The 183,463-nt window shown below is 35.7% G+C and carries 175 protein-coding genes, 2 tRNA genes and 1 other RNA gene (1 of these 178 running past the window's edge); 79 read left to right on the top strand and 99 right to left on the bottom strand.

Features of this window, described 5'->3' with window-relative positions; translation table 11 throughout:
• On the top strand, positions 1-287 hold a 287-nt coding region (locus tag DNG35_RS01420; RefSeq protein WP_146228819.1), incomplete at its 5' end, for a T9SS type B sorting domain-containing protein.
• A gap of 330 nt (positions 288-617) precedes the next feature.
• Here DNG35_RS01420 and DNG35_RS01415 read toward each other — a convergent pair.
• From DNG35_RS01415 to pepE, 11 genes are all read right to left on the bottom strand, one after another.
• Positions 618-1,382 carry a class I SAM-dependent methyltransferase gene (locus DNG35_RS01415; protein WP_111125980.1) on the bottom strand — a complete coding sequence of 255 codons (765 nt, stop codon included), beginning with the start codon at positions 1,380-1,382 and terminating at the stop codon, positions 618-620.
• On the bottom strand, positions 1,382-1,963 hold the full coding sequence (locus tag DNG35_RS01410) for an HNH endonuclease signature motif containing protein (protein ID WP_111125956.1): 582 nt from the start codon (positions 1,961-1,963) through the stop codon (positions 1,382-1,384). Before DNG35_RS01410 ends, DNG35_RS01415 begins: the two co-directional genes overlap by 1 nt.
• The gene (gene map / locus DNG35_RS01405; protein ID WP_111125955.1) at positions 1,947-2,750 is read right to left on the bottom strand and encodes a type I methionyl aminopeptidase; all 804 of its coding nucleotides are present in this window, start codon (positions 2,748-2,750) and stop codon (positions 1,947-1,949) included. The genes DNG35_RS01410 and map overlap by 17 nt, the downstream gene beginning before the upstream one ends.
• Before the next feature lie 3 nt (positions 2,751-2,753).
• Entirely contained in the window at positions 2,754-3,173 is a 420-nt protein-coding gene (locus DNG35_RS01400; protein ID WP_111125954.1) for a BT0820 family HAD-type phosphatase, read from the bottom strand.
• 5 nt (positions 3,174-3,178) lie between these two features.
• Positions 3,179-3,760 (bottom strand): thioredoxin family protein, encoded by a 582-nt coding sequence (locus DNG35_RS01395; RefSeq protein WP_111125953.1) that lies wholly within the window; start codon positions 3,758-3,760, stop codon positions 3,179-3,181.
• Positions 3,757-5,268 (bottom strand): 2,3-bisphosphoglycerate-independent phosphoglycerate mutase, encoded by a 1,512-nt coding sequence (gpmI, locus tag DNG35_RS01390; protein ID WP_111125952.1) that lies wholly within the window; start codon positions 5,266-5,268, stop codon positions 3,757-3,759. Before gpmI ends, DNG35_RS01395 begins: the two co-directional genes overlap by 4 nt.
• Before the next feature lie 75 nt (positions 5,269-5,343).
• Positions 5,344-6,081 carry a M15 family metallopeptidase gene (locus tag DNG35_RS01385; RefSeq protein ID WP_111125951.1) on the bottom strand — a complete coding sequence of 246 codons (738 nt, stop codon included), beginning with the start codon at positions 6,079-6,081 and terminating at the stop codon, positions 5,344-5,346.
• A complete protein-coding gene (locus DNG35_RS01380; RefSeq protein WP_111125950.1) occupies positions 6,074-6,511 on the bottom strand; it encodes a GNAT family N-acetyltransferase in 438 nt (145 codons plus the stop codon). Before DNG35_RS01380 ends, DNG35_RS01385 begins: the two co-directional genes overlap by 8 nt.
• A gap of 6 nt (positions 6,512-6,517) precedes the next feature.
• Positions 6,518-6,799, bottom strand: coding sequence for a GNAT family N-acetyltransferase (locus tag DNG35_RS01375; protein WP_111125949.1), 282 nt, complete (start codon positions 6,797-6,799; stop codon positions 6,518-6,520).
• An 83-nt stretch (positions 6,800-6,882) separates the two neighbouring features.
• Entirely contained in the window at positions 6,883-7,791 is a 909-nt protein-coding gene (locus DNG35_RS01370) for a glutaminase (RefSeq protein WP_111125948.1), read from the bottom strand.
• Complete coding sequence (gene pepE, locus DNG35_RS01365) at positions 7,791-8,495, bottom strand: dipeptidase PepE (protein WP_111125947.1); 705 nt, start codon at positions 8,493-8,495, stop codon at positions 7,791-7,793. Before pepE ends, DNG35_RS01370 begins: the two co-directional genes overlap by 1 nt.
• A gap of 53 nt (positions 8,496-8,548) precedes the next feature.
• On the opposite strand from pepE, the gene DNG35_RS01360 reads away from it, so the two are divergent.
• The 6 genes from DNG35_RS01360 to DNG35_RS01335 all read left to right on the top strand — a co-directional run bounded on the left by DNG35_RS01360 (position 8,549) and on the right by DNG35_RS01335 (position 13,856).
• Positions 8,549-9,319, top strand: a complete 771-nt coding sequence (locus DNG35_RS01360; RefSeq protein ID WP_146228818.1) for a hypothetical protein — start codon at positions 8,549-8,551, stop codon at positions 9,317-9,319.
• A complete protein-coding gene (locus DNG35_RS01355) occupies positions 9,316-10,110 on the top strand; it encodes a hypothetical protein (protein ID WP_111125945.1) in 795 nt (264 codons plus the stop codon). Before DNG35_RS01360 ends, DNG35_RS01355 begins: the two co-directional genes overlap by 4 nt.
• On the top strand, positions 10,103-10,609 hold the full coding sequence (locus DNG35_RS01350; protein WP_111125944.1) for a DUF6702 family protein: 507 nt from the start codon (positions 10,103-10,105) through the stop codon (positions 10,607-10,609). The genes DNG35_RS01355 and DNG35_RS01350 overlap by 8 nt, the downstream gene beginning before the upstream one ends.
• Before the next feature lie 4 nt (positions 10,610-10,613).
• Positions 10,614-12,917 carry a M1 family metallopeptidase gene (locus tag DNG35_RS01345; protein WP_111125943.1) on the top strand — a complete coding sequence of 768 codons (2,304 nt, stop codon included), beginning with the start codon at positions 10,614-10,616 and terminating at the stop codon, positions 12,915-12,917.
• Between the two features lie 87 nt (positions 12,918-13,004).
• Positions 13,005-13,283, top strand: coding sequence for a twin-arginine translocase TatA/TatE family subunit (locus tag DNG35_RS01340; RefSeq protein WP_111125942.1), 279 nt, complete (start codon positions 13,005-13,007; stop codon positions 13,281-13,283).
• Between the two features lie 3 nt (positions 13,284-13,286).
• On the top strand, positions 13,287-13,856 hold the full coding sequence (locus tag DNG35_RS01335) for a phosphatase PAP2 family protein (protein ID WP_111125941.1): 570 nt from the start codon (positions 13,287-13,289) through the stop codon (positions 13,854-13,856).
• 7 nt (positions 13,857-13,863) lie between these two features.
• Here DNG35_RS01335 and DNG35_RS01330 read toward each other — a convergent pair whose 3' ends face one another.
• From DNG35_RS01330 to DNG35_RS01270, 14 genes are all read right to left on the bottom strand, one after another.
• The gene (locus tag DNG35_RS01330; RefSeq protein WP_111125940.1) at positions 13,864-14,703 is read right to left on the bottom strand and encodes a hypothetical protein; all 840 of its coding nucleotides are present in this window, start codon (positions 14,701-14,703) and stop codon (positions 13,864-13,866) included.
• Between the two features lie 73 nt (positions 14,704-14,776).
• A complete protein-coding gene (locus DNG35_RS12255; protein WP_233494430.1) occupies positions 14,777-15,028 on the bottom strand; it encodes a DUF6265 family protein in 252 nt (83 codons plus the stop codon).
• 233 nt (positions 15,029-15,261) lie between these two features.
• Positions 15,262-15,738, bottom strand: coding sequence for a peptide-methionine (R)-S-oxide reductase MsrB (gene msrB / locus DNG35_RS01320; RefSeq protein WP_233494431.1), 477 nt, complete (start codon positions 15,736-15,738; stop codon positions 15,262-15,264).
• Between the two features lie 88 nt (positions 15,739-15,826).
• Positions 15,827-16,468: an O-methyltransferase gene (locus DNG35_RS01315; RefSeq protein ID WP_111125938.1), complete on the bottom strand. Its 642-nt coding sequence runs from the start codon at positions 16,466-16,468 to the stop codon at positions 15,827-15,829.
• Positions 16,465-17,553, bottom strand: a complete 1,089-nt coding sequence (locus DNG35_RS01310; protein WP_111125937.1) for an amidohydrolase family protein — start codon at positions 17,551-17,553, stop codon at positions 16,465-16,467. Before DNG35_RS01310 ends, DNG35_RS01315 begins: the two co-directional genes overlap by 4 nt.
• Positions 17,554-17,634: 81 nt before the next feature.
• Positions 17,635-19,080 (bottom strand): aldehyde dehydrogenase, encoded by a 1,446-nt coding sequence (locus DNG35_RS01305; RefSeq protein ID WP_111125936.1) that lies wholly within the window; start codon positions 19,078-19,080, stop codon positions 17,635-17,637.
• A gap of 6 nt (positions 19,081-19,086) precedes the next feature.
• Positions 19,087-19,503 (bottom strand): RidA family protein, encoded by a 417-nt coding sequence (locus tag DNG35_RS01300; protein ID WP_111125935.1) that lies wholly within the window; start codon positions 19,501-19,503, stop codon positions 19,087-19,089.
• Between the two features lie 67 nt (positions 19,504-19,570).
• The gene (locus tag DNG35_RS01295; RefSeq protein ID WP_111125934.1) at positions 19,571-19,927 is read right to left on the bottom strand and encodes a four helix bundle protein; all 357 of its coding nucleotides are present in this window, start codon (positions 19,925-19,927) and stop codon (positions 19,571-19,573) included.
• A 107-nt stretch (positions 19,928-20,034) separates the two neighbouring features.
• A complete protein-coding gene (locus tag DNG35_RS01290; RefSeq protein WP_111125933.1) occupies positions 20,035-20,796 on the bottom strand; it encodes a 2-keto-4-pentenoate hydratase in 762 nt (253 codons plus the stop codon).
• Between the two features lie 21 nt (positions 20,797-20,817).
• Positions 20,818-22,218 (bottom strand): NAD(P)/FAD-dependent oxidoreductase, encoded by a 1,401-nt coding sequence (locus tag DNG35_RS01285; protein WP_111125932.1) that lies wholly within the window; start codon positions 22,216-22,218, stop codon positions 20,818-20,820.
• The gene (kynU, locus tag DNG35_RS01280) at positions 22,219-23,487 is read right to left on the bottom strand and encodes a kynureninase (RefSeq protein WP_111125931.1); all 1,269 of its coding nucleotides are present in this window, start codon (positions 23,485-23,487) and stop codon (positions 22,219-22,221) included.
• Between the two features lie 155 nt (positions 23,488-23,642).
• The gene (locus DNG35_RS12300) at positions 23,643-23,774 is read right to left on the bottom strand and encodes a hypothetical protein (RefSeq protein ID WP_255419890.1); all 132 of its coding nucleotides are present in this window, start codon (positions 23,772-23,774) and stop codon (positions 23,643-23,645) included.
• Between the two features lie 30 nt (positions 23,775-23,804).
• Entirely contained in the window at positions 23,805-23,960 is a 156-nt protein-coding gene (locus DNG35_RS01275; protein WP_111125930.1) for a lmo0937 family membrane protein, read from the bottom strand.
• Positions 23,961-24,080: 120 nt separating this feature from the next.
• Entirely contained in the window at positions 24,081-24,653 is a 573-nt protein-coding gene (locus DNG35_RS01270; RefSeq protein WP_111125979.1) for an aminodeoxychorismate/anthranilate synthase component II, read from the bottom strand.
• An 89-nt stretch (positions 24,654-24,742) separates the two neighbouring features.
• Between DNG35_RS01270 and DNG35_RS01265 the strand changes: the two genes are divergently transcribed.
• From DNG35_RS01265 to DNG35_RS01240, 6 genes are all read left to right on the top strand, one after another.
• Positions 24,743-25,057: a rhodanese-like domain-containing protein gene (locus DNG35_RS01265; RefSeq protein WP_111125929.1), complete on the top strand. Its 315-nt coding sequence runs from the start codon at positions 24,743-24,745 to the stop codon at positions 25,055-25,057.
• A 1-nt stretch (position 25,058) separates the two neighbouring features.
• Entirely contained in the window at positions 25,059-25,433 is a 375-nt protein-coding gene (locus DNG35_RS01260) for a rhodanese-like domain-containing protein (protein ID WP_233494429.1), read from the top strand.
• Between the two features lie 353 nt (positions 25,434-25,786).
• Positions 25,787-27,217, top strand: a complete 1,431-nt coding sequence (locus DNG35_RS01255; protein WP_111125928.1) for a tyrosine-type recombinase/integrase — start codon at positions 25,787-25,789, stop codon at positions 27,215-27,217.
• 1 nt (position 27,218) lies between these two features.
• On the top strand, positions 27,219-28,364 hold the full coding sequence (locus DNG35_RS01250; protein ID WP_111125927.1) for a hypothetical protein: 1,146 nt from the start codon (positions 27,219-27,221) through the stop codon (positions 28,362-28,364).
• 136 nt (positions 28,365-28,500) lie between these two features.
• Positions 28,501-28,773 carry a helix-turn-helix domain-containing protein gene (locus tag DNG35_RS01245; protein ID WP_111125926.1) on the top strand — a complete coding sequence of 91 codons (273 nt, stop codon included), beginning with the start codon at positions 28,501-28,503 and terminating at the stop codon, positions 28,771-28,773.
• A gap of 11 nt (positions 28,774-28,784) precedes the next feature.
• The gene (locus DNG35_RS01240; RefSeq protein ID WP_146228817.1) at positions 28,785-30,161 is read left to right on the top strand and encodes a hypothetical protein; all 1,377 of its coding nucleotides are present in this window, start codon (positions 28,785-28,787) and stop codon (positions 30,159-30,161) included.
• A 73-nt stretch (positions 30,162-30,234) separates the two neighbouring features.
• Here DNG35_RS01240 and DNG35_RS01235 read toward each other — a convergent pair whose 3' ends face one another.
• The 7 genes from DNG35_RS01235 to DNG35_RS01205 form a co-directional block, all read right to left on the bottom strand.
• Positions 30,235-33,264 carry a type I restriction endonuclease subunit R gene (locus DNG35_RS01235; RefSeq protein WP_111125924.1) on the bottom strand — a complete coding sequence of 1,010 codons (3,030 nt, stop codon included), beginning with the start codon at positions 33,262-33,264 and terminating at the stop codon, positions 30,235-30,237.
• 27 nt (positions 33,265-33,291) lie between these two features.
• Positions 33,292-33,816, bottom strand: coding sequence for a DUF1643 domain-containing protein (locus DNG35_RS01230; protein ID WP_111125923.1), 525 nt, complete (start codon positions 33,814-33,816; stop codon positions 33,292-33,294).
• 24 nt (positions 33,817-33,840) lie between these two features.
• Complete coding sequence (locus DNG35_RS01225; protein WP_146228816.1) at positions 33,841-34,359, bottom strand: hypothetical protein; 519 nt, start codon at positions 34,357-34,359, stop codon at positions 33,841-33,843.
• 17 nt (positions 34,360-34,376) lie between these two features.
• Positions 34,377-35,681: a restriction endonuclease subunit S gene (locus DNG35_RS01220; protein WP_111125921.1), complete on the bottom strand. Its 1,305-nt coding sequence runs from the start codon at positions 35,679-35,681 to the stop codon at positions 34,377-34,379.
• A complete protein-coding gene (locus tag DNG35_RS01215) occupies positions 35,681-36,946 on the bottom strand; it encodes a PD-(D/E)XK nuclease family protein (protein ID WP_111125920.1) in 1,266 nt (421 codons plus the stop codon). Before DNG35_RS01215 ends, DNG35_RS01220 begins: the two co-directional genes overlap by 1 nt.
• Positions 36,946-38,694, bottom strand: coding sequence for a class I SAM-dependent DNA methyltransferase (locus DNG35_RS01210; RefSeq protein ID WP_111125919.1), 1,749 nt, complete (start codon positions 38,692-38,694; stop codon positions 36,946-36,948). Before DNG35_RS01210 ends, DNG35_RS01215 begins: the two co-directional genes overlap by 1 nt.
• Positions 38,695-38,907: 213 nt before the next feature.
• Positions 38,908-39,153, bottom strand: a complete 246-nt coding sequence (locus tag DNG35_RS01205; RefSeq protein ID WP_233494428.1) for a helix-turn-helix domain-containing protein — start codon at positions 39,151-39,153, stop codon at positions 38,908-38,910.
• Between the two features lie 73 nt (positions 39,154-39,226).
• Here DNG35_RS01205 and DNG35_RS01200 point away from each other — a divergent pair, with 73 nt between their 5' ends.
• Positions 39,227-39,781 carry a hypothetical protein gene (locus DNG35_RS01200; protein ID WP_146228815.1) on the top strand — a complete coding sequence of 185 codons (555 nt, stop codon included), beginning with the start codon at positions 39,227-39,229 and terminating at the stop codon, positions 39,779-39,781.
• 106 nt (positions 39,782-39,887) lie between these two features.
• Here the strand turns inward: DNG35_RS01200 and DNG35_RS01195 are convergent, their stop codons facing one another.
• From DNG35_RS01195 to DNG35_RS01185, 3 genes are all read right to left on the bottom strand, one after another.
• Positions 39,888-43,769, bottom strand: coding sequence for an NACHT domain-containing NTPase (locus tag DNG35_RS01195; protein WP_146228814.1), 3,882 nt, complete (start codon positions 43,767-43,769; stop codon positions 39,888-39,890).
• A complete protein-coding gene (locus tag DNG35_RS01190; protein WP_111125915.1) occupies positions 43,759-44,034 on the bottom strand; it encodes a hypothetical protein in 276 nt (91 codons plus the stop codon). The genes DNG35_RS01195 and DNG35_RS01190 overlap by 11 nt, the downstream gene beginning before the upstream one ends.
• Positions 44,035-44,517: 483 nt before the next feature.
• Positions 44,518-44,591: transfer RNA gene (locus DNG35_RS01185), tRNA-Arg, on the bottom strand.
• Positions 44,592-44,706: 115 nt separating this feature from the next.
• Between DNG35_RS01185 and DNG35_RS01180 the strand changes: the two genes are divergently transcribed.
• Positions 44,707-45,219 (top strand): adenine phosphoribosyltransferase, encoded by a 513-nt coding sequence (locus tag DNG35_RS01180; RefSeq protein ID WP_111125977.1) that lies wholly within the window; start codon positions 44,707-44,709, stop codon positions 45,217-45,219.
• On the opposite strand, the gene DNG35_RS01175 is transcribed toward DNG35_RS01180, so the two are convergent.
• Positions 45,216-45,401: an SsrA-binding protein gene (locus DNG35_RS01175; RefSeq protein WP_111125914.1), complete on the bottom strand. Its 186-nt coding sequence runs from the start codon at positions 45,399-45,401 to the stop codon at positions 45,216-45,218. The genes DNG35_RS01180 and DNG35_RS01175 overlap by 4 nt on opposite strands.
• A 112-nt stretch (positions 45,402-45,513) precedes the next feature.
• Here DNG35_RS01175 and DNG35_RS01170 point away from each other — a divergent pair, with 112 nt between their 5' ends.
• The 4 genes from DNG35_RS01170 to DNG35_RS01155 all read left to right on the top strand — a co-directional run bounded on the left by DNG35_RS01170 (position 45,514) and on the right by DNG35_RS01155 (position 51,079).
• On the top strand, positions 45,514-46,464 hold the full coding sequence (locus tag DNG35_RS01170; protein WP_111125913.1) for a calcium/sodium antiporter: 951 nt from the start codon (positions 45,514-45,516) through the stop codon (positions 46,462-46,464).
• A gap of 122 nt (positions 46,465-46,586) precedes the next feature.
• A complete protein-coding gene (locus DNG35_RS01165; RefSeq protein ID WP_111125912.1) occupies positions 46,587-48,770 on the top strand; it encodes a glutamine synthetase III in 2,184 nt (727 codons plus the stop codon).
• 76 nt (positions 48,771-48,846) lie between these two features.
• Entirely contained in the window at positions 48,847-50,028 is a 1,182-nt protein-coding gene (locus tag DNG35_RS01160; RefSeq protein WP_111125911.1) for an AIR synthase related protein, read from the top strand.
• A 25-nt stretch (positions 50,029-50,053) separates the two neighbouring features.
• A complete protein-coding gene (locus DNG35_RS01155; RefSeq protein ID WP_111125910.1) occupies positions 50,054-51,079 on the top strand; it encodes a DUF3078 domain-containing protein in 1,026 nt (341 codons plus the stop codon).
• 28 nt (positions 51,080-51,107) lie between these two features.
• Here DNG35_RS01155 and DNG35_RS01150 read toward each other — a convergent pair whose 3' ends face one another.
• Positions 51,108-52,253 (bottom strand): geranylgeranyl reductase family protein, encoded by a 1,146-nt coding sequence (locus DNG35_RS01150; RefSeq protein ID WP_111125976.1) that lies wholly within the window; start codon positions 52,251-52,253, stop codon positions 51,108-51,110.
• Positions 52,254-52,333: 80 nt separating this feature from the next.
• A complete protein-coding gene (locus DNG35_RS01145) occupies positions 52,334-52,984 on the bottom strand; it encodes an ATP-binding cassette domain-containing protein (protein WP_111125909.1) in 651 nt (216 codons plus the stop codon).
• A 372-nt stretch (positions 52,985-53,356) separates the two neighbouring features.
• Between DNG35_RS01145 and prfA the strand changes: the two genes are divergently transcribed.
• From prfA to DNG35_RS01125, 3 genes are all read left to right on the top strand, one after another.
• Positions 53,357-54,433 (top strand): peptide chain release factor 1, encoded by a 1,077-nt coding sequence (gene prfA, locus DNG35_RS01135; protein WP_111125907.1) that lies wholly within the window; start codon positions 53,357-53,359, stop codon positions 54,431-54,433.
• Between the two features lie 109 nt (positions 54,434-54,542).
• Complete coding sequence (gene pyrF / locus DNG35_RS01130; RefSeq protein WP_111125906.1) at positions 54,543-55,361, top strand: orotidine-5'-phosphate decarboxylase; 819 nt, start codon at positions 54,543-54,545, stop codon at positions 55,359-55,361.
• 1 nt (position 55,362) lies between these two features.
• The gene (locus DNG35_RS01125) at positions 55,363-56,151 is read left to right on the top strand and encodes an ABC transporter substrate-binding protein (protein WP_111125905.1); all 789 of its coding nucleotides are present in this window, start codon (positions 55,363-55,365) and stop codon (positions 56,149-56,151) included.
• On the opposite strand, the gene DNG35_RS01120 is transcribed toward DNG35_RS01125, so the two are convergent.
• The 3 genes from DNG35_RS01120 to DNG35_RS01110 all read right to left on the bottom strand — a co-directional run bounded on the left by DNG35_RS01120 (position 56,148) and on the right by DNG35_RS01110 (position 58,177).
• The gene (locus DNG35_RS01120) at positions 56,148-57,062 is read right to left on the bottom strand and encodes a mechanosensitive ion channel family protein (protein WP_111125904.1); all 915 of its coding nucleotides are present in this window, start codon (positions 57,060-57,062) and stop codon (positions 56,148-56,150) included. The two genes, DNG35_RS01125 and DNG35_RS01120, sit on opposite strands and share 4 nt — an antisense overlap.
• A 4-nt stretch (positions 57,063-57,066) precedes the next feature.
• On the bottom strand, positions 57,067-57,252 hold the full coding sequence (locus DNG35_RS01115) for a Lacal_2735 family protein (protein WP_111125903.1): 186 nt from the start codon (positions 57,250-57,252) through the stop codon (positions 57,067-57,069).
• A 220-nt stretch (positions 57,253-57,472) separates the two neighbouring features.
• Positions 57,473-58,177, bottom strand: a complete 705-nt coding sequence (locus DNG35_RS01110; RefSeq protein WP_111125902.1) for a DUF4197 domain-containing protein — start codon at positions 58,175-58,177, stop codon at positions 57,473-57,475.
• A 265-nt stretch (positions 58,178-58,442) separates the two neighbouring features.
• Between DNG35_RS01110 and DNG35_RS01105 the strand changes: the two genes are divergently transcribed.
• Both DNG35_RS01105 and DNG35_RS01100 read left to right on the top strand, forming a co-directional pair.
• Positions 58,443-61,874 (top strand): methylmalonyl-CoA mutase family protein, encoded by a 3,432-nt coding sequence (locus tag DNG35_RS01105; RefSeq protein ID WP_111125901.1) that lies wholly within the window; start codon positions 58,443-58,445, stop codon positions 61,872-61,874.
• A gap of 20 nt (positions 61,875-61,894) precedes the next feature.
• A complete protein-coding gene (locus DNG35_RS01100) occupies positions 61,895-63,214 on the top strand; it encodes a serine hydrolase (RefSeq protein ID WP_111125900.1) in 1,320 nt (439 codons plus the stop codon).
• Between the two features lie 53 nt (positions 63,215-63,267).
• Here the strand turns inward: DNG35_RS01100 and DNG35_RS01095 are convergent, their stop codons facing one another.
• On the bottom strand, positions 63,268-63,531 hold the full coding sequence (locus DNG35_RS01095; protein ID WP_111125899.1) for a GlsB/YeaQ/YmgE family stress response membrane protein: 264 nt from the start codon (positions 63,529-63,531) through the stop codon (positions 63,268-63,270).
• 102 nt (positions 63,532-63,633) lie between these two features.
• Between DNG35_RS01095 and DNG35_RS01090 the strand changes: the two genes are divergently transcribed.
• Complete coding sequence (locus DNG35_RS01090) at positions 63,634-64,254, top strand: DUF1684 domain-containing protein (protein WP_111125898.1); 621 nt, start codon at positions 63,634-63,636, stop codon at positions 64,252-64,254.
• On the opposite strand, the gene crcB is transcribed toward DNG35_RS01090, so the two are convergent.
• Entirely contained in the window at positions 64,246-64,611 is a 366-nt protein-coding gene (gene crcB, locus DNG35_RS01085; protein ID WP_111125897.1) for a fluoride efflux transporter CrcB, read from the bottom strand. The genes DNG35_RS01090 and crcB overlap by 9 nt on opposite strands.
• 1 nt (position 64,612) lies before the next feature.
• Positions 64,613-65,722, bottom strand: coding sequence for a GyrI-like domain-containing protein (locus DNG35_RS01080; RefSeq protein WP_111125896.1), 1,110 nt, complete (start codon positions 65,720-65,722; stop codon positions 64,613-64,615).
• Between the two features lie 71 nt (positions 65,723-65,793).
• Between DNG35_RS01080 and DNG35_RS01075 the strand changes: the two genes are divergently transcribed.
• The gene (locus DNG35_RS01075) at positions 65,794-67,833 is read left to right on the top strand and encodes a dihydrofolate reductase (protein ID WP_111125895.1); all 2,040 of its coding nucleotides are present in this window, start codon (positions 65,794-65,796) and stop codon (positions 67,831-67,833) included.
• A gap of 72 nt (positions 67,834-67,905) precedes the next feature.
• Here DNG35_RS01075 and DNG35_RS01070 read toward each other — a convergent pair whose 3' ends face one another.
• The 5 genes from DNG35_RS01070 to DNG35_RS01050 form a co-directional block, all read right to left on the bottom strand.
• Positions 67,906-69,300, bottom strand: coding sequence for a DUF5723 family protein (locus DNG35_RS01070; RefSeq protein WP_111125894.1), 1,395 nt, complete (start codon positions 69,298-69,300; stop codon positions 67,906-67,908).
• Positions 69,301-69,381: 81 nt separating this feature from the next.
• Positions 69,382-70,008, bottom strand: a complete 627-nt coding sequence (locus DNG35_RS01065; protein WP_111125893.1) for a response regulator transcription factor — start codon at positions 70,006-70,008, stop codon at positions 69,382-69,384.
• Positions 70,005-71,732 (bottom strand): sensor histidine kinase, encoded by a 1,728-nt coding sequence (locus tag DNG35_RS01060; protein WP_111125892.1) that lies wholly within the window; start codon positions 71,730-71,732, stop codon positions 70,005-70,007. Before DNG35_RS01060 ends, DNG35_RS01065 begins: the two co-directional genes overlap by 4 nt.
• A complete protein-coding gene (locus DNG35_RS01055; protein WP_111125891.1) occupies positions 71,705-72,211 on the bottom strand; it encodes a hypothetical protein in 507 nt (168 codons plus the stop codon). Before DNG35_RS01055 ends, DNG35_RS01060 begins: the two co-directional genes overlap by 28 nt.
• 97 nt (positions 72,212-72,308) lie before the next feature.
• Positions 72,309-73,565, bottom strand: a complete 1,257-nt coding sequence (locus DNG35_RS01050; RefSeq protein ID WP_111125890.1) for an ABC transporter permease — start codon at positions 73,563-73,565, stop codon at positions 72,309-72,311.
• Positions 73,566-73,714: 149 nt separating this feature from the next.
• On the opposite strand from DNG35_RS01050, the gene purH reads away from it, so the two are divergent.
• From purH to rodA, 6 genes are read left to right on the top strand one after another with little or no spacing between them, the layout of a single operon-like run.
• Entirely contained in the window at positions 73,715-75,241 is a 1,527-nt protein-coding gene (gene purH / locus DNG35_RS01045; protein ID WP_111125889.1) for a bifunctional phosphoribosylaminoimidazolecarboxamide formyltransferase/IMP cyclohydrolase, read from the top strand.
• 36 nt (positions 75,242-75,277) lie between these two features.
• Positions 75,278-76,306, top strand: a complete 1,029-nt coding sequence (locus DNG35_RS01040) for a rod shape-determining protein (protein ID WP_111125888.1) — start codon at positions 75,278-75,280, stop codon at positions 76,304-76,306.
• Positions 76,307-76,318: 12 nt separating this feature from the next.
• On the top strand, positions 76,319-77,143 hold the full coding sequence (gene mreC / locus DNG35_RS01035; protein WP_111125887.1) for a rod shape-determining protein MreC: 825 nt from the start codon (positions 76,319-76,321) through the stop codon (positions 77,141-77,143).
• A complete protein-coding gene (locus tag DNG35_RS01030) occupies positions 77,136-77,642 on the top strand; it encodes a rod shape-determining protein MreD (protein WP_111125886.1) in 507 nt (168 codons plus the stop codon). The genes mreC and DNG35_RS01030 overlap by 8 nt, the downstream gene beginning before the upstream one ends.
• Entirely contained in the window at positions 77,639-79,501 is a 1,863-nt protein-coding gene (gene mrdA, locus DNG35_RS01025; protein ID WP_111125885.1) for a penicillin-binding protein 2, read from the top strand. The genes DNG35_RS01030 and mrdA overlap by 4 nt, the downstream gene beginning before the upstream one ends.
• A complete protein-coding gene (rodA, locus tag DNG35_RS01020) occupies positions 79,501-80,748 on the top strand; it encodes a rod shape-determining protein RodA (RefSeq protein ID WP_111125884.1) in 1,248 nt (415 codons plus the stop codon). Before mrdA ends, rodA begins: the two co-directional genes overlap by 1 nt.
• A 10-nt stretch (positions 80,749-80,758) precedes the next feature.
• Here rodA and DNG35_RS01015 read toward each other — a convergent pair whose 3' ends face one another.
• The 8 genes from DNG35_RS01015 to DNG35_RS00980 form a co-directional block, all read right to left on the bottom strand.
• Positions 80,759-82,282, bottom strand: coding sequence for a bifunctional GNAT family N-acetyltransferase/carbon-nitrogen hydrolase family protein (locus DNG35_RS01015; RefSeq protein ID WP_111125883.1), 1,524 nt, complete (start codon positions 82,280-82,282; stop codon positions 80,759-80,761).
• A gap of 97 nt (positions 82,283-82,379) precedes the next feature.
• Positions 82,380-83,363, bottom strand: a complete 984-nt coding sequence (locus tag DNG35_RS01010; protein WP_111125882.1) for a deoxyhypusine synthase family protein — start codon at positions 83,361-83,363, stop codon at positions 82,380-82,382.
• A gap of 165 nt (positions 83,364-83,528) precedes the next feature.
• Positions 83,529-84,410: an agmatinase gene (gene speB, locus DNG35_RS01005; RefSeq protein ID WP_111125881.1), complete on the bottom strand. Its 882-nt coding sequence runs from the start codon at positions 84,408-84,410 to the stop codon at positions 83,529-83,531.
• Between the two features lie 4 nt (positions 84,411-84,414).
• Complete coding sequence (locus DNG35_RS01000) at positions 84,415-85,806, bottom strand: arginine decarboxylase (RefSeq protein ID WP_111125880.1); 1,392 nt, start codon at positions 85,804-85,806, stop codon at positions 84,415-84,417.
• Positions 85,807-85,953: 147 nt separating this feature from the next.
• Positions 85,954-86,760 carry a pseudouridine synthase gene (locus DNG35_RS00995; RefSeq protein WP_111125879.1) on the bottom strand — a complete coding sequence of 269 codons (807 nt, stop codon included), beginning with the start codon at positions 86,758-86,760 and terminating at the stop codon, positions 85,954-85,956.
• Between the two features lie 32 nt (positions 86,761-86,792).
• A complete protein-coding gene (locus DNG35_RS00990) occupies positions 86,793-87,701 on the bottom strand; it encodes a geranylgeranylglycerol-phosphate geranylgeranyltransferase (RefSeq protein WP_111125878.1) in 909 nt (302 codons plus the stop codon).
• A gap of 2 nt (positions 87,702-87,703) precedes the next feature.
• Positions 87,704-88,642 (bottom strand): mevalonate kinase, encoded by a 939-nt coding sequence (locus tag DNG35_RS00985; protein WP_111125877.1) that lies wholly within the window; start codon positions 88,640-88,642, stop codon positions 87,704-87,706.
• A gap of 19 nt (positions 88,643-88,661) precedes the next feature.
• On the bottom strand, positions 88,662-89,747 hold the full coding sequence (locus DNG35_RS00980) for a diphosphomevalonate/mevalonate 3,5-bisphosphate decarboxylase family protein (protein ID WP_111125876.1): 1,086 nt from the start codon (positions 89,745-89,747) through the stop codon (positions 88,662-88,664).
• Between the two features lie 91 nt (positions 89,748-89,838).
• Here DNG35_RS00980 and DNG35_RS00975 point away from each other — a divergent pair, with 91 nt between their 5' ends.
• Together DNG35_RS00975 and DNG35_RS00970 are read left to right on the top strand one after the other, a co-directional pair.
• Positions 89,839-90,312: a TspO/MBR family protein gene (locus DNG35_RS00975; protein ID WP_111125875.1), complete on the top strand. Its 474-nt coding sequence runs from the start codon at positions 89,839-89,841 to the stop codon at positions 90,310-90,312.
• Positions 90,313-90,915 carry an FMN-binding negative transcriptional regulator gene (locus tag DNG35_RS00970; protein ID WP_111125874.1) on the top strand — a complete coding sequence of 201 codons (603 nt, stop codon included), beginning with the start codon at positions 90,313-90,315 and terminating at the stop codon, positions 90,913-90,915.
• Here DNG35_RS00970 and DNG35_RS00965 read toward each other — a convergent pair.
• The 3 genes from DNG35_RS00965 to DNG35_RS00955 form a co-directional block, all read right to left on the bottom strand.
• Positions 90,912-92,132, bottom strand: a complete 1,221-nt coding sequence (locus DNG35_RS00965) for an NAD(P)/FAD-dependent oxidoreductase (RefSeq protein ID WP_111125873.1) — start codon at positions 92,130-92,132, stop codon at positions 90,912-90,914. The two genes, DNG35_RS00970 and DNG35_RS00965, sit on opposite strands and share 4 nt — an antisense overlap.
• A complete protein-coding gene (locus DNG35_RS00960; protein WP_111125872.1) occupies positions 92,122-92,622 on the bottom strand; it encodes a DUF1648 domain-containing protein in 501 nt (166 codons plus the stop codon). The genes DNG35_RS00965 and DNG35_RS00960 overlap by 11 nt, the downstream gene beginning before the upstream one ends.
• Positions 92,623-92,672: 50 nt before the next feature.
• Positions 92,673-92,754 (bottom strand) — tRNA-Leu (locus DNG35_RS00955).
• A gap of 140 nt (positions 92,755-92,894) precedes the next feature.
• Here DNG35_RS00955 and DNG35_RS00950 point away from each other — a divergent pair.
• Positions 92,895-94,292, top strand: a complete 1,398-nt coding sequence (locus tag DNG35_RS00950; protein WP_111125871.1) for a dipeptidase — start codon at positions 92,895-92,897, stop codon at positions 94,290-94,292.
• A 145-nt stretch (positions 94,293-94,437) separates the two neighbouring features.
• On the opposite strand, the gene DNG35_RS00945 is transcribed toward DNG35_RS00950, so the two are convergent.
• Genes DNG35_RS00945 through DNG35_RS00915 form a run of 7 tightly spaced genes read right to left on the bottom strand, consistent with a single transcriptional unit; the run spans position 94,438 to position 99,764 of the window.
• Positions 94,438-95,016, bottom strand: a complete 579-nt coding sequence (locus DNG35_RS00945; protein ID WP_111125870.1) for an alkylphosphonate utilization protein — start codon at positions 95,014-95,016, stop codon at positions 94,438-94,440.
• 23 nt (positions 95,017-95,039) lie between these two features.
• Entirely contained in the window at positions 95,040-96,035 is a 996-nt protein-coding gene (locus tag DNG35_RS00940) for a metal-dependent hydrolase (protein ID WP_111125869.1), read from the bottom strand.
• Positions 96,036-97,805, bottom strand: coding sequence for a DNA mismatch repair protein MutS (locus DNG35_RS00935; RefSeq protein WP_111125868.1), 1,770 nt, complete (start codon positions 97,803-97,805; stop codon positions 96,036-96,038).
• A gap of 18 nt (positions 97,806-97,823) precedes the next feature.
• Complete coding sequence (locus DNG35_RS00930; protein ID WP_111125867.1) at positions 97,824-98,192, bottom strand: MmcQ/YjbR family DNA-binding protein; 369 nt, start codon at positions 98,190-98,192, stop codon at positions 97,824-97,826.
• On the bottom strand, positions 98,189-98,818 hold the full coding sequence (locus tag DNG35_RS00925; RefSeq protein ID WP_111125866.1) for a DUF4230 domain-containing protein: 630 nt from the start codon (positions 98,816-98,818) through the stop codon (positions 98,189-98,191). The genes DNG35_RS00930 and DNG35_RS00925 overlap by 4 nt, the downstream gene beginning before the upstream one ends.
• A gap of 6 nt (positions 98,819-98,824) precedes the next feature.
• Positions 98,825-99,577 carry a cyclase family protein gene (locus tag DNG35_RS00920; RefSeq protein WP_111125865.1) on the bottom strand — a complete coding sequence of 251 codons (753 nt, stop codon included), beginning with the start codon at positions 99,575-99,577 and terminating at the stop codon, positions 98,825-98,827.
• A gap of 1 nt (position 99,578) precedes the next feature.
• On the bottom strand, positions 99,579-99,764 hold the full coding sequence (locus DNG35_RS00915) for a hypothetical protein (RefSeq protein ID WP_111125864.1): 186 nt from the start codon (positions 99,762-99,764) through the stop codon (positions 99,579-99,581).
• 37 nt (positions 99,765-99,801) lie between these two features.
• Between DNG35_RS00915 and DNG35_RS00910 the strand changes: the two genes are divergently transcribed.
• A complete protein-coding gene (locus tag DNG35_RS00910; RefSeq protein ID WP_111125863.1) occupies positions 99,802-100,188 on the top strand; it encodes a nucleoside triphosphate pyrophosphohydrolase family protein in 387 nt (128 codons plus the stop codon).
• A 34-nt stretch (positions 100,189-100,222) separates the two neighbouring features.
• On the opposite strand, the gene DNG35_RS00905 is transcribed toward DNG35_RS00910, so the two are convergent.
• Positions 100,223-101,293 carry a branched-chain amino acid aminotransferase gene (locus tag DNG35_RS00905; protein WP_111125862.1) on the bottom strand — a complete coding sequence of 357 codons (1,071 nt, stop codon included), beginning with the start codon at positions 101,291-101,293 and terminating at the stop codon, positions 100,223-100,225.
• A gap of 96 nt (positions 101,294-101,389) precedes the next feature.
• Here DNG35_RS00905 and DNG35_RS00900 point away from each other — a divergent pair, with 96 nt between their 5' ends.
• From DNG35_RS00900 to DNG35_RS00885, 4 genes are all read left to right on the top strand, one after another.
• Positions 101,390-101,935: a DUF4920 domain-containing protein gene (locus tag DNG35_RS00900; RefSeq protein WP_111125861.1), complete on the top strand. Its 546-nt coding sequence runs from the start codon at positions 101,390-101,392 to the stop codon at positions 101,933-101,935.
• Positions 101,935-102,384: a hypothetical protein gene (locus DNG35_RS00895; protein WP_111125860.1), complete on the top strand. Its 450-nt coding sequence runs from the start codon at positions 101,935-101,937 to the stop codon at positions 102,382-102,384. Before DNG35_RS00900 ends, DNG35_RS00895 begins: the two co-directional genes overlap by 1 nt.
• Positions 102,385-102,388: 4 nt before the next feature.
• Complete coding sequence (gene mnmD, locus DNG35_RS00890; RefSeq protein WP_111125859.1) at positions 102,389-103,063, top strand: tRNA (5-methylaminomethyl-2-thiouridine)(34)-methyltransferase MnmD; 675 nt, start codon at positions 102,389-102,391, stop codon at positions 103,061-103,063.
• A gap of 95 nt (positions 103,064-103,158) precedes the next feature.
• Complete coding sequence (locus tag DNG35_RS00885; protein WP_111125858.1) at positions 103,159-104,064, top strand: TIGR01777 family oxidoreductase; 906 nt, start codon at positions 103,159-103,161, stop codon at positions 104,062-104,064.
• 23 nt (positions 104,065-104,087) lie between these two features.
• On the opposite strand, the gene DNG35_RS00880 is transcribed toward DNG35_RS00885, so the two are convergent.
• Together DNG35_RS00880 and DNG35_RS00875 are read right to left on the bottom strand one after the other, a co-directional pair.
• Positions 104,088-105,626 carry a hypothetical protein gene (locus tag DNG35_RS00880; RefSeq protein ID WP_111125857.1) on the bottom strand — a complete coding sequence of 513 codons (1,539 nt, stop codon included), beginning with the start codon at positions 105,624-105,626 and terminating at the stop codon, positions 104,088-104,090.
• Between the two features lie 5 nt (positions 105,627-105,631).
• Positions 105,632-106,693 carry a glutaminyl-peptide cyclotransferase gene (locus DNG35_RS00875; protein WP_111125975.1) on the bottom strand — a complete coding sequence of 354 codons (1,062 nt, stop codon included), beginning with the start codon at positions 106,691-106,693 and terminating at the stop codon, positions 105,632-105,634.
• An 87-nt stretch (positions 106,694-106,780) separates the two neighbouring features.
• Here DNG35_RS00875 and ffs point away from each other — a divergent pair.
• The 3 genes from ffs to fsa all read left to right on the top strand — a co-directional run bounded on the left by ffs (position 106,781) and on the right by fsa (position 108,440).
• Positions 106,781-106,879, top strand: an RNA gene (ffs, locus tag DNG35_RS00870) — signal recognition particle sRNA small type.
• A gap of 74 nt (positions 106,880-106,953) precedes the next feature.
• A complete protein-coding gene (locus tag DNG35_RS00865) occupies positions 106,954-107,760 on the top strand; it encodes an SDR family oxidoreductase (RefSeq protein ID WP_111125856.1) in 807 nt (268 codons plus the stop codon).
• Positions 107,761-107,780: 20 nt separating this feature from the next.
• Complete coding sequence (gene fsa, locus DNG35_RS00860; RefSeq protein WP_111125855.1) at positions 107,781-108,440, top strand: fructose-6-phosphate aldolase; 660 nt, start codon at positions 107,781-107,783, stop codon at positions 108,438-108,440.
• On the opposite strand, the gene DNG35_RS00855 is transcribed toward fsa, so the two are convergent.
• On the bottom strand, positions 108,441-109,850 hold the full coding sequence (locus DNG35_RS00855; protein ID WP_111125854.1) for a hypothetical protein: 1,410 nt from the start codon (positions 109,848-109,850) through the stop codon (positions 108,441-108,443).
• A gap of 145 nt (positions 109,851-109,995) precedes the next feature.
• On the opposite strand from DNG35_RS00855, the gene DNG35_RS00850 reads away from it, so the two are divergent.
• Together DNG35_RS00850 and DNG35_RS00845 are read left to right on the top strand one after the other, a co-directional pair.
• The gene (locus DNG35_RS00850; protein WP_111125853.1) at positions 109,996-111,621 is read left to right on the top strand and encodes an ABC-F family ATP-binding cassette domain-containing protein; all 1,626 of its coding nucleotides are present in this window, start codon (positions 109,996-109,998) and stop codon (positions 111,619-111,621) included.
• A gap of 85 nt (positions 111,622-111,706) precedes the next feature.
• Entirely contained in the window at positions 111,707-113,029 is a 1,323-nt protein-coding gene (locus DNG35_RS00845) for an MFS transporter (RefSeq protein WP_111125852.1), read from the top strand.
• On the opposite strand, the gene DNG35_RS00840 is transcribed toward DNG35_RS00845, so the two are convergent.
• The gene (locus tag DNG35_RS00840) at positions 113,010-113,237 is read right to left on the bottom strand and encodes a DUF6095 family protein (protein ID WP_111125851.1); all 228 of its coding nucleotides are present in this window, start codon (positions 113,235-113,237) and stop codon (positions 113,010-113,012) included. The two genes, DNG35_RS00845 and DNG35_RS00840, sit on opposite strands and share 20 nt — an antisense overlap.
• Entirely contained in the window at positions 113,230-114,048 is an 819-nt protein-coding gene (gene murQ / locus DNG35_RS00835; protein WP_111125850.1) for an N-acetylmuramic acid 6-phosphate etherase, read from the bottom strand. The genes DNG35_RS00840 and murQ overlap by 8 nt, the downstream gene beginning before the upstream one ends.
• A gap of 192 nt (positions 114,049-114,240) precedes the next feature.
• On the opposite strand from murQ, the gene DNG35_RS00830 reads away from it, so the two are divergent.
• Positions 114,241-114,909, top strand: a complete 669-nt coding sequence (locus DNG35_RS00830) for a peptidoglycan-binding protein LysM (protein ID WP_111125849.1) — start codon at positions 114,241-114,243, stop codon at positions 114,907-114,909.
• Between the two features lies 1 nt (position 114,910).
• Here the strand turns inward: DNG35_RS00830 and DNG35_RS00825 are convergent, their stop codons facing one another.
• From DNG35_RS00825 to dnaA, 4 genes are read right to left on the bottom strand one after another with little or no spacing between them, the layout of a single operon-like run.
• The gene (locus tag DNG35_RS00825) at positions 114,911-115,633 is read right to left on the bottom strand and encodes an SAM-dependent methyltransferase (protein WP_111125848.1); all 723 of its coding nucleotides are present in this window, start codon (positions 115,631-115,633) and stop codon (positions 114,911-114,913) included.
• A gap of 1 nt (position 115,634) precedes the next feature.
• Positions 115,635-116,993 (bottom strand): PQQ-dependent sugar dehydrogenase, encoded by a 1,359-nt coding sequence (locus DNG35_RS00820; RefSeq protein ID WP_111125847.1) that lies wholly within the window; start codon positions 116,991-116,993, stop codon positions 115,635-115,637.
• A gap of 45 nt (positions 116,994-117,038) precedes the next feature.
• Positions 117,039-117,494 carry a low molecular weight protein-tyrosine-phosphatase gene (locus DNG35_RS00815; RefSeq protein ID WP_111125846.1) on the bottom strand — a complete coding sequence of 152 codons (456 nt, stop codon included), beginning with the start codon at positions 117,492-117,494 and terminating at the stop codon, positions 117,039-117,041.
• Positions 117,495-117,497: 3 nt separating this feature from the next.
• Positions 117,498-118,925, bottom strand: a complete 1,428-nt coding sequence (gene dnaA / locus DNG35_RS00810) for a chromosomal replication initiator protein DnaA (RefSeq protein WP_111125845.1) — start codon at positions 118,923-118,925, stop codon at positions 117,498-117,500.
• A 219-nt stretch (positions 118,926-119,144) separates the two neighbouring features.
• On the opposite strand from dnaA, the gene DNG35_RS00805 reads away from it, so the two are divergent.
• On the top strand, positions 119,145-119,540 hold the full coding sequence (locus DNG35_RS00805) for a thioesterase family protein (RefSeq protein WP_111125844.1): 396 nt from the start codon (positions 119,145-119,147) through the stop codon (positions 119,538-119,540).
• Here DNG35_RS00805 and DNG35_RS00800 read toward each other — a convergent pair.
• The 3 genes from DNG35_RS00800 to ribD are packed head-to-tail and all read right to left on the bottom strand — an operon-like array spanning position 119,530 to position 122,060.
• Positions 119,530-120,147: a YigZ family protein gene (locus tag DNG35_RS00800; protein WP_111125843.1), complete on the bottom strand. Its 618-nt coding sequence runs from the start codon at positions 120,145-120,147 to the stop codon at positions 119,530-119,532. The genes DNG35_RS00805 and DNG35_RS00800 overlap by 11 nt on opposite strands.
• Positions 120,144-121,013, bottom strand: coding sequence for an EamA family transporter (locus tag DNG35_RS00795; RefSeq protein WP_111125842.1), 870 nt, complete (start codon positions 121,011-121,013; stop codon positions 120,144-120,146). The genes DNG35_RS00800 and DNG35_RS00795 overlap by 4 nt, the downstream gene beginning before the upstream one ends.
• A 3-nt stretch (positions 121,014-121,016) precedes the next feature.
• Entirely contained in the window at positions 121,017-122,060 is a 1,044-nt protein-coding gene (ribD, locus tag DNG35_RS00790) for a bifunctional diaminohydroxyphosphoribosylaminopyrimidine deaminase/5-amino-6-(5-phosphoribosylamino)uracil reductase RibD (protein WP_111125841.1), read from the bottom strand.
• 244 nt (positions 122,061-122,304) lie between these two features.
• Between ribD and prmC the strand changes: the two genes are divergently transcribed.
• Both prmC and ligA read left to right on the top strand, forming a co-directional pair.
• Positions 122,305-123,153 (top strand): peptide chain release factor N(5)-glutamine methyltransferase, encoded by an 849-nt coding sequence (gene prmC / locus DNG35_RS00785; RefSeq protein ID WP_111125840.1) that lies wholly within the window; start codon positions 122,305-122,307, stop codon positions 123,151-123,153.
• Between the two features lies 1 nt (position 123,154).
• Positions 123,155-125,155, top strand: coding sequence for an NAD-dependent DNA ligase LigA (ligA, locus tag DNG35_RS00780; protein ID WP_111125839.1), 2,001 nt, complete (start codon positions 123,155-123,157; stop codon positions 125,153-125,155).
• 100 nt (positions 125,156-125,255) lie between these two features.
• On the opposite strand, the gene DNG35_RS00775 is transcribed toward ligA, so the two are convergent.
• The 3 genes from DNG35_RS00775 to DNG35_RS00765 form a co-directional block, all read right to left on the bottom strand.
• Positions 125,256-126,998 carry a T9SS type A sorting domain-containing protein gene (locus DNG35_RS00775; protein ID WP_111125838.1) on the bottom strand — a complete coding sequence of 581 codons (1,743 nt, stop codon included), beginning with the start codon at positions 126,996-126,998 and terminating at the stop codon, positions 125,256-125,258.
• 708 nt (positions 126,999-127,706) lie between these two features.
• Positions 127,707-128,615, bottom strand: a complete 909-nt coding sequence (locus tag DNG35_RS00770; RefSeq protein WP_111125837.1) for a bifunctional UDP-sugar hydrolase/5'-nucleotidase — start codon at positions 128,613-128,615, stop codon at positions 127,707-127,709.
• A 4-nt stretch (positions 128,616-128,619) separates the two neighbouring features.
• Positions 128,620-129,381, bottom strand: coding sequence for a 5'-nucleotidase C-terminal domain-containing protein (locus DNG35_RS00765; RefSeq protein ID WP_111125836.1), 762 nt, complete (start codon positions 129,379-129,381; stop codon positions 128,620-128,622).
• Between the two features lie 114 nt (positions 129,382-129,495).
• On the opposite strand from DNG35_RS00765, the gene DNG35_RS00760 reads away from it, so the two are divergent.
• The 16 genes from DNG35_RS00760 to DNG35_RS00685 all read left to right on the top strand — a co-directional run bounded on the left by DNG35_RS00760 (position 129,496) and on the right by DNG35_RS00685 (position 154,323).
• Entirely contained in the window at positions 129,496-131,364 is a 1,869-nt protein-coding gene (locus tag DNG35_RS00760; protein ID WP_111125835.1) for a peptidase M61, read from the top strand.
• A gap of 35 nt (positions 131,365-131,399) precedes the next feature.
• Positions 131,400-131,867, top strand: a complete 468-nt coding sequence (locus DNG35_RS00755) for a hypothetical protein (protein ID WP_146228813.1) — start codon at positions 131,400-131,402, stop codon at positions 131,865-131,867.
• Positions 131,868-131,872: 5 nt separating this feature from the next.
• A complete protein-coding gene (dapA, locus tag DNG35_RS00750; RefSeq protein ID WP_111125833.1) occupies positions 131,873-132,754 on the top strand; it encodes a 4-hydroxy-tetrahydrodipicolinate synthase in 882 nt (293 codons plus the stop codon).
• A 58-nt stretch (positions 132,755-132,812) separates the two neighbouring features.
• The gene (locus DNG35_RS00745) at positions 132,813-133,628 is read left to right on the top strand and encodes an outer membrane protein assembly factor BamD (RefSeq protein WP_111125832.1); all 816 of its coding nucleotides are present in this window, start codon (positions 132,813-132,815) and stop codon (positions 133,626-133,628) included.
• 12 nt (positions 133,629-133,640) lie between these two features.
• Entirely contained in the window at positions 133,641-133,967 is a 327-nt protein-coding gene (locus DNG35_RS00740; RefSeq protein ID WP_111125831.1) for a DNA-directed RNA polymerase subunit omega, read from the top strand.
• A gap of 6 nt (positions 133,968-133,973) precedes the next feature.
• Positions 133,974-135,173, top strand: a complete 1,200-nt coding sequence (gene coaBC / locus DNG35_RS00735) for a bifunctional phosphopantothenoylcysteine decarboxylase/phosphopantothenate--cysteine ligase CoaBC (RefSeq protein ID WP_111125830.1) — start codon at positions 133,974-133,976, stop codon at positions 135,171-135,173.
• Positions 135,170-136,057, top strand: a complete 888-nt coding sequence (locus tag DNG35_RS00730) for a DUF4835 family protein (protein ID WP_111125829.1) — start codon at positions 135,170-135,172, stop codon at positions 136,055-136,057. The genes coaBC and DNG35_RS00730 overlap by 4 nt, the downstream gene beginning before the upstream one ends.
• Before the next feature lie 58 nt (positions 136,058-136,115).
• Positions 136,116-137,771 carry a DNA repair protein RecN gene (gene recN / locus DNG35_RS00725; RefSeq protein ID WP_111125828.1) on the top strand — a complete coding sequence of 552 codons (1,656 nt, stop codon included), beginning with the start codon at positions 136,116-136,118 and terminating at the stop codon, positions 137,769-137,771.
• 47 nt (positions 137,772-137,818) lie between these two features.
• Complete coding sequence (locus tag DNG35_RS00720; RefSeq protein WP_111125827.1) at positions 137,819-138,634, top strand: enoyl-ACP reductase; 816 nt, start codon at positions 137,819-137,821, stop codon at positions 138,632-138,634.
• 148 nt (positions 138,635-138,782) lie between these two features.
• Complete coding sequence (locus tag DNG35_RS00715) at positions 138,783-145,643, top strand: fibronectin type III domain-containing protein (protein WP_111125826.1); 6,861 nt, start codon at positions 138,783-138,785, stop codon at positions 145,641-145,643.
• Between the two features lie 185 nt (positions 145,644-145,828).
• Positions 145,829-149,329, top strand: a complete 3,501-nt coding sequence (locus DNG35_RS00710; protein WP_111125825.1) for a T9SS type A sorting domain-containing protein — start codon at positions 145,829-145,831, stop codon at positions 149,327-149,329.
• Between the two features lie 100 nt (positions 149,330-149,429).
• Positions 149,430-150,437, top strand: coding sequence for a glycosyltransferase family 2 protein (locus tag DNG35_RS00705; RefSeq protein ID WP_111125824.1), 1,008 nt, complete (start codon positions 149,430-149,432; stop codon positions 150,435-150,437).
• The gene (locus DNG35_RS00700) at positions 150,434-151,390 is read left to right on the top strand and encodes a hypothetical protein (protein ID WP_111125823.1); all 957 of its coding nucleotides are present in this window, start codon (positions 150,434-150,436) and stop codon (positions 151,388-151,390) included. The genes DNG35_RS00705 and DNG35_RS00700 overlap by 4 nt, the downstream gene beginning before the upstream one ends.
• A complete protein-coding gene (gene coaE, locus DNG35_RS00695; RefSeq protein ID WP_111125822.1) occupies positions 151,387-151,980 on the top strand; it encodes a dephospho-CoA kinase in 594 nt (197 codons plus the stop codon). Before DNG35_RS00700 ends, coaE begins: the two co-directional genes overlap by 4 nt.
• 59 nt (positions 151,981-152,039) lie before the next feature.
• Positions 152,040-153,602: a sensor histidine kinase KdpD gene (locus DNG35_RS00690; protein WP_111125821.1), complete on the top strand. Its 1,563-nt coding sequence runs from the start codon at positions 152,040-152,042 to the stop codon at positions 153,600-153,602.
• 4 nt (positions 153,603-153,606) lie between these two features.
• Complete coding sequence (locus DNG35_RS00685; protein WP_111125820.1) at positions 153,607-154,323, top strand: response regulator transcription factor; 717 nt, start codon at positions 153,607-153,609, stop codon at positions 154,321-154,323.
• Between the two features lie 55 nt (positions 154,324-154,378).
• Here DNG35_RS00685 and miaA read toward each other — a convergent pair whose 3' ends face one another.
• Genes miaA through DNG35_RS00650 form a run of 7 tightly spaced genes read right to left on the bottom strand, consistent with a single transcriptional unit; the run spans position 154,379 to position 161,299 of the window.
• A complete protein-coding gene (miaA, locus tag DNG35_RS00680; protein WP_111125819.1) occupies positions 154,379-155,287 on the bottom strand; it encodes a tRNA (adenosine(37)-N6)-dimethylallyltransferase MiaA in 909 nt (302 codons plus the stop codon).
• The gene (locus DNG35_RS00675) at positions 155,277-156,107 is read right to left on the bottom strand and encodes an ion transporter (protein WP_111125818.1); all 831 of its coding nucleotides are present in this window, start codon (positions 156,105-156,107) and stop codon (positions 155,277-155,279) included. Before DNG35_RS00675 ends, miaA begins: the two co-directional genes overlap by 11 nt.
• Positions 156,108-156,152: 45 nt before the next feature.
• On the bottom strand, positions 156,153-157,514 hold the full coding sequence (locus DNG35_RS00670) for an exonuclease domain-containing protein (protein WP_111125974.1): 1,362 nt from the start codon (positions 157,512-157,514) through the stop codon (positions 156,153-156,155).
• 4 nt (positions 157,515-157,518) lie between these two features.
• Positions 157,519-158,181 (bottom strand): YggS family pyridoxal phosphate-dependent enzyme, encoded by a 663-nt coding sequence (locus tag DNG35_RS00665; protein ID WP_111125817.1) that lies wholly within the window; start codon positions 158,179-158,181, stop codon positions 157,519-157,521.
• A gap of 6 nt (positions 158,182-158,187) precedes the next feature.
• Entirely contained in the window at positions 158,188-159,423 is a 1,236-nt protein-coding gene (locus tag DNG35_RS00660) for a DUF1015 domain-containing protein (RefSeq protein WP_111125816.1), read from the bottom strand.
• Between the two features lie 12 nt (positions 159,424-159,435).
• Positions 159,436-160,323 (bottom strand): 3-hydroxyacyl-CoA dehydrogenase family protein, encoded by an 888-nt coding sequence (locus DNG35_RS00655; protein ID WP_111125815.1) that lies wholly within the window; start codon positions 160,321-160,323, stop codon positions 159,436-159,438.
• A 10-nt stretch (positions 160,324-160,333) separates the two neighbouring features.
• Positions 160,334-161,299 (bottom strand): Gfo/Idh/MocA family protein, encoded by a 966-nt coding sequence (locus tag DNG35_RS00650; RefSeq protein ID WP_111125814.1) that lies wholly within the window; start codon positions 161,297-161,299, stop codon positions 160,334-160,336.
• Between the two features lie 136 nt (positions 161,300-161,435).
• Here DNG35_RS00650 and DNG35_RS00645 point away from each other — a divergent pair, with 136 nt between their 5' ends.
• Positions 161,436-162,077 (top strand): protein-L-isoaspartate(D-aspartate) O-methyltransferase, encoded by a 642-nt coding sequence (locus tag DNG35_RS00645; RefSeq protein ID WP_111125973.1) that lies wholly within the window; start codon positions 161,436-161,438, stop codon positions 162,075-162,077.
• On the opposite strand, the gene DNG35_RS00640 is transcribed toward DNG35_RS00645, so the two are convergent.
• Both DNG35_RS00640 and smpB read right to left on the bottom strand, forming a co-directional pair.
• Positions 162,074-164,533, bottom strand: a complete 2,460-nt coding sequence (locus DNG35_RS00640) for a DUF5686 and carboxypeptidase regulatory-like domain-containing protein (protein ID WP_369908003.1) — start codon at positions 164,531-164,533, stop codon at positions 162,074-162,076. The two genes, DNG35_RS00645 and DNG35_RS00640, sit on opposite strands and share 4 nt — an antisense overlap.
• A 153-nt stretch (positions 164,534-164,686) precedes the next feature.
• On the bottom strand, positions 164,687-165,145 hold the full coding sequence (gene smpB, locus DNG35_RS00635) for an SsrA-binding protein SmpB (protein ID WP_111125812.1): 459 nt from the start codon (positions 165,143-165,145) through the stop codon (positions 164,687-164,689).
• Between the two features lie 281 nt (positions 165,146-165,426).
• Here smpB and DNG35_RS00630 point away from each other — a divergent pair, with 281 nt between their 5' ends.
• Positions 165,427-165,612 (top strand): CsbD family protein, encoded by a 186-nt coding sequence (locus DNG35_RS00630; protein WP_111125811.1) that lies wholly within the window; start codon positions 165,427-165,429, stop codon positions 165,610-165,612.
• 72 nt (positions 165,613-165,684) lie between these two features.
• Here the strand turns inward: DNG35_RS00630 and DNG35_RS00625 are convergent, their stop codons facing one another.
• The 3 genes from DNG35_RS00625 to DNG35_RS00615 are packed head-to-tail and all read right to left on the bottom strand — an operon-like array spanning position 165,685 to position 168,348.
• Positions 165,685-166,761 carry a peptidylprolyl isomerase gene (locus DNG35_RS00625; RefSeq protein ID WP_111125810.1) on the bottom strand — a complete coding sequence of 359 codons (1,077 nt, stop codon included), beginning with the start codon at positions 166,759-166,761 and terminating at the stop codon, positions 165,685-165,687.
• Positions 166,762-166,766: 5 nt separating this feature from the next.
• A complete protein-coding gene (gene gldI, locus DNG35_RS00620) occupies positions 166,767-167,336 on the bottom strand; it encodes a gliding motility-associated peptidyl-prolyl isomerase GldI (RefSeq protein WP_111125809.1) in 570 nt (189 codons plus the stop codon).
• A complete protein-coding gene (locus DNG35_RS00615; protein ID WP_111125808.1) occupies positions 167,326-168,348 on the bottom strand; it encodes a bifunctional oligoribonuclease/PAP phosphatase NrnA in 1,023 nt (340 codons plus the stop codon). Before DNG35_RS00615 ends, gldI begins: the two co-directional genes overlap by 11 nt.
• Before the next feature lie 450 nt (positions 168,349-168,798).
• Between DNG35_RS00615 and DNG35_RS00610 the strand changes: the two genes are divergently transcribed.
• Positions 168,799-169,218 carry a nucleoside-diphosphate kinase gene (locus DNG35_RS00610; protein WP_111125807.1) on the top strand — a complete coding sequence of 140 codons (420 nt, stop codon included), beginning with the start codon at positions 168,799-168,801 and terminating at the stop codon, positions 169,216-169,218.
• Positions 169,219-169,338: 120 nt separating this feature from the next.
• On the opposite strand, the gene DNG35_RS00605 is transcribed toward DNG35_RS00610, so the two are convergent.
• Positions 169,339-170,016: a YceI family protein gene (locus tag DNG35_RS00605; protein WP_111125806.1), complete on the bottom strand. Its 678-nt coding sequence runs from the start codon at positions 170,014-170,016 to the stop codon at positions 169,339-169,341.
• A 157-nt stretch (positions 170,017-170,173) separates the two neighbouring features.
• Between DNG35_RS00605 and DNG35_RS00600 the strand changes: the two genes are divergently transcribed.
• The 6 genes from DNG35_RS00600 to DNG35_RS00575 all read left to right on the top strand — a co-directional run bounded on the left by DNG35_RS00600 (position 170,174) and on the right by DNG35_RS00575 (position 176,402).
• Positions 170,174-170,737 (top strand): nucleotide exchange factor GrpE, encoded by a 564-nt coding sequence (locus DNG35_RS00600; RefSeq protein ID WP_111125805.1) that lies wholly within the window; start codon positions 170,174-170,176, stop codon positions 170,735-170,737.
• Positions 170,738-170,755: 18 nt separating this feature from the next.
• On the top strand, positions 170,756-171,880 hold the full coding sequence (gene dnaJ / locus DNG35_RS00595; RefSeq protein WP_111125804.1) for a molecular chaperone DnaJ: 1,125 nt from the start codon (positions 170,756-170,758) through the stop codon (positions 171,878-171,880).
• A gap of 168 nt (positions 171,881-172,048) precedes the next feature.
• Positions 172,049-172,966, top strand: coding sequence for an ABC transporter ATP-binding protein (locus DNG35_RS00590; RefSeq protein WP_233494427.1), 918 nt, complete (start codon positions 172,049-172,051; stop codon positions 172,964-172,966).
• Positions 172,956-174,242, top strand: a complete 1,287-nt coding sequence (locus DNG35_RS00585) for an ABC transporter permease (protein ID WP_111125802.1) — start codon at positions 172,956-172,958, stop codon at positions 174,240-174,242. The genes DNG35_RS00590 and DNG35_RS00585 overlap by 11 nt, the downstream gene beginning before the upstream one ends.
• A 94-nt stretch (positions 174,243-174,336) precedes the next feature.
• On the top strand, positions 174,337-175,233 hold the full coding sequence (locus DNG35_RS00580) for a DUF6268 family outer membrane beta-barrel protein (protein ID WP_233494426.1): 897 nt from the start codon (positions 174,337-174,339) through the stop codon (positions 175,231-175,233).
• Positions 175,234-175,235: 2 nt separating this feature from the next.
• Positions 175,236-176,402, top strand: coding sequence for a sigma-54 dependent transcriptional regulator (locus tag DNG35_RS00575; RefSeq protein ID WP_111125800.1), 1,167 nt, complete (start codon positions 175,236-175,238; stop codon positions 176,400-176,402).
• Positions 176,403-176,634: 232 nt separating this feature from the next.
• On the opposite strand, the gene DNG35_RS00570 is transcribed toward DNG35_RS00575, so the two are convergent.
• On the bottom strand, positions 176,635-177,240 hold the full coding sequence (locus tag DNG35_RS00570; RefSeq protein WP_233494425.1) for a hypothetical protein: 606 nt from the start codon (positions 177,238-177,240) through the stop codon (positions 176,635-176,637).
• Positions 177,241-177,293: 53 nt separating this feature from the next.
• Here DNG35_RS00570 and DNG35_RS00565 point away from each other — a divergent pair, with 53 nt between their 5' ends.
• Positions 177,294-178,172 carry a PPK2 family polyphosphate kinase gene (locus tag DNG35_RS00565; RefSeq protein WP_111125799.1) on the top strand — a complete coding sequence of 293 codons (879 nt, stop codon included), beginning with the start codon at positions 177,294-177,296 and terminating at the stop codon, positions 178,170-178,172.
• Between the two features lie 16 nt (positions 178,173-178,188).
• Entirely contained in the window at positions 178,189-179,715 is a 1,527-nt protein-coding gene (locus DNG35_RS00560; RefSeq protein ID WP_111125798.1) for a GH3 auxin-responsive promoter family protein, read from the top strand.
• Here the strand turns inward: DNG35_RS00560 and DNG35_RS00555 are convergent.
• Positions 179,712-180,305 (bottom strand): hypothetical protein, encoded by a 594-nt coding sequence (locus DNG35_RS00555; protein ID WP_111125797.1) that lies wholly within the window; start codon positions 180,303-180,305, stop codon positions 179,712-179,714. The two genes, DNG35_RS00560 and DNG35_RS00555, sit on opposite strands and share 4 nt — an antisense overlap.
• A 125-nt stretch (positions 180,306-180,430) precedes the next feature.
• Between DNG35_RS00555 and DNG35_RS00550 the strand changes: the two genes are divergently transcribed.
• Genes DNG35_RS00550 through DNG35_RS00540 form a run of 3 tightly spaced genes read left to right on the top strand, consistent with a single transcriptional unit; the run spans position 180,431 to position 182,568 of the window.
• A complete protein-coding gene (locus DNG35_RS00550; RefSeq protein WP_111125796.1) occupies positions 180,431-181,777 on the top strand; it encodes an MATE family efflux transporter in 1,347 nt (448 codons plus the stop codon).
• 1 nt (position 181,778) lies between these two features.
• Complete coding sequence (locus tag DNG35_RS00545; RefSeq protein WP_111125795.1) at positions 181,779-182,006, top strand: hypothetical protein; 228 nt, start codon at positions 181,779-181,781, stop codon at positions 182,004-182,006.
• 1 nt (position 182,007) lies between these two features.
• Positions 182,008-182,568: a phosphatase PAP2 family protein gene (locus DNG35_RS00540; RefSeq protein ID WP_111125794.1), complete on the top strand. Its 561-nt coding sequence runs from the start codon at positions 182,008-182,010 to the stop codon at positions 182,566-182,568.
• Between the two features lie 2 nt (positions 182,569-182,570).
• Here DNG35_RS00540 and meaB read toward each other — a convergent pair whose 3' ends face one another.
• On the bottom strand, positions 182,571-183,463 hold the 3' portion of the coding sequence (gene meaB / locus DNG35_RS00535; protein WP_111125793.1) for a methylmalonyl Co-A mutase-associated GTPase MeaB. 193 nt of this gene lie beyond the right edge of the window; 893 of the gene's 1,086 nt are visible here — the last part of the coding sequence; its start codon lies beyond the right edge, outside the window; its stop codon occupies positions 182,571-182,573.

Raw genomic sequence — 183,463 nt, 5'->3', positions numbered from 1 at the left:
TGGACTACCCGGCGTTCTTCACTCCGAACAACGATGGCTACAACGACACCTGGAACATCTACGGACTGGCGGAGAGCAACCCATCGGCCAAGATCTATATCTTCGACAGGTACGGCAAGCTCCTGAAGCAGATCAGCCCTATGGGTGAAGGTTGGGATGGAAGCTACAACGGCACGCAGATGCCAAGTGGCGACTACTGGTTCAAGGTGGAATACCAGGAACTGGATGTAAACACCGGACAATTGGTGAGAAAGGAACTGGTGGACAACATCACCCTGAAGCGATAACGAATAATTTGATAATTTAGATAGACAAAACCCCACTTGAAAGAGTGGGGTTTTTGATTGAATCTTCTTAATAGTTGTATGAAAGCTAAAAGGGTATTAAATTTATAAAAATAATGTTAAGGTTATATGGAACGCCCTTTTTAAATAATCTCTATTCTATTGAAAACTATAAAAATTATATTTTTAATATTACTTGTGTACATACATGTTTTTATAATGATGCAAGGTTATGATGATGTAAAGATAATAGATATTTTTTTGATAGGAACAGGCATAATTCTTCTTTCAGGTTTATTTTTTTATCTAAAAAAAAGATATAAAAAATAATAACTATTTATAACAAACAGGTAAAATCTCGGTAGAATTGATACGATAGCGTTCTATTTCTTCTTGTGAAAGTTGCTCTGAAAGTCTAACTTGTTTGACATCAAAACCAACAGCTTCTAATTTTTTAAAATAATCTAGACCATAAACTCTTACGTGATCATATTGCCCAAAGATTTTAGTGCGCTCTTTTTTATCGGTGATGGAGTTGTCTTCGAAAGTATGTTTTCTGTTGTTATCTTGTGGAACTTGTAAAATAGCATAGCCGCCAGGTTTTAGAATGCGATACAATTCTTGCATGGCTTTATGATCATCTGGTATATGTTCCAACACGTGATTACATAAAATGATATTGTAGGTATTGTCTTCAAAAGGCAAATTGCAAATATCGGCTTTTACATCGGCGAGTGGCGAATTGAGATCGGTAGTGGTATAATCTAAATTTTCCATTTTTTTGAAACGCTCATAAAAGGCTTGTTCGGGCGCAAAATGCAGCATTTTTGCTTTTTCGGTGAAGAAATTGGTTTTTCGTTGCAGGTAAAGCCAAAGCAAACGATGTCGTTCTAACGAAAGTGTAGATGGCGAAAGCACATTTGGGCGTTGTTTTTGGTAACCGTAAGGTAAAAAAGTACGAAAACTCTTTCCATCAATCGGGTCGGTATATTTTTCCCCTTTAAGGACAAACGCAATCATTGGTCTAACCCAATAACTTAAACGAATGAGAATGGGTCTCGGTATTTTATTCAGCGTAAGCTTAAAAAGTTTTTTGATCATACTTTGATGTCTGCCCAATTTTCGCCAGATTTGATACGGTAAAGCTGCATTTCGCTTACTCCAAATTGTTTGGCGAGCACTTTTAAGCGTGTTTTTCTATTGGGGTCTAAAAGTTTCTTTTTAAGAATGGTAGCTTTTCCGTAAGTAAGTTTGCTATAGCAAATTTGTTTTTTCTTACGAAACTTGATTACAGCAGGGTTTTTCGACTGATGTTCATGCCAATCTTCACGATTAACCCAAGCTAGGTTTTCTATGCGATTATCGTCTTTTTCGTGATTTTTATGAATGACAAACAAAGCATCCTCAGGTTTTTCTAGAAAAAGTTCACCCATAATTTTGTGCACATAGCATCTTTTGCGTTTTCCGTCATCTGTTTTACAAGAAAAGGTGCGATACCCATTAAGGTTACTGCCTTTTATGTGTTTTCCTTTTTTATTTCCATCAGGAAATGTCATAATTCTTCCCTTAGTGGAAATGGCGACATAAAAATTTTCTTTCCAATTGCTTTCGCGGAAATATTTCCACTCCTCAACAAGATTGTTGTTGATGTAAAAAGACTTTCTATTTTCTAAACTCATCTTCTTCATTACTTTTTATTCCTAAAGCCTCATAAATATAGTCGAAGGTAGAAAGTAACTCTGGTTTGCCATTTACCAAAGCCACATCGTGTTCAAAATGGGCACTTGGTTTACCGTCTGCGGTAACAATTGTCCAGCCATCGGGCAATTGTTTGATACGTCTTTCTCCAAGATTAATCATCGGTTCTATGGCAACGGTCATTCCTTCGATAAATTTTTTACCACGACCACGCTTTCCGTAATTGGGCATTTCTGGATCTTCGTGCATTTTTTTTCCGATACCGTGACCAACTAATTCTCTAACGACTGTATAACCGTGATCTTCGGCGTGTTTTTGAATTGCAAAACCAACATCACCTACACGATTGTTGGCTTTAAACTCTCTAATGCCAATGTATAAACTCTCTTTAGTGATTTCGAGCAATTTTTTGGTAGCTGGTTCAACTTCGCCCACTTCAAAAGTATAGGCGTGATCACCGTAAAAGCCGTTTTTGATCGCACCACAATCTATCGAAACGATATCACCTTCTTCAAGTGGTTTGTCGGTTGGTAAACCGTGAACTACAGCTTCGTTTACACTCGTTAGCAAGGTTGAAGGACAATCATATAAACCTAAAAAACCTGGAATGGCATCTTGTGCACGGATAAAATCTTCGGCTAGTTTGTCTAAATATTGCGTGGTTACACCTGGTTTTACTTCTTTGGCAAGCATTCCTAAAGTCTTGGAAACTACCAAAGCGCTCTCACGCATCAATGCGATTTCTTCTGTGTTTTTTGAAATAATCATGAATTACTTTTTTAGGAATCCGAACATTCCTTTTTTCTTTTTTGAGGGTTGTAAATGTTCTGGTGTGTTGTTGATGAGCTCTTGGTATATTTCGCCCCAGCCAAGAAAACCACCTACATTTCTATCGTCGATAAAGACATCTGCGTCTATTTTTCGACTGTATTTTGGGTTGAAACTTTCTTCTGGAAAACTATTGTTGATGGCGTAAAATTCAACGCCATGTTTTTTACAGAATTCAACAGCTTCTTCTAGTTCTTTTCCGTAACGATAGGTCCATAAAATAAGGCGGTGTCCTTCTTCATTCAACTTTTTTAGCGTGTCGAAAGCAAACATAATCGGTTCGCCAATTTTAGGATATTTGTTGTGTACGATAGTTCCGTCGAAATCTACTGCAATAAGTAGTGATTTTTGTTGTTTTCCCATAGTTGTTATTCTGCGTAACTGTGTTTGTAATCTTGCTTGGTTACGATTTTTAAAATATCTTTTTCTAAAGTTTCTTGCGGAAATTCTACAAAACGATTTACTTCATTTCCTTCTTTATCATAAAAGATGAGTGTAGGAACATTAAAAACGTTTAATTCTTTTTCGTGATTCGCTTCTGTGGTTTTGTTTTCATTCATCGCATAAACCGTAAGGTTTTCTTTATTGTAACCTACATCATCTAAAATTTTATACAGATGCGGAATTTCTCTTTGACTGTCTGAACACCAAGTTCCCATGAAAACTTTGATATCGTATTTACCAATTTCTTTTTTTATTTCTACTAGTATTTCGGTATCGGGTTGATAGCTCTCGTATGCTTCAGAAAACCAATCGTCAAATTTGGTGTTTCTAAAATCAGCCTCGGTGATTAAGCCTGTATAAGTGCTGTCTTCTACTTTTTTGTTGACCATTTCTGTGTTTTCCGTCATTTTTGGCGGCTGCTCTTTTTTCTTTCCAGCGGAATTTTTACATGCATTGAAAGCTATAAAGCCTAAAATAAAAGCTATAAGGTAAGTAATTCGTTTCATACTAATAAACTATGTTGTGTCATTAATTCGGGTTTATTGATCTGCATCAAATCAAGAATGGTAGGTGCGATATCACCCAAAATTCCTGATTTGACGAGTTTTTTATCTTCGGTTACTAAAATAAAAGGCACCGGAAATGTGGTATGAGCCGTATTTTCTGAACCATCTTCGTTCTTCATTTTTTCACTGTTCCCGTGATCGGCCAAAATAAGAATGTTATAATTTTCTTTTCCTGCGGTGACTATTCGCTCTAAACATTTATCAACGGTTTCGCAAGCAATAATGGCTGCTTCTATGCTTCCTGTATGACCAACCATATCTGGATTGGCGTAATTGATACAGAAGAAATCGGTTTTGTTTTCTTCTATTTTTTCGACCAATTTATCGGTAAGTTCTACAGCGCTCATTTCAGGTTTGAGATCGTAAGTAGCTACTTTTGGCGAAGCGACCAAAATACGTTCTTCTCCTGAAAAAGGTTCTTCGCGACCACCCGAAAAGAAAAACGTCACGTGCGGGTATTTCTCGGTTTCTGCAGCTCTTATTTGCTTTTTGCCCATATAAGATAGCGTTTCGCCTAGTGTTGCTTTGATGTTGCTCTTTTCGTAAATCACATTGATGTTAGCAAAACTATCATCATATTTCGTCATCGTTACAAAATACAACGGCAGTCTTTTAGAATCAAATTCTAAATTGTCTTCCTGCGTAAGCATGTGTGTAAGTTGTCTTCCGCGGTCTGTTCTAAAATTAAAGAAAATCACGACATCGCCTTTCTCAACTTTGTGTGTCACACCATTATTTAATACAGAGATAGGCTCGATAAATTCATCGGAGATATCTTTATCGTAGCTTTTTTGCATTGCTTGTAAAGGATTTTCAGTTTTTTCTCCAATTCCGTTTACTAATAAATCGTAGGCTTTTTTGGTGCGTTCCCAACGTCTGTCACGATCCATGGCGTAATATCTGCCAATAACCGAAGCCAATTTAGCATCTGTTTTAGGCAACTCTTCTATCAAATCTTGTACATGTCCTAGTCCAGATTTTGGGTCGACATCACGACCATCTGTAAAAGCGTGAACATATTTTTTACTGACACCAAACTCTTTAGCAGCGCGAAGTAAACCTTTAAGATGATTGATATGTGAATGAACACCGCCATCACTCACCAAACCTATAAAATGAACCGGTTTGTCATTTTCTTTTGCGTAATTAAAAGCTTGCTGTAAAACTGGTTCTGAAATGAGCGTGTTGTTATCGACTGCCATATTTATTTTAGCCAAATCTTGGTAAACAATCCTTCCGGCACCGAGATTTAAATGACCAACCTCGCTGTTTCCCATTTGCCCGACCGGTAAACCTACATGTTCACCATCGGTTCTCAAAGTTGTATGGGGGTAGTTTTCTATCAAACTATCAAAAAACGGTGTGTTCGCTTGATGTACTGCAGAAACAGTTGGGTCTTGTGTTTGTCCCCAACCGTCTAAAATCACTAAAATTGCTTTTTCACTCATTTATAAACGATTTGTGCAAAAATACAGAAGTCATCACAGTTTTATGGTAAAGTTATGATAAAATTGGTTTTCTGTTTAACTCAGCAAAGCTGGATTGATATCCAAAATATTTTCACGAAAGTAATTGTCTAAAATTTCATCAGACAAATGTGAGTTTCCGAGCAGCCTTTTTTCTGAACGAATAATCGTTTTGAAATCTAACTTTTTATAGGCTTCCAACATGGGTGAACTCACTTCTTTATAGCTAAAATGCCAAGGTTCGTAGAAAAAACCTTTTCGGTTGGGATTATTGGTATAAACCTCATAAAAACCGAAACGCTCTGCATGTTTGTTCATCCAAACTTTGAGGTCACAAAACACTCCATTTTCATTATAGTTTTCTGGGTTTAAAAGAGTTTCAGGTGCTTTTTTATTACCGTCGATAATATCGATATCGGTTCCCCAATGATGACGAGATGTTCCAGGAATGGTCGAATACTCGAGAATTTTTTTGATAGCTTCTGTTGGCGAAAGTCCTTGTTGGGTAAAGCGTTGGTATTTGCCGTTCCAGATTTCAAGTTGTCGCTCGAAACTACGGTAACCCGAAACGATTTGAATATCAATATTTTCTTTAGCAGCTGCTTTTTTCATCGCAGAAAAAGCTTGGTAAACCTCATCTTGAATATGTTGATTGTTGGTCGTGGCTGTAACCGGAGTTTTTCCTGTGAGTTGATCTTGAGTATAAGTTTCTTGCCACAATTTTTTATCTGAAAAAGACAAACTGGCTAGTGCGGAAATAAAACCGATACGTTGTAAAAACTCTTTTCTATTCATAACTTTTGTACATCACAAAATGTTCGCCAATTCCTTCAATCAAAAATCGTTCTCCAATGATTTCAAAACCTAATTTTCTATAAAACGGAACAGCTTTTTCTCTTGCGTTAAACCACATCAAATCATAATGAGGTTTTACAAATTTGTTTTCTACCTGGGTAAGTAGTTTTTTACCAAGTTGTTGTTTTTGGTATTCGGGTAAAACTGCCATTCCGCGTAAGCGAACTTGTTTTTCTTGTGAAAACAAATCATTTTTTTGTTGCATTATTGTAGCAATAGCTACTACTTTTTGGTTTTCTTTTAGGGCAAAATGTTGGGTTGTAGAAAGTTCATCACTTTCCATCATACAAGCTTCGAGTGGTTTGCCTTGGCGCAGAACTTGTTGTCTAACGGGTAAAATTTCTGAAACGCTAACCTCCGAAAATACCATTTTGCTTTAAGCTCTAATGTCTTGATAAGATTCGTTTTCGTCAAACTTTACTTCGGCAAACGGACAAAGTGGATTGATTTTTAGACCTTTTTCTCGGGCATAATTTACCGTGTGTTCTAAAAGCACAGAGGCATAACCTTGACCTTCGTAGGGTTTCTGGGTTTTGGTGTGATCGATCACCAAAACATTTTCTTCTTTTTGATAGGTGAGTTCAGAAACGATTCCCTTTTCGTTTTCCAAAAAAAAGATGCCATTGGTTTGATTTTCTTTATGCTTTATTTTTTCCATCACTTTGTTGCTAATTAGAAAAACTAATTTAGGTTTTATTTGCCAATTTTTTACGACGTTAAGAAGATTTTAAGGCATTAATTTTATAAGAAAATAGACAAACCTGTGAGGTCGGTTAGTTTTTCTAAAGCTTTCATTCCTTTTTCGGAATTTCCTTTTTTATTTAAAATCGGACTCCAAACGGCAACGCTATAAACTGCTGGGTGAACCGCAACAATTCCACCACCAACACCACTTTTTCCGGGTAAACCTACCTTAAAACTAAATTCTCCGGCTTCGTCATAAAAACCGCAAGTTTGCATCAAAGCATTGATTCTTCGTACGTATAATTCGTTTAAAATTTGTTTTCCGTGCACTTTTCCGTCATCAACAAAAATTAAAAAAGCTTTTGAAAGTTGTTCGCAACTCATTTCTATAGCACATTGTCTAAAATAAAAACCGATCACTTCTGTGGGATCATTTTTGATGTTGCCCAAGGATTTCATATAATTAACTAAAGCAACATTTCGATAACCGGTAAGTTTTTCTGACAAGGCTACTTTTTCATGGATGCGGATGTTGTCGTCATTGGTAAGTTGTTTGATGAAATTTAAAAGTTCTTTTTCGGGGTTTTCAAACAACGAAAGTAAAATATCTGCCACCACAATTGCTCCTGCATTGATAAATGGGTTTCTAGGAATACCCTTGTCCTGCTCTAATTGCATCAATGAATTAAACGGGTTTCCTGAAGGCTCGACACCAACACGTTGCCAAATTTCGTCACCATATTTTTCTGCAAGAGCGAGTGTAAAAACCTTAGAAATACTTTGTATGGAAAATTTTTCCAGTGCATCGCCAAAGCTGTAAGTTTTATGATCTAAAGTAGTAAGAGACATTCCGAACTTATCGGGAGAGACTTTGCGAAGTTCCGGAATGTAATCGGCGACTTTTCCTTTGGTCTCAAAACCTTTGAGGTCGGATTGTAGCGTATTTAAAATCTGTTGAAAATCCATTAAGATAATTCGTTAAAAGAATAATTAGGGGCAACTTCAAAAGCAGCTTCGTTGGGTTTAAAAATACGCGCAGCTAGTTTTCCGCCAAGATTCATTTTTTTACCTACAACACGAACCCAGCTTCCTTCGCGTAAACCAACTACAATCGTATCGTTAAGTTTATGAAATTCTTTAATACGTGTTTCGCGCGTTTCACCTTTGTGTGTCGAGTTGGCGTCTGGATCAAGGTAATGGGCATTGATATTGAATGGTAAAACGCCCGTGGTTTGAAAACTTTTGGGCATCACAATTGGCATATCGTTGGTGGTTTGCATCGTTGGTCCGCAAATATTGCTGCCAGCACTTGTGCCTAAATATGGGCTACCACTTTCAATTTTTTGTCGAAGTGTATCCATCAAATGGTGATCGTGCAATTGTTTGACGAGTAAAAAAGTATTTCCGCCGCCGGTAAAAATCGCCTCAGCATTCTTAACCGCTTCTCGGTAGTTGTCACTTTCGTGAATTCCTACTACTTTCTTGTTCAAAAAAGCGAGTCCTTCACGAGCTTTTTGGGTGTATTCGTCGTGTGTGATTCCGCTAGGACGGGCAAACGGGATAAATAAAATTTTATGGATATCTTTAAACAACTCATGAAGTTCGGGTTGTAAATAAGCAAGATAATCACTGCCGTGAATGGTAGAAGTACTGGCAATTATACAATTCATAGTTTGGTTTTTGTAACAATTTTATGGAAAATAAGTATTTAAAAATAAAACATTTGAAAAACTTTACCTTTTTTCTACTTATTTTTTCTGTGCATTCTGTGTTTTCACAACAAGAACAGCGATTTGAAGGAAGAATTTATGCCGACTCGATTAGCGAAATACAAGTAAATATTGTTAATCTCACCAATCATCTCGGAACGACCAATAGTAGAAATGGTGAATTTTCGCTTCCTGCGAAAGCGGGTGATTCCGTTATTTTTTCTTCCGTAAAATATAAAGTTTACAGGCTGAAAATTAACGAAGAACATTTAGAAGAATTCAACACCATCTTTTTGGAAAATGAAGTGACCGAACTTGAAGAAGTATTGATTACTAACTTAGATTTGACAGGTGATTTACTAAATGATGCAAAAAAGATAAAAACCTACAGAGGTTTACAAGCAGAAGATTTGGGTTTGCCAGCCTATGATCCGCCAAAACTTACTCCTGCACAGCGAAGGTATAAATCAGCAACCTCAGATCCGGTTTCTCTTTTGGTGACTGTTCTGTCGGGAAGGATAAAAGATTTGAAAAGACATAAAGCTTATGACGAACTTGAGATGAAAATCAACAAAGCTAGAGATTTGATTCCTGTGGGTTACGAAAGCAAAACTTTAGCCATTGATACGCTTTATGTTGACGATTTTTGGTATTTCTGTGAGCAGCAATCTGGCTTTAATCAAGCGATGAATGAAAAAAATCCGTTAGTAATGATTGAGTTTTTAGAAAGCCAATTAGAATCTTATAAGGTATACAAAGAAGAAGCAATGGATACGAAAGAATGAAACATTTGCTATACATATTATTTTTATTTGTTGTTGCTTTTGGGTTTTCTCAAGAACAGCGATTTGAAGGAAGAATTTATGCCGATTCTATTGGTGAAATACAAGTAAATATTGTGAATCTTACCAATCATCTCGGAACTACCAATAGTAGAAATGGTGAATTTTCGCTTCCAGCAAAAGTAGGCGATTCGGTTATTTTTTCTTCCGTAAAATATAAAGTTTACAGGTTGAGAATTACTGAAGAAAATTTAGAGAAATTCACTACCATCTTTTTGGAAAATGATGTGACAGAACTTGAGGAGGTGAGTATTAGCGACATCGACTTAACCGGTAATCTTAAAACCGATGCAAATAACATCGATACTCATAAAAAACTGACCAATACAGATGTAGGTTTGCCAGCGCCACAGCCTAAACTCACACAAGCCGAAAGAAGACTTCTTACGGCAACAGGAGGAGAACCACAGTTGATGCTTGGTGTTTTACCGACAGGCTTTTCGCTAGGTCGAATGCTTAACCAGCTTTCGGGAAGAACCAATATGCTTAAACGCCAACTCAAGTACGAACGCATAGAGGCGAATATCAAAAAGGCAAGAGAAATCCATGAAGATCGTTATTTTATAGAGATTATTGAAATTCCAGAAGATAAAGTAGACGATTTCTTGTATTATTGTAACACTTTTCAACTTTTCAAGACTTATATAGTCAAAGAAGAAGAGAGCTTAGCGCTTACGCAATTTTACCTCGAAAAAGCAAAAAGCTTTAAAAAAGAATATCAAATAGATGATTAAGAAAGCATTTTTTTTTCTGTTTCTAGCAGTCCATTTTTCGTTTCAAAATGCAGATGTCCACAAATTTTATTTGAGTGTGACCGATGTCAATTATTCAGCAAAAGATCAAGCTTTACAGCTAGTCACTCGCATTTTTGTAGATGACTTTCAGCGATTGCTAAACGAGCGTTACGATAAATCTGTGGTGTTGAGTAGAGAAGTGACCCAAGAAAAAACCGATGCTTATATTGAAGATTATTTCAATAAAAAAATGCTTTTTAAAATCAAAAACCAATCGGTTCAACTTAATTTTATAGGAAAGCGTTACGAAGATGATTTAATAATTTGCTATCTTGAGGCTCCGAAAATATCAGATTTTTCTGAGGTGAAAGTTACCAATGAAATTCTGATGGAATTATTTGAAGACCAAAAAAATATTGTTCATTTTAAGAAAAAAGATCAAGAAAAATCGCTGTTGTTATTGAAAGACAACGAGACACAAACCATAAATTTTAACTAAATCTATGAAATCAACACAGCTAATCACCGCATTTTTGTTTAGTTTTTTCGCTATAAGCGGATTTGCACAAGAAGAACCACAAGAAAAACAAGAAGGTCATATCAACCAAAATAAGTTTAGGCAATTATACCAGGAGTTTTCTACACCCAACCAGTATAGAACGGCTTCTGGAGCTCCAGGTCACGCTTATTACCAAAACGAGGCCGATTATGTGATGAATATTATTTTAGATGATAAAAGCCAAAAGCTTTTTGGGGAAGAAACAATCACCTATATCAACAATTCACCAGACAAGCTCACTTATCTATGGGTACAACTCGATCAAAACGTAAGAGCAAAAGACAGCAAATCACCTTTACGAAATGGTGATGCGATTAGTGCGGTGAGCCAGACAGGAAGTTTTGTAGATAGTTATATGGCAGAACCTTTTGACGGAGGCTTTAATATTGAAAAGGTACTGAAAGACGGTAAACCGATGAAATATACCATCAATCAGACGATGATGCGTATAGATTTAGACGAAGCTTTGAACCCTGGAAAAAAAATTGAATTTTCCATCAAATGGTGGTATAACATCAACGATCATGTGGTCAACAGGGGTCGTTCAGGTTATGAATTTTTTCCTAAAGACGGAAATTACGCCTATGTGATTGCTCAGTTTTTCCCGAGAATGGCGGTTTATAATGATGTAGAAGGTTGGCAAAACTATCAGTTTTGGGGAAGTGGTGAGTTTGCTTTGCCTTTTGGTGATTACGAGGTAAATATTACCGTACCTGCAGACCATTTTTTAGATGCTACTGGGGTTTTACAAAATAGAAAAGACGTTTACACGAAAAAAATGATGGATAGGTACGAACAGGCTAAAAAGTCATTTGACAAACCTGTACTCATCGTTACACAAGAAGAAGCAGAAAAAGCGGAAAAAAGTTCTACGAATAAAACCAAAACCTGGAAGTTTAAGGCAGAAAATGTACGTGATTTCGGATTTACTTCCTCACGAAAATACATCTGCGATATGCAAAATGTAAAAGTAGGTAAAAACGAAGTAATGGCAGTTTCAATCTATTCCAAAGAAGGAAACCCTTTGTGGGAGGAGTATTCTACCAAAGCCGTGGTGCAAACCTTAAAGTCTTATAGTCGAATGACATTTGATTACCCTTACCACAAAGCGATTTCGGTTCACGCCAAAAACCAAGGTATGGAATACCCGATGATTTGCTGGAATTATGGAAGACCTAACGAAGACGGAACTTATTCTGACAGAACAAAATTTGGGATGATCAGCGTGATTATCCATGAGATAGGTCATAACTTTTTCCCGATGATAGTAAATAGTGACGAAAGGCAATGGGGTTGGATGGACGAAGGTATCAACACTTTTGTTCAATATGTTGCAGAGCAAGATTTCGGTGAGAACTTCCCGACAGCTATTGCGCCTTTAGACAAGTATCCTTCTCGTCGTGGTGACCCTGCAAAAATTGTTTCCTATATGAAAGGTAATCAAGATTATATCGCTCCGATTATGAGTAACCCAGAGCAAGTTTACCAATTAGGAAACAATGCTTACGGAAAACCAGCAACGGCACTCAACATCTTGCGAGAAACCATTATGGGAAGAGAGTTGTTTGATCACGCGTTTAGAACATATTCGCAACGCTGGATGTTTAAACACCCAACGCCAGAAGATTTCTTTAGAACGATGGAAGATGCTTCTGCCGTAGATTTAGATTGGTTTTGGAGAGGATGGTTTTACACGACCGATTATGTTGATATTGGCATTAAAAGCGTAAAATCATATTACATTACCGATAAGCCTACCAAAGCTGGTAAAGAAATGCTGAGCAGGTATAACATCACCAATTATGATGAGATAGACGCTTTGTATGTGGTAGAAGAAGGAAGCGAAGAATACGAAGCGAATATGAAAACCAAAAAAATAACCGAATCGGCTCCAAAATTAAAAGCTTATTTAATGGATAACTTTTCGGAAGAAGAGCGAAGAACCCTAAAAGAGCCAAAACATTTTTATGAAATTACCTTCGAAAAACCAGGAGGTTTGGTGATGCCTATTATTTTAGAATATACATATGAAGATGGTACTTCAGAAAGAATCACTTTTCCACCGCAGATATGGAGAAAGAACGATAAAGAGGTTTCGCGAGTCCTTGCTACAGATAAAAAAATTGAGTCAATTACATTAGATCCAGAGCAACAAACAGCCGATATAGATGTGTCTAACAATAATTGGCCACAGCAAGAGACTAAAAGTGAATTTGAAAAGTTTAAAGATCAGCAGAATAAAGACTAATTTGCAAATCAATAATTTTAAGAGAAAGCTGATATTTTTTAAGATATCAGCTTTTTTTATGATAGAAATACAACTTATCTTTGCCCCATGCAACAAGTCATTTTATTTATCGGAACACCAGAGGTTATCTTTATCCTTTTTATTGTGATTATGGTTTTTGGCGCCGATAAAATTCCTGAAATTGCAAAAGGTCTAGCTAAAGGTATTCGAACTGTAAAAGATGCCACTAATGATATCAAAACCGAAATTACCAATAGTGCAGACAAGCACCTTAAAGATATGGGTAAGGAAAATATCAAAGAAGATATCGATAAAGTAAAAGAAGAGATAGAAGAAATTACAGGTTCTGTAAAAAGAAAGTTGTAAGCTATGCTAGAGCAACTGCAAGAATGGGATCGACAACTTTTTCTTTACCTTAACGGATTAGGTGTTGAACGTTTTGACCATTTTTGGATTACTGTTACCCAAGAAGAAACTTGGATTCCGCTTTACTTTGTTTTTATAGGGTTGTTGTTTTTTTCTTATCGAGGAAAAAAGAAGTTTCATGCAGTTTTGGCTTTGTTTGCAACTTTTCTCATCACTTTTGGTATTACACGTCTCATCAAGGCATTTATTGCGAGAGTTCGCCCGAATAATGTAGATGAGTTCAAAGACGTTATTCGTATTTTACAACAACCAGAATACTATAGTTTTGTTTCTGGCCATACTTCTTCTTCGATGGCGGTCACCACCTTTATGGTCTTGCTGTTAAGAAAAAAATACAAATGGGTATATGTTTTTTACCTTTGGCCTTTATTGTTTGCATGCAGCAGAGTGTACGTAGGGGTACATTATCCAGGTGATTTGTTAGGTGGTGCAATTGTTGGGGTTTTAATTGCTATTTTCTGTTACAAACTCTTTAAAAAAATCGCGCGTGAAGATTTACACGAAGTAGTATAGGAGAAATCTAATTGTCTATTAGGATTTCTTTATAAACTATTCTTAACAACATCGGTTCTTCTGTTTCAATTTCGTGCCACTTTGTTTCTATTGTTTTTGGGAGATTATTTTCATTATAAGTGTAAATCCATTTTGTGCCACTACCTCCATTGCTGGTCATATTGTTTTCAGAATAGTTTTTTTCTAGCAATGCTTCCGTACCAAAATAGGGAAGAGGTTCAAATTGAAAAATTTTCCCAATACCAAAATCGGGCTTATGATAGCTATCATACGTATAGTCGGTAATCACTTCTATATACTCGTTTTTACGATTGGGGGCTACCTTTCTTTTATTGGCTATAGAACCGTCATCTGGATATCTTACTTTAGTCTGCATAATATTTTGAGTGTTATCATACATAAAAGTAATCAAGGGTTCTTGCTCTGCAGAAGTAAATGAAGTTAACTTTCCATCTGCATCATATGTATAATTTACCGTATTTATCAAATATTCATTTTTATAGGTTTCCTGTTTGTAAATATGACCTTCCTCATTGTAAAAAATCTTGATTTGGTGATTAAATTGAGGGAAATTATAGTCGATGTATATGATTTTTGAAATTTTACCTTCTACATATTCAAATTCGTAATCAGAACTTCTATCTGTTGTTGGGTCTGTAGTAACTCTTTTGATTAATTGATTATTTTCATTGTAATGATAAACAGCTAATAGGTTATGATTGTAATCGTATATTCTATCGACAAGGTATTTTTTTTGTACTTCTGTGATAGAATTGTTATCATCATTCTGACAACTAAGTATTAAAAATAGGGAGAAGCATACGAAAATTTTTAAAGGATTTTTCATCTTTTGTTGGTTTTATTATAAGATGCATTTTATTGAGAATGGTTGCGTCCTTTTTCTTACTATATAATTTACTTTATTCTCTTCTCTTCATCGGAAAAGAGATGTTTCTCTCTAGACCATTTTTAATACCTAGGATTTCTGCTACCATAGAATCTGTCTTGATTCTTTTATATTGAATTACTTGTGGAAAGTCATGTTTGGGATTCTCAAATTTAACTGATAAATCGGTTATGGTTTTCATGACAAATTTTACCGGTTTCTCGTCGTTTTGATTTTTTACGGTAGGAATATAAAACAATTGATCATCCTCTTGAAGCAGTTTCATGCTTTCGAAAACAATCGTATCATTTCCTTTTAAGGTATAGCTTTTTCCTTATAAATTCATTTAGGTTTAATTTTTTCCACGTTTCGTAAACAAGTCCTGTTTCTGTTTTGTTTTCCCAAGTTCCGAGGAGCCAATGTAAATTTGTTATAGGTTTTCTGATTGTAGATCTACATGATAAAATACAAATAGCCATAAGTATGAAAAATGCTTTTTGTAAGGTCATATAAACAATTTTAGAATACATCAGCCTCAAAATCCAATACGATAGAATTCATACAAAAACGTTTGTATGTTGGTGGAGGGCCATCATCAAAAATATGTCCTAAGTGGGACTCGCATCTCCCACATAACACTTCAGTGCGCTGCATCCCGATAGAATTGTCCTCTTTATATAAAACACTATTAGGCTTTACCGCTTCAAAAAAACTAGGCCAACCGCAACTGCTTATAAATTTCTGGTCAGAACGGAATAGTTTGTTGCCACATACTGCACAAAAGTAAGTTCCTTTGGTTTCGGTATTCCAATATTGACCTGTAAAGGCTCTTTCGGTACCTTTTTCTCTCGCAATGTGGTAAACTTCGGGAGATAATATTTTTTTCCACTCTTTATCACTTACGTTTAATTTGGTCGTGTCAGTTCGAGAATAATAAGGGTTGTCTTGTTGTTCGTTAGAACCTTTTTTTGATTGGCTATTACCACAATTAGTCATAAAAACGAATAAAATAAATGAATATAAAACTTTCATAAAGCGTAATTTACTTTATAAAATATACGAAAATTAGGTGAAATAAGATGTTTTATTTTACTCTAGTTACTGTTAAACCATCTCTTATGGGTAGCAAAACCGTTTCTACTCGCTCGTCTTCATTGATCATTTGGTTGTATTTAATGAGGGTTTGCGTATCGATATCGTCTTTTTTAGGTGTTTCCAAAACTTTACCACTCCATAAAACGTTATCGGTCAAAATAATTCCACCTTGTGTCATTTTAGGTAAAATCATTTGGTAATAGTTGATGTAATTATGCTTGTCAGCATCAATAAATACCAAATCCAATTTTTCATTGAGTGCAGGAATAATCTCTAGCGCATCACCAACGTGTTGTGTGATTTGTTTTCCAAAACCAGATAAATTAAAATATTTTCGTTGGAAATCGTACAACTCTTCGTTGATATCGATGGTATGAATTGTACCATTTTCTGCCAAACCCTCTGCAAGACAAAGTGTAGCGTAACCGGTATAAGTGCCAATTTCCAACACATTTTTGGGCGAAATAATTTTAGAGAGCATACTCAACATCCGACCCTGGAAATGCCCGCTTAGCATACGTGGTTGTAAAATCTTCTGATGCGTTTCTCTGTTGAGTTGCTGCAATAACTCAGGTTCTGCTTGCGAATGCTTTTCTACATAGTCTTCTAGTTCTTCTGGCAGAAAATTCATGAATTTAAAATTTTGTGGACCAATTTTTCTTTACCTGCTTGGTCGTCGCCAAATAACCATTGCAATACGTTGTCTTCCCAAATGGCATCACATTGTTCTTTAGTTAAAATTTCACGCTCTACCGCTAAGTCTAAGATTTTGCCAGGATAAGAAGATTGTGGGGCACTTTCCATTTCGCCAAGTGGATAAGGGTCATCTAGACCAGCAATAATTTGTTTTGGTTTTTGATTTTCTACTAAGAGCTTTAACGAACCAGTGTCGTGAACCAAGGTGTCAAAAAAGATGTTTTTATGACCTACTGATTTTCTCGGGTGTGTTTTTCCTTCAAATAAATCGGGTCTTCCGTCAAAACCTTGTATTCTTCTACCGAGGTTGATTTGCGCCAATTGTCCGCCGTGAGCGAAACAAACTCGCATATTAGGGTATTTATCAGGGTAACCGTTTAAAGTTAAGAAGTGATATGCATCGGCACATTGTGCCAACATCCAGATGAGGTGAAAACGCCAAGCGGTATTTTCTAATTTGATAAATTTTTCGCCGTCATACGGGTGAATTTCTACGGCTAAATTGTACTTGTTTGCCATTTCGAAAATCGGCTCGTTCTCTTCATCAAAAATACAACGCCATGTTCCAACGCTGTCCATATAATGTGTCGGAAGGCAAAGTAGTCGCATTCCTAAAACCTCGACACAACGCTCTATTTCCCAGAGCGCACCACGCACAAAAGCTGGATGCACCACAAATCCGCACGTAAATTTTGAAGGATGATCGTGCTGGATACGCGCATTAAAATCATTTTGAAAACGAAGTGCTTGTTTGAGTTCTTCTACACGCAAACCGTTTCCATAGAGTTGGGAAAGATTAAGAACAACGGCATGATCTATTTTGTAGCGTTCCATCCATTCCAACTTTTCTTTAAGGAAAAAACTGGAATCGGTTACTGGACGTTTCCAATTTTTTTGGAGCATAAATTTGCGTTCGTCATCTACCCAAAAAATCTCTTTGTCTTTCATAAACTTAGGGATTTCCTCTGGGTAAGGCAGTAAATGGGAGTGACCGTTGATTCTTAATTTTCTTTTTTCCATAGTTTAGGGTTTTTAGAAACGTCAGTTCGGGTGATTTCGCTTAAGCGAAATTGTATCGAGAACCAAAATTTTCTTGATATTTTAATCGTATTGAATACAAACGTTTTTAGGTTCAGTAAAAAAGTTGAGGGCGTCAAAACCGCCTTCACGACCAACGCCACTATCTTTCATTCCGCCGAAAGGTGTACGTAAATCTCTGTTGAGCCACGTGTTTACCCAAACAATACCAGCTTCAAGTTCGTTACTTAAACGCATGGTTCGGTTAAGGTCTGAAGTCCAAACCGTTGCCGAAAGACCGTAACGCACATCATTGGCCATTTCTAATGCTTCTTTTTCGGTTTTAAAAGGCATAATGGTTACGACGGGACCAAAAATTTCTTCTTGATTTAAAGCACAGCGATTAGAATTTACTTCAATAACTGTGGGTTCAAGGTAATAGCCGTTTTCAAAACCAGCTACTTTCACTTTGTTACCTCCTGCCAAAATTTTAGCGTTTTGGTTAGGGGCATTTTGTATGTATTCGTAAACTTTGTCGAGGTGTTGTTGCGAAACCAAGGCTCCGAGATTGGTGTTTTCATCGGCTGGATTTCCTACTTTCAGTTTTTTGGTGCGTTCTATAAAATCGGTTTTAAACTTTTCGTAAATACTTTCTTCTACAAAAATCCGACTTCCGCAAAGGCAAATTTGTCCTTGATTGGCAAAAGATGATTTAAGCGTAACAGAAAGCATTTTTTCATAATCACAATCGGCAAAAATGAGGTTAGGGTTTTTCCCGCCCAATTCCAACGACAGTTTTTTAAACATCGGTGCGGCTGTTCTGGCAATATGTTCGCCAGTTTTGGTGCCGCCGGTAAACGAAATGGCTTTGATTTGCGGATGTTCAACAATGGCTTGTCCTGTGGTTTGCCCTAAACCGTGAATAATGTTGAGCACGCCAGCAGGTAAACCTGCTTCGATGCAAATTTTGCTTAACAAATAAGCCGTCATTGGGGTAACTTCGCTTGGCTTGGCAACGACACAGTTTCCTGCAGCAAGAGCAGGAGCAATTTTCCAAGTAAAAAGGTATAATGGTAAATTCCACGGTGAAATACAGCCCACTATGCCAATGGGTTTTCTAAGCGTATAATTGATGCTGTTGGTATGTACCGATTCGTGTGATTTACTGTTGTATTGAGTGATTGCTTTCGCGAAAAATTTGATGTTGCTTATCGCTCTTGGGATGTCCACTTTTTGAGCAAGAGTAATGGGTTTGCCGTTGTCTTGCGATTCTGCTTTTACAAATTCATCAAAATTTTGTTCAATTAACTGAGCAATTTTTATGAGCATTTCACTGCGTTCTTCTATGCTGGTGTTAGACCAAATAGGAAATGCTTTTTTGGCTGCTTTTACAGCTTGTTCTACATCCTTTTGATTACTGTTGGGTATTTTCCCGTAAACTTCACCTTTGGAAGGATTGTAATTGTCAATCCATTGGTTGTCTATCGGGTTTTGCAGTTGGTTATTGATATAATTTTGAATGATTTGCATAAGATTTTATGATTGTTTTTTATAAGCGACCACTTTTATTTCAATCAACAAATGTGGATGAGGCAATTGGTGAACGGCAACGGTTGTTCTTGTTGGTCCTGTTTCGTGATCAAAAAAAGTCCCATAAGTTTCGTTATAACCTTTAAAATCATTCATATTTACCAAAAAAGTAGTGACGTCAACGACATCTTTTAGCGAAGCACCTTCTTCTTGTAAAATGCTATCGATATTGTTTAAAACAGCTGCTGTTTGCTTACGGATATCTAGATTGGTGGTACCAAATTCATCTACTTCTACACCTTCAAAAGTATTGTCACTACGACGCGAACTTGTTCCTGAAACATATATAAAATCGCCTACTCGTTTTACGTGAGGATATTTTCCTCTTGGCGTTGCTTTTCCTTGTATTACTTTTCCTTTCATTATTTATACTTTAGATATGAGAAGTTAGATAATAGACTTGAGATTTTTGATTTTTAGATTTGAGACTTTAAGTTTTAGAAAATTTCTTGATTAACGTATAATTTATTTTTTGAATTTCACTTATTTCTTCTAAAATTGGTTCTACTTGTTCTTTTGAAACTAGGTTAAGCCTATAAGCTAAATGAATTTGAGTACATAACTCATTAGTTGATCCATTTGCGATACTTAAAAAATAATTAAACTCTTTATCAGATTTTCTGCCTGCACCTTCTGAGATATTAGAAGGAATTGAAACAGCACTTCTTTTTACTTGACTTGTTAATCCGTAAGTTTCTTCTTTCGGAAAAATTTCTGTTAAAAGATACACTTTTTCAACCAAATCCATTGCTTTTTGCCAAACCGTAAGCTGTTCATAATTGTGCATTACATTTCATTTTAAACCTTACAACATATATTCTTTTTATCACATCTGATCTCTCACATACTCAAATCTAATATCTATAATCTCAATTCTCCAATCTCAAAACCTCTCTACTGAACCCTAAAACTCACACTTCCCAATTTTTCAATTTTTGTTTCAATAGTCTCATTTTCATTGAGGTAAACTGCGGCTGTCGCAGCACCCGCAAGAATGACCATTCCTTTTTTAATTTCTATTTCGGCTTTAGAAGCCAATCGGCTAAGTTCAACGACAGAAACCAACGGATTGTTTAATATCGCTGCGCTCTTACCATTTGCTTTGAGTTCGTTATTGATATAGAGTTCGATGTCCAAATCTGTAATATCAGCATCCAGATCTTGCCATTCACCAATGACATAACCAGTTGAAGAGCAATTATCGGCAACGACATCCTCTAGAGAAAACTTAAAATTTTCGTATCTCGAATCGATGATTTCTAATGCAGGAGCCATTTTATCGATATATTTATGAATGTCTTTTAAACCAATAGCCTCTGTAATATCTTCGCTTACGCGGAAAGCAATTTCTGGTTCGACTCTTGGGTGAATGTATTTTGAAAGTGGGGTGGTTCCTTTTGCGGCGATTTCCATATCATCTGTGAGAAAACCCCAAATCAAATCGTGAACGCCCATTTGCTCCATTTTGGCACGTGAGGTAAAACCAAGTTTAAAGCCAGTTACTTTTTCACCACGTTTTAGTCGTTTATCTATCGAAAGCCTTTGTATTTCATAAGCATCTTCCAGAGAAACTTCATTATCTGCTGCTAGTTGTTGTGTTGCTTTTGCGTGCTTGGCAGCTTGGTCTAATATTTCTGCAATTTCAAATTTATTCATAATGGTTTATTTGGTTTGGTGCTAGAGGTGGTTTAAAATATCATCTTCTTTGAGCACTTCTTGGGTTTCTTTCTTTACCAAAGCTAATTTTTCTTCTAAAGAAAGCTCCTCATTTATTTTTTTGTTAGTCAGTAAATTTAGAATGGCTTTGTCTTGCGCACGGCCAATTTTCATAGCTTCTGCATACGGTATATCTTCCTGGAAAGTTACCAACCGGTATTTTGAAGCATATTCTTCGGGGTGATTTTGCTCGAAAGCGGTTTCTAGCTTCCTTTTTTCCTGAAAAATGTCTGAAGCCGTGTGCTCTTTCATTTCGTGAAAGTTGTCTATCGCCAAATCGGCAATTGCATCCGTATCTTTTTTGCGAATTTTCTGGTAGGTTTTAAAAACTTTTTCCCAATCGCCTTCGTGTTGGTCTAAAACTTCGTCGAGTACCACGACATCTTCAAAAGAAGCGTTCATCCCTTGTCCGTAAAAAGGAACAATCGCATGTGCCGCATCACCAATCAATAGCGTTTTTCCGAAACTGTTCCACGGCGTACATTTAACCGTACCTAGAAATCCCGTTGGGTTTTCAAAAAAGTCTTGGGTTAAAGTTGGCATATGTTCATAAGCGCTCGGATATACTTTTTTGAAATATTCGGTTACTTTTTCGGGTGTGGTCAGGTTTTTAAAATTGTATTGGCCTTCTTCAAAAGATAAAAATAAAGTTACCGTAAAGCTTCCGTCAAGGTTAGGTAATGCAATGACCATGTTTTCGCCACGAGGCCAAATATGCAAAGCATTTTTGTTAATTCTAAATCCGCCATTTTCTGCTGGAGGAATCGTTAATTCTTTATAACCGTGTTGTAAATATTCTTGTGAGTGGCTGAATAAAAACAAACGGTCTTCTTGCATGCTTTTACGCACGACAGAACCGGCTCCGTCGGCGCCAAAAATAATATCTGCCGAAATGGTTGATACTTCTTTGGTTTGGTAGTTTTTAAATTTCGCAACAGCGTTTTGTAAATCAACATCAATGCAATCTTCGTTGAAACGGATTTCTACATTGGGCATTTTTTCGGCTTCGTCTAAAAGCAATCCGTTGAGGTCACCCCGAGAAATCGAGTTGATATATTCGCTGTCCAATCCGCTATACGGCGAAAGAAACTCTTCTTTTCCAAGGTTGTGAATCATACGACCTTTCATAGGTATGCAAAGGTCTTTGGCTTTGCCTTTTAGTCCGACTAGATTCATCGCTTTGATGCCTCGGTCTGAAAAAGCTAGATTAATGGATCGCCCTGCAGAAATATCGGTTTTTCTTAAATCGGGACGTTTTTCTATGAGTTGTATTTGGTAACCACGCTGTGCCAAACGCAAAGCGAGTAAACTTCCGCAAAGACCAGCACCGATGATTAAAATATTTTCTTTTGTATGACTCATTTATTGAAGTAACTTTTTTAGAATTTGAACGAATTTAAACACGTCTTCAAAACTGTTGTAGAGTGGAGCAGGAGCCACACGAATCACGTTGGGTTCGCGCCAATCGCTAATCACTCCGTTAGCGGTTAAATCATCAAAAAGTTCTTTGGTCGCTCCGTGTAGTTTTATTGAAATCTGACAACCTCTTTCTTCTGGGTTTTCAGGAGTGATTAATTGTATTCTAGAGTCATTTATATCTTTTAAAAGATACTCTAGATAACCCGTCAGTTTTTTGGATTTTGCTATGACATTCTCAAAACCTGCTTCATCATATACATCGAGTGATGCACGAATAGCTGCCATTGATAAAATAGGTGGATTGCTGAGCTGCCAGCCTTCTGCACCTTCGATAGCATCAAACTCGTGGCGCATATTAAAACGTGTCGATTTATTGTGTCCCCACCAACCCGTAAAACGTTTAAGTTCTTTGTTGTTGGCGTGTCGCTCGTGTACAAAACAGCCACCAACACTTCCTGGTCCGCTGTTGAGGTATTTGTAACTACACCAAACGGCAAAATCAGGGCCGTTTTTGTGTAAATTAGGTTGGATATTCCCTGCGCCGTGTGCCAGATCGAAACCTACCATGCAGTTGTATTTGTGACCTAACTCGGTGATTTTTTTGATATCAAAAGATTGCCCCGTGTAATAATTGGTTGTTCCGATAAGCAATAAGGCGACTTGCTCTCCTTGCGATTCCATAATTTCTTCTAAATCTTCAAAACGGCAAAGTTCTTCACCTTCTCGCGGTTTCCACAAAATCAAACCGTCTTTTGGGTCATAATTATGGAACTTTAACTGCGATTCTACGGCATATTTATCGGATGGAAAAGCGTCACTTTCGATAATGATTTTATATTTTCTATCGGTAGGTTGATAAAAACTTACCATCATTAAATGTAGGTTGACGCTTAAGGTGTTCATCATCACTACCTCGCTCGGTTTGGCGCCCACGATTTTTGCCATTTTTTCGGTCAGGAATTCGTGGTAGGGCATCCAAGGATAACGAGCGTCTGTATGACCTTCTACGCCATACTTTTGCCAGTCTTCGAGTTCTATATTAAGGTATTCTCGTGTTTTTTTGGGTTGTAGACCGAGTGAATTTCCGCAAAGATAGATATGTGGATTTCCGTTTTTATCGGTTGGGATTAAAAATTGCTCTCTGAATTTGCCTAACGGATCATTTTGATCTTGTTTTTGGGCAAATTCCAGTGAATTTTCATATGAATTCATAGTGTTGTTTTCTCTAAAAATGGGTGTAGCTACAAATTTATGAATAAATATGAAAGCGAAGAATTTTTTATGGTAGATATTCCGCGAAAGCGTAGGTGATGAGGTATAAAAAAGCCCCCAATTTGGAGGCTTTTTGTCATTTAAATTATTTTAGGTTAATCTACTGCATCTTCAATATCATCTGCAGCGTCTTCTACTGCGTCTTCTACTTTTGTTTCTTCTCTACAGCTTACAAAGCTTGTAGATAAAATTCCCATGGCGAATAGTACTAAAAATATTTTTTTCATAATAAAAAATTTAAATTAAGGTTAGTTGGATTATACTCTTCTTCCTGTTAAAAGTCTGTATACTAATAGTATAACAGCAATCACGATAAGGATGTGAATAATGCTTCCTAAGTCAGGGAAAGCAAAATAGCCAACGAGCCAGCCAATAATAAGTAAAACAATGATTAGCCAAATGATGTCTCTCATAATATTAAGTTTTTCAAGTTAGAACTGTATAAATATAGTTTTAAATAAGTCAACTATTCAAAAAATTAACTATATTTTTTGATAGTTTGTTAAATTAAGTTAGAAAAAATGAAAAAGTAATTAAAACTGGTATAGCCAGTTTTTGATGATTTGTTTTCCGTGCTGGGTGAGGATAGATTCTGGGTGAAACTGTACTCCGTAAATTGGTAATGACTGATGTTGAATGGACATGATTTCTCTATTTTCGTCTACAGAGGTCGTTATAAAACCTTTAGGAAGTTGGTCGATTGTCCAAGAGTGGTATCTGCCGACTTTAAATTCTTTGGGCAATTTTGAAAATAAAATCCCGTGATTTTCTGAAACCTTTATTTGGTGAGCAACTCCGTGATAAACTTTATGAAGGTTTTTGAGCGTTCCGCCAAAAACTTCTGCAATTGCTTGTTGGCCCAAACAAACGCCAAAAATATTCTTAGATAAATAGTAATTTTTGATGATTTCGCATAACATTCCTGCTTCTGAGGGAAGTCCAGGTCCAGGAGAAAGTAAAATTTTATCGTAGTGTGCAATCTCATCTAAGTCAACTTCATCATTTCGTACAATCGTAACTTCCGCGTCAAGCGAATCTAAGTAGTGGTATAAGTTATAGACAAAACTGTCGTAATTGTCGATGATGATGACCGAAGGTTTTTTCAAAACAGCGTATGTTATGGTTTGGGTTTTCGACAAATATATAAATCAGATAAATTAAAAAATAGTTACTTTTGAAATAAAAATTTAAAGAAATGAAAGACTTAACACAAGATCAATGGCAAGAACAGCTAGAAAACGACCAAAACAAAATGATTTTGGACGTGAGAACTCCAGAAGAATGGGAAGAAGGTTATATTCCTGGAGCAACATTGGTTGATATTAGAGAGCCACAACAATTTTTAGATAGAATACAAGCTTTAGAGAAAGATAAAAGCTATTATGTATACTGTAAATCGGGAGGAAGAAGTGCACAGGCGTGTCAAATTATGAGTCAGTTGGGGATTGAAAACACGTATAATTTATTAGGTGGATTTTCTGAGTGGAATGGCGAAACTTCAAACAGTTAAGATGAAAAAGCTATTGATGTTATTACTTGTAGGAATGACTGTTTTGTCTTGTGCAAACGAGACTTCCTATAAAAAAGTGAGTCCGCAAGAGTTTGAAAAAATCATTGCTCAAGAAGAAGTGCAGTTGATTGACGTGCGAACTCCAGAAGAATATAAAGCAGGTTTTATAGAAGGAGCAGAGAATATCAACTTTTATGAAGATTTTAAAAGTAAAATAGAGAAATTAGATAAAAGTAAACCGGTGGCAGTTTATTGCAAGAGTGGAAGAAGAAGTGAGGAAGCTGGTTTTCAAATGATAGGCGAGAGTGGTTTTACAGAAGTTTACGATCTCGATGGCGGTTTTCTCGATTGGGAAGAATACCAAAAAAGTAAATAAGCAAAAAACTCACTGAAAAGTGAGTTTTTTTTAAGTCGGTTTTTTTAACAAGGAAATGAATTTAGTTTAGCAGGATAGGATTTCCTGACAAAACTCCGCTTTGAAAAAACTCCAAATAAAAAAACGCTCAAGCAAGCTTGGCGTTTTTTATTGTTGAACTATTTATTCGTGACCTCGCCAGTGTTCAAATTTTTATATTTCACTGTATCTATATGTTTTTGTTTAAAACTTACTATTTTGAAAATCAGATGTATAAATCTATTTTTCTCTAAATAGCTCTACATTAGTCTAATTTAACCGTTACAAAAATCGTAACAAATTTTATATATTTGTGCCTTTAATGTAAAGGTTTTATGGCAAGTTTTAGGTTTTATTATAGAGGGAAAAAAGAAAAGGGTAAAGTTTCAGTTAGGTTAATACATAACTCTTTAGATTGTACAATTTCTACACCTTACTATACTCTCAAAGAATATTGGATTTATAAAACAACTAAAAATGGTAAATCAACATATAAGCATAAAACTCTTGATGAGCTAAAGGGAGGAGCTCAGCTAAAACAGCATAAAGAGAACTTAATAGGCTTCAGGGAGCGATTAGAGAGACAATTAATTACTGATGTAAATGAAGGTTTGCCTATAACGAATGAGTGGCTTAAATCAGCTGTAAAAAAGCATAGTACAGTGTTAACTTCTCAAGAAGAAATATTTGCTGAACAACAAAAGCTGAATAAAGAGAAAACTAAAAAAGAAGAGATTGAAAAGAAGAATAATCTTTTAAATGCAATTGAGTCTATATTTCTAAAATATAAAACAAATAATAAAGAACTCAAAAAATTTAAGACTACATATAATTGGGTCGTTGAATATCAACTATACAAAAACAATTCATCTCAAAAAGAAACTAAATTTCAAACAAAAAACTTCAATCAAGGCTTTATAGACGACTTTAAAGACTGGGCTGTTAATGAGATGAAGTATAAATTGTCTACAGCTGTAGGTCATTTAAAACGAATTAAAAGAGCAATTAAATACGCTGAGTCTATTGAAGATGAAGGAATCGTTAAGCTTCACAGAACAATAAACGATTTAAACTTTGTGACTACTAAAGAACAAGAACAGCAAGAAGATAAAATTGTAGTTAGATTAACATTTGATGAGTTTGATAAAATTGATGATTTAGATTTTGATGATGATGAGGTTTTGAAAGAAGTTCAAAAATGTATGCTTATAGGTGGGGAGACAGGTTTGAGATTTTCAGACTTTGGAAAACTAAACAATGATAATTTAAAAACAACCCTTGGTGGAGTAGAGTATTGGGAGTTTAAAACCAGTAAAACTAAAAAATGGGTGCAAATAACAAAAACAGAGCGATTAGAATATTTTCTTGATAAGTATGGAGACCCAAAAACTGACTATTCTGATAATGAAGATATTTTATTGAATGAAAAAATGAAAGTCATATGTAAAAAAGCTAAAATTAATGAGTCTATTGAAATGGAGATTAGTAAAATCATAAATGTAAAAGGAAAAGAAACACGTAGGTATGTTAGAGGTTTTTATCCAAAATACAAAGGGATTACAACTAGGACTTTAAGAAGGTCATTTGCGACAAACTACTATGGTCTTATGGACACAGAGCTTATTATGAGGGTTACAGGTCATACAGACGTAAAATCATTAAGGGAGTATATTAATGTTCACGATGATAAAATTGTAGCTATTAGTTATGAAAAAATCAATAAAATCCATAAGGATAGAGCTTTGAAATTAAAAAAAGTAGAATAGAATGTTTAAAGAAAATGTTGCTAAGCTTACTGGCTTAGTCGATAAGTATATAAAAGAGAAAGACTCAGAAACTCTAAAGGTAGTTGAAAAGCAAATAGAGTCTCTTCTTTGTGACTTGATAATAGAAGATGAGAATTTATTTATTCCGATTATTTTGGAAAAACTTTTAAAACCATTAAGAAGTCACGTTTTAGAAATTAACAAAAAATATCTATCAGGTCGTTCAAGATACAAAAATAGAGTTGATGAAAAATCCAGAATAACTAACTCTTTTATGAAGAGTGTTCTAAATGTTTATCAAAGGCAAATGAAAAATTATGATTTTTGTCTTGATTCTAAATATGTTGAGCATAAAAATACTATTATCAAACCTTACCCAGAAAACTTTCCAATAGAGTTTATTTCAGAAGACAGTTTTAAAAATATTCTTAATGCTTTAGCTAAAGCAGAGTTAAAGTATTATAAAGAAAAACTTGAGACTTTGGAAATGGATAAATTTAATGCTAAGATTTTTCTTTCTGTAAATGATATAAAAGATAAAATTCAAGAACTTAATAATGATATTTTTGAGACTGCTCCTAAAGTAAATAAACTAGAAAAAAAGGCTAATCAAGAAGAGGACTATATTGATTCGTGGTTTTTGGAAAATCAAATTCTTATTCATCTTAATACTCATAAAAATGCTTTAGAAGAGCTTCTATCCCAATTGAGAGCATCTTTTTATGTTCTTAAATCACTTGAAGAAAGTGAAAGCATTCCTGTTAATGTTTTTGGTCATAAAGATTATGAGTCTTTTGAGGATTTCTATGAAGAAATGGAGTTTTTTTTAGGAGAGTATGTAACAATGGATGAATTAATCAATGTTTTTATTCTAAACAATAATAAACCTCAAAAGAGAATAAACTTGGTTAATGGTACTTTAAATGATTATGCTTATTTGATGAGAAAATTAAAAAGTCTTTTTGCTATAAAATCTGGTGATTATAGTCAATGGTGGGCGGATAGATTTTTGTTTAATGGTGTTGAGAAAAATAAAAAAGCTATATCAACAATGATGAGTAACGAAGAAAATGACTTAGCAAGGAAGTCATCAAAAAGAACTAAAATCAATCAAATAGTTAAAACAATACAGGGTTTCCATCAATAATCCCTCATTATTTAATCTAAATATCTCTAAACCGCTTTAATTAAGCGGTTTTTTTATTCAATATACTCTTTTGTAATCTATTGCTGTCCCACATAATACTCACTTTCTTGCCAATATTAATTTAAAAAAAATACTAATGGAAAATTTGAATTTAGTTCAGGTGACACCTGAACAGTTAGAGCAATTAATAAATAGGATTGTTAAAGAGCAATTAGAAAAATTAAAAGGGTTGTTTAAGATTAAACAAAGCACAGATTATTTAAGTAGAGAGGATGTAGCAACTCTTCTGAAAATAAATAAATCTACACTCCATAATTGGGTGAAGAAAGGAGATTTAAAATCTTATGGTATAGGTGGTAGAGTCTATTTTAAAAGGGCGGAAATAGAGGAAGCAATGGTTAAACTTTAAAAATTATGATTATGAAAAAAGTTTTGATACCGCAATGCATTTTAGAAGATTTGCAAAAAGAAATTAGAAGCACTAACCTCCAAATAGATGTAGCCGTTTTTTTTGTTAGTTTGTTGATTTCTATACCTGCTGAATACAGAATAGATATTAAAAAAGCGATTGAAGATAATGTTCCTTTAGACTCACAAATACTCAAAAGTTATAGACATAATTATGATGATTATATAGACTTTTTGGTTAATAATAATATAATTGAAAAAGTCCGTAATCACGGAGCAGATATTAATCAATGTTCAGTCTATAAAATAAGTGGTTTGTACTCTATTACAGATTTAGTAGAGTATCAGATAACAGATGTGTGTCTTTCAAAAAAATTTGACCAAAATGGTTTAGATAAGTTTGATTTGAAAAAAATGAGATTAAGTGGGCAGTTAAGACCTCACTTAGTTAAAAATTTTGATGAAGATTTGAAGATTAATTTTGAATCGGCTAATAAATTGATTGAAGAGATGAAATTTGAAAGTGAAAAGCAAATTGCTTACTACAAAATGTGTATGCATCAATTTAATAACCAATCTTGGAAATATTCTATTAAACCTGATACAGATAATAGGTTGCATTCTTCTATAACTAGAGTTCCTAAAGCTCTAAGGGAGTTTATTTTTTATGAAAACAAGCATTTAGTTGCTGTTGATATTAAAACATCTCAACCCTATTTTTTAAGTGTTTTAATAAAAGCTATTTTGAAAAAAGATAAAGAATTGTTGAGAAAAATAGGTGCGACTAAAATATTATCAGATGAAGTTATAGAAGGACTCTTTGACCTAAAATTAGATAGAGATGATTTAATAAATTTTGTAGAATCAGTAATTAATCCTGAAGGGGATTTTTATTTATATCTAGGTGAAATTATTGAGATAAAACAAGATAAAGAGGGAAATTATTTCAGAATACGTTCTGCTTTTTCAAATAAGAAAAAGAGGAAAGGTTTATATAAAGAGCAAACAAAAGAAATTTTTCTTAGTAAACGAGAAGCAATAAAAGATTTAGTTATGGAGTTATTATATGCTAGTCCAAAGTATAATACTAAAGAAGCTTCTCAATTTAGAAAAGCTTTTCCAAGTGTACATAAAATAATTCAGTTTTTACATAGAAAAAATGTTCCATTACATCATCTTTTACAGAACATAGAAGCTATTACCTTATTGGATAAGGTAGCAAAAACAATATCGGAAAAGCACCCATATATGCCGCTATTTAGTGTTCACGATTCTTTGGTGACAACAAGTTCTTTTAGTAGATTATTAAAAAAGGAAATGGAAGAAGAAATTAATAAGATTACAACGCTTAAAGTTAAAACAGAATATGAATATTGGAATAAAAGTTAATACTTTATACCCTAATCTAGCAGGAAATTATATGACCTGCTAATTGCTTAATTCACAGGTTTTAGCAGATTTTTTATTCTCCATTTTGTAAACGGTGATACACTTTTTTAATCATATAATTTTTGACAACCATACCAAAATCTTTATCATCCATCATTTTGGTGAAAATATCTTGATTTTGTTCCATTCTTGAAATGAGAGTATCCATAAAAGCATCTTCAAAGCCAAAGCTGAAATTTTCCATCGAATTGTTTTGAGCTTGTTCAGATAAACGCTCATTAGCAACCAAATCTTCTTCAATCTGGTCTAAGAATAATTTATCTGCATCAGTAAAGTCAGTTCCAAACCTTGAGTTAATAATCTGTACAATTTCAGATAGTTTTTCTTTTTCTTCTTTGCTACTTCTTATTCCTGATTCTCCAATATTAGGTAAAGCGTATTCTCCTTTATTCTCAAGTGCTAGATTCTGTTCGTTTTTTTTCTCTAAGCGATAATATTCTAAACTTACTTCATCACTCAGTTGAAAACGGTCAGTTTGACTTTTCTTTGGTAGTTTTTTTATTAGAAAGCGACCATATATGTAAAATTTCTCCAGCTCAATGTCAGAAAAAGGCATAATTTGAGCTAAAAATGAGTAAGTTCTTATAAAGGTCTGTAATGTATGTTTAAAGTTATCTTGTGTATTTTGAGAGAGACCTATAGCTTTATTAGGTGATGTTTCAGTGCTTTCCTCTGGTAATTTTTTATAACGTTCTACAGCAGGGTCGATAAAAGCATTTAGTTTAGCTTGTTCCCTTACATTAAGTAGCTTTGTGTTTTTAAAGTAAATATTACAAAAATTATCAACTTCGGTTTGCCAAATGATTTGAGCTTTCTCTAACTCATTTTTTAAATCATAAAGATGGTTAGGGTCTGTTGTGGTTTCTACAGTAGTCAATTCATAATAAGGCTGAAAAGCTTCTTTTATGTCTTCTGGGTCATTTGTGAAATCTAATACAAAAGTATCTTCTTTTCCTGTACAAGTTCTATTTAACCTAGAAAGAGTTTGCACACATTTAACTCCAGAAAGTTTTTTGTCAACATACATCGTATGTAGTAATGGTTGGTCAAAACCTGTTTGGTATTTATCAGCTACTATCAATAGTTGATATTCATTTGTACTAAACTTTTTAGGTAACTCTTTATCACTAAAACCGTTCATCTCAGCTTCAGAGACTCCATCAGGATAAGCTTCATAAGCTACTTTTCCAGAAAAGGCTACCAATGCTTTAATGTTTTTATATCCTTTTTCTTTAATATATTTATCAAATTCTAATTTATAACGTACAGCGTGAAGCCTTGAGCCTGTTACCAACATTGCTTTTGCCTTACCACCAATTTTTTTAGAAACTATTTGTCTAAAATGCTCAATGATTACTTCTGTTTTTTGAGCTAAGTTATGAGGGTGTAATGATAAAAATCTTCCAATAGCTCTAGATGCCTGTTTTTTATTAACTTTCGGGTCTTCTTCTATCTTTTTAGATAATTTAAAGAAGGTTTTGTAAGGGGTATAATTTTGTAAAACGTCCAAAATAAAACCTTCCTCTGTCGCCTGTTTCATACTGTAGAGGTGAAAAGGTTTTGGTATTCCATCGATATCAGGAGTACCAAAAACTTCTATGGTTTTAGGTTTTGGAGTTGCTGTAAATGCAAAAAAGCTGAGGTTGTCTTGTTTTCCTCTAGTTTGCATAGATTTTCTAATTTCATCTTCTGCATCTTCATCAAGAGCAGAATCTAACTCTATTTCTTCAGCTTCTTCAAGAGATTGAGCAGATAATACTTCTTTCATTTTTTTTGATGTCTCTCCACCTTGAGATGAGTGAGCTTCATCTATAATAACAGCATATTTTCTGTTGGGAATATCTCCTATTTTATCTAAAACAAAAGGAAATTTTTGCAAGGTTGTAATAATGATATTAGAACCTCCTGTAATTGCATCTGCTAATTGTTGTGAGTTTTTATCTATTTTCTGAACAACTCCTTGCTTATGTTCAAATTGATAGATGGTGTTTTGTAACTGACTGTCTAATATTCTTCTATCTGTAATCACAATCACAGAATCAAAAATGCGTTCATTTTGTTGGTTGTGCAAACTCGATAAGCGATAAGATAACCAAGCAATAGAATTACTTTTTCCAGACCCTGCAGAATGCTGAATTAAATAATTTACCCCAGCTCCTTTTTCCTTTGCATCTTTTGTAAGTTTTCTAACCACATCTAGCTGGTGAAAACGAGGAAATATCATTGTTTCCTTTATCTTTGTTACGCCATTTAACTCATATTCTTGAACTTGAAGGTGTAAAAATTTAGCTATTATATCCATAAAGCTATCTTTTTTCCACACTTTTTTCCAAAGATACTCAGTTCTATAACCATCTTTTTTAGGTGGATTCCCAGCTCCGTTTTCATAACCCAAGTTAAATGGCAAGTAAAAGGTTTTTTTACCTGCTAGTTTTGTGGTCATATAACATTGGTCTGTATCTACAGCGAAATGTACTAAGGTACGTTTCTTAAAAGCAAATATAGGTTCGGTAGGTTCTCGGTCAAAAACATATTGTTTTTTTGCGTTGTTTACATCTTGACCAGAAAACTGATTTTTTAATTCTACGCTAGCAATAGGTAAGCCGTTTAAGCTTAAAACAAGGTCTAGTGAGTTATTGCCCTCTCGCTCATAATAAAGCTGTCTAGTGACACTTAAATGATTTTTCTGATATAAGTCTAAGGCTTCAGGGTTAAGTGAGCTTTCAGGCTTAAAATAAGCCATTTTAAACTTCACACCGTAATCTGTAAAACCATTTCTAAGTACATCTAAAGTTCCTCTTAATTCTAATTCACGTAACAAACGTTGAATAACTTTTTCTTGAACATCATTTTTATGAATATTGGTGATTCTTGCCCATTGTTGAGGTTGAGATAATTCTAAAAAATTGGTCACATAGCTGGGAAATATGCCTAATTTAGAGTCAAAATCTTTAGAATAGCCTTTCACATAACCGCCCTCTTCTAATAAAGAGTTTTCTATTGCTTCTTCAAATGTATATTCTGTATGTATTCCTTTAGCCATAAGGTGTATATTATATTCAAAAAGCTTTTATAAGATTTCTTTTAAATAATAAGCAATATCAAATTTTTTAAAAGTTAATGAGTCTGGTGTTCTTGAAGGATGTCTAGGATGAGTGTCTTTGTATGCTAAATCACCATAATTCATCCAATTATAATCATCATTAAGAACCTTATATATTTCTTCGAGACAATATTTAAAATACTTATGTTCAGTAATGTCACCGCCCCAAGCAGCCCAAACATCTTTATAGCTATTCAGTGTCAGTGCTTCTTTAATGAAATAAATGTTATCACTTATTATTTGTTTTTGTAGACTAGGAATCACATTTACTGCATAACGTCCTCTTTGAGGATATAGATTTAGCATTAACCAACCATCATATCCGTTATTTTTTGAAATATTTCTAACTCTTTTTAAAGTATGGTCTAAATTGTTGGGTTCTGCATAATGTGGGTTAATACCTATGCAGATTAAATTCCTTTTGCCTTGTTTACCTAAAGTATATCTTGCGGTATTGTCTTTGTTGGTCTTGTAAATCCATTCATTACTCATTATTTAGTTGGTTTTTGGTTACTATTACTGAATAAGAAGATTATAATATCTTTCTTTTTGTTTTACAGATGAATTGTGAAAAGGTACTTCAAATATTTCAGTTTTTTTATAAACACCTATTTTTCCGTATCTATTCTTGTTAAAGATAGCATCTTTTGCATATCTTCTAAAAGCTTCTCCTACCTTGCTATGAACTAAGCATAATCTTTTAACACTGCTAACTTCTAGTATGTTTAAAATTCTTTGAATATCGTTTGTATTTACGGAAACATAAGTACTGTCTGTTTGTACATCTCTTCTATTTAAATCGGTTACTCCAATAGTCCAATTAAGATGATTAATAGAATTGCTCCCAAAAACCTTAATATCTCCTTCTAATTTATTTTTTATCGGTTGAGTTATGATACCTGAGCGATATAAAACATTCCAGAACGATAGGTTGTTAGAAAACCAATGAGCATTTCTATTTGAATTCTCAGGTGCATTTAATGCAACAAAAAAGATATCCATTTCAGGATAAATATATTCAGATAAATTTACCACTTGCTCTTATTAATAAATTATACTTTCTCCCTAACATCTACTTTACCAGTTACCACTTCACTGATTAAAGTTGTTTTATACTCCCTTAAAAGTTTAATTTCTTTTTTGTATAATTTCTTTAGATTCCGAATTCTACTCATTTCATAATCTATATAATTTACGATTTTTTTTTGTTCTTCGATAGGTGGTAATGGAATTGAAATTTTCTTTAAATCATCAATTTTGAATCTTAACACTTTTAAACCTTTTGCATATTTTTGTAATACCTTACCAATATTTTTTGAATAATAAAATAGATACTTGTTGAAAATGAACCTGTTATCAGGTTTTAGTAATATTTGTTCTCCACCTATCAATCCTAAATCCTTTCTATTATAATAACAAGAATGACCTAAATCTTCGATAGTCTCTGATGTCGATATAAAGATTGTGTCTCCATAGTTTACAACTTGGTTTTGTTTGTAGTACTCACTATTTACATAATAATTAAATGTATCATTTACTTCATTAACTTTATATGTTTTACCATACTGTAAAGCAACATACTCACCTTCATTAAGTAACTCATCTTTTTTTAATCCAGTATTACCCCTGATAAGTTTGGCAATCCAATCAATTCTATGATTGTCCCAATGTTCAGGAATTTTACCCAACCAATCAATACCAGAATCTTTCATTTTCACAGTAGGGTCTAAACCTTTGGTAACGGCTTGATTAATAACAGCAGTTTTCTCTTCTTCTAAAAGTTGAATAAGTTGCTCTTTTTTAGCAATCAACTTATCTATTAAAGCTGTTTTATGGTCAAGATAGTTGGCTATTTGGGTTTGTTCTTCTGATTTAGGAACAACTAGCTTACTTGCTCTAATAAGTTCTTGGTTTAGAATGTTTGCACCATAAATATTTTTATTTGAATTATGTATTAAAATACTTCCTAATAGATAATAGTAATAGTTAAGATTTATATTTTTATCAGGATATATGGCGAAAATTGCCTCATTTGTGTAAATATTTTTTTTAGCAAAAGCCATTTTTCCTACACTTAATTTAAAGCTATATAATAATGAACCTTTAGGAATAATTTCTTTTCCTTCAACAGCTAGGTCAGTGAGTTTTGTAGATGATTCTGACACATACTTCTCGTTTAAATCTGAAATAGTAATCCAATCATTCGTGCCATTTTCGTAGTATTCATTATTGCTAGTTGACGGTGTAAATCCTGTATTAACACTAAATTGATAACTTAATTTTCTAACTTTCCAGTGTTTAGGAACTTTTCCTATCCACTCTATACCAGAGTCTTTATAGTTAGGGTAGGGTTTCATTAGGCTTTTGATTGGTTGGTGTTTTCTTTGTTTGTAGCACTTATAAATGCTTTTTGAGCTTCTTTTAAATAGAATCTATCAGTTTTAAATATGTGCTTTGATAGTTCCTTACACAAGAACTCATATAAATCAAATTCTTCTTTATCAAACGCTATAGGGAAACTTATAAAATAAATATGTTTATAGTCTTTACCAGCAGTACCTCCTTCTCCTTTTTTAACATCGGTTGTAAATATATTTTCTTGTGACAATAATTCAATTACTTTGTCACCATAAATTGTTTTGCTCGGTTTGTGTAATTCAAAAATCAACTCAAAATTATGATGATATAATATACTTTCCATTCTCACCCAAAATCTAAAACCTTCATCTAGGGTTAAGGGTTCGTTTTGCTCTTCTTCATTATTGATTAACTCTTTGCTTTTATTTGGTGGAGTGTAATAGAAATGTTTGCCGTTAGTCGATTTATATTTTGAGCTTGGTTCAAAATTAAACCTCTTAAAAACTCTAAAAACATCTTCATATATGTTTTTTAATAGTTTTGTCTCAGTTTGTTTAAGCTGTTTAATTTCCTTTTCGTGTTTATGAAATTCTTTAATGGAGTTTAGTAGTTTTTGATTCATAAAGCTATTAATATAAATATTATCAATGTTATTGATGTATTCTTTTAGTAATATAAGGTGTTTTTCATTAGCCTTACTAAAATGTTGATAGAGGTTTAGTTGAACTTGTTCTATAAGATTTTTGTGAGTTATACTTTTGAATTCATTCTTTTTCTGAGCATTAAAATTTGCTAAGACCTCTTTGCTTTTTGATAGCACGAACCCAATTTTGTGGGTTGCTTTAACACTATTCCAATAATCTTCTAAATCATTATAAACCCAACTATCAATTTTATTTTCGATGATAATTGCCCAATCACTCTTTTGTTCTTCTTCAGTAACTGTATCTTCTGTTGGGTCTGAGTCAGTTTTACTTTTAATAACAATATCTATGAAATTGCCTTTATCAGTTCTAAGTTCTCTAAATACTTCATACTCTTCAGTGTAATTGATGTTTTTATCTTCGACTTCTAGCATTTCTAAAAGGCTTTCAATAAAAAGAGTAGAAAGGTTGTGCTCTTCTTCTTTATCAAAGTAAAAAGCAAGTAAATTGCTATTTACATTTTCCCATCTAGGAAAACCAACAATATCAAAATAGCTTTTTTGATAGTTAGATTCATCTGGTAGCACTTGAGCTACTTTTGTTAGCCAGTCTAGATTCATCAGGCAATCACTTCTTTGATTAAACCATCAGTCTCTTGTTCTAAAGCCAATATATCAGCTCTTATTTCTTCTAAAGAGCGTAAAGGTTTGTACTCATAGAAATATTTAGTAAAGTTAATTTCATAACCAGTTTTGGTTTTCTTTTTATCAATCCAAGCATCGGGTACGTGTGGTAAAACTTCACGTTGTATATAAGTTTGGATATCCTCGCTCAGCGGTATATTTTCGGTATCTCGCAAACTAGTATCTGGTTTAGGCTTTCCGCTCTTGTCTTTTACAATTCTTCCATTTTCAATGAGAGGTCTTTCAACTGTTACTTTTGCGTAACCAAAATCTTTGTTGTCAAAAATTTTACAGTATTTACCTTCTTCAAAATTTCCATAGATTTCTGTTATTTTCTCAATATGCTCGTCACTCAATTCATTACGCTTGTCTCCAAGAGACTTGCTCATTTTCTTAAAAAACTCTACAGCGTTTATAAGCTGCACTTTTCCCTTTCTTTGCTTCTCTTTATGGTTGTTTAATAGCCAGATATAGGTGCTAATACCAGTATTATAAAACAGCTGGTTAGGTAATGCAATTACAGCTTCTAAGAGGTCATTTTCTATTACCCATTGTCTTATACTACTTTCGTTCTTTTTAGAGCTTGGTGAACCAGAAAATAGGGGTGAGCCATTAAATACAATAGCGAGTCTAGAGCCACCTTCTTTAGGGTTTTTCATTTTTGAGATAAGGTTCATTAAAAATAAAAAAGAACCATCACTCACAGAAGGAAGACCAGCTCCATACCTTCCTCCATGACCTAGTTCTTCGTGTTCCTCTTTCACCTCTTTTTCTACTTTTTTCCATTTCACACCAAATGGAGGATTGGTAATTAGATAATCAAATTTATGATTGATAAATTGGTCACCTTTTAATTTAATTCCATCTTTTCTCTTTAGGCTATTGCCTTTTGCTATGTTAGAAGGATTTTGTCCTTTTATTAGCATATCAGATTTACAAATAGCATAAGATTCAGGGTTTAGCTCTTGACCAAACACTTCTAGTCTCGCATCAGGATTAAGTTCGTTTAAGTACTCTTCTGCAACAGATAACATCCCTCCTGTACCAGCACAACAATCAAAAATAGTTTTTACAATTCCTTTTTGTGTAAGGATTGCTCTATCATTCATAAAGAGTAAATTTACCATAAGACGAATTACTTCCCTAGGTGTAAAATGCTCTCCTGCGGTTTCGTTAGATATTTCTGCAAACTTTCTAATAAGCTCCTCAAACATATAACCCATTTCCATACTAGATACTTTTTCTGGATGAAGGTCTATTTCTTGAAAGCGTTTAAGAACCATAAACAATAGATTGGAATCTTCAAGCTTTGTAATTTGATTATCAAATTCAAATTGCTCAATAATTTCTCTGGCATCTTCTGAAAAACCATTTATATAGTTACGTAGATTAGAGGCTAAATTATTAGGGTCAGCCACTAGTTTATCAAAATCAAATAAACTTCTATTATGAAATTTATAACCAGCAACCTTATTTAATATAGGGTCAAGGTTTTGAACATTCATAGATTTAACTTGATTATATTTTTTGAGTACTTCTTCTTTATTAGACTCTAAAACACAATCTAATCTTCTTAATACGGTAAAGGGTAAAATTACTTTACCATAATCACTTTGTTTATAATCACCTCTTAGAAGTTCTGCTATCGACCAAATAAAATTAGCAGACTCTTTTACATTTGTCATATATAATTATTATACTTTTTACTAATAAAGCTATAAATATAATAACATTGGTAATATGGCTACAATTAATTATAATTGATAATTATTCAATATATAAATATTCGTGCTATACCCTAATCTAGCAGGAATTTGTTTTACACCTGTAAGGTGTTGGTAAATAGTGTTTAGCAGGTTTTTTACTGTAAATAAATAACTTAAATTTTGAGTGAGATTTTATTCTGGAAATAAATCTTTAAGTAGTGTTTCAGGCTCTATCTCTAAATAGCTACAGATTTTTACTAGGGTGGTAAAAGATATATCTCTATTTCCTTGTTCTATTCTTCCGAAATGGATGCCTGTGTCGTTATAAGCAATTTCCTGAGTGATATTTTTGCTTACCCTAACATTTTTTATTCTGCTGGCTAACAACAGTAAAGTTCTTTTTTTTAACTCTTCATCCATCAGGTGAAAAGTCAACATTTATTCAATCAAACGTTATGACCGATATGTCATTTTGTTTATATTTGGAAACCAAACCCTAATTTTTTTAGATATGAAGAATTTATTACTACTCTATTTCTTTATGACTTTTTCGTTAATAAGTAATGCCCAAAATCTTGAAGTAGATAAAAAAGATGGTTTTAAAACAGTCAAGCTAGGTACAAATATTACAGAGTTTGAATATTTAAAAGAATTGAAAGTTAATAATCCTGATAAAATAATTTGTCTCTGGAGTCCAAAAGAGTCTGATTTACAACATCTATTTAATGAAAAAATAGATGGCTTTCAGTTGTATTTTGATAGAGATAGTAAAAAGCTTGAATCGATAAACGCTGTTATTTTTATAGAAAAGCCGATGAATGATTCTTTTGTGATTAAAAAGTTTTACTCATTAGCAGATAAAATCAAAATTGCTTTGGGTAATCCATCAGAAGTTTTAGATAAGAATATGGGTTTGCTATGGGGAGGAAATGAAGTACTAATAAGTTTAGTTTTAAAACCTCAAGAAACAGAATTTAAAGACGGAAGAGTAACAGGAACATCTACAATAGAATTTGCCATAGCTTCTTTATCAGCAATAAAAAATGATGCTACAAGTGGATTTTAAATCTTGGAAGGTATAGGGACGAAGGTAAACATAGATTTAGTAACTATGTAGATGAATTAAGTTAGAAGTGAAATAGTTGATAGATTATAATTTTTGTGATTTTTTATTATTGAATTTCAAAAACAATTTTTTTAGCTTCATCAAAAGTTAATTTTCTCACTAAAGATTGATAATAAGCATCTTCGGCTGAATCTAAAATGTTGTTTATATAAAAGGTTTTTGTTTTCATTTTTGTATCATTATTCTTACTTATATCAGATTTTAATTTGATTAAGAAATTATAAATTACTTTATAATCAATGGTTGCTAGATGACAGATAATTTTAGTTAAAAACTGTATTGAAGAATTAAAGTCTCTATATTTATCATCATCTTTATAAACTACATTGAATATTTTTTCTAAGTAATCTAGTTCATTAAAGTGCTTATATTGTTGAAAACATAAAATATATGGTGCTTCAAAATCTTTTCTGTATGTATTTTCACTTAAGTTATTCCAATAAAATTCAAGAGCATAATTTTTGTTTGTATAGAATAGAATTTCAAGAGATAGTTTTGCCTTAAAATCTCTAGCTCTATCGCCACGTGATTCTTTTTCAAGATAGGCTATTGCTATTTCTGTAACTTCATTTATTAAATTTCCTATTTTGTATTGACGGAAATATATATCGATAGCTTCCCAACAAATGACGGAATCATTTTGGGTGTAACATCTCTTTAGGAAACTATTATCATAATTAATGGATTTTATATACTTTTCAAGTAACTTGTTAGGATAATAGAAAGAGTCGAGTGTTATTAATAAATCTTCGATGATACTGAAGACTTCAGTTAAATTTTTATCTACGGCATAATTTGAGTGAAGCTTCAAGGATTGATAGTCTAGATTAAGAGATTTAAGATTTTTTATTACTAACTCTTTTAATCGATATTTTGAATCAATATTAGACTCTATGTGTTCAAAAATATTATTATCACTGTGTATTGATATAGCTCCACAGAAACAGAGTGTGCTTTCATAGAAAGATTGAGGAAATTTAACTCCTTCTAGCTTAGTGTCAATTCTATACAATAGGCTAATTATATTTAAATTAGGGTAATATTCGTATTTGTAGCCATCTTCTTTGTTTACCTTTATGACATTTTTGTAGTCATTATTTTCCAATTGATTTATCAAAGAGATACACAATGTATTAATAACATCAATGTGTTCTTTCTTCAAGTTTAATGGTTTATTTCTTTGGCTAAGGTTATTGTTTATTAGTGTTAAATAGTTATAATCTAATTTTAGAAATGATTCTATTTTACTATAAGTAATAGGCTCTTTTGATTCAGCACGTAAAAACGTCAAAATAGTATCAAATACTGTGTTAATCATATTGTGGTATCCACCCTCCCTATACCACTTTTTTTGCATATCAAAAACCTCATCAAAAGATAGTCTATCTTTATTTGATTTAATGTATATGTCTTTTATTTTTTTTAAAAGGAGCTTCAAATCAAATACTAATTCAAAGTTTTGATTTCTTATAATTTTATTTTGCTCTTCTTCAAAATGAAACTCTTCGTAAGCAGGAAGTTTCTTTTCAAATTTTAATCCTGCTTTAATAAATTTATCGTTAAAATACTTTCCTAAGTTATTTTTCTCATCTTCGTCTGTTGTTCTGTAAAATAGATGGTTTCTAAATCTTTCAAAATCTTTTATAGTATTTTCATCATACTGTTCTTTGTTGTAAGAATCAACTATAAAATCAATGCTTGGCTTAGTGCATAAACGTATTAGTAATTGATATGATTTGTTGTTAAATAGTTGTTTAGAAAAAATATATTCAAAGCTACACTCTTCTGAATTAGTAGAATTAATAAATAAATCAAACAATCCCTTTTCTGTATAAAAAAGATTAATACTTAAAAATAAATCTAAGATTTTAGTTAAGTATTCATTACCGTATTTTTTAAAGAAATACTGATGTTTTTTTAAAATATTATTTAGGTGTTTTTTATCATATTTATCAAAAACCTTATCGTATATACCATAATCTGAGTCAATAATGTATCTTAGAAAAGATATAAAGTTTTCTTTATTGTTTGATTTTGCAGTAATCTTTAAAAGTGAATCTGAAAAATCTGCACTTGGACTCAATAGCTCTACTTCTCTTTTGTGACTGTAAAGACAATCTGATTTCCTTAAAATTAAATTTGAGTATTTATCTGGATTTTCAAAATCTGCAACCATCGAAATGAATCTTTTAAATATATCTAAGTTTTTCGACCTGTATAAAAGCCTAAAAGCTGTTTCAAAATATAGCTCATCATTTAAGTGAAGTTTTTGATATTGAACTTTTGTTAAAATACTTTCCTTTATCTGATTATCAGATTTTAAAGATTTAGTTGAGTCTAGATTTCTTTTGCTAAGAATCTTAAGTGTTACATTTTTTAATTTTGATAGCTGTATGCTGTTCAGATTCTTACTAATTAATACATCAAATGCGGAAATAATGGTTCTGAATATTTGTTTGTTGTCCTGTATAATGGACAATAAAAAATCATAATTTGCAAATTCAGATAAATTCTTTAATTTAATATTATTTGTATTATTAATCCAGAAAGTTTTTTCAATACAAATATTTTCAAAATATGATTTAAATATATTGTTTCTTAAAGTTTCATCAATCTTTTCAGCCTCTAATAAAAAAAGAACTTCAAGTTCATTCTTAAGAAGCCAGTTAACTAAAGTCTTTCTTTTGTCTACCTCTAGAATGTTTAGTAATATAGATAATACATTAAGTAAAGAAGGTTTTGTTCTTTCTGTTCCTTCTATTTTGATTAGTTGAACTATTTTTTCAGGATTTAGTTTAGATATGTATTTTGCAGCAAAAAACTCTTGATAATTACGATGTCTAAAAAAGTAATTATTATTTCCAGAGTATTTATCGATAAATGGTAATTCTTGAAATAATTTTTTTTCGTTAGGATTTAAAATTTTAGAGCATTCTTCATCAGAAATAATATTTTTTTGACATAATTCATTGGTAATACAAAGTTTCTCTAGAAAGAGATTTAAGCTAGTTAAATCAATTCCTTTGTTTCTTTTTTTAGTTTTATTTATAAATAGTCTATTTATTTCATCTTTGATAATTAAGTTCCACATCTCCGCAGTAGATTTAGGAAATTGTTTCCTTTCTTTAAAATAGTTAGCAAATAATTTTATATGAAAAGGGTTTTCTATATAATCTCGGTAGATATGTAAATCTTCATATGTTAAATGTATGTCATAGTTGTTTTTTAATATATTATCACTTTGCTTGTAGGTTAAAGTTGAAAGATAGTATACTTTAAATTCATTCAGATTTATTAAATATTTTTCATAAATATTAGTTCTGCAACTAATAATATAATTAATGTCAAGCTCTTTATTCTGAACAATAAAATTTTCAATTTCAGAAACAACATCTTGAATATCTGATACTTCATCTAGACCGTCAAGAATCAAAAATAATTTAGGTAATTTTTTCCAGTTACTGTAGACTATTAAATCATCTAATTTTGTTGTCTGTCTAAAAGATTTTAAATCGATATACAAAGGATATCTATTGTCGATAAATCTTTTTTTCCAAGCAAAATTAAATATACTCTTCAATTCAGTAGTTTTACCAATTCCTGCATTACCTAAAAGAGCTATTTTATTAGTTTTTTTCAGAATATCCTCTATCTTGACTCTGTCTTTCTTGTGAAGGAATCGGTTATCACTCTGATTAGGATGATTTTTATCTTTATATAATCTTTCTTCGTAATGTCCTTCTATTCCTGTGTTTAAACTTTGAAAATCTGTTTTAACTAAATCTTTAAATACAATTTTTTTATTTTTTGATTCTTCTGATGAAGAATTGTTTTGAAGTTCAATAAATGCATTTTTTACCCCTTTAATTATATTGATATTTATCATGATATTAATTCTGGATAATAAATTTTTGTATTTACTTTTCATTCTTAATTTTAATATCTGAATCTTCAACATCTTCAACAATATTTGTACTGTGTGTATTAGAGTAAAAATCAGCTCTTATATTATTCGATTTTTTTATTTTATTAGTAATTCTTTTTTCAAATGTCAAAGTAAGTATTGCTATACATTGAGTGATTAAAATAATTAAAGGCTCATAATTATTTGTGTCTGAAAAATACCATTTAATTGCTAGGAAAAGGACTGTAAGATTTAAAACAACTACTATTACTTTTATAAATGGATTCATATGATGAAAGTTTGATAAGTAAAAATAAGAATTAAAAATTTCTTTATAGAGGATTGAAATAAAGAGTTTTAAACACTATCTTAACTTTAAAAATTTACTTAAAACGACTCATTACGATCTGTGTATGTTTAACCCCCTTTACCTAGAAAAAGAAAATGAAAATAAAATAAAGGGGTGGGGCTGAGCTTTAAACTTCTTTGAACATATTTTTGGAAGTAAACTACTAGGCTGATTAAGTACTAACTGTAACAGCTATTGTTATCTATATATAATTATAAACTTTTAAACCTTTTTTTTTGATAAAAACCTTTTAAAGCTTCTCTCTGTGTGAGTTTTGCTTTTACTTAAAAATGCCTTTTACTTAATTTTGAAACTAGTGAGAAAAATAGAATTATCGTAACAATTTTCGTCACAAAACATAAGAATTAAATATAAACAAAAAAGCAACTAACTGATTTTCAGAAAGTTGCTTAATTTTAAAAGTGACCTCGCCAGGATTCAAACCTGGAACCTTCTGAGCCGTAATCAGATGCGCTATTCAGTTGCGCCACGAGGCCTTTTTGCGGGTGCAAATATATTTCTTTTTTTGTAAACCTGCAAAGTGTTTTGTGGGATTTTCAAATTTTAAAAACTAAACCTTATGTATATCTTCGAAGAATATAAATGGCAGAAATGAATTTAAACGATTTTATTAGGGTGATTCCGGATTTTCCAAAAAAAGGAATTCTGTATAAAGATATTACACCTTTATTGTTAGAAACCAAAGCGGTTGATTATTGTTTGCAAGAATTTATAAATCGACTTGATGGGAAAGAAATAGATAAAGTGGCAGCAATCGAATCGCGTGGTTTTTTCTTTGGGATGTTGTTGGCTAAAGAGTTGAATGCAGGTTTCGTTCCTATTCGGAAAAAAGGAAAACTACCTTACAATACGTTACAGGAATCGTATGAGTTAGAATACAGTACAGATAACCTTGAAATTCATCAAGACGCTATCAACCCAGGCGAAAATGTGTTGCTTCATGATGATGTTTTAGCTACTGGAGGAACCGCAAACGCAGCTTGTAAATTGATTGAACGTTTAGGTGGTGAAATTGTGCAATGCAATTTCTTAATCGAATTAACTTTTTTAGAAGGAAGAAAGAAATTGAATCACCTAGAGGTAGTTAGTCTTATTGGGGATTAATTTTCGGAAACTTCTTGATTTGGATTAATCGCAGCATTTTTTGTTACCCAATATTTCCAGCCAATAATTGCCAGCTGAAATTTAGTTGCTTTTTCTAATGAAAGACCTTTTTTACTATAATTAGGTAGTAATAATTTATTTAGTTTAGAAAGTCCTCTAAAAAATGATGTTTTAAAATTCATTATTTTTCTTTTAAAGATACAAAATACTTGATAATCAAAAATTTGAAATTCGAATTTTTGAATTTACTTTCAAAAGAATAAAACCTTTATCTTCGCCAAAAATAAAACGCATATGCTACCTATATTATATATTGTTATTGGTCTAACATGTCTAGTTGTGGGTGGAGAATTTCTAGTCAGATCTTCTGTTGGGCTTTCCTTTAAACTCAAACTATCAAAAATGGTCATTGGTTTAACGGTGGTTTCTTTTGCGACTTCAATGCCTGAGCTTTTGGTGAGTTTGCAAGCTGCCTTAGATGGGTTTTCAGACATAAGTTTAGGAAATGTGATTGGTTCTAACATCGCTAATATCGCATTGGTTTTAGGGGTTACGGCAATGATCAGCCCAATAATTATCGATAAAGATTTCTATAAATTCAATTGGCCAGTGATGATGTTGTTTTCTTTAGCACTCTATTATATGTTGTGGAACGATGCTAAAATAGATATATTAGAAGGTGTAGTCTTGGCCCTTGCGATTACCCTATATGTGACACTGTTAGTGCTCAGGGCGAAAAGAAATAAAAAAGCAGTTGATGTAGAAGAAGTAGATGATAAACTTAAATCAGTACCTTATTTTAAAATTATCACTTGGCTTCTTATTGGTGGAGCAGGTTTGTATTTTGGTTCAGGTTTTTTGGTAGAAGGGGCTGTAAATTTAGCTAAAAAAGTTGGCGTGAGTGATCGTGTAATTTCGGTAACGATGATTGCTATTGGTACAAGTGTTCCCGAATTAGCAGCGTCGGTAATTGCGGCAATCAAAAAGGAAAAAGCAATTTCACTGGGAAATCTTATTGGGTCAAATATCTTTAATATTGGTTCTGTTTTAGGAATTACGGCTATCATCAAACCTATTCAAATGCAATCGGCAGAAGTTCTTTCCAAAGATATGTGGTGGTTGCTTGGTATTGCTTTTGTGTTATTTCCGTTAGTTTTTATTCCAAAAAAATATGAGATAAGTCGTTACAAGGGTTTTTTACTATTTTTGGGGTATGCGGTCTTTGTTTTGATGGTTTTTATGTAAATAGCCCCTGGAAAAATTATTTTATTTTTAAAAAATATTTAATTTTTAAAAAATTACCCCCTAAAAGTTAGGGGTGTAAATAAAAATAGCATACTTTTGTGCCGTAAATCAATAAAATTTTTATGGCTACTTTAAGATTTCAAGCATTAAAAGAAAGTTCTAACAGGGAACGCATTAGTGTAAACGAGGCTCCACGAAGATCAGAAATTTTTGGAAAAAACGTTTTTAACGAACTCGCGATGCGTCAGTATCTTACTAAAGACTCTTTCAACGGAGTAAAAGACGCGATTGACAAAGGTTTAAAAATAGAGCGAAATTTAGCAGACCACATTTCCACAGGAATGAAAGAATGGGCAATTGCTAAAGGCGCAACACATTACACACACTGGTTTCAGCCACTTACAGGAACAACTGCAGAAAAGCACGATGCCTTTTTCGAAACGGTTGGTGATGGTATGGCGATCGAGAAATTTGGTGGGGGAGCTTTAGTGCAGCAAGAACCAGATGCTTCAAGTTTCCCTAATGGGGGGATTAGAAACACTTTTGAAGCTCGTGGTTATACCGCTTGGGATCCAACGTCTCCAGCTTTTCTTTTAGGAACAACTTTATGTATTCCTACGGTTTTTGTTTCTTATACAGGCGAAGCTTTAGATTATAAAACGCCACTTTTAAGATCGTTACAGGTTTTAGATCAGTCGGCGACAGAAGTAGCAAAATATTTCGATAAAAAAGTAACTAAAACAGTAGCGACTTTAGGTTGGGAGCAAGAATATTTCTTAGTAGATAAATCGCTTGCCAACTCTAGACCAGATATTACTTTAGCAGGGAGAACACTCATTGGTCATTCTCCAGCAAAAGGACAACAATTAGACGATCATTATTTTGGTTCGATCCCGAGAAGAGTACTCGATTTTATGCGTGATCTTGAGAACGAATGCATGTTATTGGGAGTTCCCGTAAAAACACGTCACAATGAAGTTGCTCCCAACCAATTTGAATTGGCTCCAATTTTTGAGGAAGCCAACCTTGCGGTGGATCACAACTTGTTATTGATGGATGTGATGGAAAAAGTAGCAGAACGCCATTATTTTAAAGTTTTATTTCACGAAAAGCCCTTTGCAGGTGTAAACGGAAGTGGAAAACACAACAACTGGTCTTTGAGTACAGATACTGGTGTGAACTTATTGAGTCCAGGTAGTACGCCAATGAAAAACTTACAGTTTTTAACTTTCTTTGTCAACACCATCAAAGCAGTAAACGACAATGAAGAATTAATAAGAGCTTCTATCGCTTCGGCTTCAAACGACCATCGTTTGGGAGCAAATGAAGCACCGCCAGCTATCATTTCGGTGTTTATTGGTTCGCAACTTACCGAAGTTTTAGACGAGTTAGAAAAAGTGACCAATGGCAAACTGTCACCACAAGAGAAAACAGAATTAAAGCTTAATGTGGTAGGTAAGATTCCTGAAATCTTATTAGACAATACTGATAGGAACAGAACTTCACCTTTCGCCTTTACAGGAAATAAATTTGAATTTAGGGCAGTTGGTTCATTAGCAAATTGTGCCAATCCGATGACGGTATTAAACGCTATCGTAGCTAAGCAATTAAATGAGTTCAAAGCAGAAGTAGATGCCTTGATCAAAAAGAAAATGAAAAAAGACGATGCGATTTTTAATGTCTTGAGAGAGTATATAAAAGATTCTAGACGTATTCGTTTTGAGGGCGATGGTTATGGTGAAGCTTGGGAAAAAGAAGCCAAAAAACGTAAGTTGAGTAATAACAAGACCGCTCCAGAAGCTTTAAAAGTAAAAAAAGCGGCCTCTACTATTAAGTTGTACGAAGACTTGGGCATTATGAATAAAGTTGAGGTTTTGGCACGTCACGAAATCGCTGTAGAGGAATATGCGATGCGTATTCAGATAGAAGGTAGGGTTTTAGGTGATATTGCAAGAAACCATGTGATTCCTACGGCTATTAAGTATCAGAACATCTTAATTAAAAACGTAAAAGGTTTAAAAGAGATTTTTGGTGCTGAATTTAAGAAATATGCACAAGAACAGCTTTCGCTCATCGAGCAAATCTCTACACATATCGAAAAAATCAACTCTGGCATTACCGATATGATTGAAGAGCGTAAAAAAGCAAATAAAATTATGGATTCTGAAAAAAGAGCTTTTGCGTATTGCGATAACGTGAAGCCTTATTTTGAAGTAATCAGATATCATTGTGATAAGTTAGAATTATTGGTTGATGACGAAATATGGCCGTTAACCAAGTATCGTGAACTCTTATTCACAAAATAATGTTGACTTAAAAAATCCCATTTTTCGAATGGGATTTTTTTTATTCCTTACTTTTGCAATCAAATCCTTAGACAAGATGAGTAAAGATATTAGTAAAAGATATGCGAAACGTGGAGTTTCTGCTGGGAAGGAAGAAGTGCATAAAGCAATAAAAAATGTAGATAAAGGGCTTTTTCCAAAGGCATTTTGCAAAATTGTTCCCGATTATTTAACCAATGATGATGATTATTGTTTGGTGATGCACGCAGATGGTGCTGGAACAAAATCTTCACTCGCTTATATGTATTGGAAAGAAACGGGCGACACTTCTGTATGGAAAGGAATCGCACAAGATGCACTTATTATGAATATCGACGATTTGATTTGTGTAGGTGTGACCGATCATATTTTACTTTCATCAACTATCGGAAGAAATAAAAATCTCATTACAGGTGAAGTCATTTCAGAAATTATCAATGGTACCGAAGAATTGATTTCAGAACTACGTGATTTTGGGGTGAATATCTATTCTACAGGAGGTGAAACCGCTGATGTTGGCGATTTGGTGAAAACCATTATTGTAGATTCTACCGTAACGGCAAGAATAAAACGTGATCAAGTCATCGATAATGCCCATATCAAACCAGGTGACGTAATTGTTGGTTTGGCTTCTTTTGGTCAAGCGACTTACGAAAAAGAGTACAACGGCGGAATGGGAAGTAACGGTTTGACTTCTGCGCGTCATGATGTTTTTCATAAATACTTAGCCGAAAAATTCCCTGAAAGTTTTGATAGCTCGATTCCTGAAGAACTAGTGTATTCGGGTACAAAAAAACTTACCGATGAAGTTGAAAAAGCTCCACTAGACGCTGGGAAATTAGTGCTTTCGCCAACGCGAACTTATGCACCAATTGTAAAAGAAATTTTAAATCAGTTATCCGTAAAAGATATTCACGGGATGGTGCATTGTAGCGGAGGTGCTCAAACCAAAATCTTGCATTTTATAGAAGATTTGCACATTATTAAAGACGATCTTTTTGAGGTTCCGCCATTGTTTAATCTTATCCAGAAAGAAAGCCAAACCGATTGGAAAGAAATGTACCAGGTTTTTAATATGGGACATCGCTTGGAGGTTTACCTTTCGGAAGAAAATGCTCAAAAGGTGATTGATATTTCAAAATCTTTTAACGTAGACGCCAAAATCGTAGGTAGAGTAGAAGCTTCGGAAAACGGAAAAAAACTTACAATAAAATCTGACAAAGGCAGTTTTGAGTACTAAGTAAAAAATCTAAACTATCTTATTTATGAGGTCAATTTTTGTTGTCATCTTGACCGTTTTTATGGCATTTTCCGCGAAAGCGCAGCAAGAAAGAGACAGTATTGTCGGGTTGAATAGGCTTACGCCCAAAGAACGCATCAGTTTTATCAAACCACCGAAACCTATTACCAAACGTAGAAAATTTATGCCTTTCTTAAGTTTGTGGGAAAAAGTAAATCGTTTTGGTCTTGACATTAGCGAAGTAGCTTTTGTTAACTGGAATGCAGGAGGAAGTAACTCGGTTTCCGGTTTGTTGAATGTCGATGTAAAAAGGATTTATAAGCAGAAAAACTTTCGTTGGAATAACGAGCTTATTTTTCGATACGGAATCAATAAACAGAAAGAGCAAGAACTAAGAAAAACAGACGATCATTTTGAGGTGAATTCTACTTTTGGTTACAGGCAAGACACACTTTCGAATTGGTATACTTCTGCAAAATTCAATTTTATAACGCAAGTTTCAAATGGTTATAACTACCCGAATACCGAAGATGAAATTTCTACGATTATGTCTCCTGCCAATACTTTTTTAGGGGTGGGAACAGAATATAATTTAGATGAAAAAAATCTAAATTTATACATTTCTCCGATGACGGTAAAATCAACCATTGTTTTAGACCAAGAATTGGCAAATGCAGGTGCTTTTGGTGTTACTCCAGCAGTTCTCGACGAAGAAGGAAATGTGGTACAAGAAGGCGAAAACACCTTAACACAACTGGGTTTTTTGTTTACTAACGAATATCAAGCAGAGATCTTCGAAAATATTGGGGTGCAACATCGGTTGAGTTTATATACCGATTACCTCAATAATTTTGGAAATGTAGATGTGAGCTGGGAACTCAATCTTAATTTTCAGGTAAATGATTATGTGTTGGCAAAATTGGGTTCACATCTAAAGTATGATGACGATGTAAAAATACAAGAACCGAACGAAGATGGTGAATTGGTCGATATGGGTTCGCGTATCCAGTGGAAGCAACAATTAGGAATAGGCGTTATAGTCGAACTGTAAGTTTGAAGGTGTGTATAGGAGAGTTCTTTTATATACTTATTCCAATTCTTTTCTTTACTTTTTTCTTAATATCTGCTGGGTATGTCCGATCTCCCATAAAAATGTCTGTCATGTATTCAGCTGCTCTTTGTCCGTATTTTATTAAAAGTAAATTGCGGAGTTGACGTTGACCATAAAATAATTTAGACAACTTGATGCCTATTTCTATTTCTTTAATCAATTTCTTATCTAGTTTTTGGTGATAACTAAAACCAGCCTTTTCAATATTGAGTTTGTTTTCAGCAATTGCATTTGCAGCTAATCTACCGCTATAAATAGCGTTAGAAATTCCTTCTGCAGTAATAGGGTCAGCAAAACCAGCGGCATCTCCCACAAGAAAAACATTTTTTTTGACAAAACCATCTTTCCTCGGACTTATAGGAATTATAAAACCGTGAGCTTCCTCATCCAATACCGTCTGAATTCCTAAAGTTTGTAGATAATCTTGATAATCTTTTTTTAAATTTACTTTTAAATTGTTTTTCATGAAATTCCCTACTCCAACCGATAGGTGATTTCTTTTTGGAAAGCACCAACCATATCCATAGGGTACAACATCTATATCAAACCTTACTTTTTTTGACAATCGTTTAAAGTCTTCTTGAGGAACCTTTATTTCATACTCTAAAGCCGGGCACATCATTCTAGTTTCTTCCCACCCAGCGAGTTTAGCAGTTGGACTTAACGCACCATCTGCAGCGATAATTATTTTTGCCTCAATGGTGCCTTTAGTGGTTTCAATATTTGTAGTTGTATCTTTAAAAATTAAATTCGTGAGTTTTGCTTCTTGTAAAATGGTAATCCCTAGTTTTTCAGCTTCCTTTACCATTAAATGGTCAAAACTATCTCGCATGATCATGCTGATAATCGGGTTTTTACGTTTGGTAACAAAGTCAAGATTTTTCTTTCCAAATATAATCTCAACTTCGTAAAATTTTCTTTCTATAGCAGAACTAACATCAAAGGGCATGTTCTTTAGCCCTCTATAAACAAAACCACCTCCACAAGTTTTATACCTTGGTAGTTTTTCTTTTTCAATGATAATTGTTTTTATATTCTGTTTGGCTAACTCGTAAGCTGCTGCTGCTCCTGCTGGGCCGCTTCCTATTATAGCGACATCGTAGATATTTTCCATAGGCTGGTTTACTGCTGTAAAAATATATAAAAAAATAGATTGCAATAGATTTTGTTTAGAAAATGGTAAAATTCATAAACCTAAGGGGTTAAATAACCATATTCTTCAAGCCCTTTTTTGTCGGAAATAAGAATTGATCTTCTGTTTTTTAGAAGGTATATGTTGTCTGCCAAATCTAAAACATCTTCGTATAAATGGTCGGTTAGCATGATAATTTTATGTTGTTTTTCTTGTTCAATCAATCCTTTGATCTTTTCAATATAAATAGGAGCAATATTAGAAAAAGGCTCATCCAAAAGTGTGATTTTTACCTTAGATTTTAATATCAGATAAATCTCTACAATTCGTTGTTCACCTCCAGATAAATCTTTTGTTTTAGCGTTTTTATGTTTTGATAAAGGTTCAAAATGGTTTGTAAAATTATCCCATTTCACTTCATATAGATTGAAAATCTTGTGTAGTGAAAGATGTTTTGGTAAAAAATGATGTTGAGGTAAATAAGTTACTAAACCTGTTTTATAAAGTTTTTTGATGATAGGCTGATGGTCGATTCTTATGAGTTTGTATTTGGGAGAAATATTTCCGAAGATAATTTGCAATAAACTACTTTTCCCAGAACCATTCCTTCCTAAAATGCCTGTAATTTTGCTGGTTTCGGTTTTTAGATAAACTGCTTGTAGAATAAGTTTTTCACTATACCTCAGTTCGATATTGTCAACTTCTAAAATCATAAAAACTCAAGGATGATTTTATAAATAATGACCGTTGAAACAAATTCAAATAAGAGAATACTAAAAAATAAGTGTCTTTTTGAAAGTCCGCAATTCTGATAAAAAATAAAATAGGTGTTTTTGCTGTCGTAATTTTTCCAATAAATATACAGTGCTAAAAGCATCATTTTAGTTAAAAGAGCTACTTCTAGAAAAACCCCAGAAATACAGAAAAAAATATTGAGTAAACAGCTAAATAGAAAAAACGGAAAATAAAAAATCCAGACAAGTTTTAAACGATTTAGCATACAGCTAATTTACATTTTTAAGTTGAAGTATAATGAAGAAAATCACCAAAAAATAGCTACATTTGCAACCTTACGAAGAAAGAATATGTTAGAAAAATTAAATATTGTTAAGCAACGTTTTGATGAGGTAAACGATCTAATTATCCAACCTGATATTATTTCAGACCAAAAACGTTATGTTGAGCTTACCAAAGAATACAAAGACCTAAAGGCTTTGATGGTTGAGCGTGAGAAATATGTAGAACTTACACAAAATATTGCTGAAGCAGAAGAAATTATAGCCGACGGAAGCGATGCCGAAATGGTAGAAATGGCGAAGATGCAAATGGAAGAAGCTAAATCAGAACTACCTCAATTAGAGGAAAAAATTCGCTTTATGCTAGTGCCAAAAGATCCTGAAGATGCTAAAAATGCGGTAGTGGAAGTTCGTGCCGGAACAGGAGGTGATGAAGCGAGTATTTTTGCAGGAGATATCTATAAAATGCTCACCAAGTATTGTGAAAGCAAAGGTTGGAATGTAAGTACCGTAGATTATAGCGAAGGAACCAACGGTGGTTTTAAAGAAATTCAATTTGAAGTTTCGGGAGAAGATGTTTACGGAACTTTAAAATACGAAGCTGGAGTTCATCGAGTACAACGTGTACCACAAACCGAAACCCAAGGTCGCGTGCATACCAGTGCGGCAACAGTAATGGTGTTTCCGGAAGCAGAAGAGTTTGATATCGAAATCGATCCAAAAGATGTGCGGATTGATTATTTCTGTTCGTCTGGACCTGGAGGACAATCGGTCAACACTACTTATTCTGCGGTAAGACTTACCCACGAACCAACAGGAATTGTTGCACAATGTCAAGATCAAAAGTCGCAGCACAAGAACAAAGAAAAAGCTTTTAAAGTGTTACGCTCTAGATTATACGATTTGGAATTGGCAAAAAAGCAAGCTGAAGATGCAGCTAAAAGAGGTTCGATGGTGACAAGTGGAGATCGTAGTGCCAAAATTAGAACTTATAATTATCCGCAAGGACGAGTGACCGATCATAGAATAAACCTGACACTTTATGATTTACAGAATATTATGAATGGTGACATTCAGAAAATCATAGACGAGTTACAATTGGTTGCCAATACCGAAAAATTAAAAGAATCTTCTGATGCGTTCTAAAAGTGATAGCTCGTCATTCTGAGCTTGGCTCAGAATTCCATTTTTAATATGAGATGCTGAAATACAAGAAGCTTCGAGATAGGATGGCCCAAGTTTTAAATTTTTCTATATGAACATAAAAGACTTATTACAACAAATCCGAAAGAAAAAATCCTTCTTGTGTGTTGGTCTAGATGTCGATTTAGATAAAATACCATCACATTTATTGCAAGAAGAAGACCCGATATTTTCTTTTAACAAAGCGATTATTGACGCGACGCATGAATTTGCTGTAGCCTACAAACCCAATACTGCTTTTTATGAAGCATACGGAATTAAAGGTTGGAAGTCTTTAGAAAAAACCATCACTTATCTCAACCAAAATCACCCAGAAATTTTTACCATTGCCGATGCCAAACGTGGTGATATCGGTAATACAAGTGCGATGTATGCCAAGGCTTTTTTTGAAGATTTAGGTTTCGATTCGGTAACCGTAGCTCCTTATATGGGCAAAGATTCTATCGAGCCATTTTTAAGTTTTAAAGATAAACATACGATTATGTTGGCGTTGACGTCTAACGAAGGTGCTTTCGATTTTCAAACACAAAAAATTGGCGAACAAGAGGTTTATCAAAAAGTATTGGAAACTTCCAAAAAGTGGAAAAATTCTGAAAATCTAATGTATGTGGTTGGCGCCACTAAAGCTGAATATTTTAAAGAAATCAGAAAAATCATTCCCGATAGTTTTCTGCTTGTTCCCGGTGTTGGCGCTCAAGGCGGAAATCTCGCTGATGTTTGTAAATATGGAATGAATAAAAACGTTGGTTTGCTCATCAACTCTTCGAGAGGAATTATCTACGCTTCCGCGGAAGCAAATTTTGCAGAAGTTGCTGCCGAAAAAGCTAAAGAGTTACAACAGCAAATGCAGCAAATTTTAGAAAATCAGTAAAATGATTTTTTACGATCAACTACAACGACCACTTACTTTTGAAAAAGCGCCACAGCGAATTGTTTCTTTGGTGCCAAGCTTGACCGAACTATTAGTAGATTTGGGTTTGGAAGAAAAACTAGTGGGCGTAACGAGATTTTGCGTACATCCAGAAAGCATCAAAAAAGAAAAAACAATTGTTGGCGGAACCAAGCAAATTCGTTTTCACAAGGTAAAAGATTTACAGCCCGATGTAGTGATTTGCAATAAAGAAGAAAATACACCAGAAATGGTACATGAATTAGAAAAATTCACGCAAGTACATGTTTCTGATATCAATACCATTGAGGATTGTTTGGCGCTGATTGATCTCTATGGAAATTTATTTTCTATAGAGGAAAAAGCAAAAAATATTCGGCAGCAACTCAACTCAAAACTTCATGATTTTAAGCGTTTTATAAGTGATAAACGATTTAAAAAAGTGGCTTACTTTATTTGGAAAAATCCTTATATGGTAGCTGCCAATCATACGTTTATCAACCATTTGTTAGCACTTAATCGTTTTGAAAATGTATTTGCTACTCAAGAACGATATCCAGAAGTTGAGCTTGAAGCTATCGCCAAATTAGATTATGTTTTTCTTTCTTCAGAACCCTATCCGTTTTCGGAAAAACACTTTCCGGATTTTGAAAAATACATTTCGAAAAATAAAATCAAAATCGTTGACGGAGAATATTTCAGTTGGTACGGTAGTCGACTTTTAGCAGCTTTCGATTACTTTAAAAAAATCCACGAAAGTGAGATTGACTAATTTTGTTGGTCTTTTTTTGGTGGGTTAAAAAGCCCGGTTTCCCCTTTGTATAGTTTAATTTCCTTGACATCGGCAGGTAAATTGAAGTCGTGTTCTGCTAATACGTTTTTCACTTTTTTGATAACTTCACCACGTAAAACCATAGAAGACCTACGGTAGTCTTTGGTTTCAACCCAGAAAAATACTTTTAGGTTGACGGTACTTGCTGCAAGTTCGTCTTCAACTACAAAATTTTCATGGATTGTGTCTTTGACAATTTCAGGATGGCTTTCTAAAACCGAAGTAATGACATCCTTAGCTTTTTGAATATCGTCTTCATAACCAATACCCACAATAAAATCTACACGGTAATAACCGTCTGCGGTATAATTGGAGACAGGTTTGGTCAAAACATCACTATTTGGGATGTAAATATCTCTTCCATCAGAGGTTTTGATGTGGGTATACCTAAATTTCAGGGCTTTTACTTTTCCGAATATTTCTTCTACTTTTATGGTATCATTGATATGAAAAGGTCGATTGAAGGCAAGGATAATTCCTGCTAAAAAGTTTTTTCCTATATCTTGAAAAGCAAACCCTAGAATTATGGCTGCGCCTCCAGCAGCTGTTAAAACACCAGTGGCAATTTTACTTAACCCAGCTGCTTCTAATGCTAGCATTGCTGCGATAACAATTAAAATAGTTTTTACGGCTTGTGATAAGAAGGAAGCCATTAAAGGGTCTGTCGTCTTTTTTAGAAATTTTTTACGGTAGAAATTGGTAATGATTTGAGCAAATAATACCCCTAAGATGATAATCATTAAACCCAATGCTATTCTGGGTAAAGTGGCTATAATTCGTTCTAAATAGTTAGCAGTGGAATCAATAAATTCATCCACCACATTAGGTTTTTGCTGTAATAATAAAATCATGTGCTTAATGTAAGCTATTCAATTCTAATTTCCTTAATTCAAGCAAAATTTTTCTAGCCTTACGGTTTGTTTTATCGCTTTCTTTTTTATTGAACAAGGCTTGTCGATAAGACTTTTTCATCAAATATTTGTATTTTTCCCTTAGTCTTTCAAGCTTATTTTTCTTCTTAAACCAATCAAACATCTTCATTACCACTTATTTTTCAATAAATATAATTGTCGTTTTTCCTAAAAAATCATAAGCAATCGTTAACAGATTTATAAATTTTAGATATTGGAAATAAAAAAAGCCGCTCGAAAGCGACTTTTTAAAATTTAACCCAAATAAATATGAGACACCCTAAATCTCAAGTGCAAATTTGGGAGATATTTTCTTTTTTGATGTTAACCTAAAGTTAGGTTTCAATTATCTAATCTTGTAGCGCAAAAACCCTGCGTAACAAATCTGAGGTTCTCGCCCCTAAATCGTTTCTGATTTCTTTTTCTTCTTTGGCAATCATTAGGTAAACACCATCTAAAGCCTCGTTGGTGACATAATCTGTAAGGTCTGGGTTAACATTTTGTGTAAACGGGATGCTATTATAACGATTGATAATATTACTCCAAATTTGGTCTGCACCAACTTTTGCAAAAGAATTATTAATGATGGGATGAAATTTATTGTACAAAGCCACATTGGTTTTGTTTTCAAGATAAGAAGTGGCAGCGTTGTCGTTTCCTAATAAAATATTTCTTGCGTCGGCAAAAGTCATTTGTGTAACGGCATCAATAAAAATAGGGGTAGCTTCCTTTACAGCATCTTCCGCGGCTCGGTTTAAAGCTTTGATTCCTTCATCGGCTAGGTTGTCTAAACCAATATCGCGTAAGCCTTTTTCTACTTTTCTGAGTTCTTCGGGTAATAAAATTTTTACCAATGCATTACCGTAAAACCCGTCTTGCATCGCAAGTTTAGAAACTTCTTTATCAATTCCGTTGTTGAGTGCTTGCTTAAGTCCGTTGGCAATATCCTGTTCCGACAAAATTCCTTGTTGGGGTAAATTTTCTGCAATGGTTTGTAATTCTGCGCACGAGTTAAAGGTAAAACAGATTACAAATAGAATGATTATTTTTTTCATGGTCTTTGTTTTTTACAAACATAAACTATCTATTTTAATTGAAAATAAAAAATCCTACCGAAGAACTCGGTAGGATTCAATTAACATAAATTATCAAACTTTAAATTACCCCTTTGTTTGATACTGGTAAAAATAAATAACTTTTTAGGATTGCCATATACCCTAAAAAGGGTATTTTCTAAATTTTAAAACAACAATTAATATTTTAGGCAAATACCCTTGCTTTTTCGTAAATTTACCCTCCAAAAATCATATAAAGATATTCATGAAACAAGTAGAGCCATACCAACCTAAACATAAAGTAAGAATAGTCACAGCTGCTTCTCTTTTCGATGGTCACGATGCTGCAATCAATATTATGCGTAGAATTATTCAGTCTACAGGTGTAGAAGTAATTCACCTCGGTCATGATAGAAGTGTAGAAGAGGTGGTAAATACTGCGATACAAGAAGATGCCAATGCTATTGCGATGACCTCTTACCAAGGAGGACATAATGAGTATTTTAAATACATGTATGATTTGTTGAAGGAAAAAGGAGCCGAACACATCAAAATTTTTGGTGGTGGAGGTGGAGTTATCCTTCCAGAGGAAATAAAAGAGCTGGAAGCTTACGGGATTACTCGTATTTACTCACCAGACGATGGTCGCGAGATGGGTTTACAAGGAATGATTAATGACTTGGTAGAACGATCTGATTTTGCCTTAGGTGATAGTCTAAACGGTGAAGTAAAAGAATTACCCAAGAAAAAAGTAAACGCAATTGCAAGGTTGATTTCTTCGGCAGAAAACTTCCCGGAAGTAGCTCAAGCGTCTTTAGATGAAATTCATGTAAGCAATCAGAATATAAAAACCCCAGTTTTAGGGATTACCGGAACAGGCGGAGCGGGAAAATCTTCATTAGTAGATGAATTGGTAAGACGATTTTTAGTCGATTTTACAGATAAAACCATCGGGATTATTTCGGTAGATCCGTCAAAACGTAAGACAGGGGGAGCTTTGTTGGGTGACAGAATCCGTATGAACGCCATTAATTCACCACGAGTTTATATGCGTTCGTTGGCAACCCGACAATCTAATTTGGCACTTTCTAAACACGTGCAAGAAGCAATTGAAGTATTAAAAGCGGCTAAGTACGATTTGATTATTCTCGAAACTTCAGGAATTGGGCAGAGCGATACCGAGATTCTCGATCATTCTGATGTTTCGTTGTATGTGATGACACCCGAATTTGGTGCGGCAACACAGTTGGAGAAAATCGATATGCTTGATTTTGCCGACATTGTAGCCATCAATAAATTTGACAAACGTGGCGCTTTAGATGCTTTACGTGATGTTAAAAAACAATACCAACGTAACCACCAGTTATGGGACGCTAAAGCGGAAGATTTACCGGTTTACGGAACCATTGCTTCGCAATTCAACGACCCGGGAATGAACAGTCTTTACAAGAAGATTATGGATACTTTATCCGAAAAAACCGAAACCAGTTTAAAAAGTGACTACCATATTTCTGATGAAATGTCAGAAAAAATATTTGTGATTCCGCCATCGAGAGTTCGTTATTTGTCTGAAATTTCAGAAAATAACCGTGCTTACGACAAAAAAGCAGATGAACAAGTAGAAGTAGCTCAAAAACTTTACGGAATTTATAAGACTTTAGAATCGGTTACCAATACCAGTTTGACAATCGATAAAAACGGTATTGACGAAGACCAATTGGAAAAATCCACTTCAAGTGACAACAAAGAACTTATAGGTCTTTTGAAAAAAGAATTTGACCGTGTAAAAATGAAGTTTGACCCGTATAATTGGCAAGAAATTTTAAAGTGGGAAGCAACGGTAAAAAAATACCACGATCCAGTTTATACCTTTAAAGTTCGTGATAAGGAAATAAGTATAAATACACACACAGAATCTTTATCACATCTACAAATTCCAAAAGTGGCGTTGCCAAAATACAAAGCTTGGGGTGATTTGCTCCGATGGATTTTACAAGAAAATGTACCTGGAGAGTTTCCTTACACGGCAGGTTTGTATCCGTTTAAACGTACCGGAGAAGATCCGACACGAATGTTTGCTGGAGAAGGTGGGCCAGAAAGAACCAACCGCAGATTTCATTATGTAAGCCTTGGTTTACCCGCCAAGCGTTTGTCAACTGCTTTCGATTCGGTTACCCTTTACGGAAACGACCCCGATTTACGTCCCGATATTTACGGAAAAATAGGTAATGCGGGTGTTTCGATTTGTTGTCTCGACGATGCCAAAAAATTGTATTCTGGTTTCGATTTAGCACATTCGTTAACTTCGGTAAGTATGACTATAAATGGGCCTGCGCCAATGTTGCTCGGTTTCTTTATGAATGCCGCCATCGATCAAGGTTGTGAGAAATACATCAAAGAAAACGGACTCGAAAAAGAAGTAGAAGAGAAGATAAAGAACATCTACCAAGATAAAGGAGTAGAGCGACCTCAGTACAACGGAGATTTACCTGAAGGAAACAATGGTTTAGGTCTAATGTTGTTAGGAGTTACTGGAGATCAAGTGTTACCAAAAGAGGTTTACGATAAAATAAAATACGAAACTTTAGCAACGGTAAGAGGAACCGTACAAGCCGATATTCTTAAAGAAGATCAAGCCCAGAATACTTGTATTTTCTCTACTGAATTTGCCCTTCGTTTAATGGGGGATGTACAAGAATATTTTATCGAAAAGCAAGTAAGAAACTTCTATTCGGTATCGATTTCGGGTTACCACATTGCCGAAGCCGGCGCAAACCCTATTACCCAATTGGCGTTAACTTTGGCTAATGGTTTCACTTACGTGGAATATTATTTAAGCCGCGGAATGGACATCAATAAGTTTGGTCCGAACTTATCATTCTTCTTCTCGAATGGTATTGATCCCGAATATGCGGTGATTGGTCGTGTGGCAAGAAGAATTTGGTCGAAAGCCTTACGTGATAAGTACGGAGCCAACCCACGAGCGCAAATGTTAAAATACCACATTCAAACTTCGGGACGTTCTTTACACGCTCAGGAAATCGATTTTAATGATATCAGAACTACCTTACAGGCTTTATATGCGATTTATGATAACTGTAACTCACTGCATACCAATGCTTATGATGAGGCGATTACCACGCCAACCGAGGAATCGGTAAGAAGAGCGATGGCGATTCAGTTGATCATCAGCAAAGAATTAGGATTGGCGAAGAACGAAAACCCAATTCAAGGTTCATTTATCATTGAAGAATTAACCGACTTGGTAGAAGAAGCTGTTTTACAGGAGTTTGATAGAATTACCGAGAGAGGTGGAGTTCTTGGTGCAATGGAAACCATGTACCAACGTTCTAAAATACAGGAAGAAAGTCTGTATTACGAAACCCTGAAACACAATGGCGAGTTTCCGATTATCGGGGTGAACACCTTCTTGAGTAGTAAAGGTTCGCCTACGGTAACGCCGGGCGAAGTGATCAGAGCTACGGAAGAAGAGAAAATGGCTCAAATCAAAACTTTGAAAAATTTACATCAAGCATATGCAGATAAAGCTGAAAATGCTTTAGAAAAAGTACAGGATGCAGCTATCCAAAATCAAAATATCTTTGAAGAATTGATGGAAGCAACTAAAGTTTGTTCATTAGGACAAATAACCGAATCGCTCTTTGAAGTTGGTGGTCAGTATAGAAGAAATATGTAATCACTAATTCTAAATTGAATATGAGAAATAACCTTGTTGTCTTGTTTTTCGCCTTTTTTGTTAGTCTATGTTCTATTGGTCAAAATATAGATAAAGCTAAATTAGACAGCTACTTTGAGGTACTCGAAAAAAACAATAAATTTATGGGAAGTGTGGCTATTTCTCATAATGGAAAAATAGTATATAAAAATTTTGTTGGCTTTGCTGATGTCGAAAATAAAATAGCAGCAAACGAAAATTCTAAATATAGAATCGGTTCAATTTCTAAGACTTTTACCGCAGTTTTAGTTTTAAAAGCAATCGAAGAAAATAAAATTCAGCTTAATCAAACTATTGAAAGCTTTTTTCCAACGATTACAAACGCGAATAAAATTACCATTGAACATCTACTGAGACATAGGAGTGGAATTCATAACTTCACAAGCGATGAAGATTATTTAACTTGGAATACAAAACCTAAGTCTAAAGAAGAGATGGTAAAAATTATAACTAATGCTGGAAGTGACTTTGAACCAGATAGCAAAGCAGAATATAGTAATTCAAATTTTGTGTTACTTACCTATTTGTTAGAAGAAATTTATAAACAACCTTACGCTCAGCTTATCACCAATCGTATTACCAGACCAATAAGTCTAAATAATACTTACCTTGGCGGAAAAATTGATGTTGCTAAAAATGAAACTAAATCTTACACCTATTATGGTGATTGGAAAGTAGAGTCTGAAACAGATATCTCCATTCCTTTAGGTGCAGGAGGAATCGTTTCTACACCAAGTGATTTAGTAAAGTTTGGCGATGCACTTTTTAATGAAAAATTGTTGAGTAAAGAAAGTCTTGACAAAATGATGAGTATGAAAGATAATTTTGGATTAGGACTTTTTCATTTTCCTTTTAATGCCAAAATGGCTTATGGCCATAATGGCGGAATCGATGGTTTTTTATCAACTTTGACTCACTTTCCTAATGAAAAAATAACCTATGCCTTGACTTCAAATGGGATAAATTACGATTTTAATAGCATTTCTATTGCTGTTTTAAGTGAAGTTTTTGACGTCGATTATAGTATTCCTACTTTTAAAGAATACGATATACTTCCTGAAGAATTAGACCAGTATCTAGGTCTTTATTCTTCTAAAGAGTTTCCTTTAAAAATAACAATTACCAAAGAGAATAATGTACTATATGCACAAGCTACGGGACAATCATCTTTCCCGCTTGATGCGATAGATAAACACAAATTTTCTTTCGATTTGGCAGGAATTGTTTTAAGCTTTAACCCCGATGAGCATAGTTTGATTTTAGAACAAGGTGGAGGTAAGTATAAGTTTATGAAAGAGTAAATAAAAAATCCCGACCAATTAAGTCGGGCTTTTTTATTTAATTTCAAATGCTTTTAAATTTTTGGAGCAATCAATTTTTTCCAAATAAAAAGTATCAACAATCCACCGAGAATGGCAAAAATCCAATCAGCTGGACTCCAAAAGCTTGTTGTTTCGTCAAGTAATCCAAGCGCTCGACCGATAAATCCTCCGATAAAAGCACCTGCAATTCCGAGTAAAATAGTAACAATCCAACCTCCAGGATCTTTACCTGGCATAATAAGTTTAGCAATGGCTCCAGCAATGAGACCGAAAATAATCCACGAAAGTATTCCCATAATCTTAATTTTTTAAAGTTAGTAGTGGTTAAATTAATCAATTTTATCGAAATTTTAAATTTTTAACTTTTGTATTTTAATTACATTTGACAAAAATTTGTGATGAAAAGAATTTTAGCTTTTGTTTTTTTAGTATTTATAACGATCACGTTACAAGCGCAAAACAAGTCAAAAGACTCGCTCTATCAAGAGACTTTGGCTTTTCAGAAAGAGCAAAATTCCGACTTTAAAGACAAAGAAGAATCTCCGCTCAAAGCGAAGGACTTAAAGACTTTTAAGTCTTTAGACTTTTTTGCTCACAACCCTAGAATGGTGATTACGGCAAGTTTTAAGGAAACACCCGACGCACTACCGTTTTTTATGACTACTTCTACCGAGAGAAAGCCTTTATATCGAAAATATGGTGAGGCCACTTTTGAAATTGATGGAGAAAAATATACAGTTGAAATCTATCAGAACCAACGTTTGAAGTACGATAAAAAATACAAAGATCACTTGTTTTTACCTTTTAATGATCTAACCAACGGCGTAGAAACTTATGGTGGAGGAAGATACCTTGATTTAACCATTCCTAAAGGCAAAACGATTGTATTGAATTTCAATAAAGCTTATAACCCGTATTGTGCTTATAACGAAAAATATTCTTGCCCGATTCCGCCGGAAGCTAATTTTTTAAATTTTGAAATTAAAGCAGGCGTCAAAGCTTTCGATAAATTAAAGTAAAGTTTTGGCAAGCCAAATACCAAGCATCACAGCCAAAATACCTAAGAAAACACTTCCCAGCGTATAACCGAAAAATAAGATATAATTTTCGTTCTTCAGTAGATTAAAGTTTTCGAGTGCAAACGCAGAAAAAGTGGTAAAACCACCACAAAAACCGGTTGCTAAAAACAAGACTAAGTTTTGGTGTTGGGTTTGGTTTTTATAGAAATAAGTAGCAACAAAACCAATAAGTAAACTTCCTAAAACATTGACCAAAAATGTAGAAATAGGGTAGTTGCTCTGGATGAGTTTACCGACTAAAAACCGGCAAGCACTTCCTAAACCGCCACCTAAAAAAACCAAAAGCAAAGCTTTCATATTACATTTGGGTTTCTTCTAATGGACTATTTTCTTGCGCTGAAACAGGATCTTTTGTTGTTGTCGGCTTCTCTTCTAAAATAGGAATATAAATTTCGGTTACCCATGCTGCAGGATTTGGATTGGTTGCAGGATCGGTCACATACACCTCAAAAGGATCGGCACTCATATCTTTCATCAGATTGTTTTGGTTGAGGTATTCTTCTGCGGTTGTCCAAGCTGCCGATAGGTTTTTATAATCACCTTTTAAGGTAGTTTTCAAAACTGGTTGGGCAGGTAAAAATCCACATAAAATATTACTATCTGTTGGTGTGATAATTCTGCTGTTGGTAGGAATTCCTGGAGAAATAATCACACTGTTATTCATCTCGTTTATTTCGTTGTAAACCGTTAGCGGAGCTCCGTTTATCGGAATATTGTTATCAACCATAAAACGATGGATGGTTGGTAAAATTTCTGCCATTTTTTCGCCTAGCATTTTACTGTCACTTCGTGATGAAGTAGAAGAATACAAGTAAAAACCTCCACTGTGTCGAGTAACACCATCAACATTGATGCTAAAAGTTTCCATTTTTTTCAGGATAGACTTTTCGATATTGTCAAGGCCATTTTCTAACATCGGGGCAAATTTTTCTTCCGAAGATTGATCGTCGATCAACATCGCAAGTTTTTCCCAGAAGTTTCGCTTTCCTTCAATTGTCCAAATTACCTTGGTGCTATCATTTTCGGTGGTAAAAACCCAATTCATTTCTTTTTCGGCTTTACCAAAAGTGGTGTCAAAACTATACTTTTGTTTGATACTATTGTTCGGAATCACTTCTGTGGTTTCGTATTTTCCGTCGTTATAGGTGCTGCTCTCCCAACTATAGGTTGCACCTTCGCCGATGGTCTTTTCGCTTAAAGCGAAACTAATATTCTGGTCATTTGCAATTCTCGGGTCCCAATTTTCCCAATTTTTATAATTGTTGACTTCTTCAAAAGCCAAAACGTTAGGTACTGCCATTTTCTTAGATTTTTCGACTCTAAAATCGTTGTCTAATGTGGCAACGTAAATGGCGCCACCAATAATGACAATAAGTAATAAGAAAAATAAGTATTTGAATAATTTCATACCGATATTGTTGCTTTATTAGTGCTAATATAGTTATTTTACAACTTGTTAGTAAACTTAATGTAAAAAATATGAAACTTAAACTAATACCAATTTTATTAGCATCAGTAATTACATTTTCAGCTTGTAATGATGATAAGAAAATAAAAGAAAGTCCAGAAGTTAAAAAGGAAGACACGGCAAAATTTGATTATACGGTAGATCAGTTTGCAGATATAAAAGTGTTGCGTTATCAGATTCCTGGTTGGGAGGACTTGAATTTAAAAGAGCAACAATTGGTCTATTATCTTGTTCAGGCAGGCTTGTCGGGAAGAGATATTATTTGGGATCAAAATTATAAATACAACCTAACCATCAGAAAGGCTTTAGAAAACATATATCGCAACTATGAGGGAGATAAAAATGCAGAAGATTGGAAAGCTTTTGAAGAGTACCTAAAAAGAGTTTGGTTCTCCAACGGTATTCATCACCATTATTCGATGGATAAAATCATGCCAGAGTTCAGTAAGGAATATTTTACCACTTTATTAGAGGAAACCGACACGGCACTAGAAGGAGAAGCTTTAGAAGTAATCTTTAATGATAAAGACGCTAAAAAAGTAAACCTAAATGAAGCTAAAGGTTTGATTAAAGGTTCGGCAACCAATTTTTATGGTGATAATATCACAGCTGCTGAAGTCGATGCTTTTTATGCCAATAAAAAGTCACCAAACCCTAACCGTCCATTATCTTATGGACTCAACTCTAAGTTGGTCAAAGAAAATGGCCAATTGGTAGAAAAAGTATGGAAAAGTGGTGGAATGTACGGAGCAGCTATCGATAAAATTGTGTATTGGTTAGAAAAAGCGGTAACCGTTGCCGAAAACGAACAACAAGGAAAAGCTTTAGAATTACTGATCAAGTATTACAAAACAGGTAACTTACAAGCGTGGGATGACTATAATGTTGCTTGGGTTGCTGCTACCGAAGGCAATATCGATTACATCAACAGTTTTATTGAAGTATATAATGATCCAAAAGGTTATAGAGGATCCTATGAAAACATTGTGCAGATTAAAGATTTTGATATGTCTGAAAAGATGAAAGTTTTAGAAGACAATGTACAATGGTTTGAAGACAATTCACCTATCGATGATGCTCATAAAAAAGATTCGGTAGTTGGTGTTACCTATAAAACGGTAATTGTTGCAGGAGAAGCAGGAGACGCTTCACCAAGTACGCCAATAGGAGTGAACTTACCCAATGCCAACTGGATTAGAAAAGAACACGGAAGTAAATCGGTTTCTTTAGGAAACATCATCAATGCCTACAGCAATGCTGGTGGAAGCGAAAAACTAGACGAATTTGCGTATACCGACGAAGAGAAACAACTTTCTAAAGAATATGGAGAGTTGGCAGACAAATTACACACGGCTTTACACGAGGTAGTTGGTCATGCTTCAGGACAATTAAATCCTGGCGTTGGGGAAACCAAAGAAACCTTAAAAAGTTATGCTTCTACTTTAGAAGAAGGAAGAGCAGATTTGGTTGGGTTATACTATCTAATGGATCCAAAATTACAAGAACTTGGTTTGACCGATAACATCGAAAAATTAGGAAAAGCAGCTTACAACGATTACATCAGAAATGGTTTGATGACGCAATTAACGCGTTTAAAAATAGGAGACGATATCGAAGAAGCGCATATGCGTAATCGCCAATGGGTAAGTGCTTGGGTTTTTGAAAAAGGTAAAGAAGAAAAGGTTATTGAAAAAGTACAAGAAAACGGAAAAACTTATTTCAAGATTAATGATTACAATAAATTGAGAAGCTTATTTGGCGAACTTTTAAAAGAAACCCAACGCATCAAGTCTGAAGGTGATTACCAAGCCGCAAAAGATTTGGTTGAAAATTACGGAGTAAAAGTAGACCAAGAAATTCATAAAGAAGTATTAGAGCGAAGCAAAGATTTTAAATCGGCGCCATATAGTGGTTTTGTAAATCCTGTTTTGGTGGCAGAAACCAATGATGCTAGTGAAATCACTAAAATTACGGTAGAACAACCGAAGTCTTTTGAAGAGCAAATGTTGATGTACAGTGAAGAGTACGGGTTTTTGCCTGAAATGAATTAATAGATTTCTAGCATAGAGCGAAATAAAAAGCAGGAAGAAATTCCTGCTTTTTTATATGAAAATAAGAAATGATTAATCAATTTCACTATTGCTTGTTTCTTGAGTGGTAGAGGTTCTTTTGGATTTCCCGATACCAAACCTGAACCCAAGGTGTACATCTGCTTTTTTGATGGTATCTGAAAAAGCTGCCGAAATCGCAGAAGAAGAACCGACGTAAAAAAATCCACCTAAGCGTAAACCAAAACCTGCATTAAAACTGGAAATGGTAGAAACACTAAGAGGAAGATAAGCTTCAAAAGATTTTCCGGAGTATCTCGGGATTAAGGCATAAGTACTGTAATTAGGGATTACTGTATTTTCACTATTTTTTACCAGACTTTGATTGATTTGTACTGTCCCAAACAAGTTTCCGTAAACTTGATAATCGGCATAAATATTTAAAGAAGTTGGTAGTTTAACCTTGACGGTAGTTTCGGAGTCGGTGGATGTGAAATATGGACTGTCTTCTAAAATAGCGATGACATCTTCTGTGTTCTCTACATCTTCAAACTCAGAAGCATTAAATCGCTCTGTCTCAGGAATAGCTAACGTATAAGTTTCTCTTCTTGCATTTTCGTCTATATTGATACTACCAATGTCTTTTATGGCGAGGCCTAAGTTTAATTTATAAGCATATTTTGAATTTTCATTTTTTATCTGGTAATTAAAACCAATATCGGTTCCTAGACCATCGATACCGTTTCCTAAAAAACTATAATTATAATCTTCAAAACTTTCAGAAAAAATTCCGGCGTAAGCAAAATCTATACTAGCATTACCATTACTAAAATATAACTCATCGTTTTCTCTTTCGATACTTACATTAAGCTCATTTATTCCTCCATTGGCATAAGCTTCAGAGGCTAGTAATTTTAAAGTCAAACCAGCAGAAAGTTTAGAGGTTTCGTTTTCCATGATATTTCTAGCCACAGAAAAATCCAGTGTTTGATAGCCAATCGCCGTAATACGTTGATTTTCGTTGGTCTGTATTTCGGTAATTAAATCTTCTTCGGCTTCGATAATATCAATAAGATTAGGGTCGACATCGGTAAGGGAAACATTGGCATTAAGGGTGTATTTAAAACCAAAACCCCAGTTATTGATTCTTACTCCAATAGAAGGGCCGATTAATTTTAAGTTGATGGTAGAGTTAAACGGGTTATCTCCACTTAATAAATCAGATTCGTATGCTTCAGAAGATTTATCAGTATCTAAAAAATCTAGCATATTGATTTTGTTGTTGGAGGCATTTACACTTAAGTGAAATATACTTACATCTACTTTGTTGGAAAGGTTCACTAACTCTGCAGGATTATTATCTACATTGAGCATGGTAGTTTTGTGGGAAGTATTGATTCCTAAAAAATGTTCTTGCGTAAACCCCAATAACGGAACTAGACACGCGAGTGTGAAAACTAGTTTTTTCATGATAGATAATTTTGGTTGTTAATTATTTTGGTCTAAAATTATAAATAGTGCAGATGGATTGAAATACCCGAAAATGGGTATTTATTTAAAATCATACTTGCTTTCGAGCGCATAACGCAACAATTCACCTTTGCCTTGTAGGTTAAGTTTTTTGATCATGTTTTTGCGGTGGGTTTCTACCGTAGAAACCGAGCAAAACCTGATATCAGCAATCTCGTTGGAAGTTTTTCCTTGACCGATAAGTTTTAAGATTTCGGTTTCACTTTTAGAAAGCACAGCAGTTTGTGTGCGTGAACTTTCTTCTTCCAATTTTGATAAATCGAGGTGATTGTCGAAAAAAGTTTCGCCTTGAGCTACTTTTTCAATGGCATTTTTTACATCAGTCAATGAGGCGTTTTTTAGTAAATATCCCGAAGCTCCAGCAGCAACCATTTGTTGGAGTGCATCGGTTTGGTCGAACATGGTAAACGCAATAACTTTGGTTTGCGGAAACTCTTTTTTGATGATTTTGGTAGCTGCAATACCATCTATTTTCGGCATCCTGATATCGGTTAAAACCATGTTAGGTTGTTTTTTACGGACAATTTCCAACAAATCTTCACCGTTGTTGGCAAAGCCTACAATTTCTATGTTTTCTTCGTACTGAAGTAACAATTGTATGCCGTCTATCAAGGCTTGATGGTCTTCTGCTATGGCTAATCGTATCATGTGGGTATGTTTATAATAATGCTGGTTCCTCTACGAGGATAGCTGTCTATTTCTAAAGTTCCGCCAAGGTGTTCTACACGTTTGTCGATGGTTGACAAACCAATACCGTTTCTTTTTAGGTTTTTATTGGTTGTAAAACCTACACCATTGTCTTCTACAATGATGTTGAGTGAATTCTCGTGGTGCGTTAGTGAAATGTTTATTTCATGGGCTTGTGCATGTTTGATGGCGTTGGCAAGTAACTCTTGTATCATTCTAAACAGTGTGATTTCCAATTGATTTTCGATACGTTCGTCTTGTAAATAATCTTGTACATGAATCTGCAGATCGTTGGTCGAAAAGCTATTGGCTAAATTTTTTACCGCCGGCACCAAGCCTTCTTTTGCCATCACACCAGCGTTTTTTTGGTGCGAGATGGTTCTTACCTTTTCATAAGCATCATCCAACAAAACTTGTGACTTTTCGATATCGGCTTGGTTTTCTTTATCCAGTTTATTTTTGAGGTTATCAGTATGCAGTTTTAAAGCGGCCAAAGTGCTACCTAAATTGTCATGCAGGTTTTCCGCAAGACGTTGACGCTCGTTTTCTTGCTCGGTCACCATCGCATTGATGGTATTTACTTCTTCGTTTTTTAGTTTTCGCTCTAGATTTTGCAAGTTGATTTCTTGTTGTTGTTCTTTGATGATTTGCTTACGCTTTAGGTTTTTATAAAACAGATAGGTGAAAATTGCACCCAAAACGGCGAGGACGATAAAACCAATAATCATGCTTTTTTGAGTAGTTTTTCTACGATCGACTTCTGTTTTTAGAATAAGGTTTTCTTTTTCTTTTTTCTCGGTTTCGTATTTGGTTTGTATTTCTGAGATGGCAATGTTTTGCTCAGTACGGTTAATACTGTCCCGCATTTGGTTGTACAACTCATAATATTTTAAGGCATTATCGACATCACCTAAGTTTTTATAATACGTGCTGTATTTCTGGTAGATAATCTTTTTATACGCCACTTCACGATCATAGTCTTGTATCGTATCTGCAATTTGTATATGTCTCAATGCATTATTATAATCTTTATCTATTTCAAGACTGTTGGCAATGTTAATGTAAGCAGTGACTATTTTCTCATTATCCCGAGGTGTTTTATAATTTTTTAAAGCTTCCTGATAATAATATCTTGCAGAATCCTGCTTTTTAATATAACCTGAATAAATCAAACCTAAATTTGCAGCAAAAGCTCCAACGCTTACGCTATCGTTATTTTTTTCTGCTATTCTTTTTCCTTTTAAGAAATAATTCTTAGATTTTAATTGAGTTTTTCGAGCAAAATAGTAGCTACCAAAAGCATTGTATGCTTTCAGTAATAGTTTTGTGTCACTATTATCTCTGGCATAACGATAAAAATCATTAAGATATGGTAGTGCTTCTTTTCTTAATTTCTTTTCTGCATTTAATATCCAGAATATTTCATAATTACAAACGGCTATATTTTTTTGATCTTTTAATGAATTATATATTTTAATAGCCTTTTCATAGTTAGCTAACGCAATATCATTTTTGTTTAATCCTTTATAGTTTTCGGCTAAAGAAAATAAACTATCAGCCTTTGCTTTTTGATTAATATGATTTAAGTTTTTTTTTTGAAAAAAATAGGTGTATGTATCTAACTCAAGCCCAAAGTTAAAGGCTAAAAGAAATAATACTATAATCTTGTGATAACTCCTCCACATGCTTCTTGGGGTTGAACAGTTTTGATGCCATCTATGGTTTTTTTGTCATCACAAGGATCTTCATACGCGCTTAAACCAAGACTGCTAACTAAAGTTCTTGCTTCATCTACTAAGCTGCTATTGAAATCTTCTGGGTGATCACTTAAGACAATGATTTGTAGTTTATTACGATATAGAGAGGTGATTCCTGTTTCGTGCAACATAAAATCCAATTCTAGAATATGTGTGGTTTCCTCTGGTTTTCTTTCGTTGTGTGTATTGTCAGTAATAACAACATAAACAGTTGTTGCGGTAGGACAAGAAATGTTATATATTGAATAGCACAGGTAATTTGCATTCGAAACGGGAATTTTGATATATGCTCTAGTCTCTTCAAAGATTTCACCTTCGATGTAACTATGTCCCCCTGCTACCATAAAATTATTATTAAAAGCAGGATCGTGACTATTGATTTCTCTGATAGATTGATTGATTCTCATGTTGTAAAGATTTTTGGTTAATTATTTTTAGTTAAAATTAAGCAATAAATCTTAGAATAACATACCCAATAACGGGGATATTGAAAAGAGAAAGAAATTAGTATCCTGTTCTAATCGCTTCTACAGGATCTAGTCGCGAAGCCGATAAGGCAGGGAAGATACCAGAAATCAAACCAATTAATATCGAAACGGAAACCCCGTAAAAAATATTCATAAAAGAGAGTACAAACTCAAAATCGCCTGTAAAATTAGAAAGTACAGCCGCAATCACCCAAACTAAGAAAACACCAATCATTCCACCAACGAGCGCTAGAATAATGGCTTCAAATAAAAACTGAAGTAAGATAAACTTGTTTTTAGCACCCAAAGATTTTTGTATGCCGATAATGTTGGTGCGTTCTTTTACCGATACAAACATAATGTTGGCAATACCAAAACCACCTACCAAAAGTGAAAACCCGCTAATGATAAGTCCCATAAAATTGAGTTGCCCGGTGATGTTGTCTATCAAATCGGTAAAGCCTTTAAGCTGATTGACAAAAAAGTTGTTGATATCGGTCGGTTTCAAGCCACGATATAAGCGTAATTGCTGTTCTAACATAGCGATGTATTCGTCATTATCGACACCACTTGCGGGTTTAATGATAATTTGCGGAAAGGTTTGTCGATTATTGTCCCCATAAATTTGGCGTACCACATTTACAGGTATAAAAACACTCCCGTCTTTGGAAGGACCAAACATATTTTGCCCTTCTTTTTCTAAAACACCAATCACGTTAAAACGCTGTCCGTACAAACGTACTTCTTTGCCCATCGCATTTTGTGGGGTCGTAAAAAGGTTTTCGGCAATTTCATAACCTAGAATAAGCACTTTAGAACCGCTTTTAGCCTCTGACTCATTAAAAAATCGGCCTTCTTCTAATTGCAGTGCTTCAATGTAATAGTATTCACTGCCTATTGCGCCAATACTTACTCCTTCAGCTTGCTTTCCTTCATAGGTTATAGAATTGGCTGGGACATTTAGAGAAAACGTAATGGCTTCGGTATCGGGCATATTTTTTTTCAGGTAAGCATATTCGTCATAACTCACATCGGGAAACTGTTCTAATTTCCATCGTGGGATTTCGGTAGGACCAAACGAGTAACGCATGATGATAATCGTGCTATTATCAAGCGAGCTCAAGCTGCCTTTTACTTCTTTCTCTAAAGAATCTACCGCAGCTAAAACGGCAATAATTGAGAAAATACCAATAGTCACGCCCAATAAAGACAAAAATGTCCTTAATTTGTTGTTTTTAAGAGAGTTGATAGCGAAATTAAAACTTTCTTTAATAACTCTAAGGTAGATTAGCATAGCTTTCTGGCGTGTTTTCTAAAATGATGGTTTAAAGATAGGACGAACATTTAATTTTTTTGTTACAATTTTTAAAAATTTAAAAGCGTTTCCGCTTTAGGTTTTGTGCTTAAAATGTTACTTTCGCAACTTAAATCAGCACCATAAAAATGAATCAGACAAAAACGGCAAAAACAGCCTTAATTTCGGTATTTCACAAAGACGGATTAGAACCTTTGGTAAGAAAATTTGATGAATTGGGAATTACCATTTATTCTACCGGAGGAACAGAAAAATTTATCAAAGACCTAGGAATAAATGTAGTTCCGGTGGAAGACGTGACTTCGTACCCTTCTATTTTGGGAGGTCGTGTAAAAACGCTTCACCCAAAAGTTTTTGGAGGTATTCTCAACCGTCAAGATAACGAAAGCGATGTCCAAGAGATGGAAACTTATGAAATCCCGCAGTTAGACATCGTCATTGTCGATTTATACCCATTTGAAAAAACAGTGGCTTCAGGAGCTAACGAACAAGATATTATAGAAAAAATAGATATCGGAGGTATTTCGCTCATTCGCGCAGCTGCGAAAAATTTTAAAGATGTACTTTGCGTTTCGTCGATGAACGATTACCAAGAAGTGTATGATTTGTTAGACAAAAACAACGGAGCAACAACCCTTGCCGATAGGAAGCGTTTTGCCGCAAAATCATTTAATGTTTCGTCGCATTACGATACGGCTATTTTCAATTATTTTAATCAAGAAGAAGTCGTTTACAAACAAAGCTTTGATCAAGGAAGTGAGTTGCGTTACGGCGAAAACCCGCACCAAAAAGGTTATTTCTATGGTGATTTAGAAGCGATGTTCGATAAATTACACGGTAAAGAATTGTCGTATAACAACTTATTAGACGTTGATGCTGCCGTTAACCTGATGAACGAATTTAAAGGAGAAAATCCCACTTTTGCCATTTTAAAGCACAACAATGCGTGTGGTTTGGCGCAACGCAATACGATTTTAGAAGCCTACAAAGATGCTTTGGCTGGTGATCCGGTTTCTGCTTTTGGCGGAATATTAATTAGTAATACCAAAATAGATTCCGCTACAGCGGAAGAAATACACCAATTGTTTTGCGAAGTGGTGATTGCACCAGCTTATGACGAGGATGCCTTAGAAATTTTAAAAGGAAAGAAAAACAGGATTATCCTCATTCAGAAAGATATCGAGTTACCTGCAACTACCGTTAGAACTTGTTTAAATGGTGTTTTGGTGCAGGACAAAGACTTACAAACCGATAGTCAAGAAAACTTAGACTTGGTGACCAACGAAAAACCAACTACACAAGAAACAGAGGATTTATTATTTGCTTCAAAAATTTGTAAACACACCAAATCGAATACCATTGTTTTAGCAAAAAACAAACAACTTTGTGCCAGCGGAACAGGACAAACCTCACGGGTAGATGCCTTACGACAAGCTATTGAAAAGGCAACTAGTTTCGAGTTCGATTTGAACGGAGCGGTAATGGCAAGTGATGCTTTTTTTCCGTTTCCAGATTGTGTAGAAATTGCCCATAAGGCAGGAATCACGGCAGTTATTCAGCCAGGAGGATCTATAAAAGATAATTTAAGTATAGATTATTGCAATAAAAATGATATTTCTATGGTTATGACAGGTACGAGACATTTTAAACATTAATTTTTATACCTTTACAAATTACCACTAAACACGTATATGGGATTTTTTGATTTTTTAACCGAAGAAATTGCAATAGATTTAGGAACTGCCAATACTTTAATTATTCATAACGACAAGGTTGTTGTTGATAGTCCTTCTATCGTAGCGAGAAATCGTACCACAGGAAAAATAATAGCTGCAGGAAAAGAAGCAGCGATGATGCAAGGTAAAACACACGAAAACATCAAGACAATTCGCCCGTTAAAAGACGGTGTCATTGCAGATTTCGACGCGAGTGAGCAAATGCTTACCATGTTCATCAAAAATATTCCGGCTTTAAAGCGAAAATTATTTACACCCGCATTACGAATGGTAATATGTATTCCTTCAGGAATTACCGAAGTAGAAATGCGTGCGGTAAAAGAAAGTGCCGAACGTGTCAATGGGAAAGAAGTTTACTTGATTCACGAACCTATGGCAGCAGCGATAGGTATTGGGGTTGATATTATGCAGCCCAAAGGAAATATGATTGTGGATATCGGAGGTGGAACCACCGAAATTGCAGTGATTGCTTTGGGTGGAATTGTTTGTGATAAATCGATAAAAGTGGCAGGTGATGTTTTTACCAATGATATCATTTACTACATGCGAACACAACATAACTTATATGTTGGGGAAAGAACCGCAGAGAAAATCAAAATACAAATTGGTGCTGCTACAGAAGATTTAGAAGTCCCACCAGAAGATATGAGTGTTCAAGGACGTGATTTGCTTACTGGTAAACCAAAACAAGTAGAAGTTTCTTATCGAGAAATTGCCAAAGCTTTAGATAAATCTATACTTCGTATCGAAGATGCTGTAATGGAAACTTTATCACAAACCCCACCAGAATTAGCAGCCGATATTTACAACACCGGAGTTTATCTTGCCGGAGGAGGTTCGATGCTTCGTGGCTTAGACAAACGTCTGTCTATCAAAACAGATTTACCGGTTTACATTGCAGAAGATCCGTTAAGAGCCGTGGTAAGAGGAACAGGAATTACCTTGAAAAATATTGCTAAGTTTAAAGGGGTTCTCATTAAATAGTAGAACTGGTTTATGAAACAGATTATCAACTTTTTTATAAAGTATAAAAACACTATACTTTTTTTAAGTCTGTTTCTATTAGCAATCTATTTTACCATACAAAACCATTTTTACCACAAAAGTAGAATCCTAAACTCTACTAATTTCATTACTGGAAAAGTGTATGATTTGCGTAGTAACATCAATGATTATTTTTACCTTAAGTCTCAAAACGAGCGTTTGATCGAAGAGAATAAAAACTTACGCGAAGCTTTACTTATCTTCGATTATAACAAAAAAGACACCATTATTTCAGGAATCGATTTTAAAGCAAAACCTTTTGTGTTTCAAACCGCTAAAGTTATTGCAAATCGGTATGCTAGGTTAGACAATTACATTTTAATCAACAAAGGAAAAAATGATAGTATTCATATTGATAATGGAGTAATTACTAGCAAAGGAATTGTAGGGATTGTCGATCAGGTTTCCGAAAATTATGCTCGAATACAATCTATTTTAAACTCACGATCAGCAATAAATGTAAAATTAAGAAGTTCACATCATTTTGGTACACTTACGTGGAATGGGAAAGATCCAAATATTGTACAAGTGATTGAAATCCCAAAACTAGCTCAGGTAAAAAAAGGAGATACCATTATTACCGAAGGTCGTTCATTAATTTTTCCAGAAGGTTTGCCAGTAGGAGTAGTAGAAGATTTTGCAATTGATGGCGCGAGTAGTTTCTATAAAATAGACGTACGTTTATTTAACGATATGACCAATATTGGCTATTTGTACGTGATAAAGAGTGAAAACCAAGAAGAACTCAAATCTTTAGAATTGGAAGAAAATGAGTAACGATTTTATAAAACATAGTTTACGTTTTATCCTTTTGGTTGCCATACAAGTTTTGGTGCTCAACAATATCAATTTTTCAGGAGATATCAACCCATACTTGTATGTCTTGTTTATTCTCTTGCTACCTTTCGATTTACAGGGAATGCAAGTGATTCTTTACAGTTTTCTTATCGGCATGACCATCGATATTTTTGAAGACACTGGAGGAATAAATGCTGCTGCAAGTGTTTTTATCGCTTATATCAGACCTTTAGTTTTAAAATTTTCATTTGGAGTAAGTTATGAGTTTCAAACGATTAAGTTTTACCAAACCGCAATCTCAAACCGATTGACATATATCCTGATACTCATATTTATACATCACTTTGTATTGTTTAGTTTAGAATATTTTAACTTCACATTTTTTCTCGATATTTTAAAGAAAACTATCTTATCTACTATCTTTACGGTATTTGTAATTTTAATTGTAAATTCTATATTCATCAGTAGAAGAAAATGAGAAAAATCCTTCCTTTAACTATTATTGTACTTACCAGTTTGGTGTTTATAGGAAGACTTTTTTATCTCCAAATTGTAGATACTTCTTATGCGGTTTTGTCGGCCAATAATGCGATTAAAATCGAATACAACTATCCGCAAAGAGGTTATGTGTTCGATAGAAATGGAGAATTATTGGTGGCCAATCAACCATCTTACGATGTGATGGTTATTCCGCGCCAAGTAAAACCTTTTGATACCCTAGAGTTTTCTACCTTACTTAATATTTCTAAGGAATTTTTAATCGAAAGATTAGACAAAGCAAAAGTTTATTCACCCAGATTACCTTCGGTAGTGATCCCACAACTTACCAAAGATGAGTTTGCCTATTTGAAGGAAAAATTGCGAAAATTTGAAGGTTTTTATATTCAGAAAAGATCACTTCGGGAATACCATGTTTCCCATTCTGCCAGTGTATTGGGCTATATTTCTGAAGTAACCGACAGCGAGGTAAAATCGATGAAATATTACAATTCTGGAGATAATATTGGTCGATCGGGTGTCGAAAAACAATACGAAGAAGTTTTACGTGGGATAAAAGGAGTAAAGTACATTCAGAAAGACAATTTTAATAGAGAGATTGGTCCTTATAAAAGCGGAACTTTAGATACCTTGCCCGTTCGAGGAAAAGATATTACGCTCACTTTAGATGCCAGACTACAGGCTTACGCCGAAAAGTTGATGCAGGGCAAACGTGGTGGCATTGTGGCCATCGAACCGCAAACTGGCGAAATTTTAAGTTTGGTAACTGCTCCTTACTATGATCCAGCACTTTTGGTGGGAAGAAAACGTTCTAAAAACTTTACGAGACTTTGGTACGATACCATTAGCAAACCACTATTCAACAGACCTTTACAAGCGATGTATCCGCCTGGTTCCCCTTTTAAGGCATTAACGGGTTTGGTTGCACTAGAAGAAGGCGTAATCAATACGAGCGATAAAGTAGATTGCCATCACGGGTTTTATTATGGTAGAAATGCTCGAATGGGTTGTCATAATCACCCAGCACCTTTATCGATTACACCAGCATTAGCTCATTCGTGTAATGCTTTTTTTGCAAAATCACACATGAAGATTATCAATAAATTCGATACTTCGGTGGAAGGTATGGATGCGTGGAATAAGCATATGAAATCTTTTGGTTTAGGAGATTATTTAGGTAACGACTTACCTGTAGGTCAACCTGGAAGAATACCAGATGGTGACTACTATACCAGAAAGTATAATACCAAGAGGTGGTATTCCACCTATACCTTATCTAGTGGTATTGGTCAAGGAGAAGTATTGACGACTCCTATTCAATTAGCAAATGTTACCGCAGCTATTGCCAATCGAGGTTGGTTTTACACACCTCATATTCTTAAAGAAATTGACGGTAAACCTATTAAAGATAAAGATTTTACAGTAAAAAACATGACCACGGTTAAGCCTGCCAATTTTGAACCTATTATCGAAGGTATGCATGATGTTTATAGGTACGGTACAGCGTATTCTTTAAGGATACCAGACATTGAGATTTGTGGTAAAACAGGAACAGCTGAAAACTTTATTAGACTCAACGGAAAGAAAACGCAATTAACCGACCACTCTATATTTATCGCTTTCGCACCAAAAGATGATCCGAAAATAGCGATAGCGGTTTTTATCGAAAATGGTTATTGGGGTTCTCGTTACGCTGGAAAAATTGCCAGCTTGATGATTGAAAAATATATCAAAGATGAAATTACCAGAACCGACCTCGAAGATTGGATACTTTCACATTCGTTAGAAGATGAATATGCTAAGCCTTACAGTGGCGAACCTTTTAAAATCAATCAATAATGAGGAAATCGAATGCTTTTGATTGGTTAACGATTATTTTGTATTTCATTTTAGTGATTTTTGGCTGGATGAATATCTATTCAGCTTCTTTTTCTGGTGCGGAAACGAGCTATTTCGATATGGATCAACCTTATGGAAAACAAGCGGTCTTTATTGTTTTAAGTGTTGTCTTAATTGTTTTCTTATTGGCATTAGAGTCGAAGTTTTATGAACGTTTTGCCAGTATTATCTATATAGGTTCCTTGTTGTCATTAATTGGACTTTTTGTTTTCGGTAAAACTATTTCGGGAGCAACTTCGTGGTATGCTTTCGGTAGTTTTAGTCTGCAACCTAGTGAGTTCGCAAAAGCTGCCACGGCATTAGCACTTGCTAAATACTTGAGCGATATCCAAACCGATATCAAGACTTTAAAAAATCAATTGGGTTCTTTTCTTATTATCTTTTTACCAGCGATTTTAATTATTCCACAGCCTGACCCTGGAAGTGCGTTGGTTTATTTGGCTTTTTTATTTCCCTTGTACCGGGAAGGTTTATCTGGATTTTATCTCATTATCGGAGCCTCACTTATACTCATTTTTATTCTCACTTTAGTTTTAGGTTCTATTTGGGTAAGTATGATCATTGTTCTGTTGGGAATACTCTTTTATTTTTATAGAAGAAGAAGGGCTTCTATTCCCAAAATAGGAATTTTATTGCTCTTCGGAATTTTATTTTCTTTTTCCGTCAATTATATCTTTAATAATCTTTTTGAACAGCGTCACCGTGATCGCTTTAATATTGTACTTGGTAAGGAAGTAGATGCCAAAGGTATTGGTTACAATACCAATCAAAGTCAAATCGCGATTGGTAGTGGCGGACTAAAAGGAAAAGGTTGGACACAAGGAACACAAACCAAAGGGAATTTTGTACCCGAACAACACACCGATTATATTTTTAGTACCGTTGGTGAAGAGTGGGGCTTTCTCGGGACCAGCTTTTTTATAATCATTTATACCTTGTTACTTATTAGGCTTTTGGTGATGGCAGAAAGGCAGAAATCACAGTTCAATCGGGTGTACGGTTATAGCGTTCTCGGAATACTTTTTATACACTTTGTGGTGAATGTCGGGATGGTTATTGGTCTCATGCCAACCGTTGGAATTCCGTTGCCGTTTTTTAGTTACGGAGGTTCTGGACTTTGGGGTTTTACGATATTGCTCTTTATTTTCGTTAAGTTAGACGGAAACCGAAAGAGCTTACAGTTTTAGAATGATAAGACTACTTCTTTCGATTCAACTCATAAAAATCATGTCTACGATCTTTCAAGTTGTGTACGCTACCAAAAGTATGCAACTCGCGTAACAAGTCGATATCGACATCGGCGACCAAAATCATTTCGGTGTTGGGTGTCGCTTCGGCTTTTACACCGTTAGAAGGGAAGGCAAAATCACAAGGTGTAAACACTGCTGATTGTGCATATTGAATATCCATATTGTGAACTTTCGGCAAGTTACCCACACTTCCAGCAATCGCGACATAACATTCGTTTTCGATAGCTCTAGCTTGCGCACATAATTTTACACGCGAAAATCCGTTTTGGGTATCCGTTAAAAACGGAACAAAAAGAATGTCCATTCCTTCGTCGGAAAGTAGTCTGGAGAGCTCTGGAAATTCTACATCATAACAAATAAGAATACCAATTTTACCACAATCGGTATCAAAAGATTTTAGGGAGTTTCCTTTTTGTAAACCCCAAACACGAGCTTCGTCTGGCGTGACGTGTATTTTCTCAAAGCGCTCGACACTTCCGTCACGTTTGCACAAATAACCTACGTTGTAGAGTTTATCGTTAATCATTTCTGGCATACTTCCCGTAATGATATTGATGTTGTAAGAAACCGAAAGTTCAGCAAACCGTTCTTTTATATTTTCAGTAAAACCAGCGAGTTCCCTAATCGCATCCGACTCACTTAAGTCATTGAATTTTGCCATCAATGGAGCATTGAAGAACTCTGGGAATAAAGCAAAATCGCAACGATAACCCGCAACGGTATCTAAAAAATATTCGGCTTGAGCCATCAAATCATCTAAATCTTTATACGATCGCATTTGCCATTGTATGAGACCTAATCGTACGACATTCTTAGTAGAAGTTGGCGTTTTACTCGGTTTGGTGTAATAAATATTGTCCCATCGTAGTAAAACAGCATGTTCTTTTGAAGCTTTGTCACCTTCAAGATAACCTTTTAAAATCCTAACCGGATGAAAGTCGTTCGACAGTTGAAAATTTAAGACCGGATCTTCAATTTCCTTTCTTTTTACCTTATCCAGATATTGTTTTGGCGTCAACTCTTTGGCGTATTTATGGTAATTGGGAATTCTTCCGCCAAAAACAATTCCTTTAAGATTTAGGCTTTCGCATAATTCTTTTCGGTAGTCGTACAATCTTCTTCCGAGGCGTAAACCACGGTATTCAGGTTTGATAAAAACATCGAGGCCGTACAATAAAGTTCCATCATTAGAATGAATATGAAAAGCCTCATCACCAGCCACATCATCATAGGTATGTTGTGTTTCTAAATCTTTGTTTTTTACAATAATCGATAAGGCACTTCCAGCAATTTCCCCATTGACCAAAATCACTACTTGCCCTTGAGGGAAAATCTTGATAAGTTGTCTAATTTCCTCTTTTTCCCAATGCGAATTAGGTACATCTTTATAGGCAGATTTGGTCGCTGCTTTTAGTGCGTCATAATCTTTAAGAGAAAGTAGACGAAGCTCTATGTTTTCAATTTTATCCATCAAATTTGGAGTTTCAAGTTAAAAGTTAATGGTTAAAAGATCGGATTAATCCATTAACAAATCAACACATTACAAAGATTTCGCTTTAAGCGGATTTTTACATATCGAGAAGATAAGCAAAAATAAGTGGAGCGACAATGGTAGCATCACTTTCGATAATGAACTTAGGCGTGTCGATATCGAGTTTCCCCCAAGTAATTTTTTCGTTAGGAACGGCACCCGAATACGAACCAAAACTGGTGGTTGAATCTGAAATTTGGCAGAAATAACTCCAAAATGGCGTGTCTGTTCTTTCCATATCTTGGTACAACATCGGCACGACACATATTGGGAAATCTCCTGCGATTCCGCCACCAATTTGAAAGAAGCCAATTCCTTCCGATACACTTGGTTGGGTACTTTCTGTATACCAATCGGCCAAAAACGTCATATATTCAATTCCTGATTTCATCGTGCTGGCTTTGAGTTCACCTTTTAACACATAGCTGGCAAAAATATTACCCATCGTACTGTCTTCCCAACCAGGAACAACAATCGGTAAGTTTTTTTCCGCGGCAGCGTACATCCAAGAATCTTTGATATCAATTTCGTAATATTCTTCGAGTACACCACTCAACAACATTTTATACATAAACTCATGCGGGAAATAACGCTCTCCTTTTTCTTCGGCATCTTTCCATATCTTGAAAATATGCTTTTGTAAACGCCTAAAAGCTTCTTCTTCAGGAATACAAGTGTCAGTCACACGATTGAGGCCTTTTTCGAGCAAATCCCATTCTTCTTTTGGGGTAAGGTCCCGGTAATTAGGAATACGCTTGTAATGCGAATGTGCCACCAAATTCATAATATCTTCTTCTAAATTGGCTCCGGTACACGAAATGATATGTACTTTGTCTTGGCGAATCATCTCGGCGAAAATTTTGCCCAATTCTGCGGTACTCATTGCTCCGGCAAGTGAAACCAACATTTTATTGCCTTTGTTAAGTTGGTTTTCGTACTCCTTAGCAGCATCAACCACACTAGCAGCATTAAAATGCAAGTAATATTTTTGAATGAATTGTGAAATGGCTCCTTTACTCATAATATTTTAGTTTAATAATGTTTCGTCACCCTGAACTCGTTTCAGGGTCTCAAAATATGAGATGCTGAATAAAGTTCAGCATGACACTTGAAAATTAATGTTTATCAAGTTGAAAGTTTCAATGTTTCAGGTTTAAAGTTCGATTTCGATTTCAACTTCTCCAATCTATTCATCTTCGTCATCTTCTTCGCTAATGTTCTCATATTTGAACTTATAGCTCAGCATTTTATAATAAAGTTTTGCTGCTAGAAAATCGGATGATTTTTCTTGTGCGTTCGGACAAAGTTCTACGATATCAAAACCGACAACGTTTTTCTTTTTAAAGATTAATTTTAAGAAATCTAAAGTTTCATACCAAAATAAACCTCCTGGTTCGGGAGTTCCCGTTGAAGGCAAAATAGAAGGATCGAAAGCATCTAGATCGATTGTGATAAATACATTGGGTGTCATTTGGCCAAGCGCATCATCCATCCAATCTTCGTATAAATCGTGTGCAAAATAGGTTTGGTTTTCATCCATATATTGCAATTCTTCTTCATCCATCGAACGGATTCCCACTTGAATTAAGTTGGTGGTTTTACTTGCTTCGTGAACGGCACAAGCATGATTGCAAGATGTTCCTTCGTATTCTTTTCTTAAATCCGCATGAGCATCTATTTGTACCACGGTTAAATCTTCAAAACTTTCGTTGAAAGCTCTAATGGTTCCGATAGAAATAGAGTGTTCGCCACCAAAAATAGTGACAAATTTATCTTGCTTGATGTAATTTTTGGTCGTCTTATGTACCGCTTCTACCATTTTTTCTGGTGAAGAATTTTCGGTCACCGGCGGAGCAAGGTAAACCCCTTTTTTATAGACTTCGGTACGGGTTTCGATATCGAAAAGCTCCATATTTTCTGAAGCATCGAGAAAAGCTTGTGGGCCTTTATCGGCACCTTTTTGCCAAGTACTTGTTCCGTCGTAAGGAACAGGAATCAATACTACTTTTGCATCGTCTAAACGGGCATATTTATCTGGAATACCCGCATAATTTTTTTTAGTTGTCATGATGTTAATAACCTAATATTTGTAATAAATCTTCACTTTTTTGTTGTTCGCTAAACAGTTTGGTTGTGATGTTTCCGTTTTTGTCTTTATCGATTAAAATATGTTTAGGTGAGGGAATCAAACAGTGTTGTAAACCGCCAAAACCACCAATGGTTTCTTGGTAAGCTCCTGTATTGAAAAAACCAATATACAGCGGTTTTTCCTTTTTAAAACGCGGTAAATAAATCGCGTTCATGTGTTGCTCACTGTTGTAATAATCGTCGCTATCACAAGTTAATCCGCCAAGGAGCACACGTTCGTAGTCGTCTTCCCAACGGTTAACCGCCAACATGATAAACTTTTTACTGATCGCCCAAGTATCGGGCAAAGTCGTGATAAAAGAAGAATTGATCATATTCCATTTTTCACGATCGTTTTGTTGTTTTTGGTAGAGCACCTCATAAATTGCACCACCGCTTTCACCTACGGTAAAACTGCCAAATTCTGTAAAAATATGCGGAACAGGAACATCGGCTTCTTGACAGGCTTTGTTGATCTGATTGATGATTTCATCGATCATATATTGATAATCGTACTCAAAATGCAATGAGTTTTTGATAGGAAAACCACCACCAATATTTAGGCTATCTAAAGTTGGGCAAATCCGTTTTAAGCGAATATATACTTTGAGACATTTTAAGAGTTCGTTCCAATAATAAGCATTGTCACGAATACCAGTATTGATGAAAAAGTGAAGCATTTTAAGCTCAACTTTATCGTTGTTTTTGATTTGCTCTTCGTAAAACGGAACGATATTTTTATAGCCAATACCTAACCTCGATGTGTAAAACTCAAACTTTGGTTCTTCTTCGGAAGCAATTCTAATCCCTATTTTGATATCTCCTTTTATTTCTTCGCCAAGTAAATCTAACTCTTCATAATTATCGATAATCGGGATACAATTGTTGTGACCGCTATTGATAAGTCTGGCGATATTGGCAATGTATTGTTCGCGTTTAAAGCCGTTACAGATGACAAAAGTATCATCGGTAATTTTACCTTCTTTTTTGAGGCTCTCTACAATATCGATATCAAAAGCAGAAGAGGTTTCGATATGGATATTGTTTTTTAAAGCTTCGTTTAGTACATGTTTAAAATGCGAACTTTTGGTACAATAACAATAATTATAGGTAGCTTTATAATTGTGCTTGTCTATTGCTTTGGTAAACCATTTTTTAGCCCGTTGTATGTTGTCGGAAATCTTTGGTAAATAAGTGAATTTTAATGGGGCTCCATATTCTTTGACCAATTCCATCAAGTCGATTTGATGAAATTGTAAAGTATCGTCTTTTAAAGTAAATTCTTCTTGAGGAAAATAATACGTCTGATCGATGAGATCTAGGTATCTTGTATTCATTTATAATTTTTTAAAAAAGAAAATTAAGAATTTATAAATAAAGTTTTCTTAAATTAAAGTAAAATCTATTTTTCGTGCAAATAGAAATTATTTTTAAATGTAAAACAAGCTACTTTTAGTTAAAATTTTACCGAAAAGATAAATTGATTAAATCATCCCCAAATTAATGATTTCCTGTTTATTAAGGTGTCTGTAATTACCTCTTGGTAAATCTTTTTTAGTTAAACCACCAAAAACAACGCGATCTAGTTTCACTACTTCATATCCTAATTTTTTAAACAAGCGTTGTACCACGTGGGGTTTAGTACTTTTTAACTCAATACCTACTTCTTTTTTGGGTTTGTTTTCTACATAATCTACCGCATCAACAATCACTTTTCCATCTTCTAAAGTTACTCCTTCTTTTATCAATTCTAAATCGGCTTGACTTAAATTTTTGTTGAGTTCTACGTGATAAATTTGGCGGATTAGTTTTTTACTACTTCCCAAGTTTTTTGCCATCGTTCCGTCATTGGTAAAAAGTAAAAGTCCTGTGACGCTGGTATCGAGTTTTCCAATAGGGTTGAGCTTGGATTTTGATGCACCAGCAATCAAATCCATCACGGTTCTGTTGTTTTTTTCTAAACTGCCAGTAACGTAAAAACCTTTGGGTTTGTTAAGCAATACATACTCTTTTTTCTCAGGATTGATTACTCTTCCGTCAAACTTTACTTCGTCCGATAGCTTTACTTTGTAACCCATTTCGGTTACCACTTTTCCGTTTACTTTTACATTTCCCGACTGAATATAAATATCGGCATCGCGTCTGGAGCAAATGCCCGAATTGGCAATGTACTTGTTCAGGCGCATTCCCGCATCAGGATCCTGCACTTGTTTGTCGACTGCAATTTTCTTTGACTGCGAAGGTTTTGATTTTTTATTTGGAGTAGATTTCCTTTTCTCAGGCTTTTTCATTTCTAATTTTTTGCAAAGGTACGATTATAAGATTATAAAAATCTGTTAATTACCATATCTATTTCTATCAGTAAGATACTAAAAACTCCAGCGACAATTATAAATTTCAGGAAATTGTGCATTTTGTTGTACTGAGCCTTGGTTCCAGCTTGCCAAATTAGAATCAGGAAGGTGACCAACAGCACAAAACTGAGCAGAAAATACCAATTCATATAACCGAGGTTAAAATTGTTGGTCATCAGAATAAGTGTGGGAATTGTCGTAAACAAGACTAAAAGTGAAATGATTTTCTTTGTAAATCGAATTCCGTAAACCACAGGAATAGTTTGGTAATTCTGTGCAAAATCCCCTCTAAGGTTTTCTAGGTCTTTTACAATTTCTCGGATCGTTAAAAGTAAAAACAAGTAGGTAGCGTGAATAAAAATCACCAAATCAAAATTATGGTAATAGATAAAAACGGCAAAAAATGGAGTGATCGCCAAAATAGAAGCAGTAATGTTTCCTACGAAAGGCAGTTTTTTGAGTTTGTGTGAATAAAACCACAACCCAAAAATATACAATGAAAAAAAAACTACTGCTCTAAAAGACACATAACTCGCAATAACAATGGTAAGGATGTTGAGAATAAAATAGACAGAAAGCTTTGTTTTTTGACTGATGTAATTATCCAACATGGTTTTCTGTGGCCGGTTGATATAATCTTTTTCGGTGTCGTAAAAACTATTGATGATGTAACCTGCGGCAATGGCGAGTGAGCTCGCTAAAATGATAAGAAATAAATGAAAATTAAGAAGAACTTCTCGAATACTATAATCTTTACCAAGAATAAAAATGGCAGCCAAATATTGGGCGATAACAATCATAAGAATGTTATAACCTCGCACTACAGAAAACAAGCTAAAAAGTTTGTAATGTAGCGGTTTGGGGTTACCAATAGACATATCTAGAAATTATAAACGACTTCTAACGGGTAGTCTTTCAAGATTTTTTTGGCTTTATCGATGTCTTGGGTAAAGCCGAGAATATAACCACCACCACCAGAACCACAAAGTTTAAGATAGTAAGCCCCAGATTCTATTCCTTCTTTCCAGATTTGATGGAATTGTTTCGGAATCATTGGCTTGAAGTTGTGTAAAACCACTTTAGAAAGTTTTTTCATATTTCCGAAAAGTGATTTGGCATCACCTTTTAAGAAATCTTCTACACAAGCATCGGTATGTTTGACGAACTTGTCTTTCAGCATTTTTCGGAAACCTTCTTTCTTCATTTTATCCATAAAAATGTTCACCATCGGAGCGGTTTCTCCAATAATTCCACTATCGATAAGAAAGACGGCTTGTTTCCCTTTTTCGGTTTGGGAAGGAATACCTGTGGTCTCTATATTGTCTTTTGAATTGATTAAAATAGGCAAACTCAAATAACTGTTTAATGGGTCGAGTCCAGATGATTTCCCGTGGAAAAAAGATTCCATTTCACCAAAAATAGCTTTTAGCTTTAGAAGCTTTTCGCGGGTTAAATTCTCTAGAATAGTGATTTTGTTTTTGGCATATTGGTCATATATAGCTGCGACCAAAGCACCGCTGCTTCCCACACCATAACCTTGCGGAATACTACTGTCAAAATACAAACCATTGGCAATATCCTGTCTTAAAGCAGTAATATCAAAAGTGACCATTTCTGGATTTTCGTTCTGAAGCTGCTCTAGGTAACTAACAAAACGCTCAAGGTTTTTGTTCGATTTTTCTTGACTTTCAGTAAAGTTATCAGAACTCTTTAAGGCACCATTGTAAAAGTTGTAAGGTATTGATAAGCCTTTAGAGTCTTTGATAATACCGTATTCTCCAAAGAGTAATATTTTCGAATAAAATAATGGTCCTTTCATTGGCAAATGCTTTAGGCTTTTAATGATTTATTTTTTCATCACCAAAACCTACGTTATCACAAATATACATACCTTTTTCACAATAATCAACTAACTGACTCTTAATGAATTCTAAAATTTTGCTTTTTTCCTTTTCAGGGAACAATACATGCACATTTGCTCCGGCGTCTAAGGTAAAACAAACTTTAGAACCAGTTTCTTTGCGGTATTGCCATATTTTATTGATGATTTTTAAGGTGTTGGGCTTCATTAAAATGTAATACGGATTGCTGGTCATCATCATTGCATGCAGCGTTAAAGCTTCACTTTCCACCAAATTGATGAAGTCATCGAGGTTTCCTTGCTTCAAGATAGAAATCATCTTAGAAATATTGTCTTGGGCTTGCAAAAATCGCTGTTCCGCAAAAGCGTGATGGTGCATCAAATCGTGCCCAACCGAAGAACTTACTTCTTTTTTACCTTTTTCGACAATTAAAATCGTGTCTTGATAATTCTGGAAGTTTTTATGCACTTCGTATGGATATGCTATACCTGTATAATTGTTGCTGTTTTCGATTTTGGGATGTTCGCCCCACACGACCAAATTACCTTTGACACTTCTTGCCGCACTTCCTGAGCCTAAACGTGCCAAGAAAGAGGCTTTTTCATAAAAATGTTCTTGGGAAGTGTTTGGATTGATTTTTTTCTCCATATCCATCAAACAGAGCGAAAGCGCTGCCATTCCACTGGCAGAAGAAGCGATGCCGCTGCTGTGGGGAAAAGTATTTTGGGTATCAATTACAAAATCGTAAGACTTCAAAAATGGAAGGTAAGTTTCGATTCGCTCAAAAAACTTAATGATTTTAGGTTTAAAATCTTCGTTTTCTTTCCCATCAAAAATCACTTTTACAGAGAAACCATCCCGATTTTCTTTCTTTTTGTATGAAAGTTGGGTAATGGTCTTACAGTTTTTAAGTGTAAAACTAATGGAAGTGTTCTTGGGCAGTTGTTCACCATATTTTCCCCAATATTTCACCAAAGCTATGTTACTGGGAGCTTCCCAAGTGTTTTTACCACTTTCTGGAAGTTGATCTATTTCTTTTAAAATAAATTTTTCGAGATTCATCAAAAAAATTTTTGCAAATATAAGTAACCCATAGGCAGGAAATTATGCCAATTCAAAATTAATTTATAAATTAGATTCCCAATCTACAAAAATGGTTATCAACCTAAAATATGTGTTTTTGTCTGTTTTGGTTTGTTTACTAGTGGGTTTTGTCACGGTAATAACCATACAATCTACACTCGAAGTTGGATACAATCTTTTGAGTAGACCAAGTTTTGAACTTTCTGGAAACTTATTTCTCGGCATTTGGTTGGTGATTTTTTCTGTGTTAGGAGTTGCCATTGGCTTGGTTTGTAACCGAGGTTTACATCACGTTTGGGTGAAAACCGCTTTTTATCACTTTGGATTTATTTTATTGCTCAACACTGCTTGGGCGATTACTTTTTTTGGGCTCAACCAGTTATTTTTGAGTTTACTGATTATTTCAGCACTGCTCATTTTGATATTTTTTACCATCAAATGGTTTAAAATTGCTTCCAATTTAGCGACTTATTTGCTTATACCTTACATTGCGTGGGTTGTTTATATGTGGGTGTTGAATTTCGAAATTTGGCGACTCAACTAGATGTATCAGCCTCCTAAATATAAAAAAACCGCTTTCGCAGAAATATTACCCATTATAAAAGCCAATCCTTTTGCGACATTTGTCATACAAGAACCACTTTTGGCGACACACATTCCTGTTTTGGTTGATGAAACTTCAGAGAAACTTCGCTTTTTTGCTCATATAGCCAATCATAATGAAATGTTGCCTTTTTTAAGTGAAAACCAAAAAGCTTTGCTTATTTTTAAGAGTGAAGATGCTTATGTTTCGGGAAGCTGGTACCAGAAAAAAGGAATTAGTACGTGGGACTATGCTGCGGTACATGTTGATGTAAAAATCAAAAAACAAACTTCAACAGAGTTAGCACAATCGCTAAAAAATTTGACAAATCATTTTGAAAAAAACCAAGAAAACCCTGTTTTTTACGAATCGATTTCTGAGAGCGAAATTAATGACAATTTCCCTCACATTACAGGCTTTTGGTTAGAAGCAATAGATATAGAAGCGGTCGCCAAATTACATCAAAAACATTCGAAAGCGGATCAACTTTCGGTTGTACGAGCATTAAAAAAACAAGGGAAATCTGACCTTGCAAAAGCCATCAAAAAAGAAAATAAACTTTAGAAGCGAGAAGCAATTTCTTTGGCGGCGATATAAGCCGTTGTCCACGCGTTTTGAAAGTTGAATCCACCGGTAATTGCATCGATATTGAGCGTTTCTCCAACATAAAATAAATTTTGATGTAATTTACTTTCCATAGTTTTGAAATTGACGGTTTTTAGGTCGATGCCACCAGCGGTAACAAATTCTTCCTTAAAAGTACTCTTGCCTTGTATATGGAAAACATTTCGCGTCAGCTGTCGCTGAATTAGAAGAAGTTCTTTTTTAGAAAGATCAGCCCATTTTTTGGTCAAATCTACGGAAGTACTTTCCATCAGTTTTCGCCATAAACGTTTCGGAATATCAAATAAGTTATTGGTGAGGATTTGCTGTTTTGGATTTTCATTTTTATAATTCATCAACTCCTCCAAAACTTCATCTTCAGATAGATTTGTCCAATTAATTTCAATCCTGAATTGATAGTTTTTAGCTGCCAAAACTTTTGCGCCCCAAGCCGAAAGTCGTAAAATACTTGGGCCACTAAAACCCCAGTGTGTGATGAGCAGCGGGCCATTTTCTTCTAGATCAGTATCCAAAACTTTTACATTTACGTGTGTTGAAATTCCGGCAAGACCTTCGATCAGTTTTTCTTTGGTGTTAAAGGTAAATAAAGAGGGCACAGGCTCAACGATAGGTTGGTTGAGGTTTTCTTGTAGGAAATTCCAAATTTTAGGATTACTACCTGATGCAATCACTAATTGTTGACAACAGAAAAAATTATTTTTTGTTTCTATTTGCCAAGAATTTTGATTTTGAGCAATCTTCTGAACGCTCTCTAAGGTTTTGATCTCGATAGCAAGTTCGCTGCATTTCTCTATAAAACAATCAATAATGGTTTGCGAATCGTCAGTTACAGGAAACATCCTACCGTCTTCTTCGGTTTTGAGTGCAACCCCATTAGTTTCAAACCAACCAATCATATCTCCTGTCATAAACTGATGAAACGGGCCGAGCAATTCTTTTTCGCCACGAGGATAATTTTTGGTAAGTTCGTTAGGGATAAACTCTGCGTGAGTGACATTGCAACGACCGCCGCCAGATATTTTTACTTTTGAAAGCACATCTTTTCCTCTTTCGAGAATCACAACGCTTAAGTTTGGGTACTCTTCTTTTATACGAATTGCCGTAAAAAAACCTGAAGCGCCACCACCAATCACAATCACATTGTATTTATTTTTCATGTTTGGAAGAAGCATTAAAATAATAAATCAAAGGAACGAGTGGTAAAATGATAATGACAGGAATAAACCAACCATTTAATTCGTAGGTTTTGTTCAGCGTACTTTCCACCGAAAGGTAAATAATACCTGCAAAAATAAGAACGCAACAAAGTTTGAGTATCCGCATCATTCTCGTTGCTAACTGGTATTGTCTATAAGCATTAGCTTCAGTGATTTTTACCATATAATTATACATATGCGGAAACTTCTGAAAAATACTGAGAAACAAGTAAAGTACCGTGGCAACAATGGGTAAAGTGATGAGGTATTCTTTACTTCCAAAGGCATCGGCTTTACCAGAACCATTGTAATGTGTAGGAATTTCTTCTGGCAGTATATGATACTTGTAAAACGCCAAAAACCATATCCCAGCAAGCGCTAGAAGACATAAACTTTCAATTATATAATCTGATCTTTTTAGAGGTATTTGAAGTCGAGGTCGGTTTTTCATTAGGGTAAAGGTAATAAAAAAAGCCCTCAAAAATATGAGGGCTTTTATTGTGCGGGTGAAAGGACTCGAACCTTCACACCTTGCGGCACCAGATCCTAAGTCTGGCGTGTCTACCAATTCCACCACACCCGCAATTTAGGACAGCCAAACATTCAAAAATACTGTTTAGCGGATGCAAATATAATTAAAGAAAGCTATTTTATGCTAAACATTTTTTAAAAATTTTAATATATCTGTTCAAGTGAGTATATTCAACCTCTAAAATTACTTTCATGGAAAATATAAAATCTTATATAAGAGACAACAAACAACGTTTTATTGCCGAGCTTATCGAATTGTTAAAAATACCTTCGGTAAGTGCCGATCCAACATATAAAAATGATGTGGTGAGAACTGCTAAAGAGGTGAAAAAAAGCCTTGAAAAAGCAGGCTGCACTAAAGTGGAAATCTGTAAAACACCAGGTTTTCCGGTGGTTTATGGGGAAAGAATTATCGCTGACAGCCTGCCAACCGTTTTGGTGTACGGGCATTACGATGTACAACCCGCAGATCCTTTAGAACTTTGGGATCATCCGCCATATGAACCAAAATTAAAAAGCACTAAAATACATCCAGACGGAGCTATTTTTGCGCGTGGTGCTTGTGATGACAAAGGGCAAATGTTTATGCACGTGAAAGCTTTGGAGTATATGGTAAAAAACAACGAACTGCCGTGTAACATTAAGTTTATGATTGAAGGTGAAGAAGAAGTAGGTAGCGAAAATTTAGGTTGGTTTATCAAAAGAAACAAAGAAAAATTGGCGAATGATGTAATTCTAATTTCCGATACGGGAATGATTGCCAATGATGTGCCTTCTATCACCACGGGTTTGCGTGGTTTGAGTTATGTTGAGGTTGAAGTTACGGGACCAAATCGTGATTTGCATTCAGGTTTATATGGTGGAGCCGTTGCCAACCCTATCAATGTGCTGACAAAAATGATTGCTTCGCTTCATGACGAAAACAACCACATTACCATTCCAGGATTTTATGATCGGGTAGAGGAATTGACTACTGCCGAAAGAGCAAAAATGGCAGAAGCGCCTTTCAATTTAGAAAAATATAAAGAAGCATTAAAAATTAACGATGTTTATGGCGAAAAAGGTTTTACAACCAACGAACGCAACTCCATTAGACCTACATTGGACGTTAACGGAATTTGGGGAGGTTACATTGGTGAAGGTGCCAAAACAGTTATTCCGAGTAAAGCTTTCGCTAAAATTTCGATGCGATTGGTACCTAACCAAGATTGGGAAGAGATCACACAATTGTTTAAAATCCATTTCGAAAGTATTGCTCCCAAAGGCGTTACGGTAAAAGTAAAACCACATCATGGCGGTCAAGGTTATGTTACTCCAATAGATAGTATCGCATACAAAGCAGCGAGTAAGGCTTACGAAACCACTTTTGGAAAAACACCAATTCCTCAGCGAAGTGGTGGAAGTATCCCGATTGTTGCTATGTTTGAAGAAGAATTAAAAAGTAAAACAGTGCTAATGGGCTTTGGTTTAGACAGCGATGCTATTCATTCTCCTAACGAGCATTTTGGCGTTTGGAATTTCCTAAAAGGAATAGAAACCATCCCGTATTTTTATAAGCATTTTACAGAGTTACATGAAGATGGAAAATAGAAAATATCCGCTTTAAGCGAAAAAATATATAGGTGAAAACGTCATTACGAACTAAGTGAAGTAATCAATGTAACTAATTTGTTCCAGGGATTGCTTCGAAATTAAAGTTTCTTGCAATGACGTTTTTTGTATATATCTATAAAGCCTACAATTTCTTTACAAACTTCGTTAAAATCACAATTTGCTGTCCATCGACTTTACCTTCGATGTGTTCTGCATTGTCATGCACCAATGAGATTCTTCTCACGGCTGTACCACGTTTGGCGACCATACTCGAGCCTTTCACAGGTAAATCTTTGATTAGAGTAACCGAATCGCCAGCTTCGAGAACCGCTCCGTTGCTATCTTTATGAATAAGACTTTTGGTATTGTTTTCGCTGGAAAGTGTTTCTTTCGCCCAAGCCAGGGTTTCATCTTCCAGATACATCATTTCTAACAAATCTTGCGGCCAGCCTTCATTTTTTAAGTGGTGCAACATTCTATAAGCAACCACTTTTACAGCTGGGGTTTCGCTCCACATACTGTCATTGAGGCATCGCCAATGATTTGCATCTACTTTTTCGGTATCGTTGAGTTGTTCGTAACAAATTTGACAAACCAAAACAGAATGATCTACAGTTTTTTCTTCTCTTGGCGGAACTTGATAAACTTCTAATTGTTCTTTACTTTGGCATAATTCGCAAGCGTTGTGGGCACGCTGCATCAATTGTTGTTCTAAACTCATAGTGGTGATTTTTTCAAAAATAACTAATTTCCTGCGATGCGTTCTACCAATTCCGAAAGCATGCTTTTTGCTTGTCCTAGATCTCTTTCACGTTCTTTTACAATGAGTCCTTTCGTAGAAAGGATTAATTCAAAACTAAAAGTAAAACGTTTTTCTTTTGGGTCTAATCCGAGTAACCCAAAACGTAAGTCGTTAAAATATAATTTTTCATTTTCTTGGGTTATTGTAAACCAACCTTGTGCAATTTTGATGAGACGCTGCACTTTTTCTTCGTTTTTGAGTTTCCCTAATAATTGGTGCTGCTTGGGATATTTTGTAAAAGAAATAGGTTGTGAATCGAAAAAAGAATAATGCCCGATAAGGTGAGCATCCTTGGTATCGATATTAGCTGTCCATAAAATGGTGTTGAATGGTGAGGGTTTGGTTTCCACGGAAGTATAATCGATATGTTGATTTTCTAGGGCCGAAATAAATTTTTGATAAGAAATTGCTTTTAAAATTAAGCTAACTGCCAGGTAACTCGTGCTTAAAATTATTCCCAACCGATTAACTCTTCTGCGTTTTTCTGAAGTTTTGGGCAATCGCATCGCCAAAATTACACAGATTAAAAAAGGTAAGGTGTATAGCGGGTCGATGACAAAAATGTTTTTATAAGCCAATCGTAAATCCAATGGCCAGAAAAGCTGTGTTCCCCAAGTAGTGTGCGCATCGAGTAGCGGATGGGTAAGAAACCCCCAGAAGAAAAGCCAAGACCAATCTTTAAAATTGGCTCGTTTTTCATATCGGGAAACCAGCCAACCAAAAATAGGAGCGAAGACTACCGAAAAAAATATAGAATGGGTAAAACCGCGATGGATCTCGAGTGCGGAAACGGTATCGGTAAAATAAGAAGCAAAAGTATCGAGGTCGGGAATAGTGCCTGCAATCGCTCCGTAAAGCATGGCTTTATTGCCTACTTTTTTTCCTAAAACGGCTTCGCCTACGGCAGCACCAAGAACAATTTGTGTAAGAGAATCCATCTAATTTACAATTTTCATTTTTTTAAGTAAAAACGAGGCGTTCATATTTTGGCAAATTCCTTTTTTAAATTGGTAGTCGAAAAACAACTCATCGTTAATGATTTGTGCATCAAAATAATAGTTTTTTACTTCCTCATATTGCTGTTCTACTTCACACAAACTCAAATCGTGTGTGGCAATAATACCGGTAGAATTTGAATGGACTAATTTTTCGATAAACTTTTGCGAACCAATCGCTTTGTCTTTGCTGTTGGTACCTTTTAAAATTTCATCGAGAATGATAAAATACTTATCGCTTTTTATTTTGTTGACGATAAACTGTAATCGGCTCAATTCCGCAAAGAAATAAGAGGATTCTTCAGCGAGCGAATCGGATGTTCGCATGCTGGTAATCAGTTTGATGGGTGAATACTCACTCGAGTCAGCACAAACAGGTAAGCCTATATTTGCCATCAGAATATGCAGTGAAACGGTACGTAAAAAGGTGCTTTTCCCAGCCATATTGGCTCCAGTGATGATGAAAAATTGCTCGTCTTTGATTTCAAAATCGTTTTTTACAACTTTTTTAAACAATAACGGATGTGCCAAATTGGTGGCTTTCATTACGCTTTTATCCTTATTGATTTTAGGAAAAGTATAATCAGGATGATTATAGGCAAAATTCCCCAAACTCATATAAGCATCGAAAGTTGCCAAAGTGTCAAACCAGTTTTTTACATGATTTTGATGCGTAGAGATCCAACTTTCGAGCTGGTACGATTGATGTAAATCCCAAAGTAAAAACCCGTTACCGAGCGCTCCAAAAAGTAAATTGTTACGTTGGTCTAAGGCGTCAATTCTTTTAGAGAATTGCTGTAAAATCTGTGAAGAAGAAGAATTTTCGGTAGTTAGATTTCGCTTTAAAGCGGAAAGAAACTTAGCGTTGAAGCTTTCTTTTTCGATGATACCAATAAGTTGATAATACTGCTGAAACGTGTCTTGTGATTTACTTACAAAATGCGACAGTAAATTGATTTTTTTCAGGAAACGCGAAGTGATAAACAATCCTATAAAAAACCAAGCCAATAAATAATGCCAAGTAACAAAATCGAGAAAAAACCCAACAATAATAATGAGTGAAATGCCGGAGAATACTTTAGGTAACCATTTCATCATTTTTGGGACAAATTTCTGATAAGAAACCAACCATTTTGAAATACTATCGGATGAAGTTTCTGCTTTGATAAGTGAAGCGGTAGCAGAAAAAAATTGTCTAGTTTCGAGCTTCGAAGCCAACTCTTTTACCGCCTCTTGCTTTTGCGGAATCTCTTGAATAGTATTAGCTATGAGAAGATGGGCAAGCCTAATTTTTCCGTTGGCAAGCGAAGTTCTGTTGAGGTACTGAAAAAAAGATTTTTTCCCAAAAAGGTCGATATCATTACTAAATTCATGCAAGCTGTCCTGAAATTCGCTGCCATCTGAAAGTTGAGTGAAATTATGATTGAGCACCTCGATTTCGGTTTGGTTGATTTCGATAAGTTGCTCTCGCAGTTGTTTTTGGTAGTGAATGTTGGTGTGTCTTTTCACCAAAAAAATAAACCCGAGAATACCGAGTAAAATAATTCCTACCACAATTTTGGTGTTGGTATAGAAAAAATAAATTCCGATCATTAAAACCAAGAAGAATACCAACCGCAACATGCTCGAAGCAAATAATTGGCTTTTGATTTTCTTTAGTTCTGCTTGAAATTTTTGGATGTTATGTTGATATAACTCGTGAAGGTTTTGCATAAATTTTTAGCGGGATTTTCAAGAAATCAATCTTTTGCGATCCTTTTTAGGAAGTGTATTGACTACCATTTCATAACTGTGGTCAATCAACTCGATGAGTTGTTTTGGGCTGAGCGAAGCGTTTTCAAAATTTACCGTATTCCAATGTACTTTGCTCATGTGGTAACCTGGGAAAATATCATCGGGATATTGCTCCCGTAACTCAACAGCTCTTTCGGGGTCGCATTTTAAATTGACACTTGGGTCGCCAGCTTCCCATTTTTTTAGCGAAGTGAGGGCAAACATTTTTCCGCAAACTTTAAAAACCAAGGTGTCTTCATCAAACGGAAAAGCTTCGCTGGTTTCTTTTTTCTGGAGGCAATATGCTCTTAATTCTTCAATGTTCACGGTTTCTCTGTTTTTTTATTGATTTTCTTCGTTGTACTTTCCGCATCTAGCAATGCCGAATAATCTAATTTCCAATTGATAGTTTCTACTAACTTTTCCATTAATTTAATAGTTTCTAGGGCTTGATGGGAAGCTTCGTCAAACAAACCGCTTTCCGGTACTTTATCGACAATATAAGTTTTGGCTTGTTGGTTGATTTCTGTAAGGTCAGAACTCGTAAACGGGTTTGCCCAGCCTTCTTTTTTGTCGTAATACTTAAAGTCGGTTTCGATAGAAAGCAACTCGGGTTGCGGAAAGTTATCTAAGCGAATGGTCTTTTTATCGTTGTCGGCTTGCATTTTTATTTTGGTAAGGTCAAAACCAACGTGCGCTTTAGCTTCGATAAGTACCAAAGCTTTTTTACTTCCCAAAAAAAGGTTGAGCCATTTGTCTTTGACGTTTTGGTAATGGTAAATTTCCGAGAAATCGCCTTCTACGGTAATAAACTTACAAACTGCTCTAATTTTTTCCATCAATACGACCGATTGTTGCTCGCGATAGGCTTTTCGTTTGTTGCCCGAAAAAGCACCGTACAGAAAAAAAGCGATGATAGCACCAACAGCAAGACCAATAAAAAGTAATTCCATAAACAATTATATTTCTTCTAATTTATACAACACTGGTTTACTTGGTGTCGCATCATTTTCGAAAGCCGCTATTTGTAAATTTAATAAATAAAAACCGTCTGCCACCATATCGGGTACATAAATAAATTCGGTAATTGTGGCGTGATAACGTGTGTTTTCGGGATAATTCCAAAAAGCTTTATGTGCCAATAATTTACCATCGTCTTTTTCTTTATCTACCGAAGGTAAATCAATCAGTAAATGTTCGATGTTTATTTCCCGAAGAAACAGGGCCGTTTCTTCCAATAAATAGGGCCAATTGGTATGACTGTATTGCTGTGTTTTTTTGGCTTCAGAATTAGGTGTAGTTCTGATAACGATAGCTTTTGCTTCACTTTCGTGGATTTTCTCTTGTAGCTGGTTTTTGGTAATCACCCAATCTTCGCCTTGTTTTTCGGGAGTTATGGTAATCACTTCGCAAGCGAAAAAGAAAGTTTTTAAGTTATAGTTGATGCTATGAAAGGCTTCTGAAATATGTCCAACACATTCGGTATGTGTGGTATGTGCGTGCGGGTTGAACTGTATGTTATTAAAATTTACCGAAGCACCTTCGCTCACTTTTCCGATAAAATCACCATCTTTTACAGGTTCGATAATTGGTTGGTCTAAATACCAGGCTGTCGGGTTATTTTTTTCCGCTTTAAGCGAAATAGAAATGTCTAACGGCTCACTGAAATTTACACGATAGCTTTTTCCGCCAATTTGTATTTGTGCTTTCATCTTAATGCAAATAGTTTTTGATGAGAAAAAGGATAGCGATAAACAGTAAAAATCCGCCAAGGACAAATAAACTGCCTTTGTAGTATTTTTTATGGAGTTTTAAATCTTTACGATAACTTACGATAGCCAGCAGTATAAATGTGACAGCAAAAAAAATGGCAAAAATGATTTGACCTTGAGTAAACATAGCTGTAAATTTATGCAAATTTAATTATTAGAATATTATGAAAAAAAGAATAGCGGCAGTTAAAGCATTTCATCAAGCTTTTGGGTTGGGAATAAAAGAGACTCCAACCGCAAATTTGGGTGAAAGTAAAAATTTATTGCGTTTTAATCTGATGAAAGAAGAAAACGAAGAATACCTTGAAGCCGCCAACAATAACGATTTAACCGAAGTTGCCGATGCCTTGGGTGATATGCTCTACATTCTCTGCGGAACCATTATCGAGCATGGAATGCAACACAAAATAGAAGAGGTTTTTGAAGAAATTCAACAAAGTAATATGAGCAAGTTGGGTGAAGATGGGAAACCTATTTACCGCGAAGATGGTAAGGTGCTAAAGGGGCCAAATTATTTTAAACCTGATATTCTCAAAGTATTAGAAAGTTAAAAAAAATCGGTTGAAAACTCAACCGATTTTTTTTTTAATCCTCAAAAGAAAAACGCCAGTTAAATGGGTCTTCACTTCTGTTGTATTGTATATCTTGTAGTGCTTTTTTAAATCTTACGCTGTACGGATTTTCCACTTCCGGTAAATCATAAAGCTTATTGTCATATTCGAACCCGGAGATTTTAGCTATCGTTGCTGCAGTTCCGGTACCAAAGATTTCTTTTAATAATCCGTTTTGATGCGCTTCTACAATTTCGCTTACTTTTATTCTTCTCACTTCTACTTCTACACCTTTGTGTCTAGCAAGATCGATTAAACTCTTACGGGTAATTCCGTCTAAAATTCGATCACTTGTAGGAGCTGTGATCAATTTATCTCCTATTCTAAAGAAAATGTTCATCGTACCCGCTTCTTCCAAATACTCGTGGGTTTTGGCATCTGTCCAGATAATCTGTTGGTAACCTTTTTCACGAGCCAAATTGGTAGGGTAAAACTGAGCTCCGTAGTTTCCTGCTGCTTTTGCAAAACCAACACCGCCATCTGCAGAACGGCTGTATTCTTGCGCAATCAGAACTTTTATAGCTTCAGAATAATAAGCTTTTGCTGGGCAACAAATGATCATAAATCGATAGGCGTTAGAAGGAGCTGCCGAAACCCCATTTTCTATGGCCATGGCAAAAGGTCTAATGTAAAGTGAGTTGCCTTGTCCTTTTTGCACCCATTTGTGGTCTAACTCGAGTAGTTTTTTAAGTCCAGAGAAGAAATATTCTTTTGGAAACTCAGGTATCGCCATACGTTTAGACGATATGTTGATTCGCTTAAAATTATCTTCTGGTCTAAACAACCAAACCTTATCTTGGTCATCTTTAAAGGCTTTCATCCCTTCAAAAACAGCCTGTCCATAATGAAAAACTTTACTAGAAGGCTGCATTTGCATCGGGCCATAAGGCGTAATTTTTGGTGTTTGCCATTGGCCGTCTACATAATCACAAATTAACATATGATCTGTATAATGCTTTCCAAAAACTAAATTATCAAAATCTACTTGGTCTATTCGTGAAGCATTATTTAGAGTAATATCCAACTCTACATCTTGTAAGTTCATGAGCATCTTTGTATTTTATGCAAAAGTATTAAAATAAAGCCATAAGAGAAACGAAAGATTTCTTATTTTTGAAAAAGATTATTAAATGTTAACGAAATGAAAAAATTAATTTTGGTTGCTATCGGAGCAATGATTATCGGTTGTAAGGAAAATAAAGAAAACATCCTTATTACCGAAGAAGAAGTGGTAGAGCTTAAAAAGAGCGAAGAAATAGCAGCTGTGGATATCTCATACGCAAGTTTTGGTGAAAAGATTGATGAAGAGAATGTACTTTCTGCTTTAGAAATGAAAGAAAAGTTTGAAAGCATGCAAGTTGGTGACACCATCGATGTAAAATTTAAGTCGGAAGTAGCAAAAGTTTGCAAGAAAAAAGGTTGTTGGATGTCACTTAAGTTAGACGATTCGTTAACTTCTTTTGTCCGTTTTAAAGACTATGCGTTTTTTGTTCCGCTAAATGCAGAAGAAAGAGCAACGATTGTAGAAGGTAAAGCGTTTGTCACTGAAACTTCTGTTGAAGAATTGCAGCATTACGCAAAAGACGCAGGAAAATCTAAAGAAGAAATTGAGGCTATAACGGAGCCAAAAGTAGAATATGCTTTTCTTGCTACGGGAGTTTTGATGGAAGAGCCTTCTGAAGAATAATGAAAAAATCCTTAGTTACATTTATACTTCTTAGTTTATTGGCTTGTAATCAGTCGGAAAAGAAAGAAGAAAAAGTCGAGAATTCAAACGTAGAAGAAACCCAAAAAGAGGCCTTTCAGATGTATCAAATGTCTGAAATGGCTGCTTTTATGGAAAAAATGTACGCCGATCATAAACGCATGAAGGCAGAGATCATGGCAGGACAAAAGGTAGATAGCCTTAATTTTGATCTTGCCTTACTTTACCATGCCAACATGACCGATAGTTCTGATAACGATGAAGCTTACCAACAAATGGCGCAAGCTTTCGCGAAATACGAAGAACTTATCACACAAGATACCACACCACAAAAAGAAAATTTTAATCAGGCGGTCAACCTTTGTATAGCTTGTCATCAACAGAAATGTACAGGCCCAATTCCGCGAATTAAAAAATTGTTAATCCCGTAATTTTTTGAAACGGATTATCACCAAAACAGCAGACGGTTCAAACACCATTTTTATACCCGAATGGAATGAAAACTACCATTCTAAACACGGAGCCATTCAAGAAGCTATGCACGTGTTTATAAAAATGGGTTTGAACCATTTTCTTTCTCAAAAACAAACCATAAATATTCTTGAAATAGGTTTCGGTACAGGTCTCAATGCCTTCATCACTGCACAAATTGCCTATCAAAATCAAGTAAAAATCAATTATACTGGCGTGGAAGCCTATCCGGTAACTTTAGCTGAAGTGGCAGAATTAGACTACCCTAAGCAATTGGGTTTTGAGACTTATTTTCCTGAGAATTGCTTTCAAAAAATCCACGAAAGTGAATGGGGAAAATTTGTGGAGATCAATCCCTTTTTTCAGCTGAGAAAACAACAACTCAAATTTCAGGAAATCGAAAACAAAAATGAGTTTGACCTCATTTATTTTGATGCTTTTGGGCCAAGAGTTCAACCCGATTTGTGGGGTGTAAAAATTCTTCAAAAAATGTACAATTCGCTAAAGTCGGAAGGGAAATTAGTAACTTATTCTGCTAAAGGTAGTGTGCGTAGAAATATGCAAGAAGTAGGTTTTTCTATCGAGAGATTGACTGGTCCTCCAGGAAAAAGAGAGATGTTGAGAGCTACGAAAAGCTGAAATCTTAATAACTTCATAAATTTCCCCAAATCCTTGTTAAGGAGATATTAATTAATATTTCTAGCCCTTAATTATTTTGTAATTTCAAAATAAAAATGCGTGTTCTAATTACAGGTGCAACTGGGTTAATAGGGAAACGCCTTGTAAAAAATCTTTTAGAAAAAGGGTATGAAGTAAACTACTTAACAACCAAAAAAGAAAAAATAAAACAAGAAAAAAATTATCAAGGTTTTTTATGGAATCCTAAAGATGATGAAATAGATAAATCTTGTTTTCAAGGAGTAGAAAAGATTTTTCACTTGGCTGGAGCTCCTATCAATAAACGGTGGACTACAAAACAAAAGAAAATAATTTACGATAGCCGTATTTCCACTGCAAACCTAATTTTTAGGACACTCAAAGCAAATAACCTTTCTGTAAAACAATATATTTCCGCTAGTGCTATTGGCATTTACCCAAGCGATTTCCAGAAACTTTATGAGGAAAAAGATCATATGGTCGCAGACACTTTTTTAGGTAAAGTGGTCAAAGATTGGGAGAAAAGTGCAGAACAATTTAAAGAGTTGGGTGTTAGTGTTGCCATGGTGAGAACTGGTTTGGTATTGAGTGAAGCTGGTGGCGCGTTGCCGGTAATGATAAAATCGATCAAAAATAGAGTAGGAGTAATGTTTGCCTCTGGAAAACAGTGGCAATCTTGGATTCATATCGATGATCTTGTTGGAATGTATGAGTTTATTGAAAAAAATAATCTTGTTGGAATTTATAATGGCGTAGCAACAAATCCGGTTACGAACAGGCGTTTTGATAATATTCTTCAAAAATTATTAGAAACCAATGTTATTATAGATCGAATCCCAAAATTGTTTTTGCAAATTGGTATGGGCGAAAGTCATATTTTGGTAACCGATAGCCAATTGGTAAGTAATAGAAAAATAAATAATGCTGGGTACCAATTTCAGTTTAACCAGCTTATTCCTGCTTTAAAGGATATTGTTTGTTAGCTCTTCAAGCGGATTTTTTTATACTATTCAAAAACCACACTTTCATATGCGCCAGCATCGGGCTGACTTCCTCTAGTTTCTCCTAAAATATCGTTGATTGTCGTCGTAGCTGGATTTCCTATGCCGTTTGCTGCACTTTCTTCACCAATGATAAATTCGTTATCAAAATGCGCTTTAAAGTTTGGGTCTTCATTGATGATAACATCCTCATAAAGAGAAGTGTCGGAAAAATCGTACTCCGGAATACCTTCGTAATCATCGTTGAAATCGTTAAAGCGAATCAAACAATTTTCAAACTTGAAGTTAAAAGCGGCATTATCATTTTTATTGAAACCCAATTCGATGTTTTCGTTTCCGTAAATAATACAGTTTTGGAAAGTAGCTTCTACTAAATCTTCAAATAAAGGATCTCCGCCTGTTTCAAACTGATTTTCAATTAACACCGCAGGCAACTGTCTGGAGTTCTGGATAAAATAATTGGCAAAGGTACAGTTGTTAAAACGGTACCTTCCTCCAAGGGAAAGGTTGAGGCTAACTTGTCCGCCGCTTCCAATCACCGTATTTTCTGCTTCGACAAAGCTGGTTCGAGCAATCATTCCTGCGTTTAGTGAATTATAGATTTTGCTGTTATCAATCGTTAAAGTTGGGTTGGCTGTACCATCATTAGAATCGATAAGAATCCCCACTTCTGCGTTTTTGATAGTGGCATAACTTATTTTGTTGTTGGTACTTCCTTGCGTAAACCAAAGTGCCAGCCATTGTCCGGGAACATCGCTAAAGCTTGGCTCGAGTCTGTCACCTTCAAAAATCACTTCGTTTTCTAATGCTTCTTGGTCAGTACTTAATTCGCCATTGACTTGTAAACTTCCTTGATTGGCAACAATAAGTCCGCTATTTCTATGAAAATGAATTCTAGCTCCAGGGTCAATTATCAGGGTTTTATTGGGAGGAACCGTAGCAAAATTGTAAATCACATAAGGTTTTTCGTTAGTGAAATGCAATTCGCTATCGTCTAAGAAAAAACCTTCGACGAGTATTTCATTACCTTCTTCATCAAAACCAAAAGAAAGGGTTTCGGTGCTTCCGTCAGGGAATTTTTCTGGGTAAAGAAAAATCGCATCTTGTACCAAAGTTACCAATTCTACTTTTTGCATATTACTTCCGCTATCAAATTCGATAGCATCGGTATATAAAAACTGGGTTTCTGTAGTGGTAAACTCTTGGATATCGGCTGTGGTTTCAATAAAAATGAAAATACTGTCTTTTGCTAAAATATCAATATTTTCGAAAGTTTTTCCGGGTAAACCGTCTACACTTAGCCTATATTTTGAATTTTCGCCTTGAGCTAACTGTATCGTGGGAATGGTAATGTCTTCGTCTGAACGGTTATAAACCATCAAGTTATAGGTGCTCGAACCAATGTTGGTAAAAATGGTATCGAGGTAAACCGTGTCTTTAGAAAACTCGAGATTTCCGCTACTGGCAACAGTCTCAAAATCTTGACGACAAGAGCTCCAAAAGATAATTCCGACAAGGCATAACAAGTAATAAACGTATTTCATAAAGACTATTTTTCTTTAATTTTTATTTCGAATATTTTATCCCAATTTTTTCCCGTTACAAACAATTGGTCTGTTTTTTCGTTATAGGCGATTCCGTTAAGCACGTGTTCGTCTTTGTTTAAAACGCTATTGTTACCCAAATTATTTCTCAAACCACGTAAATCTATAATACCTTCGATAGCTCCAGTTTCTGGATTGATCATCACAATACCATCTTTTTGCCAAGTATTAGCGTAAATTTTACCGTTTACCCATTCGAGTTCATTAAGTTTAGTGACCAAAGCTTTATTGGTTACGGGTTGAATGTAACTAACTTCAGAAAGGTCTTTTGGGTCTAAAAGCCAAATTTTTTCAGTACCATCACTTTTATAAATGTGGGTAGCATTGTGACACAAACCCCAACCTTCTTTACTTTGGTTGTAATCAAAAAGCTGTATTTGCTTGAGATTAGTATTGTAGATAATTCCTTTACCCGAACGCCAAGTGAGTTGGTAGATTTTGTCATTATAAATGGTCAAGCCTTCTCCAAAAAAGCTGTCACTTAAATCTACTTTTTGATAGACTTCGCCTGTTTTTACACTTACTTTTCTTAGGCTCGACTGCCCAAATTGTCCAGTACTTTCATAAAGCGTGTCCTTATGGAATTCCAGGCCTTGTGTAAAAGCTGTGGCGTCGTGTGGATAACTATTGATAATCTCATATTGGTAAACTTTTGGCGATTGGTGATGGTAAACAATCACTTCGTCGGTAACTGTATATTTTTCTCCATCGATATACACTTCTGCTTTCAGCGGATGTTTTCCTAACGGATTATCAAACTCATGTTTTAAGCTATTGTTGTGAGTTACTTTTCCAAGACGATTGTCTTTTAAATAATAAACAATAGAATCAATTTCTATATTTTTTTCGTTTTTCAATTGAATCTGCGCGTTTTCACCCCAATGAATTTTATCATTTTCTGAAGTGATTTCGATACTCAATTGCTCAGAAATATTGGTGTTTTTATTTCCGCAAGCATCCAAAAAAACAATTAAAAGTAAGAAAAAGAGAAGGTTAACAATTTTCATTTGAAGCATTTTTTTTCAAAAAGCTAATTTAATTATTTATTTGAAAAAATGGCTTGTAAAAACAGATAAACCTTGTATATTTGCACTCGGCAAGTCCCACGCAACCAGCTCCTGCTGAATCCTCCAGGGCGGGAACGCAGCAAAGGTAAGCGGTCGTAGCGGTGTGATGTGGGTAGCTTGCCTTTTTTTATGCCTTTTTGTTAGCTCACTTGCCTAAAAAAAATCGATATTTGTTTTATCTTAGAATGAGTTCTTAAATTATGTCACAAAAAGTTGTTTTTATTACTGGAGCTTCCTCTGGAATTGGTAAATCGATTGCCGAATTTTTAGTTCAGAAAAATTATAGAGTTTACGGAACCAGTAGAAACCCTAAGCAAATAGAAGTTAACGGAGTGTATTTTATTGCTTTAGATGTGACACAACCAGAATCGGTAAAAAAAGCTGTGGCAGAATTAATTCAGAAAGAAAACCGTATCGATTACCTTATCAATAACGCAGGAATGGGCATTACCGGTCCGATAGAAGAAACACCACTTTCGGAAATTAAAAGAGTATTCGACACCAATTATTTTGGCGTGATCAACGTGATTAATGAAGTGTTGCCAGTGATGCGAAATCAAAAATCGGGAAGCATTATCAATATTACTTCTATTGCGGGTTATATGGGCTTGCCCTTTCGGGGAATTTATTCGGCCACCAAAGGTGCCTTAGAACTCACCACCGAAGCTTACCGTATGGAAATAAAAGATTTTGGTGTGAAGATGGCAAATATTGCGCCCGGTGATTTTGCGACCAATATCGCTGCAGGAAGGTATCACGCACCCGTTTGTGAAAATTCGCCTTACAAGGCAAAATACCAAACCACTTTAGACCTGATGGACCAACACGTAGATGCAGGAAAAGACCCGATGATTATGGCAGAAAGAGTTTACGAAGTAATGCAAAAGGAAAACCCAAGAATTCATTATAAAGTAGGAGAGTGGTTGCAGAAATTTAGCGTAGCTCTAAAACATGTATTGCCAGATAAAATATATGAAAAAATGCTGATGAAACATTATAAAATATAACTTTGTAAAAAAATATAGTTATGAAATTTTTTATTGATACTGCCAATCTTGACCAAATAAAAGAAGCCCAGGATTTAGGAATTTTAGACGGCGTAACTACCAATCCCTCGTTGATGGCTAAAGAGGGAATTACTGGTGAAGAAAACATCAAAAAACACTACCAAAAGATATGTGAAATAGTAGATGGTGATGTAAGTGCCGAAGTGATTTCTACAACGTATCAGGAAATGATAAAAGAAGGTAAAGCCCTAGCAAAGCTACACGAACAAATTGTGGTGAAAGTTCCGATGATAAAAGATGGCGTAAAAGCGATAAAATATTTTAGTGACAACAGAATAAAAACCAATTGTACACTTGTTTTTTCTGCAGGTCAAGCTTTGTTGGCGGCAAAAGCAGGAGCAACTTATGTTTCGCCTTTTATCGGACGATTAGACGATATTTCTACCGATGGTTTGAGTTTGATACAAGAGATTAGACTCATTTATGATAATTACGGTTTTGCCACGCAAATTTTAGCAGCTTCGGTGCGTCATACGATGCACGTGATCGATTGTGCCAAAATTGGTGCCGATGTGATGACTGGACCATTAAGTTCAATTGAAGGCTTGCTAAAGCACCCGCTTACAGATATCGGGCTAGAAAAGTTTTTGGCAGATTTTAAAAAGGGGAATCAGAAATAGTTAATTATTCAAAAACTCTAAAATATAATTCTCAAAATTAGGGTTAAGAATTGTGGCGTTTCCGCGAATAATTTCTCCGTTTTTGTTAACAAATAAGATTTTGTGGAGGTAATGATGGTAAAGTTTTTTTGAAAAATCGGTTTTGGCAATTTGGTATTCATAGTCTTGATTGTAACCTAAATTTTCTAATGCTTTTTGCCAGGCTTCTTTTTCGCCAATATCTATATTTAAACCTATAAAATCTATTTCAGGATATTTATTTCGTAATTCGTTGATGATGAGATGGGTGTTTTTAAGTTGTTCTTGTTGGTACATCGACCAGAAAAAAACAACCGTAGGCTTATGGAGCTTTTCTTTTATGGTAATGGTTTCTAGTTTGCTATTATACAATGTTTTATCGGAAATATTACTTCCTGATAAAAACAATCGCTGTAAAGCTACCATTTCTTCCAGTGGTACAATAAGATCGTTGGTATAATTAAGTTCCTTGATGGTTTCTAGCGAAGAGTCAAGTTGGCTTTTATTTTCGGAAAATATAATGCCCGAACTCACATACCTTGTAATATAACGGTTTCTGACATCTTCATTTTTGAACAAAGAATCTGCTAATATAATTCTTCCTTTGAGGTTTTCAGCACTATTTAAAGAAACACAATAAGAGGCTTTGTGTTTTTTTAAGCAATTCTCTAAAGATTTATTTTTTATGTAATTATCCATAAAATGCTCATATGTATAATGCATTTCAAGATCTTTATCGTTAAAATCTACTTCCTCACGGTAATCAAAAAAGTTGTCAGGGTATTGAATATTGAATTCATTAAAATAACGATTCATCAAAAAAGAGTACCGCTCTTTAAAATCATAATATTCATAATCGATTGTTTTTTTAGCGGTATTGAAGAATTCTGGTGAAAAATTGTGGGTGGTGTTAAGTTCATTGAGTTGGCTCAATCTTGCACCTCTAATCGAGTCATTAATTTTTGCAAATTCTGATGGACTTAATTTATAGTAAGATAAAATGAGGTCATTGTTTTTTTCGTTCAGTAGATACAACTGCATCAAAAAATTGTTTCTCTCGGCTCCGTCACCAGTAAAAACCAGTGATTCGTCAAACTCAGAAGCATTTACTCTCACCCACAAACTGTCACCTTCTTCTATATAAAACATCTGACTTTCAGGCTCAAGCCGAAATTTATAAAAACCAGGTTCAGCATTTTTAAAGGTGTACGAAAACTCAGAATTATCATTTAGATAGACCGTGTCAATAATTCCGCTTTTGTGGCCTATCGTAATATATTTATGGTTCGTATTAAGAATTTTTCCTGCAAAAAAAGTAACGTCTTCATCGACATCTTTTTTACAAGAAACTAAAATAAAAAGGGAAATAATGAGTAAGTAACACTGCTTCATAAAATCCTACAAAAATTTTTATGAGCCAAATTTAATTATACCAAAGAGAAACAATTGTTAATTACCCGTTAAAACTCATATTTATAGAAGTTTCTTCCAAAATTAATGGTTTAAATATGTACTTTTGCCAAAATTTTGAACAGCTATGTTATCAGTATCAAATTTATCAGTCCAATTCGGGAAAAGAGTTTTGTTTGATGAAGTAAATACAACCTTCACCAAAGGAAATTGCTATGGAATTATTGGAGCCAACGGAGCCGGAAAATCTACTTTTCTAAAAATATTATCTCGAAAACAAGACCCGACTTCAGGTTCTGTAAATCTCGAACCAGGAAAGCGTATGTCGGTTTTAGAGCAAAATCACAATTTGTACGACGAATATCCTGTTTTAGAAACAGTTTTGAGAGGGAACAAACCTTTATTTGAAGTAAAAACGCAAATAGATGCACTCTATGCAGACTATACCGATGAAAATGCTGAAAAAATTGGTGAACTTCAAGTGACTTTCGAAGAAATGGACGGTTGGAATGCTGAATCGAATGCAGCAGCGATGCTTTCTAACCTGGGGATTTCTCCAGATTTGCATTATACGTTAATGAAAGACCTTGACGGAAAACAAAAAGTACGGGTGTTATTGGCACAAGCACTTTTTGGGAATCCTGATGTGCTGATTATGGATGAGCCTACCAACGATTTAGATTACGAGACAATTTCTTGGTTAGAAAACTTTTTGGCCAATTATGATAATACCGTAATTGTAGTTTCGCACGACCGTCACTTTTTGGATGCGGTTTGTACCCATATTTCGGATATCGATTTTGGAAAAATCAATCACTTTAGCGGAAACTATACTTTCTGGTACGAATCTTCGCAATTAGCAGCAAGACAACGGGCACAACAAAACAAAAAAGCCGAAGAAAAGAAGAAAGAATTAGAAGAATTTATCCGTCGTTTTAGTGCTAACGTAGCCAAATCAAAGCAAGCTACTTCACGTAAAAAAATGATCGAAAAACTGAACGTAAGTGAGATTAAACCTTCAAGCAGAAGATATCCGGCGATTATTTTTGAAAGAGAGCGTGAAGCTGGAGATCAGATTCTGAATATCGAGAATTTAGCAGCAAGCTTAGACGGCGAGGTACTTTTCAAAAACATCGATTTAAACCTGAAAAAGGGAGATAAAGTAGTAGTTTTCTCAAGAGATTCGAGAGCTACAACTGCTTTTTACGAAATCATTAATGACAACCAAAAAGCGGATGAAGGAAAATACCAATGGGGAATTACTACTAGCCAGTCGTATTTACCACTAGACAACGCCGAATTTTTTAATAATGATTTGAGTTTGGTAGATTGGTTACGCCAATATGCCAAAACCGAGGAAGAGCGTGAAGAAGTGTACATCAGAGGCTTTTTAGGGAAAATGTTATTTAGTGGCGAGGAAGCTTTAAAAACCTCAAAAGTACTTTCTGGAGGAGAAAAAGTGCGTTGTATGCTCAGTAGAATGATGATGATGAGGGCCAATGTATTGATGCTCGACGAACCAACCAACCACTTAGACTTAGAGTCGATTACAGCTTTCAATAATTCTTTGAAAAACTTTAAAGGAACCGTTTTGTTTACTACCCACGACCACGAGTTCGCACAAACGGTGGCCAATAGAGTAGTAGAGTTAACGCCAAACGGAGTTATTGATAGGTACTTAACTTTTGATGAGTATATGAACGATAAAAAAATAAAAGAACAACGCGAAAAAATGTATCAGGTAACTGCCTAATATTATTTTTAGTTGATATTTTTAAAAACCTTTCTCGTTGTTGAGAAAGGTTTTTTATTTTTATACCGCTAACTAATCCGCAACCATGCAAACATTACCTAAAGGACATAAAAAACTATTACACGCTTGGGCTTTCTACGACTGGGCAAATTCGGTGTATAACCTAGTCATTTCATCGGCGATTTTCCCCATTTTTTATGGAGCGATTACGATAGCAAACGATGAACAGGGTATGGTAGATTTTATGGGCTATTCTTTCAACAACGATAGCTTGATAAGCTATGTGACGGCCTTTGCTTTCCTTACGGTGTCTATTATTAGCCCTGTTTTAAGTGGAATTGCCGATTACTCGGGAAATAAAAAGTTCTTCTTAAAACTGTTTTGTTACCTCGGTTCGCTTTCTTGCATCGGTTTGTTTTGGTTTAACCTCGATTACATTGGGTTGGGCTTATTATGTTATTATTTAGCCCTCATTGGTTTTTGGGGTAGTATCGTTTTTTACAATTCCTATTTGCCAGATATTGCTCACAAAGAGCAACAGGATAAAATTAGTGCCAAAGGTTATTCATTGGGCTATATTGGTAGTGTAATTTTACTTGTTTTATGTTTGGCGATGATTTTAATGCACGAAACCTTTGGTTTTGAAAATGAAGGTTTTCCGACAAGGTTATCTTTTATTCTCACCGGTTTATGGTGGATGGGTTTTGCGCAATACAGTTTTAAGCATTTACCCAAAGGAAATACAGAAAGTAAAAACGTCACTAAAAAAATACTTTTTAACGGTTATCGCGAACTTAAGGCTATTGCCGTAAAAATTGGTCAAAACCTTCCACAAAAGCGTTATTTGTATGCGTTTTTCAGCTACAGTATGGCGGTGCAAACCATTATGCTGATTGCAACCTATTTTGGCATAGAAGAACTCAATTGGGGAGAGCAAGATGCTACTACGGGTTTGATTATTAGTATTCTATTGATACAGTTGGTAGCGGTTTTGGGAGCAACACTCACTTCTAAAGCTTCCGCGAAATGGGGGAATATTCCTGTTCTTGTGGTGCTGAATGTGATTTGGGTAATGATCTGTACTTATGCCTTTTTTATCGAAACGCCATTTCAGTTTTACATTGCCGCCGCTTTTGTAGGTTTGATTATGGGCGGAATACAAACTTTATCACGTTCTACTTATTCAAAACTTATTCCTGAAAATGCAGAAGATACCGCTTCGTACTTTAGCTTTTACGATGTGGCTGAAAAAATTGGAATTGTGATTGGGATGGCAACTTATGGTTTATTAAGCGATATAACCGGAAGTGTACGAAATGCAATTCCTTTTTTTATTGTCTTTTTTATACTTGGAATTTTCTTTTTGTTTAGAGTACCAAAAACAGCGGCTATTTCGAGTCAAAAATAGCTTGGCCAAGCGTTTTGATGCCTTTAAAAATCAAGAACATAGCCAGGAAGAAGCAGACAATTCCCAACACAAGCACAGCAATATACAACGGATGTTCTTGGTTGTTGAAGGCACTGTATAAAATAACAGGGCCAGCAAACACAAACAACAGTGAAAGCGCTAATATTTTTAGGCCTTTAGCCAACACCTCTTTTTTATTATTATTCATTTTCAACTGCTTTTAGGACAGCACGTACGCTACCGTATTTTAATAAATAAGCTTTCGCTGAATCCTCGTCTAACGAAGTCGCTTCCATAATCATTTTGGTTCCTCTTTGTACCAACTTTTCATTGCTCAACTGCATATCGACCATTTTGTTGCCTTTTACACGACCTATCTTAATCATGGCTGAAGTGGTAATCATATTCAAAATAAGTTTTTGCGCGGTTCCGGCTTTCATACGTGACGAACCCGTGACAAACTCAGGGCCAACAACAGCCACCATTGGGAAATCTACCTTTTCCGCCAACGGACTTCCTTCATTACAGGTAATTCCTCCTGTGATGATATTGTTTTGTTGGCAATAATCTATGGCCCCCAAAACATAGGGTGTTGTTCCTGAAGCGGCAATTCCTACCAATACATCTTGTGATGAAATATGATAGCTTTCTAAGTCTTTTTCCGCTTGACGCGGATCATCTTCTGCGTTTTCTACCGCATTCCGAATTGCGAGGTCACCACCGGCAATTAATCCGATTACCAAATCTTTGGAAACACCAAAAGTTGGCGGACATTCGCTGGCGTCGAGAATGCCCAATCTGCCACTTGTTCCGGCCCCTACATAGAAAAGACGTCCACCATTTTTTAGTTTCTCAACTACTTTTTCAATTAGTTTTTCTACCTGTGGGATTACCTTTTGAACCGCGAGAGCCACTTTTTGATCTTCTTGATTGATGTTGGTCAAAATCGTATTGAGCGACATTTTTTCTAAATCGTCATACAAACTCGATTGCTCGGTAGTCTTAATGAAATTAGGCATTCAAATTAATTTTCAACAAATATAAATCTTATTATTGAGCTATTCTCATAAAAGTGTTAATTCGTTGAAAAACAAAAATTTAACATATAATTTGGAGTCAAATTAAAAATAGTCGTATCTTTGCCGAGCAAAAATTTAGAGGCGGTTATTTTTATAAACAACGTATAAAAGTCCTCTTTTAAATATCATAATTTGAAGAAAAAAATAGCAAAAATTTCATTGCTTCCCGCTATAGGAGCAATATTTTTCTTAAGTTTTTCAACCAAAGAAGATACCGCATTTATGGCAGCTACGGTAAATTTACCAGATGCCTACACGGTAAAATTAGAAGATGAAATCATTCATCAGCAAGACGAAGATGTATTTTATCCTGTGCTTAAAAAAGGATATTTAGGTTTTAAAGAAGCCATTGGCTTTAAAGAATCCCGTGGTGATTATGAGGTTATTAATCAGTTTGGGTATTTAGGAAAGTACCAATTTGGCAAAGGCACTTTAGCACTTATCGGAATACACAACACACAAGAGTTTATGAATAATCCAGCTTTACAGGAAGCGGCATTTTATGCTAATGCTTCTCGCAATAAATGGATTTTACGTAAAGATATCGAGCGTTACAGCGGAAAAACCATGGCTGGAGTAAAGATTACCGAATCGGGTATTTTAGCGGCAGCGCATTTGGCTGGGCCAGGAAGCGTAAAAAAATTCTTACGTAGTGGTGGAGCCCAAGGTTTTAGTGATGCTTTTGGTACGAGTATCAAGTATTACTTAAACAAATTCAAAGATTATGATACTTCTTTTGTCAAGCCTAACCGAAAAGCAAAAGCGAAAGTAAAAAAGGGAGCTTTAGGTAAATTTGCCTAAACTATACCTTTTTCTGAAAAATAAAGATAGCCGGTTTTTTATGTAAATCCGGCTTATTTTTTTGCCATTCGGCAATGGTTTTGGTTTTGATAAACTCACTTTCTAAGCTTACATCACAACCAATGCACAATAAGGTCTGCGGATGTAAAACCTGTAAAAATAAATCGAAGAGCTTGTCATTGCGGTAAGGTGTTTCTATAAAAATCTGCACTTGTTCTATTTCGCTCGAAATCCGCTCTAGTTTTTTAATTTGCTGTTTTTTCTCGTGTTTGTCGATAGGTAGGTAACCATTAAAAGCAAAATTCTGTCCGTTTAAACCGCTACTCATCATCGTCAATATAATAGAACTTGGCCCCACTAAAGGCACGACCTGAATATTACTTTGGTGTGCCATGGCGACAACCTCAGCTCCAGGATCTGCAATGCCAGGACAACCTGCTTCACTCAATAAACCAATATTTTCACCAGAGAGACATTTGTTTAAAAAACCAGGAATTTCATTTGCAGAGGTGTGTTTGTTGAGCCAATCAAAACTTAATTCTGATTGTTTTTTGTCGGGCAAAATCTGTTTGATAAACCGACGTGCTGTTTTTTCATTTTCGGCGATAAAATGAGTGAGTTTTGCGGTCACTTCTTTCACGGAAGTCGGTAAGACTTCATAAGCCATATTTTCTCCGAGATAGGTCGGTATTAAAAAGAGTTTTCCTTTTTTGTTTTCGGTCATTTTATTGAACAATCAGTTTGCTGGTATGTTGGTTTTTGTTTTCGGTAGTCGATTTTATAAAATAAATGCCTGTGGGTAAATCTACGGTTATGGTATACTCTTTTGTACGAGGAACAAAATTTCCTAGCAGCTTTCCAGGATACGAATACAGTTTTATTTTCTGAATCGTTTCATTGCTTCTAATATTGATGTTGTTTTTTGTAGGGTTAGGATAAATTTTTACTTCAGAAAGATTAACATTTCCCACCGAAAGATTGTCGTCAACAATTTTATAGACCGTTCCGTTAAGTCCTGCCACATAAAGGTTGGAATTGTGATCGGTACCGAAAGTAGAAAAATTATTCCCGTTAAACGAACCAAAATAAGTAATGTTTCCACTGCTGTCGACGGTTCCGATTTCGTTGCTACAGAAATCAGCAAACAGGTATTTTCCTACAAGATTTGGAAATTCGCTACCACGATAAACATAGCCACCTGTAATTGAGCATTTACTTAAACCGTCATTGTGCGAATATTCCGCAAAAGGAAACTCCATCGAGCTTTGGGAAGCACAATTGTTGGTGTTGAAAGGTGCAGAAGCTTCGTAACAACGCCAGCCGTAATTCACTGCTTCCGCGGAAGTTGATTTGTTGATTTCTTCAAACTCATTTTGCCCAACATCGGCAATCCAAATATCGCCTGTCAACTCGTCAAAAGAGAATTTCCAAGGATTTCTAAGACCATAAGCGTAAATTTCATCCAAAGCGTTGCTATCATTAACAAAAGGATTGGACGCAGGAATATAAGGTGTTCCGGCATCGACATCAAGGCGTAAAAGTTTACCGAGAAGCGTGTTCAGGTTTTGTCCGTTATTATTGGGGTCGCCACCGCTTCCACCATCACCAGAAGCGATATAAAGATAACCATCGTTGCCAAAAGCGATACAACCACCATTGTGATTGGTAAAAGGCTGTGGGATGATGAGCATCACATTTTGTGAAGCGGGTATAGCGGCATTGGGATCTGTAGCGCTAGTTTCGAATTGAGAAATAATGGAATCTCCCGAAGTGTTAGTGTAATAAACATAGAATAATCTATTGTTTTGGTAATTAGGGTGAAAAGCCAAACCTAATAGTCCTTGTTCTCCTCCTGACAAAACTTGTGGTAAGATGTCGAGAAATGGATTGGTGTTTACTGCTCCGTTGCTGTTGAGAATTCTAATAAGTCCTGCTTGTTCTACAATAAAAAGACGATTATCACCAGCGTTTTGGATATCGACAGGATTGGTGAAGCCACTGGCGACTTGCTGAATATTAACATCTTCCTGGGCGATGATGTTGAGGCAAAAAAAATAGATGAGGGGTAATACAAAATATTTCATAGCTATAAGAATAATACCTAACTAAAGTTACTAAAAAACTTTGAATTAACCTATTTCTTTAGCTATCAGCGAAGTGGCTTCGTCTAGCATTTGGTAAACTTTTTCAAAACCATTTTGGCCGCCGTAATACGGATCGGGAACATCTTTGTTTTGATCTGGGTAAGTTTTATTTAAAATCAAGCTAACTTTTTGTCTGTCTGCTTCATTGCGTGCCAATTGAAGGATGTTTTCATAATTGGAATTGTCCATCGCATAGATATAATCGAATTGATCGAAATCTTCGATAGTAAACTGTCGACCTCGTTGTTGGGAAATATCCAAACCGTATTTTTGTGCTACTTCAACCGAACGAACATCCGGCAGGTCGTCTACATGATAATTGGAAGTTCCCGCAGAATCAACCCAAACTTTCTCAGGATTTACCTTTGATGCCAATAAACCTTCTGCTAATGGAGATCGGCAAATATTTCCTAAGCAAACCATTAAAACTTTAGTTCTCATGATTTAGTTGGTGAGTTTTTTGTTTAAATCTTCTACAAACTTTTTAAATTGCTTATCGGTAGATGAGAGGTTGTTTACCGTTTTGCAAGCGTGTAAAACCGTTGCATGATCACGTTTACCGATTTGCGAACCGATACTTGCCAAAGAAGCTTTGGTAAGTTTTTTGGCAAAAAACATGGCCAATTGTCTCGCTTGCACAATATGACGTTTTCTGGTTTTAGACTGTAAGGTTTCAACATCCATCTGGAAATAATCGCTGACTACTTTTTGGATGTAATCGATAGAAATTTCCTTTTTGGTGTTTTTTACATAATTCTCAACAATCTTTTTTGCCAAATCAATGGTAATGTCTTTTTTGTTGAAAGAAGAATGCGCTATCAGCGAAATAATGGCACCTTCCAATTCACGAATGTTGGTTTTGACGTTGTTCGCCAAATATTCAATAATATCTTCAGGCATATCGACACCATCGCGATACAATTTATTTTTGATAATCGAGATACGCGTTTCAAAATCAGGCTGTTGCAATTCTGCTGAAAGTCCCCATTTAAAACGAGAGAGCAAACGCTGCTCGATATCTTGCATATCGACAGGAGCTTTGTCGCTGGTTAAAATTACTTGTTTACCATTTTGGTGCAAGTGATTAAAAATATGGAAGAAAACATCCTGTGTTCCCGCTTTACCTGATAGTAATTGTATATCGTCCACAATCAGTACATCGATAATTTGATAAAAGTGAATAAAATCGTTGCGATTGTTCTTTTTAACCGATTCGATATATTGTTGGGTAAACTTTTCCGCAGAAATATACAAAACCGTCTTTTCAGGAAATTTTTCTTTGACTTCAACGCCAATGGCATGGGCCAAATGTGTTTTACCTAAACCAACACCCCCAAAAATCAATAAAGGATTAAACGAAGTGCCTCCGGGTTTGTTGGAAACCGCAATTCCAGCATTTCTTGCCAAACGGTTAGAGTCACCTTCTAAAAAGTTTTCAAAACTATAATTAGGGTTAAGTTGCGAATCTATTTTTACATTTCTGATGCCAGGAATGATAAACGGATTTTTAAGCTCTGGACTTTTATGTTTTATAGGGGTTTCTACTTCTTGCTCAGAAATATTCCCTCGGTGTGAACTTGGTATTTTTTCGGTGTATGGTTGTTTGCTGGTGGTGCCATTTTCCATTTTAATGATGTACACCAACTTTGCTTTTTCACCGAGTTCTTTGGTAAGCGAAACCTTTAAAAGGTTTACATAATGTTCTTCTAACCATTCGTAAAAAAACTTAGAAGGAACTTGTATGCTCAATGCGTTATCAGTAAGTTTTATGGCTTTGATAGGCTCAAACCATGTTTTGTAGGCTTGTGATGTGACGTTGTCTTGTATAAAAGATAGGCATTTCACCCAAACTGATTCCGCAGTTATAGTCATGTTCTCTTTTCGGTGTTTGATGTTAGTTATTTTCTTAATAAATTGATTAAAACTTCCTTTGAATTGGGTAGGAAATTTATATCATTTTAGAGTGACAAATATGTGAACAAAAAAAGTTATAAAAAAATGAAAAAGGGGTTGAATTTTTATTTTTTTTTTCTCATACTTAAAAACTTTTTAAACTTACAAAAACTAAATTGAAATCCCTTAAAATTTAACATGAAAAACTTTAAAAGCACATTAAAAGTACGATATGCTGAAACCGACCAAATGGGCGTTGTGCATCACGGAAATTATGCACAATATGTAGAATTGGCAAGGTGTGAGTGGTTAGAACAGTTTGGAATATCGTATAAGCACATGGAAGCAAATGGTATCATGCTTCCAGTGTATGAGATGGCTTTTAAGTTTATACAACCTGCATTTTTTGACGATGAAATCAGTATTGTAACCAAGCTCAAAAAAATGCCTACTTTTAAGATAGAATTTGAATACGAAATTGTACGAAAAACAGAACTTTTAGCTGAAGGGAGCACAACGCTTATTTTTGTCAACTCAGAAACGAGAAAGCCCATGCGTTGTCCGGAATTTATTCTAAAGAAAATTAATCCGTAAGTTCTTTGATTTCAACACCGTAAATACCTTCAAAAATTCCGTAAATTCTTTCTGCTTCTTTTTCACGAACTTCGATTTCGCTATTGCAATTCAGAGCTAAATCTTGCTTGACGATATTCAAATCTTGCTCTTTGATAACCCGCATTACTTTGTTCATGTTTTCATATTCAAACGTGAGTAGAAAGTTTCTATTTATGGTTTTGGTGACAATTTTAGAAGCCTCCAACGCCATTTGAGCCGTAGTTTTATAGGCGTTGATTAATCCACTGACGCCAAGTTTGGTGCCGCCAAAATAACGTACTGCAACAACCAAAACATTGGTCACATCAAAGGATTGTAGCTGCCCATAAATTGGCATTCCTGCAGAATTGTTGGGTTCACCATCGTCGTTGGCACGATAATGTTCGTAGCGTTTGCCCAATTGCCAGGCATAACACCAATGCCTCGCTTGGTGATGATTGGTCTTGAGCTCGTCGATATGAGCCTTGATTTGTTCTTCGTTTGTTACTGGAAAAGCATACCCGAAAAACTTACTGCCTTTATCCTTAAAAAGGATCTCTCTACTCGGTTTGGTAATGGTTTTGTAGGTGTCTTTTTCCAAATCTATGCTCTTGTTAGTGCGACTAAAATAATACTAATGACAGCCAACGCAATACCTATCCAGTTTTTTCTGATGACTTTTTCTTTAAAAAAAGCAATTCCCAATAAGGTAGAAAGTATGACAATGGCCACATTATTGATTAAGAAAACCGTGCTGCTGTCTATATTTCCGCGTAAAGCTTGTATAAAGAAATAAACCGAATAATAATTGGGGATCCCCAAGGCAATTCCACCGAGGATTTCTTTATAAGTGAATTTTATTTTTTTGATCAGAAAATGGTATAGACCGAGCAAAACACCAACTGTGGCTGCAAAAACAAAAACAGTCATAGAAAACAAAGCTACTTCATCTGGTGCGACATAATTTTCCTCCAGAAACTTTATTCCTGTTTCTATGATTCCGCTGCCTAAAAAAACCAGGAGAGGAAAAATAAGGATGTTTTTGTCGGGCGCAAACGGACTGCTCTTTTTTACTGAAGCCAGATAAACTGCAATTAAAGCTAAAATAATAGCGAGTATTTTGAGTAAACTAACCGATTCTTGGTAATAGAAAATCACAAAAGTAATAGGGATGACCAAACTCAACTTACTGGCGACAGAAACAGCAGAAAGTCCGTTGATTTTAGTAGTGTGGGCCATCAAGTGGAAAACGGTGATAAATAGAAACCCCAAGATAAATGCACCCCAAAACCAATTGGTGTTCAAAAGGCTAGTGACTTCCAGACTTTTCGAATTTCCTAAATAACCTGCTATAACAGCCGTCAAATAATTGATAACAATGGCATAGCTTACGCGAATATTGAATTTGCCCAGAAGTTTAAATACCACATAAATGAGGCAAGAGGATAATATGCTTAGAACGAGATAGAGCATCAATTACGCACTATTATTTTGGTAAACTTGCAACAAATTATTTTCGATTTTTTCTGTATGTTGAATTGGAAAATCAAAATCTGGAGCTTTGATTCCTGTGACTAGATTTTGATGACCGGTAAAAACGCGCGCTTCGTCCCAAAGCTTGGCATCAATAAAAGATTGAAGCGTTTTGCTGCCGCCTTCTACCAATACCGATTGAATATTTTCTTGGTAGAGTTCTTCTAATACCTGAGGAACGATAGGCTGGGAGAAATCGATTCGCTTATAAATCAAATTGTTTTTGTTTGTTTTACCCTTTTCCGTAAAAACAAATGTGTTGATGGTTTCGTCAAATAAGAAACTCGCTGTAGGAATTTTTAAACCCTTATCAATCACCAAACGGATGGGATGGTTGCCTTTCCATTTCCGCGCATCTAACCTGGGGTTATCTTTGAGGGCTGTAGTGGTGCCTACTAAAATGCTTTGTTCTTCACTTCGCCATTTGTGTACCAATTGCCGAGACAAATCATTAGAAATATTTACGGACTTTCTTTCTGTCTGCTTGGCTGGAGCAATAAAACCATCTTGGGTTTGTGCCCATTTTAGGATAACATAAGGTCTTTTTTTTTGGTGAAAGGTAAAAAAACGTTTGTTGAGTGCTTGACACTCTTTTTCAAGTACACCAACCACGACTTCACAACCCGCTTCTATGAGTTTTTTGATACCTTTACCCGCCACTTTTGTATGCGGATCGATGGTGCCAATCACTACTTTTTTGATGCCTTTTTCTATGATTAAATCGGCACACGGAGGTGTCTTTCCGTAGTGGCTACAAGGCTCTAAAGTCACGTAAATGGTAGATTTAGAAAGTAGGCGATCATCTTCTACATGTTGTATAGCATTTACTTCGGCGTGGGGTTTACCTGCTTGTTGGTGCCAACCTTCACCTATAATTCTATTCTTATAAACCAGTAAACTTCCTACCATTGGATTGGGATAAGTCGTTCCTAAACCATTTTTGGCAAGTTTGATACAGCGATTTATGTATTTTTCGTGTATTTTCACGCCTCAAAAGTACATAAAATTATTTCGTTGAAATAGTTTAAAATATACCTGTTTGATTGGAATTTTGAAAAATGTCAGTTCGAGTGGTTTTCTATAGTAAACTGTATCGAGAACTATTTTTCTAAATTCAAAATTTTATTTCGACCTGTCTACCGATAGGTAGGTACAAATTTATAAGATGCATCATCTTATAAATTCACTCGAATTGACAAATTTTGTTTTACAGGCAGCCTAATTTATACAAATGCAAATCCAACAACTAAAAAAATATTTCTTTGAGGAACTCCAAGCGGTTTTTCCCGAAACCGAAATCAACACGTTTTACCACTGGTTGTTGGAAGATTTTTTGCAGATGAAGCCGGTTGATGCGATTTTAAATAAAACCCAAAGACTTACGGAAGAAGAAGAGAAGCAATTTAAATCTGCTGTTGAACGATTAAAAAAACAAGAGCCTATACAATACATTTTGGGAAAGACCGAGTTTTATGGGTATGAATTTACGGTAAACCCAAGTGTCTTGATTCCTCGGCCAGAAACTGAAGAACTAGTCGATTGGATCATCAAAGATCATCAAGGTGAAAAGCACTTACAAGTTGTCGATTTTTGTACCGGGAGTGCTTGTATTGCAGTGAGTTTGTCTAAAAACTTATGGCAATCCCAAGTTACAGCGGTTGATGTTTCACCGCAAGCACTGGAAGTGGCTCAAGTCAATGCCAAAAACTTAGCTGCGGAAATCAATTTTATCGAAAGTGATGTTTTACAGCTAGATGATTTTCCTAAAAATCAATATGATGTAATCGTTTCCAATCCGCCTTATGTACGGAATTTAGAAAAGGTAGAAATCAAACCAAATGTTCTAAAATATGAGCCTGAAATTGCTTTGTTTGTGGCAGATGAAGATCCGTTGGTTTTTTATCAAAAAATCACCGAAATAGCTAAAACTTCATTGAAAAGTGGCGGAAGTTTGTATTTTGAAATCAACCAATACCTTGCTGAAGAAACCAAAGCGCTAGTAGAGCAAATAGGTTTCACGAAAGTGACCTTAAAAAAAGATATTTTTAATAACTTTAGGATGTTAAAAGCTACCCGATAACATGGAAAACATAGAAAAAGAAATCAATCAATTACGACTGCAATTACACCAACATAACTACAAGTACTACATTCTTGATCAACCCGAAATCTCAGATTATGAGTTTGACATGTTGTTGGAGAAGCTTCAAAAATTAGAAGACCAATACCCAGAGTTTATCGATGAAAACTCGCCAACCAAACGCGTTGGCGGTACGGTCACCAAAAACTTTCCAACGGTTAAGCATCCGCACAGAATGTATTCGTTGTCTAATTCTTACAACCAAGAAGACCTCACCGATTGGGAAAAACGGGTGCATAAAATGGTGGGCGATAACGTAAGCTATACCTGTGAACTTAAATATGACGGGGCTTCCATCAACCTCCTCTACAAAAACGGAAAATTGCACAAGGCGGTTACTCGCGGCGACGGCACGCAAGGTGATGAAGTGACCGAAAATGTAAAAACCATTCCGTCGGTGCCATTGACCTTACAAGGAAACGATTATCCAGACGAATTTGAAATGCGTGGTGAGATCGTGTTACCGTATGAAGCTTTTGCGGAACTAAATGCAGAGCGTATCAATCAAGGCGAAGAGCCCTATGCCAATCCGAGAAATACCGCTTCCGGTAGTTTAAAATTACAGGACAGCAAGGAGGTCGCAAAGCGAAAATTAACCTGTCTTTTTTACGGAATTGTCGCGCGGGAAAGTATAGCTGAAACACATTTTGAGAGTCTAGAAAAATGCAGGAAATGGGGTTTTCATATTCCTAAAGAAGCAACAGTTGCTAAATCTATTGATGAAATCACATCATTTTTAAACTACTGGGATGTTCACCGTCATGACCTGCCTTATGAAACCGATGGCGTAGTGATTAAAGTGAATAGCTTACAACAGCAAGATGAGTTGGGTTTTACCGCCAAAGCGCCACGTTGGGCCATTGCTTATAAATTTAAAACCGAACAAGCCTCGACTATCTTAGAAGATATTACCTATCAAGTAGGAAGAACAGGAGCCATTACGCCAGTCGCCAATTTAAAACCGGTGCAATTGGCAGGCACGACCGTCAAGCGCGCCTCTTTGCATAATGCAGACCAAATCGAAAAACTGGATGTTCGTATTGGTGATACGGTTTTTGTTGAAAAAGGAGGAGAGATCATCCCAAAAATCGTTGCGGTAGATTTTACCAAACGAAACCCGTCCACACCACCAGAAGAGTACATTTCGCATTGTCCAGAATGTGGATTTTTACTGACAAGAGAAGAAGGGGAAGCTTTACATTATTGCCCAAATTATACGGGCTGTCCGCCACAGATTATTGGTAGGATACAACATTTTATTTCGCGTAAAGCGATGGATATAGAAGGTTTGGGGAGCGAAACCGTAGCGCAACTGGTCAAAGCCGATTTGATTAAAGATTTTGCAGATTTGTACTTGTTGAAAAAAGAGCAACTCATTCCGTTGGAGCGAATGGCAGAAAAATCGGCTGAAAATTTGATTACAGGGGTCGAAAAATCAAAGCAAGTCCCTTTTGAGCGGGTTTTATATGCTTTGGGAATTCGCTATGTAGGCGAAACGGTAGCTAGAAAATTGGCCAAGAAAATGAAGTCTATTGACGATTTGATGCAAGCCGATTTTGAAACCTTAAAAAATGTCGATGAGATAGGAGAGAAGATTGCCGAAAGTGTAGTCGAGTATTTTAATAACGATAAAAATAAAATGCTTGTAGAACGTTTGAAAACTTATGGGCTACAATTGTCTCTTGATGAGGAAGAAATAAAAAACCAAACCGATAAATTGACAGGAAACTCGTTTGTGATTTCTGGAGTTTTCGAATCGATCTCGCGTAGCGAACTTAAAAAACTCATTGAAAATAACGGCGGAAAAGTATCGAGTTCACTATCTTCAAAAACCAATTACTTGGTGGCGGGGGAAAATATGGGGCCGAGCAAATTAGCTAAAGCAGAAAAACTGGGAACGAAGATTATTTCTGAAACGGAATTCCTGGCAATGCTTCGTTAGGAAAGACTTTCTTTTAGGTTTAGTACATAATAAAAAAAACGCACTCTAATGAAAAACTTCGAGTGCGTTTTAAAGCAATAGTTATCGGTATAATCGACTTTTATTCTTTTACAATCTTTACGGTATTAGCAACAGACTTGGTTTGCACTTCCATAACATAGACACCAGCAGGTAAAGAATTGAGGTCAATAGAAATCTTACTTTGACCAATGGTTTTTGACATTACTTTTTTACCAAGCAGGGTGTAAAAGTTGACTGCTTCTATGTTTTTTTGATGGTTATCTACAGAAATAACATCTTTTACAGGGTTAGGGTAATAGCTGAAGTTCACTTGGGTGTTATTTACCGTTGAGAGTGACTCCTCTATACTCACATCATCAATGACATTGGTATGACCAAAGTAGTTGATGCCCTCAAATGCGATTTGATAGGTAGCACTAGGATTTGGTAAACTAATTACTTCTTGTGTCCATGTATCTACACTGCTCGTGTAATGCATTAATTCTACCCAAGGATCTGTCGGACTTTCACGGTAATATACCTTGAGTTGATTTTGATCACCCTCCCAATCTTCTTGTCCGTAGAAAAAAGTGAGTTCAGGGTTATTGAGTGTAGTGAGATCCAAGTGTGGACTCACCAATTTTGTAATGGGTGAGTTGGCGTTGTTTTCACTTACAAAATGCATGTTTTGTGTACCGCTATGTGCTGTGGTAATTGCTCCTCCCGATGAACCTTCATGTAACGTCCAGTCGGCCATTCCGTCTTCCTGTATTTGAGACCAACAATTGATGCTGCTACTCGAAGCTTCAAAATCTTCGGTAAACGGAGCTGTAAAAACATCACATAGGGTTGTAAAAGTATACGGACCTGTCCAGATGCTCGTTCCATCGGTAGCGCCACAGTCGGCACGTACATAAAAATCATAGGTGGTTTGACTTGTCAGGCCACTAATCGGAAAAGGATTGGTTACACCTGCATCGGTAGGTGTTCCTGTAGGGGTAAATCCAGTAATTCCAAATTCAATATCCCAAGAATTAGCCGAGCCCACTTCCGTCCAACCAAGTTCGGCAGAATTTGCTTGGATATGGGTTACCGTTAAGTTGGTAGGAGCAAAACAGTTGGTTGCTAACTGTCCGCTTATCGCAAATAGATTAAAAGTATTGACGCCTGTACCGGTATTGGTACGGATAAACTCGACGCTTGCGATGTTTTTTGGTTGGTTTGCAGTCGCGATATCTACTTGTAATCGAAAAAGTTTGGGATTGTTGGTCGGGGTTTCTACTGTATTGTTAGAAAGGTTTCCTCGTCCAAAACCTTGAGCTTCTATGGGTAAACCTGTATTGAACCAATCAGGGATAACCAGGTTTGAAAAGGTTTCGGTTGTGGCATCACTAAAGTGTACCACCACATCGATATTACTAATACCGCTGCCTGAAGTCACCAAAAAGTATAAACTCTCGTAGGGAGCAGGAGAGCTAAGGGTCAAACTTTTGGAATTAGCTGCTCCTGATTGGTCGATACGTAACGAGTTGTTGCCGTCATAAGGTGTAGCTGCAGGTTGCAATTGGTAAGTTAGCCCTGTTACCGTTGTGCTTGTAATGATTCCATTAGCAGGTAAGCCTGTAGTTAAGGGAGTTGACCCTGCGGTGAGTTTCCAATCTTCAGCAATAAGACAGTAGTTCACACCATCGACATCATTGGTAGTTGAACTGCTCATGGTGCCTACTCCGTTGGCGATAACATCGGCATTAAACCCAGTTACGCTTATAGGTCCAGGTGTATTTTGGGCAAAAAGAGAAAGACTAAAAAGATTTAAAAAGAATATGAATGTAATTTTTTTCATGCTTTATGGTTAATTGGTTATCGTAGACCAAGGTATAAAATTTTTTTTTTAAAATGCTTTACTATTTATTAGCAGTAAGAACCAACCCTCTTTTAAATCATGTTGCACGCGCTATCGACACGTTATCAATTATTTAACTCCGTTTTCTGATTTTGCCTCCATAATTTTTCAACAATGATTAGCTCTATGGAGTTATTCTATGTTTGTGAAATGAAGTTTTTTGAGAGTTAACTAAAGCTCAAGATCAAGTAAGGTTTTTCTTTAGCATAAGTAGGGATAAAGCATAGCTAAACCGTTGCTCCTTCGATGCTAAGCCGTAGACCCCTCGTAAACAGGGGCTTTTTACGGGCTAGCATCGAAGCAGTATCGAGCTAGTAGCGGGTTAGCTATAGGTTTGGTAGGGATGAAATAGGCTTTTATCAAGTAGGTGGAAAGTAGGTGGTTAAAGGATGAGGTGTTTTATTATATATATTCGTTTTTTCCATTAATGAAATCCCGAGTTCTCGGAAGAGCCAATCCCGAAGTCTCGGGACTAGAATTATTTTAATTTTCTTGAATTGCTATAAAGCCATTATTTTGCATACGCAAGGGAAACCGTTTCATTGCTCCCTTGCCTCTCATCTTTTCTGCGAATAGCTTTGGCAATTTCTATAGAAATTAAAAGTAGGCTGGTTTAAATGGAAATGCTTATTTCACGAAAGTGACAACTTAAATTCCTAAGCTTGCACTTTTAACCGTTTTGGTGTTTTTGTCTAAATAAAAGTCGATACGCCCTAGGTAGATTCCGGCCCAACCGACTTGATTGACCAAAACATCCTGGTTGATTTTATTTTTGACGACAGTTGGTTCGTCTAAAAATGTGTGGGTATGACCACCAATAATCAAATCGATGTCTTGGGTTTGTTGCGCTAGTTTGAGGTCATCTATCTTATCATGCTCGTACTGGTAACCCAAATGCGAAAGGCAAATTACTAGATCACACTTTTCTTCAGTTTTTAGTTTTTTAACGATATCGGTAGCAATTTCTACGGGATCGAGGTATTGGGTTTCTTTGTACATTTTTTTGTTGACCAAACCTTCTAATTCAATTCCGAGACCAAAAACACCAATTCTAACGTCATCTTTTACAAAAACTTCGTAAGGTTTTATTTGTCCGTCAAGAACGGTATTGCTAAAATCATAGTTGGCGTTCAGCAGTTTAAATTGAGCATTTGGCATTTGTGCCCATAAACCATCGATGCCATTGTCAAAATCGTGATTTCCTATGGTTGCTGCATCATAGCCGAGTTTGCTCATGAGTTTAAACTCTAACTCACCTCCGTAAAAATTGAAATAAGGCGTGCCTTGAAAAATATCACCCGCATCTAGCAGTAAGGTGTTAGGGTTTTCTTTTCTGATTTGTTGAATGAGCGAATAACGTCTTGATACGCCACCTTTATTTGCATTTCTTCCACCATCATTAGGAAAAGGATCGATATGGCTGTGCACATCATTGGTGTGTAAAATAGTAACATGTTTAGTGTTTTCTGTAAAAATAGTGCTGCTAAAAGCATACGAACTCAAACCGACAAAAATGCCTGTTCCGATACTTTTTTGTATAAATTCTTTACGTTTCATAAGCTTATCTCTCTATAAATCGTTGGTCTTTTTCAGGATTGATTTCTGGGTGTTTTTTAAAATAATCGATGAGTAAATTGCGAAGTTTGTAGTCTAAAACCGTTAGTTTTTCAGGTTGCGTTAAAAACAGCATATGGTCGCCGCCGTTTTGTAGGTAATCGCTGGTGGCGATATGGTAAACGCTGTCTTTATCGACAGGTTTCCCGGCAATTGATTGCGCTAAAATTTTAAAATCTTCTGACAGTACAAGCTGCATATTGCTTATAGGGTGTGCTCTTTTGGCTTGGGCTAAGTAGTCGAACATCGCTTGTATTTGTTCCGCTTGAAGTTTAACCACTACAATCTCATTTTCAAAAGGCATAATTTCGTAGGCGGTTTTGGTGGTGATGTCACCAGGGTTGATTTCTGCTCTGATACCACCGTGATTTAAAATAACCGCATCGATGGTATTTCCGGTTCTTTTTTTATATATGGGATTAGCCATTTCGAAAACCGCATCGGCCATCATATTCCCGATGGGCGTGTTGTATTTTCCGTCTTTTTTTGAAAGTAATTTTGGTGTGTAAGAAAGTTTGGTGTTCATTTCCTCTGTAATTCTTTCCCGATAAGGTTGTATAAAGGCTTCGGTTTCTTCGTTTAAAACCAATTTGTTACTGATTTCTATACGCTTACTTTCCTTTTTTATAATTTGTAAAGACTCCTGTGTGGTTGGGTTTTTACAATTCAAGAAAAGCAAGAAGAATAAAAAGAAAGAGAAGTATTTCATTGCTTAAAAATTTAGTTAAAAGTATAAAAAGAAATAAAGAATCGCATTTACTTTCCTTTAAATTATTGTAACATTACCAAAAAATTAGCGTCTCATAATAAACTAAAAATAAGTATGAAAAAGATTATTCTTTCTGCCGTGATGGCAATTACATTGTTGGGGTGTGGCCCAGCGAAGGTGAAAAATGCGACCCAAGATCATATCAGTGCTACTTTAGACTTAGTCAATCTTCAGGATGATAAGGTGAAAGCGGTGGTCAATCCGGGTAAAATTTCTTCCGAAACTATTAATTTTTACATTCCTAAAACCGTCCCCGGAACTTATTCTACCGATAATTACGGACAGTTTATAGAAGGTTTTAAAGCGATAGATTACGATGGTAACGAACTTACTTTTAAAATGATTGATGACAATACGTTTGAGATTTCTAATGCTACCGAGCTGGATTTGGTTGAATATTGGGTGAATGATTCTTATGATATCGCTGGTGAAGAAGGTGTTTTTTCGCCTGCAGGAACTAATATCGAGGCGGGTAAAAACTTTATGTTGAACTTGCACGGCTTTGTGGGTTATTTTGAAGGAATGACCGAACAGCCTTACCAATTGGAAATTACAAGACCAAATACGTTAGTGGCAGGAACTTCTTTAACGGCACATCCAGCTTCTGAACCCGTCGGTAATAACACCAAAGATATTTTTAAAGCCAAAAGGTATTTTGAAATTACCGACAACCCGATTATGTATGCCAAACCTGATGTAGAAAAGTTTGTGCTGGGTAATATGACTGTCGAGTTGCATGTATATTCTCCTAACGGAACATATTCCGCGGCAGCCTTGCGCCCCAATATGGAAAAAATACTAAATGCTCAAAAAGCATTTTTAGGCGATATCGACAACACCAATACCTATGTGATCTTATTGTATTTGGCAGATATGTCAAAAACCGATGCTAAAGGCTTTGGAGCTTTAGAGCACCATACTTCAACGACGGTAGTTTTACCAGAAACCATGCCTTTGGAAGCGCTTAATGAAACCATGAAAGATGTGGTTTCGCACGAATTTTTCCATATCATTACCCCACTAAATGTACATTCAGAAGAGGTGCATTATTTCAATTACAATGACCCAAAAATGTCAAAGCATTTATGGATGTATGAAGGGGTGACCGAATATTTTGCGAATTTATTTCAGGTGAATCAAGGTTTGATTGATAACGAAGCTTTCTACGCTCGTATGGAAGAAAAAATAAGTTCATCTAAATCTTTTGATGATACCATGTCTTTTACGGTGATGAGCGAAAATATTTTGGATGAAAAGTATGAAAAAAGCTACTACAACGTCTATCTAAAAGGAGCTTTAATCGGCATGGCTTTAGATATTCGTTTACGCGAATTAAGCAATGGTGAGATGGGTATTTTAGACTTGATGAAAAAATTAAGTGATAAATACGGAAAAGAAAAACCATTTGAAGATGACCAAATCGTCAATGATATTGTTGCGCTGACCTATCCAGAAATCAGAAGTTTTTTTGATACCCATGTGATAGGAACCACACCCATTCCTTATGATGAGTTTTTTGAAAAAGTAGGCGTAGAAAAGAGCCAAAAAGAAGAAACGACAGATTATTTCTTGCACGGTCAAATGCCATTCATCGATGCCAACCCAGACACCAAAGAAGTATTTATTAGAGAGGGAATTGCACTAAACTCTTTTATGGAAAAAATAGGATTGCAAGGTGGTGATGTGATTCAATCTATCAACGGAACGGAATACAATCTAGATAATATTTTTCTTCTCATTACGAGTTCGCGTAACTGGAAAGAAGGTGATGATATCGAGATCAAGGTGAAAAGAGATGACAAAGAAGTGACCTTAAAGGGTAAAGTAAGTACCCCAACGACAACAGTAACTACCTTAAAAGATAAAGATTTACCAGCAACAGATAAGCGTGTAAAACTAAGGGAAGCTTGGTTAAAGGGTTAAACTGATTTTTTCTGCATCGCATGAAAAAATATGTCTTGAAAAAGAACAGACAAAAGCAGTTTCAGCAGCCGATAAATGCTGTTTCTGAAATCAAGAAAATGGGTGTGATTTACAACGCTCAAGAAACGCAGATTGAAGCTTTAAAAGCCGCTTTACGGAAAAATTTTCCTAACGTAGCGATTTCTGAAATTGCTTTTGTACATAACGAAAAAGGCGAGCGTTTAACACAAGTGTTTTCTAAAAAAAGTTTTTCACTGAGCGGAAAAATCAAAAAAGACAGCTATGCACAATCTTTTTCCAATCAAAATTTTGATGTTCAAATCAATTTCTTTCAAAAAGAAAATCCATTTTTGTTAGCTTTGTCCTCTCTTGCAAAAGGAAATATAAAAATTGGCTTTCCGCTAAGCGAATCCCAACTCAATCACTTGGAGTTCAAAATGGCTCTTGACGAGGAAACCTCTTTTGCTGAAGAAGTAAAAAACTATTTAGAAAAAATAAAATAGACTCTATGAAAAAATTTGTGGGAACTGGAGTTGCTTTGGTAACGCCTTTCACAACCAATAAGCAAGTAGATGTTACTGCTTTAAAAAATATTGTAAAGTATCAAATTGCTAACGGAATTGATTATTTGGTAGTGCTCGGAACCACTGCCGAAAGTGCAACTTTAACTAAGAGTGAAAAAGAATTGGTAAAACAAACAATTGTGGAAGCCAATGCAGGTAAATTGCCTTTGGTGCTTGGTGTTGGAGGAAATAATACCCAAGCAGTAGTCGAGCAATTACAAACTGAAAACTTAGACGGTTTTGATGCAATTTTATCGGTTTCTCCTTATTATAACAAACCTACACAAGAAGGTATTTACCAGCATTTTAAAGCTGTTGCGGAAGCGAGTAAATTACCCATTATCTTGTACAATGTTCCGGGAAGAACCTCTAGCAATATGTTGCCTAAAACCGTAGCAAGATTGGCAAATGATTTCGATAATATTATCGCCATAAAAGAAGCCGCGGGTAACATCGTACAGGCGATGGAAATGATACACCAAACACCAAAAGATTTCTTGGTCATTTCAGGTGACGATATGATTACCTTACCGATGGTGCTTGCGGGTGGAGCAGGTGTGATTTCAGTCATTGCCGAAGGTTTTCCAAAAGCATTTTCAGCTATGGTCAACTTAGGTTTAGAAAGAAAAGTAGAAGAAGCCTACCAAATTCATTATGCGATTGCCCCAGCTATCGATATGATTTTTGAAGAAGGAAACCCTGCGGGTATCAAAGCGGTATTTCAGCATTTAGGTTTAGGCACTAACGAGGTGAGATTACCGTTGGTAAAAGTGAGCAACGATTTAAACCAACGTTTAAAAGAATTTACAGACAATTTTCAATCGTAAAAAAGGTTTTTATAAGTCGTTAAAAAACAGTATTTTTGCAAAATCCTTGAATTAAAAAATGAAAAAAATTTTATATATCCTTTTGGTAACAATTGTTTTTAGTGCGTGTAGCGAATACCAAAAAGCATTAAAAAATGACGATGTCAAAATAAAATATGACTTGGCATCCAAATTGTATGAAGAAGGAATTCAAGAAAATAAGAAGTCTAAATTAAAAAAGGCCATTCAGCTTTACGAGCAGATTTTACCGCAATACCGTGGTAAACCTCAAGGGGAAAAGATCTCGTACGAATATGCGAATGCTTTTTATGAATTAGGTGCTTATTACGATTCGAGTTACCAGTTCGAGCGTTTTTCAAAAGCCTATCCGCAAAGTGAGAAAGCAGAAGAAGCTTTTTTTAAGAGTGCTAAGAGTGATTATCATATTTCGCCAAGATACACCTTGGACCAAACCGAAACGAACAAGGCAATTGGAAAGTTTCAAGAATATATTACGCTTTATCCTGACGGAGAAAATATTGGAGAAGCCAACCAACTTTCGGCAGAATTGAGAGAAAAATTAGAATTGAAGGAATACGAAATCGCTAAACTGTACCATCATAGAGAAGAGTACAAACCAGCAATTGAGGCATTCAATAATTTTATTGAAGCCAATCCGGGGTCTAAATACAGAGAAAAAGCCTATTTTTATAAAATGGAATCGGCTTATTTACTGGCGATCAACAGCTATGCTTATTTGGTGCCAGAGCGTTTAGAAACCGCAAAGGTCTATTACGAAAACTATAAAAAATATTTCCCTTCAGGGGAATTGAATGAAGATGCAAATATCATCATTCAAGATATCAATACAAGATTAGAAAACAATAACAGTTAATACATTTATATGATGGATGTGAAGAACACCAATGCTGAAGTGAGCACCACAACGCTAAACAGAAATCAAATTGAAATGCCAACCGATAACATTTACGAGGCTATTTCTATCATGGCTAAAAGAGCAACGCAAATCAGTACAGAAATCAAAAAAGAATTGATTGAAAAGTTAGATGAGTTTGCTACTTACAACGACAGTTTAGACGAGATTTTTGAAAACAAAGAGCAAATCGAAGTTTCAAAATTTTACGAGCGTTTACCAAAGCCTCATGCGTTTGCCGTAGAAGAGTGGTTGGAAGAAAAAATCTATTACAGAAATACAGACTCAGATAACGAGTAATATCTTATGAGTTTATTATCGGGCAAAAAAGTAGTTTTGGGCATTACAGCAGGTATTGCAGCCTACAAGACTACTTTTTTAGTTCGGTTACTTATCAAAGAAGGGGCAGAAGTAAAAGTGGTGATGAGTCCTAAAGCAAAAGATTTTGTGACGCCACTTTCGCTTGCTACACTTTCTAAAAACGAAGTGCTCACTTCGTTTACCGAAGAAGACAAAACCCTCTGGAACAACCACGTCGATTTGGGTTTATGGGCAGACTTGATGCTTATCGCACCAGCAACAGCCAACACGCTTTCTAAAATGTCCAGCGGGCAAAGCGACAACTTTTTACTAGCCACATATTTATCGGCAAAATGTCCTGTGTATTTTGCTCCCGCGATGGATTTGGATATGTTCAAACATCCGTCGACCAAGACCTCTATCGAGCAGTTGGAAAGTTACGGGAATAAATACATCCCTGTAGAAAAAGGTGAGCTCGCGAGTGGTCTATCGGGCGAAGGCCGAATGGCAGAACCCGAATTCATTATCGATTTTATAAAAAAGGATATCGCAGCTCAACTTCCGTTAAACGGAAAAAAAGTCTTGATTACGGCTGGGCCAACTTACGAAGCGCTCGATCCTGTGCGTTTTATCGGAAACCACTCCAGCGGAAAAATGGGGTACGCTCTGGCGCAAGAAGCAGCCAATTTAGGTGCAGCAGTGATTTTGGTAAGTGGGCCAACATCGTTAAAAATACAACATGATTTGGTCGAAGTGGTTTCGGTAACGAGTGCTCAGGAAATGTACGAGGTTGCCCATAAATATTTCGCAAAAGCAGAAGTTGTTATCGCAGCCGCAGCCGTTGCCGATTACCGACCCAAAAAAGTGAGCGCACAAAAAATCAAAAAAAATGATGCCACACTTTCGTTGGAATTGGAAAAAACAAAAGATATATTGTTATCTTTAGGCGAAAAGAAAACCCATCAGCTTTTGGTTGGCTTTGCATTGGAAACTGAAAATGAAGAAGAAAACGCAAAGAAAAAGCTGGCTAAAAAGAATTTGGATTTTATCGTTTTAAATTCGATGCAGGACAAAGAAGCAGGCTTTCAAAAAGACACCAATAAAGTTAAAATTATCAGTGAAGATGAAATAAAAACTTACGAAGCGAAGTTAAAAGAAGAAGTAGCGATTGATATTTTTAAAGAAATTTTACACCGATTAGCATGAGATATTTTTTATTAGGATTTTTTCTACTGATTTTTCAAATCAATACCGCGCAGGAATTTAATACAACCGTGACTGTTGATGCTGCTCAAACTGGGCAAACACAACTTACTATTTTTAAAACTTTGCAGACCGAAATCCAGGATTTTATGAACAATACTTCTTGGACGAGAATGAAGATTAAACCTGAAGACCGTATCAATTGCAATATGTTTATCACGGTAACCAAGTTCGATTCTAACGACTTTAGCGCAACGATACAAATCCAGTCGACAAGACCTGTTTTCGGGAGTACTTTTTCGACACCTGTTTTTACCTTTAAAGACAACCAGTTCAATTTCCGTTATACGGAATACGAACCTTTGCGCTACAGCAGAAATACGTTTACCTCTGCGTTGATTTCTAATTTGAGTTTTTATGCCTATACCATGTTGGGTTATGACGCCGATACGTTTGAATTAAACGGAGGAGAAGATTACCACCAAGAGGCTAAGCAAATTGTTGATATGACACAACAAAATGCGAGTGGTGGTTGGACCGTTAATGACGGAAACCAGTCGAAATTTCGTCTCAATGCCGATTTGATTTCGAGTAATTTCGGAACTTTTAGAGAAGCCATTTACAATTACCACCGTTTGGGTTTGGATTTGATGCATACCGATGCCGAACAAGCCAAAAAGAATATCGCCAATGTGATTATGATGATCAAGGAAGTGAACACTTCACGTCCTAACAATGCGCCCGTACGCACTTTTTTTGACACCAAGGCGCTGGAAATCGAACAGATCTTTTCTGGAGGTCCCCAAATTTCTATCGTAGAAGTAGTCCAAACACTTAAAACGATGGCTCCTGTTTACAATAAAAACTGGAACAACATAAAATATTGATTTTATATTCGAAAATCATTCGGAAGTCTTGTATCTTTAGCCTTAAAAATTACAGGATTTGCTTACCAGTTTATCGATAAAAAATTACGCACTTATTGAAGATGTCAAACTGCATTTTCAAGAAAACTTTACTATTCTTACCGGAGAAACAGGAGCGGGAAAATCTATTATTCTCGGAGCTTTAGCTTTGCTGAAGGGAAAAAGAGCAGACCTAAGCTCGATGCGTAACGAAGCGAACAAATGTGTGATCGAAGGGGTTTTTAGTATTGGTGCCTATGATTTGCAATCGGTTTTTGAGGAAAACGACCTCGATTACGAAACCGAAACCATTGTACGTCGTGAGATTTTACCTTCAGGGAAGTCACGAGCCTTTATCAACGACTCACCAGTAAATTTACAGCAGCTTTCTACTTTGGGGGATTTATTGGTTGATATTCATAGTCAACATGAGACTTTATTTATTGGTGATACGAGTTACCAAATGGAGGTCGTTGACGCTGTCGCGGATCATCAAGCGCTTTTGATTGATTTCCGTCAAGGATGGAAAGCTTACAAAAAAATCCAACGAAAGCTAGAGGAAGTCAAAGGCCAGCAAGCAGAAGCAGAAAAAAGTTACGATTATAACCTTTTTCTGCTAAATGAAATCAAGAGTTTAAGGCTTACAGAAGATTTTCAGGAAACTTTGGAAGCACAACAACAAGCCTTGAGTAATGTAGAAAGTCTAAAAGCAAACTTAGGCGAATCGATACAGTTATTGCAACAAGAAGAAATAGGTTTGTTGACGCAACTTTCGCAAATCAAAAGGAATTTGAATTCGGTTGCTGGTTTTGGCTACCAATACCAAGAAATCCACCAGCGATTAGCATCGGTTTTGATCGAGCTGCAAGACCTTTCGGCGGAAATAGAAGCGCAAGAGGAAAATATAGAAGACGACCCAGAGAAGTTGGAAGAGGTGAACCAACAACTTAATTTGTTGTATAATCTTTTCCGTAAACATGAGGTACAAAATGTTACAGAGTTGCTAGAAATCCAAAAGGAATTGGAAGCGAAAGTTCGCGTAAAGGAAAATGCTACGGAAGATTTATTGGCTCTCGAAAAAGAGTTGGCTTCCGCGGAAGCAAAACTTCATCAGCAAGCCAAAGAATTGCATGGCAATAGACAGAAAGTATTCTCTGACTTTCAACGAAAATTGGTTGCTATTCTACAGCAGTTAGGAATGCCAGAAACCCAATTTGATTTTAACCTGTCGGCAACTTCAAATTTCAATTCTTTTGGAAAAAGTGAAATCAATTGGTTGTTCTCTGCCAATAAAGGGCATCAGTTAAAAGAAGTAAAAAAAGCAGCATCCGGTGGTGAATTATCGCGTATCACGCTTGCCGTGAAAAGTATTTTGGCGAATTACATCAATTTGCCTACGATTATTTTTGATGAGATCGATAGTGGTGTTTCGGGTGAAATTTCCCAGCAAATGGGTGATATCTTAGAGCAAATGAGTGAAAAAATGCAAGTATTGGCGATTACCCATTCACCACAAATAGCCTCTAAAGGACAACAGCATTACAAGGTCTATAAAGAGGTAGAAGCAGGTAAAACCAATACCAAGATTATAGAACTCTCTACAGAAAATAGAGTAGAAGAGATTGCCGAAATGTTGGGGGGTAAACAAAAAACCAGTTCTGCCGTGGAACATGCGAAAGTATTGCTCGCCAAATAAACGAATATTTATATCTTTACAACTTCAATAATGAAAAAACGAAAATCATGTCATATAACTTATTAAAAGGAAAAAGAGGAATCATTTTCGGAGCATTAGACGAAAATTCTATCGCTTGGAAAACAGCCGAAAAAGTATTTGAGCAAGGGGGTAAATTTGTATTGACCAATGCGCCAATTGCCATGCGAATGGGAAAAATAAAAGAGTTGGCTGAGAAAACGGGTTCAGAAATTATTCCTGCTGATGCAACCAGTGTAGAAGATTTAGAAAACTTGGTCGCTAAAAGTATGGAGATACTGGGCGGAAAATTAGATTTTGTATTGCATTCTATCGGGATGTCGGTGAATGTGAGAAAAGGGAACCATTATACCGATATGAATTATGATTTTACCACCAAAGGTTGGGATGTTTCTGCGGTATCTTTTCATAAAACCATGCAGACACTTTACAAAAAAGATGCGATGAATGAATGGGGAAGTATTGTGGCGTTAACCTATATCGCGGCACAGCGTGTTTTTCCAGATTACAATGATATGGCAGATAACAAAGCTTATTTGGAGTCTATTGCGAGGAGTTTTGGTTATTTCTTTGGAAAAGATAAGAAAGTACGTGTAAATACCATTTCGCAGTCACCAACACCAACCACAGCAGGGCAAGGTGTTAAAGGCTTTGATGCGTTTATCAGTTATGCCGAAAAGATGTCTCCGCTGGGTAATGCCACCGCAGACGAATGTGCAGACTACACCTTAACACTTTTCTCGGATTTAACCAAGAAAGTGACTTTACAGAATTTATTTCACGATGGAGGTTTTTCTAATGTTGGGGTAAGCCAAGAAGTAATGGAAGCTTTTATAGAAAAATAACATAAATTTAACATTCAAACAATTAAAAGCGTCTTTATCGACGCTTTTTGTTTTTAATCGTTTTTACTGTGAATTTGGCGAGTAGTTCATAAAAAAATTATATTTTTATTAGCATTTTATTAAACAAACTAAATTTAAACAATAGAATATGAGAAAAATTACTTTTTTATTAGCTTTTCTAGTCTTATGTTATTGGCAAGGAACAGCGCAAATTTCATCGTATTATACTTTTTCAGAATATAGTGGAACTTATACACCTATCACAGGGGGAACAGTTACTACTACGATTACAGGGAGTAGTGACGATGGTGAAGAATTAAATGTACCCATTGGTTTTACGATAGATTATGCTGGTACGGGCTATTCAACCCTAACAATAGGGGTAAATGGTGCAATTAGCTTTACAGATGATGCTGTTGATTACGATAATAACTTGAGTGCAACAGCTGCAGATCAAATAGATGTTATTGCTCCGCTCTGGGATGATTTATACCATAGAGGTAGTCCTGATAATGCAGAAATTAGGTATGAAACATCAGGTACTTCTCCTAATCAAACTTTTACTATACAATGGACAAATTTATCATGGAGAAATTCTGGAAACAATGTAAGTTTTCAATTAGTTTTGTATGAAGGATCAAATAATATTCAATTTAATTATGGGCCTAATACATCTACCGAATCTAGAACGGCTTCTATAGGGTTTAATAAAGGTAATTCGGGGAGTAATTTTATAAGTGTTACTCCAGGTGCGCCTGGAACAGCAAGTACTACTACTGCAACTAACAATATTTCTTCAAGCAATTACCCTGGAGATGGAACTACTTACTTATTTACATATGCCGCTCCATCTTGTATTACCCCAGTAAACGTTCAGAACACATCAGTTGCTGCAACAACCGCAGATTTTTCTTGGGATGCTGAAACCACAGCTACCGATGGTTATAATTGGGTGGTGATGGCTGATGGTGACGATCCTGCTACAGATACACCTGTAACGGGAGGTTCTACTAACCCGACCACTTATGTTGCTCAGGCAACAGGTTTAACTGCGCAAACTGATTATGATTTTTATGTGCAATCGGATTGTGGTGCAAGTGGGCAAAGTGGATGGTCTTTAAAAGTGGATTTTTCAACACCTTGTGCTACCTATGTGGCTACTTCAAGTGCTCCATTTGTAGAGAATTTTAATACAACTTCCATGCCGGCTTGTTGGTCTCAGACTTCAGATTGGGAGTTTTCAGGTAATATTGGTTGGAATACTACCGGTTGTTCTGCTACACCGTCTGATCATACTGCTGGTGGAGGCGGAAGTTATGCAGCTGTAGATATGACAGATATATCTGCTACAGAAACAATTGCTTTAGAATTACCATTGATCGATGTGAGTGCGCTTACAGCACCAAGATTAAATTTCTATATGTTTATGTGTACCCAAGGATATGCTCCACCGAATGAACTTCACGTGGAGGCATATGACGGCGCCGCTTGGAATCAAGTTGGTGTCGTTGACACAGGAAGCGCTAGTTGGGAAAATTACACATTTATCTTATTGAACCATGTTGTTGGAAACACAGTTCAATTAAGATTTAGAGCACAAGAAGGACCAACAGGAAATACTTTTTATGGTGATATAGCGATTGATGATATAATGGTAGAGGAAGGCCCTAGCTGTTTAAAGCCAACAAATATTGTTAATACCTCAGTTACAGCAAACACAGCAGATTTTACTTGGGATGCTCCTGCAATAGCTCCTACAAGTGGTTACGAATGGTTAGTAATGGCTTCAGGAAGCCCTGCGCCAGATACTTCTACGGCTGTTAGTACTGGTACAGCTGCAACCAATAACACGACTGCAGGTTCCTTAACACAAGTTACAACTTACGATTTCTATGTTCGTTCCGATTGTGGAGGAACTGATCAAAGTGCATGGGAAGGTCCACTATCATTTACTACTGGATGTCCTTCGCAACTTGCTGGTAATTATACTATCGGTGCTACAGGGGATTATACTACTATTACTGCGGCAATTGCAGACTTAAATGCCTGTGGTATTTCAGCAGCAGTAACCTTTGATATAATGACTGGCTCAGGACCCTATAATGAGCAATTAACTTTAAATGAAGTTACAGGAGCTAGTGCAACCAATACAATTACTTTCAATGGTAATGGTGAAACTTTAACCTCAACTACGGATGCATCTAATCGTAGCCTGTTTTTATTAGACGGTGCTGATTACGTTACATTAAATAATATTAATTTCGTAACTCAAGATGTTGATAATAACTTTGTTATTCAGATAACTAATGGAGCAAACTTCAATAGTATTACCAATAATACGATTGATTTAACTTCAGCAATTAATGATACGGGGAGCGATAATGCAGGTATTGTGCTTTCGGGTAGTTTAACAAGTGCTACTTCAGATGGTGATAGTGGAAATGTAACCATAACAGGAAACACTATTATTGGAGGTTATTATGGTATTTCTATTAGTGGTTCTGCAACAGCGAGTTCTATGTCAAATATCATTTCTAATAATGAAATAGGTGATTTTTATACCTATGGAATATATTTGAATGATGTTTCTGGTTCTACCATAGATGAAAATGATATACATCGAGCAAATAGGGCTAATGTAGGCAGTTTTTATGGGCTTTATACTACAGGAAATTGTGAAAATAACCTCGTTAATGCTAACAAAATACATGATGCATTTACAGGAGAACCAACTGCGACAAGTTTAGCATATTGTATCTATAACACTTCAGCCGATGCAACTTTAGGAAATCACAATACAATTACTAATAATATTATCTATAATATTAATGGAGCTAGCGGTACAAATTATGGAATATACAACTCAGGTAGTGATGGTTATTATTATTATCACAATACTATAAATCTTGATGAACAAAGTGCTAGCTCGGGAACGACCTACGGCTTTTACCAGTCAACAACAGCTAGTGATATTGAGTTTAAAAATAATATGATTTCTGTAACTCGAGCAGGATCAGGAACAAAAGCATGTGTACGATTTAACACGACAGGCTCAACTATTATAAGCGATTATAATGTTTTACATATAAATACACCTGGAGCTACCACTAGTGCTATAGGTTATTATGGAACTGCAGCACAGGCTACACTTACAGATTGGCAAACAGCTAGTAGTGGAGATGCTAACTCAGTGGATGTAGATCCTATATTTGCTGCACCAGCTACAGGTCAATTAAATCCTAATAATCCTGCTGTAGATAATATTGGTACACCAATAGCTTCTGTAACCACAGATATTAATGGTAACCCTAGAAGTGCAACAACGCCAGATATAGGAGCATTTGAATTTACTCCAGCTAATTGTGCACAGCCTTCAGGTATTATGGCTAATAATATTACCGGTTCTTCTGCTGATATCACTTGGACGGAAAATAATACACCAGCTGCTACAGAATGGGAAATAGAATATGGCCCAATTGGTTATACGCAAGGTTCAGCAGCTGCAATAGCTACTGTTGCTGATAATGATGGTACTTTGGGTGAACCTTTAACAGGTTTATCCGGTTTAACAGACTATGATGTTTATGTAAGAACTATATGTTCTCCAACTGATTCAAGTGCTTGGACAGGACCATATACATTTACAACGGCTTGTACAGCTATACCAGCTCCATATTCTGAAGATTTTAGCTCAAATACACTACCAACGTGCTGGTCTCAATCTCAAATTACTGGATCTGGTTGGGATTTTGATGGAATATCTTTTAATACTTTAGATTGTGGAACAAGTCCAGTTGATCATACAACAGGTGCAGATAATGATCAATATGCAGCATTAGACTACTCTACACCAATAGATACGGGTGTAATTCTAGAAATGCCAATTATAGATGTAAATACATTAACGGTACCTCAATTAAAATTCTATTTGTTCTACTGTTCACAGACAGCACTTAATGAATTATTTGTCGAGGCATATGACGGTACTAATTGGGTGCAAGTAGGCTTGATAAATACTGGTAATGGTACTGTTTGGGATGAGCATACATTTGATCTAACAACATATGTTGTAGGAAATAACGTGCAAATAAGGTTTAGAGCAGAAAGTGATGGAAACAGTAGTACAACATATTTTGGAGATATGGCTATAGATGATGTTTCTATTATGGAAGCACCAACTTGTATTAATCCATCAAATGTTCAAAATACTGCCGTTACAGATACTACAGCAGATTTTAGTTGGGATACAGAGCCTAACGCTACTGTTGGCTACAATTGGGTGGTAATGGCAGATGGTGATGACCCTACAGTAGATACACCAGTTACAAGTGGTTCAGTTCCTTCAGGAACAACTACAGTTCAAGCAACAGGTTTAATGGCAGAGACTGATTATGATTTTTATGTACAATCAGATTGTGGCGCTACTGATGGATTAAGTATTTGGTCTTTTGTAGTTGATTTTGCTACAATTCCTTCTTGTGTTGCTCCTACAAATTTAGTAGTTGATTTTGTTTCTGATACAACAATTGATTTTAGTTGGGATGCAGAGCCTAATGCTACTTCAGGCTATAATTGGGTGGTAATGGCTGATGGTGATGACCCAACTGTTGATACTCCTATTACTAGTGGTTCAGTTCCTTCAGGAACAACAATGGCACAAGCTACGGGTCTTATGGGACAAACTGACTATGATGTTTATGTTCAAGCAGATTGTGGTGCGATAGATGGTTTAAGTACTTGGCAAGGCCCAGCTAGTTCGACAACACTGTGTGCAGCTTATGTAGTAACTCCAACAACACCGTTTGAAGAAGACTTTGCTGCTTCGTCTACACCTACATGTTGGTCTGAAACAGGAGACACTTCTTGGGAGTACAGTACTTCAACGCCAGCTTATGCGGCTTCAGGTTTAGCTGATCATACCCCAGGAGGAGGAACAGTTTATGCCGTAATGGACGGTAGTGATAATTCTGACGGTGAAACTGGAGTATTGACAACTCAATTGTTAGATATTTCTGCTTTATCATCACCAGCATTAACGTTTAATGTATTTAGTGATAATACAGATGATGCAGCAATTAACATTCTAGATGTAGAATTCTATGATGGTGCCAATTGGAATACAGTTCTGAATCAAACTACACTACTTGGTCCAAACTGGGTTGAATTTAATTTTGATTTAAGCACTTATACTATTACTGGAAATGTGCAAGTTAGATTTACTGTGACAGGTCAAGCAAATGGTGGAAGTACTTTCTATAACGATATTGTAATTGATGATGTGTCTGTGTACGAGTTTTCTTGTGCAGCACCAACTGGTGTTACAGTCTCTAATATTACAACAAATGGAGCGGACTTTAACTGGTCAGCATCGGCAGATGAAACAGGAGGTTATGAGTATGTAGTGATGTTGAGTGGGGATGATCCAAATAGCGATCCTTCTGTAACATCAGGTACTGTTGGAGCTGGGGTGACTACGGTAAGTATTTCTACATTGTCGCCAGGTGTAGCTTATGACTTTTATGTAAGAACAGTTTGTGCTTTAAATGGATCTTGGTCTACAGCGACTGCATTTACGACGGCCTTACCTCCTTGTGCTTTACCAACTAATGTTCAAAATACAGCGGTTACTGTTTCTACAGCAGACTTTTCTTGGACAGCTTCTGCAGACGAAACAAATGGCTACATTTGGTATGTGATGGTAGATGGCGAGAATCCTTTAGTTGATATGCCAGTAGATAATGGAACAGTAGCAACAGGGGTAACCAATGTTCAAGCAACTGGTTTGACGGCATCTACTAATTATGATTTTTACATTCAGACTAATTGTGGCCAATTTAATAGTGTGATGAGTCCTAAGCTTGACTTTATGACGGATAGTTACCCGTGTACAGCACCATCTAGTGTTGCAGCTAACTCAGTTACCGCAACGACAGCTAAGTTCTCTTGGCCAACCAATGGTGTGGAAACAGGCGGTTATACTTGGGTGTTGATGGCTGATGGAGTAGCTCCGGATGTTGCTACGGCTCTATTTACAGGAACGACAGCAACAGGTGTAACTTCTGTGATTATTTCCGGTTTAACTCCGAATACAGCTTATGATTTCTATGTACAAACCAATTGTGCTACAGATGTTAGTCCATGGTCGATGGTTGTTGACATTACTACATTGGCACCACCTTGTGATGCTCCAATTGGTTTGATGACAACTACTGTTACTGATACTACAGCAGACTTTGGTTGGACAGCCTCACCTCATGAGCAAAATGGTTACAATTGGATAGTAATGGCAGATGGTGATGATCCGAACATGGATACTCCAGTATCCTCAGGTGTTACAGCTACAGGTGTGACTACCGCTCAAGCAACGGGCTTAGTAGCTAGCACTAATTATGACTTTTATGTGCAAACTAATTGTGATACTGGAAATATGAGTGATTGGTCTGCGGTATTAGATTTTATGACGGCTATGCCTCCTTGTGATGATCCTACCGCCTTAAATGTAGATACGGCTACAGGAACTTCATTAGCGATTAGCTGGACAGCTTCAACTACAGAAACCGATGGCTATGAATGGATATTGATGGCCGACGGTGATGATCCTGCTACAGATACTCCGGTTGATACTGGTAGTGTAGCCACAGGTACTACAATGGTTACTATTTCAGGTTTAACTAATTTTACTGATTACGACTTCTACTTACAAGCAAATTGTGGTGGTGGAAGTATGAGTAACTGGGTGATGTTGGATGTGTCAACGGTAAGAGCTGATGCAGAAAACTTTAGAGGATTTGAATATTATCCTAACCCTGTTCGATCAGATTTAGTGATGAAAGCTAACCATACCATAAGTCAAATCGTAGTTTACAACTTATTGGGTCAACAAGTCATGAAGACTTCACCAAATAGAATGGAAGCTATATTAGACTTTAGCGCATTACAAGCTGGTGCTTATATGGTACAAGTACAGGTAAATGATGCGGTAAAAACCATCAGAATTATCAAGGAATAATTAGTTATTTTATTTAAACAAAAACCTCGAAGTCTTGCTTCGAGGTTTTTTGTTTAACCGATAAAATTGCCTTTAATCTACAGAAAGTATTGTTTAGTCGTTTATGTGTTAAATGTTTACTGTAAATCATAAATTATTGTAAATTTATTAGTTAAGAACACAAAAACTAATTTAAATCTTAATCAATGAAAAAAATTACTTATTTATTGCTATTTTTAATCTTAATTTCATGGCAAGGAATAGCACAGACAACCCATACCATCAATTGGCAAACGGGTATTTCTAATGCAAATGCGAGTTTAACGATAGATGTTGGAGATACAGTAGAATGGATATTTACAGATGCAGTTCCGCATTCTGTAACTTCAGATGCGGGTAGTACCGAGACATTTGATAGCACAACTTTACCAGCTGGCTCTACTTGGAGTTATACTTTTACAGTTGCTGGTTCTAACCCTTATTTTTGTGCGGTACATCCTTCTATGCAAGGGACAATTACAGTAAACCCTGTATCAGGAGGCTCTACTGTTTTAGATGAAGACTTTGAAGGTGCTGTAGGGGCAAATGGATTGCCGGCAGGATGGACAGAAACGGGATTGTCTACAGATGGAATATGGTCTGTTGGTAATGCTGCTGCTGCCTCTTCAATTTACTTTACCTATCCAGGTCATACTAATTTTGCATATTCTAATGATGATTCTTGTGATTGTGATAAATCTGCAGATCGTTTAATCACGCCTGCTTTGGATTTATCTTCACTTACCGCAGTAGAATTATCTTACGCAGTGCTTTTCTCTGATATAGTGGTTGGTGAAACATTAACCGTTGAAGTGAGTACTGATGGAGGAACTACTTGGACTGTTGAGCAAAGCATTAGTGTTCAAGCTGGCTGGAGAGATAATCAAACATTAGACTTGTCAGCTTACGCAGGTCAATCTAATGTGATGATATCATTTTTATTTAATGATGCTACTAATTGGGCTTATGGTGTTGGTATTGATGATGTAAAAGTAGGTCCGCCTCCTGCTTGTATTACACCAGCAAATGTGCAAAATACTGCAGTTACCGCTACAACAGCAGATTTTAGTTGGGATGCTGAGGCAACCGCAACGTCAGGTTATAATTGGGTGGTGATGGCTGATGGAGACGATCCTTTGTTAGATACCCCAGTTGCTTCAGGCTCTGTCGCAACAGGTATTACAGCTCAAGCCACAGGTTTAACTTCTGCCACAGATTATGATTTTTATGTGCAGTCGGATTGCGGCACTAATGGGACGAGTGATTGGTCTCTTAAATTAGACTTTACCACTGCATGTACGACGTTTACAGCACCATTTTTGGAAACTTTTTCTACAGGTACTTTACCCAATTGTTGGTCCCAATCACAAATTTCTGGATCAGGTTGGGATTTTAATGGTATTAGTTGGAATGTTTTACAATGTTCTACTGCTCCTACAGATCATACCACAGGAACAGGAACAACAGATTTTGCTGCGATAGATTTTTCTGTTCCAGATACTGGAGTCGTACTAGAAATGCCAATCATAGATGTAAGCGCACTTACAGTTCCTCAATTATCTTTTTATATGTATTTCTGTACTGCAGGTTATACTCCACCAAATGAGTTATATATAGAAGCTTATGATGGAACAACTTGGGTTCAAGTAGGGTTTATTAATACAGGTAGTGGTTCTGCTTGGGAAGAGCATTCGTTTGTATTAACTCCATATAAAGTAGGAAATAATGTACAGTTAAGATTTAGAGCGGAAGAAAGCACAGATCCTGATCGTTACTATGGAGATATGGCTATTGATGATGTTGAAATAAAAGAAGCACCTTCATGTATTAAACCAATTAATATTCAAAATACAGCTGTAACACCATTAACAGCAGATTTTAGTTGGGATGCTGAGGCAACCGCAACGTCAGGTTATAATTGGGTGGTCATGGCTGATGGAGACGATCCTGATGTAGATACACCTGTTACATCTGGTTCGGTAGCTACAGGAACTACAGCTCAAGCTACAGGTTTAGCTGCTCAAACCAATTATGATTTTTATGTACAATCAGATTGCGGTACTACCAATGGAATAAGTGATTGGTCCACAAAAGTAGATTTTATAACAGATCCTTCTTGTATCAAACCTACAAATGTTTTGAACACTGCATTTTTTGACACCACCGCAGATTTTAGTTGGGATGCAGAACCAAACGCAACTACAGGTTATAATTGGGTAGTAATGACAGATGGTGATGATCCTTATGTAGATACCCCTTTATTTTCTGGTAGTACTCCAACAGGAACAACAACTGTACAAGTAACAGGCTTAACGACAGATTCAATATACGATTTTTATGTCCAATCTGACTGTGGTACAACAGACGGATTAAGTGACTGGTCTGATAAAGTAGATTTTTATACAGGATACTGCCCTTCCCAACCATCGAGTAATGATGGTACAGGGTATGGAGATATAGATGTTGAAACAACAACCTTTAATGATAATGCTGACAGTACGTATGAGAATTACACTTCATCTCCAGTAGCTATTGGTTTGTCTGAAGTAATTGATATCCAGATAGATTTAAATACTGGTTTTGGTTATGATTATGATTATCATATTTGGGTAGACTATAACAATGATTTAATTTTTGATAATGCTACAGAAATAGTTGCTACAGGGGCAACAGCAGGAGCTCCTGACGAAGTTATTACAGCTAGCTTTACGTTTTCAGCAACTATGGCAGGATCATATAGAATGAGAATTGCCTCTGCAGATAGCGGTCAAGGATCTCCAGACCCTTGTTACAATGGCTCTTATGGTAACACGGCAGATTTTGTTTTAGAATTAGTAATTCCATGTGATGCAGCCACAGGTGTTATGACCACCGCGGTTACCGATACTACTGCAGATTTTTCTTGGACAGGTTCAGCTGACGAAACCGGAGGTTATAATTGGGTAGTGATGGCAGACGGAGATGATCCTTTAGCCGATACTCCCATAGCTTCTGGTAGTGTAGCGACAGGGGTTACGATTGCACAAGTAACAGGCTTGATGGCAAACACCGCATACGATTTTTATGTGCAAACCAATTGTGTTTCGGGAGCTATAAGTGATTGGTCTACCGTATTAGATTTCATGACCGCTACTTGTGACGAGCCAACAGCGGTAACTTTAGATAATGCAACTGGTTCTACATTGGATATTAGCTGGACAGCTTCTGCTACAGAAACTGATGGGTATAATTGGATACTGATGAACGATGGTGAAAGTCCTATAACAGACACACCAGTTGATAGTGGTAGTGTTGCTACAGGAATTACTATGATAAATATCACAGGTTTAACAAACCTCACCAATTACGATTTCTATGTACAAACAAATTGTGGAAACGGAAATGTAAGTAATTGGATTCTTTTAGAGGTTTCTACTGTTAGAACTGATGCTGAAACCTTCAGAGGTTTTGAATATTATCCAAACCCGGTAAATGCTGAGTTGGTCTTAAAAGCCCAAAACGAAATGACTCAAGTAACAGTATATAACTTATTAGGTCAGAAAGTGATGCGTCTTTCGCCAAACAATTTAGAGACTAGACTAGACTTTAGTGCGATACAAACAGGTTCTTATATGGTACAGGTGCATATCAATGACGCAGTAAAAACCATTAGAATTATCAAAGAATAATTGATTTTTCCCTTTTAATTGTAAAACCTCGAAGTCTTGCTTCGAGGTTTTTTCTTTTTGAATTCCGTGACAACGCCAAACTTTCTCGTATTTTAGCAAAATGAATTTGAGGTTTTCTTTTATCATTCCTGTTTATAACAGACCGCAAGAAATAGATGAATTACTAACATCGTTTACTCAGTTAAATACTAACGAAAAGTATGAAATTGTAATTATCGAAGATGGTTCTGCACAATCTTCTAAACCTATTATAGAAAAATACAATTCTGAGTTAAACATTGCTTATTTCGAAAAAGAAAATTCTGGCCCTGGAGATTCTAGAAATTTTGGAATGCAAAAAGCTTCGGGTAATTATTTTATCATCTTAGATAGTGATGTGATTTTACCCGAAACCTATTTAGTTGCTGCAAAGGCCTATTTAGCTCAACATCCAGTAGATTGTTTTGGAGGTCCAGATGATGCTGAACAAAACTTTTCCGAGGTACAAAAAGCCATCAATATGGTGATGACTTCTTTTTTGACAACGGGAGGAATTCGAGGAAAATCCAAAAACATAAAGTCATATGAACCCCGTAGTTTTAATATGGGTTTAAGTAAAAAAGCTTTTGAAGCAACTGGCGGTTTCGGCAATATTCACCCTGGTGAAGACCCGGAATTGGTGATCAAACTCAAACGATTAGGTTTTAAAATAGGTTTTATCCAAAAAGCTTTTGTGTACCATAAACGTCGTATCGATTGGCAAAAATTTTACCAGCAAGTCAATAAGTTTGGAAAAGTGAGGCCTATTCTCAACTACCATTATCCAGAGAGCAAGAGTTTGGTGTTTTGGTTTCCGAGTTTATTTTTGTTAGGCTCTTTGATAGCTTTATTTTTAGCTTTCGCTAAAATTTACTTACCATTAATCTTATTGGGAATTTACCTTGGAGGTGTTTTTCTTGAAGCACTTTTCAAATACAAAAGCCTAAAAATTGCCATATATAGCTTAAGGGCACTTTTTATACAGTTTTTTGGCTACGGAATTGGCTTTTTAAAATCTACCTTATATATTCGAGTCTTAAAAAAGAAACCAGAAACTGTTTTTCCAAATTTATTTTTTAAGAAGAAATGAAAGATTTCTTACATCATATACGAAACACCACCTTTAAGCGGACCAACTTTAAGGTATTTTTCTTTTTCTTGTTTTTTGCTTTCTTTATTTGGATCATCATTCAGTTTTCAAAAACGTACACGAGAGAAATTGTTGTTCCCGTAAATTTTGTCAACCCGCCAAAAGATAAATTAATCCCTAAAAAGTCTGATGAAATAAGACTTAGAATCGATAGAAATGGTTTTGAACTCTTATGGCTTTCGCTCAAAACTGTCAACGTGCAGGTAGACATCGAACACCTAAAAAGTACCGACAACAGTCTCATTTTAGAAGTAGATGAACATGAGTATAGCTTACTGGAGCAAATAGGTTTAGATTACAGAAATATTCAGTTCCTGACCGATGAAATCGAAATTCCTTTTACACAAAAAGCGGTAAAAACCATTGCAGTTGTTCCTGTGACAGAAATTACTTTTGCACCAGGCTTCAATTCGCAAAAGCAAATAGAGCTTACCCCAGATTCCATCAAAGTGAGCGGGCCACAAAAAATGCTCGATACACTTACTTTTTTACCAACAGAAAACATCGAACTTTTTCAGGTAAAAAGTAACCAAAAAGGAAGTGTAGAAATCGACAAACAAAATTTAAAAAATATAGAGCTTTACCAAAATGAAGTTGCTTATAGTCTTAAAATAGAAAAGTTTACTGAAGGCAGACTTGAAATTCCTATTCAGATACTTAATGCACCTAAAAATTCAGAAATCAATATTTTCCCCAAAGAGCTGAGTGTCATTTATACAGTAAGTCTCGAGAATTTTTCAAAAATCACCAAAGATGATTTTAAATTGGTTTGTGATTTTAAGGATATTGTTGAAAACCAACAGTTTTTAATACCCAAAATTGTAAAAAAACCAGAAGCAGTAAGTAGCGTTCGACTCAATTTAAACAAAGTTCAATTTGTGATCAAAAAATGATAAAAGTAGGCTTAACCGGTGGAATAGGAAGTGGTAAAACGACCGTAGCAAAGCTTTTTGAAGCAAAAGGGGTGCCTGTTTTTATTGCGGATCAAGAAGCAAAACACTTGTTGAATACGGCAAAGGAAGTTCGTGAAAAAGTCCTCAAGCTTTTTGGCGAAAAAGCCTATAAAAATGATTTTTTAGATAATAAATATATCGCCAGTTTGGTGTTCGACAATCAAGCACTTTTAGAAAAACTCAATGCGATTGTACATCCTGCCGTAAGAGAGCGGTTTGAAGCTTGGTTAAAGACACAAAACTCATCTTACATAATTTACGAAGCAGCAATACTTTTTGAAACTGGAGCGTATAAAAATTTCGATTACAATCTTTTAGTAAGTGCTCCGGAAGAAATTAGAATCGATCGGGTGGTCAAAAGGGATAAAAGTAGTAGGGCAGCAGTACAATCTCGTATGAAAAACCAATGGTCTGATGCCGAAAAACGTAAACTTTCTGATTTTATCATCGACAATATAAATCTCAGCGAAACTCAAAAAAATGTAGAAGAATTACATCAGTTATTCTTAAAAATAGCATCGGTTTGCTAATTTGTTAACTTTTGGTTAAAAATACAAAGGGTAAATGTTAAAATCATACTTTTGGAGTGATGAAAAAAAAGGTTTTTATCTTTCTTATATTACTCATGAGCCTATCTTTGATAGGTATTATTTTTGTTCAAGGGTATTGGATTAAACATGCGGTAGAAACCAATGAAGAACAATTTTCCTTTTCGGCAAAACAGGTTCTTATTAATGTTGCCGAAAAACTCGAAAAACAAGAAATAGACAACTACTATATTCAATACGCTATTTTAGCCGATTCTTCTAAGCCGACCAGCGCTACACTTAGCGAACTTTTTCAGATAAGGCAAGACCAACTCACGAACGAAACTTTCTTCTATTCTAACAGTGTTTTACAAGAAGATTACAAATTATCTTCAGATTTTTTAAAAAACGAAAAGGATAGTGTAGAGTTCAAAAAACTCATCAATAGACAAGTTACAAGACTAATTAGAAACAAGCAGATTGATGGAACAAATGATATTTCTGAGCAAGAAAAGTTTGAAAAAGTTTCGCGCTTAAAAGAAAGTGAGAAAATTCTTTTGCAGGAAGGAATCAAGCAAAATGCCTCTTTATTGCCAATATACAAACGTGTTGATAGTGTTGTGATTAAAGACTTGATACGTGAAGAGTTAAAAAAAAGAGATATCAAATCGAAAGCAGAATATGCCATTTTTGATGGTGCTTTAGCAACCAAAATAAAATCTAAGAACTTCAAACTAGAAGACGCATCGACTTACGGTTTGCCCATTTTCAAATCAGAAAACACCGATTATATTCTGTATATTCATTTTACGGAAAAGAAAAAAATGGTACTTTCTTCAATTGCATTTATGGGCATTTTAAGTATTGTTTTTACTTTAATCATCATTTTCGCTTTTTTCAGCGCACTTAGCCAGTTAATCAAACAGAAGCAGATTTCGCAAATCAAAACAGATTTTATTAATAACATGACGCACGAATTTAAAACGCCAATTGCAACCATCAATTTGGCTTTAGACTCGGTAAGAAATCCAATGATTGCTAACGATCCCGAAAAAATGCAACGTTATATGGGGATGATTCGTGAAGAAAACAAACGTATGCACGCTCAGGTCGAAAACGTGCTTAGAATTTCTAAATTAGAACGCAACGAACTCGATATCAAAAAAGAAAGAGTAAAGCTTCACGATTTAGTAAATGATGCCATCACGCACGTAGAACTTATAGTAGAAGACAGAGGTGGTTATATTCAAACGCATTTTGCGGCTTTAAAATCTTCTATTTTAGCCAATGATTTTCATTTTTCGAATGTGATTGTCAATATGTTGGATAATGCTGTAAAGTATACAGACGGAGAACCAAAAATTGATATTTACACCGAAAATGTTAAAAATTATATTATCTTGAAAATTCGTGACCAAGGAAAAGGAATGAGCAAATTGGCACAAAAAAAGATTTTTGAAAAATTTTACCGCGAACATACAGGTGATGTCCATGACGTAAAAGGTCACGGTTTAGGCTTGGCCTATGTCAAGCAAATGGTGGTCGATCATCACGGTGAAATTTCAGTACAAAGTGAAAAAGGAAAAGGTAGTACCTTTATCATCAAATTACCAACAATATCATAATATTATGGAAACAGAGAGCAAGAAAATTTTATTAGTAGAAGACGATCCAAACTTCGGAATTGTCTTAAAAGATTATTTGGCAATGAACAATTACCAAGTCACCCATGCCAAAAATGGGATGGAAGGCTTTGAAAAGTTTAAAAAAGACGATTACGATCTTTGTATACTCGATGTGATGATGCCTTACAAAGACGGATTTACATTGGCCAAAGAAATTAGAGAAAAAAATGAGGAAGTGCCTATCATTTTCCTAACCGCAAAAGCGATGAAAGAAGATGTGCTAAAAGGATACAAAGTAGGAGCAGACGATTACTTGAATAAGCCTTTTGATAGCGAAGTACTCCTTATGAAAATAAAAGCGATTATGCAGCGTAAATCAACCGATAGCGTAGCAGATAGCAAGCAGTTTGAGTTTCAGATTGGGGACTTCCATCTAAATTCTAAACTTCGTTTCTTAACTTTTAAAGAGGAAGAACCTGCAAAATTATCGCCTAAAGAAAACGAATTATTAAGATTGTTGGCGTTACACGAAAACGATTTAATGCCACGTGAGTTGGCGTTGACCAAAATCTGGAGAGATGACAACTATTTTACTTCGCGTAGTATGGATGTTTATATCGCCAAGCTTAGAAAATACCTTAAAAAAGACGAGAATGTAGAGATTCTAAACATTCACGGTGAAGGTTTTAGATTGGTGGTCCACAACAAAGACAACAAGTAAAAAACCTAGCTTTCTTTATTTCCTATACCCAAAAACTTGCTGAAAGTTCCGACTTTCAGTGAGTGTTTTGGTTGATATAATCGATGATGTTTTTTGTCGGTTCCTGGTAGTCAAACCACTTGATGGTCTCATCTTTTCGAAACCAAGTCAGTTGTCTTTTGGCAAATCTGCGCGTATTTTTCTTGATTTCTTCTATGGCTTTTTTAAGCGAAATCTCATTTTCTAAATAAGCAAACAATTCTTTATACCCAACTGTATTCAGCGCATTCAAGTGCTTTCGCGAAAGCAAATTTTGAACCTCTTCCAGTAAACCATTTTCCATCATAAGATCGACACGTTGGTTAATTCTGTCGTAAATAATTTGGCGCTCTGCATCAATGCCTATTTTGATGGATTGAAAACTGCGTTTCGATTTTTTGTGATTGCGATAGGAAGAATAAGGTTTACCAGTGGCGATACATATTTCGAGCGCTCTAATTAAGCGATGCGGATTGTGTACATCAACTTTTTGGTAATATGCTGGATCTAACTCTTTAAGTCGCTCTTGAAGGCTTTCGATACCTTTCTTTTGGTGCACTTGGTTTAATTCTTCTCTAATTGCCTTAGGAACTTCAGGAAAATCATCTAAACCCTCGTTGATGGCATTGATGTACAAGCCACTTCCGCCAACTAGAAATAAGATATCGTGTTGGTGAAAAAGCTCATTTATTTTCGCAAGGGCGTCTCTTTCAAAATCACCTACCGAATAATTTTCTTCCACCGAAAGCTGCTGGATAAAGTGATGCGGAACAGTTGCTAATTCTTCTTCTGAAGGAACAGCAGTGCCAATTCTCATTTCTTTAAAAAACTGCCGAGAATCTGCCGATATAATTTCTGAATCAAAATGGGATGCTAGCTCTATACTGGTAGATGTTTTCCCAATTGCAGTTGGTCCGACAACACTAATGAGGTGTTTATTTTTCATTGAGTTTGTTTCCGCAGTTGTGACAAAATTCTGCCCCATTGACATGGTTAGACTCGTTGCAGTTTATACAATTCTGTGTATTGGTAATGGGTTTTCTCGCGGTGCTTTTAGCATATTCTGCACCTACGATTCCCGTTGGGACTGCAATGATACCGTAACCCAAAATCATAATGATAGATGCCAAAAACTGCCCTGCTGGAGTCACTGGATGGATGTCACCAAAACCAACGGTAGTGAGTGTTACAATACACCAATAGATAGATACCGGAATGTTGGTAAAACCACTATCTTCGCCTTCGATCATATACATAGCAGTTCCTGCGATAAGTGACATAATCAATACGGCAAATAAAAATACCAGGATTTTTGGTCGACTGTTTCTTAGAGCTGCCATCAGTTTGTTTCCTTCACCGATAAAACGCGTCACTTTTAAAATTCTAAACACACGTAAGAGTCGTAAAGCTCTTACGGTCATTAAGGCTCCAGAACCCGCAAAAATTAAAGAAATATATAACGGAATGGTAGAGACAAAATCGATGATTCCGAAAAAACTAAAAATATATTTTTTGGGATTTTTAATGGAAATGATGCGTAAAATATACTCAATCGTAAATAGAAAAGTAATGACCCATTCGGCATAATATAAAAAGGTGTAAAGCCCATAATCAAGCCCTTTGACGCTTTCTAACAATACAAAAGCAACACTTACAAGAATGAGAATGAGTAAAACTACATCAAACAATTTTCCAGCAGGAGTGTCTGCTTCGTAAATAACTTCGTGCAGTTTTTTTTGCCAATTATTTTTTTCGGTTTTCTCCAAGGTCGGTTTTTAGTATATGATAAATGTAAGAAGAATTATAATTTTTTAAAACTCTTTGATTTGTAGGTTTTGTTTTCGTTGCATATACCCCAAAATAATGTGCTTGGTGTCTCTATCTTCATGCATAGGGGTGATGTGATGTTTCAGCCTTTCTACATCATTAATTTGGTGATTTAGCTCAAAAAAACCATAACCTTGGAAAGTACCGTTTTCAATTAAAAGGATGCTTTTTTCTCCATTTTTTCTTCCACGGCCAATCAGCACTAAATTTTTGTTGAGGTACGAATATTTTTCTATTACCTTTTCGACTCGCTGGTTATAACTTTCGGCAGTTTCTTCTTGTATACAAGCACCTTCACACAATTTGATGTTGTAATGGAAACAAGCACTTTTGGTTTTTTGCAAATGGCAAAGTTTTAAACACAAACCGTATTCATCCGCCAGATTTTCGACAAACTTCTTAGCTTGCCTCATATTGGTAAAAGCCGTTAAAGGTTCTTCTGCTTTAGTCGACATTACAATTTCTAAGGTAAAATAACCTTCTTGGTTTTTATCTAGTTTTAAAGCATAGGTAAATGCATCTCTTTTAAGTGCTCTGTTGTAGATTGGTTTGTTTTTTTTGATTTCGTTGCTTTCTTTTAGCATCGCAATCAGATCATTTCCGGTAAGCTCGTATGTAATTTCGTTTACTTCCCGCTGCATTTGTTTCGCTTTTTTACTTTCGTTGGTAAAATGCTGATTGATTCTTTTCTTGATGTTCTTACTTTTCCCGATGTAGATGATATCACCTTTTTCGTTATGGAAATAATACACACCCGTATCGGTAGGAAGAGTTTCTAAAATCTTTAAAAGCTTTTTGTCGAGGTGTCTTTTAGGTGTTTTTCTGATGCTATTGGTAATGATTTCTTTCGAATCGTCTTTTTGCAATAGGAGATCAAAAAGTTTGACGGTTGCCATGGCATCACCGCTTGCTCGATGTCTATTGGTTATCGGAATCCCTAGGGTTTTTACCAATTTCCCTAAGCTGTAGGATGGTACGTTTGGGATGAGTTTTTTTGAGAGTTCTACCGTACAAATCGTATTACTTTCAAAATCAAAACCCAAACGGTCGAATTCTAATTGTAGGATGCGGTAATCGAATTTTGCGTTGTGGGCAACAATGGTACAATCTTGTGTGATTTCTACAATACGCTTGGCAACTTCATAAAACTTTGGGGCATTTCGCAACATCGCATTGTTGATACCAGTGAGACCCACCACAAACTCCTGGATAGGTCTTTCGGGATTTACTAGGCTAATAAACTGATCGACGACTTCGCGACCATCGTGTTTATAGATGGCGATTTCAGTAATACCTTCTTCATTGTATTTTCCGCCAGTGGTTTCTATGTCAAGTATTGCGTACAAATCTCTAATGGTAATTTCTTTCACCAAAAATAGAACTTCCCACACGTATCATATTGCTTCCGTTTCTGATAGCAATTTGGTAATCGCCGCTCATTCCCATCGATAGGGTTTGCAGCTGTGGGTATTCTTTTTGTAAAGCCTTAAAATGTTTTTGTAAATAGGCAAACTCTTGCTCGATTTGATTTTCATCCTCGGTAAAAGTTGCCATTCCCATCAAACCAATAATTTTTACATTATCCATTTCCGCGTAAGCCTTGGAAATTAAAATTTCTTTAGCAGAATCGATATCCAAACCAAATTTTGAGTCTTCTTCAGCAATTTTTACCTGTAACAAACAATTGATGCTTCGTTTGTTTTGTGCTGCTCTTTTATTAACTTCTTTTAACAATTTTAAGCTATCTACCGCATGGATTAAATGTACAAACGGAGCCATATATTTTACTTTGTTGCGTTGTACATGCCCAATCATATGCCACTCAATATCTTTGGGCAATTGCTCATGCTTATCAACCATTTCTTGGATTTTGTTTTCTCCAAAAATGCGATGCCCCGTTTGGTAGGCCTCTAAAATGTCTTCGTTGGGTTTGGTTTTAGAAACGGCAATCAAACTTATGTGTTCAGGAATTTCTTTTTTAAGTTGAAGGATATTTTCGGTGATAGAACTCATAAACTTTTAAAATTCATAGATGGTAATTCCGCTTCTTAATTTAGGTTCGATGTAGGTAGATTTTGGTGGCATTTTAAGATTTTCGTCAGCAATGTTTTTTAATTCGGCAACACTTGCGGGAAGCATTCCAAAACCTACTTTAAATTCTTTGCTGTCGACCATTCCTTTAACAAAGGCCATGTCTTTTTTACCGTGTACGTATTCTATACGATCATCGTTGCGTAAATCTTCAATCCCTAAGATAGGCTTTAAAATGGTTTTATACAGTACCTGAGCATCGAGTTCATCAAGGGCATTTTCGATATTGTAGTTGTTTTTGCGTAAGTGTAACGAATAAAACTCCCCTTCGAGGTACATGCTAAAGTGATGCTTCTTGCTCGGTTTGTAATAGGTGCTTTTTCGGTTTTCGATACGGTAATAATGGTCTAATTGGATGAGAAACTCTTCTTTTGAGAGTCCGTTAAGGTCTTTTACCAAACGGCTGAACTGCCAAATACTCAAATCACTTTCCGGAATGATATAACTCATGAAGTAGTTATAATTACTTTCGGAAGAAAGCGATTTCTTGGCGTTCATTTCTTCATATAATAAATAGGAGGAAGCAGAACGATGATGACCGTCTGCAATATACAAAGCGTTCATATGCTCAAACTCCAATTCAATTTGCTGAATAAGGTTTTCATCCTCTAGTTTCCATAAATAATGGGTGTCCCGATAAGTTGTCGTAAACTCGTATTCGGCTCTCGATTTAATGACCTCTGAAATGATGGCTTTGATATTTTTATTGTCAGGATGCATCAATAGTACAGGCTCTGCGTTAAAGCCGACAATTTTCAAATAATCTTTAAAGCTCTTTTCCCTTTTTTCCAGGGTGTCTTCGTGCTTTTTGATGATGTTGTTTTTATAATCTTCTAAACTAACCGCCGCTACAATCCCTGTAAATTGTTGGTGGTCACGATTAATGATACGATAAATATAAAAAGAAGGCTTCTCGTCTTGTATAAAATTATGGTCTTCTTTAAACTCTTGGTACCTGTTTTTAACCAATTGATACCTTTTTTTGCCTGAAATCTCTTTTTGGTATTTATAGCCAGGGTTCACAATATGTAAAAATGAAAACGGATTGTTTTCTAAACGTGCATTTCGTTGCGCTGGAGTATAGCTCTGGTACGAACGAGCCGCAATAAGACCTACTTTATCACGCGTAGGTCGTACTGCTTTAAAAGGGATTACTTTTGGCATTTTGGCAAAGTTTTATGAAAACTGTTTCGCAACTTTTTCCGCTTTTCTACTTTCTGAGTAATCGTAAAAACCCTCACTCGATTTTACACCCAATTTACCTGCTTGTACCATATTTGCCAATAATGGGCAAGGTGCATATTTTGGATTTTTAAAACCGTCGTACATCACATTTAAAATGGAAAGACAAACGTCAAGTCCAATAAAATCGGCAAGTTGTAAAGGTCCCATCGGATGAGCCATACCCAATTTCATCACAGTGTCAATTTCTTGAACACCACCCACACCGTTGTATAAGGTCTCGATCGACTCATTGATCATCGGCATAAGAATTCTATTGGCTACAAAACCAGGGTAATCGTTTACTTCCGTAGGAATTTTATTGAGTTTCTTCGAAAGTTCCATAATGGTTTCGCAAACTTCATCTGAAGTATTGTAACCTCTAATGATTTCGACCAACTTCATAATTGGCACCGGATTCATAAAGTGCATTCCGATTACTTGCGCTGGGCGAGAAGTTGCTGCCGCTATTTTGGTAATCGATATCGAACTGGTGTTGGATGCTAAAATGCAGGCTTGATTACAAAGTTCATCCAGTTGTTTAAAGATTTTAAGCTTTAAGTCTTCATTTTCGGTAGCCGCTTCCACAACTAAATCCACATTTTTTACTCCATTTTCGATGGAAGTATGTGTAGTGATATTTCCTAAAGTCGTGTTTTTATCATCTTCAGAAATGGCTTCTTTTGTCACCATACGATCTAAATTTTTGGTAATGGTAGCCATTCCTCTGTCAAGGCTTTCTTGAGAAATATCGATAAGGTTGACTTGATATCCAAATTGGGCAAAGGTATGGGCAATTCCGTTACCCATGGTTCCAGCTCCAATGACAGCAATATTTTTCATAGTATAATTTTTATTCGTTAAAACTTTTTATAATTTGTTTGGCCACACGCAAGGCATTTGCCCCTTGTTCTAAAGTAACAATAGGTGTGGTGTTGTTATGGATTGCATCCGCAAAGGTTTCTAATTCCTCTAGAATCGCATTGTTTGTTGCTACTTGTGGGTTGTCAAAATAGATTTGTTTTTTGATGCCTTCTGCATTTTGTAATATCATCGCAAACTCATCTGGGTTTTCTGGGACGTCTTTCATTTTGACGACCTCACATTTCTTTTCGAGGAAATCTACCGAGATATAAGCATCCCGTTGGAAAAACCTTGATTTACGCATTTGCTTGAGTGAAATTCTACTGGCGGTTAGGTTTGCCACACAGCCATTTTCAAACTCGATACGCGCATTGCAAATATCAGGCGTTTCACTAATCACCGAAACCCCACTGGCGTTTATCTTTTTTACGTTTGAATTGACCACACTCAAAATAATATCGATGTCGTGTACCATCAAGTCCAAAACCACCGGAACATCGGTTCCTCTTGGGTTAAACTCAGCCAAACGATGTGTCTCAATAAACATCGGGTTTTCGAGTTTTTCCGCGACAGCTTGAAAAGCCGGATTAAAACGCTCGACGTGACCTACTTGACCTTTTACACCTTTGCTTTTGGCCAATTCTATAAGTTTTTCGGCTTCTTCTACCGTATTGGTAATAGGTTTTTCGATAAAAATATGTTTCCCAGCCTGAATCGCTTTTTCAGCAACTTCGTAATGTGACAAAGTTGGCGTCACAATATCGACCACATCCACAGCAGCAATCAATTCCTCGATAGAAGAGAAGGCGCGGTACCCAAATTCTTCGGCTACTTTTTTGGAGTTTTTCTCGCTTGGGTCATAAAAACCAACAAGCTTGTACTTTGGGGATTGGTTGAGTAAGCGTAAATGAATTTTTCCGAGGTGACCAGCACCTAAGACTCCAACGTTGAGCATAAATAGATGTTTTGCACAAAAATAGCATTTCTTGATGAAAAATTAAGTGTATCGAATAGGTAGATTTATTTTTTGGAAGTTTCCCTTGTAAATCCCCAATTGTTTTTACAATTTTACGGAAAATTTAGCGGTGGAACTGAAAGACAATTATAGGCATCAAGGTAAACGTAAGCAATTGGTCGAAACCGTTCGTGCCAAAGGCATCAAAGACGAAAAGGTATTGACGGCTATCGGCAAGATACCACGTCATTGGTTTATGGATAGCTCTTTTGAAGACCACGCCTATCAGGACAAGGCTTTTCCGATTGCCGCCGATCAAACCATTTCGCAACCTTATACCGTAGCTTTTCAAACCGAGCTCCTGGCGGTAGAAAAAGGAGACCACATTTTAGAAATTGGTACCGGAAGTGGTTACCAAACGGCTGTTTTATGCGAACTCGGTGCTAAAGTTTTTAGTATCGAACGACAACAGGAATTGTATAAAAAAACCAAACTCTTTTTGAGTAAAATTGGTTACCGTCCTAAGTATATGGCTTTTGGTGATGGTTATAAAGGCTTACCCGATTATGCTCCGTTTGATAAAGTGATTGTTACCGCAGGAGCTCCTTTTGTACCCAAACCCTTGTTGGCTCAGTTAAAAGTAGGAGGGAAGCTCGTGATTCCTGTTGGCGAAAATGTGCAAGTGATGACTTTATATACGCGCACTTCCGCTAAGAGTTTTGAGAAAAAAGAATTTGGCGAATTCCGTTTTGTACCCTTGTTGGAAGATAAAAACTAGAGGCTAAAACCAAAGACAAAAGCACCGTCTTGCCAACCTCCAAAATAGGGTTTGACATAATCTACTCGTAAAAATCTGAACTTGCCAATACCTATGTTTTTGAGTCCGATGTTGATCTCGTTATAAGCTTGGTTGTGGGTTGTTGCCAAGCCGTGATAACCTAAAACGAGATTAAAATTCAGTTTTCTGACCAACGGGATTTTACCCAAAACCCAGCCGTCAAAGCTGTGCTCTGCGTGTAATTGGGCGTACTCCTGATTGGTGCTTAATGCATAATACGGCAGTAAATTAAAACGACGCGAATCGCTGTTGAGGTTCAAACGGGTTTGGTTTCCACGAAAGTGTTGGTAATCGACAAACGAAATACGGTCGGCTCCAAAAAACTTTCCTGCACTTATAAAATAATCAAAGTCTCCCTTGTTTTTAAAATCTAACTGTTGCGTGGCTGCTATTTTTAGTAAATCGTAATGGTAATTGGTGTTGTTGGAAGCAAATCCTTTTTCGTAATTCACAAACAAAGTCGGGAATTTATCGCTTGGAATGTTATATTTTTCATCAGGATAATTGAGGTATTCTTGTCCAAAATTGATACGTGACCCAAACGTAAATTTTGCCAATTGGTGTTCTTCTATCGCTGCATTGGTAAAATCGTTGGGTGCTAGCGGATTGTTAGAGGTAAATACCTTATCGTCGTGCGGAATGATCACATAATCTTCGTTGTTAAAAAGCGGGTTTCTTTTTTCATAGCTCAATTGCCCCGACATTCTCACGCCATTCACGACTTCTTGGGAGTAGGCTACTTCTGTGAAAACTTTTTCATAAAGTTTAAGGTAATTGCGTTGAAAAAATAAGGTCGTGATGTCATTAATCAATAATGGTAAAGCATCGGTATCGTTATACTCTTCTTTTTTTACGCCCGAACTAATACTTAAGTAAGGTTTAGAAAAATTATTGAATTTCTTAAAAAAAGTCGCGTAGGCTCTAAACCGCTCTTCGCTCAAGCCGTAATCCAGGTTAACCGAACTACGCCAATAGGTTTTCTTTTCTTCGTTATCTTGGCGGTAAAAAACGTCCACATTTCCTTTCCAACCTTGTACCGTGTTGTAATGAATGCCACCGATTGGACCCGAAAAGCCCCAATAGTTGTTTTGGTGTGAATTCTGGTGTGTATAACCAAAAATAGGGGAAGTGAGCTTAAATTTGTTGTTGACTTGATCGATAGAATCTTTGTAAACTTTGGAGTTCTTTCGTTCCTGAATGCTGTCTTTTTTGGTGTAATCTTCTTGCTCTTCCAGCGTAAGCGGAACCGGTCTTACTTCTTCCCAATACAAGCTATCTTTTTTGTTGGCGTCTCTTTCGACTTTTAAAATTTCTTTGGTAAAGGTTTTTTCGTCAAACCGGGGGTGAAATTCGTAATTGCTATAGGAAGCCGTAAATCTTCCGTCACCGGAAATACCAAATATTTTCCAATCGAAATCGATGGTTTGCGAAAGTTTTACCCAAAAATCTTCGGTGGGGTTGTAGCTGTAATTCTGCTTAAAAATAAGGTCGTTCAGTGGTGGGATTTTAACCGCTTTACCGGTGGTTTTGAGCTCTACACCATAAATTTCCCAATCGTCTTCGACAATGTAGATGTAACCTGAGAACACAGGGTCGTTTACGCGTTTTGGTAGTACTTCAATTTTATTGATAAGTTTTTGGTTTTCGTCATAGAAAATACCTTCGAGCTTATATTCGTAATAGTTGAGGGCATAATTGGCTATGGGCGAAATCAAATCGGTATTGATGTTGATGGTGTTTTCGTAAAAATTGAAATCGGCTTCCTCTGCAGAGTTTACACTAAAGCCATTGTCTTGACCACTTACTTTTGAAGCAGTGATGTTTTCGTAAAAATTATCTGGCTTTTGGTATTTTATTTTAGAAATCGTTTCCGAAAGGTAGATGATACCACTTCGCGTGGAATCTAATCCGCCACCTAAATCACCTACTTCTTGCCCTAAGATTTTTTCGGGAGCATTTTGTATTTTCCATAAACCGCGAGAATAAAAATCAGCCGTGTAAGCCTCTATTTTTTCGAGGTTTTGCTTGCGGTATTCAATGGCTTTTCGAATCACGCGCATTGCCGGATTTTCCCAAGATCTAACAATCACTTCGTTTAAACTGGTGGTTTCTTCTTCTAAAGTCACGTTGAGCTCGTAAGGAAAAGAAGTGATGTTGACTTGCTTTTCCAGTGTTTTGAAACCTAGAAATTTAAAAACTACCGTTGTTTCTCCTGTGTTTTCGTAATCGAGTTGGTAAACCCCTTCGGTATTTGATGTGGTGCCTACATAGGTGTTTTTAAGGTAAATATTCACAAAAGGAACAGCTTCACCGTTTTGGTCGATTACCTTTCCGGTGATTTGGGCAACACAGATTTCCGTGAAAACGAGGAAGAAGAGAAGGAGGAGATTTTTCAAGATGTTTTTTAGTTAAAGGTTAAAAGTTTGAAAGTTAAAAGTTTGAAAGTTTCAAGTTTCAAGTTTTTTTTATGTCATTGCGAATGAATGAAATGAATGAAGCAATCTGTTCAATCAAAGAGACTGCTTCGTCGCTTTGCTCCTCGCGGTGACTTAATTATATTCTTTTTTGATACGGTCGAGTTTTCGTTTGTTATCTCGGTCTTTGATGGTTTCACGTTTGTCGTAGAGCTTTTTCCCTTTGGCCAGCGCAATTTCGAGTTTGGCAAAACCCCTCTCGTTGATAAAAAGCCTTAGCGGAATAATCGTCAACCCCGAATTACTCACTTCTTTTTCCAACTTTTTAAGTTCTTTGCGCTGCAACAATAACTTGCGTTCGCTTTTGGGTTGGTGGTTAAAATGGGAAGCGTGCGAATATTCTTCTACATGCATATTGATGACAAAAAGCTCACCGTTGTGAAACTCACAAAAACTCTCGGCAATACCTGCTTTTCCGGCACGTATCGATTTGATTTCGGTACCAGCCAATTTGATACCAGCCACATAAGTATCGAGAAATTCGTATTGAAATTTTGCTTTTCTATTTTTTATATTGATGTTGTTTTTGCTCATGCGTAAATTATGAGATTCTGAAATAAACCTGTCTGCCGACAGGCAGGTTCAGAATGACGTTTTGTTTTGTTTTTTTTCAACAAATTTAAAGATGACAAAAATACTTCAAAATGAAAAATCATTTAGGGATTATTGTGGTTTCTTTTAGTTTCATTTATAATGTTAATTATCCAAAACAAATCATAAATAACATCCTTTTAAGAAAAACATAAGTTTTATTTAGCATTTATTCACTCAACAAAGAATTATCTTTATGGTATTAATCACAAAAACTTATTGTTATGACAAATGAAGAATTAAAAGGTAAATGGAACCAACTTAAAGGTAAGGTAAAGCAAAAATACGGTGATCTTACCGATGATGACGTGACGTTTTCTGAAGGAAAATTTGATGAAATGCTAGGAAGAATTCAAGAGAAAACTGGTAAAACCAAAGAAGAACTTAGGGAAGAAATCTCTAGGTGGTAGACTTAAAAGAATGTAGAAATAAAAAATCCGCTTACAAGCGGATTTTTTTATAGTTTCGATTTATGCTAAAAACTATTCAACGGCTACCAATTCTACTTCAAAAACTAAAATAGCGTTAGGAGGAATTGGGCCAATTCCTTTTTCGCCATAACCTAAATAAGGAGGAATGATAAGCGTTGCTTTTTCGCCTTCTTTTAACATCATAATCCCTTCATCCCAACCAGGAATCACCTTGCCTGTTCCCACTGGAAATGGTAGAGGTTGACCTCTGTCGTAAGAGGAATCGAATTTAGTACCATCGGTTAACATACCCTTGTAATGTACTTTTACATTTTGTCCTCTTTGCGGTGCTTTCCCGTTAGGGTTTTTCTTGGTGATTTTGATACGTAAACCACTAGGTGTTTTTTCGTAACCTTCTGCCATCGTATTGATTTCATTATCGATGGTTTCTTTTAACTTTAGTTTTTCTGCTTCTGCTTTTTCAGCAGCAATTCTTGCATTTTCTTCGGCATTTTTCAACTCGGTTTCAAAAACTTGTGCCGCGTCAAAAGATTTTGCAGCATCACCTTTACGGATGATGTTTACTTCATTCATGACCACATCCTCAACTGGTTTGTCGGCTTGCGCTGTTTTTACCAAACCAATACTGTCAACCACTTCTTGTCCCAGCACTACTTCGCCAAACACCGTATGACGATTGTCTAGATGTGGCGTTGGTACTAGGGTGACAAAAAATTGGCTTCCGTTGGTTCCAGGGCCAGCATTGGCCATGGATAGAAGTCCTTTTTTACTGTGTTTTAAACTTTCGTCGAATTCGTCCGGAAATTTATAACCAGGACCTCCAGCGCCAGTTCCTTCGGGGTCTCCACCTTGTATCATAAAATTAGAAATCACGCGGTGAAAAGTAAGTCCGTTGTAGTATTTTTTACCTTTATAGGTAGTATCAGCCAATGGATGTGTTCCTTCGGCCAGTGCGACAAAATTGGCCACCGTTAATGGTGTTTTGTCATGGTAAAGTTGAGCGACAAACGTACCTTTATTGGTGACAAATTCGGCATAAAGCCCATCTTCTAAATCGGGGTATTTGTCGTTACAAGCGTATAAACTTAAGGTGGCAATGAGTAATAAAAAAAGCGTGTGTTTTTTCATAAAATTTAATTTTTATTTTCTTTGTTGTTTTCTGCTAAAGTAATAGTTTTTAAAGTAACCGTAGATTTTATCGGGATATTTCTTCCGATTCTATCATTATCTCCATAATAACCAAAAGCATTGTAAGAAGGAAAGAAAAAGGTCACGGTTTCTCCTTCTTTCATGAGTTTTAGACCTTGGCGCAATCCTGTAAACAATTGCTCTTGGTCGATGTAGTATTCTCGTAAGCCTATTTCCTGTTGGGTGTAAATAGGATTTCCTTCTAAGGTGGAAATATCATATTCAAAAATTACTTGATCTCCAAATTGAGGTGTTACACTCGACTTGAAATTTTGTTGGTTGTAATAATACCAAAAACCATCTGAAGATGAAATGTAATTGTTCACCGTATCTTTTTCGATAATGGCTTTGATTTGTTGTTCCTCCTCGGCTATCAATTTCTTATTCCGCTTGACAGATTCTTTGATAAACGAACCTGAGTTGTGGGTTACAGGTTTTCTTGCTTCTGGACTTTTACATGCCACAAAACTTAGCATCAAGAGTAAGATAGGGAAGTATATGGTTTTAAACTTCATAGTCTAATTGATTTTTGTATTTGGGCAACAAAGCTTTAAATTCACTTAACGTGGAAGCTAAATTTGCCAACGATCTTGCTCCAGCAGCATTGATATGACCTCCGCCATCAAAATGTTTTCGTGCAAATTGGTTGACATCGAAACTACCTTTAGAACGGAACGATATTTTGACCAAAGCTTCTTGTTTGTTTTCAATAAAAATGGCAGCAAAAACAATACCTTTTATCGATAGCCCATAATTTACGAAACCTTCGGTATCGCCTTTTTGGAAATTGTTTTTGTCGAGTTCTTCTTGTGTTAATGTGATAAAAGCAGTATTGTATTCGGGCAAAATCTGTAAGTTATTGAGCGCGGTGCCCAATAATTGTAATTTGTTAAAAGAACTCGAATCATACACGCTTTGATGAATAAGCGAATTGTTTGCTCCTTTGTCTATCAAATCAGCAATCACCCGATGTGTTTCACTGGTGGTCGAAGGGTATTTAAACGAACCTGTATCGGTCATAATTCCAGTGTACAAACAATCTGCTATTGCTGGAGTGATATTTTCGGTAGCCTCAATCATTTCAAAAAAATGATACACCATTTGGCAAGTCGAACAAATATTCACATCGCTGTAAAGGTATTTTGCATAATCTCCGGGAGCTTGATGATGATCGATCATCACAAAATCTGCGGGAGCATTTTCTAAACTCGTTTGCATTTCGCCTGTACGCGAAAGCAGGTTAAAGTCTAATGTATAAATGAGTGTAGCTTCTTGAATATGTTGGTCACACTTTTCTTGCTCATTTTCATAAATCAGGATTTCATCGCTGCCAGCCATCCATTTAAGAAAATCTGGGAAATCGTTAGGAGCTATGAGTTGCACTTCGTGCTTTTTTTGTTTTAGAAAATGATATAAAGCTAAGGTAGAACCAATGGCGTCGCCATCTGGACCTTTATGCGGTACAATAACTACCTTTTCAGGAATATCAATACGCTTTTTTAAAGCGGAAATCTGCTCTTTTTTCATTCGGGTAAATATACAATTTCTATTGGCTTTAGGTGATTTTCTGTAAAGTATTCTTATTAATAATACTAACCTAAATATTATATCTGTTCATTTTTTCCATTGATGAAAAAACCCTTCAACAAGCTCAGGATAAACCAAGCCAAAAAAATCTAGGCTTACGAAACTTAACCTAAATTTTTTGCTTGCCACCTAAATTTTAGGAACTCTCCCGCACCTGCGGGATCGAACAGCCTAAAATTTCACGGCAGCTTCACTTCAAATTTCACGATGAACTTTCGATATGCCGAAATTATCATAGCATAACAATACTTATGAAAACCAATTTCGCAAGAGTATAATTTTCTAAGATATTGTCTAGATGCTATTATTTGTAGAACAGAATTAACAAGGTAGATGCTTTGTTTTGAAGATTAAAAGTCTATTTTTGCACCAAATTTAAAAAAAAGAAAAATGGCAGGAAATAGAACCTTTACCATGATAAAACCAGATGCTGTTGAAAACGGACACATCGGTGCAATTTTAGAGCAAATCAATGCTTCTGGATTTAGAATTGTGGCTATGAAATTAACACAAATGTCTAAAAGAGATGCAGAGCAGTTTTATGCAATTCACAAAGAGCGACCATTTTTTGGGGAATTGGTAGAATTTATGACACGCGGACCAATTGTAGCGGCTATCTTAGAAAAAGACAATGCCGTGGAAGATTTTAGAACTTTAATTGGTGCTACCAATCCAGCGGAAGCTGCAGAAGGAACCATCAGAAAAAAATATGCTACTTCTATTGGTGAAAATGCTGTTCACGGAAGTGATAGTGATGAAAATGCATTGATAGAAGGTGATTTTCACTTTTCAGGAAGAGAGCAGTTTTAATTGTTACAGAAAATAAAAAAGAAAATCCGCTTGACGCGGATTTTTTGCTTTTAAGGGATAAAATCCCATAAAAAAAAGAGCATCGTTCGATGCTCTTTTTTTAATCTTTCAAATTTACGATTAGGCTTTGTTGGCTTTAATCATAAAGTTAAGTTTGATCTCATCGTTGATAACGTTGTCTTTTAAATCATCAAAAACACTTTTAGAAGCGTAGTTAACGTTCCATTCTGTTCTGTTGATGGTAAAATCGTTAGCATTGATAAATAATGTTCCGTTATCGTTAATGGTGTAACTTACAGGAATTTCAACTGGCTTAGTAACTCCTTTTAAAGTTAGGTTACCTGAGATAGAATTTGTGTTCACATTGGTCACTTCAAATTTACCTGTAGGGTATTTTGCTACATTAAAGAAGTGATCTTCTTTTCCTTCGGCAGCACCTTTAAGGTGACTTTCAAGACTTGCTTTCTTGTCTCCCTCAAGATCGGTAACGTTTATAGAGTTCATGTCAATGGTTACCCAACCACCTTCTAGTTCGTTGCTCTCTACCGTAAAGCTACCATCAGAAAGCTTGATAGTACCTGTGTGATTATCACCCACTGGCTTAGAACCTACCCAGTTGATAACAGAAGCTTCGCTATCTAACTTATAGGTCACAGCAGATTGAGAAGTAGTTGTGGTGTTTTCAGTAACCTCTGTGTTTTCAGAAGTTTCAACTTCAGTTTTATTTTCTTTTTTACAAGCAATTACAGAAATCGCTACAAAAGCTGCCATTGCTGAATTTAAAACAATTTTTTTCATAATGTATTTATAAGTTTATGTATTTATTTAGGTACAAAAATAAGGCAACTAAAGTATACATATCATAAAATAATATTAAAATATTGTAATGACATTTTGACATTTTTATCTAAAATGGCAGTACATTTGCCACCTTGCTATAAAATTTTGAAAAGAAATGAGCGTAAAAAATAAAGAACAGGAAGAAATAAAAAATTCTGAACAAGAAAATCTTAACCAAATAGAAGAGCAAGAACTTGAAAAAGCTTCTGAAAATGAAGAAGTAGAAGTTTCTGAAGTTGAGAAATTACAAGAAGAATTAGAAAAAGAAAAAGATAAATTTTTACGACTTTTTGCTGAATTCGAGAACTACAAAAAAAGAACTTTAAAAGAGCGTTTAGAGTTATCAAAGACAGCAAGTCAGGATGTGATGCAGTCGATGTTGCCTATTATCGATGATTTCGATAGAGCATTGGTAGAAATCAATAAATCTAAAGATAAAAATTTAATAAAAGGAGTAGAACTTATCAGCCACAAATTCCGTGAGACCTTACGCAACAAAGGTCTTGAGCCGATAGCAGTAAAAGCGGGTGATGTTTTTGATGCAGATATACACGATGCGATTACCCAAATTCCTGCGCCAGAAGACAAGCTAAAAGGAAAAATTGTAGATGTGGTAGAAACAGGTTATACGTTGGGAGATAAAATTATTAGATTTCCAAAAGTAGTCATCGGAAAATAACCGCAGAAAAATAAGCAAATGAAAGAAGATTATTATGACATTTTAGGCGTGAGCAAATCTGCTTCGGAAGCCGAGATCAAAAAGGCATACCGAAAAATGGCGGTAAAGTATCACCCAGATAAAAATCCAGATGACGCTAAAGCGGAAGAAATGTTTAAAAAAGCAGCTGAAGCTTACGACGTTTTAAGTAATCCGGACAAGCGTGCACGTTACGACCAAATGGGTCACGCAGCTTTCGATGGAAGCGGCGGTTTTGGCGGCGGAGGTATGAACATGGATGATATCTTTAGCCAATTTGGAGATATTTTTGGTTCTGCTTTTGGCGGAGGTGGCGGTTTTTCAGGCTTCGGAGGTGGATTTTCTGGCGGAAGACGTCGTGTGAAAGGAAGCAATCTTAGAATCCGTGTAAAGCTTACGCTGGAAGAAATTGCAAATGGCACCGAAAAGAAAATAAAAGTAAAGCGAAAAGTACAAGCTCCAGGAACCACTTTTAAAACTTGTGGTACTTGTAACGGTTCTGGGCAGGTAACCAAAATTGCCAATACTATTTTGGGAAGGATGCAAACTTCTGCGCCTTGTCACGCTTGTGGCGGTGTGGGTGAAGTCATCGATAAAAGAGGTGCTGAAGCAGATGCTCAAGGGCTGAAGATGACCGAAGAAACCGTAAGTATCAAAATTCCTGCAGGGGTTGTAGATGGTATTCAACTAAAAGTTTCTGGAAAAGGGAATGAGGCTCCAGGAGATGGAGTTCCAGGAGATTTATTGGTGCTTATCGAAGAAAAACCACACGAAAGTTTACAACGTGAAGGTGATAATTTACATTATGAGTTGTACATCAGTTTATCTGAAGCAGTTTTAGGAACCTCTAAAGAAATACAAACCGTTACAGGAAAAGTTCGCATCAAGATAGAAGCAGGTGTGCAAAGCGGTAAGATTTTACGCTTAAAAGGTAAAGGTGTTCCGAGTTTGAATGGTTACGGGAGAGGTGATTTGTTGGTTCACGTAAATATTTGGACACCAAAAACACTCTCTAAAGAACAAAAAGAATTTTTTGAGCAAATGCAAGGTGATAGCAATTTTGAACCAAGTCCAGAAAAAAGTGATAAGTCTTTTTTTGAAAAAGTAAAAGACATGTTTTCGTAATTTAATGTAAACTTTTAACAAAATTTTATATATTTGAATATCACTAGGTTTTATGCTTGGTGATATTTTTCTTTTTCATAGCAATTTTTTCCCATCCTTTTTAGAAAATAAAAAGGGTGGGTTTTATTTTTAAATCATACCTTTATCGTCTAAAAATCCTGATAAATTTTGATAGTAGCCCAAAATATCAACAAGTCTTTCGGAAAACATCAAGCTTTAACCAACTTTTCTATCGAGATCCCTGAGCAAAGTATTTATGGTTTACTCGGGCCAAATGGTGCAGGAAAAACTACTTTTCTTCGCATTCTCAACCAAATTTCTGTACCCGATTCCGGAGAAATTTTAATCAATAATGAACTTTTAAAAAAAAGTGATATTCAACATATTGGTTACTTACCTGAAGAGCGTGGTCTGTACAAAAGTATGAAAGTAGGAGAACAGATTTTGTATTTGGCCCAACTGAAGGGTTTAAGTAAAACAGAAGCCAAAAAGCGGATGTTTGAGTGGTTTGAAAAACTAAAAATTGAGGATTGGAGCCAAAAAAAGATTCAGGACTTATCCAAAGGTATGGCTCAAAAGATTCAGTTTATCGTGACGGTTATCCATCAGCCTAAACTCTTGATTTTCGATGAGCCTTTCAGCGGATTTGATCCTGTAAACGCTCAAATTATCAAAGACCAGATCTTAGCTCTCAATCGGCAAGGCACTACCATTTTATTTTCGACCCATCGTATGGAAAGTGTAGAGGAACTGTGCAATCATATGGCACTCATTCACCAGTCGCATAAAGTTTTAGATGGGAAAGTTTCGGAAATAAAAAACAGTTTTAAAAACAATACTTTTGAGGTAAAGCTTGAAACTGAGAATAGTGAACTTGTTCTTTCTAGCTTACAACCTAGATTTGAGCTGCATCAAATCAAAGCTTTTTCAAATCATTTAGAGTTTCAAATGAAAGCGGCAGACAATTTCAGTGAAAACGATATTTTAAGAGAATTGATACAGCTAGGAAAAGTGCAAGCTTTTGCGGAAAGAATTCCTAGTGTCAACGAAATTTTTATTCAAAAAGTGGCTGGTTATGCATCGTAATCTAAAACTTATCATTACGCGAGAGTATTTAGCAAGGGTAAAAAACAAAACCTTTGTGGTGATGACTTTTTTGAGTCCGCTTATCATGACCGCCATGTTTTTTTTGGTTTATTACCTCACGATGGTCAATAACCAAGAAGTAAAAACCATCGGTATTTTAGATCCAACAAGTCTATATACTTACGAAGCTAATTCTACCGATAATTTTCAGTTTAAAAAGTACGAAAATACCGATTTGAATTCCGCTTTAATAGACGTGATGGAAAAAGAATATGATGGCTTATTGTATATTCCTAAAGAGATCGAGAGTTCTGATTATGAAAGCGAAATTGAATTTTTTTCGAATGCTGCAGGAAACGCAATTATTTCTAAAATTGAGAATGATATTTCTAAAATCATCACCAATAAGAAATTAGAAAAAGCTGGAGTTGATATTTCTAAATTGAATGATGCCAAAACCCGTATCGATTTAAAAATAGAAAATTTCTCTGGAGAAAAAACCTCAAAAATAGAAAGTTACATCAAAATTTTTTTTGGCGGGATAGCGGGTTACCTCATTATGATGTTTATCATTATTTACGGAAATATGATTATGCGTAGTGTAATTGAAGAAAAGACCAATCGCATTGTCGAAATCATTATCTCATCGGTCAAACCAGTCGATCTGATGCTCGGCAAGATTATCGGTACAAGTTTAGCTGGTGTGACACAATTTGTACTTTGGACAATCATCGGTTCTTTTTTACTTGTTGTCGTTTCTAGCGTTTTTGGAGTAGAAATCAACCAAGTAAACCATACCGCAACCGCGATAGAAAATAACGAATTTGCCTATATTTTACAAAGTGTCATGAACCTACCCATACTTTTACTTTGTGTGATGTTTATCATCTATTTTGTTTTGGGTTATTTTTTATACAGCGCGATTTATGCGGCTATTGGAGCTGCTGTAGATAGCGAGACCGATACCCAACAATTTATGTTTCCGATTATTATGCCACTGATGTTGGCCGTTTATGTAGGTTTTTTCTCCGTCATCAACAATCCACACGGAATGATTTCTGTGGTTTTCTCACATATCCCGCTTACTTCTCCTATTGTCATGCTCATGCGAATTCCTTTTGGTGTTGCTTGGTGGGAAATTCTTATTTCAGTACTTATTTTAATGATTTCTGTCTTTATGATGGTGAGAATTGGCGCAAAAATCTATAAAGTAGGCATTTTAAAATACGGGAAAAAGCCCACGTTTAAAGAAATGTTTAAATGGTTGAAATACTAATTCTTTCTAAAAAACAGCCAAAGTATCGTTAACGCAATCATGAGCTAGCTGAAAAATTTCTATATTGTTATCCACAAAATCTAACCATAACTCTATGAGATTACTTTCGTTATCAGGTTTGCTGTTGATTTTATTAACCATTGCACCAAGCCATTCTAAAGCTCAAACCACAGATTTAGTTAGACTAGAATATACCAGAATTCCATACACAGAAGGAAGACAATCGGTCAATCGCTTTCGCGGATTTTTACAAGGTCCAATTCCTTTATGGAACGATAATTTTTTAGTGATAGGTTTAGATTACCGTAAGTTCGATATCGATTTTGATGACACTTTTCCCTTTTCAACAGAAAATTTAAAAGAATTACATAACATACAAGCAAGTTTAGGGTATGTTTTTAAACCCAAACCAGAGAGCGACTGGCGATTGGCAGTAAACACAGGAGTGAGAATAGCATCCAATTTACAAGGTAAACCCATTTCAGATGATTATATTTATTCGATAAGTGCATACGCCATTCTCGATAAAAAAGGAGATGATGCAACCGTTAAACCATACCGTTTGATTATAGGAGCTTTATATTCGACGACTCCAGGGCGAAATTACCCACTTCCTTTTATTAATTATTTCCGGGAGTTTCATCCGCAATGGACCTACACCGTAGGGGTTCCAAAAATGGCCTTGCGTTATAAGTTTAATGCCACAAACCACGTTCAGGCTTATGCGATGCTAGACAATTTTTTTGCTAATATTCAAGAAGATTTTGCGGTAGAAGGAAGTAAAAATATCGCCCAAAACATATCGGCGACACAAATTATTTTAGGTTTTGGTTACGAACACTATTTTACCGATCATATCGTTTTTTATGCATATGGCGGTCACACGGTTTATAACGAATACAGGTTAAGGGACAACGACAGAGAAGATGTTTATGTCATTGAAAACGACAATACTTTTTATATACGTAGTGGAATCAAGTTTAAACTTTAAACATGAAGAAAATTTTAATTATTGAAGACGAAGCAGCGATTAGACGTGTGCTTGTAAAAATACTTACCGAAGAAAACAAAGATTACCAATTAGATGAAGCAGAAGATGGCTTAGATGGGGTGGAAAAAGCCAAAGACAATGATTACGACCTCGTCCTCTGCGATATCAAAATGCCAAAAATGGATGGAGTGGAAGTGCTTGAAGCCATCAAAAAAATAAAACCAGAAACCACGATTATTATGATTTCCGGTCATGGTGATATCGAAACCGCAGTCGAGACCATGCGTAAAGGAGCCTTCGATTATATCTCTAAACCACCCGACCTTAACCGGTTGCTCAATACGGTGCGAATAGCCTTAGATACCAAACAATTAGTGACCGAGAACAAGCGTCTCAAAAAGAAAATCAGTAAGAAATATGAGATGATTGGGGAATCTCCAGAAATCAATACCATTAAAGATATGATCGAAAAAGTGGCTCCCACCGAAGCACGTGTTTTGATTACGGGAGAAAATGGTACGGGAAAAGAATTGGTGGCACATTGGTTGCACCAAAAAAGTAACCGTTCTACAGGTCCGATGATTGAGGTGAACTGTGCGGCCATTCCTTCAGAATTGATAGAGAGTGAACTGTTTGGTCACGTCAAAGGTGCTTTTACTTCGGCAAATAAAGACAGAGCTGGTAAGTTTGAAGCGGCCAATGGCGGAACAATTTTTCTAGATGAAATTGGCGATATGAGTTTGGCTGCGCAAGCCAAAGTCTTACGAGCTTTACAGGAAAACAAAATACAACGCGTAGGTAGTGATAAAGACATTAAGGTAGATGTGCGTGTAATTGCAGCAACCAACAAAAATCTGAAAAACGAAATCAAAGACAAAAAGTTTCGGGAAGATTTATACCACCGTTTGGCGGTAATACTCATAAAGGTACCGAAACTTAACGATAGAAAAGACGATATTCCAATACTGGTCGAATATTTTGCTGAAAAAATAGCAGAAGAGCAGGGCAATGCCATTAAAGATTTTGATAAAAAAGCTTTGGAAGTTCTCAAATCCTATGATTGGTCAGGGAACATTAGAGAGCTGCGAAATGTAGTCGAAAGATTGATTATTCTAACTTCAGAAAAAACCGTTGGCGAAGAAGCGGTGAAAACTTTTGCTGGGAAGTAAGTTGATAATTAGTCTCAATATTATCAAATAACAGTAGTACTTTTTTATAATTTAAAGCTAAAGTGGCTGTCTGAAAAGTATAAAAAACGTCATTCTGAATTTATTTCAGAATCTTATCCTAATGATTTACAAATTTTTGTGAGAACCTGAAATAAATTCAGGTTGACGAAAATTACTTTTAGATGACCTTTATTTGTCTAACCAATCTAACAAGTCTAAAAATCTAAAAAGTCTAGCCCTTCTGGTTCGGCAAATACCGTAAAAACCACATCTTACTACCGTCTTCTCTTTTCCAGGTATGAAAGAGTTCAAAGCCAAATTTTTGGTACACAATGGCATTTTTTCTAATCGCGGTTTCTGCATAAAGCGGAATATTGTCTTTGTCGGCACGACGTAAAAATTCGTCCTTCATTTCTTTGCCAATTTGGGTGTCGGCACCACGACTGTTTTTGGTGATTCCCCAAAACCAACAATAAAGATAATCACCTGTTTGAGGACGTTGGTTTTTGATGTATTTCTGTTTATCTAAAATTTTCAGGGCGTTTTTAAAACCTGTTACATTCCAAACCAACTTTAGCTCGTCTATGCGATCCTGTAAAGTCTTTTTGGAAGCATTCATTTTAAACAAAATGGCAATTCCAGAAGCGTCTTCAGATAAAATAAGCGCATCTTCTTCTATGGCTTTGTTAACCATATGTGTAGCCAAATAATCAAAACGCTTTTGGCGGTTTTTACCTTGTTTGACGACTTCCTGTGCAGAGGGCGTTTCTTTTAAAATTTCGGCTACACGACTGATGATGATTGCTTTATCCAAATCTATAATTGATGTAAAAAACAAATATAAAAATATTTAAACACAAAGCTGTATATTTAAGGTCTAAGCCACAACAAATGAAAGAAATTAACACTAAGAATCTTATAGCTAACAAAGATTTTCAGCTTAAAAATTATGCCACTTACGTGGATTTACAAACCGATGAAAAGACCATCAAAAAAGCATTGAACAAAACCCGTGAAGCCTTGAGCGAATGGCAAGATGTGATGTACGCTCATGGCAAATATGCCGTTTTGATTTGCTTACAAGGGATGGACACCGCAGGTAAAGACAGCTTAATTCGTGAGGTTTTTCAAGATTTTAACTCGCGTGGCGTTGTTGTGCATAGTTTTAAAACTCCTTCCAAAAAAGAATTGCAACACGATTACCTGTGGCGACATTATTGTGCGCTTCCCGAAAGAGGAAAATTTAGTGTTTTCAACCGAACACATTACGAAAATGTATTGGTGACACGTGTTCATCCCAATTATATTTTGAGTGAAAACATTCCTTCTATCACTAAAGTAGAAGATATCGACGAAACCTTTTGGGAAAATCGTTTTGAGCAAATCAGAAATTTTGAGAACCACATTATCGAAAACGGAATAAAGGTTTTTAAATTCTTTCTTCACTTATCAAAAGAAGAACAGAAAAATAGATTGCTTAGGCGTTTAAACAAACCCGATAAAAATTGGAAGTTTTCTCCTGGTGACCTTGAAGAACGCAAATTGTGGGATAATTACCAATATTGTTATGAAGAAGCCATCAAAAATACGACCACACAAAAAGCACCTTGGTATGTGATTCCAGCCGATGATAAAGCGACTGCAAGGTATTTGGTGGCAAAAATTTTATACGATCAGCTCTCGGAACTCGATGATGTCAAAAATCCGACTTTAGCTCCTGAGGTGTTAGAAAACCTTAAACAATATATTAACGAGCTGGAAAAAGAATAAACAAGATAATTTTATTATGGCGGTAATAGGTTCTATCATTAAAAAAGTAATTGATTTTACAGGAAATTTAACAACCGAAGAAAATGTTGTTGAAAATCAAGAAAGAACATTGAGGAAGTTATTGGAAAAGGCTAAAAACACTTCCTTCGGAAAATTTTATAATTTTTCTGAGATTTTGGAATCAGAAAATATTATTGACAGTTTTCAAAAGAAAGTTCCTTATTTTGATTACCATCAATTACAAGAGCGATGGTGGGTTCAGTTACACGAAGGAAATCAAGATATCACATGGCCAGGCTTTCCCAGCTACTTTGCTTTGAGTTCGGGAACGACGGGTAAATCAAGCAAACGTATTCCTGTAACTGACGAGATGATAGAATCGATTAGACAAACGGGAATCAAGCAAGTAGCCGCTTTGTCAAACTTTGATTTACCAGCTGATTTTTTTGAAAAGGAAATCATGATGCTGGGAAGCTCCACCAATTTAAAAGAAAAAAATGGACACTTGGAGGGAGAAATCAGCGGAATAAGCGCTAGTAGCATTCCCTTTTGGTTTAGAGGGTATTACAAACCTGGAGATGAAATCGCCAAAATAGACGATTGGGACGAGCGTGTAAAACACATTGCCCAAAATGCTAAAAATTGGGATATAGGTGCTTTAAGCGGAATCCCGTCATGGATGGAATTGATGCTTAAGGAAGTTATAAAATACCACGGAGTAGACCATATCCATCAAATTTGGCCCAACTTAGAAGTGTACACTTCTGGAGGGGTGGCTTTTGAACCCTACGAAAGAAGCTTTAATGCTTTGTTAGGTAAACCAATTACAGTGATCGATACCTATTTAGCTTCAGAAGGCTTTCTTGCCTTTCAAAATAGACCAGAAACAAACGCCATGAAATTGGTAACTGGCAATGGAATTTTTTTTGAGTTTGTACCTTTTCAACCAGAATACATAAACGAAGATGGATCGCTTTCGGAAAAAGCTCCGGCATTGCGGATTGATGAAGTAAAGGAAGGGGTAGATTATGTGTTATTGATTAGTACTGTTTCTGGAGCATGGCGCTATTTGATAGGAGATACGATTGCCTTTACGGATAAAAAAAGAGCAGAAATTAGAATCACCGGGCGGACTAAGTTTTTTCTCAATGTAGTTGGCTCGCAACTATCGGTTAATAAAATGAATGCTGCTGTAAAAAGACTAGAAGAAATATATGAGGTGCAATTACCAGAGTTTACGGTAGGTGCTATTAAAATAGACGATGAGTTTTACCACCAATGGTATTTAGGTTCTGATCAGCAAGTTGATATTGCTACCACAGAATTAGCAGAAAAACTAGACGAAATTTTAAAAGAATCCAATAAAAACTATAAAGTCGCTAGAGGGAAAGCTTTAAAAGGGGTGCAAGTAAAAATTATTCCCTTAGAAGCTTTTCACGAATGGAGTGGCGCCCAGAAGAAAAAAGGGGGGCAAGTAAAAATGGAAAAAGTAATGAAGGAGGAAAAACTAAAAGAATTTCAGAAATTTATTACAAACCTCTAAGTTGATTTTCTATATTCTTCATCCACTTTTTCTTCGGTTTCTTGGGTACTCAATTCATTCACCAATTCCATAATCTCCTCGGGAGACATATATAGCCGTTTGATACGTGCTCTATATTTGGGAGATATATGTGTGTTGTCTAAAATGAAATTTTTAGTGGCAAGAATATATTTGTACATTCCATGTTGTATGGCATAAGTATCAGCAGCCCGTTCTACTTCTTTGATGTGTACTGAAGAAAAAAGGTATTTTAACCCAAAAATAAGCATTCCAATGGCACTACGGTCTTTATAATCCATCACGTGACCCAACTCGTGACCTATCCACCCAATTAAGACTTCTTTGTCCATATCGGTAATCTTAAATTCTTCATGCTCGATATGAAACTTTCGACTAATTAAGATGATGTATTCCCGATTCTCTTTCGATACAAAAAAGCTCTTGTATTTAGGTTGTGCCTGCATGGTAGATTTTTTAATTTTATCCTTGAATTTAAAAGTAATAGGAACTTCTTTTAATTCAGGATAAAAAGAGAGCGCTTTTTCTACTTCGGGGGCTATAATTTTTGGAATGACTTTATTGGTATACAAATCTATTTTTACCGTAAAATATTCATTTGAATTTTATTTTTTATTAAAGTCATCATAAAACTTCTCTTTAAAAGTTAGAATAGATTGCACATATTTAAAATATATTTGCTGCAAAATTCTATAAATTGCAGTTTCAAGCCTATACCAAAGAGTTTCGACGAAATCTCAACATCGCTTTTCCGGTGATGTTAGGGCAATTGGGCCATGTTTTAGTAGGTCTTGCCGATAATTTGATGGTCGGGCAATTAGGAGCAGCTCCTTTGGCCGCTGTTTCTTTAGGAAATAGTCTTATTTTTATCGCGCTCTCTATCGGTATCGGTTTTAGTTTTGCGATCACGCCGCTTGTCGCGGAAGCAGATGGCGCACAAGACATTTCAACTGGACGGTCTTATTTTCAACATGGCGTAGTGATGTGTGGTGCCAACGGTATTTTCTTATTTTTACTTTTGCTGCTTTGCAAACCTATTTTGTATTGGTTAGACCAGCCTGAAGAAGTGGTGGATTTGGCGATGCCTTATATTGATATAGTGGCTTTTTCGTTGATTCCGCTCATGTTTTTTCAAGCCTTAAAGCAGTTTGGTGACGGACTTTCACAAACCAAATACGCCATGTATGCAACGCTTATCGCGAATGTGGTAAATGTAATCTTCAACTATTTATTGATTTACGGCGTTTGGATTTTTCCACGATTAGAATTAGAAGGAGCAGCGATAGGAACGCTCATTTCAAGGGTTTTTATGCTTTTCTTTTTGTTTTTTATTTTAAAATCCAGAGACAAATTTGCTGAATATTTCCAATTGATGAAAAGATCGCTCGATAGTAAAGTATTTATCAAACTGTTTAACCTTGGGTTTCCAACGGCATTGCAAGTATTTTTTGAAGTTGGCCTATTTACGGGTTCTATTTTTTTGGCTGGCTTGATAGGCACCAATGCTCAAGCGGCCAATCAGATTGCACTCAATCTAGCCTCGATGACTTTTATGATTGCTGTCGGAATAGGCGTAACGGCAACTATTCGTGTAGGTAACCAAAAAGGAATGGGAAATTACCATGATTTACGGCGTATAGCCTTATCTACCTTTTTATTGGTTTTTCTTATCGAAGCGGTTTTTGCAGTGATGTTTATCCTTTCGAAAGATTGGATGCCCACTTTCTATATCGATAATACCGAAGTAATCCTTATTGCGGCACAGTTGCTTATCGTAGCCGCACTGTTTCAGCTTAGCGATGGTTTACAAGTAGTGATTTTGGGCGCTTTACGCGGATTACAAGACGTCAAAATTCCAACGATAATTACTTTTATTGCCTATTGGGTCATCGGTTTTCCGGTAAGCTTTTGGCTAGGTAAACCCGAAAACTACGGTAGTTTTGGGATTTGGCTCGGACTTTTGGTCGGACTTACCAGTTCGGCGATATTGTTGTATCTTCGATTTAACTTTTTAAGTAAGGATTTAATTTTAAAAAATCAATAAAATGGATTTCCCTAAATTTTTATTAGCAGATAACACCGATTATCCCGATGCGATTTTTGTGGTACATACCGAGTTTCCGAGATTTATCATCAACCTGCAAGACGATGAGGTAGAATGGTTGGAAGACTTTGATAAAGATGACGAAAAAGAACTCTCTGGCGAAATGGGAAACCTTATCGAGGAGGCTTCCAAATTTTACGATAGAGAAGTAGAACGCTACCAAGAATAGGATGGAAGAATTGCTACAACTCGACCAAGAAGCCTTTTTATACCTCAATAATTTGGGAAATACTTCTTGGGATGGTTTTTGGCTGTTTATCACCAACAAATTTGCTTCGATTCCATTGTATGCGGTTTTATTATTTTTACTTTTTAGAAAACTGGGTTGGAAAGCTACTTTAGTGGTGATGGTTTTGGTAGCGCTTATGATTACCTGTACCGACCAACTCGCCAATGTTTTTAAACACGGTTTTGAGCGACCACGACCTTGCCGTGAAGACTTTATAGCATACGGCAGGTATATTGCTGAACGTTGTGGACGTTACGGTTTCTTTTCGGCTCACGCGGCAAGCAGTACCGCTTTGGCTGTTTTTCTGGGGCTTATCCTAAAGCCTTATTTTAGATTTGCTTTTATATTACTCACCATTTGGGCGTTGGTCGTAAGTTACAGTCGTATTTATGTGGGGGTACATTACCTAGGCGATGTGTTAGTCGGTATGTTTTTCGGAACGTTGATTGGCTTAGGTTACTTCATTCTTTTTCAATATATAAAGAAAAAAAAGCAGTTGTAATTCTATTTCAAATTCAATAAATAACTCGCTGCTTCAAACGGCGTGGTTTTGTTTTCTTCGATGAGTTGTAATTGTCGTTGCAACTCTTTTTTGATGGTAGGATGCTGGTAAAAATTACTTTTTAGATGCTCATTGATGGTTTGTATGAGCCAAAACTTGTTTTGTTCGTTTCGGTGTTCTTGGAAGTAGTTATTCTTTTTGGTTTGCTTTTCAAAATCCGTAATCAGTTTCCAAACCTTATCGACTCCGGTATTTTTTAAAGCACTTGCCAAGACTACTTTGGGTTGCCAAGCACTGGGTTTCTGCGGGTATAAATGCAAGGCTCTGGTGAACTCGGTTTTGGCTTTCTTCGCAGGTATTTTATTCTCGCCATCAGCTTTGTTGATGACAATGGCATCGGCCATTTCGATAATACCCCTTTTGATGCCTTGCAATTCGTCGCCAGCACCAGCCAATTTTAGAAGCAAGAAAAAATCGGTCATGCTGTGCACCATGGTTTCACTTTGGCCCACGCCAACGGTTTCAATCAAAATAATATCATAACCTGCGGCTTCACATAAAATGACCGACTCGCGCGTTTTTTTGGCTACACCACCCAAAGAATCGCCCGAAGCGGTTGGTCTGATAAAAGCGTGTTTTTGTTTGACCAATTCTTCCATACGGGTTTTGTCGCCCAAGATACTTCCGTGGGAAACTGAACTCGTAGGATCGATCGCCAAAACGGCTACTTTTTTCTGGTGTTTGTTGATGAGGTAATTACCAAAAGCCTCAATAAACGTACTTTTTCCGACACCGGGAACACCGGTGATTCCGATACGTAAAGAATTGTTGGCGTGTGGTAAACATCCATCGATAACTTGTTTGGCTTGTGCTTGATGACTTGGTTGTTCGCTTT

This window comes from Mesonia sp. K7 (assembly GCF_003233725.1).
Lineage (GTDB): Bacteria > Bacteroidota > Bacteroidia > Flavobacteriales > Flavobacteriaceae > Mesonia.
Note: the sequence above shows the minus strand (reverse complement) of the source record. Positions and strands in the feature narration are given on the sequence as shown.

Bases quoted from the DNA above. Each gene is read 5' to 3' on its own strand.
- DNG35_RS01295 (WP_111125934.1), bottom strand. From the start codon at position 19,927: ATGCACAATTATGAACAGCTTACGGTTTGGCAAAAAGCAATGGATTTG.
- DNG35_RS01335 (WP_111125941.1), top strand. From the start codon at position 13,287: ATGCTAGAGCAACTGCAAGAATGGGATCGACAACTTTTTCTTTACCTT.
- DNG35_RS01355 (WP_111125945.1), top strand. From the start codon at position 9,316: ATGAAACATTTGCTATACATATTATTTTTATTTGTTGTTGCTTTTGGG.
- DNG35_RS00915 (WP_111125864.1), bottom strand. From the start codon at position 99,764: ATGTTTACTCAAGGTCAAATCATTTTTGCCATTTTTTTTGCTGTCACA.
- DNG35_RS01380 (WP_111125950.1), bottom strand. From the start codon at position 6,511: ATGGTATTTTCGGAGGTTAGCGTTTCAGAAATTTTACCCGTTAGACAA.
- DNG35_RS00840 (WP_111125851.1), bottom strand. From the start codon at position 113,237: ATGAATAATAATAAAAAAGAGGTGTTGGCTAAAGGCCTAAAAATATTA.
- DNG35_RS00665 (WP_111125817.1), bottom strand. From the start codon at position 158,181: ATGAGTTCTATCACCGAAAATATCCTTCAACTTAAAAAAGAAATTCCT.
- DNG35_RS00880 (WP_111125857.1), bottom strand. From the start codon at position 105,626: ATGAAATACGTTTATTACTTGTTATGCCTTGTCGGAATTATCTTTTGG.
- DNG35_RS01095 (WP_111125899.1), bottom strand. From the start codon at position 63,531: ATGGGAATACTTTCGTGGATTATTTTCGGTCTCATTGCTGGAGCCATT.
- DNG35_RS01250 (WP_111125927.1), top strand. From the start codon at position 27,219: ATGTTTAAAGAAAATGTTGCTAAGCTTACTGGCTTAGTCGATAAGTAT.
- DNG35_RS00940 (WP_111125869.1), bottom strand. From the start codon at position 96,035: ATGGATTCTCTTACACAAATTGTTCTTGGTGCTGCCGTAGGCGAAGCC.
- DNG35_RS01220 (WP_111125921.1), bottom strand. From the start codon at position 35,681: ATGAAACCCTACCCTAACTATAAAGACTCTGGTATAGAGTGGATAGGA.
- DNG35_RS01070 (WP_111125894.1), bottom strand. From the start codon at position 69,300: ATGAAAAAACTAGTTTTCACACTCGCGTGTCTAGTTCCGTTATTGGGG.
- DNG35_RS00630 (WP_111125811.1), top strand. From the start codon at position 165,427: ATGACAAATGAAGAATTAAAAGGTAAATGGAACCAACTTAAAGGTAAG.
- DNG35_RS01275 (WP_111125930.1), bottom strand. From the start codon at position 23,960: ATGAGAGACATCATTTGGCTAATCATTGTTTTACTTATTATTGGCTGG.
- dapA (WP_111125833.1), top strand. From the start codon at position 131,873: ATGAAAAAATTTGTGGGAACTGGAGTTGCTTTGGTAACGCCTTTCACA.
- DNG35_RS01235 (WP_111125924.1), bottom strand. From the start codon at position 33,264: ATGGCTAAAGGAATACATACAGAATATACATTTGAAGAAGCAATAGAA.
- DNG35_RS00900 (WP_111125861.1), top strand. From the start codon at position 101,390: ATGAAAAAATTAATTTTGGTTGCTATCGGAGCAATGATTATCGGTTGT.
- coaE (WP_111125822.1), top strand. From the start codon at position 151,387: ATGATAAAAGTAGGCTTAACCGGTGGAATAGGAAGTGGTAAAACGACC.
- DNG35_RS01125 (WP_111125905.1), top strand. From the start codon at position 55,363: ATGATTTTTTACGATCAACTACAACGACCACTTACTTTTGAAAAAGCG.
- DNG35_RS01330 (WP_111125940.1), bottom strand. From the start codon at position 14,703: ATGAAAAATCCTTTAAAAATTTTCGTATGCTTCTCCCTATTTTTAATA.
- map (WP_111125955.1), bottom strand. From the start codon at position 2,750: ATGATTATTTCAAAAAACACAGAAGAAATCGCATTGATGCGTGAGAGC.
- mreC (WP_111125887.1), top strand. From the start codon at position 76,319: ATGAAACAGATTATCAACTTTTTTATAAAGTATAAAAACACTATACTT.
- pepE (WP_111125947.1), bottom strand. From the start codon at position 8,495: ATGAATTGTATAATTGCCAGTACTTCTACCATTCACGGCAGTGATTAT.
- DNG35_RS00690 (WP_111125821.1), top strand. From the start codon at position 152,040: ATGAAAAAAAAGGTTTTTATCTTTCTTATATTACTCATGAGCCTATCT.
- DNG35_RS01105 (WP_111125901.1), top strand. From the start codon at position 58,443: ATGAAACAAGTAGAGCCATACCAACCTAAACATAAAGTAAGAATAGTC.
- rodA (WP_111125884.1), top strand. From the start codon at position 79,501: ATGAGGAAATCGAATGCTTTTGATTGGTTAACGATTATTTTGTATTTC.
- crcB (WP_111125897.1), bottom strand. From the start codon at position 64,611: ATGAAAGCTTTGCTTTTGGTTTTTTTAGGTGGCGGTTTAGGAAGTGCT.
- dnaA (WP_111125845.1), bottom strand. From the start codon at position 118,925: ATGACTATAACTGCGGAATCAGTTTGGGTGAAATGCCTATCTTTTATA.
- DNG35_RS00730 (WP_111125829.1), top strand. From the start codon at position 135,170: ATGAGATATTTTTTATTAGGATTTTTTCTACTGATTTTTCAAATCAAT.
- DNG35_RS00975 (WP_111125875.1), top strand. From the start codon at position 89,839: ATGGTTATCAACCTAAAATATGTGTTTTTGTCTGTTTTGGTTTGTTTA.
- DNG35_RS00895 (WP_111125860.1), top strand. From the start codon at position 101,935: ATGAAAAAATCCTTAGTTACATTTATACTTCTTAGTTTATTGGCTTGT.
- DNG35_RS00615 (WP_111125808.1), bottom strand. From the start codon at position 168,348: ATGAAAAAAGAGCAGATTTCCGCTTTAAAAAAGCGTATTGATATTCCT.
- DNG35_RS01010 (WP_111125882.1), bottom strand. From the start codon at position 83,363: ATGAGTAAAGGAGCCATTTCACAATTCATTCAAAAATATTACTTGCAT.
- DNG35_RS00855 (WP_111125854.1), bottom strand. From the start codon at position 109,850: ATGAAGCAGTGTTACTTACTCATTATTTCCCTTTTTATTTTAGTTTCT.
- DNG35_RS00850 (WP_111125853.1), top strand. From the start codon at position 109,996: ATGTTATCAGTATCAAATTTATCAGTCCAATTCGGGAAAAGAGTTTTG.
- coaBC (WP_111125830.1), top strand. From the start codon at position 133,974: ATGAGTTTATTATCGGGCAAAAAAGTAGTTTTGGGCATTACAGCAGGT.
- DNG35_RS00585 (WP_111125802.1), top strand. From the start codon at position 172,956: ATGCATCGTAATCTAAAACTTATCATTACGCGAGAGTATTTAGCAAGG.
- DNG35_RS01040 (WP_111125888.1), top strand. From the start codon at position 75,278: ATGGGATTTTTTGATTTTTTAACCGAAGAAATTGCAATAGATTTAGGA.
- DNG35_RS01080 (WP_111125896.1), bottom strand. From the start codon at position 65,722: ATGAAATTATTCAAATACTTATTTTTCTTATTACTTATTGTCATTATT.
- miaA (WP_111125819.1), bottom strand. From the start codon at position 155,287: ATGAAAAATAAACACCTCATTAGTGTTGTCGGACCAACTGCAATTGGG.
- DNG35_RS01290 (WP_111125933.1), bottom strand. From the start codon at position 20,796: ATGAATAAATTTGAAATTGCAGAAATATTAGACCAAGCTGCCAAGCAC.
- dnaJ (WP_111125804.1), top strand. From the start codon at position 170,756: ATGAAAGAAGATTATTATGACATTTTAGGCGTGAGCAAATCTGCTTCG.
- pyrF (WP_111125906.1), top strand. From the start codon at position 54,543: ATGAACATAAAAGACTTATTACAACAAATCCGAAAGAAAAAATCCTTC.
- DNG35_RS01050 (WP_111125890.1), bottom strand. From the start codon at position 73,565: ATGCTAATCTACCTTAGAGTTATTAAAGAAAGTTTTAATTTCGCTATC.
- fsa (WP_111125855.1), top strand. From the start codon at position 107,781: ATGAAATTTTTTATTGATACTGCCAATCTTGACCAAATAAAAGAAGCC.
- DNG35_RS01395 (WP_111125953.1), bottom strand. From the start codon at position 3,760: ATGAAACGAATTACTTACCTTATAGCTTTTATTTTAGGCTTTATAGCT.
- DNG35_RS00865 (WP_111125856.1), top strand. From the start codon at position 106,954: ATGTCACAAAAAGTTGTTTTTATTACTGGAGCTTCCTCTGGAATTGGT.
- DNG35_RS01110 (WP_111125902.1), bottom strand. From the start codon at position 58,177: ATGAAAAAAATAATCATTCTATTTGTAATCTGTTTTACCTTTAACTCG.
- DNG35_RS00685 (WP_111125820.1), top strand. From the start codon at position 153,607: ATGGAAACAGAGAGCAAGAAAATTTTATTAGTAGAAGACGATCCAAAC.
- DNG35_RS01375 (WP_111125949.1), bottom strand. From the start codon at position 6,799: ATGGAAAAAATAAAGCATAAAGAAAATCAAACCAATGGCATCTTTTTT.
- DNG35_RS00540 (WP_111125794.1), top strand. From the start codon at position 182,008: ATGGAAGAATTGCTACAACTCGACCAAGAAGCCTTTTTATACCTCAAT.
- DNG35_RS00700 (WP_111125823.1), top strand. From the start codon at position 150,434: ATGAAAGATTTCTTACATCATATACGAAACACCACCTTTAAGCGGACC.
- DNG35_RS01120 (WP_111125904.1), bottom strand. From the start codon at position 57,062: ATGATTTTATTATTACAGCAAAAACCTAATGTGGTGGATGAATTTATT.
- DNG35_RS00660 (WP_111125816.1), bottom strand. From the start codon at position 159,423: ATGCCAAAAGTAATCCCTTTTAAAGCAGTACGACCTACGCGTGATAAA.
- DNG35_RS01400 (WP_111125954.1), bottom strand. From the start codon at position 3,173: ATGGGAAAACAACAAAAATCACTACTTATTGCAGTAGATTTCGACGGA.
- DNG35_RS00600 (WP_111125805.1), top strand. From the start codon at position 170,174: ATGAGCGTAAAAAATAAAGAACAGGAAGAAATAAAAAATTCTGAACAA.
- DNG35_RS01370 (WP_111125948.1), bottom strand. From the start codon at position 7,791: ATGGATTTTCAACAGATTTTAAATACGCTACAATCCGACCTCAAAGGT.
- DNG35_RS00985 (WP_111125877.1), bottom strand. From the start codon at position 88,642: ATGAAAGGACCATTATTTTATTCGAAAATATTACTCTTTGGAGAATAC.
- msrB (WP_233494431.1), bottom strand. From the start codon at position 15,738: ATGACTAATTGTGGTAATAGCCAATCAAAAAAAGGTTCTAACGAACAA.
- DNG35_RS01175 (WP_111125914.1), bottom strand. From the start codon at position 45,401: ATGAATTTTAAAACATCATTTTTTAGAGGACTTTCTAAACTAAATAAA.
- gpmI (WP_111125952.1), bottom strand. From the start codon at position 5,268: ATGAGTGAAAAAGCAATTTTAGTGATTTTAGACGGTTGGGGACAAACA.
- DNG35_RS01000 (WP_111125880.1), bottom strand. From the start codon at position 85,806: ATGAATACAAGATACCTAGATCTCATCGATCAGACGTATTATTTTCCT.
- DNG35_RS00905 (WP_111125862.1), bottom strand. From the start codon at position 101,293: ATGAACTTACAAGATGTAGAGTTGGATATTACTCTAAATAATGCTTCA.
- DNG35_RS01205 (WP_233494428.1), bottom strand. From the start codon at position 39,153: ATGTTGACTTTTCACCTGATGGATGAAGAGTTAAAAAAAAGAACTTTA.
- DNG35_RS01065 (WP_111125893.1), bottom strand. From the start codon at position 70,008: ATGATACGATTAGCCATAGCAGAAGACCATCAAGCCTTGATAGACGGC.
- DNG35_RS01310 (WP_111125937.1), bottom strand. From the start codon at position 17,553: ATGGAAAAAAGAAAATTAAGAATCAACGGTCACTCCCATTTACTGCCT.
- DNG35_RS00795 (WP_111125842.1), bottom strand. From the start codon at position 121,013: ATGCTCTATCTCGTTCTAAGCATATTATCCTCTTGCCTCATTTATGTG.
- DNG35_RS00875 (WP_111125975.1), bottom strand. From the start codon at position 106,693: ATGAAAATTGTTAACCTTCTCTTTTTCTTACTTTTAATTGTTTTTTTG.
- DNG35_RS00745 (WP_111125832.1), top strand. From the start codon at position 132,813: ATGAAAAAAATTTTATATATCCTTTTGGTAACAATTGTTTTTAGTGCG.
- DNG35_RS00545 (WP_111125795.1), top strand. From the start codon at position 181,779: ATGGATTTCCCTAAATTTTTATTAGCAGATAACACCGATTATCCCGAT.
- DNG35_RS00710 (WP_111125825.1), top strand. From the start codon at position 145,829: ATGAAAAAAATTACTTATTTATTGCTATTTTTAATCTTAATTTCATGG.
- prmC (WP_111125840.1), top strand. From the start codon at position 122,305: ATGCAAATCCAACAACTAAAAAAATATTTCTTTGAGGAACTCCAAGCG.
- speB (WP_111125881.1), bottom strand. From the start codon at position 84,410: ATGACAACTAAAAAAAATTATGCGGGTATTCCAGATAAATATGCCCGT.
- DNG35_RS00945 (WP_111125870.1), bottom strand. From the start codon at position 95,016: ATGAGTTTAGAACAACAATTGATGCAGCGTGCCCACAACGCTTGCGAA.
- DNG35_RS00885 (WP_111125858.1), top strand. From the start codon at position 103,159: ATGCGTGTTCTAATTACAGGTGCAACTGGGTTAATAGGGAAACGCCTT.
- DNG35_RS00625 (WP_111125810.1), bottom strand. From the start codon at position 166,761: ATGAAAAAACACACGCTTTTTTTATTACTCATTGCCACCTTAAGTTTA.
- DNG35_RS01015 (WP_111125883.1), bottom strand. From the start codon at position 82,282: ATGGATAAAATTGAAAACATAGAGCTTCGTCTACTTTCTCTTAAAGAT.
- smpB (WP_111125812.1), bottom strand. From the start codon at position 165,145: ATGAGCAAAAACAACATCAATATAAAAAATAGAAAAGCAAAATTTCAA.
- prfA (WP_111125907.1), top strand. From the start codon at position 53,357: ATGTTAGAAAAATTAAATATTGTTAAGCAACGTTTTGATGAGGTAAAC.
- DNG35_RS01170 (WP_111125913.1), top strand. From the start codon at position 45,514: ATGCTACCTATATTATATATTGTTATTGGTCTAACATGTCTAGTTGTG.
- DNG35_RS12300 (WP_255419890.1), bottom strand. From the start codon at position 23,774: ATGAAAAAAATATTTTTAGTACTATTCGCCATGGGAATTTTATCTACA.
- DNG35_RS01090 (WP_111125898.1), top strand. From the start codon at position 63,634: ATGAAAAGAATTTTAGCTTTTGTTTTTTTAGTATTTATAACGATCACG.
- kynU (WP_111125931.1), bottom strand. From the start codon at position 23,487: ATGAATTCATATGAAAATTCACTGGAATTTGCCCAAAAACAAGATCAA.
- DNG35_RS00705 (WP_111125824.1), top strand. From the start codon at position 149,430: ATGAATTTGAGGTTTTCTTTTATCATTCCTGTTTATAACAGACCGCAA.
- DNG35_RS00995 (WP_111125879.1), bottom strand. From the start codon at position 86,760: ATGAAAAAGCCTGAGAAAAGGAAATCTACTCCAAATAAAAAATCAAAA.
- DNG35_RS00960 (WP_111125872.1), bottom strand. From the start codon at position 92,622: ATGAAAAACCGACCTCGACTTCAAATACCTCTAAAAAGATCAGATTAT.
- DNG35_RS01030 (WP_111125886.1), top strand. From the start codon at position 77,136: ATGAGTAACGATTTTATAAAACATAGTTTACGTTTTATCCTTTTGGTT.
- DNG35_RS00980 (WP_111125876.1), bottom strand. From the start codon at position 89,747: ATGAATCTCGAAAAATTTATTTTAAAAGAAATAGATCAACTTCCAGAA.
- DNG35_RS00820 (WP_111125847.1), bottom strand. From the start codon at position 116,993: ATGAAATATTTTGTATTACCCCTCATCTATTTTTTTTGCCTCAACATC.
- DNG35_RS00845 (WP_111125852.1), top strand. From the start codon at position 111,707: ATGCAAACATTACCTAAAGGACATAAAAAACTATTACACGCTTGGGCT.
- DNG35_RS00935 (WP_111125868.1), bottom strand. From the start codon at position 97,805: ATGCAAAACCTTCACGAGTTATATCAACATAACATCCAAAAATTTCAA.
- DNG35_RS00650 (WP_111125814.1), bottom strand. From the start codon at position 161,299: ATGCTCAACGTTGGAGTCTTAGGTGCTGGTCACCTCGGAAAAATTCAT.
- DNG35_RS01100 (WP_111125900.1), top strand. From the start codon at position 61,895: ATGAGAAATAACCTTGTTGTCTTGTTTTTCGCCTTTTTTGTTAGTCTA.
- mrdA (WP_111125885.1), top strand. From the start codon at position 77,639: ATGAGAAAAATCCTTCCTTTAACTATTATTGTACTTACCAGTTTGGTG.
- DNG35_RS01165 (WP_111125912.1), top strand. From the start codon at position 46,587: ATGGCTACTTTAAGATTTCAAGCATTAAAAGAAAGTTCTAACAGGGAA.
- DNG35_RS00720 (WP_111125827.1), top strand. From the start codon at position 137,819: ATGTCATATAACTTATTAAAAGGAAAAAGAGGAATCATTTTCGGAGCA.
- ligA (WP_111125839.1), top strand. From the start codon at position 123,155: ATGGAAAACATAGAAAAAGAAATCAATCAATTACGACTGCAATTACAC.
- DNG35_RS00825 (WP_111125848.1), bottom strand. From the start codon at position 115,633: ATGACCGAAAACAAAAAAGGAAAACTCTTTTTAATACCGACCTATCTC.
- DNG35_RS01285 (WP_111125932.1), bottom strand. From the start codon at position 22,218: ATGAGTCATACAAAAGAAAATATTTTAATCATCGGTGCTGGTCTTTGC.
- DNG35_RS00770 (WP_111125837.1), bottom strand. From the start codon at position 128,615: ATGAAACGTAAAGAATTTATACAAAAAAGTATCGGAACAGGCATTTTT.
- DNG35_RS01155 (WP_111125910.1), top strand. From the start codon at position 50,054: ATGAGGTCAATTTTTGTTGTCATCTTGACCGTTTTTATGGCATTTTCC.
- DNG35_RS01115 (WP_111125903.1), bottom strand. From the start codon at position 57,252: ATGAAGATGTTTGATTGGTTTAAGAAGAAAAATAAGCTTGAAAGACTA.
- DNG35_RS01180 (WP_111125977.1), top strand. From the start codon at position 44,707: ATGAATTTAAACGATTTTATTAGGGTGATTCCGGATTTTCCAAAAAAA.
- DNG35_RS01305 (WP_111125936.1), bottom strand. From the start codon at position 19,080: ATGCAAATCATTCAAAATTATATCAATAACCAACTGCAAAACCCGATA.
- DNG35_RS01410 (WP_111125956.1), bottom strand. From the start codon at position 1,963: ATGAGTTTAGAAAATAGAAAGTCTTTTTACATCAACAACAATCTTGTT.
- DNG35_RS12255 (WP_233494430.1), bottom strand. From the start codon at position 15,028: ATGAAACTGCTTCAAGAGGATGATCAATTGTTTTATATTCCTACCGTA.
- DNG35_RS00580 (WP_233494426.1), top strand. From the start codon at position 174,337: ATGAGATTACTTTCGTTATCAGGTTTGCTGTTGATTTTATTAACCATT.
- DNG35_RS00910 (WP_111125863.1), top strand. From the start codon at position 99,802: ATGAAAAAAAGAATAGCGGCAGTTAAAGCATTTCATCAAGCTTTTGGG.
- DNG35_RS01145 (WP_111125909.1), bottom strand. From the start codon at position 52,984: ATGATTTTAGAAGTTGACAATATCGAACTGAGGTATAGTGAAAAACTT.
- DNG35_RS01150 (WP_111125976.1), bottom strand. From the start codon at position 52,253: ATGGAAAATATCTACGATGTCGCTATAATAGGAAGCGGCCCAGCAGGA.
- DNG35_RS00920 (WP_111125865.1), bottom strand. From the start codon at position 99,577: ATGAAAGCACAAATACAAATTGGCGGAAAAAGCTATCGTGTAAATTTC.
- murQ (WP_111125850.1), bottom strand. From the start codon at position 114,048: ATGCCTAATTTCATTAAGACTACCGAGCAATCGAGTTTGTATGACGAT.
- DNG35_RS01230 (WP_111125923.1), bottom strand. From the start codon at position 33,816: ATGAGTAATGAATGGATTTACAAGACCAACAAAGACAATACCGCAAGA.
- DNG35_RS01055 (WP_111125891.1), bottom strand. From the start codon at position 72,211: ATGAGAATCAATCAATCTATCAGAGAAATCAATAGTCACGATCCTGCT.
- DNG35_RS01260 (WP_233494429.1), top strand. From the start codon at position 25,059: ATGAAAAAGCTATTGATGTTATTACTTGTAGGAATGACTGTTTTGTCT.
- DNG35_RS00655 (WP_111125815.1), bottom strand. From the start codon at position 160,323: ATGAAAAATATTGCTGTCATTGGAGCTGGAACCATGGGTAACGGAATT.
- DNG35_RS01075 (WP_111125895.1), top strand. From the start codon at position 65,794: ATGAAACTTAAACTAATACCAATTTTATTAGCATCAGTAATTACATTT.
- DNG35_RS01345 (WP_111125943.1), top strand. From the start codon at position 10,614: ATGAAATCAACACAGCTAATCACCGCATTTTTGTTTAGTTTTTTCGCT.
- DNG35_RS00575 (WP_111125800.1), top strand. From the start codon at position 175,236: ATGAAGAAAATTTTAATTATTGAAGACGAAGCAGCGATTAGACGTGTG.
- DNG35_RS01210 (WP_111125919.1), bottom strand. From the start codon at position 38,694: ATGACAAATGTAAAAGAGTCTGCTAATTTTATTTGGTCGATAGCAGAA.
- DNG35_RS00760 (WP_111125835.1), top strand. From the start codon at position 129,496: ATGAAAAAGATTATTCTTTCTGCCGTGATGGCAATTACATTGTTGGGG.
- DNG35_RS01245 (WP_111125926.1), top strand. From the start codon at position 28,501: ATGGAAAATTTGAATTTAGTTCAGGTGACACCTGAACAGTTAGAGCAA.
- DNG35_RS00965 (WP_111125873.1), bottom strand. From the start codon at position 92,132: ATGAAAAATAAATACAATGTGATTGTGATTGGTGGTGGCGCTTCAGGT.
- DNG35_RS00715 (WP_111125826.1), top strand. From the start codon at position 138,783: ATGAGAAAAATTACTTTTTTATTAGCTTTTCTAGTCTTATGTTATTGG.
- gldI (WP_111125809.1), bottom strand. From the start codon at position 167,336: ATGAAGTTTAAAACCATATACTTCCCTATCTTACTCTTGATGCTAAGT.
- DNG35_RS01300 (WP_111125935.1), bottom strand. From the start codon at position 19,503: ATGAAAGGAAAAGTAATACAAGGAAAAGCAACGCCAAGAGGAAAATAT.
- DNG35_RS01190 (WP_111125915.1), bottom strand. From the start codon at position 44,034: ATGAATCCATTTATAAAAGTAATAGTAGTTGTTTTAAATCTTACAGTC.
- DNG35_RS01200 (WP_146228815.1), top strand. From the start codon at position 39,227: ATGAAGAATTTATTACTACTCTATTTCTTTATGACTTTTTCGTTAATA.
- DNG35_RS01060 (WP_111125892.1), bottom strand. From the start codon at position 71,732: ATGTGGAGGAGTTATCACAAGATTATAGTATTATTTCTTTTAGCCTTT.
- DNG35_RS00805 (WP_111125844.1), top strand. From the start codon at position 119,145: ATGAAAAACTTTAAAAGCACATTAAAAGTACGATATGCTGAAACCGAC.
- DNG35_RS00970 (WP_111125874.1), top strand. From the start codon at position 90,313: ATGTATCAGCCTCCTAAATATAAAAAAACCGCTTTCGCAGAAATATTA.
- DNG35_RS00775 (WP_111125838.1), bottom strand. From the start codon at position 126,998: ATGAAAAAAATTACATTCATATTCTTTTTAAATCTTTTTAGTCTTTCT.
- DNG35_RS01350 (WP_111125944.1), top strand. From the start codon at position 10,103: ATGATTAAGAAAGCATTTTTTTTTCTGTTTCTAGCAGTCCATTTTTCG.
- DNG35_RS01160 (WP_111125911.1), top strand. From the start codon at position 48,847: ATGAGTAAAGATATTAGTAAAAGATATGCGAAACGTGGAGTTTCTGCT.
- DNG35_RS00610 (WP_111125807.1), top strand. From the start codon at position 168,799: ATGGCAGGAAATAGAACCTTTACCATGATAAAACCAGATGCTGTTGAA.
- DNG35_RS00765 (WP_111125836.1), bottom strand. From the start codon at position 129,381: ATGAAATACTTCTCTTTCTTTTTATTCTTCTTGCTTTTCTTGAATTGT.
- DNG35_RS01195 (WP_146228814.1), bottom strand. From the start codon at position 43,769: ATGAAAAGTAAATACAAAAATTTATTATCCAGAATTAATATCATGATA.
- DNG35_RS01315 (WP_111125938.1), bottom strand. From the start codon at position 16,468: ATGAATTTTCTGCCAGAAGAACTAGAAGACTATGTAGAAAAGCATTCG.
- DNG35_RS00565 (WP_111125799.1), top strand. From the start codon at position 177,294: ATGAAAGAAATTAACACTAAGAATCTTATAGCTAACAAAGATTTTCAG.
- DNG35_RS00740 (WP_111125831.1), top strand. From the start codon at position 133,641: ATGGATGTGAAGAACACCAATGCTGAAGTGAGCACCACAACGCTAAAC.
- DNG35_RS01385 (WP_111125951.1), bottom strand. From the start codon at position 6,081: ATGAATAGAAAAGAGTTTTTACAACGTATCGGTTTTATTTCCGCACTA.
- DNG35_RS00815 (WP_111125846.1), bottom strand. From the start codon at position 117,494: ATGAGAACTAAAGTTTTAATGGTTTGCTTAGGAAATATTTGCCGATCT.
- DNG35_RS01240 (WP_146228817.1), top strand. From the start codon at position 28,785: ATGAAAAAAGTTTTGATACCGCAATGCATTTTAGAAGATTTGCAAAAA.
- purH (WP_111125889.1), top strand. From the start codon at position 73,715: ATGAATCAGACAAAAACGGCAAAAACAGCCTTAATTTCGGTATTTCAC.
- DNG35_RS00925 (WP_111125866.1), bottom strand. From the start codon at position 98,818: ATGGAATTACTTTTTATTGGTCTTGCTGTTGGTGCTATCATCGCTTTT.
- DNG35_RS00560 (WP_111125798.1), top strand. From the start codon at position 178,189: ATGGCGGTAATAGGTTCTATCATTAAAAAAGTAATTGATTTTACAGGA.
- DNG35_RS01255 (WP_111125928.1), top strand. From the start codon at position 25,787: ATGGCAAGTTTTAGGTTTTATTATAGAGGGAAAAAAGAAAAGGGTAAA.
- DNG35_RS01340 (WP_111125942.1), top strand. From the start codon at position 13,005: ATGCAACAAGTCATTTTATTTATCGGAACACCAGAGGTTATCTTTATC.
- DNG35_RS00950 (WP_111125871.1), top strand. From the start codon at position 92,895: ATGGAAAATATAAAATCTTATATAAGAGACAACAAACAACGTTTTATT.
- DNG35_RS00605 (WP_111125806.1), bottom strand. From the start codon at position 170,016: ATGAAAAAAATTGTTTTAAATTCAGCAATGGCAGCTTTTGTAGCGATT.
- DNG35_RS01265 (WP_111125929.1), top strand. From the start codon at position 24,743: ATGAAAGACTTAACACAAGATCAATGGCAAGAACAGCTAGAAAACGAC.
- DNG35_RS01215 (WP_111125920.1), bottom strand. From the start codon at position 36,946: ATGAATCTAGACTGGCTAACAAAAGTAGCTCAAGTGCTACCAGATGAA.
- DNG35_RS00990 (WP_111125878.1), bottom strand. From the start codon at position 87,701: ATGTCTATTGGTAACCCCAAACCGCTACATTACAAACTTTTTAGCTTG.